General features: G+C 71.1%; 204 protein-coding genes, 12 pseudogenes, 2 CRISPR repeat arrays and 1 riboswitch (1 of these 219 running past the window's edge). Of the genes and pseudogenes, 88 read left to right on the plus strand and 128 right to left on the minus strand.

The window, feature by feature from the left end:
- Nucleotides 1-56 precede the first annotated feature (56 nt).
- The 4 genes and pseudogenes from IGS69_RS00565 (at nt 57) to IGS69_RS00580 (ending at nt 3,309) form a co-directional block, all read left to right on the plus strand.
- Nucleotides 57-269, plus strand: coding sequence for a hypothetical protein (locus IGS69_RS00565; protein WP_190895900.1), 213 nt, complete (start codon nt 57-59; stop codon nt 267-269).
- A gap of 134 nt (nt 270-403) precedes the next feature.
- The gene (locus IGS69_RS00570) at nt 404-775 is read left to right on the plus strand and encodes a hypothetical protein (protein ID WP_232543384.1); all 372 of its coding nucleotides are present in this window, start codon (nt 404-406) and stop codon (nt 773-775) included.
- 230 nt (nt 776-1,005) lie between these two features.
- Nucleotides 1,006-2,516: pseudogene (locus IGS69_RS00575) on the plus strand (DUF4246 domain-containing protein).
- A gap of 334 nt (nt 2,517-2,850) precedes the next feature.
- The gene (locus IGS69_RS00580; RefSeq protein WP_190904319.1) at nt 2,851-3,309 is read left to right on the plus strand and encodes an SRPBCC family protein; all 459 of its coding nucleotides are present in this window, start codon (nt 2,851-2,853) and stop codon (nt 3,307-3,309) included.
- Between the two features lie 455 nt (nt 3,310-3,764).
- Here the strand turns inward: IGS69_RS00580 and IGS69_RS00590 are convergent.
- A pseudogene (locus tag IGS69_RS00590) lies at nt 3,765-4,075 on the minus strand (GNAT family N-acetyltransferase); the annotation flags it as partial.
- A 341-nt stretch (nt 4,076-4,416) separates the two neighbouring features.
- Here IGS69_RS00590 and IGS69_RS35035 point away from each other — a divergent pair.
- Together IGS69_RS35035 and IGS69_RS00595 are read left to right on the plus strand one after the other, a co-directional pair.
- Nucleotides 4,417-4,518, plus strand: a complete 102-nt coding sequence (locus IGS69_RS35035) for a putative leader peptide (protein WP_332836543.1) — start codon at nt 4,417-4,419, stop codon at nt 4,516-4,518.
- Between the two features lie 113 nt (nt 4,519-4,631).
- Nucleotides 4,632-5,738, plus strand: coding sequence for an ABC transporter substrate-binding protein (locus IGS69_RS00595; RefSeq protein ID WP_190895902.1), 1,107 nt, complete (start codon nt 4,632-4,634; stop codon nt 5,736-5,738).
- A gap of 178 nt (nt 5,739-5,916) precedes the next feature.
- On the opposite strand, the gene IGS69_RS00600 is transcribed toward IGS69_RS00595, so the two are convergent.
- A complete protein-coding gene (locus IGS69_RS00600) occupies nt 5,917-7,074 on the minus strand; it encodes an LLM class flavin-dependent oxidoreductase (protein WP_190895904.1) in 1,158 nt (385 codons plus the stop codon).
- A 36-nt stretch (nt 7,075-7,110) separates the two neighbouring features.
- A pseudogene (locus IGS69_RS00605) lies at nt 7,111-7,860 on the minus strand (acyl-CoA dehydrogenase family protein); the annotation flags it as partial.
- On the opposite strand from IGS69_RS00605, the pseudogene IGS69_RS00610 reads away from it, so the two are divergent.
- Nucleotides 7,854-8,576: pseudogene (locus IGS69_RS00610) on the plus strand (LysR family transcriptional regulator substrate-binding protein); the annotation flags it as partial. The pseudogenes IGS69_RS00605 and IGS69_RS00610 overlap by 7 nt on opposite strands.
- Nucleotides 8,577-8,749: 173 nt before the next feature.
- Here the strand turns inward: IGS69_RS00610 and dapA are convergent.
- Nucleotides 8,750-9,676 (minus strand): 4-hydroxy-tetrahydrodipicolinate synthase, encoded by a 927-nt coding sequence (gene dapA / locus IGS69_RS00615; protein ID WP_190895906.1) that lies wholly within the window; start codon nt 9,674-9,676, stop codon nt 8,750-8,752.
- A 71-nt stretch (nt 9,677-9,747) separates the two neighbouring features.
- On the opposite strand from dapA, the gene IGS69_RS00620 reads away from it, so the two are divergent.
- On the plus strand, nt 9,748-10,683 hold the full coding sequence (locus tag IGS69_RS00620) for a LysR family transcriptional regulator (RefSeq protein WP_190895908.1): 936 nt from the start codon (nt 9,748-9,750) through the stop codon (nt 10,681-10,683).
- 61 nt (nt 10,684-10,744) lie between these two features.
- On the opposite strand, the gene IGS69_RS00625 is transcribed toward IGS69_RS00620, so the two are convergent.
- From IGS69_RS00625 to IGS69_RS00635, 3 genes are all read right to left on the minus strand, one after another.
- Nucleotides 10,745-11,428 carry a hypothetical protein gene (locus IGS69_RS00625; protein WP_232543385.1) on the minus strand — a complete coding sequence of 228 codons (684 nt, stop codon included), beginning with the start codon at nt 11,426-11,428 and terminating at the stop codon, nt 10,745-10,747.
- Nucleotides 11,429-11,592: 164 nt separating this feature from the next.
- Nucleotides 11,593-12,705, minus strand: coding sequence for an o-succinylbenzoate synthase (gene menC, locus IGS69_RS00630; RefSeq protein ID WP_190895910.1), 1,113 nt, complete (start codon nt 12,703-12,705; stop codon nt 11,593-11,595).
- Nucleotides 12,702-13,574 carry a GNAT family N-acetyltransferase gene (locus IGS69_RS00635; protein ID WP_190895912.1) on the minus strand — a complete coding sequence of 291 codons (873 nt, stop codon included), beginning with the start codon at nt 13,572-13,574 and terminating at the stop codon, nt 12,702-12,704. The genes menC and IGS69_RS00635 overlap by 4 nt, the downstream gene beginning before the upstream one ends.
- Nucleotides 13,575-13,684: 110 nt before the next feature.
- Between IGS69_RS00635 and IGS69_RS00640 the strand changes: the two genes are divergently transcribed.
- The 5 genes from IGS69_RS00640 to IGS69_RS00660 all read left to right on the plus strand — a co-directional run bounded on the left by IGS69_RS00640 (nt 13,685) and on the right by IGS69_RS00660 (nt 20,693).
- Nucleotides 13,685-15,391, plus strand: a complete 1,707-nt coding sequence (locus tag IGS69_RS00640) for a PucR family transcriptional regulator (RefSeq protein WP_190895914.1) — start codon at nt 13,685-13,687, stop codon at nt 15,389-15,391.
- 218 nt (nt 15,392-15,609) lie between these two features.
- Nucleotides 15,610-17,202, plus strand: coding sequence for an N-acyl-D-amino-acid deacylase family protein (locus IGS69_RS00645; RefSeq protein WP_232543386.1), 1,593 nt, complete (start codon nt 15,610-15,612; stop codon nt 17,200-17,202).
- A gap of 64 nt (nt 17,203-17,266) precedes the next feature.
- On the plus strand, nt 17,267-18,190 hold the full coding sequence (locus tag IGS69_RS00650) for a polysaccharide deacetylase family protein (RefSeq protein ID WP_190895916.1): 924 nt from the start codon (nt 17,267-17,269) through the stop codon (nt 18,188-18,190).
- Nucleotides 18,187-19,500: an MFS transporter gene (locus tag IGS69_RS00655; protein WP_190895918.1), complete on the plus strand. Its 1,314-nt coding sequence runs from the start codon at nt 18,187-18,189 to the stop codon at nt 19,498-19,500. Before IGS69_RS00650 ends, IGS69_RS00655 begins: the two co-directional genes overlap by 4 nt.
- A gap of 29 nt (nt 19,501-19,529) precedes the next feature.
- Nucleotides 19,530-20,693, plus strand: coding sequence for a M20 family metallopeptidase (locus tag IGS69_RS00660; RefSeq protein WP_190895920.1), 1,164 nt, complete (start codon nt 19,530-19,532; stop codon nt 20,691-20,693).
- Nucleotides 20,694-21,002: 309 nt separating this feature from the next.
- On the opposite strand, the gene IGS69_RS00665 is transcribed toward IGS69_RS00660, so the two are convergent.
- The 4 genes from IGS69_RS00665 to IGS69_RS00680 all read right to left on the minus strand — a co-directional run bounded on the left by IGS69_RS00665 (nt 21,003) and on the right by IGS69_RS00680 (nt 24,978).
- Complete coding sequence (locus IGS69_RS00665; protein WP_190895922.1) at nt 21,003-22,280, minus strand: YeeE/YedE family protein; 1,278 nt, start codon at nt 22,278-22,280, stop codon at nt 21,003-21,005.
- Nucleotides 22,281-22,727: 447 nt separating this feature from the next.
- Nucleotides 22,728-23,585, minus strand: a complete 858-nt coding sequence (locus tag IGS69_RS00670) for a 5-oxoprolinase subunit C family protein (RefSeq protein WP_190895924.1) — start codon at nt 23,583-23,585, stop codon at nt 22,728-22,730.
- Nucleotides 23,582-24,229 (minus strand): 5-oxoprolinase subunit B family protein, encoded by a 648-nt coding sequence (locus IGS69_RS00675; RefSeq protein ID WP_190895926.1) that lies wholly within the window; start codon nt 24,227-24,229, stop codon nt 23,582-23,584. Before IGS69_RS00675 ends, IGS69_RS00670 begins: the two co-directional genes overlap by 4 nt.
- A complete protein-coding gene (locus tag IGS69_RS00680) occupies nt 24,226-24,978 on the minus strand; it encodes a LamB/YcsF family protein (RefSeq protein WP_190895928.1) in 753 nt (250 codons plus the stop codon). The genes IGS69_RS00675 and IGS69_RS00680 overlap by 4 nt, the downstream gene beginning before the upstream one ends.
- A 192-nt stretch (nt 24,979-25,170) precedes the next feature.
- On the opposite strand from IGS69_RS00680, the gene IGS69_RS00685 reads away from it, so the two are divergent.
- The 4 genes from IGS69_RS00685 (at nt 25,171) to IGS69_RS00700 (ending at nt 28,607) form a co-directional block, all read left to right on the plus strand.
- On the plus strand, nt 25,171-25,890 hold the full coding sequence (locus IGS69_RS00685; protein WP_190895930.1) for a DUF969 domain-containing protein: 720 nt from the start codon (nt 25,171-25,173) through the stop codon (nt 25,888-25,890).
- A complete protein-coding gene (locus IGS69_RS00690) occupies nt 25,887-26,861 on the plus strand; it encodes a DUF979 domain-containing protein (RefSeq protein ID WP_190895933.1) in 975 nt (324 codons plus the stop codon). Before IGS69_RS00685 ends, IGS69_RS00690 begins: the two co-directional genes overlap by 4 nt.
- Before the next feature lie 73 nt (nt 26,862-26,934).
- Nucleotides 26,935-27,585 (plus strand): pyroglutamyl-peptidase I, encoded by a 651-nt coding sequence (gene pcp / locus IGS69_RS00695; RefSeq protein WP_190895935.1) that lies wholly within the window; start codon nt 26,935-26,937, stop codon nt 27,583-27,585.
- On the plus strand, nt 27,585-28,607 hold the full coding sequence (locus IGS69_RS00700; RefSeq protein ID WP_190895937.1) for a DUF2891 domain-containing protein: 1,023 nt from the start codon (nt 27,585-27,587) through the stop codon (nt 28,605-28,607). Before pcp ends, IGS69_RS00700 begins: the two co-directional genes overlap by 1 nt.
- 26 nt (nt 28,608-28,633) lie before the next feature.
- Here the strand turns inward: IGS69_RS00700 and yidD are convergent, their stop codons facing one another.
- The 5 genes from yidD to IGS69_RS00725 all read right to left on the minus strand — a co-directional run bounded on the left by yidD (nt 28,634) and on the right by IGS69_RS00725 (nt 33,016).
- Nucleotides 28,634-29,071 (minus strand): membrane protein insertion efficiency factor YidD, encoded by a 438-nt coding sequence (yidD, locus tag IGS69_RS34460; protein ID WP_232543387.1) that lies wholly within the window; start codon nt 29,069-29,071, stop codon nt 28,634-28,636.
- A gap of 854 nt (nt 29,072-29,925) precedes the next feature.
- Nucleotides 29,926-30,312 (minus strand): gas vesicle structural protein GvpA, encoded by a 387-nt coding sequence (locus IGS69_RS00710; protein WP_190895939.1) that lies wholly within the window; start codon nt 30,310-30,312, stop codon nt 29,926-29,928.
- A 178-nt stretch (nt 30,313-30,490) separates the two neighbouring features.
- The gene (locus IGS69_RS00715; RefSeq protein WP_190895941.1) at nt 30,491-31,489 is read right to left on the minus strand and encodes an RNA polymerase subunit sigma-70; all 999 of its coding nucleotides are present in this window, start codon (nt 31,487-31,489) and stop codon (nt 30,491-30,493) included.
- 181 nt (nt 31,490-31,670) lie between these two features.
- On the minus strand, nt 31,671-32,624 hold the full coding sequence (locus IGS69_RS00720) for a hypothetical protein (RefSeq protein ID WP_190895943.1): 954 nt from the start codon (nt 32,622-32,624) through the stop codon (nt 31,671-31,673).
- Nucleotides 32,621-33,016, minus strand: a complete 396-nt coding sequence (locus tag IGS69_RS00725; RefSeq protein ID WP_190895945.1) for a hypothetical protein — start codon at nt 33,014-33,016, stop codon at nt 32,621-32,623. The genes IGS69_RS00720 and IGS69_RS00725 overlap by 4 nt, the downstream gene beginning before the upstream one ends.
- 71 nt (nt 33,017-33,087) lie before the next feature.
- Between IGS69_RS00725 and IGS69_RS00730 the strand changes: the two genes are divergently transcribed.
- Together IGS69_RS00730 and IGS69_RS00735 are read left to right on the plus strand one after the other, a co-directional pair.
- Nucleotides 33,088-36,921: a CHAT domain-containing protein gene (locus IGS69_RS00730; RefSeq protein WP_190895947.1), complete on the plus strand. Its 3,834-nt coding sequence runs from the start codon at nt 33,088-33,090 to the stop codon at nt 36,919-36,921.
- Between the two features lie 123 nt (nt 36,922-37,044).
- Entirely contained in the window at nt 37,045-37,542 is a 498-nt protein-coding gene (locus IGS69_RS00735) for a peptidylprolyl isomerase (RefSeq protein ID WP_190895949.1), read from the plus strand.
- Nucleotides 37,543-37,817: 275 nt separating this feature from the next.
- Here IGS69_RS00735 and IGS69_RS00740 read toward each other — a convergent pair whose 3' ends face one another.
- The 3 genes from IGS69_RS00740 to IGS69_RS00750 form a co-directional block, all read right to left on the minus strand.
- The gene (locus IGS69_RS00740; RefSeq protein WP_190895951.1) at nt 37,818-39,362 is read right to left on the minus strand and encodes a fused MFS/spermidine synthase; all 1,545 of its coding nucleotides are present in this window, start codon (nt 39,360-39,362) and stop codon (nt 37,818-37,820) included.
- A 147-nt stretch (nt 39,363-39,509) separates the two neighbouring features.
- On the minus strand, nt 39,510-40,043 hold the full coding sequence (locus tag IGS69_RS00745; protein ID WP_190895953.1) for a 2'-5' RNA ligase family protein: 534 nt from the start codon (nt 40,041-40,043) through the stop codon (nt 39,510-39,512).
- 297 nt (nt 40,044-40,340) lie between these two features.
- Nucleotides 40,341-41,540, minus strand: coding sequence for a S8 family peptidase (locus IGS69_RS00750; protein WP_190895955.1), 1,200 nt, complete (start codon nt 41,538-41,540; stop codon nt 40,341-40,343).
- A 435-nt stretch (nt 41,541-41,975) separates the two neighbouring features.
- Nucleotides 41,976-42,198: riboswitch (cobalamin riboswitch) on the plus strand.
- Nucleotides 42,199-42,364: 166 nt separating this feature from the next.
- Here IGS69_RS00750 and metE point away from each other — a divergent pair.
- Nucleotides 42,365-44,686, plus strand: a complete 2,322-nt coding sequence (metE, locus tag IGS69_RS00755) for a 5-methyltetrahydropteroyltriglutamate--homocysteine S-methyltransferase (RefSeq protein WP_190895957.1) — start codon at nt 42,365-42,367, stop codon at nt 44,684-44,686.
- Between the two features lie 71 nt (nt 44,687-44,757).
- Here the strand turns inward: metE and IGS69_RS00760 are convergent, their stop codons facing one another.
- Nucleotides 44,758-46,203: a 3-hydroxybutyrate oligomer hydrolase family protein gene (locus IGS69_RS00760; RefSeq protein WP_190895959.1), complete on the minus strand. Its 1,446-nt coding sequence runs from the start codon at nt 46,201-46,203 to the stop codon at nt 44,758-44,760.
- A gap of 343 nt (nt 46,204-46,546) precedes the next feature.
- On the opposite strand from IGS69_RS00760, the gene IGS69_RS00765 reads away from it, so the two are divergent.
- The gene (locus IGS69_RS00765; protein ID WP_190895960.1) at nt 46,547-48,025 is read left to right on the plus strand and encodes an extracellular catalytic domain type 1 short-chain-length polyhydroxyalkanoate depolymerase; all 1,479 of its coding nucleotides are present in this window, start codon (nt 46,547-46,549) and stop codon (nt 48,023-48,025) included.
- Nucleotides 48,026-48,105: 80 nt separating this feature from the next.
- Here the strand turns inward: IGS69_RS00765 and IGS69_RS00770 are convergent, their stop codons facing one another.
- On the minus strand, nt 48,106-48,273 hold the full coding sequence (locus IGS69_RS00770) for a hypothetical protein (RefSeq protein WP_097222720.1): 168 nt from the start codon (nt 48,271-48,273) through the stop codon (nt 48,106-48,108).
- 57 nt (nt 48,274-48,330) lie between these two features.
- Complete coding sequence (locus tag IGS69_RS00775; protein WP_232543388.1) at nt 48,331-48,795, minus strand: ATP-binding protein; 465 nt, start codon at nt 48,793-48,795, stop codon at nt 48,331-48,333.
- Between the two features lie 165 nt (nt 48,796-48,960).
- On the opposite strand from IGS69_RS00775, the gene IGS69_RS00780 reads away from it, so the two are divergent.
- The 3 genes from IGS69_RS00780 (at nt 48,961) to IGS69_RS00790 (ending at nt 50,180) form a co-directional block, all read left to right on the plus strand.
- Nucleotides 48,961-49,332 carry an STAS domain-containing protein gene (locus tag IGS69_RS00780; RefSeq protein ID WP_232543389.1) on the plus strand — a complete coding sequence of 124 codons (372 nt, stop codon included), beginning with the start codon at nt 48,961-48,963 and terminating at the stop codon, nt 49,330-49,332.
- Nucleotides 49,333-49,426: 94 nt separating this feature from the next.
- On the plus strand, nt 49,427-49,591 hold the full coding sequence (locus tag IGS69_RS00785) for a hypothetical protein (protein WP_232543390.1): 165 nt from the start codon (nt 49,427-49,429) through the stop codon (nt 49,589-49,591).
- A gap of 109 nt (nt 49,592-49,700) precedes the next feature.
- Nucleotides 49,701-50,180, plus strand: coding sequence for an ATP-binding protein (locus IGS69_RS00790; protein WP_190895962.1), 480 nt, complete (start codon nt 49,701-49,703; stop codon nt 50,178-50,180).
- A gap of 112 nt (nt 50,181-50,292) precedes the next feature.
- A CRISPR array of direct repeats spans nt 50,293-51,853; the repeat unit is 29 nt; unit sequence GGGACCATCCCCGCGGGTGCGGGGAGCAC.
- Between the two features lie 92 nt (nt 51,854-51,945).
- Here IGS69_RS00790 and cas2e read toward each other — a convergent pair.
- From cas2e to IGS69_RS00855, 13 genes and pseudogenes are all read right to left on the minus strand, one after another.
- On the minus strand, nt 51,946-52,308 hold the full coding sequence (gene cas2e / locus IGS69_RS00795) for a type I-E CRISPR-associated endoribonuclease Cas2e (protein WP_190895964.1): 363 nt from the start codon (nt 52,306-52,308) through the stop codon (nt 51,946-51,948).
- The gene (gene cas1e / locus IGS69_RS00800; protein WP_190895966.1) at nt 52,305-53,261 is read right to left on the minus strand and encodes a type I-E CRISPR-associated endonuclease Cas1e; all 957 of its coding nucleotides are present in this window, start codon (nt 53,259-53,261) and stop codon (nt 52,305-52,307) included. The genes cas2e and cas1e overlap by 4 nt, the downstream gene beginning before the upstream one ends.
- Nucleotides 53,258-54,055, minus strand: a complete 798-nt coding sequence (gene cas6e / locus IGS69_RS00805; protein ID WP_190895968.1) for a type I-E CRISPR-associated protein Cas6/Cse3/CasE — start codon at nt 54,053-54,055, stop codon at nt 53,258-53,260. Before cas6e ends, cas1e begins: the two co-directional genes overlap by 4 nt.
- Entirely contained in the window at nt 54,055-54,804 is a 750-nt protein-coding gene (gene cas5e, locus IGS69_RS00810) for a type I-E CRISPR-associated protein Cas5/CasD (RefSeq protein ID WP_190895970.1), read from the minus strand. The genes cas6e and cas5e overlap by 1 nt, the downstream gene beginning before the upstream one ends.
- Nucleotides 54,801-55,994: a type I-E CRISPR-associated protein Cas7/Cse4/CasC gene (gene cas7e, locus IGS69_RS00815; RefSeq protein ID WP_190895972.1), complete on the minus strand. Its 1,194-nt coding sequence runs from the start codon at nt 55,992-55,994 to the stop codon at nt 54,801-54,803. Before cas7e ends, cas5e begins: the two co-directional genes overlap by 4 nt.
- Nucleotides 55,991-56,674, minus strand: coding sequence for a type I-E CRISPR-associated protein Cse2/CasB (casB, locus tag IGS69_RS00820; protein WP_190895974.1), 684 nt, complete (start codon nt 56,672-56,674; stop codon nt 55,991-55,993). Before casB ends, cas7e begins: the two co-directional genes overlap by 4 nt.
- Entirely contained in the window at nt 56,671-58,449 is a 1,779-nt protein-coding gene (casA, locus tag IGS69_RS00825; protein WP_232543391.1) for a type I-E CRISPR-associated protein Cse1/CasA, read from the minus strand. Before casA ends, casB begins: the two co-directional genes overlap by 4 nt.
- Entirely contained in the window at nt 58,436-61,249 is a 2,814-nt protein-coding gene (gene cas3, locus IGS69_RS00830; protein ID WP_232543392.1) for a CRISPR-associated helicase Cas3', read from the minus strand. The genes casA and cas3 overlap by 14 nt, the downstream gene beginning before the upstream one ends.
- A gap of 337 nt (nt 61,250-61,586) precedes the next feature.
- Nucleotides 61,587-62,960: a CRISPR direct-repeat array (repeat unit 29 nt; unit sequence CTGCTCCCCGCACCCGCGGGGATGGTCCC).
- Between the two features lie 1,066 nt (nt 62,961-64,026).
- A pseudogene (gene infA / locus IGS69_RS00835) lies at nt 64,027-64,248 on the minus strand (translation initiation factor IF-1); the annotation flags it as partial.
- Nucleotides 64,245-64,991, minus strand: a complete 747-nt coding sequence (locus IGS69_RS00840) for a GNAT family N-acetyltransferase (protein ID WP_232543393.1) — start codon at nt 64,989-64,991, stop codon at nt 64,245-64,247. The gene IGS69_RS00840 and the pseudogene infA, both read right to left, overlap by 4 nt.
- A gap of 82 nt (nt 64,992-65,073) precedes the next feature.
- Nucleotides 65,074-65,949: a geranyl diphosphate 2-C-methyltransferase gene (locus IGS69_RS00845; protein ID WP_190895980.1), complete on the minus strand. Its 876-nt coding sequence runs from the start codon at nt 65,947-65,949 to the stop codon at nt 65,074-65,076.
- 15 nt (nt 65,950-65,964) lie between these two features.
- Entirely contained in the window at nt 65,965-67,371 is a 1,407-nt protein-coding gene (locus IGS69_RS00850) for a family 2 encapsulin nanocompartment cargo protein terpene cyclase (RefSeq protein ID WP_190895982.1), read from the minus strand.
- 83 nt (nt 67,372-67,454) lie between these two features.
- Nucleotides 67,455-68,870, minus strand: a complete 1,416-nt coding sequence (locus tag IGS69_RS00855; protein WP_190895983.1) for a family 2B encapsulin nanocompartment shell protein — start codon at nt 68,868-68,870, stop codon at nt 67,455-67,457.
- 303 nt (nt 68,871-69,173) lie between these two features.
- Here IGS69_RS00855 and IGS69_RS00860 point away from each other — a divergent pair, with 303 nt between their 5' ends.
- Nucleotides 69,174-69,362: a hypothetical protein gene (locus IGS69_RS00860; protein WP_232543394.1), complete on the plus strand. Its 189-nt coding sequence runs from the start codon at nt 69,174-69,176 to the stop codon at nt 69,360-69,362.
- A gap of 28 nt (nt 69,363-69,390) precedes the next feature.
- On the opposite strand, the gene IGS69_RS00865 is transcribed toward IGS69_RS00860, so the two are convergent.
- Complete coding sequence (locus IGS69_RS00865; RefSeq protein WP_190895985.1) at nt 69,391-69,900, minus strand: hypothetical protein; 510 nt, start codon at nt 69,898-69,900, stop codon at nt 69,391-69,393.
- 134 nt (nt 69,901-70,034) lie between these two features.
- Here IGS69_RS00865 and IGS69_RS00870 point away from each other — a divergent pair, with 134 nt between their 5' ends.
- Entirely contained in the window at nt 70,035-70,517 is a 483-nt protein-coding gene (locus IGS69_RS00870; RefSeq protein WP_190895987.1) for a GNAT family N-acetyltransferase, read from the plus strand.
- A 125-nt stretch (nt 70,518-70,642) separates the two neighbouring features.
- Here IGS69_RS00870 and IGS69_RS00875 read toward each other — a convergent pair whose 3' ends face one another.
- The 33 genes and pseudogenes from IGS69_RS00875 to IGS69_RS35145 all read right to left on the minus strand — a co-directional run.
- Nucleotides 70,643-72,049 (minus strand): serine/threonine-protein kinase, encoded by a 1,407-nt coding sequence (locus tag IGS69_RS00875; RefSeq protein WP_232543395.1) that lies wholly within the window; start codon nt 72,047-72,049, stop codon nt 70,643-70,645.
- Between the two features lie 305 nt (nt 72,050-72,354).
- Complete coding sequence (locus IGS69_RS00880; protein WP_190895989.1) at nt 72,355-73,341, minus strand: BtrH N-terminal domain-containing protein; 987 nt, start codon at nt 73,339-73,341, stop codon at nt 72,355-72,357.
- Nucleotides 73,342-73,431: 90 nt separating this feature from the next.
- Nucleotides 73,432-75,210, minus strand: coding sequence for a carbamoyltransferase family protein (locus tag IGS69_RS00885; protein ID WP_190895991.1), 1,779 nt, complete (start codon nt 75,208-75,210; stop codon nt 73,432-73,434).
- Nucleotides 75,211-75,225: 15 nt separating this feature from the next.
- On the minus strand, nt 75,226-75,621 hold the full coding sequence (locus tag IGS69_RS00890) for a pentapeptide repeat-containing protein (protein WP_031106464.1): 396 nt from the start codon (nt 75,619-75,621) through the stop codon (nt 75,226-75,228).
- A gap of 17 nt (nt 75,622-75,638) precedes the next feature.
- A complete protein-coding gene (locus IGS69_RS00895; RefSeq protein ID WP_190895993.1) occupies nt 75,639-76,676 on the minus strand; it encodes a BtrH N-terminal domain-containing protein in 1,038 nt (345 codons plus the stop codon).
- Entirely contained in the window at nt 76,673-77,431 is a 759-nt protein-coding gene (locus IGS69_RS00900; protein WP_232543396.1) for a DNA alkylation repair protein, read from the minus strand. The genes IGS69_RS00895 and IGS69_RS00900 overlap by 4 nt, the downstream gene beginning before the upstream one ends.
- On the minus strand, nt 77,428-78,924 hold the full coding sequence (locus IGS69_RS00905; protein ID WP_190895995.1) for a B12-binding domain-containing radical SAM protein: 1,497 nt from the start codon (nt 78,922-78,924) through the stop codon (nt 77,428-77,430). Before IGS69_RS00905 ends, IGS69_RS00900 begins: the two co-directional genes overlap by 4 nt.
- A 15-nt stretch (nt 78,925-78,939) precedes the next feature.
- A complete protein-coding gene (locus IGS69_RS00910) occupies nt 78,940-79,773 on the minus strand; it encodes a carbon-nitrogen hydrolase family protein (protein WP_190895996.1) in 834 nt (277 codons plus the stop codon).
- Nucleotides 79,773-80,480 (minus strand): class I SAM-dependent methyltransferase, encoded by a 708-nt coding sequence (locus IGS69_RS00915; protein ID WP_190895997.1) that lies wholly within the window; start codon nt 80,478-80,480, stop codon nt 79,773-79,775. Before IGS69_RS00915 ends, IGS69_RS00910 begins: the two co-directional genes overlap by 1 nt.
- The gene (locus IGS69_RS00920; protein WP_190895998.1) at nt 80,467-81,849 is read right to left on the minus strand and encodes a coproporphyrinogen-III oxidase family protein; all 1,383 of its coding nucleotides are present in this window, start codon (nt 81,847-81,849) and stop codon (nt 80,467-80,469) included. Before IGS69_RS00920 ends, IGS69_RS00915 begins: the two co-directional genes overlap by 14 nt.
- Nucleotides 81,846-82,820 (minus strand): ABC transporter ATP-binding protein, encoded by a 975-nt coding sequence (locus IGS69_RS00925; RefSeq protein ID WP_190895999.1) that lies wholly within the window; start codon nt 82,818-82,820, stop codon nt 81,846-81,848. Before IGS69_RS00925 ends, IGS69_RS00920 begins: the two co-directional genes overlap by 4 nt.
- On the minus strand, nt 82,813-83,589 hold the full coding sequence (locus IGS69_RS00930; protein WP_232543397.1) for an ABC transporter permease: 777 nt from the start codon (nt 83,587-83,589) through the stop codon (nt 82,813-82,815). Before IGS69_RS00930 ends, IGS69_RS00925 begins: the two co-directional genes overlap by 8 nt.
- Nucleotides 83,586-84,440, minus strand: a complete 855-nt coding sequence (locus IGS69_RS00935; RefSeq protein ID WP_190896000.1) for a carbon-nitrogen hydrolase family protein — start codon at nt 84,438-84,440, stop codon at nt 83,586-83,588. The genes IGS69_RS00930 and IGS69_RS00935 overlap by 4 nt, the downstream gene beginning before the upstream one ends.
- Entirely contained in the window at nt 84,437-85,618 is a 1,182-nt protein-coding gene (gene mfnA, locus IGS69_RS00940) for a tyrosine decarboxylase MfnA (protein WP_190896001.1), read from the minus strand. Before mfnA ends, IGS69_RS00935 begins: the two co-directional genes overlap by 4 nt.
- Before the next feature lies 1 nt (nt 85,619).
- Nucleotides 85,620-86,408, minus strand: a complete 789-nt coding sequence (locus tag IGS69_RS00945; RefSeq protein WP_190896002.1) for a carbon-nitrogen hydrolase family protein — start codon at nt 86,406-86,408, stop codon at nt 85,620-85,622.
- Nucleotides 86,405-87,343 carry a carbon-nitrogen hydrolase family protein gene (locus IGS69_RS00950; protein ID WP_190896003.1) on the minus strand — a complete coding sequence of 313 codons (939 nt, stop codon included), beginning with the start codon at nt 87,341-87,343 and terminating at the stop codon, nt 86,405-86,407. The genes IGS69_RS00945 and IGS69_RS00950 overlap by 4 nt, the downstream gene beginning before the upstream one ends.
- Nucleotides 87,344-87,413: 70 nt before the next feature.
- Complete coding sequence (locus IGS69_RS00955) at nt 87,414-88,451, minus strand: phenylacetate--CoA ligase family protein (protein WP_190896004.1); 1,038 nt, start codon at nt 88,449-88,451, stop codon at nt 87,414-87,416.
- Nucleotides 88,448-91,483, minus strand: coding sequence for a flavin reductase (locus IGS69_RS00960; protein WP_190896005.1), 3,036 nt, complete (start codon nt 91,481-91,483; stop codon nt 88,448-88,450). Before IGS69_RS00960 ends, IGS69_RS00955 begins: the two co-directional genes overlap by 4 nt.
- Nucleotides 91,480-92,976, minus strand: coding sequence for a 4-hydroxyphenylacetate 3-hydroxylase family protein (locus IGS69_RS00965; protein ID WP_190896007.1), 1,497 nt, complete (start codon nt 92,974-92,976; stop codon nt 91,480-91,482). Before IGS69_RS00965 ends, IGS69_RS00960 begins: the two co-directional genes overlap by 4 nt.
- Nucleotides 92,977-92,987: 11 nt before the next feature.
- Nucleotides 92,988-94,403 carry a tryptophan 2,3-dioxygenase gene (locus tag IGS69_RS00970; protein ID WP_232543398.1) on the minus strand — a complete coding sequence of 472 codons (1,416 nt, stop codon included), beginning with the start codon at nt 94,401-94,403 and terminating at the stop codon, nt 92,988-92,990.
- 61 nt (nt 94,404-94,464) lie between these two features.
- Nucleotides 94,465-94,713: a ferredoxin gene (locus IGS69_RS00975; protein ID WP_190896011.1), complete on the minus strand. Its 249-nt coding sequence runs from the start codon at nt 94,711-94,713 to the stop codon at nt 94,465-94,467.
- A complete protein-coding gene (locus IGS69_RS00980) occupies nt 94,703-96,082 on the minus strand; it encodes a phenylacetate--CoA ligase family protein (RefSeq protein ID WP_190896012.1) in 1,380 nt (459 codons plus the stop codon). The genes IGS69_RS00975 and IGS69_RS00980 overlap by 11 nt, the downstream gene beginning before the upstream one ends.
- Complete coding sequence (locus IGS69_RS00985) at nt 96,079-97,065, minus strand: BtrH N-terminal domain-containing protein (RefSeq protein ID WP_190896013.1); 987 nt, start codon at nt 97,063-97,065, stop codon at nt 96,079-96,081. The genes IGS69_RS00980 and IGS69_RS00985 overlap by 4 nt, the downstream gene beginning before the upstream one ends.
- Nucleotides 97,052-97,729 (minus strand): hypothetical protein, encoded by a 678-nt coding sequence (locus IGS69_RS00990; protein WP_190896014.1) that lies wholly within the window; start codon nt 97,727-97,729, stop codon nt 97,052-97,054. The genes IGS69_RS00985 and IGS69_RS00990 overlap by 14 nt, the downstream gene beginning before the upstream one ends.
- Nucleotides 97,726-98,415, minus strand: a complete 690-nt coding sequence (locus IGS69_RS00995; RefSeq protein WP_190896015.1) for a class I SAM-dependent methyltransferase — start codon at nt 98,413-98,415, stop codon at nt 97,726-97,728. Before IGS69_RS00995 ends, IGS69_RS00990 begins: the two co-directional genes overlap by 4 nt.
- Complete coding sequence (locus IGS69_RS01000) at nt 98,408-100,480, minus strand: molybdopterin-containing oxidoreductase family protein (RefSeq protein WP_232543399.1); 2,073 nt, start codon at nt 100,478-100,480, stop codon at nt 98,408-98,410. Before IGS69_RS01000 ends, IGS69_RS00995 begins: the two co-directional genes overlap by 8 nt.
- A complete protein-coding gene (locus IGS69_RS01005; RefSeq protein ID WP_332836544.1) occupies nt 100,477-101,532 on the minus strand; it encodes a BtrH N-terminal domain-containing protein in 1,056 nt (351 codons plus the stop codon). The genes IGS69_RS01000 and IGS69_RS01005 overlap by 4 nt, the downstream gene beginning before the upstream one ends.
- Nucleotides 101,533-101,562: 30 nt before the next feature.
- Nucleotides 101,563-102,834, minus strand: coding sequence for a TrpB-like pyridoxal phosphate-dependent enzyme (locus tag IGS69_RS01010; RefSeq protein WP_190896017.1), 1,272 nt, complete (start codon nt 102,832-102,834; stop codon nt 101,563-101,565).
- Between the two features lie 338 nt (nt 102,835-103,172).
- Nucleotides 103,173-104,210: a ParB/RepB/Spo0J family partition protein gene (locus IGS69_RS01015; RefSeq protein ID WP_190896018.1), complete on the minus strand. Its 1,038-nt coding sequence runs from the start codon at nt 104,208-104,210 to the stop codon at nt 103,173-103,175.
- 522 nt (nt 104,211-104,732) lie between these two features.
- A complete protein-coding gene (locus tag IGS69_RS01020; protein WP_190896020.1) occupies nt 104,733-105,092 on the minus strand; it encodes a hypothetical protein in 360 nt (119 codons plus the stop codon).
- Between the two features lie 130 nt (nt 105,093-105,222).
- Nucleotides 105,223-105,894 (minus strand): enoyl-CoA hydratase-related protein, encoded by a 672-nt coding sequence (locus IGS69_RS01025; RefSeq protein WP_190896022.1) that lies wholly within the window; start codon nt 105,892-105,894, stop codon nt 105,223-105,225.
- A 119-nt stretch (nt 105,895-106,013) separates the two neighbouring features.
- A pseudogene (locus IGS69_RS35295) lies at nt 106,014-106,127 on the minus strand (LmrA/YxaF family transcription factor); the annotation flags it as partial.
- A 4-nt stretch (nt 106,128-106,131) separates the two neighbouring features.
- A pseudogene (locus IGS69_RS35145) lies at nt 106,132-106,332 on the minus strand (hypothetical protein); the annotation flags it as partial.
- Between the two features lie 284 nt (nt 106,333-106,616).
- Between IGS69_RS35145 and IGS69_RS01035 the strand changes: the two are divergent.
- Nucleotides 106,617-106,901, plus strand: a complete 285-nt coding sequence (locus IGS69_RS01035; protein ID WP_190896025.1) for a hypothetical protein — start codon at nt 106,617-106,619, stop codon at nt 106,899-106,901.
- Nucleotides 106,902-107,245: 344 nt separating this feature from the next.
- On the opposite strand, the gene IGS69_RS01040 is transcribed toward IGS69_RS01035, so the two are convergent.
- A complete protein-coding gene (locus IGS69_RS01040) occupies nt 107,246-108,091 on the minus strand; it encodes an RNA polymerase sigma factor SigF (protein WP_190896027.1) in 846 nt (281 codons plus the stop codon).
- Nucleotides 108,092-108,463: 372 nt separating this feature from the next.
- Between IGS69_RS01040 and IGS69_RS01045 the strand changes: the two genes are divergently transcribed.
- Nucleotides 108,464-110,275 (plus strand): S8 family peptidase, encoded by a 1,812-nt coding sequence (locus IGS69_RS01045; RefSeq protein ID WP_232543401.1) that lies wholly within the window; start codon nt 108,464-108,466, stop codon nt 110,273-110,275.
- Nucleotides 110,276-110,366: 91 nt separating this feature from the next.
- On the opposite strand, the gene IGS69_RS01050 is transcribed toward IGS69_RS01045, so the two are convergent.
- Entirely contained in the window at nt 110,367-111,563 is a 1,197-nt protein-coding gene (locus tag IGS69_RS01050; protein ID WP_190896029.1) for a cytochrome P450, read from the minus strand.
- A gap of 155 nt (nt 111,564-111,718) precedes the next feature.
- On the opposite strand from IGS69_RS01050, the gene IGS69_RS01055 reads away from it, so the two are divergent.
- Nucleotides 111,719-113,224 (plus strand): FAD-dependent oxidoreductase, encoded by a 1,506-nt coding sequence (locus IGS69_RS01055; protein ID WP_190896031.1) that lies wholly within the window; start codon nt 111,719-111,721, stop codon nt 113,222-113,224.
- A 25-nt stretch (nt 113,225-113,249) separates the two neighbouring features.
- On the opposite strand, the gene IGS69_RS01060 is transcribed toward IGS69_RS01055, so the two are convergent.
- Both IGS69_RS01060 and IGS69_RS01065 read right to left on the minus strand, forming a co-directional pair.
- Nucleotides 113,250-114,131 (minus strand): diacylglycerol/lipid kinase family protein, encoded by an 882-nt coding sequence (locus tag IGS69_RS01060; RefSeq protein WP_190896033.1) that lies wholly within the window; start codon nt 114,129-114,131, stop codon nt 113,250-113,252.
- Between the two features lie 80 nt (nt 114,132-114,211).
- Nucleotides 114,212-115,810, minus strand: a complete 1,599-nt coding sequence (locus IGS69_RS01065; protein WP_190896035.1) for an FAD-binding oxidoreductase — start codon at nt 115,808-115,810, stop codon at nt 114,212-114,214.
- Between the two features lie 65 nt (nt 115,811-115,875).
- Here IGS69_RS01065 and IGS69_RS01070 point away from each other — a divergent pair, with 65 nt between their 5' ends.
- The 14 genes from IGS69_RS01070 (at nt 115,876) to IGS69_RS01135 (ending at nt 131,403) form a co-directional block, all read left to right on the plus strand.
- Nucleotides 115,876-116,493 (plus strand): TetR/AcrR family transcriptional regulator, encoded by a 618-nt coding sequence (locus IGS69_RS01070; RefSeq protein ID WP_190896037.1) that lies wholly within the window; start codon nt 115,876-115,878, stop codon nt 116,491-116,493.
- Entirely contained in the window at nt 116,490-118,070 is a 1,581-nt protein-coding gene (locus IGS69_RS01075) for a glycerol-3-phosphate dehydrogenase/oxidase (protein ID WP_190896039.1), read from the plus strand. Before IGS69_RS01070 ends, IGS69_RS01075 begins: the two co-directional genes overlap by 4 nt.
- Before the next feature lie 185 nt (nt 118,071-118,255).
- Nucleotides 118,256-118,747, plus strand: a complete 492-nt coding sequence (locus IGS69_RS01080) for a DUF7144 family membrane protein (protein WP_190896042.1) — start codon at nt 118,256-118,258, stop codon at nt 118,745-118,747.
- Nucleotides 118,748-118,885: 138 nt separating this feature from the next.
- A complete protein-coding gene (locus tag IGS69_RS01085) occupies nt 118,886-121,582 on the plus strand; it encodes a helix-turn-helix transcriptional regulator (RefSeq protein ID WP_190896044.1) in 2,697 nt (898 codons plus the stop codon).
- Nucleotides 121,583-121,735: 153 nt separating this feature from the next.
- Complete coding sequence (locus tag IGS69_RS01090) at nt 121,736-123,373, plus strand: MFS transporter (RefSeq protein ID WP_385862448.1); 1,638 nt, start codon at nt 121,736-121,738, stop codon at nt 123,371-123,373.
- 18 nt (nt 123,374-123,391) lie between these two features.
- A complete protein-coding gene (locus tag IGS69_RS01095) occupies nt 123,392-123,916 on the plus strand; it encodes a hypothetical protein (RefSeq protein ID WP_190896048.1) in 525 nt (174 codons plus the stop codon).
- A 123-nt stretch (nt 123,917-124,039) separates the two neighbouring features.
- Nucleotides 124,040-124,237 (plus strand): hypothetical protein, encoded by a 198-nt coding sequence (locus IGS69_RS01100; protein ID WP_030847793.1) that lies wholly within the window; start codon nt 124,040-124,042, stop codon nt 124,235-124,237.
- A 75-nt stretch (nt 124,238-124,312) separates the two neighbouring features.
- The gene (locus IGS69_RS01105; RefSeq protein WP_232543402.1) at nt 124,313-124,975 is read left to right on the plus strand and encodes an HdeD family acid-resistance protein; all 663 of its coding nucleotides are present in this window, start codon (nt 124,313-124,315) and stop codon (nt 124,973-124,975) included.
- 129 nt (nt 124,976-125,104) lie between these two features.
- Nucleotides 125,105-126,460 (plus strand): hypothetical protein, encoded by a 1,356-nt coding sequence (locus IGS69_RS01110; RefSeq protein ID WP_190896050.1) that lies wholly within the window; start codon nt 125,105-125,107, stop codon nt 126,458-126,460.
- Between the two features lie 193 nt (nt 126,461-126,653).
- A complete protein-coding gene (locus tag IGS69_RS01115) occupies nt 126,654-127,121 on the plus strand; it encodes an SHOCT domain-containing protein (RefSeq protein ID WP_190896052.1) in 468 nt (155 codons plus the stop codon).
- 46 nt (nt 127,122-127,167) lie between these two features.
- On the plus strand, nt 127,168-127,617 hold the full coding sequence (locus IGS69_RS01120) for a DUF7144 family membrane protein (protein ID WP_190896054.1): 450 nt from the start codon (nt 127,168-127,170) through the stop codon (nt 127,615-127,617).
- A 21-nt stretch (nt 127,618-127,638) separates the two neighbouring features.
- On the plus strand, nt 127,639-128,991 hold the full coding sequence (locus IGS69_RS01125) for a diacylglycerol/lipid kinase family protein (protein ID WP_232543403.1): 1,353 nt from the start codon (nt 127,639-127,641) through the stop codon (nt 128,989-128,991).
- Nucleotides 128,992-129,185: 194 nt separating this feature from the next.
- On the plus strand, nt 129,186-130,286 hold the full coding sequence (locus tag IGS69_RS01130) for a right-handed parallel beta-helix repeat-containing protein (RefSeq protein ID WP_190896056.1): 1,101 nt from the start codon (nt 129,186-129,188) through the stop codon (nt 130,284-130,286).
- Nucleotides 130,287-130,374: 88 nt separating this feature from the next.
- On the plus strand, nt 130,375-131,403 hold the full coding sequence (locus IGS69_RS01135; RefSeq protein ID WP_190896058.1) for a methyltransferase: 1,029 nt from the start codon (nt 130,375-130,377) through the stop codon (nt 131,401-131,403).
- Between the two features lie 113 nt (nt 131,404-131,516).
- On the opposite strand, the gene IGS69_RS01140 is transcribed toward IGS69_RS01135, so the two are convergent.
- From IGS69_RS01140 to IGS69_RS01175, 8 genes are all read right to left on the minus strand, one after another.
- Complete coding sequence (locus IGS69_RS01140) at nt 131,517-131,849, minus strand: TcmI family type II polyketide cyclase (RefSeq protein WP_097222667.1); 333 nt, start codon at nt 131,847-131,849, stop codon at nt 131,517-131,519.
- Nucleotides 131,850-131,869: 20 nt separating this feature from the next.
- Nucleotides 131,870-132,349: an SRPBCC family protein gene (locus tag IGS69_RS01145; protein WP_190896060.1), complete on the minus strand. Its 480-nt coding sequence runs from the start codon at nt 132,347-132,349 to the stop codon at nt 131,870-131,872.
- Between the two features lies 1 nt (nt 132,350).
- Nucleotides 132,351-132,605 carry an acyl carrier protein gene (locus tag IGS69_RS01150; RefSeq protein ID WP_190896062.1) on the minus strand — a complete coding sequence of 85 codons (255 nt, stop codon included), beginning with the start codon at nt 132,603-132,605 and terminating at the stop codon, nt 132,351-132,353.
- Nucleotides 132,606-132,638: 33 nt separating this feature from the next.
- Nucleotides 132,639-133,892: a beta-ketoacyl synthase N-terminal-like domain-containing protein gene (locus IGS69_RS01155; RefSeq protein ID WP_190896064.1), complete on the minus strand. Its 1,254-nt coding sequence runs from the start codon at nt 133,890-133,892 to the stop codon at nt 132,639-132,641.
- Nucleotides 133,889-135,157, minus strand: coding sequence for a beta-ketoacyl-[acyl-carrier-protein] synthase family protein (locus tag IGS69_RS01160; protein ID WP_190896066.1), 1,269 nt, complete (start codon nt 135,155-135,157; stop codon nt 133,889-133,891). The genes IGS69_RS01155 and IGS69_RS01160 overlap by 4 nt, the downstream gene beginning before the upstream one ends.
- Nucleotides 135,154-135,597, minus strand: coding sequence for a cupin domain-containing protein (locus IGS69_RS01165; RefSeq protein WP_232543404.1), 444 nt, complete (start codon nt 135,595-135,597; stop codon nt 135,154-135,156). Before IGS69_RS01165 ends, IGS69_RS01160 begins: the two co-directional genes overlap by 4 nt.
- A gap of 68 nt (nt 135,598-135,665) precedes the next feature.
- Complete coding sequence (locus IGS69_RS01170; protein ID WP_190896068.1) at nt 135,666-136,823, minus strand: SchA/CurD-like domain-containing protein; 1,158 nt, start codon at nt 136,821-136,823, stop codon at nt 135,666-135,668.
- 277 nt (nt 136,824-137,100) lie between these two features.
- Entirely contained in the window at nt 137,101-138,759 is a 1,659-nt protein-coding gene (locus IGS69_RS01175; RefSeq protein WP_190904335.1) for an FAD-dependent oxidoreductase, read from the minus strand.
- Nucleotides 138,760-139,013: 254 nt separating this feature from the next.
- On the opposite strand from IGS69_RS01175, the gene IGS69_RS01180 reads away from it, so the two are divergent.
- Entirely contained in the window at nt 139,014-139,850 is an 837-nt protein-coding gene (locus tag IGS69_RS01180; protein ID WP_190896070.1) for an ATP-grasp domain-containing protein, read from the plus strand.
- A gap of 16 nt (nt 139,851-139,866) precedes the next feature.
- Nucleotides 139,867-140,079: pseudogene (locus IGS69_RS01185) on the plus strand (coagulation factor 5/8 type domain-containing protein); the annotation flags it as partial.
- Here the strand turns inward: IGS69_RS01185 and IGS69_RS01190 are convergent.
- Nucleotides 140,070-140,660, minus strand: a complete 591-nt coding sequence (locus IGS69_RS01190; protein ID WP_190896072.1) for a dihydrofolate reductase family protein — start codon at nt 140,658-140,660, stop codon at nt 140,070-140,072. The pseudogene IGS69_RS01185 and the gene IGS69_RS01190 overlap by 10 nt on opposite strands.
- 261 nt (nt 140,661-140,921) lie before the next feature.
- Between IGS69_RS01190 and IGS69_RS01195 the strand changes: the two genes are divergently transcribed.
- Together IGS69_RS01195 and IGS69_RS01200 are read left to right on the plus strand one after the other, a co-directional pair.
- A complete protein-coding gene (locus tag IGS69_RS01195; protein WP_232543405.1) occupies nt 140,922-141,593 on the plus strand; it encodes a pyridoxamine 5'-phosphate oxidase family protein in 672 nt (223 codons plus the stop codon).
- A gap of 128 nt (nt 141,594-141,721) precedes the next feature.
- The gene (locus IGS69_RS01200; protein ID WP_190896074.1) at nt 141,722-142,609 is read left to right on the plus strand and encodes a universal stress protein; all 888 of its coding nucleotides are present in this window, start codon (nt 141,722-141,724) and stop codon (nt 142,607-142,609) included.
- Nucleotides 142,610-142,613: 4 nt separating this feature from the next.
- Here the strand turns inward: IGS69_RS01200 and IGS69_RS01205 are convergent, their stop codons facing one another.
- Entirely contained in the window at nt 142,614-143,639 is a 1,026-nt protein-coding gene (locus tag IGS69_RS01205) for a 6-phosphofructokinase (protein ID WP_190896076.1), read from the minus strand.
- 258 nt (nt 143,640-143,897) lie between these two features.
- Here IGS69_RS01205 and ppk2 (IGS69_RS01210) point away from each other — a divergent pair, with 258 nt between their 5' ends.
- Nucleotides 143,898-144,701 carry a polyphosphate kinase 2 gene (gene ppk2, locus IGS69_RS01210; protein WP_190896077.1) on the plus strand — a complete coding sequence of 268 codons (804 nt, stop codon included), beginning with the start codon at nt 143,898-143,900 and terminating at the stop codon, nt 144,699-144,701.
- 76 nt (nt 144,702-144,777) lie between these two features.
- Here ppk2 (IGS69_RS01210) and IGS69_RS01215 read toward each other — a convergent pair whose 3' ends face one another.
- Both IGS69_RS01215 and IGS69_RS01220 read right to left on the minus strand, forming a co-directional pair.
- Complete coding sequence (locus tag IGS69_RS01215; protein ID WP_190896078.1) at nt 144,778-145,212, minus strand: VOC family protein; 435 nt, start codon at nt 145,210-145,212, stop codon at nt 144,778-144,780.
- A gap of 94 nt (nt 145,213-145,306) precedes the next feature.
- Nucleotides 145,307-145,600 (minus strand): hypothetical protein, encoded by a 294-nt coding sequence (locus tag IGS69_RS01220; protein WP_190896079.1) that lies wholly within the window; start codon nt 145,598-145,600, stop codon nt 145,307-145,309.
- 107 nt (nt 145,601-145,707) lie between these two features.
- Between IGS69_RS01220 and IGS69_RS01225 the strand changes: the two genes are divergently transcribed.
- Nucleotides 145,708-148,305, plus strand: coding sequence for a hypothetical protein (locus IGS69_RS01225; protein ID WP_190896080.1), 2,598 nt, complete (start codon nt 145,708-145,710; stop codon nt 148,303-148,305).
- 205 nt (nt 148,306-148,510) lie between these two features.
- Nucleotides 148,511-148,654: pseudogene (locus IGS69_RS01230) on the plus strand (dienelactone hydrolase family protein); the annotation flags it as partial.
- A gap of 144 nt (nt 148,655-148,798) precedes the next feature.
- Here the strand turns inward: IGS69_RS01230 and IGS69_RS01235 are convergent.
- A complete protein-coding gene (locus IGS69_RS01235) occupies nt 148,799-149,095 on the minus strand; it encodes a hypothetical protein (RefSeq protein ID WP_190896081.1) in 297 nt (98 codons plus the stop codon).
- Between the two features lie 92 nt (nt 149,096-149,187).
- Between IGS69_RS01235 and IGS69_RS01240 the strand changes: the two genes are divergently transcribed.
- Nucleotides 149,188-149,586 (plus strand): nuclear transport factor 2 family protein, encoded by a 399-nt coding sequence (locus IGS69_RS01240; RefSeq protein ID WP_190896082.1) that lies wholly within the window; start codon nt 149,188-149,190, stop codon nt 149,584-149,586.
- A gap of 124 nt (nt 149,587-149,710) precedes the next feature.
- On the opposite strand, the gene IGS69_RS01245 is transcribed toward IGS69_RS01240, so the two are convergent.
- A complete protein-coding gene (locus IGS69_RS01245) occupies nt 149,711-150,349 on the minus strand; it encodes a TetR/AcrR family transcriptional regulator (protein ID WP_190896083.1) in 639 nt (212 codons plus the stop codon).
- A 68-nt stretch (nt 150,350-150,417) separates the two neighbouring features.
- Here IGS69_RS01245 and IGS69_RS01250 point away from each other — a divergent pair, with 68 nt between their 5' ends.
- From IGS69_RS01250 to IGS69_RS01265, 4 genes are all read left to right on the plus strand, one after another.
- On the plus strand, nt 150,418-152,046 hold the full coding sequence (locus tag IGS69_RS01250) for an FAD-binding oxidoreductase (RefSeq protein ID WP_190896084.1): 1,629 nt from the start codon (nt 150,418-150,420) through the stop codon (nt 152,044-152,046).
- A 202-nt stretch (nt 152,047-152,248) separates the two neighbouring features.
- Nucleotides 152,249-152,584 carry a hypothetical protein gene (locus IGS69_RS01255; protein WP_232543406.1) on the plus strand — a complete coding sequence of 112 codons (336 nt, stop codon included), beginning with the start codon at nt 152,249-152,251 and terminating at the stop codon, nt 152,582-152,584.
- An 80-nt stretch (nt 152,585-152,664) separates the two neighbouring features.
- Nucleotides 152,665-153,435, plus strand: a complete 771-nt coding sequence (locus IGS69_RS01260) for a restriction endonuclease (RefSeq protein ID WP_190896085.1) — start codon at nt 152,665-152,667, stop codon at nt 153,433-153,435.
- Between the two features lie 137 nt (nt 153,436-153,572).
- The gene (locus tag IGS69_RS01265) at nt 153,573-153,998 is read left to right on the plus strand and encodes a DUF6003 family protein (RefSeq protein WP_190896087.1); all 426 of its coding nucleotides are present in this window, start codon (nt 153,573-153,575) and stop codon (nt 153,996-153,998) included.
- Between the two features lie 301 nt (nt 153,999-154,299).
- Here the strand turns inward: IGS69_RS01265 and IGS69_RS01270 are convergent, their stop codons facing one another.
- The 3 genes from IGS69_RS01270 to IGS69_RS01280 all read right to left on the minus strand — a co-directional run bounded on the left by IGS69_RS01270 (nt 154,300) and on the right by IGS69_RS01280 (nt 157,148).
- Nucleotides 154,300-154,971, minus strand: a complete 672-nt coding sequence (locus IGS69_RS01270) for a hypothetical protein (RefSeq protein WP_190896089.1) — start codon at nt 154,969-154,971, stop codon at nt 154,300-154,302.
- A 271-nt stretch (nt 154,972-155,242) separates the two neighbouring features.
- The gene (locus tag IGS69_RS01275; RefSeq protein ID WP_190896091.1) at nt 155,243-156,460 is read right to left on the minus strand and encodes a glycoside hydrolase family 64 protein; all 1,218 of its coding nucleotides are present in this window, start codon (nt 156,458-156,460) and stop codon (nt 155,243-155,245) included.
- A gap of 88 nt (nt 156,461-156,548) precedes the next feature.
- The gene (locus IGS69_RS01280) at nt 156,549-157,148 is read right to left on the minus strand and encodes a DUF998 domain-containing protein (RefSeq protein ID WP_190896092.1); all 600 of its coding nucleotides are present in this window, start codon (nt 157,146-157,148) and stop codon (nt 156,549-156,551) included.
- A gap of 138 nt (nt 157,149-157,286) precedes the next feature.
- On the opposite strand from IGS69_RS01280, the gene IGS69_RS01285 reads away from it, so the two are divergent.
- From IGS69_RS01285 to IGS69_RS01310, 6 genes are all read left to right on the plus strand, one after another.
- Nucleotides 157,287-158,285, plus strand: a complete 999-nt coding sequence (locus IGS69_RS01285) for an inorganic phosphate transporter (protein WP_190896094.1) — start codon at nt 157,287-157,289, stop codon at nt 158,283-158,285.
- A gap of 19 nt (nt 158,286-158,304) precedes the next feature.
- On the plus strand, nt 158,305-158,919 hold the full coding sequence (locus IGS69_RS01290) for a hypothetical protein (RefSeq protein ID WP_190896096.1): 615 nt from the start codon (nt 158,305-158,307) through the stop codon (nt 158,917-158,919).
- Between the two features lie 27 nt (nt 158,920-158,946).
- Nucleotides 158,947-159,747, plus strand: coding sequence for a DUF817 domain-containing protein (locus IGS69_RS01295; protein WP_190896098.1), 801 nt, complete (start codon nt 158,947-158,949; stop codon nt 159,745-159,747).
- A 113-nt stretch (nt 159,748-159,860) separates the two neighbouring features.
- Nucleotides 159,861-160,691 (plus strand): PP2C family protein-serine/threonine phosphatase, encoded by an 831-nt coding sequence (locus IGS69_RS01300; RefSeq protein WP_190896100.1) that lies wholly within the window; start codon nt 159,861-159,863, stop codon nt 160,689-160,691.
- A gap of 51 nt (nt 160,692-160,742) precedes the next feature.
- Nucleotides 160,743-161,750 (plus strand): MASE1 domain-containing protein, encoded by a 1,008-nt coding sequence (locus IGS69_RS01305; RefSeq protein WP_190896102.1) that lies wholly within the window; start codon nt 160,743-160,745, stop codon nt 161,748-161,750.
- Nucleotides 161,751-161,788: 38 nt separating this feature from the next.
- Nucleotides 161,789-162,289: a molybdenum cofactor biosysynthesis protein gene (locus IGS69_RS01310; protein ID WP_190896104.1), complete on the plus strand. Its 501-nt coding sequence runs from the start codon at nt 161,789-161,791 to the stop codon at nt 162,287-162,289.
- A 15-nt stretch (nt 162,290-162,304) separates the two neighbouring features.
- Here the strand turns inward: IGS69_RS01310 and IGS69_RS01315 are convergent, their stop codons facing one another.
- From IGS69_RS01315 to IGS69_RS01325, 3 genes are all read right to left on the minus strand, one after another.
- Nucleotides 162,305-162,964, minus strand: coding sequence for a YceI family protein (locus IGS69_RS01315; RefSeq protein ID WP_190896106.1), 660 nt, complete (start codon nt 162,962-162,964; stop codon nt 162,305-162,307).
- A gap of 189 nt (nt 162,965-163,153) precedes the next feature.
- Nucleotides 163,154-163,972, minus strand: a complete 819-nt coding sequence (locus tag IGS69_RS01320) for a transferase (RefSeq protein WP_190904338.1) — start codon at nt 163,970-163,972, stop codon at nt 163,154-163,156.
- Between the two features lie 530 nt (nt 163,973-164,502).
- Nucleotides 164,503-165,768: a glycosyltransferase family 4 protein gene (locus IGS69_RS01325; RefSeq protein ID WP_190896108.1), complete on the minus strand. Its 1,266-nt coding sequence runs from the start codon at nt 165,766-165,768 to the stop codon at nt 164,503-164,505.
- Between the two features lie 216 nt (nt 165,769-165,984).
- Here IGS69_RS01325 and IGS69_RS01330 point away from each other — a divergent pair, with 216 nt between their 5' ends.
- Both IGS69_RS01330 and IGS69_RS01335 read left to right on the plus strand, forming a co-directional pair.
- Nucleotides 165,985-167,703, plus strand: a complete 1,719-nt coding sequence (locus IGS69_RS01330) for a VanW family protein (RefSeq protein ID WP_190896110.1) — start codon at nt 165,985-165,987, stop codon at nt 167,701-167,703.
- Nucleotides 167,704-167,819: 116 nt separating this feature from the next.
- Nucleotides 167,820-169,220, plus strand: coding sequence for a Tat pathway signal sequence domain protein (locus tag IGS69_RS01335; protein WP_190896112.1), 1,401 nt, complete (start codon nt 167,820-167,822; stop codon nt 169,218-169,220).
- A 94-nt stretch (nt 169,221-169,314) separates the two neighbouring features.
- On the opposite strand, the gene katG is transcribed toward IGS69_RS01335, so the two are convergent.
- The 3 genes from katG to IGS69_RS01350 form a co-directional block, all read right to left on the minus strand.
- Entirely contained in the window at nt 169,315-171,540 is a 2,226-nt protein-coding gene (katG, locus tag IGS69_RS01340) for a catalase/peroxidase HPI (RefSeq protein ID WP_190896114.1), read from the minus strand.
- A 106-nt stretch (nt 171,541-171,646) separates the two neighbouring features.
- Entirely contained in the window at nt 171,647-172,084 is a 438-nt protein-coding gene (locus IGS69_RS01345) for a Fur family transcriptional regulator (RefSeq protein ID WP_190896116.1), read from the minus strand.
- Nucleotides 172,085-172,263: 179 nt separating this feature from the next.
- Nucleotides 172,264-173,115 (minus strand): hypothetical protein, encoded by an 852-nt coding sequence (locus IGS69_RS01350; RefSeq protein ID WP_190896118.1) that lies wholly within the window; start codon nt 173,113-173,115, stop codon nt 172,264-172,266.
- 160 nt (nt 173,116-173,275) lie between these two features.
- Here IGS69_RS01350 and IGS69_RS01355 point away from each other — a divergent pair, with 160 nt between their 5' ends.
- Nucleotides 173,276-174,721 (plus strand): glyceraldehyde-3-phosphate dehydrogenase, encoded by a 1,446-nt coding sequence (locus tag IGS69_RS01355; protein WP_190896120.1) that lies wholly within the window; start codon nt 173,276-173,278, stop codon nt 174,719-174,721.
- 245 nt (nt 174,722-174,966) lie between these two features.
- On the opposite strand, the gene IGS69_RS01360 is transcribed toward IGS69_RS01355, so the two are convergent.
- The gene (locus tag IGS69_RS01360) at nt 174,967-175,140 is read right to left on the minus strand and encodes a CsbD family protein (RefSeq protein WP_190896122.1); all 174 of its coding nucleotides are present in this window, start codon (nt 175,138-175,140) and stop codon (nt 174,967-174,969) included.
- 135 nt (nt 175,141-175,275) lie between these two features.
- Nucleotides 175,276-176,958, minus strand: a complete 1,683-nt coding sequence (locus tag IGS69_RS01365; protein ID WP_190896124.1) for a tetratricopeptide repeat protein — start codon at nt 176,956-176,958, stop codon at nt 175,276-175,278.
- A 383-nt stretch (nt 176,959-177,341) separates the two neighbouring features.
- On the opposite strand from IGS69_RS01365, the gene IGS69_RS01370 reads away from it, so the two are divergent.
- On the plus strand, nt 177,342-178,169 hold the full coding sequence (locus IGS69_RS01370; protein WP_190896126.1) for an SAM-dependent methyltransferase: 828 nt from the start codon (nt 177,342-177,344) through the stop codon (nt 178,167-178,169).
- Between the two features lie 55 nt (nt 178,170-178,224).
- Here the strand turns inward: IGS69_RS01370 and IGS69_RS01375 are convergent, their stop codons facing one another.
- Entirely contained in the window at nt 178,225-179,139 is a 915-nt protein-coding gene (locus tag IGS69_RS01375) for a helix-turn-helix domain-containing protein (protein WP_190896128.1), read from the minus strand.
- A gap of 153 nt (nt 179,140-179,292) precedes the next feature.
- Nucleotides 179,293-179,523 carry a DUF397 domain-containing protein gene (locus IGS69_RS01380; RefSeq protein ID WP_190896130.1) on the minus strand — a complete coding sequence of 77 codons (231 nt, stop codon included), beginning with the start codon at nt 179,521-179,523 and terminating at the stop codon, nt 179,293-179,295.
- 205 nt (nt 179,524-179,728) lie between these two features.
- Here IGS69_RS01380 and IGS69_RS01385 point away from each other — a divergent pair, with 205 nt between their 5' ends.
- The 5 genes from IGS69_RS01385 to IGS69_RS01405 all read left to right on the plus strand — a co-directional run bounded on the left by IGS69_RS01385 (nt 179,729) and on the right by IGS69_RS01405 (nt 185,934).
- On the plus strand, nt 179,729-180,337 hold the full coding sequence (locus tag IGS69_RS01385; RefSeq protein ID WP_385862564.1) for an ATP-binding protein: 609 nt from the start codon (nt 179,729-179,731) through the stop codon (nt 180,335-180,337).
- 28 nt (nt 180,338-180,365) lie between these two features.
- On the plus strand, nt 180,366-180,911 hold the full coding sequence (locus IGS69_RS01390; RefSeq protein WP_190896134.1) for a hypothetical protein: 546 nt from the start codon (nt 180,366-180,368) through the stop codon (nt 180,909-180,911).
- 142 nt (nt 180,912-181,053) lie between these two features.
- Nucleotides 181,054-183,789 (plus strand): SpoIIE family protein phosphatase/ATP-binding protein, encoded by a 2,736-nt coding sequence (locus tag IGS69_RS01395; RefSeq protein ID WP_190896136.1) that lies wholly within the window; start codon nt 181,054-181,056, stop codon nt 183,787-183,789.
- Nucleotides 183,790-183,917: 128 nt separating this feature from the next.
- A complete protein-coding gene (locus tag IGS69_RS01400; protein ID WP_190896138.1) occupies nt 183,918-185,282 on the plus strand; it encodes an FAD-dependent oxidoreductase in 1,365 nt (454 codons plus the stop codon).
- A 157-nt stretch (nt 185,283-185,439) separates the two neighbouring features.
- Entirely contained in the window at nt 185,440-185,934 is a 495-nt protein-coding gene (locus IGS69_RS01405; RefSeq protein WP_190896140.1) for a lamin tail domain-containing protein, read from the plus strand.
- 30 nt (nt 185,935-185,964) lie between these two features.
- On the opposite strand, the gene IGS69_RS01410 is transcribed toward IGS69_RS01405, so the two are convergent.
- The 5 genes from IGS69_RS01410 to IGS69_RS01430 all read right to left on the minus strand — a co-directional run bounded on the left by IGS69_RS01410 (nt 185,965) and on the right by IGS69_RS01430 (nt 189,847).
- Nucleotides 185,965-187,476 carry an FAD-dependent monooxygenase gene (locus IGS69_RS01410; RefSeq protein ID WP_190896142.1) on the minus strand — a complete coding sequence of 504 codons (1,512 nt, stop codon included), beginning with the start codon at nt 187,474-187,476 and terminating at the stop codon, nt 185,965-185,967.
- 108 nt (nt 187,477-187,584) lie between these two features.
- A complete protein-coding gene (locus IGS69_RS01415; protein ID WP_031110827.1) occupies nt 187,585-187,959 on the minus strand; it encodes a roadblock/LC7 domain-containing protein in 375 nt (124 codons plus the stop codon).
- A gap of 57 nt (nt 187,960-188,016) precedes the next feature.
- Nucleotides 188,017-188,538, minus strand: a complete 522-nt coding sequence (locus IGS69_RS01420; protein WP_190896144.1) for a roadblock/LC7 domain-containing protein — start codon at nt 188,536-188,538, stop codon at nt 188,017-188,019.
- A gap of 38 nt (nt 188,539-188,576) precedes the next feature.
- Nucleotides 188,577-189,419: a hypothetical protein gene (locus IGS69_RS01425; RefSeq protein WP_190896146.1), complete on the minus strand. Its 843-nt coding sequence runs from the start codon at nt 189,417-189,419 to the stop codon at nt 188,577-188,579.
- The gene (locus IGS69_RS01430) at nt 189,416-189,847 is read right to left on the minus strand and encodes a hypothetical protein (protein ID WP_190896148.1); all 432 of its coding nucleotides are present in this window, start codon (nt 189,845-189,847) and stop codon (nt 189,416-189,418) included. The genes IGS69_RS01425 and IGS69_RS01430 overlap by 4 nt, the downstream gene beginning before the upstream one ends.
- A gap of 277 nt (nt 189,848-190,124) precedes the next feature.
- Between IGS69_RS01430 and IGS69_RS01435 the strand changes: the two genes are divergently transcribed.
- The 3 genes and pseudogenes from IGS69_RS01435 (at nt 190,125) to IGS69_RS01445 (ending at nt 192,118) form a co-directional block, all read left to right on the plus strand.
- The gene (locus IGS69_RS01435) at nt 190,125-190,871 is read left to right on the plus strand and encodes a class I SAM-dependent methyltransferase (protein ID WP_190896150.1); all 747 of its coding nucleotides are present in this window, start codon (nt 190,125-190,127) and stop codon (nt 190,869-190,871) included.
- Between the two features lie 135 nt (nt 190,872-191,006).
- Nucleotides 191,007-191,270: pseudogene (locus IGS69_RS34470) on the plus strand (aldehyde dehydrogenase family protein); the annotation flags it as partial.
- A 212-nt stretch (nt 191,271-191,482) separates the two neighbouring features.
- Nucleotides 191,483-192,118, plus strand: coding sequence for an acetoacetate decarboxylase family protein (locus tag IGS69_RS01445; RefSeq protein ID WP_190896152.1), 636 nt, complete (start codon nt 191,483-191,485; stop codon nt 192,116-192,118).
- Between the two features lie 156 nt (nt 192,119-192,274).
- Here IGS69_RS01445 and IGS69_RS01450 read toward each other — a convergent pair.
- Nucleotides 192,275-192,496, minus strand: a pseudogene (locus IGS69_RS01450) (dihydrofolate reductase family protein); the annotation flags it as partial.
- Nucleotides 192,497-192,544: 48 nt separating this feature from the next.
- On the opposite strand from IGS69_RS01450, the gene IGS69_RS01455 reads away from it, so the two are divergent.
- Entirely contained in the window at nt 192,545-193,204 is a 660-nt protein-coding gene (locus IGS69_RS01455) for a maltokinase N-terminal cap-like domain-containing protein (RefSeq protein WP_190896156.1), read from the plus strand.
- 159 nt (nt 193,205-193,363) lie between these two features.
- Here the strand turns inward: IGS69_RS01455 and IGS69_RS01460 are convergent, their stop codons facing one another.
- Both IGS69_RS01460 and folE read right to left on the minus strand, forming a co-directional pair.
- Nucleotides 193,364-194,071 (minus strand): GNAT family N-acetyltransferase, encoded by a 708-nt coding sequence (locus IGS69_RS01460; protein ID WP_190896158.1) that lies wholly within the window; start codon nt 194,069-194,071, stop codon nt 193,364-193,366.
- 90 nt (nt 194,072-194,161) lie between these two features.
- Complete coding sequence (gene folE / locus IGS69_RS01465; RefSeq protein ID WP_190896160.1) at nt 194,162-194,818, minus strand: GTP cyclohydrolase I; 657 nt, start codon at nt 194,816-194,818, stop codon at nt 194,162-194,164.
- A gap of 127 nt (nt 194,819-194,945) precedes the next feature.
- On the opposite strand from folE, the gene IGS69_RS01470 reads away from it, so the two are divergent.
- The 3 genes from IGS69_RS01470 (at nt 194,946) to IGS69_RS01480 (ending at nt 197,334) form a co-directional block, all read left to right on the plus strand.
- A complete protein-coding gene (locus tag IGS69_RS01470; RefSeq protein ID WP_198427713.1) occupies nt 194,946-195,698 on the plus strand; it encodes a helix-turn-helix transcriptional regulator in 753 nt (250 codons plus the stop codon).
- A 158-nt stretch (nt 195,699-195,856) separates the two neighbouring features.
- The gene (locus tag IGS69_RS01475; protein ID WP_190896162.1) at nt 195,857-196,801 is read left to right on the plus strand and encodes an MIP/aquaporin family protein; all 945 of its coding nucleotides are present in this window, start codon (nt 195,857-195,859) and stop codon (nt 196,799-196,801) included.
- Between the two features lie 134 nt (nt 196,802-196,935).
- The gene (locus IGS69_RS01480; protein WP_190896164.1) at nt 196,936-197,334 is read left to right on the plus strand and encodes a hypothetical protein; all 399 of its coding nucleotides are present in this window, start codon (nt 196,936-196,938) and stop codon (nt 197,332-197,334) included.
- A 27-nt stretch (nt 197,335-197,361) separates the two neighbouring features.
- Here the strand turns inward: IGS69_RS01480 and IGS69_RS01485 are convergent, their stop codons facing one another.
- Complete coding sequence (locus IGS69_RS01485; protein ID WP_190896166.1) at nt 197,362-198,486, minus strand: sulfite oxidase; 1,125 nt, start codon at nt 198,484-198,486, stop codon at nt 197,362-197,364.
- 213 nt (nt 198,487-198,699) lie between these two features.
- Between IGS69_RS01485 and IGS69_RS01490 the strand changes: the two genes are divergently transcribed.
- The gene (locus IGS69_RS01490) at nt 198,700-199,428 is read left to right on the plus strand and encodes an SDR family NAD(P)-dependent oxidoreductase (protein ID WP_190904340.1); all 729 of its coding nucleotides are present in this window, start codon (nt 198,700-198,702) and stop codon (nt 199,426-199,428) included.
- A 110-nt stretch (nt 199,429-199,538) separates the two neighbouring features.
- Nucleotides 199,539-200,495 (plus strand): polyphosphate kinase 2, encoded by a 957-nt coding sequence (gene ppk2, locus IGS69_RS01495; protein ID WP_190896168.1) that lies wholly within the window; start codon nt 199,539-199,541, stop codon nt 200,493-200,495.
- A 62-nt stretch (nt 200,496-200,557) separates the two neighbouring features.
- On the opposite strand, the gene IGS69_RS01500 is transcribed toward ppk2 (IGS69_RS01495), so the two are convergent.
- Nucleotides 200,558-200,920: a hypothetical protein gene (locus IGS69_RS01500; RefSeq protein WP_190896170.1), complete on the minus strand. Its 363-nt coding sequence runs from the start codon at nt 200,918-200,920 to the stop codon at nt 200,558-200,560.
- Between the two features lie 43 nt (nt 200,921-200,963).
- Entirely contained in the window at nt 200,964-201,410 is a 447-nt protein-coding gene (locus IGS69_RS01505; protein WP_190904341.1) for an ATP-binding protein, read from the minus strand.
- A 696-nt stretch (nt 201,411-202,106) separates the two neighbouring features.
- Between IGS69_RS01505 and IGS69_RS01510 the strand changes: the two genes are divergently transcribed.
- The 4 genes from IGS69_RS01510 to IGS69_RS01525 all read left to right on the plus strand — a co-directional run bounded on the left by IGS69_RS01510 (nt 202,107) and on the right by IGS69_RS01525 (nt 207,005).
- Complete coding sequence (locus tag IGS69_RS01510; protein WP_232543408.1) at nt 202,107-203,282, plus strand: hypothetical protein; 1,176 nt, start codon at nt 202,107-202,109, stop codon at nt 203,280-203,282.
- A 92-nt stretch (nt 203,283-203,374) separates the two neighbouring features.
- Nucleotides 203,375-203,905 carry a (2Fe-2S)-binding protein gene (locus IGS69_RS01515; RefSeq protein WP_190896173.1) on the plus strand — a complete coding sequence of 177 codons (531 nt, stop codon included), beginning with the start codon at nt 203,375-203,377 and terminating at the stop codon, nt 203,903-203,905.
- Nucleotides 203,902-204,906 (plus strand): FAD binding domain-containing protein, encoded by a 1,005-nt coding sequence (locus tag IGS69_RS01520; RefSeq protein ID WP_190896175.1) that lies wholly within the window; start codon nt 203,902-203,904, stop codon nt 204,904-204,906. The genes IGS69_RS01515 and IGS69_RS01520 overlap by 4 nt, the downstream gene beginning before the upstream one ends.
- Complete coding sequence (locus IGS69_RS01525) at nt 204,903-207,005, plus strand: xanthine dehydrogenase family protein molybdopterin-binding subunit (protein WP_190896177.1); 2,103 nt, start codon at nt 204,903-204,905, stop codon at nt 207,003-207,005. Before IGS69_RS01520 ends, IGS69_RS01525 begins: the two co-directional genes overlap by 4 nt.
- A gap of 110 nt (nt 207,006-207,115) precedes the next feature.
- Here the strand turns inward: IGS69_RS01525 and IGS69_RS01530 are convergent, their stop codons facing one another.
- Nucleotides 207,116-208,783 (minus strand): hypothetical protein, encoded by a 1,668-nt coding sequence (locus tag IGS69_RS01530; protein WP_190896179.1) that lies wholly within the window; start codon nt 208,781-208,783, stop codon nt 207,116-207,118.
- 245 nt (nt 208,784-209,028) lie between these two features.
- Here IGS69_RS01530 and IGS69_RS01535 point away from each other — a divergent pair, with 245 nt between their 5' ends.
- The 3 genes from IGS69_RS01535 (at nt 209,029) to tgmB (ending at nt 210,663) form a co-directional block, all read left to right on the plus strand.
- Nucleotides 209,029-209,352 carry a YkvA family protein gene (locus tag IGS69_RS01535; RefSeq protein WP_190896181.1) on the plus strand — a complete coding sequence of 108 codons (324 nt, stop codon included), beginning with the start codon at nt 209,029-209,031 and terminating at the stop codon, nt 209,350-209,352.
- 119 nt (nt 209,353-209,471) lie between these two features.
- Nucleotides 209,472-209,663: a putative ATP-grasp-modified RiPP gene (tgmA, locus tag IGS69_RS01540; protein WP_190896183.1), complete on the plus strand. Its 192-nt coding sequence runs from the start codon at nt 209,472-209,474 to the stop codon at nt 209,661-209,663.
- A 16-nt stretch (nt 209,664-209,679) separates the two neighbouring features.
- Complete coding sequence (tgmB, locus tag IGS69_RS01545; protein WP_190896185.1) at nt 209,680-210,663, plus strand: ATP-grasp ribosomal peptide maturase; 984 nt, start codon at nt 209,680-209,682, stop codon at nt 210,661-210,663.
- Nucleotides 210,664-210,700: 37 nt separating this feature from the next.
- On the opposite strand, the gene IGS69_RS01550 is transcribed toward tgmB, so the two are convergent.
- The 14 genes from IGS69_RS01550 to IGS69_RS01615 all read right to left on the minus strand — a co-directional run bounded on the left by IGS69_RS01550 (nt 210,701) and on the right by IGS69_RS01615 (nt 225,618).
- Nucleotides 210,701-210,904 (minus strand): hypothetical protein, encoded by a 204-nt coding sequence (locus IGS69_RS01550; protein WP_031111422.1) that lies wholly within the window; start codon nt 210,902-210,904, stop codon nt 210,701-210,703.
- A gap of 388 nt (nt 210,905-211,292) precedes the next feature.
- Complete coding sequence (locus IGS69_RS01555; RefSeq protein WP_190896187.1) at nt 211,293-211,544, minus strand: DUF5133 domain-containing protein; 252 nt, start codon at nt 211,542-211,544, stop codon at nt 211,293-211,295.
- A gap of 246 nt (nt 211,545-211,790) precedes the next feature.
- Nucleotides 211,791-212,861 carry an alpha-hydroxy acid oxidase gene (locus IGS69_RS01560; RefSeq protein WP_190896189.1) on the minus strand — a complete coding sequence of 357 codons (1,071 nt, stop codon included), beginning with the start codon at nt 212,859-212,861 and terminating at the stop codon, nt 211,791-211,793.
- A gap of 1 nt (nt 212,862) precedes the next feature.
- Nucleotides 212,863-214,140: an ATP-grasp domain-containing protein gene (locus tag IGS69_RS01565; protein ID WP_190896191.1), complete on the minus strand. Its 1,278-nt coding sequence runs from the start codon at nt 214,138-214,140 to the stop codon at nt 212,863-212,865.
- Nucleotides 214,137-215,504, minus strand: a complete 1,368-nt coding sequence (locus IGS69_RS01570; RefSeq protein ID WP_190896193.1) for an MFS transporter — start codon at nt 215,502-215,504, stop codon at nt 214,137-214,139. Before IGS69_RS01570 ends, IGS69_RS01565 begins: the two co-directional genes overlap by 4 nt.
- A 16-nt stretch (nt 215,505-215,520) precedes the next feature.
- Nucleotides 215,521-216,525 carry a hypothetical protein gene (locus IGS69_RS01575; protein WP_190896195.1) on the minus strand — a complete coding sequence of 335 codons (1,005 nt, stop codon included), beginning with the start codon at nt 216,523-216,525 and terminating at the stop codon, nt 215,521-215,523.
- Nucleotides 216,522-217,442: a branched-chain amino acid transaminase gene (locus tag IGS69_RS01580; RefSeq protein ID WP_190896197.1), complete on the minus strand. Its 921-nt coding sequence runs from the start codon at nt 217,440-217,442 to the stop codon at nt 216,522-216,524. Before IGS69_RS01580 ends, IGS69_RS01575 begins: the two co-directional genes overlap by 4 nt.
- Before the next feature lie 6 nt (nt 217,443-217,448).
- Nucleotides 217,449-218,660, minus strand: a complete 1,212-nt coding sequence (locus IGS69_RS01585) for a GNAT family N-acetyltransferase (RefSeq protein ID WP_190896199.1) — start codon at nt 218,658-218,660, stop codon at nt 217,449-217,451.
- Entirely contained in the window at nt 218,657-219,901 is a 1,245-nt protein-coding gene (locus IGS69_RS01590; RefSeq protein WP_190896202.1) for an ATP-grasp domain-containing protein, read from the minus strand. Before IGS69_RS01590 ends, IGS69_RS01585 begins: the two co-directional genes overlap by 4 nt.
- Nucleotides 219,898-221,016 carry an Ldh family oxidoreductase gene (locus IGS69_RS01595; protein ID WP_190896204.1) on the minus strand — a complete coding sequence of 373 codons (1,119 nt, stop codon included), beginning with the start codon at nt 221,014-221,016 and terminating at the stop codon, nt 219,898-219,900. The genes IGS69_RS01590 and IGS69_RS01595 overlap by 4 nt, the downstream gene beginning before the upstream one ends.
- Nucleotides 221,013-222,473, minus strand: a complete 1,461-nt coding sequence (locus tag IGS69_RS01600) for a dipeptide epimerase (protein WP_190896206.1) — start codon at nt 222,471-222,473, stop codon at nt 221,013-221,015. The genes IGS69_RS01595 and IGS69_RS01600 overlap by 4 nt, the downstream gene beginning before the upstream one ends.
- On the minus strand, nt 222,470-223,753 hold the full coding sequence (locus IGS69_RS01605) for a KamA family radical SAM protein (protein WP_198427714.1): 1,284 nt from the start codon (nt 223,751-223,753) through the stop codon (nt 222,470-222,472). The genes IGS69_RS01600 and IGS69_RS01605 overlap by 4 nt, the downstream gene beginning before the upstream one ends.
- A 21-nt stretch (nt 223,754-223,774) precedes the next feature.
- Entirely contained in the window at nt 223,775-224,812 is a 1,038-nt protein-coding gene (locus IGS69_RS01610; protein ID WP_190896208.1) for an AurF N-oxygenase family protein, read from the minus strand.
- A gap of 77 nt (nt 224,813-224,889) precedes the next feature.
- A complete protein-coding gene (locus IGS69_RS01615) occupies nt 224,890-225,618 on the minus strand; it encodes a TauD/TfdA family dioxygenase (protein WP_190896211.1) in 729 nt (242 codons plus the stop codon).
- A 263-nt stretch (nt 225,619-225,881) separates the two neighbouring features.
- Between IGS69_RS01615 and IGS69_RS01620 the strand changes: the two genes are divergently transcribed.
- Nucleotides 225,882-226,334, plus strand: coding sequence for a GNAT family N-acetyltransferase (locus tag IGS69_RS01620; RefSeq protein ID WP_190896213.1), 453 nt, complete (start codon nt 225,882-225,884; stop codon nt 226,332-226,334).
- A gap of 75 nt (nt 226,335-226,409) precedes the next feature.
- Here the strand turns inward: IGS69_RS01620 and IGS69_RS01625 are convergent.
- Nucleotides 226,410-226,939, minus strand: a pseudogene (locus tag IGS69_RS01625) (transposase); the annotation flags it as partial.
- A gap of 9 nt (nt 226,940-226,948) precedes the next feature.
- On the opposite strand from IGS69_RS01625, the gene IGS69_RS01630 reads away from it, so the two are divergent.
- On the plus strand, nt 226,949-227,179 hold the full coding sequence (locus IGS69_RS01630; RefSeq protein WP_190896214.1) for a hypothetical protein: 231 nt from the start codon (nt 226,949-226,951) through the stop codon (nt 227,177-227,179).
- A gap of 6 nt (nt 227,180-227,185) precedes the next feature.
- On the opposite strand, the gene IGS69_RS01635 is transcribed toward IGS69_RS01630, so the two are convergent.
- On the minus strand, nt 227,186-227,668 hold the 3' portion of the coding sequence (locus IGS69_RS01635; RefSeq protein ID WP_190896216.1) for an aldo/keto reductase. The gene runs 378 nt beyond the window's last position; the window shows 483 of its 861 coding nt (coding positions 379-861); its start codon lies off the right edge, out of view — the gene reads right to left on this strand; the stop codon is at nt 227,186-227,188.

Genomic DNA, 227,668 nt, shown 5'->3' on the forward strand with positions numbered 1-227,668 from the left:
CGCCGACCGGCGCGGGCGGCTCGGGGTGCCAGGAAGGCGGTGCCGGCGTCTACACGGTGCCGTCCGAGGGCGGCAAGGCCACCGTGCGGTTCGGCGACGACGCGGTGTGCCTGATTTCGGCGGTGCCGAACCAGGGGTTCACGGTGAGTACGAGCCGGAGCGAGGCGGAGACGCTCACGGTGACGTTCTCCGCCGGCCGCCACCGGTCGGAAATCACCGCCACCACCCAGCCACAGAGCCAAGTCAAGGTCCGCGAGGTGTCGTGGTGACTCCCCCTTGCGCGTACGCCCGTTGCTGCTGATCGGCAGGTCCTGGTTCGCTCCGAGCGGCCATAGCCTCATGATCGACGGTATCCGCTATGGCGCCCTCGGGGCTGGGGAGGGGTGACGGGGCAGGAAGCGTGGTGAAGACTGAAGAGATGCTTCACGACCTCGGCGGCCTCCTGTTCATCGTGCTCGGTCTGGTCCTTGTCGCCGTCGGTTTCGTCTGGCGGGGAGGTGTCTTGCGCCCCCTCTCGGCCAAACGGGCCGAGGCGGCCGCGATCCGGGACCGTTCGAGGAACCTGCTGCGTTCTGCGGACATGGCGATCGCCGAAGCGCGCCGCCGGGCCGCACGCGGCGAACCGGCCATCGTCACGGTCCACGACGTGACCAGGGTGGCGTGCCAGCACTACGGGCACCTCTTCGTGGAGCGTGAAGAGGCAGCTGCCGCCCTCCGCAAGCGCTTTGACGCCGCCGGCTGCCGGGTGGACTGCATGACCGACGCCTTCAACTGACTGCTTCCACAGCAAGTGCTTGATGCCGGGGCACCTGAGCGCCGACCGATGGGGGTCAGTCACCTGAGCAGGACATCATGATCACGTATGCCCCCGGACATCACGCGACGGCGTCGAACCTCCGCGGCCCCCGACCCGCGTTGATGGCGACCGCGGCGGCAGTGTCAGTGTGCTGACGTATCCTTCCGGCCACCGAACACCGAGCATCGACGCTGTGGGGACCTGAAGAATTGACCGGCCTGTCTGCTTTCCCGTTGCCTTTTCATGCTGCCTCTTCCATATCGCTCATGCCACCGCGGACGCTGCGGGAGCTTCAGATGATGCAGTGCAGCGCACATGTCCGGGCGAAGCCCGAGTGGTTCGACAAGATGCACCATGCCGACATCGTCGCGAGGTGGACGCAAGAAGCGGTCGCCCAGGGTCTCACCGAAGCGCAAGTTCGTTACGTGCTGGCGGAACTCGCGCACTACGCCGCGCTGAGGGACGAGCCGACCGGTGTCGAGGTGTCTGCCGTCGACGGGTGTGGCAGTCGGACAGGTTGGTCGACGACACGCTCAGAGCGCGGCTGCGCAAGGCGGTTCAGGTGTTGGAGCGGGTTCCCGCAGAGGAACTGGACTGGCATCCCGGATCGAACGGCCAGGTATTGGATCTGGTTCATCCGTCACTCTTCTGCCTGGTGAGGGAGGTGAGTGGCGCACCTGAGCGGGCTTGGCAGAATCCGACGAACCGTTACTCGAAGTACGAGTTCTCGGAGAGGTTCCAGTGGCTGCCCACGGACGTCGATGTCAGTGCCAACGGCGATGTCGACTTCCGTTCGTACGTCAACAACGTCCACCCCGAGGCTCATCGCGAACTCGCCTCCGTGCTACCGGACTTGTTTGCGCGTATGCGACCGCTCCTGGAGAACGTGCTCACCGATCTTCGCCATCCGCGGCCCCTGCGGATCGAGGCCGACCCTTATGGCTGGTACGAAGACTCGGAGCCCCAGTATCCGGACAAGTCGTCCTACAGCGATGACGAGGCCTACAAAGAAGCCCTCGGTGTGTGGGAAGTGGCACATGACGACTGGTGGGAGAACCGCTGCCCCGTGATCCCGGACGCCCCGGCCTTCACCCCGCCCGAGCGGCCCGACGAATCTGCCCGAGTCGACCTGCGCGGTCGCCGTCTCCAGGTCATCGTCAAGCTCGCCACCATTCATCTCACTCCCGACAAGCCCGAATACGCCGGCGGTTCTTGGCATGTCGAGGGGATGCTGAACGAGCGGATCGTCTCCACCGGCATCTACTACTGGGACAGTGAGAACATCACCGAAAGCCGGCTCAGTTTCCGGGCGGCGCTCGGCGACCCAGATTATGAACAGGACGACGACAGCGGTCTGCGTGAGGTCTATGGCCTGGGGAACGAAGACGCGCTGAACCAGGTGCTGGGATCCGCATCGACTCCGGCGGGCCGCTGCCTTGCGTTCCCGAACGTTCTGCAACACCGGGTCGGCTCATTCCGTCTCGACGACCCGACCCGCCCGGGACACCGTAAGATTCTCGCGTTCTTCCTGGTGGACCCGTCGGAAACCATCGTCTCGACAGCCGATGTGCCACCGCAGCAGCCCTGGTCGGAGACTTCGACCATGACGCTTGAACAGGCCAAGAACTACCGCGAACAGCTGATGCGGGAACGCAAGTTCTTTGTCGACGAGCACAACGAGCAGCTTTATGAACGAGAGTTCTCGCTCTGCGAGCACTGACTCGTCGCCGACCTGCCTCGCGGTGTGCTGATTCGAGCATTGGCTGCGAGGCAAGGTCCCGGTCAGGAGCGGAACTCCTCGGGGTGGTCCCGGTCTCACGGAGCGAAAGTCCGGGCGGGCGTCGGGCGTCCGGGTGACTGCTTCAGCAGTCAGTCGGCACGGGGCCACGTCAGCGTCCGAGGGCGGGTGAGACGTCGTTCGAGGATCGCCCGTCGCGTCCGGCCGCGGACTCCCGACACGCGCATGCTGCTGACCCCGCACAGACCGGCGACCTGGAGGCATTCTCGGAACAGAGTCGCGGGAACGCTGCGGCGCAGGCGATCGAGGAGTGTTCATGTCAGGACAGTTTGAAGCGACCGTCGACATCGACCGGCCAGTCGAAGCGGTCTTCGACTACCTCGCCGATGGACGCAACGATCCGCAGTTCAGCCCCCGCGTGCTCAAGATCGAGCGGGTCCCCGATGGCCCGACAGCTGTGGGAACCGTCTTCCGCAGCACGGTCAAGGATGCCGGGATGAAGACGGGCAGGGAGTTCCGCATCACCGACCTCGAAGCCCCGGTGCGGATCCGGTGGGCCGAAGTGTCGCAGAACAGCGTGACTGCCGACGAGGGCGGCTACGACCTGGAGCCCATCAGCGACGGCAGGACTCGCGTCCGCATCTTCAACGTTCTGGAAGGCCACGGGATCGGCAAGCTCCTCGTCGGCCTGGCGCTCATCGCCGCTCGCAAGGACGCCCCCGGCTTCGGCGCCCGGATCAAGGCGGCAGCCGAATCGGCCATCCCTCCGCGCTGACGCCTCATACCTCCGAGAGCCGCGAGCTCTGGACGTCCCGGTCTTCTACGGAGGTACGCCCGTGGCGGCGGACGCTGGGCAGCAGGTCCTCGGCGCCCGCGACGGCCTCGACGGGGACGTCGTAGCGGGCACGGCGCCACCGGCACCACCCTCATGGCCCATATCGCCATGGTCGTCGGCGACGAGAGCGGGGACGGCACCACCTGGCTGGAGCCGTCCCCGACGAGCAGTACAGCGCCGCCCTCACCGACATCGGCCCGGGTCAGGGGCGCGGGACGCCGGCCGTGCTTCAGACCACGCTCACCGGATGCCGAACCACCGCGTCGAACAGGTAGCCCTGCGTGTTGGGCACCGCGAGGTCCGGCTGAGTACGGCCGGCCGAGTCCGTGGCACGGGCCAGCAGGTGGGTGGGGCTCCCGGTGTCTCGGGCCGCCAGCCGAGGGACCAGCGGGTCCAGGTACCGGTGCGGGGTGTCCGAGTCGTACGGCTTCCAGGGCGGGCTCGACGCGCAGGGCGGTGCCGACGAGCTGGACCCAAGACCACCGCCCACGACTTCCCAGCCGGAGGGTACGTCCACGACCGGCTTGAGCCTCACGACGGTTCCGGGTCCGACGAGCTCGCGCAGGTCGGCCCAGGCGAGCGGGTCGGCAGGATCGGCGAGGGCGGCGACGTCGTAGACGTCGGCGGGGTAGCGGGCGGCTCGGCCCAGCCGTTCGGCGAAGCGGGCGTGCGGGCCGTTCAGTGCTGCCCAGACAGCGTTGTCCAGAGGCCGCGTGCTCGGGTCGGCCGGGGTCTCGCCACATGAACCTCGAGGGAACGTGTCACAGGGGGCGGAGTCCTTTGAGGTCGGCGGGCTGCCGCACGCGTCACTACCTGCGGTGCGGCTCCTTGAGCGGTCGCCCCACCATGTCTAGCAGGCAGTTGACGGACAGATCATTGCAGGTGCATGAATTTCGGATCCGGTTGGACTGCTGCCCCTGCCCACCCCACCGGGCCAGTACGTGAGATGCCTGCGTCCACCATGCGAACCAGCCCTTTGGATTCAGGCCACCTTCTGCCACTATCCCCAGCAATCCGGTAGGAAAACTAGGGATCGAGGGGGTGGCCATGCGCACGTTCAGCCGTGCAGCTCAGTCGCTGCCCCTTTTGACCTCACGCCGTCACGTCGACCTCCACCGCACGGCCAGCGCCATCTGTCGTCCCGTGTGACGCCGCGGCAACCCTGACCTCCTGGCCTCCTCGCCGCACCCTTCCGCAACCGGACACCGTGCGGCCCGCTCGTTCGTATCTCCTTGATCACTCATCCTTGAGAGGACACCTTCGTGTCTGCCGTAAGACCACGCGTCGCCCTGCGCGCCCTCGCCGTCACAGCCGCACTTCCCCTTCTGCTCACCGCCTGCGGCTACGGTTCCGATGCCACCGACGACGACAAGCAGAGCGGGGTCGCGGCAGACGCCGAGAAGCTCTCCGCCGATGACGTGAAGATCGGCTACTTCCCGAACCTCACGCACGCCACCGCGCTGGTGGGCGTCCAGGAGGGACTGCTCCAGAAGGAACTCGGCGGCACCACGATCAAGCCCTCGACGTTCAACGCCGGCCCCTCCGAGATCGAGGCGCTGAACGGCGGCTCCATCGACATCGGCTGGATCGGCCCCTCCCCCGCGATCAACGGCTTCGCCAAGTCCAAGGGCAAGAACCTGCGCATCATCAGCGGTTCCGCCTCCGGCGGCGTGAAGCTCGTCGTCAATCCGGACACCATCAAGTCCGTCGACGACCTCAAGGGCAAGAAGATCGCCACCCCGCAGCTCGGCAACACGCAGGACGTCGCATTCCTCAACTGGGCCGCGGAGCAGGGCTGGAAGATCGACCCGCAGAGCGGCAAGGGCGACGTCTCCGTCGTCCGCACCGACAACAAGGTCACCCCGGACGCCTACAAGTCCGGCTCCATCGACGGCGCCTGGGTGCCGGAACCCACCGCGTCCAAGCTGGTCGCCGAGGGCGGCAAGGTCCTGCTCGACGAGTCGGCCCTGTGGCCCGACAAGAAGTTCGTCATCACGAACATCATCGTGCGGCAGCAGTTCCTCAAGGAGCACCCGGACGTCGTCGAAGCCGTGCTGCGCGGCGCCGTGAAGACCAACGAGTGGATCAACGCCAACCCGGACAAGGCCAAGGCATCCGCCAACCAGGCACTGGCGAAGCTGTCGGGCAAGGCACTGCCCGCCGACGTCCTCGACCCCGCCTGGAAGTCCATCGCCTTCCTCGACGACCCGCTGGCCGCCACTTTGAACACCGAGGCGGAGCACGCCGTGAAGGCCGGTCTGCTGGAGAAGCCCGATCTCAAGGGCATCTACGATCTCGCACCCCTGAACAAGGTGCTCAAGGCCGAGGGCAAGGACCAGGTCGACGACGCCGGTCTCGGCGTCAAGTAGCAGCGCCGGACCGCCGAGTTGCTCCCAGGAGGTGACGCCCTGATACTGCGCCGGGCGAGTTCGTCACCCTCCTGGGAGCTCCGGCCGCCGTACGTCCACGCCGCTCGGCCGACGGCGACCGCGGCGGGAGGACATCGGCCGGGTGAGGGCGAGGGCGACCGCCTAGCGATCACCTGCGTCAACGAGGGGATCCCGTGGCGGCGAAGGGGACTTGAGCCGAGGTCACGGCCTGCGGGAAGGGGTGCTGCCACAGGCCTTGCGCTTCGAGCCTCGGCAGGACGCCCTCGCCGAACCAGTAGGCCTCCTCCAGGTGCGGGTAGCCGGAGAGGACGAACTCCTCGATGCCCAGAGCCGCGTACTCCTTGATGCGTTCGGCGACCTCGTCGTGGCTGCCGACCAGGGCGGTGCCCGCGCCGCCGCGCACCAGGCCGATGCCGGCCCACAGGTTGGGGTGGATCTCCAGGGCGTCCCGGTTGCCGCCACCGTGCAGGGCGAGCATGCGCTGCTGGCCCGCTGACTCACTGCGGGCCAGTCCGGCCTGCACGGACGCCACGGTCTCCGGGTCGAACCCGTCGAGAAGCCGGTTCGCCTCCGCCCACGCCTGCTCGGAGGTGTCGCGGGTGATGACGTGCAGGCGGATGCCGAACCGGACCTTGCGCCCCTGCTCGGCGGCCAGCTTCCGGATCCGGGCGATCTTCTCGGCGACCTGCGCCGGCGGCTCGCCCCAGGTGAGGTACACGTCCACATGCCGGGCCGCGACCTCTCCGGCGATCGGCGAGGAGCCACCGAAGTAGACCTCCGGGACCGGGTCGGGCACCCGGGCCAGCGTCGCGTCCGCCACCTGGAGGTGCTCACCGTGCAGGTCGACGGTCTTGCCCTCCCACAGCTCGCGCACGATCTGCAGGAACTCGCCGGTGCGGCGGTACCGGGCGTCCTTGTCGAGGAAGTCGCCGTAGGCGCGCTGTTCATCGCTCTCGCCGCCGGTGACGACATTGAGCAGCAGTCGCCCGCCGGTCTGCCGCTGGAAGGTGGAGGCCATCTGGGCGGCGAGCGTGGGCGAGACGAAGCCGGGCCGGAAGGCCACCAGGAACTTCAGCCGCTCGGTGTGCTGGGCGACCATCGCCGTCGTCAGCCACGCGTCCTCGCACCACGCACCGGTGGGGGTGAGGGCCCCGACGAAACCGAGACTCTCGGCGGCGCGGGCGATCTGGCTGAGGTAGGCGACCGTCGGCGGCCGGTCCCGGCCGGATGCGGTGGCCGGGGTGCCGTGGCCGCCGCCGACGACATGGCGGCTGTCGCCGTTGGTGGGCAGGAACCAGTGGAAGGTGAGGGACACGGGGTCTCCGATCGTGGTGCGTGAGGTGGCGGTGGGTCAGAGCAGGCCGTGCCGGGGTGGCCGGGTGCCGTTGAGGACGTAGCGGCCGATGTGCTGGATCTTCCAGCGGACCGGGTCGTGCAGGGTGTGGGTGCGGGCGTCACGCCAATGGCGGTGCAGGCCCAGCGAGTCGAGCGCCGAGCGGGTGCCGGCGACTTCGAAGAGGGCGCTGCCGACCTCGACGGCCGTCTCCGCCGCGGACACCTTGGCGGTGGCCACCGCGATCGAGGCTTCGGCGGCCGAGTCGTCGGTCAGGTCGTCCCGGGCGGCGTCGACCGCCCGGGCGGCCTCGCGCAGCAGGGCCTCCGCCGCCCGCACCCGGATCGCGAGCTCGCCGAACCGCTGGATCAGCAGCGGATCCTCCGCGGCCGTCTCCAGCCCGCTCTCGAACCAGGGCCGGCTCTTCGTACGGACGAACTCCACGGCCTCCGCCAGCGCGCCGGAGGCGATGCCCGCGTCGATGGCGGCGTGCAGCAACTGGGCCACGGCCCCGTGGAGTTGCGGTCCCTGGAAGGTGAGGTGGTGGGGTACGACCCGGTCCGCGGCAACGGCCACCCTCTCCAGGCGGACGGTTCCGCTGGCCGTGGTGCGCTGCCCCAAGCCGTCCCAGTCGTCGACGACCGTCAGGCCGGGGGCGTCGTGCGGTACGTACGCCACGTGCAGGGTGTCGTCGTCGGCACGGGCCAGGACGGGGATCCAATGGGCGAACAGCGCGCCCGTGGAGTAGTGCTTGACGCCGTCGAGTACTGCTCCCGCACATCATGACGGTGCTGGACGCGGTGGACCGGCTGCGTGGCGCGGCCGGCGATCAGCATCGCGTCAGCCGGATGGTGCGGCTCGGCACGGTCAACACCGCCACCGTCCCGCTGCTCATCCCGACCGTGCGGGAGTTCCGGTCCGCGCACCCGGCCACCCAGGTCGAGGTGGTCGGCGCGCAGCAGGCCGACATCCGGCGCGGACTGCTGGAGGGCGCCTTCGATCTGGGTCTGGTGAACTATCTCCGGGGCGACGACATGCCGCCGGGCTTCGACACGACCGAGCTGCTGCGCGGGAGGCCCGTGGTGTGCGTGCGTCCCGACAGCCCGCTGGCGGCCCTGGACGCGGTGGATGTGGACAGCCTCCTGGCCGAGCCCCTCATCGTGATGCGGTCCGGCTATGTCATGCACCGCTTCGTCCACCGGCTGCTGCGCGGCAGGGCACCTTCCTTCTCGTACTCCACCGATGGCGCCGAGATGGGCAAGCTGATGGTCGCCGAAGGGCTGGGGGCCACGGTGCTGCCCGACTTCAGTGTCATCGGCGACCCTCTGGAGCGGCACGGCACCATCACCGTGCGGCCGCTCGCGGAGGACGAAACGGATGTGCTGCTGGTGCTGCAACGCCGCCACGCCGTCTCGGTTCCCCGGGCCGTGCGTGATCTGCACGCGTTGTTCGTACGCAATGCCGGTGGGCACCGAGCGGAGTGAGACGCAGGCTGCGCCGAATGAGCGCCTTAGGCATACATCGGCTCCTACCGGTGGGGAGGGGAGTGCTGACGCGTCAGCGAGCGACCGCATGACCACACGCCGGCCTCGGCGGAACTGGTGTGCTGACGTTGCCGTGACGCCGGCCTTCGCGGCTCGAGGCCCGCACACCCGTGTCAGGCCGCGGCCTCGTGGTGGGCGCGCTGGGTCCTGATGGTGGCCACGTCGGTCGCTCGCCGGACCGAATCGGCTGAGGCGGCCAGCAGTGGCAGCCGGACGGCCGGGCTGGGGATACGGCCCTGGGCGTGCAGCACCCCCTTGATCACCGTCGGGTTCGGCTCGGCGAAGAGCGCGGCGGACAGCCGGGCCAGCTCGGCTCCCAGTACGCGGGCCGGGCCGGCGTCGTCGCGCCGCCACAGCGAGATCAGCTCGGCGAAGTCAGCGGTGCGGACATTGGACGACGCCAGGATGCCGCCGTGGGCGCCCGCCGCGAGCAGCGGCGAGATGACGGCGTCGTCGCCGCCGAGCACCGAGAAGCCCGGCGGCGACGAGCCGAGCAGTTCCATCGCGGCTGCGTCGATCGCGCCCGTTGCGTACTTGACCCCTACGACCTCCGGCAGGCGCCCGAGCGCGCTGAGCGTTCTGACGCTGAGGGACTGACCGGTGCGGTACGGGATGTCGTAGAGGACCAGCGGCAGGCCGCCGTGCTCGGCGAGTGCCGTGAAGTGCGCCGTCGTTCCCGCCTCGCCGGGCCGGGTGTAGGGCGGTGCGGGAACCAGCGCCGCGGCGACGTCACCCTTCTCGGCGAGCTCCCGCAGTGTCGTGACGGCGGTGGCGGTGTCGTTGGTGCCGACGCCGACGATCAGCGGAGCTCCGTGCGCCCGGCAGGCCGCCGAGCAGATGCGGACCACGGCCCGCTTCTCCTCGGTCGTCAGGGTGGCCGCCTCGGCGGTGGTCCCCAGGGCGACAAGTCCCCTGGCGCCACCGGACGACAGCGCCTCGTCGGCGAGGCGGGCGAGGGCGTCCGGGGCGAGGCGCAGGTCGTCGGTGAACGGAGTCACCAAGGGGACGAACAGGCCGGTGAGATTCGCTTCGGGCTTCATGGGCCCAGCCTGACCGACATGGACCCAGTAGATCCAGTTCACATTTCTTCGCTCATGCGTAAGCTCACCTTATGCTCGATGTCCGGCGCCTCCACCTGCTGCGCGAACTGGACCGGCGCGGCACCATCGCGGCCGTCGCCCAGGCGCTGTCCTTCACCGCCTCTGCCGTCTCCCAGCAGCTGAGCGTGCTGGAGCGCGAGGCGGGCGTCGCCCTGCTGGAACGAAGCGGCAGACGGGTCGTGCTCACCCCCGCGGGCCGCACCCTCGTCACCCACGCCGATGCCGTCCTCGAGCGCCTCGAACTGGCGGTCTCCGAGCTGGCCGGAGCACGGGAGGGCATCGGCGGGCCGCTGCGGATCGGGACGTTTCCCTCCGGCGGCCCCGCGATCGTGCCCGCCACGCTGGCCGAACTGGCCCGGCGGCATCCCGCGCTGGAACCGATGGTGCAGGAGATCGACTCGGCACGGGTCTCCGACGGCCTGCGCGCCGGCGAACTCGACGTGGCCCTCGTCCACGACTACGACTTCGTGCCCGCGTCACCGGACACCTCGGTCGACCAGGTGCCCCTGCTGGAGGAGCCGATGTACCTGGCCACCGGCAGTGCGCCGACCACCGGACGCGTCGCCCGGGGCGAGACGCTGGCGGAGTTGCTCGGGCCGTGGGCCATGTCGCCCTGGGTCACGGCCCGGGACGGCACGACCGGTCACGCGATGGCCGTACGGGCCTGTCAGGCGGCCGGATTCCAGCCGCGCATCCGTCATCGGGTCAACGATTTCCGTACGGTCCTGGCACTGGCCGCCATCGGGCAAGGCGCCGGATTCGTACCGGAGATGGCCACCGCCCACGCGCCCGGGGACGTGGTCCTGACGCGGCTCCCCCTGTTCCGCCGTTCGAAGGTCGCCTTCCGAGCGGGCGGCGGCACTCACCCGGCGATCGCGGCATTCGTGGCGGCGGCACGGACAGCGGTGGGCACCAGGGGCGAGACCACGAGCGGCCGCTCCCACTGATCGCACGGCGTGCTCCAAGAGATCGGAGCCGCGCGCACTCCAGCGCCGCCCCGCGCCCCGTTCAGGCCTTCTCGCCCCGCACGTACGGGTCGAGGAGTTCACGGAACGCGGCGTCGCCGGGCGGGTCGACCTCCTCGGTGTCCGCGCCGCCCTCGACGAACGGTGTGCAGGTGGCGGAGGTGCGTCCGGCCATGCGGTGGCTGCCGAGCAGGCGGCCGGTGCGGGCCTCCAGGACCCGGACCATGTAGCGGCCCTCGTACTGGGAAATCTCCCGCCTCTCCTTCAGGGGCGAGTCGTACCGGCAGACCTTGAGGAGCTTGCCACGCCCCTCGTACCGGGCGCAGGCGACGAGTTGCACCTGCTCGGGCAGCGGCGAGAACGGGTCGGTGCGGTCGTAACCGCTGCGGCCCTCGAACTGACGCAGCAGCCCGTTGACATGTACGACCACAGGGCGGGGGCCCGGCCCCGACACGGGTGCCGCCCGGGGAACCGGACGGCTTCCCTCCTCATGGCACAGGCCACCGAAGGAGAAGAGGCCGAGGCGCGTCTCCGCCGGCCTTTCCGGCACCGTGGCCGTCTGAGTGACCGGCCGCCCGGAGTGCCCCGGAGCGACGGAGAAGGCCGGAGTCGCGGCGGATCCGCCCGAATCGCCGCCGTCGCCCGACGGCCGCCCCAGCAGCCCGACCAGGACCGCGACACCCGCAAAGACCACCACCCCGGCCCCGTAGCGCACCCGTCCAGCCACCCCGTCCGCCCCCTTCCGGCGTCACCGGCCACCGATCCGCTCCCCCGGCCGCCCCGTTCGACGGGAGGGGTGACACAAGTACCGTAGCCGCTCGTCGCGGACCGTATGCCGGACCGGCGGACGGCCGGCTGTTCGGACCGGAGACGGGCGCACCCGCCTCACGCTCACCCGGTCGGCCGCAGCGTCTCCCGTTCTGTCACGAGCTCGTCGAGGACCTCGGGGAGGGGGGCGACGCCGATGCCCGGTGCGTCCGGTACCGGGATCGTGCCGTCGGTCACCCGGAACGGCTCGGTCAGATCCTGCCGGTAGTAGCGGTCCGAGCCGGAGATGTCGGACGGCAGAGTGAAGTTGGGCAGGCCGGCCAGTGCCAGATTGGCCGCCCGTCCGATCCCGGTCTCCAGCATGCCGCCCGCCCAGACCGGCACCCCTGCCGCCGCACAGACGTCGTGCACCCGGCGGGCTTCCAGGTAGCCGCCCACCCGGCCGGGCTTGATGTTGACGATGGCGCACGCGCCGATCCGGATCGCCTCGTGCGCCGCCTGCGCGGAGACGATCGACTCGTCCAGGCAGATCGGCGTGGTCAGCAACCGCGCCAGCTCGGCATGGCCGGCCACGTCCTCCTCCTCGAGCGGCTGCTCCAGCAGCAGCAGCCCGTACGGGTCGAGACCGGCCAGATGCCGGGCATCGGCGCGTGTGTAGGCCGAGTTCGCGTCTGCCTGGAGAAGGAGGTCGTCGCCGAAATGCTTGCGCACGGCGGCGACGGGTTCGATGTCCCAGCCGGGCTCGATCTTGAGCTTGATCCGGGCGTAACCGTCGGCCAGATAGCCGCCGACCGTGTTCAGCAACTGCGGCACCGACTCGTGGATGCCCACCGACACGCCCGAGACGATCCGGGACTGAGTGGCTCCGAGGTGCCGGCTCAGTGGAACCCCGGCCGTCTTCAGCTCGGCGTCCAGGACGGCAGCCTCCACCGCGGCCTTCGCCATGCGGTGACCGCGCACCGGAGCAAGCGCCGAAGCCACCGCCGCCGCTGTGACGTCGGCGGCGGCGAACAGCCGCGGCAGCAGGTGGTCGGCCAGGACGCGGTGGGCCGCGCCGGTGTACTCGCTGGAGTACAGGGGGTCCGTCATGGCCACGCACTCCGCCCACCCCTCGGCCTCCGGGGTGATCACCCGCACCAGCAACACGTCCCGCAGGGACTGGGTTCCGAACGAGGTGCGGAACGGGGAGACCAACGGCATGCCGACGCGCAGCAGCTCCACCGATTCGATTTTCATGCGTGCTCCTTGTGGGGTGTGGCCGCGGAGGGGTTGAGGACGTACCAGCCGTCACGGGTGACGCCGGTCCACCGGTATCCGGCGTCGAGCAGCGGACTCATCGCGTCGCGCAGCGCGGGCCGCCAGACGCTGAGGAGTCCGCGGTCGCGGTGCAGTGTTCCGGGGACGCGCAGCCGGACCTCCGTCTCGGTGGACGGCGCCGGGCCCCGGGGTGGCGCTGCCGCGGGCGGGTGCGGCAGGGGCGCGAGTCGGCGGGGCCGGCCGTCCTCGCCGATGTCCAGTACGTGCAGCCGCTCGTGCGGCATCCGTTCGGCGGTCCGGTCCGGGCCTGCCGCGAAGGCGCGGGGTGCGTCCCCGGCGGGCTTGGAGCCGGCGGTCAGGTCCCAGCGCACGAGCACCCGATCGGTCGGGACGCCCGCGTTGTAGCCGTCGTCCATGGGCCCGTAGAAGTCCGGGTGGTAGGCCACGCCGACCGCTTGCAGACGGGCGATGTTGAAGGTGGCGTTGCGCCGGATCAGCGGGTCGAAGGTCCACGTCATGGTGGTGATGCCGCGCGTGAGGCACCAGTCGCGCTGGGCCAGTTTGATGGCTGTGCCCACTCCGGTCCTGCGTGCGCCGCTGTCGACGGCGACGATGTGCGAGTGCAGACCGCGGCGGGCCGGGTCGGCGCCGCACAGTCCCACGGCGCCCCCGACCAACTGCCCGGCCGCGTAGGCGCCGAGGACCATCCCTCCGGTGTGGCTGAGTGCGCGCAGCACGGGGAAGGGCACCTGCGGTTGACCGGCCCTCCACACGCGCATGAAGAGGGCGGTGAGGGCTTCGAGTCCGGTGCGGTCACTGATGCTCCGCACCCGTACGTCCGGGTCCATGTCCCGCAGGCTGCCCGATCGCCGGTGTCCCCGCCTCGTCGTCCGCGTCAAGGCACACGGCCGGGACTTGTCGCGGACGACAGGACGCGAGGGGCGCCTACGATGCGTGTATGGATCACGGGCTCACCGCACGGCGGCTGGTGGCGGAGATGGGACCCACGCTGCTGCGGGTGGCGGTCGACGGGCCCGGCGCGGACCGGCCCCTGACCGGTGTCGTCATTCACGACCCGGCCGCGGGGGCGGAGCTGGAACGCGGGTGTGTCGTCCTGGGCGTCGGGCTGTCACCCGCCGGCCTGCGACGTCCCGGCCGGCCCGGTGAGGCCACCGAAGCCGCGGAAGCCGGCGCCGGGTGGGACGGTCACCGCGCGGACGTTGCCACGCTGGTACGGGCCATGCAGGCGGCGGGTGCCGCGGTGCTCGCGTTGAAGGGCCCGGTGCCGGACGGGCTGATGGACAGTCGGGTCGCCGTGGTCGAGGTCAATCCGGACGCATCCTGGATGCACGTCGCCTCCATGATCCGGGAGCGGCTGCTGGATCACTCCCGAGACAGCCGTCGGTCGCCGGACGGCGTCGGCGGCGACCTGTTCACCATCGCCAACACCATCGCCGAGATGCTTCAGGCACCGGTCACCGTCGAGGACCGCTCCGCGGCCGTGCTCGCCTGGTCCACCGGGCAGCGCGGCGCCGACGAGGCGCGCGTGGAGTCGATTCTCGGCCGGGCCGTCCATCACCGCTGGCTGGACGAACTGCGCGCCCGCGGCGACTTCGCCCGCCTGCACGCCTCCAGCGGCCCGGTCCACATCGAACCCGTCGCGCCCGGCATGCTGGCGCGTGCCGCGATGGCGGTGCGGGCCGGTGCGGAAGTCGTCGGCTATGTATGGGCGGCCGTCCCGCGGCCCCTCACCGGCGATCTCGCCCGTCGGCTGGAGCAGATCGCTCCCCTCGTCGCCCTGCACCTGGTCAATACCCGGGCCACCAGCAGCTGGGCGCGGCAGCAGCGCGCGGAGCTGGCGGCGGCCGTTCTGGCGGGGGGATCGGCCGGAGCGGACGCGGCCAGGCAACTGCACCTGGACACGGGGCCGCTGTGCGTACTGGCCGCCGCGCCGCCCATGGCGGGTTCCGATGAGAGGAGCCCCGGAGCCGACGCGGCCGCGGCGGCGGAGCGGCGCCGTTTCGAGGACGTGCTCGCACTGCATCTGGCGGCCGTCCACCCGTCGGCCGTCACCGTGTGCGGCAACGACGCCGTGTACGCCCTGCTGGCCTGGCCCCGCTCAAGTCCGTCGCAGGCACTGGACGGCACCCGCGCGCTGGCCCGGGACTTCTTGTCCCGCTCCCCGTTGGCCGGCGGCCATGTCGTGGCCGTCGGCGGGCCGGCCGAGTCCGCGGCGCGTGTGACGCAGGCCCGGGCTCAGGCGGACGCGGCGCTGCGGGCCCTGCGGCATCCCGCCGCCGCCAGTGACTCCCGGGTGGCGACCCTCGAGGACCTGGCACTCACCGCCCTGCTGCTGGAACTGGCGGACGCCACCGAGGCCCTCGCTCTGCCCGACGCCACCGGTGCGCTGCGCCGGCTCGCCGAGCACGACGGGGAGCAGGGCGTACTGACGGAAACGCTCGCGGCCTATCTCGCCTCGGCCGGTGTCGCGGACGACGCGGCGGCCCGCTTGCGGATCCATGTCAACACGCTGCGTTACCGGCTGCGGCGCATCCGCGAGGTGGGTGGGCTGGACTTCGGCGATGCGGACGCCATGCTCCTCGCCCACCTCCAGCTCCGGCTGCGCGCCGTGCGGGCCGCCGCCCTTGACGCGGGCGACAAGTGACCGCCGGGAACTTCGTCCTGGCCTACAAGGACACCGGCTACCGGGCGCCCGCAGACTGACCGGCAGGGCACCGACGCCCCGGCGAGTCCGATCCGTGGGCCGGGTCCCTGCCGGTGCCCGGCGTCCCCGCCCGCCGGTGACGGCCCGGACACCGGGCGGCCGGCCCGGACGGGGCCATTGCCAGTGCCACCGCCGGTCCTGCCAGGAGGAGCCCCGACGTGCCACCCAACGAGATGCTGATCCGCGGCGGAACCGTGGCCGACGGCAGCGGGCGCGAGCCCGTGCGTGCGGATGTCCTGATCCGGGCGGGCCGGATCGCCGCCGTCGAGGCCCCGGGGGCCGTCGCGGCCGGTGACATCCCCACGGTGGACGCCTCCGGCCTCGTGATCGCCCCCGGGTTCATCGACGTCCACTCCCACGCCGACAACGCGGCGCTGCTGCCCCAGGACGAGACCTCCAAGATCCTTCAGGGCGTCACGACCGAGGTCACCGGCAACTGCGGGTTCTCGCTCGCGCCGACCCGCGCGGACTCCGTGGCGGCGTTCGCCTCGTTCACCCAGCGGATCTTCCCGCCCATGGAGTTCGCGTGGTCCACGTGGGCCGAGTTCACCCGGATCGCGGACGCGCACGGCCATGTGACCAACTGGGCCCCGCTGGTCGGGCACGGGACCCTGCGCATCGCCGTGCTCGGCATGGCCGACCGCACGCCGGACGCCGACGAACTGCGCCTGATGGGCCGCGAGCTCGACCTCGCGCTGGAGGGCGGCGCTTTCGGCATGTCCAGCGGACTCGTGTACCCGCCGGCGGTCTTCAGCGAGACCGACGAACTCGTCGCCCTGGCCCGGCACCTGGGCGCCGACGGCCTCTACACCACCCATATGCGCGGTGAGGGTGCCTCGTTGCTCACCTCGATCGACGAAAGCGCCCGGATCGGCACCGAAGGCGGATGCCGGGTTCACATCTCCCACCTGAAGTCCAACGGCCGCAGCAACTGGGGCCGGATGCCGGCCGCGCTGGACCGCATCCACCAGCACGCGGAGTCCGGGCTGTCCCTCACAAAGGACATCTACCCCTACACGGCCGGCGCCACGATGCTCACCGCGCTGCTTCCGCCGCCCTTCCTCGCCGACGGCGACGAGGGTGTGCTGGCCCGGCTGGCATCGGCCGAACAGCGCCGCCGGCTGGCCGTGATGATGGAGTCCGGCCTGCCCGGCTGGGACAGCCACCTGCACGGCGCCGGCTGGGACGGCATCCTGGTCTCCACCACCGCCAGCCACCGCTACGAGGGCCACACCGTCGCAGAACTGGCCCGCGCGGCGGGCGAGTTGCCGCTCGACACCTTCATCCGCATCCTCCGCGAGGAGGAACTGCACGTCACCATGGTGCTGTTCTCCATGGACGAGCAGGACGTCCGCACCGCCTTCGCCGATGCCGACACCATGGTCGGCTCCGACGGCCTGCCCCCCGGCAATGGCGGCAAGCCCCACCCCCGGCTGTTCGGCACCTTCCCCCGGGTGCTGGCGGAGTACGTGCGGCGGCACCACATTCTCCCGCTCGGCGAGGCCGTGCGCCGGATGACCTCACTGCCGGCCAAGGTCTTCCGCATCCCCGAGCGCGGCTCCGTCACCAAGGGCCTGATCGCCGACCTGGTGGCCTTCGATCCGCAGACGATCGACCACGAGTGCGACTACCGCGACCCGGTCCGCCCGCCGAGCGGCATCGCCTGGGTGATGCAGGAGGGCGCCATGGTGGTCGACGGCCGGACGTACACCGGCCCCCGCCGCGGCCGCCGTCTCACACCCGCGGCCTGACCCGGCCGCGATCCGCGATCCCCCCTCCCCCCGACTCAAGCACCGAACGTCCGGAAGGTACGCCATGTCCGAACAGACTCCCCCGCCCTGGCAGTGGGACGAGCCGACCTGGCGCGGTCACGTCGACCGCGTCCGCGCCGGCCGCTCGCTGAGCCCGAGCACATGGCCGGGCGGCGCCCGGGTGGCCGTGGCACTGTCCTTCGACTCCGACCACGAGACCATCCCGCTGCGCGATGCCGAGACCCTGCCGGGCAAGCTCGCCCAGGGCGAGTACGGCGCACGCGTCGGCGTCCCGCGCATCCTGCGGCTGCTCCAGCGGCACCGGGCGCCCGCCTCCTTCTTCATCCCCGCCGTCTCCGCGCTGCTGCACGAGGGCGAGGCCGCCTCCTACGTGGAGCAGGGCCACGAGGTCGCCCTGCACGGCTGGATCCACGAGCGCAATACCCAGATCCCCGCCGAAGCCGAGCGGGACCTCGCCCTGCGCGCCGCCGACACCCTGGAGCGGCTCACCGGCACCCGGCCGGTGGGCATCCGTACGCCCTCCTGGGACTTCTCCCCGCACACCCTGGCCATCACCCGGGAGCTGGGACTGGTGTACGACTCGTCGCTGATGGCGGACGACGAGCCCTACGAACTGCTCTCCGACGGCGAGCCCACCGGCGTGGTCGAGATCCCGGTGGAGTGGATCCGCGACGACGCCCCGTACTTCATGATGGAGCGCTTCGGCTCCCTGCGGCCGTACACGCCACCGCGCGGGGTGCTGTCCATCTGGAAGGACGAGTTCGACCAGGCGTACGCCGAAGGCGGCCTGTTCCAGCTCACCATGCATCCGCACATCATCGGCCACCGCTCGCGCATGGCGATCCTGTCCGAACTGCTGGAGCACATCTCCGCGCGCTCCGACGTCTGGTACGCCACCCACGCACAGATCGCCGAGTACGTCCTGAACCAGGCGGCCGGCACCGCACCACAGGAGAAGACCCCGTGACCGTCACCGACAGCAGACCCGGCGACCCGCCCCAGCAGGACGAACACAGGCTCAGCCGCTCGCAGCGCAAGGCGATCGTGGCCGGCGCCGTCGGCAACACCGTCGAGTGGGTCGACTGGGCCGTCTACGCGACGTTCGCGCCGATCTTCGCCGACCGGTTCTTCCCCCCGGGAAACGGGTCTGCGGCCCTGCTCGCCACCCTCGCCGTCTTCGCCGTCGGCTTCGTCATGCGCCCGATCGGCGGTGCCGTGCTCGGCGCGTACAGCGACCGCCACGGCCGTAAGAAGGGCATGACCCTCACCATCGCCCTGATGGCCGGGTCCTCCCTCGTGATCGCGGTCTGCCCGACCTATACGGCTGTCGGCGTCGCGGCCCCGGTCGTGCTGGTCCTCGCCCGACTGGTCCAGGGCTTCTCCGCGGGCGGCGAGTTCGGATCGTCCTCCGCCTTCCTGGTGGAGTCCGCCGCCAAGGGGCGGCGCGCGTTCGCCGGGTCCTGGCAGCAGGTCTCGGTGGGCGCGGGCGCGCTGATCGCCTCGTTCCTCGGCACCGTGCTGACCTCCACCCTCGACGACGGCGCCCTGCACAGCTGGGGCTGGCGTCTGGCGTTCGCCATCGGCGCCGCGCTCGGCCTCGTCGGGCTGTGGCTGCGCCACTCGGTGCCCGAGACCGAGTCGTTCATCCGGTCCGAGGCCCGGCAACGCCAGCGCAGGAACCCGGTGGTGGCCATGGTCCGCGACCACCCGGGCGCCGCTCTCCGGGTCGCCGGGATCACCATCGCCGGCACCCTCGTCTACTACGTGTGGGTCAGCTACCTGCCGTCCTACGCCCATGTGACGACCGGCATCCCGCTCAACCAGGCGCTGCTCGCCAACACCGTGGCGATGGCCGTCTTCATCGTCCTGCTGCCGTTCGGCGGGCTGCTGTCCGACCGGATCGGCCGCAAGCCGACCATGACCGCGTTCGCCGTCGGCATGCTCCTCTTCGCCTGGCCCGCCTTCCACTTCCTGGCCAACAGCTTCTGGGGGCTGCTCCTCATCGAGATCGTCGGCCTGGTGCTGATGATCGGCTACTCGGCCAACTGCGCGGTCGTCATGGCGGAGCAGTTCCCGCCGGAGGTCCGCACCACCGGCATCGGTCTGCCGTACGCCTTGTCCGTCGCCCTGTTCGGCGGCACGGCCCCGTACGTGACCACATGGATGAGCACGAACGGCCACAGAGACCTGGTCTGGGTCTATGTGGCGGCGGCCGCCCTCATCGGCGCGGCCGTCTACAGCACCATGCCGGAGACCAAGGACCGGCAGATCGCATGACCCCTGGCCACGATCGGAGAGAGACACCCATGGCGCCCCACTCGGACACCGCCGCCCTGCTGGAGCGGGTGGCGAAGTACCGCGGCGAGATGCTTCAGGACCTGGCCCGTTACGTAGAGCTGGAGACGCCCAGCGACGACAGGCCCCTCCTGGAGGCCGGGCTGGCCCGTATCGACGCCTGGCTGCGCGAACGGCTCGGCGAACCCACCGCGGTCAGCGCCACCGACGGGGGCGAGTACGGCGACGTACGGGTGTACGACTACCCGGGCGAGGGCACCGCGCCCGTGCTCGTCCTGGCCCACTACGACACGGTGTGGCCCAAGGGCACGCTCGCCGGCTGGCCGTTCGGCGTCGACGGCGACCGGGCCACCGGTCCCGGCGTCTTCGACATGAAGGCGGGCCTGGTGCAGGCGGTGTGGGCGCTGCGCGTCCTCGCCGAGGCGGGTCTGTCCAGGCCGCCGATCCGGCTGGTCCTCAACGGGGACGAGGAGATCGGCAGCCCGGTCTCCCGGCCGGTCATCGAGGCGGCCGCCGAAGGAGCCAGGGCCGCCCTGGTCTTCGAGGCGAGCGCGGCGGGCGCGCTGAAGACCGCGCGCAAGGGCGTCGGCATCTTCCGCGTCGACGTCACCGGCGTCGAGGCTCACGCGGGCCTGGACCCGAGGCGCGGGGTCAGCGCCGTCGACGAGCTCGCCCGTCTCGTCCTGAAGCTGCACGGCCTCACCGACCACGAGGCCGGCACCACGGTCAACGTCGGTGTCGTGAACGGCGGGACGCGGACCAATGTCACGGCGGGCTCGGCGGTCGGGCACCTGGATGTCCGGGTGCGTACCCGGGCCGAGGCGGACCGGATCGACGCGGCGCTCGCCGTCCTGGCGCCCGCGGACCCCCGGGCGACCGTCACTGTCAGCGGCGAGTGGAACCGGCCGGTGATGGAGCGCTCCGAGGGCACGGCAAGGCTGTTCGCACTGGCCCGTGGCCTGGCTGCGGACATCGGTGTGGATCTCGCGGAGTGTGAGGTCGGCGGGGCCAGCGACGGCAACTTCGTCGCCGCACTCGGTGTGCCGGTGCTCGACGGCTTCGGCGCCGTGGGCGACGGGGCCCACGCCCGGGGCGAGCACATCAGCCTCGCGGGGATGACCGAACGCACGGCGCTGGCCGCCGCACTGCTCCACGCGCTGACCGTGACGCGGTGACGACCGGCCCCCGCTGAAGCCTTGAGTTCCAGCGGTCGTCATGGAGCAGGGTTACAGCACCCGGATGCGGTCAGAGGCCCCCGCTCACCCTCACGGAGCGGGGGCCTCTGACCGCATCGGTGGGCGGCCGGCACATCGCCCGCCCACCTCACCCTCGCGGTCGCGGAGAACGGCCGCCGGTGGCCACGTCCCGGCCCCGCGGCTCTGGCTGCCGCTTCTCCTACGGGTCTTGCGGCCATGGCCCCACGCGCGGGGGCAGGCGACTGAGGCCGTGGAAGGGGGTGGGAAGAACGCTGCGGCGGCCGCCCTTCAGCAGACGCCGTCGCCCGGCTTGGGGTTGCCCAGCGCGAACAGCGGCCGCAGCTTCAGTCCGGCCCAGGTGCCCAGCAGGGCGGTGGCTCCCCAGACCCAGCCGTGCAGACTGCCGGAGCCGATGCCCGCGAGATACGCGCCGATGTTGCAGCCGCCCGCCAGCCGGGCACCGATGCCCATCAGCACTCCGCCCAGCACCGCCGCGGCTGCCGTACGCCACGGCACGCCGCGGTGCAGCGCCCACGTGCCGCCGAGCGCCGCGGCGACCGCCGCGCCGATCATGATGCCGATGTCGGTGAGGCTGGTCTTGTCCGCGAGGACGGGCCCGGCGAGCATCTCCTTGTTTCCGGGCTGCTGCCACCAGCTCCACCTCTCGGGGTGACCGCCGAGCGCTCCCACCAGCTCCGATCCCCACAGGCTGAAGGCACTGGTGATGCCCCACGCGCCGCCGGAGACGAGAAGCACGCCGGCGCCCAGCACGGCCAGCGCCAAGGCGCCGACGGCCAGCGGCCAGGAACCGCGCAGCACGCGGGCGGCACCGCGCGCGGAGGGCACGGCGCCGATGGGCGGCGGGTTGCGGCGGGCCTGGACACGACGGCTGACCACGACGATGGCGGCGAGCACGAGGATCGTCACCGCCCACGAGCCGAACCAGCCGATGTGGTCGGCCATGACGACCGGCTTCAGCGCGGGCAGGTCCTTCCACAGGTCGAACTGCCAGGCGGCCAGGGTCGCACCGCCGATGAAACCGCCGAGGGTGAGCAGGATCGACGTCTGCCCCGAGCCGACCGCGAAGAGGGTGCCGGAGGCGCACGCGCCGCCGAGCTGCATGCCGACGGCGAAGACGAACGAGCCGATCAGCAGTCCCACACCCAGGGGCCCGGCCGACGGCGTCGGCACGGATCCGAACAGTCCGGTGCCCGTGCCGATGAGGAGGGCGAACAGCGTCGCCGTGGTGCCGAGCAGCAGAGTGTGGGCCCGCAGACCGGTGCCGTTGCCGACGGCGACCAACTGCCGCCAGGCGGAGGTGAAGCCGAAGCGGGAGTGGAACAGGGCGATCCCCAGGCCGAGGCCGAGCAGCATCAGGACCCCGGGCTTGGCCCCATGGGCGGACCACACATAGGCGGTCAGTGCCGCGGCGAGCAGTCCGGACACCGCGAGCGGAGCGCGGCGCACCGGCGGCGCGGCGGGTGCCGGCGGCTGCGGGACGGAGGTGGGTGACGGGGACAGCAGTGCGGCGGTCTTCGCCGCCTGGGCGGGCGGGGCGATGGTCACGGGGGGACTCCGAACGGTGTACGAGTCGGGGTGGGGCACGACGACGTCGACGGGAAGGCCGGGGCGCGCGGTGCCGCGGCCCCGGGCGGCGGCGCGCGGCACGGGAAACCGGCCGGTCCGGGCTCAGCGGCGACAGAGGCCGTCGTCGACGCACCACGCCGAGTTCGCCATCAGGGCGAGGCACAGAAGCCGGGCGGGTGCGGACATGACTCCACGATATGATCAAAGTTCAACAATCCGGACCCGAATCTCACCATGTGAACTGTTGCGTGTACCACACACCGAGCACTCGGCCTCCCGGGGTCCGGCCGGGGAGGGGCCCGCACAGACGGGGATGTCCCTCTCCAGGGGCGGGCCCGGGACACCCAGGCGACAGCGGCGCGCCGGGAGCCGGCCGCCGCCACCGCATACGGCCGGCATGCGCAGCAGCCGAGCCGTCCGGCCACGTCATCCCGGCGTGAAGCGCACCGGCGTCCCCACGGCGGCCTGGGCCGCCGACGCCAGGGCGGTTTCCGCGACGACCCCGATCACCGGGTAGCCGCCCGTCGTCGGGTGGTCGTGCAGGAACACCACCGGGCGCCCGTCCGGGGGCACCTGGACCGCGCCGAGAACCATGCCCTCGCTGGGCAGCTCGCCCGTCGACGCGCGCTCCAGCGGCGGCCCTTCGGTGCGCAGGCCGATGCGGTTGCTGTGCGGGGACACGCGGTACGTCGCCGAGGTGAGGGTGCGCAGCGCCGCGGGGGTGAACCAGTCGGCGCGGGGGCCGAGCCGCAGCGGCAGGGTGAGTTCGGCGGGCGGCGCCGGCCAGGGGGCGCCGCCGGGAAGCGCCGGCTGCCGGGCGGGGGCGCCCAGCGGGAGCACGTCCCCGTCGCACAGGGGCGACGGGCCGAGCCCGGAGAGGAGGTCCGTCGAACGGCTTCCGAGGACCGGTTCGGCCGCGATGCCACCGGCGACGGCCAGATACGAGCGCACGCCCGCGGTCACCGCGCCCGCGTTCAGAACCGCGCCCGCGGGCACCCGTACCGGCGCGCCCCACGGCACCGGCCGGCCGTCGACCGTCACCGGGCAGGGCGCACCGCCGACCACGACCGTGACGGTGCCGTCGGGCCGCAGGGCGCAGCCGGTCAGGGTGGTCTCCAGGACGGCGGCATCGGGGGCGTTGCCCAGCAGACGGTTGGCGAGTCTCATCGCGGGCGCGTCCATGGCGCCGGAGCGCGGGACGCCCAGATGGGCGTGGCCGCGCCGGCCCGAGTCCTGCACCGTGGTCAGGGCCCCGGAGCGTACGACGGTGAGCTTGGGGGTCATGCCGCACCGTCCTCTGTGACAAATCGCACCCGCGTTCCCGGCGTGAGAAGCGCCGGCTGATCCCGTGTGAGGTCCCACAGCGGTGCCGGGTCCGGCATGGTGCCGATCAGCTGCCAGCCGCCGGGGGTGGCACGCGGGTACACCGCGCTGTAGGGACCCGCGAGCGCCAGCGCCCCGGCCGGAACCCGGGTGCGGGGCGTGTCGCGGCGCGGGACGTGCAGTTCCGCGGGCAGTCCGGTGAGGTAGCCGAACCCGGGCGCGAAGCCGCAGAAGGCGACGCGGTACATGTGCGAGGAGTGCCGGGCGGCGACCTCGTCGGCGCCGATCCCCCACTGGGCGGCCACATCGGCCAGGTCCGGCCCGTCGTAGCGCACGGGAATCTCCACGACTCCCCCGTCGTCCGCGGCCCGGGACGGCACGTCCCAGTCGGCGAGCCGGCGGGCCAAGTCCTCCGGGTCCCTCACGCCGTCCAGGAGTACGGTCCGGGCCCCCGGCACGATCTCCTCGACCGGCGGCAGGGTCCCCGCCGCGCGTCGCCGCAGCAGTTCGGCCAGGAGGTCTCCGGTGCGCTCGGCGTCCGGCAGTTCGATGAGCAGCGCGTGCCGCCCGGCGGGGCGCACGTCCAGAAGCCGGCCGTCCGTCATGCGAATGCCCCGACCTCGACCCCGGCCTTCTCCAGTGCCTCGCGCACCCGGGCGGCTATCCGGGCCGCGCCCGGGGTGTCGCCGTGCACGCACAGCGAGCGGGCGGCGACCGCGACGGTCGTACCGTCCACGGCCTCGATCGCACCGTCCACGCCGAACGCCAGCGCGCGCTGTACGACGGCGTCCTCGTCGGTCACCACCGCGTTCGCCTCGCGGCGCGGCACGAGCGTGCCCTCGGGAGTGTAGGCGCGGTCCGCGAAGGCCTCCGGTACACCGGTGAGCCCCGCGTCCTCGGCGGCGGCGAGCAGCCGTGAGCCGGGCAGGCCGAGCACGGGCAGCGACCCGCCCGCCAGTTTCACACCCGCCACGACGGCGGCGGCCTGCTCGGCGTCGTGGACGGTGCGGTTGTAGAGCGCGCCGTGCGGCTTGACGTACGCCACCTGGGCCCCGGCGGCCTCGGCGAAGACCCGCAGCGCCCCGATCTGGTACGCCAGTTCGGCAGCCAGCTCGTCGGCGGGTACGTCCATGGCGCGCCGCCCGAAGCCGGCCAGGTCGCGGTAGGACACCTGCGCCCCGATCCGTACTCCGCGCTCGGCGGCGAGGTCGCAGACGCGGCGCATCACCGATGGGTCGCCGGCGTGGAAGCCGCAGGCGACGTTGGCGCTGGTGATGACGTGGAGGAGGGCGTCGTCGTCGGTGAGGGTCCACCGGCCGAAGCCTTCACCGAGGTCTGCGTTGAGATCGATCACGTCCGAAACGTAAACGATTGTTGAACGATCCGACAAGGGGGCAAATTGGCCGCCCCTCGAGAACGGTGTGAGATTTCCTCTTGTTCCATCGTTGAACGATCACCTAAGGTCCGTGTATCTCCCACGGACCCGAGTCTCCGGATCCGTGCCGCCTCTGGTGCCCTGCGCCTTACGCCTGAAGAAGGCCACCGCATGATCGTTCTTCTCGGTGTGGTCGTTGTGATCCTCGGATTCGTCACGCGCCGCAATCCCGCCCTAGTGGTCGGCGTCGCCGGTATCGTCACCGGTCTGCTCGGCAAGATGAACCCGCTCGAGGTCCTCGCGGCCTTCGGCCGGTCCTTCGCCGACAGCCGCTCGGTGACCGTCTTCGCCATCGTCCTCCCGGTGATCGGCCTCCTTGAGCGCTACGGCCTGCGCGAGCAGGCCCGTACGCTCATCGGCCGTCTCGGCAGGCTCAGCGCCGGCCGCTTCCTGGCGGTCTACCTGCTCGTCCGCCAGGTCACCGCGGCCTTCGGCCTCAACAACATCGGCGGTCCCGCGCAGACCGTGCGGCCGCTCGTCGCGCCCATGGCCGAGGCCGCCGCCGAGCGCAGGACCGGTGCCACGCTGCCCGACCGCCTGCGCGAGAAGGTCCGTTCCTACGCGTCGTCGTCCGACACCGTGGGCCTCTTCTTCGGCGAGGACTGCTTCATCGCGATCGGCTCCATCCTCCTGATCACCGGCTTCGTGAACTCGACGTACGGGCAGGAGATCGAACCGACCGAGCTGGCCCTGTGGGCGGTCCCGCTCGCCGTTTGCGCCTTCGTCATCCACGGTGCCCGGCTGCTGCTCCTGGACAAGCAGCTGGAGCGCGAGATGGCGCTCGCCTCCGCCGAGCACGACCTGCCGCTTCCGAAGGGGGCCGACAAGTGATCAAGGTCGAATGGCTCTACTGGCTGGTGGGCCTCGTCTTCATCGTCATGGCCGTGCAGATGGCGGCCGACCGCACCAACCCCAAGCGGTGGACCTCCGCCGCGTTCTGGGGCCTGCTCGGGCTCACCTTCCCCTACGGCACCGGGGTCGCCACCGTCGCGCCGGGCACGGCCGCCTGGAGACTGCCCGCCGAACCGCTCGGCGTCGGGGTCCTCGCCCTGATCGTGCTCGCCGGGTTCAACTTCCTCGGCAAGGGCGTCCCGGTCACCACCACCGTCGAGCAGCGCGAGGCCTCCGCGGCCCGGCTCGGCAGCAAGATCTTCATCCCTGCTCTGACGATCCCGTTCGTCGCCATCGTCTGCGCCTCCGTGCTCGACGAGTCCGGCCTGTTCGAGACGGGCAAGGCCACGCTCCTCGGGCTCGGCCTCGGGTGCGTCGTCGCGCTCGTGGTCGGCATGCTGGTCACCGGCGAGAAGAAGGTCTCCGTCCCGGTCCACTCGGGCCGCTCCATGCTGGAGGCGATGGGCTCCGCCCTGCTGCTCCCCCAGCTCCTGGCGGTGCTCGGCTCGATCTTCGCGCTGGCCGGCGTCGGCACGCAGGTCGGCAAGATCGTGAACGATGTCCTGCCGGAGAACTCGAAGTACCTCGCCGTGATCGCGTACTGCCTCGGCATGTTCCTGTTCACCGTGATCGTGGGCAACGCCTTCGCCGCGTTCCCCGTGATGACCGCGGCGATCGGCTGGCCCGTCCTCATCGAGCAGATGAACGGAAACGCGCCGGCCATCCTCGCGATCGGCATGCTGGCCGGTTTCTGCGGCACGCTCTGCACGCCGATGGCCGCCAACTTCAACATCGTCCCCGCCACGCTGCTCGAGCTGAAGGACCAGTACGGACCGATCAAGGCGCAGATTCCGACGGCGCTCGCGCTCCTCGTCTGCTGCACCGTGATCATGGCGATCTTCGCCTTCTGAGCCACAGCCACCCCTCGGCCTCGGGCGCGCCCTGCTCCGGCCCCCGAGCCCTCCCACCCGTAAAGGAAGCGCCATGACCCGCGTGCTCATCACCGGCTTCGCCCCCTTCGACGGCGAGAGCGTGAACCCGTCCTGGCAGGCGGCCTCCCTCGTGGCCGCCGAGCCGCCCGCCGGACTCACGGTCACCGCGACCGAACTCCCCTGCGTCTTCGGCAAGTCCATCGACGCGCTGCGCGACGCCATCCGTGCGTCGACCCCCGACCTGGTGCTCTGCCTGGGCCAGGCAGGCGGCCGCCCCGGCGTCACCGTCGAACGCGTCGGCATCAACGTCGACGACGCGCGCATCCCCGACAACGCGGGCAACCAGCCCATCGACGAACCGGTCGTCCCGGGGGGTCCCGCCGCGTACTTCTCCAGCCTGCCCGTGAAGGCCTGCGTCGCCGCCATGCGCGAAGCCGGTGTCCCGGCCGCCGTCTCCAACACCGCCGGCACATACGTCTGCAACCACGTCACCTACGGCCTCGGCCACCTCATCGCCACCGAATTCCCGGGCATCCGCGGCGGTTTCGTGCACGTCCCCTGGACGCCGCAGCAGGTCACCGACGGCACCGCCCCGGCTCTGGAGCCCGCCACGGTCGCCCACGGAGTGCGCGCCCTGCTGACCGCCGCCGTCAACGTTCCCGCGGGTCAGGACCTGAAGGTCACCGAGGGAGCCACCCACTGATGCCGCTCACCGCGTATGCGGCCGACTTCGCCCGGCTCGCCCTCGCGAACATCACGCGGGAGTACCCCAACTTCCCCGCCCACCTGGTGACGTCGCCGAAGGAGCAACTCCAGCCGAGCGCCCTGCATCCAGCCTTCTACGGTGCCTACGACTGGCACTCCTCGGTCCATATGCACTGGCTGCTCGTCCGTCTGCTGCGCCGCCACGGGGGAACGGCCGCGTTCACGCAGACCGCGCCGGTCATCGGCGTACTCGACCGGCACCTCACGCCGGAGAACGTCGCCGTCGAAGCCGCCTACCTCCTCGACCGGCCCTCCTTCGAGCGGCCGTACGGCTGGGCCTGGCTGGTCGCGCTCGCCGCCGAGTGCCGGGCGTACGGGGGCGCGGCGGGCGCCCGCTGGGCCGAGGCCCTGGCACCGGGGGTCGCCGCCGTCGACCGACTGCTGGCCGACTGGCTGCCGAAGGCCACGTATCCCGTACGCCACGGCAACCATCCCAACAGTGCCTTCGCCCTGGGGCTGGTGCTCGACGCGGGGGAAGTGTCCACGGCGACCACGGAGGCCGTACGGGAACGTCTGCTGGCGTGGTTCGCCGACGACCACGACGCGCCCGCGCACTGGGAACCGTCGGGGCAGGACTTCCTGTCCCCGGCACTGACCGAGGCCGACGCGATGCGCAGGGTGCTGGAGAGGGAGCGGTTCGCGCAGTGGCTCGACCGCTTTCTGCCCGCGCTGCGCTCCGGCGCCTCCTGCCCGCTGCTGGAGGTGCCCGTGGTCTCCGACCACGCCGACCCGCAGATCGGCCATCTGCTGGGCCTCACCCTCAGCAGGGCCGCGGCGCTGCGCTCGATCGCCGCTGCGCTGCCGGACGGTCCGGTCCGCACGCGTCTGGCCGAGGCGGCCGAAGCCCACCTCACCGCGGGCCTGCCCGCGGTGCGACGCGGCGACTTCACCACGGATCACTGGCTGGCCTCCTTCGCCGCGTTGGCCCTTGATCCGGGACATGATCACCGGGCGGCCTGACGAGCAGGCGGATACGGGGGTGGCGGTCAGCCACGGCCCGGCGGCACCGGGTCCTGGAAGCCCCGACGGCGGGCAGCACCCGGCCGGCAGCGCAGCAGACGGGCCAGGATCAGCCGGCCGCCGCGCACGGCGCCGTGGCGGTGGAGCGCCTGCACCGCATAGGTGGAGCAGGTCGGGGTGTACGGGCAGCAGGCCGGCCGGGTCGGGCTGATCTCGACACGGTAGTGGCGTACGGCCCGGTACATCGAAGCGGACACCCGCCCGTCCGGAGGGGGCGCGGCGGGGTCAGCTCCGTGGCCGGCGGTGGTGAGTGAGGGGCGGAGGACGGCGAGCAGCATGGCCGCTTGCGACACGCCACCGCAGCAGCACGGGTGGGCCAGCGTGTCGAGCGCCCCCGCGCAGCATCCTTCGTCCTCCTCACCGTCCGTTCCCTTTCTCCGGCCGTGCTTCTCGCTTCGCGCCACGATGTCCGTCCTCCCCGTTTCACGGTCGACAGATCATATGAGAGGCCGGGGGGCGGCTCCGGGCCAGGAACCGCAGTACGCGGACACGGCGGATCGTCGCTGCCGTTGTGAGGCTCAGGCATACCAAGGTGAGCGCGGAGGTGCCGAATGCCGGCAGATTCACCGGCGGGTCCTCCACCCAACCGCGGGAGAGGGCCCGGGACGGCTCCTCGGGGTCGTACGTGACGAGCATGGCCTCCTCAGGATGCGCCTCGGGATACATACCGGCGTAGTCCCAGAGCTTGGCCTCGGTTCCCATCCGAGGGCCGCTCACGAAGCGCACCTTGACGTACTTCGGGTTCGAGTCCACTCCCACGACGGTGGCAGCGGAAGTGACACCCCTGGACCGCAGGTCCCCTACCAGAGAGCGCGGTGGTAGCCAGAGGAGCGCAGTCATCCCCGCGCAGAGCAGCGACATGCCGAGTCCGGCCAGGATCACGCGGCGTTGTGGGGGCTGCGGAGGGGGCTTCCATCCCGCTGCTCTGGTCACCGCCTGGCGGGCCCTGTCAACGTGCGGCGGCAGCTGATACTCGCCCGCGGGGCGTCTGTTCTTCTTCTTCCTGGCCACAGCTGGAGTCCCTCATCATGAGGACTCTCCGCCCGCCGTATGCCAACTGTCCGGCGGCGATGAGTCGTCCTCGATTGTGTCGTCGAGAGGCCCCGACGGCGGGCAGCATCGGTCGGACACGGTCGCACCGGCGGGGAGGCCCAAGTCTCCCCCATGCCGCAAAGGTTCGTGCCGCAGGCCTGGCAACAGGTCACTGCTCGCCGTGAGTCGAAGCGTGCCCGGATGGATGGACCCGGGTTGCGCTGCCCTACGAGCGGCCGCGTCCCGCCTGACGATCCCGGCCTTCGTCCCGGGTCTGCTGGAAGGCGTCCGCGATGGTCTCCGCAGCGCCGGACAGGACTCCCTTGGTCTTGCCCCGGGCACCGGACTCGGTGACCTTCCCCGCGAGCTCCGTGAGCCCGGCCGGCTTGCGCGGCCCCGCCTCCAGATCGAGACGGTTGCACGCCTCGGCGAAGCGCAGGTAGGTGTCCACGCTGGCCACCACGATCCGTATGTCGATCTTGAGGATCTCGATACCGACGAGGGAGACGCGCACAAACGCGTCGATCACCAGCCCGCGGTCGAGAATGAGCTCAAGAACGTCGTAGAGGCCGCTGGAACCGCCCCCGCCACCCTGCTGTGTCGCGACGGTCATCGCGTTCACCCCTCGTCGCCCGCTTCGAGTCCCCGCATGTGCTGTCGGCGCCGCCCCGTTTGGGAGGCAGGCTTGGGATGCGGATGACCCCTATGCGTCACATCAAACGCACGTACGAAGTACGAGGGACCGGACCAGGTGGTCGCACAGCGGGAACAACGACCTGCCGAAGCAGGGACTACTCCGTGCCCTCCGCCGGCAGGCGCTCCGGAAGGCCCAGCCGCTCGAAGCGGTCGTCGTGGAAGGTGATGATCTCCGTGATCAGCCCGCCGGTCACGCGCAGGACGTCGATCGTCAGCGGCAGGTACGCGCCCTGCTGTTTCCGCCAGAGGTAGAAGGCGAGGGCGGGCTGCCGGTTCACGGAGGTGGGGACGGCGCGCAGGCCCTTCATGCCTTCGAAACCGCTCGTGATCCAGTCGTTCACCACCGCGTCGCGGCCGGTGTACAGGCCCGGCGTGGGCGGCATGGAGCAGCGGACGTCCTCACGCAGCATGGTGGTGAGCCGGTCGATGTCCGTGGCCACGCTGGCGTCGGTGTAGCGCCGCACCAGCTCGCGCGTCCCGGCGTCCTGAGCGCCGCCGCTCCAGTCCTGCCGCTCGGCGGGCAGGTGCTCCCGCAGGCCGGCGCGGGCCCGCTGCAACGCGCTGTTCACGGAGTTGACGGAGTCGCCCAGGCACTCGGCGACGTCCTTCGCAGGCCAGCCGAGCACGTCCCGCAGGATCAGCACGGCCCGCGGGCGCGGCGCGAGGTGCTGGACCGCCACCACGTACGCCAGCTCGATCGTCTCCCGCGCGACGGCGACCGTCTCCGGCTCGTCCGCGTCGCCCGCGGGCAGCTCGTCGAGCAGCCGGTCCGGGTAGGGCTGCAGCCACAGCACCTCGCCGCCGGTGGCGGGCTCCGGGCGGACCTTGCCGAGCAGGTCCAGGCAGGCGTTGGTGGCGATCCGGTACAGCCAGGCCCGGAACGTCGAGCGCCCCTCGAAGGTCTCCCGCCGCCGCCAGGCACGCAGGAACGTCTCCTGCACGGTGTCCTCGGCATCCTCGAACGACCCGAGCATCCGGTAGCAGTGCACGTGCAGCTCCCGCCGGTGCCGCTCCGCCAGGCCCGAGAACGCCTGCTCGCCGATCTCGCCCAGACCGCTCACGTCCAGTTCCTCCAGCCGCGTGTCCGCACTCATCACGTCATCCCTCCGCCTCGTCGTGCTCGACGTGTCCCGACGTATGTGTGACGGGTGCGGGCGCGAAAACTCATCACCAGGGGGCGGTCGGCGGGGCGGGGCGCCTTCTCATCCCGAGACCGGCCTGCACCGGCCTGCACCGGCCTGCACCGGCCTCATGTCGCGATGCTGCACCACGCTGCTACAGCGGGCCAGCGGGCGGATCGGTCGGTTCCGGGTGCAGCGCCCCGTCCTTGCGCAGCAAGGCGCTCACCGCGTCGCCCGACGCGCGGTCCAGGCCGTCGCCGTCCGGCAGTACCCCGAGCGCCGTCGCCACCTCGCGCCCGTACAGGTCGACCGCCCCCTCCACCAGGTCGGCGAGCGCCTGCGCCGCGCCCCGCGCGCGGATCCATGCCGTGGCGAGCGTGACGGCGGCGACGAGCGCGGCGGGCCACCACCACAGCGCCACCAGCAGGTACATCAGGCCCCAGCCCGTCAGCCGGGCGTTCGCCCGGTACGCGGCGTACGCGTCCGTCAGCTCGGTGCGCGCCGGGTCCGGCAGCGCCAGCCACAGTCTCGGCCAGAGCGCCTCCATGTCGACCCGGTACGCGTGGTGGACCCGCAGGTCCACCGCCCGCAGCCGGTCCCCGATCCATGTCGGACGGTCGGCCGGCACCGGACAGATCCGGCGGCAGCGGTCCAGCGACGCCCGCAGCGCCGCGCGCGCCTCGGGGTCCGCGCCGTGCGGGGGTACGGCGCTCAGCGCCACCGCCCGGCGCGCCGCGAGGACCTCCGCGTAGGCCCGCCGCCACCGCTCCCGGCGCCGCTCGGCCAGCCACCGCCCCGGGCCGCGCCGCCCCTCCACCACCCACAGCAGCCCCACGCCCTCGCCGAGTGCCGCCGCGCAGAGACCCGCGCCGGTGGCAGCCGTCAGTGCGCCGGCCGCCACCAGGACCACGATCCCGACCTGACCGGCGCCCCGCGCCGCTGCGAGGCCGTCGATCCAGGAGCTCAGCCCGCGCAGGTCCAGCGCCCGCCCCTGGCCGAGCACCGACGCGGCCGTCACCACGGCCACGTACAGCGCGCCCGGCAGCAGGAGCAGCGCTACCCAGCGTTCGGCCAGCTTCCGGCCGAGTTCTCCGAGGAAGGCGTTCACAGCTCGATCTCCACCCAGACCAGCGGCGTCCCCAGCGCCTCGCACACGGGCCCGGCGTCCCCGCCCGGCGTCCCGGTGTCGTGCTGGGTGAACCGGGAGCAGCGGTGCGTCGCCGGGCACACCCAGCCCCGCAGCACCGGATGCCCGACGGTCCCCGACAGCCGTGGGTAGGCCCGGGTCCGGGTGGTCAGGCCGTCGATGCCGTGCCGGGCGAATCCCTCGTCCAGCGCTTCGAGATCGGCGCGTACCCGCTCCGGGTCGGTCCCGTCGCGCACCGCGCCCAGCACCCGCTCCAAGTGCTCCGCGACCCCGTACTCCCGTGCCCGGCGGGCCAGTTCGCCCCCGCCGAGCAGTCGGCACAGCCGGTCGAGTCGATCCGCCAGGTCGTGCATGCGCCCTCCCGTCCAAGGTCGTCATGGCAGAGAATGGCAGACGGTGGCCGACCGGGGGACGGGAGCGTCGAGTGGCTGTCGAGCTGAGTCTTTACGCCGAACTGCGCGCGCGGGTCAGCCACTTCGAGGACACCGGCGACGTCGGGCCGCTCCTCGACCCCACGACCCCGGGCCTGCTGCTGCTCACCGACCAGGCGCTGCTGGACCATCCGCCGCCCGAGGCCGACATGGCCCGGACCGTCGCCGTCGCGAGCTGGCAGCTCCACCTGGCCGCCCCGCAGTCGCCGGCCGGCGCACGCGTCCTGCGGAAGCGGGCCCTGGAGCTGTCGGCCTGGCTCGACGCCCTCGCGCCCGCGCTCGTACCGCCCGGCATCCGGGCCGGCGTACGACGACTGCCGCGGCTGCCGAAGGGCCTCGCCAGGATCGCCCGCGACCCCGACCAGCGGCTGGAGGCGCTCTACGACCACGCCGCGTTCGCCGTCGAGCGCTACCGCTCGCTCCGCGACCCGGCGACCCTCCGCACGGCCATCGTCCTGCTTCGTGAACTGGTGGACGCCACCCCGGGGTTGTTCGCGATCCTGCCCGAGGAGCAGCGCTCCCGCAGCGTCCGCGCCCGGACCTCGCTGGGCGTCGCCCTCCAGCACGAACTGGCCCGCACCGGCGAACTCCACGTCCTGCAGGCGGCGCGCGGCTACAGCGAGGAGGCCGCCCGGCTCTGCGCCGAGCACGATCCGCAGCGGCCGCTCGTCATGTTCAACCACGGCTCGCTGCTCCTCGACGCGTTCCGCCGCACCGGCGACGAGGCGGCCCTCAAGGAGAGCCTGGAGGTCAGCGTCGTGGCGCTGAACCTCACGCCCGTGCACGACCCCCTGCGCGCGGTGCGCCTCTGCCACGTCCAGAACCTGTACTCGGCGCTGTACGACCGCTCCGCGGACCCGGCCGTCCTGCGCTCCGCCGTGGATTTCGGCGCGGAGGCCGCTCGCACCGTGCCCGACGCGGAGCCGCAGCGGGCCGCGATCCTCAACAACTACGGCAAGGACCTGCGCAACCTCTACAAGGAGACCCGCGACCTCCGGCTGCTGCGCCGGTCCGCCGACGCGCTGCGTGCCTCGGTCGCGGGGTCCGCCGCCAACGACCCGAACCGGATCTCCCGCCGGCTGCTGCTCACCCGCTGCCTGCTCGACCTCGCCGGGCAGGAACGGGCGGGCGGGGACACGGGGCTCGTCGCGGAGACCCTGGCGTCCGCCGAGGAAGCGGTCCGCCTCGCCCCGCCCGGCCACGCCTCGTACCGCGACGCCGTCGGGCTGCTGCGAGAGGCCGAGCGACTGGCCCACACGGTCGGACAGGACCCCGCCGGCCCCACAGACCCCGAGGGCCCCGCCAACCCCGCCGACCCCGTCGAGGAGGCGCGGCAACGCGTACGGGCCGAGGCGCCCGGGTCCCGGTCGCGCCGCGCGCGGCGGGCGCTCGCCGGGACGCTGCTGGGGCGGTACGACGAGACCGGGGACCTCGCCGCGCTCGCCGAGGGCATCGAGCTGCTGCGGGAACTCGACGGCGGCCCCGACGGCCCGGACCCCGACCTCACGGCCGGTGAACAGCTCACGTGGCTCTCCGAGTTGAGCCAGGGACTCTTCCAGCTGTACCAGCGCCGCCGCGACCTGGACGCGCTCAGGGACGCCGAGACCTACGCCCGCCAGGTGGTGGCCGCCTCGCCCCCGTCGGGTGTGGGGCGCGCCGTGGCGCTGGCCCATCTCGGCGAGGTGCTGGTGCGCGGGGCGGACCGGCTGACCGACGAGGACGCGTACGTCGAGCGGATGTCGGAGGGCGTCAGCTGCTGTCTGCAGGGCCGGCAGACCTGCCCCGACGACCATCCCCTCAAGCCGTCCCTCGTCGCCCGGGCCGGCCACGCCGTCCTGGGCCTGTGCGCAGGGCCAGAACCTCATCCGGCCCTGCTCGAGCTCGCCCTCGCCCTGCTGCGCGAGGCCGTCGCGGGGATTCCGCTCGACGCCACGAACGGGCCCATGGTGCGCATCGCACTCGCCGAATGCCTGCAGGCCCACCACCGGGCCGGGGCGGCGCTGGAGACACGCGAGCCCGACGCGCTCGCGCAGGCCGCGGCGCTGGCCCGCGAGGCGGCCGCCGCCGTGCCCGAGCAGCATCCGGACCGTGTCGAGTTCCTGCTGACGCTCGCTCTGGTCCGCGCCGTGGACCACCGCGAGGCGCGGGCGGAGGGCGACACCGAGCGCGCCGCCGAGGCCGCCGCGGAGGCCGAGGAAGCCTTCCGGCAGGCAGCCGCGATCACCACGGCCCGGCCCGCCGCACGGCTCGCCGCCGCGGCCCGGGCCGGCAACTGGGCCATGGACCGCGGGGACGCCGAAGCCGCGCTCGACGCCTTCGGGACGGCCGTCGGACTGCTTCCGCTCGTCGCCCCGCAGGAACTGGCCCGCCGGGACCGGCAGTTCACGCTCCGGGAGACCGCCGGGCTGGCCTCCTCCACGGCGGCCGCCGCCGTCGCGGCCGGCCATCCCGCACGGGCCGTCGAACTCCTGGAACGCGCCCGCGGCGTCCTCGCCGCCGACGCCCTCGGCACCCCCGACACCGCACTTGCGGACCTGCGCCGCGAGCAGCCCGAACTCGCCGCGGAGTTCGAGGAGTTGCGCTCTGCCGTGCCGACCGGGTTCGACGGCTCGGCCGAGGAGCGGCTACGGCACGGCGTCCGCTGGACGCACCTGCTCGCCCGTATCCGCGCGCTGGGGAACGCCGGATTCCTGGACGGGCCGACGATCGACGAGCTGCGGGACGCGGCGGGAGAGGGCCCGGTCGTGCTGGTCTACAGCAGCGCCTGGCGCTCCGACGCCCTCATCGTCGACCCTGCCGCACCGCCCACGGCACCGGTCACCGTCGTCCCGCTGCCCGGCCTGATCGCCGAGGACGCGGCCGCCCGTGCGCAACGGCTCCAGGATGCGCTCGCCGCCCTCCGCGAGCCCGGCGACGACCCCTTCGCCGCCTTCGGCGCCCAGGAACACGCCCAGAGTGAGCTCCACGACATGCTCGAATGGCTCTGGGACGCCGTCGCCGCCCCCGTGCTCGACCACCTCGGCGTCGACGGTGCGGCGGACCGCCCCCGGCCTCGCCTGTGGTGGTGCCCGGTAGGGTTCCTCGCCTCGCTGCCCCTGCACGCGGCCGGACTGCACCGCTCTCCCCCGCCCGCGGGCCGGCGCCGCGCCACGCTCCTCGACCGGACGGTCTCCTCCAGCACCTCCACGCTGCGCGTTCTCGCCCAGGCCCGGACCCGCCCTCCCGCGTCCCCGGCCGCGGGAACGCTGGTCGTGGCCCTGCCGCAAACCCCGGGCGCGGAACCCCTCGGCCACGCCGAGAAGGAGGCTGCCCGTGTCGCCGAGCTTCTGCGGCCCGCCGGGCCCGTCACCGTGCTCGCCGGCCCGGCCGCCACCGCGCAGTCCGTGCTCGACGCCCTCCCCCGGCACGGCACCGCGCACTTCGTCTGCCACGGTCTGACCGACCCGATCGACCCGTCGGGCAGCCGGCTGCTCCTCGCCGATCACCGCGAGCGTCCGCTGACCGTCGCCGTGCTCGCGGGCCTCCGCCTGGGCGAGGCCGACCTGGCCCATCTGTCCGCGTGCAGCACCGGTGTCACAGCCCACCGGTTAGCGGACGAGTTCGTACACATCACCGCGGCCTTTCAGCTCTGCGGATACCGCCAGGTCGTCGGCACCCTCTGGCCGGTCACCGACGCGGCGGCGGAGGCGGTGGCCGAGGCCTTCCACGCCCGTCGCGCCGCCGGCCTGCCCGGGGCCCAAGCCCTCACCGACGCCCTCCGGGACCTCCGCGACCGCTACCCCGCGACGCCCACCCGCTGGGCCGCGCACGTCCACACCGGAGTCTGATCTCGTCCCGGTGTGCCGCCGGGTCGGGCGGGGCGCGCCGCTCGGGCCGCCGTACCAGCGGGGCAGGGCCGCATTCGAGATGCTCGTGACGCTGCTGAGGGTGGCAGATGACAGGATGGGGGCATGACTATCAAGGTTTTCTTTGACATCACCATCGACGACGTTCCGGCCGGCCGGATCAACATGAACCTGTTCGACGACGTCGCCCCCAAGACCGTGGAGAACTTCCGCGCGCTCGCGACCGGCGAGAAGGGCTTCGGCTACAAGGGCTCGTCCTTCCACCGTGTCATCCCGGAATTCATGCTCCAGGGCGGTGACTTCACCCGCGGCGACGGCACGGGCGGCAAGAGCATCTACGGCGAGAAGTTCGCCGACGAGAACTTCACGCTGAAGCACACCAAGCCGGGTCAGCTCTCCATGGCCAACGCCGGCCCGAACACCAACGGCTCGCAGTTCTTCATCACCACGATCGTGACGTCGTGGCTCGACGGCAAGCACGTCGTCTTCGGTGAGGTCGCCGACGAGAGCAGCATGGAGGTCGTCCGCAAGATCGAGAGCTACGGCTCGCAGTCCGGCCGTACCAAGGCCAAGATCACCATCGCCGACTCCGGCACTCTCTGACGAGACGTCGCCGCGTGCGGGGGCCCGGGCATGCCGGACCCCGCACGACAGGGCGCTCACCAACCCTCGTACCTCGTGCCTACGGCCTGTCGAGCACCGTCCCCGTCACCACCGGCCTGTCGGGGAGCGGCTCGAGGTTCGTCACGTAGGATGGGGGAGGGATGTCTGTGGGTTGTCTGCGGAGCGGACACCGACGGCCGGCGGGCTGTGCGATCAAGCCAAGTCAGCCGCCCCGGCAGGCTGTCCTGACCGCTCGAACCGGCCCGGGCCTCGTGTCACCGGCCGGTCTGCGGACCGTAGGGCTGCAGGAGTTGGTCCACGGGCGCGTGATCGTCGGTGAGCAGGGGGGCGTCGCCGGTCCAGGAGTCGAGGTCCGCGCCGGTGGTGATCCTCCAGCCGGTGTGCCGGGCGTCCAGGTTTCTCCGTACCGCGCGAAGGTCGACCGGCCGGTCGGAGGCGAGCGCCACCAGGTTGCCGCCGACGGAGTCGGCAGGTGGGCCCTGGCCGATGTCGGCGGGTTCGCCGAGGACGGCGACGTGCTCGAAGGTCGCTCCCAGGGTGGCCAGTTCGGCCCGTGCGAAGTCCATACCACCGTGATCGATGAGGTTGACCACGTACAGACCGTCCTCGTTGAGCACCCGCCGTACGTCGGTCACCGCTTCCACCGTGGTGAGGTGCCACGGCACGCTCACACCCCCGAAGGCGTCGCCGACGACGAGGTCACGGCTGCCGGTGTCCAGGCGCCGCAGGCCCAGTCGGCCGTCCTCGACGCGCAGGCCGATACCGGCCTGCGCCGGCAGTCCGAGTTGCTCACGGTTGATGCCCGCGACACCGCCGTCGATCTCGGAGACGAGGCTGCTCGTTCCGGGCCGCGTGGCCGCGAGGTAGCGGGGCAAGGTGAGTCCGCCGCCGCCGATGTGATGAGCGGTCAGCGCTTCGCCTTGCGGAAACGCGGCATCCACCGCCGACGCGATGGCGCGCACGTACGCGAACTTCAGATGGGCCGGGTCGTCGATGTCGACGTAGGAGTGCCGCAGCCCGTCCAGGACGAGCGTGCGGCCCTTGCCCCCGTCGGAGTCCGCGACGACCCGTGCGCAGTGATACTTGGTCTCCACATCGCAGCCCCCGGGCGCGACGGTGACACCGAGGCCGCCGGCCAGGACCATCAGCGTCAGGGCAGGGGTGCCGCTCCATCCGCGTGTTCGCCACTCGACCCACGCCCCACCCGCCACCAGCAGGGCTCCGAGGCCGAGCAGTATCCCGCTGACCGGCAATCTCGAGACGAGGACGAAGCCGGTGAGCACGGTGCCGACGATGGCGCCGACGGTACCCACACCGGACAGGCGGCCGACCACCGTACCGGTCTCCGCCAGGTTGGTGAGCCGCAGCTTCGTGACGAACGGTGTCACCGCGGAGAGCAGCGCGCCCGGCACCAGGATGGTCAGGGACGCGATCACCAGGAGCACCGCCGGTGCCCACTCCGCGGTGGTGCGCAGCACGGACGGGGTGAGCGCCACGACCGCTCCGGACACTCCGAGCGAAGGGCCGATGAGCCGACGGGGATCGACCTGGTCCGCCATGTGGCCGCCCAGCCAGGAGCCGAAGGCGATGGCGGTGAGCGCGATGCCGATCACCATGGTGCTGGTCTCGAGGGTCAGGCCGAGGTAGGGAGCGAGCAGCCGCAGAGCGACGATCTCGACCACCAGAACCGCTGCCGAGGAGCCGAACACCAGCAGTGCGGCGGCCCGGGGCCCCAGACCGGCACGGCCCTGTGTGCGCTCAGGGGCGGGCGACGAAGACGATTCGGTCACGGGCGACATTCTTGCACGCAGCTCACAGACGGAACGGCACCGTCCGAGCCCTCATCTGCCCGCCCCGCGGTGTGACTTGCGGTCGGCGGACGTGGATCGGGTGTCGGCGCCAGGGAGGCGTACGCCGGCCATCCGAGCGGCTCCTCGGTCAGGAGTTCAGGGGCGGGCGTTCAGTACCTCCAGGCTGCCGGTGCTGGTGTCGTAGCTGCGCAGGGTCGTGAGTTGGATGGACAGCGGCGGCGCCGGAAGCAGCTCGGGGATCCGCCGGTCGGCGAAAGCGCCGGCTCGCCGGGTCCGGCCGAGGGTGATGTGCGGGGCCCAGCGACCCGGTTCGTGGAGGGGGTTGAGGGTCCCGGGCGGGCTGTCCGAGGCCACCGCGTCCCACACGCGGCGGTGCAGGCGGGCCAGCGCGGAGTCCAGGTCCAGCGCCCAGGCCAGCACCGTGGTGGGCCGCTCGAAGCGGACCACGCCGGTGCATCGCACCGGCAGCGGCAGGGTGGCGGCCGCCTCGGCGAGCTCCCACCGGATCGGGGCGGTCAACTCCGGGCACACGGCGAGGGTGATGTGCGGGCTGTTGGTCGGTGAGCGGTGACGCGCCTGGCTGGGCAGCCCCGCGTCGGCGAGCCGCCGCCAGGCCTCCCGGACTGCTTGATCCGCCGTCTCGTCCAGCAAGAGCTCGACCGTGCGCACCGCGGCAGCCTACCGGCGATCACCGGCACGGTCCCGGCCGACCGGGGCCATCCGGTGGGTCAGGTGCCGCACCCGAACGGGCGACGCGGGGCGGCGACCGCATCCGGTTCCGCCGCGACGGGCGGCATCTCCAGCGCGCCTGTACGCATGCCCGCCCCTGACGGAAGGCTTCCGGCCATGGCGCACGCCACCCCGCACCGGCTCTTCCTGACACGCCCGTTCGCCGCGCAGCACACCACGCCGCCGGCGCTCGCCGTGCCTCGTCAGGACGGCACGGCGAGCGCGGGTCGGGGATGACTACTCGACGATCTTCAGCAGTTTGTTCGCGGTGCCCTGTGCGGGGTTGGAGATCTTGTCGGGTGTGGCGCCGTCGGTGAGGGCCTTGGCGACCTGTTCCGGCGTGGCGTCCTTGTGGCCCGCCAGGTAGACGGCCGCGGCGCCCACGACGTGCGGGGTGGCCATGGAGGTGCCCGATATGGTCTTGGTGCCTTCGTCGCTGTCGTTCCACGCGGAGGTGATGTCGGAGCCGGGGGCGTACACGTCCACGACCGCGCCGAAGTTGGAGAAGTCCGACTGCTTGTCGTCCTTGGTCGAGGACGCGACGGTGACGGCTTCCTTCACGCGGGCCGGGGAGCCCTGCCCGGCGTCGGAGGATTCGTTGCCCGCTGCCACGGCGAAGGTGACGCCGGCCGCGATGGCCTTGCGCACGGCTTCGTCCAGGGCCTCGTCGGCGCCGCCGCCCAGGCTCATGTTCGCCACGGACGGGCCCTGATGGTTCTTGGTGACCCAGTCGATGCCGGCGACGACCTGCTCGGTGGTTCCGGAGCCGTTGTCGTCGAGCACCCGGACGGCGACGATCTTCGCCTTCTTGGCAACGCCGTGGGCTGTGCCCGCGATCGTGCCGGCGACATGGGTGCCGTGGCCGTTGCCGTCCGTGGCGTCGTTGTCGTTGTCCACGGCGTCGAAGCCGGAGGCGGCCCGTCCCCCGAAGTCCTTGTGCGTGGTCCGTACGCCGGTGTCGATGACGTACGCGGTCACGCCCTCGCCCGCGCCGTCGGGGTAGGTGTACTTGCTGTCGCCGGCGGTGTCCGCCTGGTCCAGGCGGTCGAGGCCCCAGGAGGGCGGGTTGTCCTGGGTGGCGTTGATGCTGAACTTCTTGACCTGCACCACCTTGGCGACCGCCGGGTCGGCGGCGAGCCGCTTGGCCTCGGCCGACGAGAGGCCACCGGCGGAGAAGCCGTCGAGGGCGGCGGTGTAGGCGCGCTTGAGCTTGCCGCCGTACTCCTTGGCGAGGGCGGTCTTGTTCACCTTGTCGTCCAGCGTGACGATGAAGCTGCCCGGTACGGCTCCCTTGGCGCCGAGTCCGTACACGGTGCCCTCGGCGGGAGCGGATTCGGGAAGGATCTGCGCGTGTGCCGTCCCGAAAGTCGTCAGGGTTGCGGCGACAGCCGTGGCGGTGAGGATCTGCATTCTGCGTGTGAATGCGCGAGCTGACATGTGAGGGTTCTCCTCGTCACTTTCGTGGGGGGTGTGGGGGGTTCGGACCGGAACTGCGTTCGGCCCGCCTAGAACCTGACTCATTGATGTGCTCAGATCAAGGGCTTCACGTCGACCCGCGCCGTCTCAGCAGGTCAGCAGCGCACGAATCGGCCATCCTCCCCAGCGCGTTCATTCCTCACATGCCTGACGCTCATACGGACGTTGTGTCGAGGATGTGTGACCATACGCCGGGCGGAGCGGTGGTTCCGGACAATCTGGGTAGACAACGCCGGTTCCGCAGCAAGCGATTTCGGGCCGGCGTTTCGTAGAACCCGAAAATTGCTGCGGACCGCGCCCCTCGGCAAAAACCAGACCGATTAGCTACCCCGGCCGCGTGACCCACCTCACCGTCCGGATGGCGAGGCGAGCAGTCCTGTTCTCCGGCGGGCCCGTAGGGTGACCGGTGCAGCTGGTTCGCCCCGTCCGCCAGGCGGGATGCGTCGCAAGAGGGAACCCGGTGGGAATCCGGGACTGCCCCGCAGCGGTGAGCGGGAACGACCGCCGTCATACGCACTGGGTCCGACGCATGGGGCCTGGGAAGCGACGGCCAGTAGGAGTCCTCCGTCCGGAGGATGTGCCCGCGAGTCCGAAGACCTGCCCGTTGCCCGTGTACGACCGGCTCGTGCACGGATATCCCGGTGACCTCGTGGGCGGGTCGGCGTACATACCGGGCGGACAGCCGCGCTCCGTCGCGCGAGGCCGACTCCGTCCGGTCCGTCACTCCTTCGCGCTCTCGTCCGGTCTCCGGGATCTCAGGGATTCATCTCGCGAAGGAGATCTCCGTGACCACCACCAAGGCCGCGGCCGCGACAGCGCGGGCCACCGTGTACGGCTACCCCCGCCAGGGCCCGGAGCGGGAGTTGAAGAAGGCCATCGAGGGCTACTGGAAGGGCCGCGTCACCGCGGACACCCTGGAGGCCGTCGCCGCTGGACTGCGCCGCACCAACTGGCGGGAGCTGGCCGCGGCCGGCATCGACGAAGTGCCCACCGGTGACTTCTCGTACTACGACCACGTCCTCGACACCACCGTCATGGTCGGCGCCGTCCCCGGCCGCCACCGTGCCGCCGTCGAGGCGGACGCCCTGGACGGGTACTTCGCCATGGCCCGCGGCACCCAGGACGCGGCGCCGCTGGAGATGACCAAGTGGTTCGACACCAACTACCACTACCTTGTACCGGAGTTGGGTCCGGACACCGTCTTCACCGCGAACTCCGCCAAGCCCGTCACCGAGCTGCGGGAGGCCCTCGCCCTCGGGCTCACCGCCCGTCCCGTGCTGGTCGGCCCCGTCACCTACCTCCTGCTCGCCAAGCCCGCCCCGGGCGTGCCCGCGGACTTCGAGCCGCTCACCCTCCTCGACCGGCTGCTCCCGGTGTACGCCGAAGTCCTCGCCGACCTGCGCGCGGCAGGCGCCGCGTGGGTGCAACTCGACGAGCCCGCGCTCGTCCAGGACCGCACTCCCGCCGAACTGAACGCCGCAGCGCGCGTCTACCGCGGCCTCGGCGCCCTGGCCGACCGGCCGAAGCTGCTGGTCGCGTCGTACTTCGACCGGCTCGGCGACGCACTTCCGATGCTGGCCAAGGCTCCCGTCGACGGGCTCGCGCTGGACTTCACCGAGTCCGCCTCCGCCAACCTCGACGCCCTGGCGGCCGTCGGCGGGCTGCCCGGCAAGCGGCTGATCGCCGGGGTCGTCAACGGCCGCAACATCTGGGTCGACGACCTGGAGAAGTCACTGTCCACCCTCGGCACCCTGCTCGGGCTGGCCGACCGGGTCGACGTGGCCGCCTCCTGCTCCCTGCTCCATGTGCCGCTGGATTCCGCCCGGGAGCGGGACATCGATCCGCAGATCCTGCGCTGGCTCTCCTTCGCGAAGCAGAAGACGGGCGAGATCGTCACCCTCGCCAAGGGCCTGGCCCAGGGCACCGACACGATCACCGGCCAACTCGCCGCCAACCGCGCCGACCTGGCTTCCCGCGCGGGTTCGCCGATCACCCACGACCCCGAAGTCCGGGCTCGCACCGCCGCCGTCACCGCCGCGGACGCCCGCCGCTCACAGTCCTACGCCGAACGGGCCGCCGCCCAGCGGGCCCACCTGCGTCTCCCCCTGCTGCCGACCACGACCATCGGCTCCTTCCCGCAGACCGGCGAGCTCCGCACCGCGCGGGCCGATCTGCGCGCGGGCCGCATCGACGCGGCCGGCTACGAGGAGCGCATCAAGGCCGAGATCAGCGAGGTCATCTCCTTCCAGGAGAGGACCGGCCTGGATGTCCTCGTGCACGGCGAGGCCGAACGCAACGACATGGTCCAGTACTTCGCCGAGCAACTGACCGGCTACCTGGCCACCCAGCACGGCTGGGTCCAGTCCTACGGCACCCGCTACGTCCGCCCGCCGATCCTCGCCGGCGACATCTCCCGCCCGCAGCCGATGACGGTGCGCTGGACGTCGTACGCCCAGTCGCTCACGCGGAAGCCGGTCAAGGGCATGCTCACCGGCCCGGTCACCATGCTCGCCTGGTCCTTCGTCCGCGACGACCAGCCCCTCGGCGACACCGCCCGCCAGGTCGCCCTCGCCCTGCGCGACGAGGTGGGCGACCTGGAGGCGGCCGGAACGTCCGTCATCCAGGTCGACGAGCCGGCCCTGCGCGAGACGCTGCCGCTGCGCGCCACCGACCACCCCGCCTACCTGGCGTGGGCCACCGAGGCGTTCCGGCTCACCACCTGCGGGGTGCGGCCGGACACCCAGATCCACACCCACATGTGCTACGCCGAGTTCGGTGACATCGTCCAGGCCATCGACGCCCTCGACGCCGATGTCATCAGCCTGGAGGCGGCCCGCTCGCACATGCAGGCCGCCCGCGAACTCGCCGCCCACGGCTACCCACGCGAGGCCGGGCCCGGGGTGTACGACATCCACTCCCCCCGCGTCCCGAGCACCGAGGAGGCCGCCGAACTGCTCCGCACCGGTCTGAAGGCCATTCCCGCCGAGCGCCTCTGGGTCAACCCCGACTGCGGTCTGAAGACCCGCGGCTGGCCGGAGACCCGCTCCTCGCTGGAGAGCCTGGTCCACGCCGCCCGTACGGTCCGCGAGGAACTCTCACCGTCTTGATGAAGCGCCCGGTGGGCCGGAGGCGGACGCACCTGCCGTCCTCCCCCGGCCCCCAGGTCGTGCAAAGCCGTTCAGGGGGCCGTGTCGCTGCCGGCCTTGAGGGAGCAGGTGTTCAGGAGTGTCGCCGCGTCCGCTTGTCCGGGCATCGGGACGGTGTGGGAGGCGGGCGGGCGGTGTCCGGGCGTGAGCCAGTTCTCCAGGGCGGTGAAGGCCGTGCGGTGGCACGGCGTGAGCGGGCGCAGGCGCTCCGGGTGGGTGTCGACGAGGGCGTCCGTGTGGGTGCCGCCCTCGATGCGGTAGTAGCGGTGCAGTGGGCCGCGGCCGGCCTGGCGCACCATGCGGGCGTAGACGTCGGAGTCCTGGGTGATCGGCAGCAGGACGTCCAGGGTGCCGTGCAGGGTGATCAGCGGTTTGCCGATCCGGCCGGTCAGAGCAATCTTCTTCATGGCCTTGTGGACCGCGCGGGGCCGGGCGGCGTAGTCGTAGTCGGCGTCACAGGCCGGGGTGCCCGGCGCGCAGAAGGGCGTGCCCGCTTCGGTCGGGCCGTCGAAACCGGGGTCCAGTTCCTCGCGGTAGATGCGCTGGGTCAAGTCCCAGTAGACCTTGTGGTGGTACGGCCAGAGGAACTCGGACGCCGCCGGGAAGCCCGCGGTGTGCAGAGCTCGGCGTGCCGCGCCCGCTTCCTCGCCACCGGCGGCGAACACCGGGTAGTGGCGCAGCGCCTCGGGCAGGAAGTTCAGCAGTGTGGGGCCGCCGGAGCGCCACAGGGTGCCCTCCCAGTCGACTCCCCCGTCGTAGAGGCCGGGGTGGTTCTCCAACTGCCAGCGCACGAGGTATCCGCCGTTGGACATGCCGGTCACGAGGGTGCGTGACGGCGGGCGGAGATAGTGCCGGGCGACCGTGGCGCGGGCGGCTCGGGTCAGCTGGGTGAGCCGGTCGTTCCATTCGGCGATGGCGTCGCCCGGCTCCTTGCCGTCCCGGTGGAAGGCCAGGCCGGTGTTGCCCTTGTCGGTGGCGGCGTAGGCGTAGCCGCGGGACAGCACCCAGTCGGCGATGGCCCGGTCGTTGGCGTACTGTTCCCGGTTGCCGGGGGTGCCCGCGACCACCAGACCGCCGTTCCAGCGGTCGGGCAGACGGATGACGAACTGGGCGTCGTGATGCCATCCGTTGTTGGTGTTGGTGGTGGAGGTGTCCGGGAAGTAGCCGTCGATCTGAAGTCCGGGGACCCCGCTGGGTACGGCAAGGTCCTTGGGTGTCAGGCCCGCCCAGTCGGCCGGGTCGGTGTGGCCCGAGGCGACCGTGCCGGCCGTGGTCAACTCCGCCAGGCAGGCGGAGCGTTGATGCTCTGCGCCCGGTACGCGCACGTGGGTGAGGTGTGTGCAGTGGATGGCGTCCGGGACGGCCGGTGCCGCCGCGGCGGGCGCCGGTGCGAGCGCACAGGTGAGGGCCGCCAGGGCCAGGCCCGCCGGACCGCCGCGTCGCCGGGCGCGGGTCGGGGGGCGGAATGAGAAGCGCATGCGTGAGCCTCCACCGTCGTGAACAGGGATGCGCGGGAGGCTATTTCGCGGATTCGCCGCCACCTATGGGGCGGGCGAACACCATCCGGGGCGGCGGGGTGGCTTCTAGCACCACCGAGCGCTGAGGGGAACGACCTGTCTCCTGGTGCCACGCCGTGTGGGCTCCTGCCATACACGGTCCTGTACGAGCGGGGACATGTTCTTCCCTCACACAGGTTCCCGCCACGCGTGGCTGCCCCACCCATGCCGCCCCCGGCACGCGAACGCCGATGATGCAACGCCACACGCCGGTCGCCGCTCCCCCGGTACCGGCGAGGTTCCCCCACATCAGGAGGCAGTCGTCATGGGACAGTCGCATCGTGCGTTCCGCTTCGACCGGGCCCTCGTCCGACGCGCACGCCGATGGGCGACCGCCGCCGGGGCTCTGGTCCTGACCGGCGGGCTGCTCGCCGCCGCACCCCAGGCATCCGCCGCCGGCCTGACCCAGGTCACCGGTTTCGGCACCAACCCCGGCAACCTGTCGATGTACACCTACGCGCCGGACGCACTGCCCGCCGGCGCCCCCTTGGTCGTCGCCCTGCACGGCTGCACGCAGAGCGCGGACGACTACTACGCCCACTCCGGCTGGCCCAAGTTCGCCGACGCCTACGGTTTCGCGCTGGTCCTGCCCCAGACGAGCAGCGCCAACAACGCCAACTCCTGTTTCAACTGGTTCGAGCCGGGCGACAGCGGACGCGGCCAGGGCGAGGCTCTGTCGATCAAGCAGATGGTGGACAGGGCCGTCGCGCTCTACGGCGGCGACACCCGGCGCGTGTACGTCACGGGCCTGTCCGCGGGCGGCGCCATGACGGCGAACCTGCTGGCCGCCTACCCCGACGTCTTCGCGGGCGGGGCCATCGGCTCCGGACTGCCCGCCCGCTGCGCGAGCAGCGTGTCAGCGGCGTACACCTGCATGTACAGCCCGCCCGACAAGAGCCCCGCGCAGTGGGGGGACTTGGTGCGTTCCGCCGCTCCGGGCGGCACGGACTCCTGGCCGCGCGTGGCGATCTGGCAGGGCACCGCCGACACCACCGTGCAGCCCGCCAATGCCACCGAGCTGCGCGACCAGTGGACGAACGTGTGGGGCACCGGCCAGACGCCCTCCCGTACGGAGAGCCTCGGCGGGGGCACCACGCTGAGCGTGTACGACGACGCCTCCGGCCGCTCCGCCGTCGAGGTCTACACCGTCTCCGGCATGGGGCACGGGCTGGCCGTCGACCCGGGCAGCGGCGCCGAACAGTGCGGCAGCGCCAGCACCTACTACCTGGACACCATCTGCTCCAGCCACCACATCGCCGGCTTCTGGGGGCTCGACGGCGACGAGGACACCGGCTCCCTGCCCGCGCCCACCGGCCTGACGGTCACGGGTGCCACCGACACCACGGTCTCCTTGAGCTGGCAGGCCGTCGCGGGCGCGGCCTCGTACGCCGTCTATCGCGGCGGCACGCGGGTGGGCCGTACGGCGTCGGCTTCCTACACGGACACCGGCCTGGCCACCGGCACGACCTACAGTTACACGGCGGCCGCCGTGGACACCGCCGGTGCGGCGGGCAGCGCCTCCCCCGCCGTGTCGGCCACGACCACCGGCTTCCCTCCCACCTGTCACACGGCCGACAACTACGCGCACACGGCGGCCGGGCGTGCCTATGAGAGCGGCGGTTACACCTACGCCAAGGGTTCGGGTCAGGCCATGGGACTGTGGAACACCTTCATCAGCCACACCCTCAAGCAGACGGCGCCCGGTCACTACGTCATCGACGACGCGGGGTGCCCGGGCCGGTGAACGACGGGTACTGCCGGCGGACACGACGAGTGCTCTGCAGATCCGCTGAAGGGATGTCACCGGATCCGCAGAGCGTGAGGTCATCGTCTGCGGGCCCAGCCGCCACCGACTCCGGCGACCTGAAGAGCGAGGCACAACAGTCCAAGCAACATGACGTTCGTCGAAGAGAACACATCGTTGGTGCTGATCTCTGCCGCGTTGATCAGAAACGCGAAGAAGAACAGCACCGCCGCGACTATGCCGAGCATGAAACGAGCTCCTCTCATAGGGGGTGAAGCCCGTATGCCCCGCCTCCGCCCTCGCAGTCACCCGCTCGGTGTCTTGGACACGCCAGGCAGAACGATGCGGGCCGCGACGCGTTTGCCGACCGTCTCCTGATGGACGACAAGGGCGTCGGTCACCGCTTTGACGATCTCCAGGCCGTGGCCGCCGATCCGGCCGGGGTCGGCCGTCCGGGCTGTGGGGACCGTGGGATCGCTGTCCCACACGACGACCTCCACGGCCCGCCCGGTCAGGCCCAGTTCCACCAGGACTGGTCCAGGAGCGTACTTGTGGGCGTTGGTGACCAGTTCGCTGACCACCAACTGGATGAGGTGCTGCGCGCGGGCGGGCACCGTCAGGCCATAGTCTTCACCGGCCTGTCTGAGGAAGGCGAGGGCGCGTTGGCGTGCGTCCGCGATGCAACCGTCGTCGCCCCCCAGGGCGAATCCAACCCGTATCAGATGCTCCTCCAGCGTTGTACGCCCGTCACCGTCGCCCTCGGAATTCACTGACCCCGCCTTCCCCGGTTCGCCAGCCGATACCCCGAGTCCTGCCGCGCATGCCCGCCCGTCGAGGTCACGGAAGCCACATGGGTGCATGCGGCCGGGGCCATGGGGCAGGATCACCCGGACGCGTCCCGTCCTGGGGGCACCTAGATCGCAGTCGAGGAAACAGTGGCCCACAAGGAAAGAACGGACCGGCGCGAGCGCCTCCATGCCGAGCATCGCGAGGTCGAGGGCATCCGCGTCGTGACGCTGCGGGGAGAGATCGACCACGACGTCCAGGACGTGCTCAGCGAGGCCCTGCTCGTAGAGGACGGGTCCGTGCCGCCGCGGATAGTCGCCGACCTCGCCGGTGTCACCTTCATGGACAGCAGCGGCATCAACGTCTTCGTCGCCACCCACCAACAGGTCAGCAGCGCGGACGGATGGGTACGGATCGCCGGCGCCCAGCCGTCCGTCCTTCGCATCCTCCAACTGGTCGGCGTCGACACGCTCATCACCTGCCACCCCACGACCGAACAGGCCCTCCGCCACGATCTCTGACGTGCCTGGCTGAGTCACTCGGAGCCGGCCCCGGTCACCAGGCCCTCCGGAATCGCTCCGGCCGGCACAGGCCTTCGCCACTGCCGACGGCCTGGTGGAACGACGCGGAAAGGACATCGACGTCTCGCCGCAGGAACTGGCGGCCCTGAACCTGCCGGCCGACGGAGCCCTGGACGACCTCCTCGACACACTCCTGTCGGGGATGGCGAACGGGGCCTACGAGGACGACGTCGCGATCCTCGCCGCCCGCCAGCCATGACGGACACACATCAGTGATGTCGCGCACAGGCGGTTACGGGCATTGCATGTGACTTTGCGGGTAGGCGCTGCGCGTGCTGGACAAAGGATCGAAGGACACGGCTACCTACATGGACCATGAAGAGGCAGGTGACGACGACCTGCACCCGCTGGCCACCAGTGCCATTTCCGTGTCCGCGGCGTTCGACGACGACACGGGCATCGCTGAAGCCCGGGACATGGCCCACACCTTCCTGGCGCGTGTGCAGGCGGTGCACGGCCTTCCGGTCTCCAGCCGGGCCATCGGCATGGTGCAGCTCGTGGTCAGCGAGCTGGTCACCAACGCCCGCAAGTACGCCCCCGGCCCCTGCCTGCTCACTCTCGAGATCGCCGACGGGGCCGCGCGCATCAGCGTCTGGGACAGCAGCACCACCCTGCCCACGATCCTCGCTCCCGACCCCAGCCGGATCGGCCAGCACGGCCTGGAGATCGTGGCCGCCATCTGCGTCGGCTTCGCCATCCACCGTGAGCCGGTCGGCAAGCGCATCACCGCCGACGTCATGCTCGCCGACGACCCGGGTGGGGCCCTGGCCGGTCGTCAGATGCTTTGACGTGCTCCCTGGCCTAAAGTCCAGGTATTGCGGCTTGGTTGTCCGACCCTTCCGGGGGCTTCCGCGGGTGCGGGGAGCACCTCCCTGGTCAGATGATGGTTACGGTGACGTTGGGACCATCCCCGCGGGTGCGGGGCACCTTCTACAGTGCGGGCCGTCCGCGGGTGCGGGGGGACCATTCCCGCGGGTGCGGGGAGCACAGTGATCCACGAGGTTCTGCATGGGATACGTCGGGACCATCCCCGCGGGTGCGGGGAGCACATCTGCCGCAACGGCGGGACGAGGTGGGGGCCGGGACCATCCCCGCGGGTGCGGGGAGCACTCAAGAACGCCCATTGCGCCCCCAGTTCCTAGGGGACCATCCCCGCGGGTGCGGGGAGCACGGCGCCAGCACAGAGCGTGTGGCCTGGATCTGGGGACCATCCCCGCGGGTGCGGGGAGCACGGGTCGCCGTTGAAGACGAACCCGCCTAACTGGGGACCATCCCCGCGGGTGCGGGGAGCACCTGCGGGGGACACCAACGACACCGACCTGACGGTGGGACCATCCCCGCGGGTGCGGGGAGCACCCCGCGAGGGCGCCGCCGTACTTGGCCGCGTGGGGACCATCCCCGCGGGTGCGGGGAGCACTCCGCGGTGATGACGTCCGCGATACCGGGGACGGGACCATCCCCGCGGGTGCGGGGAGCACACCCCGTCGAGGGGGCTGTAGGCCTGGGAGGCGGGACCATCCCCGCGGGTGCGGGGAGCACTGGAGCATCCCGCCGGGGGATACGCCGGTGACGGGACCATCCCCGCGGGTGCGGGGAGCACCGCATCATCCATGAGCCGGGGCGCCGGTTCCTGGGACCATCCCCGCGGGTGCGGGGAGCACTGAATGCCACGCATCCGCACCGTCAAGCCGGAGGGACCATCCCCGCGGGTGCGGGGAGCACCGTCGGCCGTGTTCGTAGGCCGACACGGTGCTGGGACCATCCCCGCGGGTGCGGGGAGCACCAGATCCCGCAGGGCCCGCCGGTCCAGGCAGGGCTCCGCGGGACCATCCCCGCGGGTGCGGGGAGCACTGCGGCTCCCACGGCCACGGGCAGCGCTCGCCGGGACCATCCCCGCGGGTGCGGGGAGCACTCCCGGTCCAACATGGTGAGGTCGTAGGCGGCGGGACCATCCCCGCGGGTGCGGGGAGCACCGGTACGCATGCTGCTCCCGCAACTGCCGCGTGGGACCATCCCCGCGGGTGCGGGGAGCACAGCAGTGCGCAGAGCGCGTTACTCATGCTGCCGGGACCATCCCCGCGGGTGCGGGGAGCACCCGGAGCCGACGCTGGTGGTGTTGATCCGGAGGGGACCATCCCCGCGGGTGCGGGGAGCACACCCTCGCCGACGACGAGGACGCGTTCGTGATGGGACCATCCCCGCGGGTGCGGGGAGCACGCTGGCGGCCGGTGGGGTGACGAAGCGTCCGTGGGACCATCCCCGCGGGTGCGGGGAGCACTCGAAGAGGGCGCGTTTGCCGGGGCGGCGTTCGGGACCATCCCCGCGGGTGCGGGGAGCACTGCTGGTGGGTGCGCAGCCACTGGCGGCGGTGGGGACCATCCCCGCGGGTGCGGGGAGCACGCGGGCTGCGGCTTCGGCGTAGGGCTCGTAGCGGGACCATCCCCGCGGGTGCGGGGAGCACACTGTCTGACCTGGTGCTTCATTGACCTTGAAGGCGGTAATCGTGGACTTTCATTGATTCCGGCGAATGGGTCATACGGGACTCGTCGCGCATCAGCCTCCCCCGAAACGCCGACGCTTGGAGGCCTTGCTCCAGCCGGGCGGTCGGGCACCGTGGGGAGTGGGGCGAGGAGTAGCAGCGTTCGGGTCGGGGCGGTGGATCAGGGTGATGCCCTCGTGGTCGGTCGGGTGCCAAGTGTGGTCGTGGGTGCGGAAGGTGTAGCCCTGCTCGTTGTTCGTAGTGTGGGCCAGTAGGGCGCGGCCCTGGCCTGCGTACGCCCGGACCTCTTCCCAGAGGATGTCGCGGATCCGGGCTGACGGGTTGCCCACGAACACGCCTGCGGAGATCTCCAGCAACCAGCGTGTGAGGAAGCCTCGTAGTCCCGCTGGGCAGTTGGTGAGGACGAGGACGGTCACCAGAGCTCATCTCCGTAGTCGTCGGGTCCGTCGTAGTTGATGCCGGAAGCGACTTGGTGGCCGCCGTCGCTCTGAAGCGTCACCACGTCTCGGTCCGCTGGGTCGGCTGCTTCCGGAAGCAGGAGTCGCTTGATGTCGTCCACACACCTGTCCAGCAGGGATGTTGCGTTGATGCGGTCGCGCAGTGCACGGCGGGTGCGAGGACCGACGTCTTCCTCGTCCTGCGCGGCCACATCGAAGGCGAGCGGGATGCCGATCTCGGTCTTGTAGAGGTCGGCGACGTCCAGGACGAAGGACAACTCGTGGCCGGAGTGGACGAAGCCGAGGGCGGGGCTGCAGCCCAGCGAGGTGACAACGGCATGGGCGATGCCGTACATACACTGAGCGGCGGCAGTGACGGCCTGGTTGACGGCGTCGCCGCTGCTGAAGTCACCGGGGACGTAGCGACGGCCGCGCCAGGCAACGCCCGTGCGGGTTGCCTGCGCCCGGTAGCACTCCTTGACCCGCCGGCCCTCGCGGCCGAGGAGTTCATGGCGGGTGAGGCCGGCGGGGTCTTCGCTCGGGAAGCGCAGCCGGTACATCTCGCGTGCTACGGCAAGCCTGCTGCGCGGGTTGGCCCATTGCCGGGCCTGGGCCTCCATGAGGGCGGAGGAGCGGCTGAGGGCTCGGCCGGACGCGTAGTAGCGCACGCCCCGTTCGCCCACCCAGCAGACGGCCGCGCCCGTCTCGCCCAGCACGCTCATGGCCTGGTGGGTGACGCGGGTTCCCGGGCCAAGGAGGAGGGTGCCGATGGTTGCCGACGGAATGTGCGTGGTGCCTTCCGCGTCCTGGGCCGTGATCGCGTTGGCATCGCGGTGAACCAGGCAGCGTTCCAGGTAGACGAAGGAGAGGCGTTCACCGGTGCGGGTGAGCTGCCTCGGGGTGAGTCCCTGGCGCCGCGAGACCGTGCTCATGCTGTCTGCCGGGTGGGCTGGGCGAGGGGGGCCAGGGTGAGGAGGCCGCAGCCGTACGCCTTCGCCCGGCCGATGCCCTGCGTCAGCGTGCGGCACATGGCCTCGGGATCGGTGATTTCGAGGCGTCCGTCGAAGGTGACGGTGACGAGCGTGACCGGCTTACCCTGGCGGCGGCCGCCGGGGGCGCGGGATTTGTCGAAGGAGAGCGAGCGTGTGTCGCCGACCGACAGTTCATACCGGTCGCCGTGGTGGGGTCGGCCATGGTGGGTGGTGCCGTGTGGCAGGAGGCGTCGGGACTGTGGCTTTTCGAGGATGCGGAATCCGGCGCGCTGTTGTCGGTCGTCGTCCAGGAGCCAGCCCATCTGGTGGGTGGGCGTGAGGTGCGCGGTGATCTTGCGGGGCTCGCTGTCCTTTCGGCGGATGGTGTGGACGGGATTCGCCGTCAGACGGAATGACCAGCGGCCACCGGCGGCCAGGCTGTCGAGGAAGGGCGTGTAGGGCTTGGTCTGCCAGCCGGGGTTCTGGGGATCGACCGTCGCTGCGGCGGGCCATCCGGCCTGTTCGACCAGGTGCGTGAGGTCCGGCTGATCCGGGCTGACGATGTAGAGCACTACCTCCGCGCGGGCCTGTTGGTCCAAACGCCACAGCACCCGTGGCGTGTCGGGGGCGGGTGCGTCGGTGGGCAGCAGGTGAGGGAACGAGGACATCACTGCCGCATGCATGGCCTGCGGGGAGGAGAGGAGACGCCGGGCACCGGCCCGTGCCGTGTTCAGGCGGAAACGGGAGAGGTACATCAGACGCTCTCATCCTCCAGAGCTCCGGGCAATGCCTCGAACGGGTCGTGGTGCCCCTGCCACTCGTCCGGTGGGCCGGGTGGCAGGGCAACGTGGGTGGTGACGACGGTGCGCAGGGCGTGGCGCCGGTGAGCGGCGGCGAAGCTGAGGGGCTGGTCACGCAGAGCGTCGGTGGCTCCACGCTCGTCGACCGCCCGCTCCCGGAGGACGGTCAGCTTGTCCGGGGCCTGGTGGAGGAGGCGTCGGCGGTACCAGTCGGATGCCTGCCACGGCACGTCCAGCAGTACGTCTTCCAGGCGGGCCCTCTCGTGCAGGCCGAGTTCGACCGGCCCGGACGGCGGGCACGAGCGGCGGCCGAGGAACGGTGGGTACACCGGGGCTCGCAGGGCCGCGTACAGCTCGGCGAGGAGGGTGTGTTCGCCCTCGACGACGGCGACGAAGACGGCGTCGGCGAGGTAGAACCGCTCTGACAGCGGCATGGACTTGCCGGTGACGCTGTGGTGTGCCGTCTGGAAGTCCCTGACACGGGTGCCGGGTTGGTCGATGCGTACGCCGAACCGGAGTGCGGCCAGGGGGGCTAGACGGGCGTCGTCGCCGCGTTCGATGCCGGCTGCGGCGGCGAGCAGGCCGATGACGCCGCTCTTGGTGGGGGCGGACTCGGTGGTGCGGCGGGTGAAGCGGGACGAGGCCCCCCAGGACTGCAGAGGGCCTGCCAGACGCAGAGCGAGGACGCTGGTGGGGGTGATCATGCGGGCTTTTCCAGACGTTCCGCCACGGCTTGGCCGACCGCGGCGACGAGGCCGGTCAGGGTGTCGGACTCGGTGCCCAGGTCGGTGAGCTTCCCGGTGCTGGGGCCGACGCGCAGCACCCAGGTGAGGGTGGTCTCCTGGTCGCCGTAGGCGCGTTCGATGTCCGGGATGTAAGCGGCGAGCCGGTCGGACGCCTCTCGCAGATGGCCGCCCCCGTTGCTGCGGACCGGATCCTCGAAGGCGGCTACGAAGCTGACCGGCCTGGTGGCGCGGAGTTTCACGATGACGGCGTCGGGGTGCGTGTGGTGGCCGAACGTGTTGATCTTTCCGGTGGGAAGGGAGGCGACGAAGCCGTGCACGAACGCCTCGACGGCCCGGCGTACCGGTTCGCTGCGTGGTTCGTCCTCGCGTAGTCCCTGGCCGAGGTTGGCGGCCAGCTGGTGCACGCCCAGGGCCGCGTAGCGGTACAGGGTGGCGGAGTTGAAGTCGACGGTGCCGATCATGCCGGCGCCGGTCTCTTCCTCGGTGTTCTCGTCGTCGACGGCGGTGTAGTAGTCGGACTCGTTCTCCACCCGGTGGACGCTGATGGCGTGGGCGACCTGCACCGCGGCGTCGACGTTGATGTCGGCGGCGTCGGCGACCATGCGGCCGAAGAGGGAGATGTCCACGGAGTGGCGCGTGTCCGCGATCTCGCGCGCGCGGTCCTTGCTCTTCTTGTCCTTCAGGAAGGCCCTGATGTCGTCCGCGCCCTCAAGGGCGAGGCGGGCCAGGCCGTCGAGCTGGCGGGAGCTGAGAAAGACCAGGTACTTGCTCTCCGGCGCGGGTGCGGGCCCACCGTCCTTGGCCTGGTCGGCCTTCCGCTTGGGAACCTCGGTCTTCAGACCGGTGGCCTTGACCGTCTCGTCGGCCAGCCGGAGCGCTTCCTCCACCCCGAGGGCCGGGTCGAGTCCCGTGATCCGCTCCGCCAGGAGTTCCACAACCTTCTTGGTGCGCACGCCAAGTTCGCTGGGGTCCAGCAGCTGTTCTTCACGGAAGTAGGTGCGGATGGCCCGCTTCCACGCCTGGCTGGAAACTCGGGCGCGCGGCACGCCCCCGTACACGGCGGTCTTCGGCGCGCCGGTGTCGTCTCGGTTGAGATTGCTGGGCGGGACGGTCTGCAGGGCGTGCACGTCCAGGAAGATGCGGGTCACGAGGCGTCCTTGTGGGTGTCCGGGGTGATGGGCGGGTTGGCGGTGTGCTCACCGGCGGGGTCGCGCTGCTGCCCGGTCTGGTGGAAGGAGCGGCCCCATTCCCGACGCACGGCGCCGGGCCCGTCCGGCCACTGCCAGGAGTAGAGCTGCCCGGCGAGCAGGCCATAGTCGAGCGGGACGTCTGCGCGGCGCAGCAGGACGACGATGTCGCGCAGCCTCTGCGCCAGGCTGACCAGGTCCGGGGCAGTGCCTGCACGCACCAGACGCTTACGGACGGGCTCGTCGATCTCGCTCGGCGGCATCAGACGCCGCACGGCTGCCCCCAGGCCGGTGGGCCGCGTGCGCGTGTGCGGGCGGTGCATGCGCGCACTGCGGGACTGCTGGTGGAGCGCGAAGAGAGTCAGGGCCGCGTACAGGGCGTCCTCTGCCCGGCTCAACTCGCCCTCGCTCAAGGGACGAAGGCCCTCGGCGCCAGCTTGGTGGAGGGGGCCGGTGTCGACCAGGCTCCACAGGTCGGGCATTTCCGCCGCGTCCCGGCCTGCGCCACGTCGCAGGCGGGCCAGCGCGGCGACATCCTTGGGACTGTCGCGGAGGTAGCCCTCCTGCCACTGGGTGATCCGCTCGGCCGCGAGTTCGGCCAAACGCGAGCGGACCGTCGGCGGGGCCTGGGCGGTGGTCATACGTGCGCCTCCCTGTCGGGGGTAACGGATGTGTCAGGCCTGGCTGGCGCGCAAGGGACGGATTCCGGCGTTGGCGACGGCCCCGGTACGCGGGCATCGCCGTCCACGCGGCCACCGCTGCCGTCTTGGCCCGCCTCGCGGTCGCCGGGGTCTCCCAGCACCTTGGCCAGGCGGGCGCGGAACCAGGTGTCGGCGAGGCCCGCGCATAGCCACTGGGTGCCCTTCTTGCCCGTGACGGTCCTCCCCTGCCAGGCAGCATCGCCCGCCGCCTCGATCAGCCGGTCACCGAGCCGGCCGACCAGGCGGCGCGCTTCGCCCTTCCAGCCGCTCCTTTGCTCGAACGGGTCACCGGTCTCGGCCAGCACGGACAGCCAAGCCCGGTAGGGCTCTTCCAGCGCCTCGAACCCGGCTGTGCGTGCCGCCGCGCGGGGCCCTTCCTCATCGCCTCCAGCAGCGCGTGCCAAGTCGGCAGCCAGATCTCCCAGGGCCCGCACCGCCAGGTCGGCGTCCTCCGCGGCGCCGATGGCCTGCCGGGCATACGTGCGGTCCTGCTGGTGCAGCACCACCACCGGCATCGCCAGGTGATCGTCGACAACCTCGTCGACCACCGACTGCTGCGTCCCGTACGCGGCGCCGATCACACGGGCCCGGATCAGGAAATGACGCGGCAGATGCCCGTCGGTGACCAGCCGGGCGATCCATTCGAGGACGGCCGGACGTAGGTATTGGGCCGCTTCTGCTCCCTGCGCGGCCTCGACCCGGTCGGCGACGAGCGAGGCGATACCGCGCCAGGCCGCGCGGGAGGGGTCGTGTTCCCGGGGCAGGTAGACCGGTGACTGCCGTAGCTTCTTCTCCTGCGCCAGGCTTCGCCGCCATGGCGTCATCGGCTCCCGGCGGTGCATGTTCCGGGACGCGAGCGGGTCTCCGTAGCCGAGGACGACACCGTGAACGCCCGCCTCGTCGTGGTGCAGGCGCACGCGTCGTGACTGCCAGGTGTAGAGGTCGCGCGGGCCGGTCGCCGCCCGCTCCAAGCCGCCCGGGCCGCAAGGCTCGCGCCGCCACGCCGGCCGGTCGTCGGCAGTGATCTCAAACTCTGCGGTGTCCTCCGCCACGAGGTTGAGCAGCAGCGTCTCACGCAGCGAGTCACCCTCGGCGAAGATACCGCCGAGCCCTCCGGCCCAACCGGTGCCGAGCGGGTAGACCTTGCCCCCCTTGACCCGGTCATCGCCGACCGCGCCGGACTTGATACCTGAGGTGTCGTAGGCGTGCGCGTGGACCACCCAGCGGGCAGCCTCGGCGAAGGTCAGCCGGTCCACGGCCGGCATCCGGGCGGTGAAGAACGGCTCGCCGTTGGGCACATCGGCCACGATCCGGTTGAGAGGGAAGACCTCATCCTTCGCCGTGCGCAGCCCGGCCGTCTGGAAGAACGGAACCTCGGGATGAAGGAGATCGAAGCGGGCGCGATGGAGGTCCAGATACGGCTGGACGGGCGCGAAGCAGGCAGCCTCGCTCCACAGGTCCGCCCAGTCCTCGATGTCGCAGGGGCCGTCAAGGGCGTCGTGGACGATCGCCAGCAGGAGACGTAACAGGGCGAATTCCTGGGTGGCCAGATCCCCGACGATGCGGCGCACGCTGTGCGCCTGCTCGAAGACCTGCCGCAGCGACAACTCGTCCTGCGAGCCGTCCACTCTGAGCACCTCGATCCACGGCTTGTCCGTGAGATCGAACGACGAGAGCGTGCTGCTGCCCGTCCCGGATAATTCAGACACGGTCACGGGTCACCTCCAGACCATCAAGGCGGCTGTAGCGGAGTGAGAAGCCTGCCAGCTGGGTCTGACAATCCTCATCGAGGGCGAGAATCAGCTGGCCGGCCAGCCACGGACTGTCCTTGCCCTGCCAGGCCGGCACGTACAGGTGCTCAAGTTCGGCGATGGCCTGCTCCAAGGTCTCGGCGTAGGAGAACTGCAGAGGCAGCCGCAGTCCGCAACTCGCCGCCGTACGACCCGCGAACGGCGTTGGCGGCGTGTCCTGAGGCAGCACCAGGCCGCCACGCTGCCTGCCCTTCCGGTCCGGCTCGAGCCACGGCAGGGTGACCAGATTCCCGTCATCACGCCGCTGAACAACGACGACCTCCAGACTCTCCCGGCTGTCCCGGACCTGCGCCCGCCCCGTCCTGCTGTCGTCAGCGTCTCCCACACCCGCCGCAACCCATCCGAACAGCGGCCTTCCCGACCGCCCGACGTCACCGAGGCGGAACACGGAGGCACGCACGGTCTGATCGGCCCGGTGCTCGTCCAACCGCACTCGGGCCTCCCCCAGCGCACCGGCCCAGCTCTCCGGACCTACCGGCCCCCGCCCGTACGCACCCTGCACCAGCACGCTGATGTCCAACGGCAGCCGCACCGGACGCTCCGGCCCGCCTTCCAGGTGCGGCAGCAGCACAGCGGCAGACCGCAGCAGCGCGTACCGCCCGTACACGGCGACCGAACCCCGTACCGGCTCGGTCACGTGGTCCGCCCGGTCACCCCATGAGGCTCCGGTGAGCAGGCACCGAGCCGTTCGCAGCCCCTTGGGCCGCTCGCTCTGTCCCTCCCCGCGCCGGTGACGGTGCAGTCGTCCCATGCGCTGCAAGAGCAGGTCCACCGGGCACAGATCGCTCACCAGCAGATCGAAGTCCACGTCCAGGGACTGCTCGGCCACCTGGCTGGCCACCACGATGTGCCGCCCCGTGGGCCGCCCGTCGGCCTTCTCCGGCGGCCCGAAGCGCCCCAGCAGATCACGGTCCTTGGCCGCCCGGTCGACATCGACGAAACACGAGTGGGCGACGGTGACGACGTCGTCACCGAACCTGTCCCGAAGCACGCGGGCGGTCTCCAGCACGCGGCGGACCGTGTTGCGCACCACCAGAACACACCCGCCACCGACGAGTTCGCTCTCCAACCGGTCGGCAAGCACGTCCAGGTCGTCGCTGAGCCGCTCCACCGCGACGTCCGTGGCCCGGCCGGACGCCCGAGGACGGCGCACCACCGGGGGGCCTCCCGGCGCGATCGCAGTCAGCAGCGGATACTCGCCGGCTTCCAAGCCCTCCTCTACGGTCGGCTCCGGGGCGCTTCCGGCGTAAGCCTGCAGAAGTTCATTGCGACGTGTGGCGGGAAGCGTCGCCGACAACATGACCACGGGAACCCCGTATGCCCCAAGCCACGACAGCACCCGGTCGAGGTACACACTCATGTAGGTGTCGTAGGCGTGCGCCTCGTCGATGACGACGACCTTGCCCGCGATGGCGAGGTGACGAAGCGCCAGGTGCCTGCTCTTCAGTCCCATGAACAGCAGCTGATCCACCGTACCGGCCACGAACGAGGCCAGCATGGCCCGCTTACGCCCACGCAGCCAGGCATGCGCCACCAGTTCCGCACTCACGCGGCGCCCAACCGCCTGCTGCCGCGACGAGTCCACCGACGCGTCCACATCGACTGCCGCGACCTGGCCTGCGCCGGCCATCAACCCGGCGAAGTCGTCGTTGAGAGCCGCCTTGGAATGAGCCAAGTGCACCGAGCTACGTGCCCCCACCACCCCGGGCAGCCCCTTCAGCCAGTCGAGCAGGCGGGGGAACATGGCGTTGCCGGTGGCCATGGTGGGCAAGGCGAAGAACACCCCGCCCGCACCTGACCGCGCGGCGAAGATCTCAGCCACGGCGAGTGCAGCCTCCGTCTTCCCCTCCCCCATCGGCGCCTCAACGATCATCAGGCCCGGAGTCTCCATCTCCCGGGCCAGTTTCACGGCCTCCTCCTGAACGGGGCGCACCGTGGCTCCCGCAGGCAGCCCGAACCGGGAGGCGAACAACTCCTGCACGCTCGCAGCGGACTCTTCCGCGCGCCAGGGAGCCGGCAGGTCCAATCCCCGCCAGGCCGCAGCAACACGCTTCTCATCACTGCAGGCCGCCCCGTCGGGGAAATACGGGAACAGATCTGGGTTGCTGGCGATCCAGTCGGACACGATGACCATCGCGGTGAGCAGCACCTGCACCGGCTGCGGCAGCCGAACCGTCCCCCACTCCCCGAGCCGATCCGCCACGCCGAAGTGGTCGGCGCAGACATCGAGCAACTCGGTCTGCATCCGCCGCCAGACATCGCCGCTCGGGCCGGGAGTGCGCAGCAACTCCTCATGCTGGAACAGCGCCTTGATCTGACCGTGCTCGGGCGGCACACCATGATGCCCGCCCACCGCAACCGTGAACTGCCCGGTCCGAGCGGGCGACCATCCGTACCGCTCCTCCAGCCACTCCCCCAACAGCACCTGCCCGGCAAGACCATGCGGCGCGATCCGCCGATCCGGGCCCATGGCCTTGGCCGAGCGCATCTCCAGGCCGTGGCCTCGCATCGCGTCGGCGAGGCCCTCAACCTGGCAGGCGAACGCGGGAGTCGCCTTGCCGATGTCATGCACACCGGCGAGCCACACGGCAAGAGCACGCGCGTCCGCCGCACCCCCTGGAAGCACCTCGGCTATCAGCCTTCGCACCCCGCGAGGCAACCACTCATCCCACAACAACCCGGCCGTTGCCGCGCTGTCCTCCATGTGCCGCCACAAAGGCAGCCAGCCGTCGGTATCTCGATCGTGCTTAGCCCACACGGCTCGGGCCGACTGCCCAAGCCGACCCAGCAGACCGGAACAGGCGCTCCCCCCACTGTCCATGAAGGATTGATACAGGTAGCCGGCGACTCAGCAAACCAAAATCGGTGAAACAGGATGGTACGCGTGGAAACTGCGCACCAGCGGCGTAGGGTGATCGGTTCAGCGTTGGCTTGCCAGGATGCCCCGAGGAGCAAGGTTGCACTTTATGTTCCATTGGCCGGAATCTTTGCAACTCTACGAAACGACGGCTCCCCAGCGGTAACGCCCCAGGTCATCCACTCTGCTCCCCGCACCCGCGGGGATGGTCCCTGGGTGGGACCCGCGGCGCAGGCGATCAGGTACTGCTCCCCGCACCCGCGGGGATGGTCCTCCGGTCGACTTCGCCATGGCCTAGTTCCCTTCCTGCTCCCCGCACCCGCGGGGATGGTCCCGACCACGAGATCGGCCAGTACGAGACGGCCGTCTGCTCCCCGCACCCGCGGGGATGGTCCCGACCTCACCGGCAACGGCTGGTCGACGGCCACCTGCTCCCCGCACCCGCGGGGATGGTCCCTGGGTGGGACCCGCGGCGCAGGCGATCAGGTACTGCTCCCCGCACCCGCGGGGATGGTCCTCCGGTCGACTTCGCCATGGCCTAGTTCCCTTCCTGCTCCCCGCACCCGCGGGGATGGTCCCGGAAGCCGGACGAGCTCCGGTTCGTGCTCGCCCTGCTCCCCGCACCCGCGGGGATGGTCCCGACGCCAACCGGTCTGCCTACGACACCGAGCTCTGCTCCCCGCACCCGCGGGGATGGTCCCTCAAGGGTGGTGCCTAGCCCGTCGAGGATCGGCTGCTCCCCGCACCCGCGGGGATGGTCCCGCGCCGGCTGCTCCACCGGTCGCCGTGAGCGACTGCTCCCCGCACCCGCGGGGATGGTCCCATGCGGACGGTGGTCTCCATCGTCTCGGCGATCTGCTCCCCGCACCCGCGGGGATGGTCCCTCGCTGCTTTCCCGCATGCGGAGTTCGGCGAACTGCTCCCCGCACCCGCGGGGATGGTCCCGAGACGCCCGACGAGTACCAGGACGGCCAGATCTGCTCCCCGCACCCGCGGGGATGGTCCCGGCTGCACCATCACTCGCGAGCCCACCCCCGGCTGCTCCCCGCACCCGCGGGGATGGTCCCCCCGCCATCCGCAACCTCCCCGACGAACAGCGCTGCTCCCCGCACCCGCGGGGATCGTCCCTCCGGATTCACGTAGTGGTCGGGGTCTGCGAGTTGCTCCCCGCACCCGCGGGGATGGTCCCGGCGTGCACGGTGCGGGAGACGACTCCCTTCCCTGCTCCCCGCACCCGCGGGGATGGTCCCAGGCCGAAGTGCCCCTTGTTGTACGTGTTGTACTGCTCCCCGCATCCGCGGGGATGGTCCCGACGTAGTCTTGCGGGGGCGCTGGAGTCGGCCTGCTCCCCGCACCCGCAGGGATGGTCCCGCCCTGATCACCACGGTGTCCACGCTCCCCGCCTGCTCCCCGCACCCGCGGGGATGGATGGTCCCCATGGCGCGCACTCGCTCGATGGCGGCCTCGGCTGCTCCCCGCCCCTTCGGGGGTGGTCCGACGGTCGTCATCAGAGCGCCTTCCGGGTCTTGCTGCTCCCCGCACCCGCGGGGATGACCCCGAGAACGGCGCTCGGACCATGCCGTCATGGTCCTGCTCACTACGCGTGCGGCGATGTTCCCGAACACGCCGGGCGCGCAGCCTCGTTACGTCTACTGCTCCCCGTAGCTCGGGGACCTTCGGGGAGCTCGTGTGGAAACTCCGGCCACCGGTCCCCAACTGAGCAGAAACCAGTGCTTAGTTGTGCAGAGCGATCGGCCAGGGCGTCTCTTGCGGCCAAATGCAAAGAACTTGAAACATCACAACACGCACGGCGTAAGAACGGAGAAACAATGTGCGTATGACAAGTAGCGGACGTTGCAGTGGGCTTGGAGAGCGGAGTCCGGAGCATCGGGATCTGCCCAGCATCCCTGTCTCCGGCTGGAGGTGCTCGGTTGTGAGCACGTGTTCGCCACCACCTGGCGCCTCGTTCCTTGCCCTCAGTCAGATGTTGTTTCTAGCCACGTTCCCAGGTCTCGCTTCTTTGCTCTACCTGCAGGGTGCTCCCACCACAAAGATCATGGCTGTATTGGGCGGGAGTACATCCCTTGGATTGACAGCTCTTCTACTCCTGTCGGGAAAGACACGAGGCATGCGCTTGGCGCTCGTACGCAAAGGGAACGATGCGAGCTGACCAGTCTGACGGTACCTTCGTCGATTGCCTTGTACGGCCCTTGGCAACGTCCGAGTTTCCCCACTCCTTTGGGGATGGCCCCACGCAGGGCGTTAGTTGCACGTGCTCCCCGCACCCCGCGGGGATGGCCCTTGGTCGTCCGTTCCGCTCCGCGGGTCTCGGGGGCCTAGCACCCCGCGGGAAGGGTCCCTGGCCCATCCCGGCGTGGGCCGGACCCTGCCATGCTACCCGCGTCCTCGGGGATGATCCCAGGTGGCGGATCATCTCGATGTCGAACGCCGGGTGCTCCCAGCGCCGCAGGGATGGCCCCCTGCCGGCGGTGGAGGAACCGCTAGCCGCGTCGTGCTCCCCGCACCCGGGGGGATAGTCCTGGCGCCATGCCGGGGGCTTTGGTGGAAGTGCCGGGCTCCCCGCACCCGCAGGGATGGTGCCCCCGAGCAGCGCTGCGGGTGCTGCGGTACCGGAACACGATGCGGCCGCGCGTCAGGTCGTACGGCGGGAGCTCCACCAGCACCCGGTCCTCCAGCATGATCTTGATGTAGTTCTTGCGGATCTTCCCGCTGATGTGCGCGAGCACCTGGTGGCCGTTCTCGAGCTCCACGGTGAACAACATGGCGCTGCGCAAGCACTCGACGACCTTGCCCTCGACTTCGATGACGTTCTTGTTCCTCGTCATCGCACCAGCTCCAGGTTGCTGCCCATCGGCCGGGCGCCGACGCCCTCGAACAGCGCCGTGGCCGCCTGATTGGCCTCCTGGTCTTCCGCCCAGGCCGCGGTGGCCCCGGAGTGTTGCAGCGTGCCCAGCGCGTGGGCCAGCAGCGCCCGTGCGATGCCGCGGCGCTGCTCGTCGGCCCGCACCGCGACCAGCCCGATGCGCGGTCGTTTCATCCTCACCACCCGGATCAACCGCAGGTAGCGGTCCGGGGCCGCGGCCACCGCGTACTTCGACGGGTCGACGATGGTGTCGCCGTCAGGGCGGGGAACCATCTCCGCGGGCATCCACTGCCACCCCGACGTCGCCTCGACTTCGTCGCGGATCGCGCGGTCCACCGCCCGCAGCAGGGTCTCGTCCGCCTGACCGGCGGGCACGATCGTCACGCCGGGAGGTGGCAGGACCTCGTCGAGACCCGTGACCCTCGGGTCGGTCGGGACGGCGTACTCCCACTCGCGGCGCCGGATCGTGAAACCGGCCCGCCTCCAGCCGGCCGTCAGCTCGACGTCGGCTTCGTCGACCAGCGTGTACAGCGGAGCCGGCAGATCCGCCGCCATCGCCTCGGCCAGTAGGTCGAAGGCCGCGTCGTGCCAAGCGTCGATACTGACGAACAACCGTCCACCGGGCCGGTGTTGGGCATACCCACGGCCGACCACCAGGTTGTCGTCCAGTGCGTGCCATTGCCTGTCGGCGACGCGCGTGATCACCGCCTTTTCCACCGGGCCGCCCGGCCCGCCGGGGCGCGGGGCCGGGGCTGTCGGTGAGGGCCCCGGCCCCGCGATGGCGGGCTCACACGCGGTCGGCCGCGATCAGGACGTACTGGAAGGAGCCGTCCCGGTAGGACTCGATGAACGCCTCCTCGATCCCGGTGACCAGTGAGGACGTGGCCCGAAGCTCCCAGTAGGGCAGCGTGTCCGGGGTGAGGTCGACGATGGTCTGCGGCACGAGCCGGTTGTCGGCCATGGCGCGCAGATACTCACGGCGGGAGTGGATGTTGCACTCGAAGTGGGCGTTGATCTGGGAGACCCACTTCGAGGGCTGGCCGTAGCGGGGGTTCCAGCAGCCGGTGATCGTCACGTACCGGCCGCCCACCCTCAGGAAGCGGGAGTGCTCGGCGAACAGGTCGTGGAGGTCGACGTACATGCTCGACTCGTTGTTCCACGAAGCGGCGACGCTGCCCTTCTGGAAGGGCGTGTCGAGCATGTTGCACACGCGGGAGCGGACGTGGTCCTCGATGCGCAGTTCTCGTGCGCGCCGGTTGCCGAAGTCGGCCTGGGTGGCGGACAACGTGACGCCCTCGACCTTGCAGCCGAAGCGGCGGTGGGCCATGACCATGGACCCGCCGCGGCCGCAGCCGGCGTCGACGAGGGTGTCGTCGGGCCCGATGGCGCCGAGGTGGTCCAGGAGGGTCTCCGCCTGTGCCGACTCAAGGCGGTGCAGCTCCGCGATGAGCTTCTTCTCGTACTCGGCGTGTGCCGGGTCGCCGAGCGCGGCGTGGTCCACGGCACCGATGCCGTAGTGGTGGTGGTAGAGCCCGTCCACGTCACCGAGGCGCAGGTTCACCGGTCGCGCCTCGTTGTTCCAGTAGCGGGCGATGTCCCCCTGGTACGGCGTCGCCGGGGCCGGGATCTTGGCGGTGACGGGGGCGGTCGTTTCAGTGGTCACAGAAATATCCGTTCTCTACCAGAAGTCGGGCAGGCTGTAGCGGAAGGTGTTGGTTCGGTGCCAGTCGTGGTTGCCGTCGACCCAGGCGGCCACGCCTCTGAGGAAGCGCAGCACGGGGGGCAGGGGGCAGGCCGCGGCGAGATCGGCTGCGGCTGCCTCGAAGGCGTGCATGAGTTCGTTGTGGACCTCGACGGCCTTCAAGTAGGCGTCGCGTTCGGAGAGTTGCTCGCGTTCCGCGATCACCACCGGCAGGTTCAGGTGGCGGCCCGGGCTGTTGAGTTCCTTGGTGTACGAGTAGAGGTCGTTGACGATGGTGGTGGCGTTGCCGGCGAGGGCGATGACCCGCTGCATGTCCGGCTGGGCGTGCAGGTCCGCGGGCAGCTCGTAGCCGCCGACGGTGTCGGTGATCGTGGGGCAGGGGCGGAAGTTGTTGAACTGGCGCATCGCCAGGTACTCCCACACCTCCGGGACGTGATCGGTCTCCGCCCAGGCGGCCTCGGCGAGGTAGCCCATGTGCAGCCGGGCCATGTCGTGCCGGTAGCGGTCGGCCTGGGAGGGCGTGGCCGCGCGGACGAAGTAGTCCATGGCGCTGCGGTAGGCACGGCGCGGGGCGTCCGACGTGAGCGACTCCTGCCATGCCGGCGCGTACTCCGCGGTGGTGTGGAGGTGGTCGAGCGCGGTGTGCGCCAGGAGGATGCGCCCGCCGAGACCGACGGGCGACCCGCCGTGGTCCTCGCAGTAGCAGTCGTCCAGCGCGTTCTCAGCGACCATCAGCCGGGTGGCCAGCATCAGGTGGTCGACCGTCGGGGCGTCGGGGTGGCAACCGACCATGTAGCGGCCGACGGAGAAGCCGTCGAACTGCCCCTCCCACTCCTCCGGGTAGAGCTGGACCTCGTCCTCCGCCCAGCGCTTGATGCGGTTGCTCACCTCTTCGACGCGTACGGGGTCGGGCTCCGGGACGGGGTGGTGGTAGAGGCCGGGGACGGCTCGCCCCTCGGCGGGCGGGGCGGGGGCCGGGGGCACCTGGTCCGGGGCCGGGGGCACCTGGTCCGGGACCGGGGGCACCTGGTCCGGGACCGGGGGTTCGTGCCTGCGGGCCAGGGAGAGCGACGACGTGCCCAGTCCGGTCGGTCCGCGCAGGATCCGCTGGAGAGCGGAGTCGCCCGCGGTCGCGGCGGGCGTGTCCGGTACGCCGGCGGCGGCAGCTGTCGCGACAGGCGTGTCCTGTACGGCGGAGACGGCCGCGGGGGGCGGTGGCGGGCTGGGGATCGGGACCGGCGGATGCAGTGCGGCGAGAAACCGCAGGGCCGTCGGCGGGACCGGAACGTGGTGCACCACCGGCACGGCCGCGTCCGGCACGGCTGCGGGCGGCGTCGGTCGCTGCTCAGGGGGTGATGTTCCGAGGGGCCCGGAGTCGGGCATCGGCGGCTCCTTGCTGCGGTGGGGTGGGCGCTCCGTTGCGCGGGGAGGTGACCGGAGGCAGACCTGTCGCGCGCATCAGGGCTTCAGTGGGGCCTGGGGGCGATCTGGACGTTCTCCATCACGCCGAGGGCGTCGGGCAGGAGCACCGCGGCGGAGTAGTAGGTGGTGACGAGGTAGGAGATGATCGCCTGTTCGTTGATGCCCATGTACCGCACGGACAGGCCCGGTTCGTACTCGTCCTGCAGTCCGGTCTTGCGCAGGCCGATGACGCCCTGGTTCTTCTCGCCGGTGCGCATCGCGATGATGGAGCTGGTCTGCTCCTTGCTGATCGGAATCTTGTTGCAGGGCAGGATGGGGACCCCGCGCCAGGCGGGGACGGACTGTCCGCCGAGGTCGACGTGGTCGGGGTAGAGACCGCACGCGTTGAAGCCACGTCCGATGGCGGCGATGGTCCTGGGGTGGGCGAGGAACATTTTGGTGCCGCGCCGGCGGCAGAGCAGATTGTCCATGTCGTCCGGGGTGGGCGGGCCGGAGTGGGGCTGGATGCGCTGCTTGAAGTCGGCGTTGTGCAGCAGCCCGAACTCGCGGTTGTTGATCAGCTCGTGTTCCTGCCGCTCACGCAAGGCCTCGACGGTGAGCCTGAGTTGCTCCTCCGTCTGGTTCATCGGACCGTTGTAGAGGTCCGCGACCCTGGAGTGGATCCTCAGAACGGTCTGGGCCACGGAGAGTTCGTACTCGCGCGGCTCCAGTTCGTAGTCGACGAAGGTGCCCGGCAGGTCCGCCTCACCGACATGGCCTGCCGACATGGCGATCTCGGCCTCGCCGTGCTTGTTCTGCCGGTGGCGCGCGCGGGAGCGGTAGGTGTCGACGTGGGCCTGCAGGCTGGGTGCCGTGGCCTGGACGGCGGCGAAGTCGGCGCGGCTGAGGGTGAGGAGGGTGCCGGAGGTCTCGGCGGTGACCGTGCTGTCGTGGCGGGCGTCGGCGTCGAGCAGGGCGTTCTCACTGAAGTGGTCGCCGTCCGCGAGCACCCCGAGGGCGATCTCGCCGCCGTACTTGCCCTCGGAGGTCTGGCTGAGCCGGCCGTGGGCGATCAGGTGGATCCGGTCCGCTGGGCTGCCGCGCTCGGCGAGGACGTCGCCGGCCGCGAAGTCGGCTTGCGTGCAGCGGTCGGCGAGGGCGGTGAGGACGTCCGTGTCCTCGAATCCGCGCAGCAGGGCCAGTTCGCCGAGCTCCCGGGGGATCACGCGGACCGTGGCGCCCTCCTGGACGAACTCGATGCGCCCGTCGCCGACGGTATGTCGCAGCCGCCGGTTGACCCGGTAGGCGCCGCCTTCGGCCTCGACCCAGGGCAGCATCCGCAGCAGCCAGCGGGAGGTGATCTCCTGCATCTGCGGGACGGACTTGGTGGTGGTGGCGAGGTTGCGGGCGGCGGCGGTGCTCAGGGACTGCTGCGGCGCGGCCCGGGTGGTCTCGGCTTCCGGGATGCTGTCGACGGTCATCGGAGGTGGTTCTCCTTGCACAACGGGGCGCCCGACGCACACGGGTGCGCCGACCGGGAGACAGGGAGGGGTGGGCAACGGTTCGGGAGGAACCACGCGGATCCGCCCACCCGCAGAAGCTATCCACTGGGTGGGCCGTATCCATCGGGGAGACGAGATGCTTACCTCGAAGCAGTGACAATTTGTTGAATGCGGTTTATCGGTGCATGAGGTGAGATCGCCGCCTGCTCGCTCATGAGGCGCTTGAGTCTCCGGCGACTGGAAGGAGCACGGGGTCGCCCCCGAGGAACGGAGGCGGCCGACATGCTGGCCGAGCTGTTCGGCGACGCCGACCGGGCCGCGGTACTGAGCAGTCTGGAGGCCGGGATCGAGGCCGGGGCGGAGCGCTGTCGCACGCTCGTCGCCCGCGTGCGCGGGCAGGATGCGTCGCCCGATGCGACCGAGGAGCTGGCGTGGCTGAAAGGTGCCCTGCGCACAGCGGAGCCGGCCTGATCGGCCGTGGCGCGCGGCGGACTCGGGGTCAGCTCGCGGCGCGCCACCATGCGGGAGACACGCTGAGGCTCCAGACCTCGCCCGCCCGCTCTTCGGAGTGTCCCTCCGCGCGGACGAAGACCCTCACGCCCGACTCGGGCACCTGGTAGCGGCGCATGTCTTCCGACATGCCGTCCTCGTCCGGCTCGGGTTCGAGCGAGCAGCCGAGCCCGGCGATCGCGGCGGCCAGGTCGTCGAAGCGCGTCGACGGCGCGAACACGCCGTACGCTCCGCGCAGGGCCGCCGGTACGGACGACGACCCGGTGTCCCACCGCAAGCGGTGCACCTGCACACTCACCCCGAAGCAGGACCAGGCTCCGCCCTCCTCCTGGAAGGACAGTTCCACCAGCCCGTAGTCCCGGCGCAGCAGGCTTCCGTCCTCGGCGTCGAGGAAGTCGGTGCCGAGCTCGGCCTCCCATGCGGCCGGCTGCGTGCCGATGCCCACGCCCAACACGTCGCCTCGGGTGGCGACGCGGGCGTAGAAGTCCAGGTCGGACATCTGCGCCCTCCCTCTTGTTTCGCTCAGCACCTTGGCGTCGCCGTCCGGACATTACCGATCGGTAGCTTATCGCCTGGTGTGCCCCGTGCGCAGCGGGAACGCCCCGTCCCGTCGGGCTGCGTACCATGCTCCGTATGCAGGTGCCCAGTACATCGACGCGTGGCGAGATCGTCATCCGCAGGGCGGTCGCCCGGGACGCCAAGCGGCTCACGCGGCTTGTGCGCGGCTCGCGTGCCTACGAGGGGCAGTACGCGGCGATGGTCGCGGGTTACCGCGTCGGGCCCGACTACGTCGAGACGCATCGGGTGTTCGTGGCCGTCGACGCCGATGACGCCGCGGGCCGGGTGCTCGGTTTCTACTCGCTGGTCCTCGTGCCGCCGGAGCTGGACCTGCTCTTCGTGGCGGACGGGATGCAGGGGCGTGGCATCGGGCAGCTGCTCGTCGAGCACATGAAGTCCGAGGCGCGCGCGGCGGGCCTGGACCGTGTCCGGGTGGTGTCGCATCCTCCGGCCGAGGGCTTCTACCGCAGCGTGGGCGCGCTGCCCACGGGGACCGTCTCCGCGAATCCGCCCGCAGTGGCCTGGGACCGGCCCGAGCTGGAGTTCTTGATCCAGTAGTCGCCGGCCAAGGCGCGGCGACATGGTGGTTCGGGCCCAGGAGTCCGGAGTTCGTCGACGACAGCGACGGCGACGACGATGGGCAAGTCCTCGGCGCTACCGTCGTCCAGCGCAGCCAACGCCCGTCACCGTGAGCCGGGCTTCTTGCCCTTCTGTTTCATGCGCGCGTGCCCCGGCGGTTGGTCGAGACCCTTTGCTCTGGCTTTCCCCACTGCCTTGCCCACGGGGTGGGTGGTGGGCGGTGAGCTCTCAACGGGCGGGTGGTCGTGGAGCGTTGGTACGGCGTCGCGCAGCGGCTGAACGGATGCGGAGGCGCTGCGCGAGGGTGGGGCGGCCGGGGCGGAGGAGGGGGCGTCGTTGTGAGCCGCGGTGTCCGGGCGCGTGGACGGCGCGACCGGGTCAGGGGCGGACGGGGCCGCTTCGCCTGCGGTGTCGTGGTGTGAGAAGCCCTCGGTGACCGCCAGTCCGGTGGCGACAAGGGCGGCCAGTGCGGCCGCCATCCCTCGGGTTCGAAGACGGCCGCGGACGGAGGAGGAGCGGGGAAGGTCCTGGTCCTCAGGGAGACCTGTTGCGGCGTGCGAGGCAGAGGGCGCCATTGCGGCCGGCGCCGAGCTCCGGTGTGTGCTGTCGGCGGGATCTGCGGTGGTGGAAGGTACGACGCTGAGCACCGGCCGGGCCACGGACGCAACAGATTCGGCCGGGCTCGTTCCGGCGAGTCGGGTCAGGTCCTGGGCGCAGTCGCGGGCCGTGGGGCGAGCCTGTTCTTCCAGGCTGGTCATGTCCCGCAGGAGGCCGGCGAAGCCGTCGGGCAGAGAGTCCGGGAGTACGGGCGGGCGATGCAGGCGCGCTATGGCGGCCTCGAGTGGGCCGCCGTCGTATTCGAGTCGGCCGGTGAGGCATTCGAGGAGGACCAGGCCGAGGGCGTAGATGTCTGCGGGGCGGCCTACGGGCCGGCCCAGCACCTGTTCGGGAGAGAGGTAGGCCGCGGTGCCGGTCAGGGTTCCGGTGGCGGTGCGGGTGGTCGCGTCCAGCAGCCGGGAGATGCCGAAGTCCGTGAGGTGGGGGCGGCCGGAGGAGTCGAGAATGATGTTGGACGGTTTGACGTCCCGGTGGACGATCCCCACCTCGTGGGTGTGGGTCAGCGCTTCGGCCAGTGCGGCACCGAGCGCCGCCGCGGCTGCGCACGGCAGGGGTCCTTCGGCGATGCGGGATTTCAGTGTGCGTCCGTCGATCAGTTGCATGACCAGGAAGGCGTCGCCGTCGTGGTGTCCGACGTCGAATGCGGTCACCAGTCCCGGGTGCTGCAGCCGGGCGAGGATCTCGGCCTCGCTGCGGAAGATCTCCTCCGTGTCGAAGCCGGTGCCGGCGCGGAACATCTTCACAGCGACCGGCCGCCGCAGCCGCAGGTCGAAACCGCGGTACACGTCGGCCGCCCCACCCGAACCGATCAACGCGTCCAGACGGTATCGGCCCGCCAGGATCCGGGCACAGCCCCGGACGGCCCGGGCGTCCCGCACCTCGCGCAATGCCACGACGATCTCCCCACTCCGCACACTCGCACCGCTCAGTCGCCCGACGTCGACGGGCCGCCGCACGCAAGTACCCACCCCCTCGGCGTTTGCACCATCCCGTACCGAGCGGGCGGTTGGCCTGGGAGAGGAACGCCTCGTGGTGTAGGTGAGCCTCGTTGGCGAGGCCGGCCCGATCGCGCGCGGGCTGACCGGGGCTCTTGGTCTCGACCCGGCCGGACTGCCGTCCGCGGCGACCGCCCTGGCCCGGCGCGTGGGGCCACGTCCTCGCCCGCACCACCATCCCGGTCGACGACAGCGCGCCCGGCTCAGCTCGACAGTTCCACAAGGCGCTGCATCAGGAGCTGCTCCTTGTCTGCGGCCTCATGGACGAGTTTTGACGCGCTGTGGAGGGATTCCCGTGACGACGCGACTCCCGCCTCGTTCAGGAGTCCGGCCACCTCGGTCCACTTCTTCGACACGTCGCGGTACGCGTCCGAGACCTCCTGGTATTCGCCGGTGCCGGTGATCTCGGCGGTCTCCGCGAGGAACTCCGCCCACATCGTGCGGAACAGGCCGCCGCCGGTTCCCGCGTCCTCCATGACCGTGCAGATCTCGGGAAGGCTGTCGGCGGGCGAGTCGAGGTCGTCGAGCCACTGGGGCATCAGGTCGGCGACTTTGTGCATGCCTTTGTATCCGAAATTGGAGATCGGCGGGTTCAGAAATTCCTCCGCCGCCTTTTTGATGCCATTGCGTGCGGCTTTCCCCAGATCAGGAAGGCCGCCCTTCGGGAGATCGAGGGTGAACGCGCGGTTGCGGGAACTCATCGGGCCCCGGGCGTTCCGCGCTGCCTCCAGGGATTCCCCGGTGGCCCATTGCAGGCCGAGCGGCTTGGTTTCCACCAGAGCGAAACGGTCGTCGTCGTGGCCGACGCAGGCCACATAGTGGGCCGCGAACCGGAAGTCGTCGGTGGAGTAGTCGATGAAGTAGCGGTCGAGCTTGAGACCGACGATGGTTCCGGATTCAAGCTCGGCCAGCAGGTGTTCCTTCGCGCGCTTCACCGACGACGTCTCATGAACCGACAGCCGCAACTTCAGCGCATTCGCCAGATTCTCGGTCAGTGTGTCGGGCTTGATACGGCCGCCGACGAACGGGGTCGGCATCTGTTTCGTCCGCCAGTAGATGAACGACAAACCACCGGCGAGCCCGAAGATGAGCGGCTCCGACAAGTCGACCTCTCGCTGTCGCAAGAGATTCACGAGGGTGGTCGACTCGCAATGGTTGCCGACATACGGATCTTCTTCTAAAAGCGACACGTGTTCTCGTCTCCCTTCCTTCGCGTAGAGCGTAGCGCAAGCCCCTGAAGTGCGATTGCGGACGCCGGAATCAGGGAGGCGTTCAGTCGTTCAGATTCGCGAAACGAGGAAGTTGCCGAGGAACAGATGATCCATCTCGGTCTTGAGGAAGCAGGACAGGGCATCCGTGGGCGAGCAGACGATGGGTTCGCCGGCGACGTTGAACGAGGTGTTGATGAGGCAGGGAATCCCGGTCAGCTGGGTGAACTCCCGCAGCAGTTCTGCGAGCAGGGGGTTGCTCTGCTCGGTGACCGTCTGGATCCGCGAGGTGGCGTCGACATGGCAGGCGCCCTGGATCTTCTCCTGGTACTCGGGCCGCACCGGAACCACGAAGGTCATGTACGGCGAGGACGTCTTCTTGCCGAGCTCGAAGACCTCGGGCGCCAGGTGCTCCAGGACCACGGGGGCGAAGGGCCGGAACTGCTCACGGTGCTTGATGCGTTCGTTGATGATGTCCTTGATGTCGGGGAACCTGGGGTTGGCCAGGATGCTGCGGTTGCCCAGGGCGCGCGGGCCGTACTCCATCCGCCCCTGGAACCATCCGATGACGCGGCGCTCCTGCATGAGGGCTGCGGCCTCCCGCGGCACGTCGGCGGGGTCCAGCTCCCGCCAGACGACCTGGTCGGCGTACTGCTGGAGGGCCGCCTGGATCTCCTGGCCGTCGTAACTCGGGCCCAGGTACGGCGACGTGCCGACCCGGGGCGGCGTGCCCGCGCGGCCACTGGCGAACAGCGCCGCGCCGATGGCCACGCCGACGTCACTGGCACCGAAGCTGACGTCCATCCCGGTGAAGCGTGAACGCTCCAGCAGTTTGCTGTTGTTGACGCAGTTGAGGGCGAGTCCGCCTTCGAAGATCACGCGCGGCAGGTCGCTGCGGGCCTCCAGCGTCCGGATCTGGCCGGCGGTCACGGTCTCCAGCATGTGCTGGGCCGCACTGGCCACGCGGACCCGGTAGTCGAACTCCTCCCGGTCGTCGGCGCTGCCGCCGAAGACGCGGTCGAAGAGCTCGTAGTAGGCGGGTACGGCGTTCGCCGGATAGGGAATCCGGTACGTGCCGTCGGGGCACATCTCGACCACGTGCTCGAGGAACGGGTTCGGCTCGGGCGGCGGGCCGTAGCCGGCCAGTCCCATCACCTTGTACTCGTCGTTGTTCGGGACGAATCCGAGGTAGCGCGTCACCACGGAGAAGAGCATCGCCAGGGAGTGCCGCGAGTCGATGGTCATGTCGTCGAAGATCTTCACCTCGCCGTCGCGCACCTCCCCCATGATCGCCGACAGCCATTCGGCGCGACCGTCGCTGACCAGGAACGCCGCGTCTGAGCCGCCCGACAGGTGGTATCCGGTCATCAGATGCGCGATGTGGTGCGGGACCCGGACCAGCTTCTCGGGGGTCAGCCGGTGACCCGTGTGCTCGAGGAAGTCGGCCTCGGTCGCGGCCTCGCTGAACATCGCCTCATGGGTCTCCGCCAGACGCCGCAAGCGCGCGAACTTCTGCTCGACGGACGCCTCACGGTCTTCGGTGATCTCGGCGATCATCTTGTTCAGCACGTCCTGCGAGAACTGCCAGGAGAAGGCGAACGTGTCGACGTCGTCGAAGCTGATGCCGGCCGAATCCAGGCACCAGCGCATCGCGTTGACCGGGAAGCTCGACGTCTTCTTCTCCCGGTTGAGCCGCTCCTCCTCGACGGCGGCGACCAGCTTCCCGTCGATGACGAGCGCGGCAGACGAGTCATGGCCGTACAGCAGATGACGGTCGATGCCGGTGGCGCGAAAGAGGCGTCCGAAGATTTCCGCAGACTTGCCGAATCCGTTGTAGCCCAGAACGATCATGAGGAGCTCCTTTCGCTATGGCCAGATCGTGAGGTAGTCCGAGATCACGGTGGACCGCCGGAAACCCGCGTCGAGCACCGCGCCGGTCAGATCGGCACCGCTGAGGTCCGCGCCGTCCAGGTTCGCGCCCACGAGGCGGCAGCCGTTCAGCTCGGCCAGGATGAGGTACGCCTCGCACAGATCGGCGCCTTCCAGATTCGCGCCCCTGAGGTCCGCGGACATCAGATACGACTCGGTCAGCACGGCGTCGGTGAAGTCCGCGTCGGCGAGCTCGGCGCCCTGCAGGTCGGCGCCGTGCAGCCGCGCCTTGCGCAGGTCGGGGCGGAAGGGGCCCTGCGCCCGGCGCCGGCGGGCGTGCTCGTTCCAGCGTCGGGGGCCCTGGAGCAGTACGGTCTCGTCCTCGGTGGGCATCTCTCTCGACCTCGCGTCTACAGGGTGGTGAGCGCGGTGAGCGCCCGCTTCTCGACGTCCATCGCGGACCGGGCCGTGTCCGCCACGGCGTCCACCAGCGTCTTGAGATCGTCGCGCGCGGTGGCGGCGCCCGCTGCCAGCAGGGCGGATCCCAGGTTCGACCAGAGCCGGCCGCTGTCGAGGAACTGCCCGGCCGCGTCGGCGTAGCGTGTGTCGCCGGTGCTCTCGGCGACCCTCGTCAGGTAGCGGCCGATCATCGGGCGGAACAGCCCGCCGCCGGTGCCGAAGGACTGGATCTGCCGCCCCAGGTGCAGCAGTTGACGCGCCAGCGCGTCGGTCCGCACCACGTGGCCGGCCAGGTCCACGTCCTCGACCTCGCCGTGTTTGGACTGCGGCCAGGACGCCGCCGTCGTGGCCAGCAGTCTCATCCCGGGGATGCCCAGGTTCCGGCTGCCCGGCCTGAGGACCTCGCGGCACAGGGTGCGCACGGCCACCGGACCGACGCGGTCCAGTTGCGGGGTGCGCCGCGGCGCGCCGAGGACGTACACCTTCCAGTCCGGGTTCAGCGGGGGCGAGTTGCGGCTGGACCGGGCCGCCTGCAGCTCGGCCGCGCTCACGGTGACGGGTTCGTCGAACGCCGGATCCGACACCTCGAACGCGTCGGCGCCGAGAGGCCGGACCACGTTGACGAAGTACCCGCCGAAGGAGGTGCGGCCTTCCAGCCCCCAGTAGGGGAGCATGCCGAGGTCCACCCGGGTCACGACGGCCGGTGCCGAGGCCAGCAGCTTGGCCAGGCCGTCACCGGACTTAGGCGTGTGCGCGGCGACTTCGACGCCCATCAGCCGGGCCGCCCGGAGCGGCATGATCGCCTGTTTGCCGACGACGATGTCCGGCGCGTTGCCGTTCGCCGGGAAGAACGAGAAGCCGAAGCCTCCGTCCAGCCCGAACACGATCTCCTCGTCGACGTCGTAGCCGCCGGCCGCGAGGACGGCGCATTGGCAGGCCGACTCGCAGTGGATGCCCCGCCGGTGGGCGTAGCGGCCGGTCTCGTTCATCGCGTCACCTGTCCCAGTGCCATCAAGGACCGGCGCAGTGGCGGGTCCATCTTCTCCACCGCGTACCGGAACGTGTCGCGGGGCATCTCGGTGTGCCAGGTGCGCAGGAACTCGGCCACCTCGTCGGGGTGGGCCTCGGCGGTGACCTTGAGCAGCCAGCCCGAGCCCTTCTGCACATAGGTGTCGTCGTCGTGCATCAGCCGGACGCAGTTGTCGAGGACGTGCGACAGTGGCAGTTCGAAGACCGTCCGGCCCACCTTGCGCCGGACGAACTTCACGACGGCAACGTTCGCGGCGCGTCTGGCCCACGGGGAGGCGGACCCGGTCCAGCTCCGGGTCCGCGGGATCAGCTCCGGGTGCCCGAGGAAGAACGGGTAGAGCAGTTTCAGGCACATGTCGTCGCACTGCGCCCAGTTGGACACAGAGGTCTCCAGCCAGTACCGGCAGCGGTCCAGCAGCTCCTCGCCGAGTCCGGTCCTGGCGACCTTGTGCAGGACGGCGAAGCCCAGGAGCACCTCCTCGTGGTACTCGGCGTGCGCCAGCAGCTCCTCGGCGAGGAGCAGCCGGGTCGCCGCGGGAGTGTCGCGCCGGTCCCGGAACCAGTCGGTCGCGATCTCGACGACCGCGGCGTTGCCCACCCCGAGGGCCCGGATCTCGTGCGGGAAGTAGCGCTGCATGCGCATCGCGAAGTCCGGGTCGGCCTTGGCCGCGAGTGTCTTCGACAGGTCGTGCGCGGCGGTTGGAACATTGATCACTTGGTGCCGATCGTGAGTTTGAGCGGCTGGGCGGCCGGCTTCGGCGCGCGTTCCAGCCGGGGCTTGCCCTGCATGACGTACTCGTACTCCTGGTGCATGTCGGCGACGGCCTGAACGGTCTCCGTCGAACGGTCCGTCAGGTTCTGCCCGCCCAGGCCCCACCACAGGTACCAGTTCTTGTGGCTCAGGTAGGCGTCGCGGACGAAGTCGAGCGTGTCCCGGTCGGCGAGGATCGCCGGCTCCACGTAGAAGGCGGGGACGAACGTGCCCTGGCCTTCCCGCAGGATGCCGGCCTTGACGGCCTGGCGCTGGAGCTTGGTGCCGCTGAGGATCCGGATGCCGAGGTTGGCGTAGATCTGGGCCGGGTTCAGGTACCGCTCGGTGAAGCGGATCGACTCCCTCAGTGCCTGCGGGGTCTCCCCCGGCCCGCCGAGGAAGACGCAGTGGGTGTGTTCGATCGGGCTGGCCGTGAACAGTCGGTCGATCTCGAGGACGCGGGCCATGTCGAAGCCCTTCATCAGGTCCGCCAGGGCCTCGTCGGTGAGGGCGTCGGTGCCGAGGTCCACCCGGATGCAGCCGGCCGCGTGCAGCAGCTTCACGAACTCGGGTGTAATCGCGTTGGGCGTCAGCTGGCAGTACCAGGGCACGTCGAGCTTGGCGCGGATCATCTCCTCGCACACCTCGGCCGCGTACTCCATCGGATAGTTGAAGGTCGCGTCGACGATCTCGAACTCCCGCACGGCCGGGTTCTCCGCCATCGCCCGCTGGATCTCGCCGACGACCTCGGCCGGTTCCTTGAACCGGTCGCCCTTGCCCTCGGTCTTGCGGATGATGCAGTAGGAGCAGAACAGCTTGCAGCCCCGTTTGGTCTGCAGGGTCTCGATGGCCGGCTGGTGGTCGCGGGTGAGGTCGGAGGCCGCCGAGACGCCTTCCTCGAAGTACCGGGGGTCGTACACGGACCGGTCGGGTTCGAGCGCTCCCAGATCGAATGCCTGGCTCGACTGGTTCTGGCAGAACCTGCCGTTGTCGTCGAGGTAGCAGAGCCCCGATATCGACTCCAGCCGCCCGCCGGACTCCAGGTGGTCCAGCAGTTGGACGATGCCGGCCTCGCCCTCACCCGCGATGCCGTAGTCCGGCTGGGCGTATTCGAAGAACGACAGCGGCTCGACCGAGAAGCCGGAGCCGCCGAGGACGACGGTGGCGCTGGTGTACTTGCGCACGCACTGGACGATCTTCTCGGTCATGGGGCCGAAGAAGACCGGGTCGATGAACGTCAGGTTGTCCAGGTTGCGCACGGCGATGCCGACCACGTCGTAGGTCCCGGTGGTCAGCTTCTCCCGGACCGCCTTGAGCTCCCGGGACTCCCAGAGCAGGTCGAGGACGTCGACCTGGTGTCCGGCGTGCTTGAGCGCGGCGCTGATGTAGGCCATGCCGATGGGCAGCGCCGGCCGCGGTACCCGGATCTTGTTGGTGGAGATGAGCAGTACGCGCATGGGCCTTCACTCTCGTCAGGACTGCCAGTACGTCGCCGGCTGCAGGTCGCCGCTCAGGGTGGCTTTGGCGCGGTAGCGGCGCATACGGTCCAGGTCGACCTCGACGACTCCGACGCCGGGTTCCTTGCCGAGGTCCACCATCCGTTCGTCGCCGTCGACGAAGTCGAATCGTTCGGCCTCCAGGAACAGCGGGTCCGCCAGGACCTGGCTGCGCCCCATGTAGCCGAATCCGGCGTACAGGTTGTTGCCGATGCCGGACGCGAACGCCAGGACGCACTCGGCGTCCACGGCCCTGACCGGCAGGCGCATGTTCGCCACGTACGCGAACATCTCGGGTACCAGCGCGGAGCACACGATGATGTCGACGCCGCGGCGGCAGTACTCCCGCGCGACTTCGGGGAAGTTGATGTCGTAGCCCTGCATCAGGCCGATGCGTCCGAACTCGACGTCGAAGACCGGGTATTCGGATCCGCCGCTGAGGTAACGGGCCTCCAGTTCGTGGCAGTGCACGCGCCGGTAGCGGCCGAGCAGGGTTCCCTCGGGGCCGCACAGCACCGAGGTGCTGTAGTACGTGCCGTCGCCGCCGCGCTCCAGCAGGCCGGCCACGATGTGCACGCCGGCCTGCTTCGCCTGCTCGCGCAGGAAGTCGGTCTCGGGCCCCGGTATGGTCACCGACACGTCCGCGACCTCCAGGATGTTGCCGGAGGTGGAGAACGCCTCGGGCAGGCAGATCAGGTCCGCTCCCTGCGCGACGGCCTCGCCGATGTAGTGCTCGGCGCGGCGCAGGTTCTGCGCCGGCTTGCCGAGCTTGGACTCCATCTGGACGACGGCGATCTTCGTCCCGGGCATCAGGTGCTCACCGGTTCGAGGGGACGCGAGGAGATCACCAGGCCGAGGTCCTCCTCGACGACCTGCCAGTCCGCAAGGCCGGCCTCCCGGAGCAGCTCGGCCGCCTCGTCGCGGGTGTAGGCGGCCTGCAAGGAGCGCATGAACTCGTCGCCGCCCTCCTTCACGAACTGCAGGATGAAGGTGATGTGCCCTTCCTCGGCGTGCCGGTTCATGTCCTCGATGATCACGACACCGTCGGGCTTGCAGATCCGGGCGCATTCCTTCAGCGTCTCCACCGGCCGGCGCCAGCGGTGCAGCGAGGAGAACGAGAACACGATGTCGGCGGAGTCGTCCGGGAAGGGCAGCCGGTTCAGCTTGGCCATCTCGAACTCCACGTCGCCGGCGCTGTTGGCCCAGACGGCGAGTGTCAGGTTGTCCTCGGCGACGTCGACGAGGTTCTGGTTCTCCTCCACGCCGGACACCGCCAGGTCGGGCAGCTTGCCCGCCACGTGGAGGGAGAGCAGGCCGGTGTTGAAGCCGACTTCGACGAGGTCGGTCATCCCGTCGCGGACGTTGGCCATGATGCGGTCGCTCGGCCGCTTGTACGCCATCAGCGCGGAGCGGCGCATCCCGAGGTCGTAGAAGCGGACCTTGTCGATGTCGTCGTGCGGGGACGGCTGGGGCACCCGGTCGGTCAGGTTCAGCAGTCGGGCCTCAGTGGTGGTCACAGCCGGCCTCCTCGTCCTTGGGCCGCGTGGTGAGCTGCAGGGGGATCGACCGGCTGGAGATGAAGTTGGAGATGTCCGCTCCCAGGTGCTGCGGGTAGCGGCGGAACTCCGGCGAGTAGAACGCCTTGGAGATGTTGTCGAGGTAGTACCAGCCCTTGGGGCCGGTCACCTCGATGCCGTTCTCGTCGGCGGTGATGAGTTCCTTCTCGATCAGGTCGTCGATCTCGGCGCGGAACATCTCCATGAAGTCGACACCGTGGATCCGGCGGAAGCGCTCCCGGTTGACCCGGCCGGCCTTGACGCCCAGCACCATCGACCGCCGGATCGACTCCGACTTCGTGATGTGCTTGCCCATGGAGATCGGCAGCCGGCCCTCCATCACCGTCTGGATGTAGCGGCCGATGTCGGGCTCGTTGAAGTACCAGTGGTCGCGCAGGTGACCGGTGGCGGTGGGGCCGAGCGGGATGATGGGGATGTCCTCGCTCCACGACGTCTCGCCGTACTTGGGCTGGAAGCCGGGTTTGGCGAAGCAGTCGCCGTAGTAGCCCAGGAAGCCGTTCTTGGAGAGCTTCTCGGCGGCGAACAGGAACATGTCGTCGACCACGGCCTTCTCCGGGACCGGCGGCAGCTTCCTGCGCTTGGTGGAGATCTGCGCGAACTCCATGTACGTGTAGAAGGAGATGCAGGTGACCCCGAGGTCGATGGCGACGTCGAGGCTGTGCTCCCAGCTCTCCATCGTCTGCCCGTTGATGCCGTGCATCAGGTCGATGTTGATGTTCTCGAATCCGCACCGGCGCAGCAGCCGGATGCTCTCCTTGAGCATCTCCGGGTCGTTCGGGCGGCCGATGTTCTTCAGTTCCTCCGGGACGAAGGTCTGCACCCCGAGGCTGATGCGGCGTATGCCGCGTTCCAGCAGGACGGTGGCCTTGCGCTCGCTGATGTCGACCGGGGTGGTCTCGATGGAGAAGTCCGCGCCCTCCTCGACGTCGAAGCTGCTGAACATGTGGCCCAGCAGGTCGTCGAGTTGCGGGGCGGTGAGCGCGGTCGGGGTTCCGCCGCCGATGTAGCCGAGGGTGATGACGTGGTCCTGGATGTAGGGCCGCTCGGCGTAGTTGGTGATCTCCGTCTTCAGCGCGTCCAGATAGGTGCGGGTCAGGTCCCGGTCGGTCTGGTGCTTGATGTACGGGCAGCTGAAGCAGAGCCGGTTGCAGAAGGGGATGTGGACGTACACGCCCATGGGCTTGCGCGTGAACACCTCCTCCTCGTTCACCGGCACGTGCTTGGTGGGGTACTGCCGCACCCACTCGCTGTCGCGCTCCGGGTACTCCTTCCAGAACGGCATGCTCGTGGTCGTGGTGGTGATGCTCATGCGATGTCCTCCGGTTCGACTTGGTCGACGATGGAACGGACGACGTCCGCCAGAGTGGGCTGGAAGTAGGACGCGGAGCGCAGTGCGAGGCCGGCGGCGTGGGCCCGGGCGACCACCTCGGCCAGGGTGCTGTGGTGGTCGCCGTCGGACAGGTCGAGCCGCACGCCCTGGTCGACGGTGCGCACGGACCGGATCAGGCCGCCGGCCTGCGCCTGTTGCCCGGCCCAGTCGTGCAGCCGCTCGAGGTGGGACTCGGTGAAGGCCTCCAGGATCAGGCTGGAGCGCTCGCCCCACCGGGTGACGGCGTCGAGCGAGGCGTCCTTGATCTGCCGGCCCTGGTGGAGCACCACGACAGAGTCGGCCAGCGCGAGCAGTTCGTCGCGGTGATGGCTGGCGAACAGCACGCCGACGCCGTCCTTCTTCAGGCTTCCCAGCAGCTCCAGCAGCGTCTCGCGGGCCGTCGGGTCCAGGCCCGTGGTGGGCTCGTCGAGGATCAGCAGGTCGGGGCGGTGCGCCACGGCGCAGATGACGTGCAGCTTGCGCTGGCTGCCGCCGGAGAGACTGCGCACGTACTGGTGGCGGTACCGCTCGAGGTCGGCCAGGGCGATCAGCTCCTCGTACCGGCCGGGGTCGGCCCGCCGGAGCTTGAGCTGATGCTTGACGTACGTCTCCACGCTGACGCCGTCCGGGAGGTCCTTGGCCTGCTGGACGTACCCGATGTGGCGGCCGACCTGCCCCCAGCGGCGGGGCGGGGTGCCGCAGACGCGCACCTCGCCGCCGGACGGGCGCAGCAGCCCGGCGACGAGCCGGATCAGCGTGGTCTTGCCGGCTCCGTTGGTGCCGATGACGGCCACGCCCTCGCCGGCGTTCACCGAGAAGGTGAGGGAGCGCAGGGCGAAGTCGGGGCTCACACGGTGGTCGAGCCGGGAGACCGACAGGACCGGCGCCGCGGTGCTCGGGGTGTCAGCCATGGCCGATCCTCCTGCGGAAGGCCCAGGCGGCGATGCCGAGGGCCAGGAACGAGTAGGCCACCGCCAGCACCGATGCCCCGGTGGCCGAGACGTCTGGCGAGGTGGCGGCGCGGAAGATGTCGACGTGCACGGAGAGGGGGAGCCGGGCGAAGACGTCGCCGAGCGTCCCGAGGTTTCCGAGGGGGAAGAAGATCCCCGCGAAGTACATGAGCGGAATGACGATGATGTTCACGACGGCCGGGAAGGAGATCTCGTTGGTGTAGGTCGCGATGAGGATCCCGAGTCCGGCGAAGGCCGTGCACGCGGTGAAGAAACCCAGGACGAACAGCGGCACCGACTCGATCCGGGCGTCGAAGACCCCGACGCCGAGCAGCAGCACCAGGACGAACTGGAACAGGCACTTGAGCACGACCCCGACGATCCGGGCGAGCAGGAACCCGGAGTACGACAGGGGCGAGAGGATCAGGTCCTCGATCGTGCGGCGGTTGCGGTCGATGATGACCGTGTAGCCGACGGTGTAGGTGCAGCTGAACATGATGCCGGCGCCGATGATGCCGGGGAAGACGAAACCGAAGTAGTTGGCGGCCGTCGGCGCCGGGCTCACCATCTGGTCGGTCGCCGCCCCGAAGGCCAGCACCATCGACACCGACGTCAGCAGCGTCGACACCGCGAACAGGCGGTTGTCGAAGAACTGCCGCATGTCCATCACGACCAGCCCGAGCACATCGCCGAGCCAGCCGGACTCCGGCTGCATACGCGTAGCCCTCATCGGGCGGGCCCCCCGTGGTTAGTGGTCCAGGTGGAGCGCAGGTCGTCGTGGAACGGCAGCCCGGCGCGGACCTTGCGCCGCTGCCGCCAGTGCACGTCCGCGTGGATCACGGCTTCCTGGCTGCCCGGTTCGGCCTCGGCGAGGATGTCCGCGTCCTGGTCCTCGCGGGCGTCCTGCACCAGACCGTCGACGATCATGCTGCGGCCGACGTAGGTCAGGTTCGCGAAGCGGTTCTCCCCCACCCCGCTGGCGAGGACCAGCGCGCATTCGTTGTCGGCGGCCCGGGCGCGGCACAGGGAGCGCAGCGGGTGCGAGAACGGCCCGAAGAGGTTGGCCACGGCGACGACGAGGTCGGCGTCCTGGGCGAGGTACTGCCGGCTCGCCTCCGGGAAGCGCAGGTCGTAGCTCACTTGCAGGCCGATCCGCCCGACGGGTGTGTCGATCACCTCGCCGGGAGAGCCGGTGGAGATGTACTCGGACTCGCCCGCCCACACGCAGGCACGGTGGTACCAGCCGAGCGGGTCGCCGCCGGGGCCGACGAGCACGGCCGCGTCGAAGACGTCCCGTCCGGCCGACAGCAGCACGCCCGCGGCGATGTGCATCCCGAGGGTGCGGGCCTGCTCGGCGAGGAACTCGACGACCGGGCCGTCCTCGGTGGTCGCGTCGGTGCGCAGCGTCGGGAAGTTCAGGCCGGTGGCGAAGGTCGCCGGCAGGCACGCCAGGTCGGCCTCGCGTTCTCGTGCGGTGGACAGCAGCTTGGCGGCTCTCGCCAGGTTCTCGTCCCGCTGTCCGGGCTCGATCCGCAGCTGCAGGGCGGCGAGCCGGGTGCGGGCGCCACGGAAGAGGCTCATCGCGGCGCCGCCTCGGCCGTGACTTCCTTGTACGCCCGTTCCAGCACCGGAAGGAACTCGTCCACCATCGCGGGTGTCACGTGCCGGGTGACGACCAGCCGCAGGGTTTCGCCGAATCGCTTCGACGTGGAGACGATCCAGCCCTTCGACTCCAGCAGCTGCGAAATGCGGACCGCGTGCGGCATCCGGACCACCACGATGTTCAGCTGCGGTTCGGCGAACAACTCGTGCCCGGCGGCGCGCAATCCGTCCACCAGGTACTTCGTCACCTCGAAGTTGGTCCGGGTGAGGTCGCGGAAGCCGTCGCGTCCGAGGTGCTCCAGCACCGCGTAGGTGGACACCGCGGCGGCGCCCGGCCGGGTGCCGAGCAGGGTGTGGTGCACCGGCGTGTCGATGAAGAACGAGTCGACGGCGAAACGCCCGGCGTCCTGGGCGCCGCGGAACAGGATCGCCCCGGCGGGGACGTTGGCCAGTCCGTACTTGTGCGGGTCGATGGTGATCGAGTCGACGCCGTCGACGGTGAAGTCGAACTGGGGCAGGTCGTGGCCGAGTTCCCGGGCGAAGGGGATGATGAACCCGCCGGTGGCCGCGTCCACGTGCAGGTGCACGCCGCGTCCGGCCACCACGGGTCCGATCTCGTCGACCGCGTCGACCACACCGAACTCGCTGCTGCCCGCGGTCGCGACGACCGCGACGGTGTGCTCGCCGATGCGCCGGGACACCTCGGCGGCCGGCAGCCGCAGGGAGTCGTCGACCGGCACGACCACCGGGGTCAGCCCCAGCAGGCCGAACACCTTGGTGAAGGAGAAGTGCACGGTGCTGCTGACGACGACTTCGGGCCGGTCGGTCAGCCGGCCCCGGGCGCGCGCCGACTCACGGGCCACCAGCATCGCGATGAGGTTCGCCTCGGTGCCACCGGACACCAGGCTCCCCGACCCACCAGGGTTGCCCATCAGGTCCAGCAGCAGTTCCACGACCTTGCGCTCGATCCGCTTGGTGCCGCGGAAGATGCGCACGTCGCCGAGGTTGGTGTGGGCCGCGGCGGACGCCATCTCGACACCCAGCGGGTGGGGTTCGGTGCAGATGGAGTTGAGCACCCTGCTCCAGGGCACGTCGTCCGCCATCTCCGTCGCGATCCGCCGCCGGACGTCGGCGGCGGAATCACCGGCGTTGCGCATCTCAACTCACCTGCGCCGTCAGGTCCGTGTACAGCTCCGTGCGGCGCGCCCACAGTCCGAACCAGAGGGTCTGCTGGAAGCGCAGGTCGGGTTCGCGCAGGTGCCGGATCCTCTCGACGTCCCAGGGCGCCTCGATGACACCCTCGTCGGTGCCCGCCTCGGCGACGAAGCCCTCGGGCGCCGCCACGGCGCTGCCCCCGCCGCAGCGTTCGCTCAGCGAACCGGCGAAGGCGACGACGACGGTGTTGAGGGTCGCGATGCCCCACACCGCGGCGCGCTGCGACGCCTGCTGCCCGCCGTCGAGGGACCCGGCGACCAGCAGCAGCTCCGCACCGGCCAGGCATTCGATGCGCGGCGGTTCGACCAGCCAGAAGTCGGGGCCGAGGAGCAGCCCGACCCGGCCGAACGGCGTCTCGACGACGGGGAAGTCGTCGCCGGTGCCGGTGGTCCCGTCGGGCAGGACCGGCCGCTCCACCCGGGCGCACTCCGTGCCGCTCGGGTCCAGCAGCCTGGCCACCTGCGTCAGCCCGCCGCCCGGCCGGGTCTGCGCCCACGAGCCGGTGAGGACGTAGGTTCCGCGGGTCCGCGCCAGTGTTGTCAGGCGATCCAGGCACTGCTCGCGCAGTTGGCGGGGCAGCGCCTGGACGTCGCCACCGGTGGTGAACACGTTCTCGGGGAGGACGACGAACGACGCCTCGTCGGTCACCCGGCGGTCGAGATCGTCGAGTACGGCGGAGGCCGTCTCCTCGGGGGTCGCCCGGCGGGTGTGCTGCGCTACGAAGATGGTCACGAACGAGTCCCCTCAGGTGTGCTGGTCGCGGTGGCGGGACGGCCCCGGCCCGGGCCGCCGCCCCCGGTGAGGCTCGCCCGCAGTTCGGCGGCGAGATCCCGGTCCGCTCCGGCGTACGGGGTGAGCAGCGCCTGGTAGGCGGCGGGCCTGCGGAGTTGCTGCCAGCGGCGGCCGTCGCCGTCCGCGGGCTCGTCGATGTCGACGACGAGGATCTCCGGTTCGTCGCTGCCGGCCTGGGCGAGCACGCCCTCGGGGCTCGCGACCAGACTGGTGCCGGCGAAGTGGATCTCCACGAGCCGGTCGCCGCGTTTGCCGCGGACGACTCCGACCGAGCTCGCGTAGACGATGTTGACGTCGTTCAGATACGCCGCCGTGCGCAGGGCGTTCACCATGAGCGGCTGGTTCTGCCCCAGTGTCCCGCCCGGCACGAAGATCGTCCGTGCGCCGGCGAGCGCCAGCAGCCGGACGACCTCGGGGATCCAGAAGTCCGAGCACACGGCGATGCCGATCTGCCCGAACTCGGTGGACAGCACGCCGAGTGCGTCGGTCTGGCGGCACACCACCATCTCGTTGCCGAAGGGGTGTGCCTTGACGGCGCGTCCGGTGATGACGCCCTGCCGGCCGATCAGCAGGGACGTGTTCCGGTACATGCCGTCCCGCAGGTCCTCGACGAGCGACCCCAGCAGGATGTGCGTGTTGAGTTTGCGGGCCAGGGACTGGAAGCCGTCGACGATCGGCCCCGGGATCGGGGTGTCGGTGCGGCCTTTCAGTCCGTCCTGGCCGGGCATGTACCACGGCGGGCCGAGCAGGAACTCGGGAAAGCACACCAGGTCGATGTCGCCGGCCGCGCAGACGTCCTCGATCGCCTGGTAGGCGTTGCGCAGGCCGTCTTCGTGATCGTCGACCCACTGGGTCTGTACTACCGCTACCCTCATGCGTCTTGTCTCCTCGGGATGCCACCGGGTGGATGGGCCGCGGCGACGGTGCGCCGCGGCGGGGTGCGGGTCATGACGGGGCGGTACTCCAGTCCTGCACGCCGACGATCGTGACCTCGGCCTCGACGCCGAGCGCCTCGTCGACGCCGCCGCGGATCGCACGCCGCAGCGCGCCCGCGTCCACGGCGCCGGAGTCGGCCACGGCGCAGGTGACGTGGAAGGTGCCGTTTCGGACGGCGCAGGCGAAGTGCGGTGCGAGCCTGCTGTGACCGAACACGACGCGCTCGACGTCCACGGCCGAGACCAGCCCGTCCGGCCCGCGTACCGCCGACGCCATGCCGCCGAGCGGCAGCAGGACCCGGCTCGCGGAACCGCATGCGCAGCGACGGTCCGCCGGCCACAGTTCGACGGCCTCACCGGTCGGTGAGCCGTCCAGGATCAGCTCACCGCGCGGACCGCCGCGGACCTCCGCGCGCAGCCGGTGGTCGCACAGGTGCAGTGCGCCGTGGTCGCAGGCGACGGCGACGGTCGGTGCCGACGGCGTCCCGTACAGCGCCGAGGTCCTCGCCGCCCAGGCGGCGCCGATGCGGTCGAGGCGCTCGGTGGAGCAGGCCTCCCCCACGCAGACGATCGTCCGGACCGTGGAGTCCGCCGGCCGTTTGCCGAGCGACGCCGCGAGGCCCGCCAGCTCAGCGGCGAAGCTCGGCGAGCACACCAGGGCCGTCACCTCGTACTGCTCGATCAGCCCGAGCAGTCGCGGCATCGGGCAGATGGTCCCGCTCGTCCCGACGCTGATCACCGAGGCGCCCACCATCTCGATCACACGGTCCACCTGGGCGCCGATGAACGACAGTTCGTACGGCACGGCCGAGACGACCACGTCGTCCTCGGTCAGCAGGCGGCCCATCGCCAGCGTCAGGTCGATCTGGTCGCGGATCCACTCGTCGCGGGTCAGCACGATCGGCTCTGCTGCGCCCGAGGGGTCGACCCGTTCGCCGTACCGCGCACGGAGCGGCGCGTCCCGGTCGTCCGCGGCGGTGCGGGGGTCCCGGGTGAGCAGTTCCAGGAACTGTTCGTAGTGCGTCGCGAGGGACGTGGTCGTCGTCACCTGGCCTCCGCTTCCCGGGCGAACCGGCGCCACCCGTAGTCGTCGAGAGGGCTGTCGCCCCGTTCGGCCCGGAGCAGGGGCCGGCGGTCGGTGCCGCCCTCCATGTCGACGCTGACGACCGTCGCCAGGACGAACTCGTGGTCGCCGATCCGGTACGTCGACTTCAGGCTGCAGTCGAGGGTGCCGAGGGCGCCGGAGAGGCGCGGGCAGCCGTTGGCGGAGGGGGTCCACGCGAGGGCGTCGAAGCGGCTGTCCGGCCTGCCCTGCGAGAAGGCGTCGGACACCTCGTGCTGGTCCTCGCCGAGGATGTTGACGCAGAACCGGCCGGTGTCCGCGATGGCGTTCCAGCTGGTGCTGCCCGAGCGCACCAGGAAGCCGATCAGGGCGAGTTCGTCGGAGACGACGGTGAGGGAGCCGATCACCAGTCCGTACGGTGTCGGTCCGTTCCGCTCGGACTGCCGTGCCGTGCCGGCGACCACCGTGACGGCCCGTGGCAGAAGCTCACCGATGACCCCGAGGTCCGGCGCCGCACTCGGCCGAAGGAGTCCGGCGGGTTCGGGCACCGGCGCCGCCGCACCGGGTTCGTCGCGCAGCCGGCGTACGAACCGGCCTGTCACGCTCGCCGCGTTGGCCGCGAGGTCCTCCGGTGTGCCGCTGTGCACGACCCGGCCACCCTCGCGGCCGGCGCCGGGGCCCAGGTCGATCACCCAGTCGGCGATGTTGATCACCTTCAGGTCGTGTTCGATGACCACGATGGTGTTGCCGGTGGAGATCAGGCGCTCGAAGAGGGCCAGCAGATGGCGGATGTCGGCGGCGTGCAGGCCGCGCGTGGGCTCGTCGAAGATGAACAGGGTGCGGCTGCGGCGCTGTTTGAGCAGTTCGCCCGCCAGGTTGAGCCGCTGCGCCTCGCCACCGGACAGGGTGGTCGTCGAACAGCCGAGTTGCAGATAGCCGAGGCCGAACTCGTGCAGTACGCCGAGTGCTTGGACGACCTTGGGGCTGCTCGTGGTGTCGAACCAGTCGAGTGCGTCCTCGACGGTCATGGACAGCACGTCGTGGATGTTCTTGTCGCCCAGCCGCACGTCGAGGACGTGTTCCTGGAACCGTCGGCCCTCGCACTCGGGGCAGACGATGAACTCGCTCTTGAAGAGGGTCATCTCGATCTCGGCCAGCCCGAGTCCCTTGCAGGACTCGCACCGTCCGCCGGCGACGTTCGGGCTGAACTCGCCGCGGCCCAGGCCGCGCTCGACCGCGTCGGCGCTGCCGGCGAAGGCGTCGCGAATGTGGTCGCTGATGCCGATGTAGGTGACGAGGGTGCTCCGGCTGGAGCGGCCGATCGGCCGCTGCTCGACGTAGATGACGTCGTCCAGGGCTTCGGCTCCCCGGATGCCGGTGCCTTCGGCCGCCGCCCCCGTCGACCGCTGGGCGATGGCCCGGGAGACCGATGCGTGGATGCCGGCCACCAGGGAGCTCTTGCCCGCGCCGGACACACCGGAGACGCAGGTGAGCCCGCCGAGCGGGAAGTTCGCGGTCTGGTCGACCACGTTGTTGCGCGTGATGCCGCGCACTTCGAGCCAGGACGCTTCGGCGAGTTCGGCCCGGGCCCGCGACGGCCCGCCGGACAGCATCGCCGTGGCCGTCGGCGAGTCACCGCTGTTCAGCAGGTCGGCGAAGCGGCCCTCGAAGATGATCTCGCCGCCGCGGGAGCCGGCCCCGGGCCCCAGTTCGACGATCCAGTCGGCGGCACGGATCACCGACTCGTCGTGCTCGATGACGATGACGGTGTTCCCTAGGTCGCGCAGCCGTCGCAGTGAGGTGAGGATCTTCCCGGTGTCGGCCTCGTGCAGACCGGCGGTCGGTTCGTCCAGGACGTACATGACGCCGGTCAGGTCGCTGGCCAGGTGCTGCGCCAGCAGCAGCCGTTGCAGTTCACCGCCGGAGAGGGTGATGACGGGCCGCTGCAGTTGCAGGTGTCCGAGTCCGACGTCGTCGATGTTCGCGCTCTGTTTGACGATCGCGGAGGCGAGTTCGCGCACCTGGGCCGGCACCTCGCCGGACGCGAGTCCGTCGCGCAACCGGGTGATCGAACGCGACAGTTCGTCGCTCTGGAAGTCGTGGAAGGTGTGCCCGGCCACCGTCGCCCTGAGCGATTCGGGGCGCAGCCGCCCTCCGTTGCACCCGGGGCAGACTTCCCGGCCGAGGTAGTTGGTGAAGGCGTTCTTGCGGGCGGCGGACGACGCATTGCGGTAGGCGCGCTCCAGGAAGCCCAGGATGCCCTCGAAGCGGAAGTCGTTGGTGACCTTGCGGATCTTGAGGGTGTAGACGGTGTCCGAGCCGTGCAGCACCTTCTCGGTCTGCTCCGGGCTGAGCTTCTCGAACGGCAGGCCGAGGTCCAGGCCGATGTCCGCGGCCATCGCCTCGAACGCCTTGCGCACGTTGGGAACGGCGAACGTCCCCGGGTCGGCGCCGTCCCAGATCTCGGTGAGCGTCTTCGACCGGTCCGGGATGATCTTCTCCAGCGAGAAGCCGACGAGTTCTCCGATGCCGTCGCACTGGAGGCACTTGCCTTCCTTGCGGTTCGGGCTGAAGTGCTTCGCGGAGTGCGGTTCGGCGAAGCAGCCGCAGTCGTCGCAGAACAGGTCCGGACCGGTCGGGCCGAGACAGGCCGGGCACACGGGCCGGGAGCCGGCGCCGAACAGCAGCCGGTAGAGCCCGTCGAGGCCGGTGAGGGTCCCCACGGTCGAGCGGGGATTGGAGTAGCCGCCGTCGCGCTGGCGCAGGGCCACCGGTGGCTGCGTTCCGGCGATCCGGTCGAACTGGTAGTCGCCGTCGCCCATGTCGAGGGACTTGCTGGACAGGGCGCCCAGATAGAGCGTCTTGGAGTGTTCGAAGAGGGTGTCGATGACCAGGGACGACTTGCCCGACCCGGAGACGCCCGCGGCGACGACCAGCTTCCCCTTGGGGAAGGAGACGTCGACCGACTTGAGGTTGTGGGTGGTGACGCCTTCGAGCCGGATGCTGTCGGGACTCATGTGGTGTCGTTCCGCCCTTCGGCCAGGTCGCGGGCCTGGGTTTCGCAGCGCCGCAGGTCGGGATAGCGGGTATAGAGCATCGAACGGACCCGGGCGGGATCACCGCGGTTCCACGTCTCGTAGAGCTCCTGGCGCATCCCGAAGCGGTCGACGGCCAGGTCGGCGGCGAGGCGGAAGATCCGGGACTTCTCGTCCACGCTCGTCTCGCGCCCGCACATGTAGGTGTCGAGCACCCGGCGCAGCTCGGGGGCGCCGAGATCGGCCTCCGAGGGCTGCATGATCAGGCCCGACGCGCCGATCTGCCGGATGATCTCCGAGCCCCGGGTCGAGAAGCGGCCGGCGACGGCGTCGAGCGCCGCCGTCGAGCCGGGGGCGAGGAGCCCCGAGGTGGTGGGTCGGCATTCGGCGTCGATCGCGGCCAGGCCGAGCCGGACGATCTCGACGTACGAGGTGAGCTCGCCGAGGAGGTCCGTGACCTGCCGGAACGTGTCGACGCCGATCGCCTGGGCCAGCAGTGACGCGACCCCGAGCATGGTGCGCAACCGGTGGTAGTAGCGCACTTGGCCGGTGTAGAGCGACCACTTGTTCAGCTCGCCGAACCCGCGGACGGCCGCCTGGGAGTCATCGAGCAGGAAAACCCGGTCCATCGGGATGAACACGTCGTCGAACACCAGCATGGCGTCCTGCTCGTCGTAGCGCGCGGACAGGCCGCCGGAGCCGTCGGCGTACGACGAGCGGCACAGCACGCGCAGGCCCGGTGTCGCCAGGGGAGCGGCGAACCAGCAGACGTAGCTGGGGTCCTCACGCAGGTAGTTGGCGGGCGAGAGGTAGATGAGCACCTCGTGGGCGTACGGCGCCAGGGTGGCGATCTGTTTGGCTCCTCGTACGACGATGCCGTCGGAGCCGCGCCGCACCACTCTCAGGCCCAGTTCCGGCCGGTCGGCGGGGGTCGAGGAGCGGTCGATCTGGGGGTCGCCGAGGCCGTGGGTCAGCGTGAGGTCGTTCTCGCGGCAGTAGTGGTAGTAGTTCTCCGCGTTGCGCCCGAATTCGGGGTCCACCTTGGCCAGTTCGAACCGGTAGTCGTACAGGCCGACCACGACGTTCGACATGAAGTCGGGTATCCGGGAGAGCTGGCCGTAGGAGGCCTCCGCCCACCGGTGGGAGTTGGCCCACTTGCGGGCGAGGTCGTCCCGGTCCGTCGGTGCCAGGTACGACAGGCTGACGAGCCGGCCGGAGGTGTCCGACCGGTGGAGCATCTCGTCCGCCCGGTCGGGCCGGTGCTGGGCGTCGTGGAGGCCGGCCAGCGTGGACAGCATGGGCCGAAAGCCCGGGTCGCCGGTCACATCGGCCCGGCGTCCCTCGCACCAGACCTCCCGCTCGTCCTTGAGGCTGGCGATGTATTCGTCGCCTCGCCAGGCGCCGCCGGAGGTGCCCGGCAGGAGGGCCGTGTCGTCGGCGGGCTTGTCAGAGGCTGTGGATCCTGTGGTGGTCACCGTCCGCGCTCCTACGGGTTCCGCTCGGCCGCACCGGACCGGAACGGCTGGTAGCTCTGCTCTTGCACCTGGGGGAAGTACTCGCGTGTCGCCTCACCCACGACCCGCATCAGTTCGGAGTCGAGGGAGCTGGGATCGGTGATGAGCTTGACCATGGGCGAGTCCGGCACGGCGTTCGTCAGCGGCGTCCGGCGTGCCCGGTGGATCGTGGCCAGCGAGTGCTGGGCGTTGGCCGCGTCCCGCATCTTGTAGACCGCCTGCGGCCCGTCCGGGATGCCGATCATGGACTTGGTGCCGCCGCTGCCCAGGCAGTTGCGGGGCATGTGCAGATGCTCGTGGCGCCACTGCTGATGGGCGGAGTGCAGCTTGAACGCCTGGTCGACCACGGTGTGCCGCAGCCATGCCCGGGGGTCGTCGTGGCGGTGTGCGTCGATGTCCCGTACGGTCTCCTCGAGTGACGACCCGCCGAGCGAGCTCAGCCACGCTTCGAGGTCGTTCCACATGTGCTTGAACAGATCCCGGAACATGTGCTGTTTGATCGACAGCGAGTGCGTACCGCTCGCGGGTCCCAGATTGGTACGGAACTCGTGGTACTCCCCGGTGGCCAGGTGTTCGGCCATCACCCGCTGCGCGTCGACCACCGGATCGAGCAGTTCCCGGCAGGCCGTCAGGTGCTGTGCCGCCCGGCTCAGCTCCGATGCGCGGATGGCCCGGATCGCGACCTCGAGGTGGTCGTTCGCCTCGGCGCAGAGGATCTCCGGGATCTGGTGCAGGGCGACGAACTCCCCGTGCAGGGTGTCCGCGTTCAGCTCGGTCGCGGCGACCGCGCGCGCCAGTGTCTCGGCGGAGATCAGCTCGTCGGTGCTCCGGCTCACCCCGATGGGCACCGCGGTGAGGTCGCTCTCCCACTTGGTGGCGTCGTGGCAGCCGACCCGGATGCCGTGCAGCACGCGGTACAGCGAGTCGTCGATGCTCCTGGTGGCGATGGTCGAGCGGGTCAGCTCGGGTGCGCCGGCCAGCAGCGAGCCCTTGGCGACGTCCTCCAGTCCCCGCAGGGCGTCGACGTAGGCCGCGTAGCCGGCGGTCTCGGAGATGCTGACGGCCGTGGCCCCCGCGGACACGCCGGCTCCGTAGATGCCGCGGGCGCCGAACATCACCGTGCCGAGCCTGCGCAGCAACCGGTGGAACCCGACGGCCCACTGGACGTAGCGGGAGGCGGTCGGGATGTCGTCGGCCAGCAGGCACACCCGGGTCCTGGTCGCCAGCCGTGCCAGGTTGAGCAGGCACACCTCGGACGCCTGGAGGACCGCGCACACCGTCGAGTCGTACGTGCCCTCCGGGACTCCTCGTGCGGCGCGCGCCTCGCCGAGCAGGTCGATGCGGTGCAGCTGGTCGTAGCTCTCGGCCACCGGTCCCAGTTCGGTCATTTGGCGTCGGCCGGCGCACATGTCGGCTTCTACTGGATCGTCCAGGCTTGACATTGCGCCATCACTCCCCGCTGGGTGCCGCTGAGTACCGGATCGATTCGGTGGGACAGGATTCGAAGGCGTCGAGGACCCGCTCGAGCTCGTCGGATGTCTCGGGCTGTTTGCACACGTAGTGGACGTCGTTGTCGAGGTCCGCGTCGAAGTTGTCGGGCGCCAGGTCGTTGCAGAGCTTGCAGTCGATGCACGTGTCATCGATCTCGAAGCGCCCGTCGACCGGAATGCGCGTGGGGAGCGGCAGTTCAACCCTCACCGGCGGCCCCTCCTCCCCCGTAGGCACTGAAGTTGCGCATCGTCGGTTTGGCCGAGGTTCGCAGCGCCGTCTCGAACCGGCCGGTGTCCAGCACCCGGAATCGGGTGGCCGCTCCGAGGCGGTCACGGACCGCGGTCTCGATCGTCTTCCGGGTCGCGTCGTCGGCGCCGGACGGCGGCAGCGCGATCTCCAGGGCGTCGCCGTCGATGCCGAAGGCGAAGTAGTAGGGCTCGGTGGTCATCGCGCCCAGGACGATGTCCTCGACCTCCAGCTGGGAGGTCCAGCGCTCCCCGAGCGGGATCCGGTCGCCGATGCGGCCGCGGTGCTGCAGCCGGCGCAGCGGGGAGCCGCAGGCGCAGGGCGCCGCCTCGATCCGGCACACGTCACCGGTGCGGTACCGCAGCAGCGGCATGGCCCGGCTCGCCAGCGTCGTCACGGCCAGTTCACCGACGGAGCCGTCCGGCAGCCGCTCGCCGGACGCCGGATCCACCACCTCGAAGAAAGTCCGGGTCTCGACCAGATGCAGGGCGCGTTCGCGGCAGAACATGGCCAGCGTGTTGGTCTCGGTCATGCCGAACATCGAGTACGCGACGGCGTCCCACTGGTCGGCCAGGCGCCGCTTCTTGGCCGGCGACGCGCCCTCCCCCGCCATGAGGATCTTCGAGACGGCGAGGTCGCGCCGCGGGTCGATGCCGCGGCGCCGGGCGATCTCGCCGAGGAACAGGGCCCGCGTCCCGGAGCACACCAGGGTCGTGGCGCCGGACCGCAGCAGGGCGTCGACCATCCGGTCCGGGGTGCAGGACGGTGAGGCCGCGCCGAGCGGCACGATGGTGCAGCCGAGGCTCTCGATCGCCCGGTCGAGGTCCTGGCCGACCCCGGCCAGCTCGTACGGGACGGCGATGGCCGCGACGTCCCGCTCGTCCAGGACGGCGGCGAGCAGCCCGGCGACGGTGAGGTTGTTCTCCACCCAGTCCGCCATCGTGAAGAACGCGGCGATGGGCCGCCCGTTGCCGGTTCCGGAGCTCTCGTCGAACCGGATCACCTCACGCCGCGGCACGGCGAGCATGCCGAGCGGGTAGGCGGCGCAGAGATGTTCACGCGTGGTGAAGGGCAGGGCCTCGAACGCGTGCGGACGGCCCTGCGCGACGGCCCGGGCCGCCTCGGCGGGGACGTGGGCGGCGTAGAAGGGTGAGTTGCGGCCGGCGTGCTCCACGGTCGCGGCGAGCGCCTCCGCTGCCCAGGTGTCGAGCGCCTGCCGGTCCCGTGAGGTGACCGCGGCGACCTTGCGCGCGATGTCGACGCGGGAGATGAGGGTGTCGCGGAGGCTGCCGCGCGGGTCGTGGCCGGCTGGCCGGGCGAGCGTGGTCATCGGGACGCCTCCTCCAGCCTCGCCATCGCCGTGCGCTCCTCGGCCGCCAGGCTGCCGACGATCGAGGCGGCCTCGTCGAGTGAGCCGCGGGCACCGGCTTCGTCTGCGTCGCGCAGCAGGTTCGCCACGTCCGTCCAGCGCCCGGCGATACGGCGGTACTCGACGGCGAGCTCGTCGTAGGCCTCGACGCCGGTCAGCTCGTGCGCCTCCTCCAGGAACTGCGCCCACAGCGTCCGGAAGAGCCCGCCGCCCGTTCCGCCTTCCTCCATGCTGGTGCCGACGGCACTCATCGCCGCCACGGGTTGGCCGAGCTTGTCGTGCCACCCGCGCATCAGGGAGCCGGCCTTGGCGATCCCCTTGAACCCCATGTTGGTGATGGGCGGGTTCAGGAAGTCCTGTGCGGCGGCCAGGATCGAGGCCCGGCAGGCCTTGGCGAGGATCGACTCGTCGTACCCGCTCGGGTTCACCCGGACCGACAGGTGGCGCGAGGACATCGGTCCCTTGGCGGCCCGGGCCCGGGCCATGCTCTCGCGCGAGGTCGACCGGACGCCGAGCGAGCGGGTCTCGACGACGACGAACCGGTCGTCCTCGTAGCCGATGCAGGCGACGTAGTGGGCGGCGAAGTGGTGGTTCTCCCGCGCGTAGTCGAGGTGGAAGCGGTCGAGCTTCAGGCCCACCACGTCGCCCTCGTCGAGAGCCTCGAGCAGCGTGGCCTCGGCCTTCGCCGGTGAGGAGGTCTCCTGCGCCCGCAGCTCCAGGGAGAGGGCGTCCGCCACGTTGCGCATGAGGTGGTCGGGTTTGACCCGGCCGGCGAGGAACGGGCTCGGCATCTGCTTCGAGTGCCAGTACAGGAACGACAGCCCCTGTCCCAGCCCGAAGATCAGCGGCTCGCTCAGCTCGATGTCGTGGTTGCGGAGCATGTTGAGCAGCGCGGTGGATTCGCAGTGTTCGCCGGAGTGCGGCGAGATCTCAATGACCGCCATCGCCGTGCCCCGTTCCGCCGCGCGGCTCCTCGTAGACGATCTCGAGCACGGAGCCGCTGTCGTTGTTGCGCAAGTGCCCGTAGGTGTGGCCGAGTTCGTCCGCCTCGGTGAACGCGATGTTCTCCAGGTGGTCGACGTCCCGGTCGAGGACGTCCAGGAGGTAGCGGACGTCGGCGTCGGTGTGCACGTCGATGGCGACGTGCGACATGAGCCGTCCGCGCTCGCCGGCGGGGCGGTCCGCCCAGGGGCCGAAGCGGCGGCAGGCGAACATCTCGATGACCCGTCCGTCGGTGAGGGCGATGGAGTTCCACCATCCCGGCGTGCCGTACTGCCGGGGCGAGATGTACGACGGCCCCATCTCGACGGTGGTGATCTCGCCGGACGCCCGGAGGTCGTGCAGGTGGGCGTTCCAGCCGAACACCTCGTCGTCGTTGTCGTAGTCGCCCATGTAGATGCCGACATGGTTGACCCCGGCGAACTTCTCCACGACGTGGTCGGGCGCGTAGCCGCACCAGGCCGACAGATACTGGCCGCAGTCGAGGTCCCGCCAGGTGCTCGACGTCTGGAGGATCTCTTCCCAGGCGCGGCCGAATCCGGCGCGGTCGGGGAAGCGCCCGTCGCGCGTGGCGGTGATGGCCGGCGAACGTCCCGCGAGTGCGTTCATGGCGCTTCCTTCCTGCCCGTGATGACGATCCCCATCTGCACTTCCGTCACGACGGCCGTGTCGAGCGCGGTCCCGCGCAGAAGCTCTTCGATCTCGCTCTTGACGTACGAGGAGCGGATCGAGGTGCGAAAGCCCGGGCGCATGTCGGCCGCGATGTTCGCCTTCATGAACTGGAACGTCGTCCGGTCGACGTCCCTGCGCAGATCGGATACGCAGTACCGGCCGCCCGGCCTGAGCACGCGGTGCATCTCCGCCAGGGCGGTCACCGGATCCGCCCATTCGTGCAGTGAGGACGCGCTGATGACGTGGTCGAAGCGGTCGTCCTCGAACGGCAGGGCCAGGACGGTGCCGCATTCGTAGCCGCATCGCTCGGCGACGCCGTAGCCGGCTGCGTTGATGCCCGCGCGCCGGAGCATCGCCGGTGAGATGTCGAGGCCGACGAGCCGGGCGGAGTCCTCCGCCCGGATGAGCCATTCCAGGCCGAGGTAGCCCGGGCCGCATCCCAGCTCCAGGACCTCGCCGGTGGTGATCTCGGCGGCCAGGATGTCGTCGATCTTCTCCTTGAGCCAGCCGTTGTCCCGGATGTGGCGCTGCATCTCGTCGTATTTGAGGGCCAGTTCGTCGCCCTGCAGGCCCTCGTCGGTCTCCGGCACCCGGGCGGCGACGGTGCCCCGCGCGCTAGCCACGGCCCGGCCCCAGCCGCCGTATTCCCACTGCTACACCTCTCATCGTCGCGCTCCCCATGTGCACGTCGGAACGGTCGTTGTCCGTCAGGAGATTGACCGAGGATCTGAGCGACTCGTCGACCGAGGACTCGCCCGGATACCACCAGCCGGCGTCCGCCATCACGACGTTCGGTGCGACGGAGTCGGAGATCTTGACCGTCATGCGCACCCCGCGCGCACCGGCCCGTGTGAAGAGGTCCACCTCTTCGCCGTCTGTCAGCCCTTCCCGCTCCGCGGTGTCCGGATGGACGGTCACCCGCGCCGTGCTCTGGCCGCGCGAGGTGGTCGGGAGTTGGTGGAATTCGGTGTTGTAGAACTGGCGCGGATGGGCGCTGGTCATCACGTACGGCAGGGCCGGGTCCGGCTCCGGCGGGCGCCGGAAGACGGGGAACGCCTCGTAGCCCATGGCCCGCAGCCCGTGGTTCATGAGGTTCACGCGTCCGGACCGGGTACGGAATCCGCCGTCGCGGTACTTGCGGTACCGCTTCTCGTTGCGGATGTAGCCGATCTTCGTGAACTGTTCCCAGGTGAGGTCGATGCCGGCCAGCTTCGCGTCGAGGGCGGCTTCCACCGAGGGGAAGAAGTGCTCGCCCAGGCCGAGCCGTTCGGCGAGCTGGAGGATGATCTCCTCGTCGGAGCGGCAGCCGTCGACCGTGGCGATCTTCCGCCGGGCCGCGATGTAGGAGTTGAACTCCACGATCTGGTCCCGCTCCAGCCAGCTCGACGTCGGCAGGACGACGTCGGCGTACCGGGCGGTCGGCGTCATGAACAGGTCGCACACGACGACCAGGTCCAGCTTGTTCATCGCCTCGCGGACCAGCGCGGTGTTCTCGTGCGAGGCCAGCATGTTGCTGCCGAAGATCAGCATGGAGGTGATCGGGTACGGCGACCCGCTCACGATGGCCTTGTGCAGGTCTCCCGGCGCGACCCAGCCGGACATCGAAAGGATCTTGTGTTTGCCGCCGCCGATCCGCTTCTCGGCCTGCTCTTCCGGGAGCAGGTCCGAGCGGGGGAAGGCACGCCGGCCCTCGATCGGCATCGGCTCCCAGATCACGTCGCCGCCGGGGGCGTCGATGTTTCCGCAGATCGCGGCGAGGATGGCGATCGCGCGGTGGGTGTCGAAGGAGTTCTCGTTCTGCGACAGACCGGTTCCGGCCTCGATGCACGCCCGGGAGGCGAGGGCGTAGGAGCGGGTGGCTTCGTGGATGAGCTGGGGTGTGAGGCCGGTGATACGTGCGACCCGCTCGATGTCGTACGCCTGCACGTGGGCGGCGAGTTCGTCGAAGCCGGAGGTGTGCGCGGCGACGAAGTCGTGGTCGTACCAGCCCTCGTCGATGACGGTCTTGATCATGCCGAGGGCGAGTGCGCAGTCGGTGCCCGGCTGGATCACCAGATGCAGGCTCGAGCGGGCGGCGGTCTGTGTGCGTCGCGGATCGACGGTGATGACGCGGCTGCCGCGTTCGACGGCTCGCAGCAGCTTGACGCCGATCACGCCGTCCGAGTGGGTGCTGGGCTTGTTGCTGCCCCAGAGCAGGACGACTTCAGGGTCGCCGTCGTAGTCGCAGAAGGTGAAGGCGCCGTAGGTCATGATCGAGGCCATGACCCGTGGGTAGAAGCACACGTGGGCCGGACCGACCACGTTCGGCGTCCCGATCGCGTTGGCGAGCCGGAACACCCATTCCTGGTAGTTGCGGTCGGTGCCCTGGCCGAGGACGACGGACTCGGGGCCGTGCCGGTCGATGGTCGCGGCGAGCTCGCCGGCGATCCGGTCGAGGGCGGCTTCCCAGCCGACCGGTTCGAACGTCCCCGAGCCGCGCGGGCCGGTCCGGACCAGCGGCGTCGTGAGCCGGTCCGGGCTGCGCAGCAGGTCGAGTGAGGCCTTGCCCTTGATGCAGAAGTAGCCCTCGCTCGTGGGATTGTCGGGGTCCCCGTGGATGTCGGTGGGCACGCCGTCCGTGAGCTCGACGATGGCGCCGCAACCGCCGTGGCACATACGGCAGACGGACCTGGCCCGGGTGATCGTCAAGCCGGCTCACCCGCCCGTTTGGAGGCCGAGACGAGCAGCCTTTCGAAGGTGGCCTGTTCGGCGCCGGCGATCGCGTGCAGCAGGGCCGCGACGGTTTCCAGCTGCCGTCGCCCGTCGTCCGCGTCGCGGTAGGCCATCAGCAGGTCGGTGGCCTGGTCCCACTGCCGCTGCACAGCGCCGAAGTCCTCGACGAACGGGTCGAGTTCCGGGTCGTCGTACCGCTGCCGGGCCTCCAGCAGGAACTCCCGGTAGAGCTTGCGGAAGTTGGCCCCGCCGGTTCCCGCGAAGCGCCAGAAGCGGCCGACACCCGGCACCGTCTCGTCCGGGGAGGCGAGGGTGTCGCTCCATCCGGCGATCTCGGAGGCGGCCCGCCGCAGGGCGCGCAGACCGAACCGGGGACCGCGGTCCTCGGTCATCCGCTGCGCGGTCAGCCGGATGGCGTGCCAGATCTGTTCGCGCTGGACCGCGTCGATGTCGGTGGTCAGACGCTCCGGCAAATTCTCGACGTACAGGTGCAGGTGGGGCGATGGCATGAAGCCCTCGCCGGAAGCGCGGGCGCGGCGCAGCGACTGCGTCGGCAGGGTCTGTGCCCCACCCTGCTGGTCGGTGTCGACGACGTGGGCGAGGGAGTCGTCGAGCCCGTACACGGCGATGTAGTGCGACGCGAAATGACTGCGGGACGAGAAGTAGTCGAGGTGGAAGATGTCGACGGACACTCCCACGACGTGTCCCGCGGCCAGCAGTTCCGTCACTGCGGCGGAAGCCGATTCGGGGTCGGGTGAGCGCGATGCGCGCAAGGGCACGCCCAGGGCCGCGCAGGCGTTGCGGGACAGCAGGCCCGGCTCGATCCGGCCGGTGAGCATCGGTGTGCCTCGAGCGGGATCCGGAGCGTCCCAGTATTGGAAGTCGATCCCCTGGCCCAGGCCGAACAGCATGGCCTCGGAAATTCCGGCGCCGGCGTGGTGGAGCATGTTGCGGAGGGTGGTCGTCTCGCAATGAACGCCGAGCTGGGGCTGAAATGTCGCCAAGCGCATATGGCTTCCCAATCGCATGGTGCGAAGATGCCGTGAACGAGGGTGCGGCTATGCGTCGAGCAGGACTTCGTTGTATCCCTGCAGATCGAGGAATCCGGAGCCGCTGGCCAGGACCACGATCACCGGTTCGGCGTTTTCCGCGTCGGCCTTCGCCGCGACGTCCAGGGCCGCGGCGACCGCGTGACCGGCCTCGGGGGCGAGCAACAGGCCTTCGGTCTGCAGCAGTAGCCGGCCGGCTTCGAGGGCCGTCCGCTGGTCGAAGGCGACGGCGTCCAGGACGCCCTTGTGCCGGAGCAGGCTGACCAGTGCTGAGCTGTGATGGTTGCGCAGGCCGCCGACGTGGTTGGGCGGGGGGATGAAGCTCTCCCCCATCGTGTAGCCGAGCACCTCGGGCGTGTAGCCGCCCAGGTCGGTGCGGCCGTACGCGTAGACGCCCTGGGTGAGCCGGGGCGCCGCGGTGGATTCCGCGGCGAGGAAGCGGAGGTCGGCCCCGTCGGCCTTGGCCCGCAGGTGAGGGCCGATGAGACCGCAGAGGTTGCTTCCGCCACCCGAGCACGCGATGAGGTGGTCGCCTCGCCCGTCGACGCCCAGGTCCTCGCCGTGGGTTTCCGTGAGCTGCTGCGCGACCTCGAGGCCGAGCAAGGTCTGGTGAAGGTAGACGTGCGGCATTCCGCTGCCGGCGAGATACGCGGCGGAGGGGCGACCCAGGGCGTGCTCGATCGCGTCGCTGATCGCGGTGCCGAGACTGCCGGGGTGGCCCGGGTTCTCCCCGAGGATCTTTCGTCCGATCGCGGTGTCGGTCGACGGCGACGGCCGGACCTTGGCCCCCAGGAGCTCCATGTAGTGGCGCCGGTAGGGCTTCTGCTCGAGCGAGCACCTCACCATGAAGATCTCGGCCTGGAGACTGAACATCTTCGCCGCCAGCGCGACGCTCATCCCCCATTGACCCGCCCCGGTCTCGGTGACGAGCGTCGTCCGCCCCTCCTCGGCTGCGTAATACGCCTGGGCTATCGCGGTGTTCAGCTTGAAGCTGCCGGTGGGAAGGACGTCTTCACGCTTGAGGTAGATTCTCGCGCCCGTCCCGAGATGCTTCTCGAGCCGGTGCGCCCGGTGCAAGGGTGTCGGCCGGCCACACTGCCGCAGCCACTCCGTGACCGGTTCGGGAATGGCGATCCATTGCTCGTCCGAACCGTTTTGCTCGACGAGGACTCGCGGCCGAATTTGGGCCGATATCTCAGCGGCCGTGGGACTTCCGGAATCCCTGACTTCGGGCATGGGGCCGGGCAGATCCGCCAGGAAGTTGTACCAATGGGTCGGCATGCCCGGTAATGACGAACCGTTAGGAACAATGCGTTGAGGCACGGGCGACTGCTCATGCCCAACATGGCCAGGAATATACGAAGTCACGTTCCCCCCGCACCCCGCTTCAAAATTGTGTGAGCCAGCGTACAAACCGTTCGAGCACCGCGCAAGCGTTTGAACTCAAGTCGCACATTCAACAAACACGGCGGACCACAGAAAGGCTTTTCCTGCTGAATCCGATACGCCGGCGTTTCACGCGGACGCCCCGGAGAATCCAAAAGATGATCTCGACGGAATCAACCGGAAGCAACGAATCCGAGGCGTCGGCAACGGTGTTCCATGAACCGGCCGGACATCTATACGTCAGCTTCCCGGGAATTGATCCGTTCCGTCAATGATTCCGCAAGGAGCTGCCAGCTCTCGGCGTGGTGCCGTGCCAGCTCGGCGATCAGGGGTGCGCAGTGTATGGGGATGCTGCTCGCCATCGCCGCCCAGTCGTGCGGCTGCGTGGCCGAGGGCTCCAGTGTCCGCAGCAGCTTCCGGCCCACCTCGGTGAACCGGAGCGAGGGATCGGCGCGCAACCGCCGCACGGCCAGTGAGAGGTCCGCGTTCCCCGCCTTGGGACGTTTCACGAGCGCTGGATGGCCGGCGCCGGGCCCCCGGACCGGTCCGTCGCCCGGCTGCTCCGTCGGCGGCGGCTCTCCCGGAAGTGCCCGGGCCCGCTTTCGCGCGTCCTTCGCCGTGGTGAGCGAGATGCCCGCGGCACGCGCCACCTCCCGCGCGGACGCGTCGGGATGGGCTGCGAGGTACACCAGCGCGCGACTGCGGCCTTCGGCCGCCGCGAGGGGGTAGGCCACCCCGTCACGCCCGAGTCGCACCGCGGTCGGGTGCGGAAGTTCCGCACCCGACCGTCGCCTGAGCGCCGCGACGGTCTTGTCCGACAGGCCGACGACCCCCGCCAGTCGCCGGTTGGACCACTCCGGGAAGTCGGCCAGCATGTGCAGGGCCGCGGCCTTGCGGTCGGCAAGGGAGAGCGGCAGTCCGTGATTGCTGTTCAGCTTGACCGCCAGCACGAAGGCCTCGCGCTCATCGCCGTTGAAGAGCACGGCACTGATGTGCGTGGCGCCGCTGTTCTCCACCGCTCTGAGCCGGTGCACACCGTCGATGACGGTCATCGTCTTGCGGTGGATCACGATCGGCGGCAGTTCGGAGCACACCTCGGCGAGCGCGCTGATGTGCCGTGGATCCTCCCCGACCGAGCGGAGCGAGCCCACGACCATGATTCTGCTGATCGGTACCTGGGTGATCTCCGATAAACGTCCGCCCGGACGCGGATCCGGGCGGCGTAAGTGCTGTTGTACCGGCTTCTGTACGGATGCGGAGATGTGGTCCATCGCTCTTCCTCCTCAGCAACTCCCAGTGGACCCACCGACTGTCGTACGACTCGTCCGGTTGCGGATGTCGTCAGGCAGCGCGGCGAACCACGGGCCGAGGAAAGGAAGAGCCGTCATGGTCCATCGGAAAGGTGAACAACATCGAGTCTCCCCCGTGACGCAATGCCGAGAACCGACTCCCGCACCCTGTCAGGAGGATCGGATCGGTGCAAGGCTTCTGTCATGCCGTCCTGTTGAGGAAGCCGGCCCTTTCTTGATCGCTGATCACGTGGCGACCGGAGTGCAAAGCTCCCCCTGCGGGCGGAATGATCGGCTCCCCACGGGCGGACGGAAATATGCCCGCAGTCGGACGCATGATCTGTCTTCGCCTCGCGGACCTTGGAGCCAGTTGGCTATGCCTGCGTGAAGTGCGAAGACGAGACGGCGGTTCTCCCGGTGCATTCACCTACCACGTACAGCGGCCGGAGCGGGCGCCCTCCCTGCGCTCGACCTCCGGCCGCTGGGCCCTCCTGGCGAGGCCGGTCAGTGGTCGGAGTAGCTGAAGTCCCCCACGGTCCAGGCGCTGATGTCCTCGATCGCGACGCGGAACATGCCGCCCGTCTCCGGGATTCCCACGGTGCCCTGCAGAATCCGCGCGACATGGAAGTGCAGATGCGTGGGCGGCCCGTCCTTCGTGTCCGGGCTGTGGAAGACCGCGGAGAACTCACTCAGGCGGGCGGAGTCCGTCAGCACCTCCGACACCCGTTGCCGCCACATGGCTTCGGGAGCCAGTCGACCGGTGATGACGGCACCACCGGTGACCACGGTCAGGGACATCTGGCTGCTCTGCCCGGACTCCACGCGGGCGGCGATGTCAACGATCAGCTCGTCAGGCTTCGGCATGAGAGCGGATTCTATGCGCCGGGCCGTCGCAGTGGTTCGAGTGGTGCCGCCAACGGGCCGGACAGGCGCGTACAGGGCTCCCGCCGCAAGCCGGCGACGGCTCGGGGCCGCGTGGGGCGGTCGGTCCGCGTCAGCCGAGCGGCTTCGCGGTGTCGCGCAGGACGGCCAGCGCGGGCCCGTACATGCGGGCCTTGATGGTGCCGAGGGTGTCGCCGGCCTTCCCCACCTGGGCCTGGGCGAGCTCGATGGCGATCGTGCGGACGGCGTCCTCGGCCACCGCCTGGTCGACGATGCCGACGGCGGCGGCGTCGGTTCCGCCGTAGCGGTGGGCCGTGACCATGGCCCGGTGCGCGGCCTGCGGGGCCAGTCGGGCCTGGATCAGGGCGGCCATGCCGGGGGTGAAGGGGATGTTGATGTCCGCCTCGGGCAGGCACCAGTAGCCGCGGTCGGCGCGCATGACGCGAAAGTCGTGGGCCAGCGAGAACATGGCTCCGGCGGCGAACGTGTGCCCCTGCAGGGCCGCCACCGTGATCAACGGCAACGACAGCGTCCGCGCGAACAGTTCATGGACGGAGACGACGTAGTCGTGGTACTGGTCGGCGTGGGCGAACAGCCAGTCCAGGTCGAGGCCGTTGGAGTAGAACTTCCCGGTGGCCGCGGTGACCAGGGCCCGGGGGCCGTCCGTCTTCTCGACCTCGTCCAGGGCGGCGCCGACAGCGGCGAGCCAGTCGGGGTGGAAGCGGTTCTCGCCGTCTCCGAGGTCGAGGACGAAGACGTTGTCGTGGCGCTCGAGCGTGGGCATAGCGGCTTCCTCACGGGTGGGGTCAGGGCGGTTGGCGGGGTGATCACGGCCTGGGGCCGGGTCTCCGGCCTGTTCTGGAGTGCGTGGATCAGAAGGTCATGGATCTCGGCGGCGGCCGCCTCCAGCGCGGCGGGGCTCCGTTCGGCCCGGCACATGATCACCGAGCCTTCGACCGCGGCGATGATGAAGACGGCCAGCCGCTTTCCCCGCTGCTCGGGAAGGCCGTGGGAAATGGTGGTAGACCGAGCCCCTGGGGGCGCCGCCGTGCGCCGGCACCCGGTCGATGCTCGTCGCGCCGACGCCGTACTCGCGCAGCATTTCCGCCGCGCTGAGGACCATCCGCTCACGACTGTCGCTCCTGCGCGGACTCATGGGGCCACCGGCCCGGTGGCCGGGGCGGAACAGGACCGCGCGTCCGGTTGTCGCTCGGCGGGGCATGGCCAGGACCACCCTTCTCGGCTCCGGCACGGGTCGTTCCCAAGGAGAGTACTGGTCGGTAACTTATGGGCATCGCATAGAACACGCAAGACCTTGCCGACCGGCCCGGAAGCCGTCGGCGATGACGGGCACGCACCCCGAGCTCTGCGCGCAGTCGGGTGTCCCGTACCCCGGCCGAGGGGGCTTTTCCGGTGATCTTCTCCCGCCTGCCGCCCGACCCACCTCCCACGGCGGGTACCTCGTCTGCGCACAGGACTACGCCGAGACGTACGAGGAGACAGCCCATGTACGCAGTGATCCGCCGGTACGAAGGGGTGACCGAGCCGGCCGAGGCCGGACGTCGGGTGAACGAGGAGTTCTTGCCGCTGGTCCGCGAGGTCCAGGGTTTCGTGGCCTACTACTGGGTCGATGCCGGGGACGGGGTGATGGTGTCGACGAGTGTCTTCCACGACCGGTCCGGCGCCGAGGAGTCGACCCGCAGGGCGAAGGACTTCGTCCGGGACCGCCTCGCCGCGCTGCTTCCCCAGCCGCCCCAGGTCACAGCCGGAGAGGTCCTGGCCGCGTCGTAGCGGCTGCCCCACGGCCGGAGGCGCGACCGACGTCGTGCCGGCCCGTCCTACGCTTCCCTGACCGCCCGCAGTGGCGCACGGGGCGGTGTCCGGCGACGTCAACGGTGACGGATACCGCGCGACGCCGTGCCGCCCGCGCCCGGTGAGAACGTCGCGGGGAAGGCGGGAGCCGGTGCCGTGGTCGTGCTTCACGGAGCGAAGTCGGGGCTGTCGACGTCCCGGCGGGCGGTCATCCCGCCGCACACGGCGGGGTGCCGGGTGCGGCCGCGACGGATGACCGCTTCGGTGCCGCGACCAGCCTCCTCGGACGGACCTGACGCGGACGCACGCCGTCCGCCGGAGAGTCAGCTGGTGGTGAGCATGCCCTCGCGCAGCCGGGCCAGGCAGCGCGAGAGCAGGCGGGAGACGTGCATCTGGGAGACGCCGAGGCGTTCGCCGATCTGGGCCTGGGTGAGTTCCTCCGCGAAGCGCCACTGGATGATCTGCCGGTCGCGTTCGTCGAGTGCGGCGATCATCGGTGCCAGTGCGTGGAAGTCCTCCACGAGTTCGAGCGCCCGGTCGTCGACGCCGATGAAGTCCGCCAAGGCCGTCTCACCGTCCTCGCTGCCGCCGATCGCCGCGTCCAGAGAGGTGGAGTTGTAGCCGTTGGAGGCCAGCCGGGCCTCCCTGACCTCGTCCTCGGGCAGGCTCATCAGCTCCGACAGTTCCTTCACCGTCGGGGTGCGGCCGAGGCGGCTGCGGAGTTCCTCGGTGGCACGGGCGAGTTGGACGCGGGCCTCCTGCAGCCGGCGCGGGACGTGCACGGCCCAGGTGGTGTCGCGGAAGAACCGCTTGATCTCGCCGACGATGTAGGGGATGGCGAAGGAGGTGAACTCCACCTCCCGGGTCAGCTCGAACCGGTCGATGGCCTTGATCAGGCCGATCATGCCGACCTGGACGATGTCCTCCATCTCCTCCGGCCCACGGCTGCGGAACCGTCCCGCCGCGAAGCGGACCAGGGACATGTTCATCTCGATCAGCGTGTTCCGTGCGTACTGGTACTCGGGTGTCCCCTCCTCCAGCGCCGCGAGCTGGTCGAAGAACAGACGCGTCAGCTGCCGGGCGTCCTTCGGTGCGATGCGTGAGGGTTCGGCGACCTCCGGCAGGCCATCCACGTCCGTGTCCGTCTTCGCCGTAGCCACTGTCGCCACGATGCTTCCCTCCCCTGTAGCTGCACGTTGCCGGCCTCCCGTGGGCTGACGAACGCGCGTGTACCCCGGCATGTACAGAGCATGCACGCCCCGCGCGATCCGGAGCGAAGTCACCATCCGGGGAGTGTCACCATCCGGAGCGGAGTCACCATCCGGAGCGGAGTCACCATCCGGAGCGAAGTCACCATCCGGGGAGTGTCACCATCCCGAGCGGAGTCACCATCCGGAGCGGTGTCACCTACTTGTCTCCCCCGACGATCAAAGCGCCGCAGCCCCTTCCCTTGTCATGCCCTCATCTGAAATCTTGCGTCGACCCATTCGACCCACGGCCCGGCGGGCACCACCCCTTGCCCCGGGCTCCCGGAGGATGCTGTGACAACCCCCCGCATATCCCGTCGCCGTCTCAGACGGTCGCTGCTGTCCGTCGCCGCTGCCGGAGCGGCCCTCGCGCTCGCCACGCCCGCCGGAGCGGCCGACGTGGACACCGGCCTTCCGCCCGGTCCGGCCGCGGCCCCCGCCGCCGTGCCCGCCCAGACCGCCGCCGGGTGGGCCGCCGGAACCCGCTCCTACCTCGTCATCACCGCTCCCGGTGACACCACCGCCGCCCGCAACGCAGTGGCGGCGAACGGCGGTTCGGTCTTCGCGCACTACGACGCGATCGGTGTCGTGGTCGCCCACTCCTCGTCGGCCGGCTTCGCCGCCGCGATGCGCTCCGTCACGGGCGTGCAGAAGGTGGGTGCGACCCGCACCTCGGACGTCCCCGCCGACGCCTACTCCCCCACCCTGCCGACCGCCCCCGGGCAGTCGTCCACCACGCTCACCGAGACCGCGCGGTGGGACATGACCCGGATCAAAGCCGACAAGGCCTGGGCCGTCAGCACCGGCTCGCCGTCCGTCACGGTGGGCGTCCTCGACACCGGAGTCGACGACCGGCACCAGGACATCGCGCCCAACTTCGACACGGCGGACTCCGTCTCCTGCGCCTACGGCAAGGCCGACACCCGGGCCGGCGCCTGGCGTGACGTCGGCAGCCACGGCACACACGTCGCGGGCACCATCGCCGCCGCGAAGAACGGCAAGGGCGTGGTCGGGGTCGCGCCCGGCGTGAAGATCGCCTCCGTGCGTATCGCGGAGCCGAGTACGAGCATGTTCTTCGCAGAGAACACCATCTGCGGCTTCATATGGGCCGGTGACCACGGCTTCGACGTCACCAACAACAGCTATTACACGGACCCCTGGATGTTCAACTGCCCCGACGACCCGGACCAGGCGGCCATCATCGAGGGTGTGCGCCGGGCTCAGGAGTACGCCGAGGGCAAGGGCTCGCTCCAGGTCGCGGCGGCGGGCAACTCCAACTACGACCTGGCGAACAAGCGCAGCGACAGCTCCAGCCCGAACGACTCCACTCCCGTCAACCGCACCATCACCAACGCCTGCATCGACATCCCGACGGAGCTGCCGGGCGTGGTGACCGTCGCGGCGATGGGCAACGGGAACATCAAGGCGTCGTACTCCAACTTCGGCCGGGACGTCATCGACGTGGCGGCCCCGGGCGGCGACGGAGCCTACGGCGTCTACTCCACGCTCCCCGGCGGCAAGTACGGGAACATGAACGGCACGTCGATGGCGTCGCCGCACGTCGCCGGTGTCGCCGCGCTGCTGAAGAGCGCCGACCCGGCCGCCACCCCCGCTGATCTGCGCGCGTGGCTGGGGACCCAGGCCACGGACACCGCGTGCCCCTCCGACGGCCGCTGCACCGGTACGACGGCGAAGAACGCCTTCTTCGGGGAGGGCCAGGTCGACGCGCTGAAGGCCGTCGGTGGCAGCACCCCGCCGCCCGGCCGGTACTTCGAGAACACCGCCGACGTCACCGTCGCCGACAACGCCACCGTGGAGTCACCGATCACCGTGGCCGGAGTGACGGGCAACGCCCCGGCCGCGCTGAAGGTCGGCGTGGACGTCAAGCACACGTACCGCGGCGACCTGGTGCTGTCCCTCGTCGCTCCGGACGGATCGGTCTACTCCCTGGAGGACTTCGCCGACGGCGACAGCGGGGACGACGTGGTGAAGACGTACACGGTGGACGCCTCGTCGGAGACCGCGTCCGGTACCTGGAAGCTGCGTGTCCGCGACATCGCGGCACAGGACACCGGGCGGATCGACGCCTGGAACCTCACCTTCTAACAGGGGGCTTCCACCGAGTCCGTGAACTCCTCGCGGCGGAGCGGCGTCAGCGCTGCGCCGCGACGAGCAGGAGCGCGGATGCCCGGCGCCCTCACCACGTCACGGGCAGCTCCAGGGGGAAGCGGCGGATGGTCCGGGTGTCCCAGAGCACGTCCTCGGCCGGTACGGCCAGCCGCAGTTCGGGGAGGCGGGTGAACAGGACCCCGATCGCGGTTCTGAGTTCCGCGACGGCGAGGGTGCTGGCGACGCAGTGATGGCCGCCCCAGCCGAACGTCATATGGGGGTGGGGCGCTCGGTCGACGTCGAGGACGTCGGGGTCGGCGAACACCTCCGGGTCCCGGTTGGCCGCCAGATAGGAGACGTGCACGAAGTCACCGGCGCGGATCAGCACTCCTTCCAGCTCCACGTCCTCCAGTGCGACGCGCGGGATGCCGACGCCCTTGCGGAAGGGGATGTGCCGCAGGAGTTCGTCCAGCAGCCGGGGAAGCCGCTCGGGGCTGCGCCGCAGCAGTTCGTGGAGCTCGGGGCGGGTCAGCAGGGTGTAGGCGATGTTGCTGATCTGGCAGGTGGCCGTGTCGTTGCCGCTGAGGATGAGGGTCAGCGCCAGGACGGCCAGTTCGTCGTCGCTCAGGGGCTCCTCCCCCGAATCGCCGGCGGCCATGGTGGTGATGAGGTCGCTGCCCCCGTCCTTGCGGCGATCGGCGACGAGCGCGGTGAAGTAGGCGCGCAGGTGCTGCTTGGCTTCGGCCGCCGCCTGCCGGGCTTCGGGCGCGGTGGTCAGCATCTGCTGGGTGCGGAGCAGCATGAGCGGCCGGTCCTCGTCGGGTACGTCCAGCAGCGCGCAGATGGTGTGGTTGGGCAGCGGCTCGGACAGGCGACGGGCCAGGTCGGCCGGCGGGCCCTGCTCGATCATCTCGTCCACGAGCCGGTGGGCCACCTCTTCGATGGCCGGCGTCATGCGTTTCACGCTGCTCTGGGTGAAGGCCCGTGCTGCGGCATGGCGCAGCCGGGTGCCGCGCGGCGGGTCCATGACGTTGATCGATTCCGGGGAGACGATCGGCTCGGGAGTCATCCGGGGGTAGTCCCGGCCGACGATGGCGGCCCGGCTGAACCTGGGGTCGGTCGTCACCTGGCGTACGCCGTCGAAGGTGGTGACCAGCCATGCCTCGGCCTCGCCGTAGGAGAGCCGGATACGGCTGACCGGGCCGCGGGCCATGAGCTGGGCGAGGCACGGGTCGAACTCGAGTTGTTCGCTGTAGTCGAAGGGGCAGGCGGCGGTGTGAGCCATGTGTGCTCCTGAGCTCGTGCGGTGGTGCGGCCATGTGGGCGGAACCGGTCGGCACGGGCCACGGCCGCCCCGCCCGTGGGGGACATTTCGCATAGTGCGGCAGAGCGCCGCTCCATGCATCCAGTGCCGGGGCAGACGGCAGAAAGCGGGGAGTCGTGCCCGATCCCACCTCTCGGACAGCGCAGCAGCCGACCGTCGACGTGCTGGTCGTCGGCGGCGGACCGACCGGCCTCACCCTCGCCTGTGACCTGGCCAGGCGCGGCATGCGGACCCATGTCATCGAGGCGGGCGACCGGCTCCCCGCCGGTTCCCGCGGCAAGAGCCTTCAGGCACGCACGCTGGAGGCGTTCGACGACCTCGGCGTCATCGACGCGGTGCATGCCGCCGGTTCCCCGTTCCCGCCCATGCAGACCTGGCGCGACGGCGAGCGCCGGGGTGAGTGGTGGCTGATCGAACCGGACCCGGAGGCGCCGGTGTCGGGTCAGCCGCAGCAGTGGCTCATTCCCCAGTGGCGCACGCAGGAGATCCTGCGCGATCGCCTGCTCGAACTGGGCGGAACGCTGGAGTGCGGTGCCCGGCTCGTGTCTTTGACGCAGACGGACACGCATGTGAGCGCCGAAGTGGCGCAGTCCGACGGCGTTCGTCGCCTGATGACGGTGCCTTACCTGGTGGGCGCCGACGGCAGCCACAGTGCGGTGCGCGAGTCCCTCGGCATCGCGATGAAGGGCGAGGACCGCGGGCTGCGCTCGGCGGTGGTGGCGGACGTACGCGTGCCGGGCCTGGACCGCGATCACTGGCACATCTGGCCCGACGACCCGCCGGGTGAGCTGCTGCTGTGCCCGCTGCCGGGAACCGCCGACTTCCAGCTGAACGCCAAGATCACGGGCGATGAGTTCACCGCGACGGCCGAGACCGTGCGCGCCCTGGTCGCCGAGCGGACCCATCTGCCCCCGGACGCCGTCACCGAGGTGGTGTGGAGCTCGTTCTACCGGCCGCGCACCGCGATGGCCGAACGCTTCCGTCAGGGGCGCGTCTTCCTCGCCGGGGACGCCGCCCACCTGCACCCGCCCGGCGGTGGCCAAGGGCTGAACATCGGCGTGCAGGACGCCTACAACCTCGGCTGGAAGCTCGGCCAGGTCATCGGCCGCGGTGCCCCGGACACGCTGCTGGACAGCTATGAAGCCGAGCGCCGGCCCGCCGCGGCGGGCGTGCTGGACCTCAGCACGCGCCTGTACCGGGCCGGCCGCAAACCCGAGGACGGTGGGCAGTCACGCTTCCGGGGGCGGGTCTGCCACCTGCTGTCGGTGCACTACCGCGACAGTGCGCTCTCGGCCGACGCCCGCGCACTGCGTTCCCCGACGGGGGTACGGGCCGGCGACCGGGCGCCCGACCTCCCGTGCGTCACCGCCGACGGCCCCTGCCGGAATCTCTTCGAGCTGCTGAGAGGCCCGGACTTCACCCTGCTGGCGGTGAACTGCGTGCCGCCCCGCGCGACACCGGGTGTCCGCACCCATCACGTGACGGGCGGGCCGCTCGCCGAGGAGCTCGGCACCGGCCTGTTCCTGATCCGCCCCGACCACCACATCGCCCTGGCCGCCGACAGCCCGGAGGAGGTGGGCCGCTACCTGGCGCGGATGGGTCTGCTGAGCGGCGAGGGCTAGAGGGTCGTGGGGGTGCGGCCCGGCCTCAGCACAGGACGCGCAGTGCGCCGGGCAGCACCCTGGCCGTGACCGGGAGGGCGGCCTCGATCTCGCCGTCGGCGCCGTAGGGGAGGTCCCGGTCGGCCTCGATCCGTATCTCCCGGCCGCGCAGGACCTGTACCTGGGGACGGTGGACGTGGGCGCCGGTGTCGAGTTCCTTCATCAGGGCGAAGAACAGCCGGCGCGGCGCGTCGCGGATCATCACGACGTCGAGGAGGCCGTCGTCCAGCCGGGCCTCGGGAGCGATGCGGCGCGCCGAGCCGTAGTAGCTGGAGTTGGCGGCGACCACGGTGTAGCCGGTGCAGGTGTGCTCCCGGCCGTCGACGGTGATCCGGTAGCGGACGGGGCGCCAGGTGCTGATGGCGCGCAGGGCACCGGCGTAGTAGGAGGCCGAACCGCGCAGCAGGCGGGAGCGGTTGGCATGGAGGTTGGCCAGCGCGTCCACGCCCGCGTAGACGCTGCCGAGCACGACGGTGCCGGCGTGGACGGACGAGGTGACCTCGATGGTGTCCACGGCACGCGGGGTGCCGTGGAGCAGCACGCGGGCCACGCCTTCGGGGTCGCCGGGCAGGCCCAGGGCGCGGGCGAAGTCGTTGCCGCGCCCGGCCGGGACCATGCCGAACAGCGCGCCGGTGCCGCTGAGGGCTCCGCCGATGCTCCCGGTGATGCCGTCGCCGCCGACGGCGAGCACGACCCGGCCCCGTTCCCCGGCGTGCCGGGCGAGTTCGCGGGCGTGGGCGAGGCTGCGGCTGTACTCGGTCTCCAGCTCGGCGCCCGCCTCCCGCAGCAGACGGGCCACCTTCAGCAGCGCCGCAGCGCTGGTGGCTCCGCCCGCGGTGGGGTTGACGACGGCGGTGAACTGTCGCATCGATGTGCCTCCGGGCTGACGGGTGGTGCCGGGCTGTCGTCTGGTGGGGTGGTGCGTGTTCGGGCAGGGCGGGGCGGCGGTCAGTCGGTCGGCAGCAGGACGCCGGGGTTCAGCAGGCCGTCCGGGTCCAGGCGCTGCTTGACGGCCCGCAGGGCCGCGACGCCCAGGTCCGTGGCCTCCCGGACGTACCAGTCGCGGTGATCGGTGCCGACCGCGTGGTGGTGCGTGATGGTGCCCCCGGCGGCGAGGATCGCCTCGTTCGCGGCGTGCTTGGCGCGCGTCCAGTGCTCCACGGGCTCCTCGCCCTGGGCCGAGACGACGGTGAAGTACAGCGAGGCGCCGTTCTCGTAGACGTGCGAGATGTGGCACATGACCAGGGGCGGGGTGCCGTTCGCGGTGAGTGTGGCGGTCAGCGCGTCGCGGACGCCCGCGTACAGTCCGGGCAGCCGGGACCAGTAGGCGGCGGTCTCCAGCGTCTCGGCGAACGCTCCCGCTTCGAGGAGCGAGTCGCGCAGGTACGGTGCCGAGTAGCGGCCGTGGGCCCAGCGCTGTCCTGGTTCGTCACCGGCGAACTGGCCGCCGCAGTCGGTGAGTACGGCCGCCGCGGCCGCCCGGCGCTGCGCGGTGTCCTCCTCGGTGCCCTCGAAGCCGACGACGGCGAGGCATCCCGCGCTCGGCTGTTCGGCGGCGGAGCCGATGGCGTCGGGCTGGGCCAGGCCGATCAGTGTCTCGGTCTCGTCGGAGAGCCTCAGGACGGTGGGGCGCGGGCCGTCCTGGGCGAGCCGGCGCAGAGCGGCGCTGCCCTCGGCGAAGTCGGCGAAGCGCCATCCTTCGTAGCGGCGGGTCTGCGGGACGGGCCGGACGCGGACGGTGACGGACGTGATGACGCCGAAGGCGCCCTCCGAACCGAGCAGCAGCTGCCGCAGATCGGGGCCGGCGGCCGAGCGGGGCGCACGGCCGGTGTCGAGGGTGCCTCCGGGCGTGGCGAGGGTGAGGCCGAGGACCATCTCGTCGAAGCGGCCGTAGCCGGCGGAGGCCTGGCCGCTGGAGCGCGTCGCGGCGAATCCGCCGATGGTGGCCCACTCGTAGGACTGCGGGAAGTGGCCGAGGGTGAAGCCGTGTCCGGCCAGGAGCGCCTCGGCCTCGGGGGCGCGCAGACCGGCCTGGAGGGTGGCGGTGCGGGAGACGGGGTCGAGGTCGAGCAGGCGGTTCAGGTGCCGCAGGTCCAGGGCGACGAAGGGCGCCTTGCCGGAGGGGGCGAGGCCTCCGACGACGGAGGTGCCGCCGCCGAACGGGACGAGGGCGAGGCGGTGTTCGGCGCAGACGCGGAGCACGGCGAGCACCTCGTCATGGCTCCGCGGGTGGGCCACGGCCGCCGGGGCGTCGGCGGTGTCTCCGGCGCGCAGGCGCAGCAGGTCGGGGGTGGACTTGCCGCGGGTGTGCCGGACGCGGGTCTCGGTGTCGGTGCGGACGTCGTCCGCCCGGTCGCCGAGTGCGGTGCGCAGCGCGTGCAGTGCGGCCCCGTCCAGGGCGGGAGTGGAGATCTCGATCTCCTCCAGCCGGGCTGATGCCGTGGGCTGCGGCTTGACGCCGAGCCAGTCGCGCAGCAGCCCGGTCACGGTGTCGGGCAGCGGCGTCGCCCTGACCGGGTCTCCCCAGCCGTTCCACAGCATGTCCATGCCTGTCGTCCTCACCGGTCGTCGGGGTTGCCGCTGGAGCGGCCTCGGGCGTTACACTGTTACACATGACGCCTAATCGTCACAACAGCTCGGCCCAGCCGAACTCCGCCGACAACGACGTGGTGCTCGACGCCGTCCGCGACTGCGTCCTAGCCGTCGGGGTCCGCCGGACGACCATGACCGACGTGGCCCGTCGCGCGGGCCTCTCGCGGATGACGCTCTACCGCCGCTGGCCCGACGTCCGCTCCCTGGTCGGCGATCTCATGACCCGCGAGTGGATCGCCGTCGCGACCGGGTCCATGCCCGAGAGCCGGCCGGAAGCGGGCACCCGCCCGTCGCTGATCGACGGCCTGGTCGCGGGCGTGGAGGCGTTCCGCGCCCATCCGCTTTTCCAGAAGATCGTCGACGTGGATCCCGAACTGCTCCTGCCCTACGTGCTGGACCGGCGCGGCGCGAGCCAGGAAGCCCTGCTGGAGCTGCTCGCCGGGGTGCTGCGCGAAGGGCACACCGACGGTTCGGTGCGCGAGGCCCCGGCCGAACGCCAGGCCCGGACCGTGCTGCTGATCCTGCAGTCCTTCGCGCTGTCCCTGCGCACCATGACCGACGAGGACGACGCCGAGCTCACCACAGCGGCGTTCCTCGCCGAACTGCGCACCGTTCTGGAGAGGACCCTCACCCCATGAGCCAGACCGCCGTCCCGGCCGCCGGGGCCTCCCTGTCCGCAGCCCGGCGCGCCCGCGAGCTGACCGAGGCGACCGACGGGCGCGTGGTGGACGTGCTGGTCGTGGGCCTCGGCGCGACCGGCGCCGGGGCGGCCCTGGACGCCGCCGCCCGCGGTCTCGACGTCGTCGCCGTCGACGCCCACGACCTGGCGTTCGGCACCTCGCGCTGGAGCTCCAAGCTCGTCCACGGCGGGCTGCGTTACCTGGCCTCGGCCCAGTTCGACGTCGCTCACGAGAGCGCGGTCGAGCGCGGTGTGCTGATGGAGCGTACGGCGCCCCACCTGGTGCGTGCCCAGCCGTTCGTCCTGCCCCTGACCGGACTCGTCTCGCGCGGCCAGGCCGCGCTGGCCTGGGCCGGTTTCCGGGCCGGCGACGCCCTGCGGCTGTCGGCCCGTACCGCGCGGGCCACGCTGCCCGCCCCGCGCCGGCTGTCGCCCGTCGAGACCCGGCACCTGGCCCCGGCGCTGCGTCCCGGCGGGCTGCGGGGCGGCCTGCTGTCCTGGGACGGAAGGCTCACCGACGACGCCCGTCTGGTGACCGCCCTCGCCCGCACGGCCGCCGCACACCACGCCCGTGTGCTGACCCGTGTCCGAGCCCTGGAGATCACCGCGTCCGGCGCCCGTGTACGGGACGAACTCACCGGCGAGGAGGGTGAGATCCGGGCCCGTGCGGTGATCAACGCGTCCGGCGTGTGGGCCGGCGACCTCGTGGAGGGCATCCGGATCCGGCCTTCCCGCGGCACCCACCTCGTCCTGCGCTCGGAGCACATCGGCCCCCTCCCCGCGGGCCTGCACATCCCCGTCCCCGGGGAGACCAACCGCTTCGTCCTCGTCCTGCCCCAGGACGACGGCCGGGTCTACGTCGGACTCACCGACGAACCCCTCGACGGACCCGTCCCCGACGTCCCCGACGTGCCCGAGACCGACATCGGCTTCCTGCTCGACGTCCTCGGATCCGTACTCGACGTCCCCGTCCGCCGCGGCGACGTCGTCGGCGCGTTCGCCGGCCTGCGCCCCCTGCTGGACACGAGCGGGACGGCCCAGGGCGGCGCCGCCTCGCGCACGGCCGACATCTCCCGCCGGCACGCGGTGCTGACCTCACCGGACAGCGTGGTCAGCGTGGTCGGCGGCAAGCTCACCACGTACCGCCGGATGGCCGAGGACGCCGTGAACACCGCGGTCGACGCACACGGCCTGGCCGCCGGCCCCTCCCCCACTGCCGCGCTCCCCCTGGTCGGCGCCGCGGCCCCCCGGACGCTCGCGGCGCTGCGCGCGCCCCGCCGCCTCGTCCAGCGCTACGGCACCGAGGCGCCCGCGGTGCACGCCCTGTCCGAGCGGGATCCGCGGCTGGGCGCGCCCGTCGTGCCGGGTTATCCCGTCACCGGCGCCGAGGTGCTGTGGGCACTGCGGCACGAGGGCGCCCTGGACGAGGCGGACCTGCTCGACCGGCGCACGCGCATCGGGCTGGTCCCGGCGGACCGGGCCGAGGCGCTGGAGGCCGTGCGCGCCCTGATGGGAGAAGCGGCACCGCTCGGCTGAGGCAGCCCCGGGGAACGGCGGGTGCGGCTGGGCCACAGCCTCGTGGTTCCAGGCTCACCCGCACCGGGTGAAGCCGCCCGTTCCCTGCCGTGGGCACGCTGAAGAGGGCGCCGAGCCGACCCGTCGGGACGGCTCCTCTCCCCCTGTCCCCCTTCGGCCCCTGAGGATCGAAACAGAGGCGCAAGATGACCGCCACACCCACTCAACCGTCACACAGGGCGAGGGACGACTGGGCCACCGGCCTGACCGCCTTCGCTGCCGTGATGCTCTTCCTGGTCGGGCTGCTCGACCTGTTCCGGGGCATCATGGCCATCGCCGAGGACGACATCTTCGTCACGACCCGCAACTACGTCTTCGAGTACGACCTGACCGGCTGGGGCTGGATCCACCTCGCCCTCGGCGTGGTCGCCATGGTCGTCAGCGTGGGGCTGCTCAGCACGGCGATGTGGGCCCGCGTCGTCGGCGTCGCCATCGCCGGGCTCGTCATCATCGCCAACTTCCTCTCCCTGCCGCAGTATCCGGTCTGGTCGATCGTGATGATCACCATGTCGGGCTTCATCATCTGGGCCCTGTGCGTCGTACCGGGCGAGAACCTCCTCGAGCCGTCCGAGGACGGTTCGTGGCGCGCCCACGACGACGCGTACCGTCCCACGGCCGCTCCCCGGCCTCCTCGCTGAGGGGACAGGGGGCCTCCGAGGCGGATCGGCCCCGGGCGACCTCCGAGGCGGCTCGGTCCGCCGTGCGCCCGAGCAGGAAGGCTGGGATCCTGAGGGTGGAAGCGCTGCCCATGACGTGGCCCTGACCCGACAGGGGTGATGAGCGCCGTGTCGGACCTGCCTGCGCGTGCTCAAGAATCCGCGGTTCCCGTCCTTCCGCCGTTGTCGCACACCGACCCCCTGGGCAATCCGTTCCTGCGTACACGGTTCGCCCTGCCCGCGAGGCCCCGCACGTACCTGAGCCGCCGGCGGCTCGTCGACCACCTCGACCAGGCCTTCAAGACGCCGCTGACTCTCCTCGACGGCCCGGCCGGAGCCGGCAAGACCCTGCTGGCCGCCGAGTGGGCCTCCCGGCAGAGCCCGCCGGTCGCCTGGCTCTCCTTCGACAGCGGGGACAACCGGCCCGGACTGTTCTGGGCCTACGTTCTGCAAGCCCTGCGCGCTTGCGGTGCCCCGCCGTCCGATGCGGTCGGGACACCCGTCAACGCGTCCCGGGTGAGCCGCAGGCTGCTGTCCACACTCGCCTCCGAGCTGAACGACCGCGAGCGGCCCGTGCTCCTGGTGCTCGACGAGTACGACCGCGTGGCCGACACGAAGATCGCGGAGCAGTTGGAGTTCGTCCTGCACCACGCCGGCCCGGGACTGCGCCTCGTCCTGGTCACCCGCACCGAACCGCTGCTCCCGTTGCACCGCTACCGGGCGGTCGGCGACCTGACGGAGATCCGCTCGGCCGAACTGGCCTTCACTCCCGAAGAGGCCGCCGCGCTGCTGGAACTGCACGGTGTGAGCGTTCCGATCCAGGCGGCACGCAGCCTGGTCGACCGCACCCGGGGCTGGGCCGCCGGTCTGAGCCTGTCCGCCCTGGCCGCCCGGGAGACCTCGGACCCCGAGCTGTATCTGAAGGAGTTCGAAGCGGACCGCAGCACGGTCGCGGACTTCCTGCTGGCCGAGGTCCTCAAGCGGCAGACGCGCGAGACCCAGGACCTCCTGCTGCGCGTGAGCGTCCTGGACCGCTTCTGTCCCGATCTGGCCAACGCGCTGACCCAGCGCATCGACGCCGAGCCCCTCCTCGCCGGCCTGCACCGCGAGAACGCGTTCGTCGAACGGCTCGGGCACTCCTGGTACCAGCTCCATCCGCTGTTCAGGGAGATCCTGCGGGCCCATCTGCGCGTCCGCCTGCCCGGGCTGGAGCCCGAACTGCACCGACGGGCCGCGCGGTGGCTGCGACGCCACGGCCATCTGCCGGAGACACTCGCCCACAGCGCCGCCGCGGACGACTGGGACCTCGCCGCCGGTGCCCTCGTGGACGACCTCGCCATCGGACGGCTGTTCACCGGCCCGAACGCGCACGACCTGGCGCAGTTGTTCTCCCACATGGGGCCCGAGGCGAGAAGCCCCGCCACGGACCTCGTGCGCGCCGCCCACGACCTGTCCCACCACGACCTCGATCACGGCCTGGCGAGCCTGCGCCACGCCGAGGAGAAGCTCGCCGACGACGACCGCGACCTCGCGGCCGCACGCCTGAGCTGTGCGCTGCTGGAGGCCCTGGCCGCCCGGTTGTCCGGAAGTCCCCCGCAGGTGGAGAAGGCCGCCGAAACGGCCGCTGAACTACGGCATGAGGTACCTGCTCACCTCCTGGACAAGCATCCCGAACTCACCGCCCTCCTGCTGACCCACGTCGGCTCGACCCTCCTGTGGGCCGGGCGTTTCGAGGACGCCCGGGCCGTCCTGAACACCGTGACCGGCGCTCCGGGCGGGCCGTCCACCGAGGCGCCCCGGGAGGAGGCGATGGGGCACCTGGCCCTGCTCGACTACCTCAACGGCTGGCCCGGCCGGGCGGAGCGCAAGGCCTTGGCGGCGGTGTCCGAGGCGGATCGGCCCGGTCCGCCCCAGCCGACGGGCTCAGTGATCGGGCGGCTGGTCCTGGCCGCTGTGGCGGTCGACCGCGATGAGCTGGACCGGGCCCAGGCCCTCATCGACCAGACCGCCGATCTTCCCTTCGAAGCGCGCGACCCGGTGACGGCGGCGGGGCGCGCCCTCGCCGCGGCTCGCCTCCTGATGGCCCGGGGCAAGATGCGGGCCGCGGTCGAGGCGGTGGCCCCGGCCGTACCCGCCGCCGTGGCCTCCCCGTGGGCGGCGAGCCAGGAAGCACTCGTCACCTCGGCCGCCCACCTGGCGGAGGGACGGCCCGACCGGGCCACCGAGGCACTCCGGGCGGTCTCCGGCGAACAGCCCGTCTGCGCCGTGGAGGCCGCGTCCATCCAACTCGCCGCACGGCGTACAGCGGCGGCCTTCGACCTGCTCGACAGCATCCACGCCGAGGAACGCACCGGCCCCGCGGTGACCGTGCGGGCGGCACTGGTGCGGGCCCGGGCCGCCGACGCGGCGGGAGACACGGCAACCGCCCGCAGGCTCCTGGCCCAGGCGCTCCTCGACGCAAGGCGCGAACGACTGCGGCGTCCGTTCCTGGACGCCGGAGCGTGGATCCGGCCCCACATGGCCACGGCGCCGCTGCACGATCTGGCGGCGGGCTGGCTCATGCCCGCCCCACCGCTCCCCCGCGAGCGGCAGGGACCACCGCCGCCGCCCGCCCCTCTCGTCGTGGTGGAACTGAGCGCGCGTGAACGCGACGTCCTTGAGCGGGTGGCCCGGATGATGTCGACGGAGGAGATCGCCGCCGACCTCTACCTCTCGGTGAACACGGTGAAGACGCACCTCAAGAGCGTGTACCGGAAGCTGGCGGTGAACCGGCGCGGCGAAGCGGTCCGCCGCGCCCGCGAGCTCCGGATGCTGTGAGCCCCGCGCCGGTGCGGGAGTCCGGCCCCCGGCCCTCTCCCCCCTCGTGGGTGAGGCGGACGGTGCGCGCTTCGGGGTGGGATGGGGGAGCCGGCGAGTGCGCCGGTGGCGCATACCCGGGACTCCCCGGCCCTACCGGGCCGACTCGGCGAGGTGGACACCGTGAAACGCTGGCGGGCTCTGATCATCCTCGGTGCGGCCCAGTTCCTGATGGTCCTGGACACCTCCGTCATGAACGTGTCCATCAGCCAGTTGGTCGAGGACTTCGACACCGAGGTCACCGCCATCCAGGCGGTCATCACGCTGTACGCACTGGTCATGGCCGCCTTCATGCTCATCGGCGGCAGGCTCGGGGACATCGTGGGGCGCCGCCGCATCTTCCTCGCCGGGATGGTCGTCTACGGCGTCGGGTCGGCCATCACGGCTGTGGCACCCACTCTGTGGGTCCTCACGCTGGGCTGGTCCGTCATCGAGGGGCTCGGCGCCGCCATGGTGCTCCCCGCCATGGCGGCCCTCGTCGCGGAGTCGTACCGGGGACGCGACCGGGCCATCGCCTACGCGGTCATCGGCGGGCTCGCCGGTGCCGGGATCGCGGTCGGCCCCCTGCTGGGCGGCTGGGTGACGACGTATCTGACGTGGCGGCTGGTCTTCGCGGGCGAGGTCGTGGTGGTCGTGGCCGTGTTGCTGTGCCGCCGGGTGATCGCGGCTCCCGCTCCGAGCGGGCCGCGCCCCCGGCTGGACTGGGTGGGTGCGGCTCTCTCCGCGGCCGGACTCGGTCTCGGCGTACTCGGCGTGCTGCAGAGCGGCACGTGGGGATGGGTACAGCCGCGCAACCCGCCCTTCACCGTCTTCGGCTTCGCTCCGACTCTGTTCGTCGTCGGCGCCGGGGCGGCCGTCCTGGCCGTCTTCCGGTGGTGGGAGCGACGGCGCGACGAGGCGAACGCCGATCCGCTGGTGCACCTGTCCCTGCTGCGCAGACCCGTGCTGCGGTCCGGCCTGATGACGCTGCTGAGCCAGAACCTCATCCTGCTGGGGCTGTTCTTCACCATTCCGCTGTACTTGCAGGTGGTCCAGGGGTTCGACGCGTTCGAGACGGGCCTGCGCCTGCTGCCGGTGTCCGCCACCATGCTCGTGACCTCTCTGGGCGCGTCCACGCTGGGGCGGGTGGCGGGGCCGCGGCGGGTGGTCCGGCTGGCCCTGACCACGCTGGTGGCGGCCGTCGTGTGGCTGCTGGCCACCATCGACCCGGTCATCGACGACGCGCAGTTCGCCGGAGCCATGGCCCTGCTGGGCGTGGGAGTCGGCCTGCTCGCCTCGCAGTTGGGCAACGTCGTGCAGTCCGGCGTCGGCGAGGCGGAACGCAGTGAGGCGGGAGGGCTTCAGTTCACGGCACAGAATCTGGGCTCGGCGCTGGGCACCGCGCTCATCGGATCCCTGCTCATCGGCGCGCTGGCCGGTGCCTTCACCACGCGGGTGGAGGACGATCCACGGTTGTCCGGGGAAACGCGCGACCAGGTCGGTGTCGCCCTCGAGGCCGGTATCACCTTCCTCCCGACCGATCAGGTGCGCTCGGCGGCCCAGCGCGCCGGACTGCCGCCGTCCGAGGTCGAAGCCGTCACGGACTCCTACGCCTCCGCGCAGCTGCAGGGTCTCAAGGCGGCGATCCTGGCCACCGGCGGCATCGCCCTGGCCAGTTTCCTCGTCACACCGCACCTGCCGACCGCCCGGCAGAGCCGGCCGCGGGAACGGGACCCCGATGCTCCGGCCGGAGCGACCGGATCGGCGCACTGAGACCACAGGGGGCCACTCATGTCCAGGACCACACCCGCACCGGCCGACCGCGGCAAGCGCCGGGTCGAGCGCCGGGCCCGCGCGGACTACACGGGCGGCGTCTACGGGTCGATGCTCGCGGCCTCCGTGGTGGTCGGCGCCGGCTCCCTCGGGTCGCTCCCCCGGGCCGAGATGGTCGTGCTGCTGCTCCTCACCGGAGTGGTGTTCTGGATCGCGCACGTGCATGCCCAGCTGTTCGGGGCGCGCCTGGCCCAACAGGCTCCGGACCGCCGCCTCGTGATGGACGTGTGCCGTGACGAGTGGCCCATCGTCAAGGCCGCCGTCCCGCCGGCGGCCGCCGTGGCGATCAGCCCGCTCCTGGGGCTGGACGTCCGGGGGGCACTCTGGCTGGCTCTCTGCGTCGCCGTGGTCGGCCAGGTCGGCTGGTCCGTGGCCGCGGCGCGCCGCGCCGGTGCGTCGCCACGGCTCATGGCCGTCACCGCGTCGGTCAACCTGCTGCTCGGCCTGCTCATCGTCGCCGTCAAGATCGTGCTGAAGCACTGACCCCCGGCGTCCCGTCAGCGGGCGGGTCACCTGCTCCGGGTGAGGTTCGGACCGGCACGGAGGCGGAGGATGGAGGAAAGGGCGCCGTCCGCCTGTCCCGGGAAGCCGTGGGAGGACAAGTTCGTGCGCTACGAGATCCGCGTCGAGGGACACCTCTCGGAGACACTGGCCAAAGCCTTTCCGGAGCTGGGCCATGTGGTCATGGCCGGCCAGACGGTTCTGTTCGGCCCCGTCGTGGACGAAGCGCATCTGTTCGGGCTGCTGGCTCGCTGCCAGTCACTGGGACTGCGGGTCGTGGAGATGCGGCCGGTACCGGAGTAGGGCTACGGCGACCGTCCCGGGCCGCGTCACAGCCTTCGGCACATCGCCGCACCTCGATCAATACGAGGAGGAGTCATGACCATGCCGCGTGGTCCGTCATCGCTCCCCGGGCAGGAGCACCACTCCGACGGAGCGGTCCTCATCGCGACGGGTGACTCCGCGTACGGCCTCGCGCGGCTGGGCCGTTCCTGGACCTGGCTGCTGAGTTCGGCCGTGGCGACGCTCGTACCGGGCGTCCTGATTCTGGTCTGGCCGGAGGCGACCCTGCACGTCCTGGCCGTCCTCATCGGGCTCTACCTGCTGGTGAGCGGGGCGTTCCGGTTCGTGTCCGTCTTCGGCCGGGAGGAGCACGGGGAGCGGCTCCCGGCGCTGGCCGTGGCCGTGCTCTACGTCCTGGCCGGGGTGCTGTGCCTGCGGAACCCGCTGCAGACGATCGCCGCGCTCTCGCTGGTCGTCGGGATCGTCTGGCTGGTGTCCGGAATTCTCACCCTCTACACGGCGGTCGCCGCCAAGGACCTGCCGCACCGCGGTGTCGTCCTGGGTGCCGCGGTGGTCGGCATCATCGCGGGGATCGTGGTGCTCGCCCTGCCGTCGGAGTCGGCCCGCGCCCTGACCCGGCTGCTCGGCCTGTGGCTGGTCCTGCTGGCCCTGGCCGAGGCGGCGGTCGCCCTCGCGTGGCGGGCCGCGCTCCGCAAGACGCTCGCCCTCGGGCCGCACGGTCCTTCCGGTGCGGCCTGACCCCGCTCACCACGCTCCGGGGGACGCCGGGCACACCCGGGTCCCCACGGGACCCGACGCCTCTCCTCCCCCATCCCGTACGACGCCCCACACAGCCTTGGGCGACGCACACTCACAGGGGGCGCACCCATGAACCCGGCCGCATCCCCGGACCCGCGGCACCCCGGCGAAGCCGCTGATCCGGACCACGTCATGACCGCCGAGGAACGAGCGGAGTACGAGCAGCTGCGCCGGCACGCGGCGGTACGCCACCGGCGGGCCCGGCGGGCCGGCGCCTGCCTCCTGCTCGTGCTGACCCTGCTGCTCGCGCCCCTGGCCGTCGTCGCCGCCTGGGTCCAGGACACGGTCTCCGACACCGACAGGTATGTGGAGACCGTCGCGCCGCTGGCATCCGAGCCGCCCGTGCAGGAGGTCATGATCAACCGGCTGACGGACCGCGTGGTGAACAACGTCGACGTCGGGGCGGTGACGGACGCGCTCGTGCGGACCCTCCAGGACTCGGGGGCGCCACCGCGCGTCGTCGACGGGGCCGCGTCACTCGAAGGCCCGCTGCGCGACGCGGTCAGGACCGTCGTGGACCGCACCGTCACCGGCGTGATCACCAGCGATGCCTTCCAGCAGGTGTGGGAGGGCGCGAACCGGCGCTCGCACGCCGCGGTGGTGAACATGCTCACCGGTGACCGCGAGGGCGCCCTGACCTCCGAGGACGGCGCCGTCCAGCTGGACGTGGGAGAAATCGTCGACCAGGTGCGGCAGCGGCTCGTCGACGCGGGCTTCGACAAGGCCGCCGCCATCCCGGACGCCGACCGGACGATCACCCTGTTCGAGACGGAGCAACTGGACAAGGCGCAGGACGCGATGCGGCTGCTGGACGTCCTCGGGGCCTGGCTTCCCGTCCTCACCGTCGTACTGGCCGCACTCGCCGTGTGGACCGCACCGGCACACCGGGTCATGCTGATGATCACCGCGACGGGTGTGGGCGTGATGATGGTGGTGCTGCTCGTCGCACTGGCCGTGCTCCGGCGCGCGTACCTGAACTCGGTCCCGCCGGCGGCCCTGCCCGGCGACGCGGCCGCGGCCGTCTACGACACCTTCGTCCGGTTCCTGCGCGACAGTGCGCTCACGCTGCTGGTCGTGTCGGTGATCACCGCGCTGGTCGGGTACCTGTACGGCCCCGGGCGCCTCGCCCGGGTCGTCCGCACGGTGGCGGACCGGGGTACGGCGGCCACCGGCAGGGCCCTCGAGCACGCGGGAGTGCGCACCGGTGCCGTGGGGCGTCTGCTCGCCGACCACCGCCCGTGGATCACCGGAGTGGTCATGACGGCCGGAGCTCTGGCACTGGTGTTCTGGAACCATCCCACCGTCGGAGCGGTGGCGCTCGTCCTCGGCATCGCCCTGGCCGTACTGATCATCCTGGCGGTCCTCGCCGCCGCCGGACCGGCCGACCGGGCAGCGGGGCGGGCGACACAACAGGCGACTCCGTGAGCCATGATCCGGGCATCCGGCTGAGGACAGGGAGACCCGGTCCACGCGGGCACGGCAGCACGGCTCGGTACCGCATGTCCGCCCTCCACCGCACGATCACCCGTACCGGGTGAGGCCGCCGGTGCCCTGGCGGGCTCACGCTGAAAGCAGCGCGCGCCGGCGGCCCGGCGAGCACCGGGAGACGGAGGAAGACATGAGCGCATCGACGTATCTGGCGTACGACTACCCCCTGCTGAGCGTCTTCTGGAGCATGCTCCTGTTCTTCCTGTGGATCATGTGGTTCGTTCTGCTCTTCCGCGTGGTGGTCGACATCTTCCGTGACGACGACATGAACGGCTGGGCGAAGGCCGGCTGGCTCGTGCTGACCGTCCTGCTGCCCTTCCTGGGCGTCTTCGTCTACGTGATCGCCCGCGGCAAGGGCATGGGCCGCCGTGAGATCGCGCAGGCCCGGGCCCAGCAGGAGGCCTTCGACGCCCGCATCAGGCAGGCCGCGGGCACCGAGGGCCGGACCAGCAGCGTCGACGAACTCGCCAAGCTGTCGGAGATCCGTGACCGCGGCGGCATCACGGACGACGAGTTCCGCAAGGCGAAGGAACTCGTTCTGACCGGCCACGCACCGGCCGGCCCCTCGGGCTCCACCGACCGCGCCTACGACCGTTGAGCGTCCTCATCACACGAGCCGAGTCACGGGAGCCGAGGCACGCACGATGACCGCGACAGACACCCGGCCCACCCCTTCGGCGAAACAGCAGTGGGCCACCGGCCTGGCCGCCTTCGCGGCCGTGATGCTCTTCCTGGTCGGGCTGCTCGCCGTCTTCCGTGGTGTCTCGGCCATCGCCGAGGACGACGTCTTCGTCGTCACCCGCCGCTACGTCTTCGAGTACGACCTGACCGGCTGGGGCTGGATCCACCTCGCCCTGGGCGTGATCGCCCTGATCGTCACCGTCGGGTTGTTCCGGATGTCGATGTGGGGGCGCGTCGCCGGTGTGGCCATCGCCGGACTCGTCATCATCGCGAACTTCCTCTCCCTGCCGCAGTATCCGGTCTGGTCGGTCGTGATGATCGCGCTCTCGGGCTTCATCATCTGGGCCCTGTGCGTGGTGCGGGCCGACAACCTCTACGACCTCTCCGAGGACGCCCCATCACGCGACCTGTGACGCGAAGGGCAGGCAGTACAGGTGCAACGACAGGTCCGGCACCGGACGGCACCCACCGAGGCGGCAGCCGCCACCGCCCGCGAGGGCAGCCCCGGACGGGCACGCCTCGCCCTGCTCGCCCTGCTGGGAAGCATCCTGGTGCCGCTGGTCACGGCCGGTCTGAGAAGCGTGCTGTGGGTACTGGCCGGAATCGCCGCACTGGCGCTGGCGGCCATCGGGGGGTGGTTGATCCTGGCGCACACGGGAGTGGTCCGTGCCGTCGGACTGGTCCTGGCCCTGGCCGCGCCGTCGGCGGTCCTTGCCCTGTACGCGGCGGCCGGCATGCTCTGGGCGGCCTGTCTGTCCCTCGCGCTGTGGGGGCTCGCACTGGTGACGGCCCGTAGCGCACTGCCCTCCGGCCGCACCGCCTCCGAGCAGACGGCGACGACGGCGCCCCGCCACCCCTGGATCCTGATGAACCCGCGTTCCGGCGGCGGCAAAGTGGGCCGTTTCGACCTGATGGACCGGGCCCGGGCGGCCGGTTGCCGTGTGACGCTGCTCGACGGGGAGCAGGACGTCACCGAGCTGGCGCGGCAGGCCGTCGCCGAGGGAGCCGATCTGCTGGCCGTGGCCGGGGGTGACGGCACCCAGGCCCTGGTGGCCGAGGTCGCCGCGCGTCACGACCTGCCCTTCCTGGTGATTCCCGCCGGCACCCGCAACCATTTCGCCCTCGATCTCGGCCTCGACCGCGACGATCCGGCGGCGGCCCTGGAAGCCCTGGCCGACGGCGTCGAACTCCGCGTCGATCTCGGGTTCGCCGCGGACCGCGTCTTCGTCAACAACGCCTCCTTCGGAACGTACGCGTTCGTCGTCACCGATCCCGCCTACCGGGACGCCAAGGCCCGCACCACCCTGCGCACGCTCCCCGGTCTTCTCACCGGCGAGGAGGCGCCGAGGCTGCGGGCGCGGGCCGGCCGGACCCACGTCGAGGCACTCCAGGCCCTGCTCGTCAGCAACAACCCCTATGGGCGGGCCGTCGACGCCGCCAACCCCGGGCGCAGGGGGCGGCTGGACTCGGGGCTCCTCGGCGTGGTGTGCGTGCGCGTGGGCAGCGCCGTCCAGGCGGCAGGCCTCGTGCGCGGTCCGGGTTCCGGGGGAGGACTGATCCGGCTGAGCGCCGCGACGGTCGTCGTGGAAGCGGACACGGACACCCTCCCGGCCGGCATCGACGGAGAGCACGTCCTTCTGCCGTCACCCGTGGTGTGCCGCGTCGCGCCCGGCGCGCTCCGGGTGCGCGTGCCGCGCCGGCGCCCCGGCGCCTCGCGGGTCGGTGACGGGACGGCCGACTGGCCGGCCGTGGTGCGGCTGGCACTGAGCCCGCCTCGGCGCGCATGACACACGCGCCGGCAAGTGCAACGTCCGCTACCGCAACGAGGTCAAGGGCGAGGCGGTGCGTACCCTGCGCACCCACCGTCCCCCCGGCATGACCGACGCCACCGTCGGGGCCTTGGGTGCCCTCTCGGCAGGGCCACGCCGCCGGATGGCCCATCCCACCGGTTCGCGACCTTTGTGGACATAACCTCCGCGATATGAACAAATGCCATATCGCATACCTGGCGTGCGCCGCGGCGCTGCTCGGGACGGGTCTCGGGGCCGCTCCGTCGTCCGCCGGTCACACGGTCCATCTGGTGAGGCCCGGGGAATCGATCCAGAAGGCGGTGGACAGCGCCCGGCCGGGTGACACCGTTCTGCTGGCGCACGGCACCCACCGCGGAAGCGTCGACGTGACCACGCCCGGACTCACCTTGCGCGGGATGGGCCGCGGCACGGTGCTCGTACCGGGGGCGGGCGCGGGCGCCACCACCGTTCCCACCGGCACGGCGGGCGCCGAAAGGGCCGCCGGCAGCTGCGCCGCGGCCGGCAACGGCATCTGTGTCGCGGGCACGAAGGACCACGGCGTCGACGACGTCACCATCGCGTCCCTCACGGTGACCGGCTTCGCCAAGACGGGCATCCACGCCAACGAGGCCGACCGGCTGACGGTGCGGAACGTCACCGCGGTCCGGAACGGGGTGTGGGGTATCGCCACCGAGCGCTCGGCCCGTGGCGTGTTCCGCGGCAACACCGCCCGGGACAACGGCGACGCGGGCCTGTTCCTCGCCAACACGGTGAAGGAGGAGGAAGGCGCCACGGACACCGGGGGAACGGTGGTGGAGCGCAACCGGCTGGAGGGCAACCGGATCGGCGTCACCGTCCGCCGGCTGCGCAACCTGACCGTCGCGGGCAACCACCTCACGGGCAACTGCGCGGCGGTCTTCGTCGTCGGCGACGAGAACAAGCCGAAGGCCGGTCTCGTGACGGTGCGCGAGAACCGTATCGAGCGCAACAACAAGTCCTGCCCGAAGACCGCCAGGCTGGACGCCCTGCAGGGGTCCGGCATCGTCCTGACGGGCACCGAGGACAACCTGATCACCCACAACGTGATCAGGGACAACGTCGGCACGTCCCCGCTCTCGGGCGGCATCGTCGTGTTCAAGAGCTTCGTCGGCACGACCAGCGAGCGGAACCGGATCAGCGACAACCTGCTGGAGGGCAACTCCCCGGCGGACCTGGTCAACACGGACCCCGGCGAGGGCAACACGTTCCAGGGCAACTCCTGTCTGTCGTCCAAGCCCGCAGGTCTGTGCTGACCGCACACCGGCACAGGCCCTCGACGGGCCTGGGAGTCCCACGACCGTTCAGTGATCACTTCGCTCGATCCACGTAGAAAGGCGGCACATGACGACCACTCAGCCCGCTCCTCCGCCGTCCATGCGGCTGCGGGAACTCGCGTTCGGGGCGGCATGTGCCGCCGCCCTGCGCGCGGCCGCCCGGCTGGGCGTCGCCGATGCCCTCGGTGACGAGCCCATGGCCGTGGAGGACATCGCGGCCGCGGTGAAGACCGAACCGGGCCCGCTGCGACGGGTCCTGCGGGCCCTGTCCTGCTACGGCGTGTTCGCCGAACACCCGGACGGCACGTTCGCGCACACCGACGTCTCCCGGTTGCTGCGCGAGGACGACCCCCACAGCCTGCGCGCCATCACACTGTGGTGCACCGAGCCGTGGACCTGGGACGTCTGGCCCAAGCTCGACGAGGCGGTGCGCACCGGCCGCAACGTGGTGGAGGACCTGTACGGCAAGGAGTTCTTCCCCTACCTCAACGAGGACGCCCCGGAGTCGGCGGACGTCTTCAACCGCGCCATGACGACCTCCAGCGTGCAGTCGGCGCAGGACGTCGCCGCGTTCCTCGACCTCACGGGATGCGCCTCGGTCGCCGACATCGGCGGCGGCCAGGGGCACGTGGTGGCGAGCCTGCTGGACAAGTACCCGGACCTGCGCGGGACGCTGCTCGACCTGCCCCGGGTGGTGGAGAACGCCGTCCCGAGACTGCGCACGGGCGGCGACCTCGCCGACCGCGCGCAGGTCGTACCCGGCGACGTCCGGACGGCCGTCCCGGTGAAGGCCGACGTCTACGTCATCAAGAACATCCTGGAGTGGGACGACGAGAGCACCACCCGTACGCTGCGCAACGTCCGCGAGGCCGGCGGCCCCGGGACGCGGGTGGTGGTCATCGAGAACCTCGTCGACGACTCTCCCTCCATGCGGTTCAGCACCGCGATGGACCTGCTGCTGCTCCTCAATGTCGGCGGGGCGAAGCACACCCGCCAGAGCATGGTGGACCGGCTCACCGAGGCCGGCCTGGTCATCGACGACATCAGTCCGGTCAACCCCTATCTGCACGCGTTCGACTGCCACATCCCCGGCTGATCCGACCGCGTCCCGAGGGGCCCGGTGATCCCGGGACTCCCTCGACGCAGACAGACCGACGGCCGCCGGGTCCGCGACGCTGCGGACCCGGCGGCCGTCGAGTGCCGGCTGCGTCAGCCGGCCGGCTCGCGCTCCCAGAGGTAGAAGCGCTGCGCCATGGCGTCCTTCGGCGAACGCCAGGTGTCGGGGTCGTACGCGCTGACGTACGCGGACAGGCGCTCGCTGACGTCCCGGAACTCGGGATGCCCGGTGATCTTGGCGATGGCCGGTCCGGGGTCGCGCTCGGACTCGATCAGGTGCATGTACACATCGCCGAACTGGAAGAGGCTGCGCCGGGTCACGCCGACGAGGTGCGGCAGCTCCCCGCGGTCGGACTCCGCGAACACCTTGGCGATGTCGGGCGCCGATCCCGGGGCCATCCGGGCGACGATCAGGGCTTGGTGCATGGGGCTGTTCTCCGTCCGGCTCAGCGGGTCAGACCGGGACTCGCACCGCGTTCGGCGGCGATCTTCTCGATGCGGTCGCGGATCAGACCCATCTGCACCTTCGAGTTCCGGTTGATGTTGTCCGTCATCCACTCGTCGTCGACCGGCGCGTCCGGCTTCATCGCGAAGTCCTGCGTCCAGACCATCCGTGTGCCGGCCGGTACCTCCTCGTACCGCCAGTGGATGTTCATGTGGTCGAAGGGACCCGTCTCGACGCGGCGGGCCTTGACGGTGAGCGTCTCGCGGTCGGGCTCGCGCTCGGAGACCCAGCTCCACACGGTGCCGTTCTCGTCCGGGTGCATCGTGAGCCGGAAGGTCGTCTTGTGACCCTCCCGGGAGATGATCTCGACCGAGGCGTACTCGCTGAACAACTGCGGCCAGTTCTCCAGGTCGTTGGTCACCTCCCAGACCAGGTCCAGGGGTGCGGCGATGGTGATCTCGTTCTGCGTGTGTCCGGTCATGTCACGCTCCTGCCAGAAGGGCACCGTTGACGAGGTCGAGGAACTGCCGGGGCGTCTTGGAGCGTTCGGCGTCGGTGGGCATCGGCGTGCCGTAGCGGTTCTCCAGCTCGCCGACGATGCCCAGCAGGCCCAGCGAGTCGACGCCGAGCTGCTCGAAGGCCGTCCCGTCGCCGCGGAGTTCCTCCGGAGTGACGGTGACACCGGTGCATTTCTTCATGAGTTCGGCGAGTTCTTCCACCGTGATGCGGTCAGTCATGTCATGTACCTTCCTTGCCTGTTCCGCGGCGCCTCAGGACGAGGCGCCGGTGGCGCCGTGCCGCAGCACCAGCGCCGAGTTCGAACCCATGAGCCCGCGGCTCAGCACCAGTGCCGTACGTACCTCGGCGGTACGGGCCCGGCCGGTCACGAGGTCGAGGTCGTGGCAGATGTCGAAGACGTTGGGGGTGGGCGGGATCAGACCGTGCTCCATCGAGAGCACCGCCGCCGCGACGTCCATCAGCGGCGCCGCGCAGTAGCCCCGGCCGATCCCGGTCTTCGGCGCGGTGACGGGCACCCGGGTGCCGTGGGCCCCGAGAGCGTCGGCGAGGGCCAGGGCCTCGGCGCGGTCCGCCCGCGGTACGCCGAGGGCGTCGGCGAAGACCACGTCGATCTCCTCCGGGGCGCAGTCGGCCTCCGCCAGAGCGCCCCGGACGGCCTGGGCGAGCCCTTCCCGGGACTCCTCCCAGCGGGAGGCTCCCGTGAAGGTCGCCGCGTGTCCGGCCAGGTGGGCCCGCACGGGCGCGCCCCGCTCAAGGGCCGTGCCCTCCGTCTCCACCACGACCATGGCGCCGCCCTCGGCGGGCACGAACCCGCAGGCCGCGGAGGTGAACGGGCGGTAGGCGCGGGTCGGGTCGTCGTCCGTGCTGAGTTCCTCGTAGCCGAGCTGGCAGACCACCGAGTAGGGCGCGATCGGGGCCTCGGTCGCGCCGGCCACGATCACGTCGGTGCCGCGCCGTACGGCTCGTGCCGCATGGGCGAGGGCGTCCAGGCCGCCGGCCTCGTCGGCCGCGACGACCGAGCAGGGCCCCTTGAAGCCGCGCCGGATGGAGATCTGGCCGGTGCTCGCGGCGTAGAACCAGGCGATGGACTGGTACGGGCCGACGAAGCGGCTGCCCTTGCCCCACAGTTGCTGGAGTTCGCGCTGTCCGAACTCGCCGCCGCCGGAACCGGCAGCGGTGACCACACCCACGGAGAACGGCACCTCGTCGGTCATGGACCGGGGGAGCCGGGCGTCGTCCAGCGCGAGGTCGGCCGCGGCCATCGCGAAGTGCGTGAACCGGTCGGTCTGGACCAGGAAGCGCTCCTCGATCGCCGCCGACGGGTCGAAGTCGCGGACCTGGCCCGCCACCCGCAGGGGCAGCTGCTCGCAGCCCTCCCGGGTGACGCGGTCCAGGACGCTGATGCCCTCCCTGGTGGACTTCCAGAAGGTCTCGGTACTGGATCCGTTGGGCGCGACCACGCCGATTCCCGTGACGGCCGCGCGCCGTGGACGAGGTTCGCTCATCGTGACTTCTCCCTCGGCCGGTTCATGACCACCGCGGACTGGAACCCGCCGAATCCGCTGCCCACCGAGAGCACGCTGTCGAGCTTGCGCTCGCGGGCCACACGCGGGACGTAGTCCAGGTCGCACTCGGGGTCGGGGGTCTCGTAGTTCGCGGTCGGCGGTACCACCTGGTGGGTCAGGGCCAGCACACAGGCGACGAGTTCGATCGCTCCGATGGCGCCCAGGGAGTGGCCCACCATCGACTTGATGGAGCTCATGGGGGTCTGGTAGGCGTGCGGTCCCAGGACCCGTTTGACCGCGGCGGTCTCGTGGCGGTCGTTCTGCTTGGTGCCCGAGCCGTGCGCGTTGACGTAGTCGATCGCGGTGGGATCGAGCCGTGCGTGGTCCAGGGCGTCCTCGATGGCGCGGGCCATCTCCAGTCCCTCGCTGGTCAGGCCGGTCATGTGGTAGGCGTTGCCGAAGGTGGCGTAGCCGCCGATCTCGCAGTACACCCGGGCACCGCGGGCCCTGGCGTGCTCCAGCTCCTCCAGGACGAGTACGGCGCCGCCCTCGCCCATGACGAAGCCGTTGCGGTCGGCGTCGAAGGGGCGTGAGGCGTGCGCCGGGTCGTCGTTGTTCGGGGAGGTGGCCTTGATGGCGTCGAAGCAGGCCATGGTGATCGGGGAGATCGGCGAGTCCGAGGCGCCGGTTATGCAGATGTCGGCGCGGCCCTCCTCCACGGTGTGGAAGGCGTACCCGACCGCGTCGAGCCCGGAGGTGCAGCCGGTGGACACGGTCTGCACCGGGCCGCGGGCTCCGAACCGCTCCGCCACCGTCGAGGCGAGCGAGCCGGGTGTGAAGGCGCGGTGCAGATCGGGGCCGGCTTCCCGGTGGTCCACGTCCCAGCGCTGTCCGTGGTGGCTGACCAGGACGTAGTCGTTCTCCAGCCGGGTGGTGCCGCCGACCGCCGTGCCGAGTGAGACGCCGACCCGCCACGGGTCCTCGGCGGTGAGGTCGACACCGGCGTCCCGTATCGCTTCGTCTCCCGCGACCAGGGCGAACTGGATGTAGCGGTCGCTTCGTTCCACGTCCCGCTGGTCCAGGCCGTGGGCGGCGGGGTCGAAGTCGCACTCGGCGGCGATGCGCGAGCGCAGACCGGAGGGGTCGAAGAACGTGATGGCCCGTGTCGCCGTGCGTCCGGCCGCCAGGAGGTCCCAGAACGCCGGCACGCCTATGCCGCCGGGAGCGACGATACCTATGCCGGTGACCGCCACTCGCCTCGTCATGACCGGACCTGACGTCGTTCGGCCGCCTCCGCTCCCACCGCTGCGGACTGGACGTCGGTCTCCTCGGTGTCGACGTGACCCAGCGGCGGACTCGGGGCCAGGGGGCCGAGGTGGAAGACCAGCCGGGCCTCCACGTCGCCGACGTTGCGGAAGCGGTGGCGCATGTTGACGGGGATGAGCAGCCCCTGCTCGGGCTGGAGCGGGTGCGGCTCTCCGTCCAGGTCCACCTCGAGCTGCCCGCACACCACGTACACGAACTCCTCGGAGTACGGGTGGTAGTGCTCACCGATGCGGTCACCGGGCTCGATGAGGGCCACGCCCATGAATCCACTGGTGGCGCCCACCGCGGCCGGAGTGAGCATGGCGCGCAGGTCACCGCCTCGCCGGCGGTTGGGCTCGACGTCGCTCAGGCTCACGATGTTGGGACGGGATGTGATCACGGGTTCCTCCGTTGAGGTGCTGCACCGACGCGGGAGAGGCGGCACCGCCTCTCCCGCCGGATGGCGGATCAGGCGTCGGGCGACCGGCGGTCGGTGACGAGATCCATGCGCGCCAGTTCGAGCAGGCGCGCGAGGCTGCCGTCCTTCGACGCGACCACGTCCATGCCCGCGGTCTCGTCCAGCAGCGTCGTCAGCTCGGCCACCTGTGCCGAGTCGGACAGGCCGAGGATCTGGCCGGGGTCGGCCGCCTCGAGTCCGCCGTGCACGTCGATCAGCCGTACGACGACGTCGTCGCGCTGGAAGATCGTGCTGCGCAGGACGGGGCTGCGCGGGTCGTCGGCCGCCGTCTCGTCGCGGTGGGCCAGGAGTTCGGCGAGCTGCATCCCGCGTTCCGGCCGCGCCGGGTAGTACAGGGCGTACCGCTCGGCCTGCGCGTTCGGCCGCTCCGCCATCACGTGGTGGACGGCCGGCAGCGCGGCCCTGGTGAAGAAGACCCGGGCGGACTCGGGGTCGCCCAGGTCCCGGTCCTGCTCCAGATGAGGGTTGATGGCCTCTTCGACGGCCCGTACTTCGGGCTGCCGGGCGACGTGACGCAGCGCGGCCAGCAGATCGCCCCGCACCTCGACGGCCCGCACCACCCGGTTGCCGTGCATGAACAGCGAGGTGCGGCACAGGCGCGTGGTGTCGTCGACCTTGGGCTCGGGCGAGTCGTAGTCGGCGAGGATCTTTGCGACGATCTCCTCGCTGCCGGGCTTCACGGTGAAGGTGAGCGCGTGCCGGATCACGCCGTCGCCGATCCTGGGCGCCGTCTGGAGCCTGCGTGCCTCCGGGTCGGTGCCCGCCGCCGGGCCGCCGGTCTCGCGGACCACGTGGAAGCGCAGTGACCGGGTGTCGCGGACGCAGCTGTGCAGCGGCTCCACCATCCGCACGTGCTCTTCGCTGTTGACCCAGGCCAGGAAGGGCGGGGCGCTCTCCCACTCGCTGGTGATGAGCCACTGGGACGGGTTCTCGATCGACTGGCACAGCTGGTCGCTGACATGCCCGGGCACGGACGCGACCTGATTGCACAACTGTTCGTAAGCTTCGAGGAACTGGTGCTGGGCCCCGTCGTGGACGTCGACCAGGAGGACGACACGCAGCCGGGAACCGTCGAACACGGACTGGGAGACATGGTGCGACGCCTGTCGCGCACGCGAACCTTCCACCCGTTCGGACGTGGTGGTCATCCCGCACATCTCCTTCGCGGAGGGGAAAGTGAGCGCCGGCCGCGGTGGTGCGACGTCGGCGTTCCTCGATCCTGTGGCCGTCCCCGCGCATCGCGCGACTCGGACGGCGTACGCGAGTGACGGGTGCGGGGCGGCCGGTACGAGAAGAGCCCGGACGGATCAGGCCGATCCGCGCGGCAACGGACTGCCGGGCACGCTCGCCCGCACAGGTGACGAAGACGGCGGCGGGACGGTCGGCCTTCCGCGGGCCGACCGCCCCGCCGGTGCGCCGGAGCTCTCAGGCGACTGCCAGCGCGGTCCTCAGGACCTGGTGCAGCACCGCCTCGGCGTCCGGGTCCGGCCCCTGGGACCGCCATACGACGAATCCGTCGGGCCGGACGAGCACCGCGCCTCCGGGGCCCGTGCCGTGGCGCTCGGCCCAGTCGGCGTCGTCCTCCGGCACCAGGTCCGCCTGTGCTTCGCTGCCCACCCGGTACGACGCGAGCGGGAGGGACAACTTGTCGGCGAGACGAACGGCTGCCTCGTGCCACTCGTTCGGCTCAGCGGCGTCACTGAGCAGCACGAGGGACCGCTCGTACAGGTCGAGCGTCGAGAGCCGTTCGTCGCCCCGGCGCACCCACAGGTGAGGCGCCCTGCTGCCCGGTCCACCGCTCAGGTCGAGGCGCTCGGGCACGACCGGGACCGCCGGATCGGCGCCGACCACGGCACCCTGCGGGTAGCGGTAGCCGAGGGCCACGTTGAGGATGCCCTTCTGGGGACCGCCGCCGCCCGCCGCGGGGGGCGGGGCGAATCCGGGGTGGCTGTGCTCGGCCGACCGGGCCGCGGCCCGCGCGCTGGTGGCCTCGGCCACGGGGCGTCGTTCGGCGTCGTACGTGTCCAGCAGCTCCTCCCCCGCCCAGCCGTCGAGCACGGCGGCCAGTTTCCAGGCGAGGTTGTGCGCGTCCTGGATACCGGTGTTGGAACCGAAGGCCCCGGTGGGGGACATCTCGTGCGCCGAGTCACCGGCCAGGAACACACGTCCCGACCGGTAGCTGCGGGCGACCCGCTGAGCTGCGTGCCAGGGCGCCTTGCCGGTGATCTCCACGTCGAGGTCGGCGACTCCGACCGCCCGGCGGATGTGCTCGACGCAGCGCTCGTCGGTGAACTCCTCCAGGGTCTCCCCGTTTTCCGGGTGCCAGGGGGCGTGGAAGACCCAGTTCTCGCGGTTGTCCACCGGCAGCAGGGCGCCGTCGGCGTCCGGGTTCGTCAGGTAGCAGACGATGAAGTGACGGTCCCCCACGACGTCGGCGAGACGGCGGGAGCGGAACGTGAGGCTGACGTTGTGGAACAGGTCGCCGGGTCCGCTCTGGGTGATGCCGAGTTGTTCGCGCACGGGGCTGCGGGGGCCGTCCGCGGCGACGAGATAGTCCGCGCGGATGGTGGTGTGCTCACCCGTCTCGCGGCTCTTGACGACGGCGGTGACACCGGTGGAGTCGCTCTCGAACGACAGCAGCTCGGTGGCGAAGCGCAGATCGCCTCCGTGCTCGCGGGCGTGGTCGAGCAGCACCGGTTCGAGGTCGTTCTGGCTGCACAGGCACCAGGCGCTGGGGCTGAAGCGGGCCAGGCCGCCGCCCGGGTCGATGTCCCTGAACAGCCACTCGCCCGCGTCGCCGACCAGGGTGGGTGCCTGGAGGATGCCGTGGTTGACGGCCAGGGTGGCGGCCGCGTCCTTGATCCCCTGTTCGACACCCGCCACCCGGAACAGTTCCATGGTGCGGACGTTGTTGCCGCGGCCCCGCGGGTGGATGGAGGTGCCCGCGTGGCGCTCCACCAGCATGTGGGGCACGCCCAGCCGTCCCAGGAACAACGAGGTGGACAGGCCGACCAGGGAGCCGCCCACGATGAGGACCGGGACGCTGAGGGTGTGGGGGCCCGTCCGTCCGGCTCGTTCGTTCATCACTCTCGCCTCCAGCGCATCGATGCCGCCGACCCGGCCGGATACGGCGGAGATCCTCATGCATGCCCCGGGAAGCTGACGGCGGCTCAGGCTTCACCCGCCTGCGTCGTGACACGGGCGGGTCCCGGTGGCCCGGGGGCATGCGCACGGCCGCCACGGACGTCACCGGTCCGGCGATCGGGGGAGCGAACCCGGCACGGTCCGTTGCCCGGCGGCGTCAGTAGATTGGTGGCCACCGACCCAGGAGAAGACCCGTGCCCGGCCGCCCCCGCGTTCTGTTCGTGACCGACCTCGCCTACCCGGCCCGGGGGCGGCGCTACGGCGACGAGGACGTCTTCCTGTCGTCGCGGCTGCGCAGGGACTTCGACCTCGCGCTGTGCCACCCGCTGGACGCCGCCGCCCTCATGGACTCCTTCGACGCGGTCGTGGTCCGCAACAGCGGTCCGGTGCTCCACTACCAGCGGGAGTACGACGCCTTCCGGAACCAGGCCGCGGCGCGCGGCACCCGGGTCTACAACCCGTTGTCGGGCCGGGCGGACATGGCCGGCAAGCAGTACCTGCTGGATCTGACGGCAGCCGGATACCCGGTCATCCCCACCGTCGGCCGGCCGCGGGATCTGCACCTGCTGCCCCCGGCCGAGCAGTACGTGGTCAAGCCGAAGGCGGGGGCGGACTCGATCGGCCTCACCGTCGTCCCCCGGGACGGGCTGGACGGCCTCACCTACGGTGACGTGCTGATCCAGCCCCGCGTCGACTTCCGCTACGAGGTGTCGTTCTACTACGTCGACGACGCCTTCCAGTACGCCCTCCACGCCCCCGATCCCGAGCGGCGCTGGGTCCTCGAGCCCTACCTGCCCACGGAAGCCGACCTCGGTTTCGCCCGCCGCTTCATCGACTGGAACACCCTCGACCACGGCATCCAGCGCGTGGACGCCTGCCGCACCCGGGAGGGCGACCTGCTCCTGGTCGAGTTGGAGGACCTCAACCCGTACCTGTCCCTGGACCGTGTCGACGCCCCGACCCGCGACGCCTTCGTCGCCGCCATGACCAGCTCCCTCCACCGGTTCCTGGACGTCTCGCCGCGCGTTTAGCCGGCCCCCGGGTTGGGCGTACGGACTGGGCAGCTACTGCTTCTTCAACGTCAACCCGTCCGTCACCGCCGAGCACGCCTTCGAGGTGCCCGACAACCCGAACGTGCGCTTGCGGAACATGGTCACCGTCTCACTCGGCGGCACCGGCACGATCCGGCACGTCATCAACGACCGCGGCGGCCCGTCGAACTCCTCGACCAACGTGGCGAACCTGGTGAGCTACCCGTGAGGCGCCGCGCCGGGTGGCCGGCGGACCACGCGGTGGCGAAGGTAGACGACGCGTGAGCTGAAGGGGCGGGTCTCGACGAGTTCGAGATCGACCCGGCGTTCGTGCCGGGGGAAGTAGGGAATGCCGCCGCCGACCAGTACCGGGTAGACCAGGGTCCGGTACTCGTCGATCAGGCCCGCCGCGGCCGCCTCGGCGGCCAGGGTCGCGCCACCGATCGCGATCTCCCCCTCCCCCGGCTCGGAGCGCAACCGCTCGATCTCCTCCGCGACATCGCCGGAAGCGAGGCGGGCATTGCCCTGTACCTCCGACAGCGTGGTGGAGAACACCACCTTCGGGAGCGGCTTCCACAGCGCGGCCCACTCCAGCTGTGTGTCGTCGAGCGAAGCGTCCTGATCGGCGGTCTCCCAGTACAGCATCGTCTCGTACAGCCGTCGTCCCAGCAGGTGGACGCCGACCCCCCGGATGTCCTCGTTCCAGAAGCGAAGGATGTCCTCGTCCGGCCCACCCCAGTCGAAACCGCCGTCCGGGCCGACGATGTAGCCGTCGAGTGAGACGTTCATCGAGTAGGTCACGCTGCGCATCACAAGCCCTCCTCGGGGACGGGTTCCACCGTACGACCGCCGACGGCGCAGGGCGGATCGCGACGCACGGCGTCGCCCACGGCAGAGGGTTCAGCCGCTCCTGCCTCCCGCGCCGGAACGAGGGAACGGTCTGCTCTACCCTCATGTGCGTGGCCGATCAGTGCTATTCGGCCTCCGAGGGGATCGGCAGAGTCATCAGCGCCGGAGGACCACCGGAGCTGGGCTCGAAAACAGGCGTTGGCCCGCCTGTCAGGAGGACCGTTGCACCAGGACCAGCGGGCGGACCGGCCCGGCAGCCACGGAGAGCACGAGATGCAGCGCGCGCTGGGCACCACGAGCCGCGCCGACCGCTTCTACGACGAACAGGTACTGGACCGGCTCAACCCCAGAATGAGGGAGTTCGTCGCCCGCCAGGAGATGTTCTTCCTCGCCACGTCCGACAGCACCGGGCAGTGCGACAGCACGTTCCGGGCCGGCCCGGCCGGTTTTCTCCGCGTTCTCGATGACACGACCCTCGCGTATCCGGAGTACCGGGGGAACGGCGTCATGGCCTCGCTGGGCAACATCCGGGAGAACCCACACGTCGGCCTGCTGATGGTGGACTTCTCCGTGGACCGCATCGGGCTGCACGTCAACGGCCGGGCCCACCTGGTCACCGATGACACCATGCGCCGCAGCCATCCCGAGCTGCCCGCCGATCCGCTGCCCGGCCGCCGCCCCCAGATGTGGGTCGAAGTCGAGGTCGAAGAGGCCTACATCCACTGCTCGAAGCACATACCGAGGCTGGTCAGAGCACCTCTGCGCCCACAGAGCACGGAAGAGCACACCACGGCCGCCGTCGGCGAACAGGCCTGGGGCACGGACGACGTCAGACGCAAGGGCGGCGACTACTTCGAGGCGGCGAACTCGAAACACGACCAGGCCGTGCGGTGACCTGCGGCGGGTCATGATCAGCCACCGGCGGTCACCGGTCCGGGCGCCGTAGCCGTCCCGTCGTGGAACAGTGGAGAGGGGCATGGGCCGGGAGCCCGCCAGGGTGCGGGCGGAGTGAGGAGGCCGGGATGCGGCTCCCTGTGCTGGTGGGCATCGACGGGTCCGAGCGCGCCGCTGCGGCGGCCGACCGGGCGGCACGGGAGGCAGCGCTGCGCGGCGTTGCGCTGCGGCTGCTGCACGCGTCTCCGCAGCTGCCCGGAGCCGTCGTTCCGGGTCCGGCCCTGCACCGGCTGCGCGACATCGGCGCCCAGTGGCTCCAGCGGACGGTCGCGGACCTCGCCGACCGTCACCCGGACCTCCGGGTGGAGAGCGTGCAGTCCGACGACGCGCCGGCCGAGGCGCTCGTCGCCGCGGCAGGTGATGCGGCGCTCCTCGTCGTCGGCATGCGCGGAACGGGCGGGTTCGAGGGGCTGGCGGTCGGCTCGGTGGCTCTGCGGGCGGCGGCAGCGGCCCCCTGCCCCGTCGTGCTCGTCCCGCACCGCCCCGGCACCGTCGCGGAGCAGGGTCCCGCAGCGCACGGCACCGGCCGGATCGTCCTGGGCTTCGACGTGCACCGGCCGGTCGGTGAGGTGGCCGACTTCGCGTTCGCGGCGGCCGATGCTCATGCCGCCCGACTGCACGTGGTGCAGGCCTGGGCCTTTCCCGCCCAATCCGTCTCGTCACGGAGCCTGGTGGTGACCGAGGAGGACCGGGCGGACTGGGAGGACCAGGAGGTTCTGCGGCTGGCCGACGTGCTGCGGCCGTGGCAGGAGAAGTACCCCGGTGTGACCGTCGGCAGCGATCTCATGCTGCTCCGTCCCGCGGAGGCGCTCCTGAACGCCTCCGGGGGTGCGGACCTGGTCGTCGTGGGGCGCCGAGCGGAGCCGCGGGCGGCGGAAGGCCGTCTCGGGCCGGTCGCCCACGCCGTGCTGCACCACGCCCGCTGCCCTGTGGCGGTCGTCCCGCACGGAGGGTGACCGCTCAGCCGTAGAAGGCTTCGAACTCGTCGTACAGCGACGGGTCCACCACCTTGTTCCGCGCGGTGGTGTCCGCGAGGGGGACGCGGACGATCCGCGTGCCCTGCAGGGCGACCATGCTGCCGAAGTCGCCTTCCTCGACCGCGTCGATGGCATGAAGGCCGAACCGGGTGGCGAGCCACCGGTCGAAGGCGCTCGGTGTGCCGCCGCGCTGGATGTGGCCGAGGACCGTGGTGCGGGCGTCCTTCTGGGTGCGGGCCGAGATCTCCTGGGCCAGCCACTCTCCGATGCCGGACAGCCGCACATGGCCGAACTCGTCCAGGGACTGGTCCTTGACCATCAGCTGTCCCTCCTTGGGGACCGCCCCTTCGGCCACGACGACGATCGGCGCGTAGTTGATCTCGAACCGGCGTTTCACCAGCTCACAGACCTGATCGATATCGAAGGGCCGCTCCGGGATGAGGATCACGTTGGCGCCGCCCGCGACGCCGGCGTGCAGCGCGATCCACCCCGAGTGCCGCCCCATCACCTCCACCACGAGCGCGCGCATGTGTGACTCCGCGGTGGTGTGGAGGCGGTCGATGGCCTCCGTCGCGATACCGACGGCCGTGTCGAAACCGAAGGTGTAGTCGGTGCCCGAGACGTCGTTGTCGATGGTCTTCGGCACACCGACGAGGTTGATCCCCTGCCGGCTCAGCTCCGTGGCCGCCCCCAGCGTGTCCTCGCCGCCGATCACGACGAGCGCGTCCACCTCGTGCGAGGCGAGGGTGTCCTGGACCCGTCGCAGCCCGTCCTCGTGCTTGAACGGGTTCGTGCGGGAGGATCCGAGGATGGTCCCGCCGCGCGGGAGGATCCCCCGGACACTTGAGATGTCCAGCGGAACGACGTCGTTCTTGAGCAGGCCGAGCCAGCCGTCCCGCACACCGACGAAGTCGAACGCGTACTCCTGGACGCCCTTGCGGACGACACTGCGGATCACCGCGTTGAGGCCGGGACAGTCACCGCCGCCGGTCAGTACTCCGACCCTCATGGGCTTTCTCCCATCCGCTGCGCACCTCGTCCGTCCGCTCGCGCCGCTCACGGCGCCCGGAGACGGCAGCCGGTCCTCGGACCGCCACCTCCCCTCCAGCCTCCCTCGATCCGATCGGCGGTGGCCACTCGGACGGGCCCGTACGACGACGGTTCCGTGCCGTCACCGCCGGCGCAGCGGCACGTCGTGCGCGGGCCCCGGCAGGACAGTACGGTGCAGGAACGGAGGCCCGACGGCACCGCGGCGTGCGGAGGCGGCATGACGAAAGAGCGTGCGGCGAGGGTGCCGCGCAAGGCGTACGAGAAGGAACTGCTGCGCCTGCAGACGGAGTTGGTGAAGCTCCAGGAGTGGGTGCGCACCGAGGGTGCCCGGCTGGTCGTCGTCTTCGAGGGCCGGGACGCGGCCGGCAAGGGCGGGACGATCAAGCGGGTCGCCGAACACCTCAACCCCCGTGGCGCGCGGATCGCGGCACTGCCGAAGCCCACCGAGCGCGAGCGCACCCAGTGGTACTTCCAGCGGTACGTCGAGCACCTGCCGGCCGCCGGGGAGATCGTGCTGTTCGACCGGTCCTGGTACAACCGGGCCGGTGTCGAGCACGTGATGGGCTTCTGCTCGAAGGAGGAGTACCAGCTCTTCCTCCGCCAGTGCCCGATCTTCGAGCGGATGCTGACCGAGGACGGCATCCTGCTGCGCAAGTACTGGTTCTCGGTGAGCGACACCGAGCAGCAGGAGCGCTTCCGCCGCCGTCTGGAGGACCCGCTGCGGCACTGGAAGCTCTCGCCGATGGACCTGGAGTCGATCAGCCGCTGGGAGGCGTACTCGCGGGCGAAGGACGAGATGATGGTGCACACCGACATCGCGGAGGCCCCGTGGTACGTCGTCGAGAGCGACGACAAGCGCCGCGCCCGGCTGAACATGATCGCCCACCTGCTGGAATCGGTGCCGTACCACGAGGTGCCGCCGCCCGTACTGGAACTGCCGGACCGGCCCCCGTCGGCCGGCTACCAGCGCCCGCCGCGTGACCTGCAGACGTACGTCCCCGACCACGCGGCCCGGCTCTGAGGCACCTCGGATCCCGGCCCTCCGGTCATCGCCCCTGCCGGTGGGCCTGCGCCTCGGCGAGGAGGAGGTAGCGTCCTCAGTCGAGGCAGAACTCGTTGCCTTCGATGTCCTGCATCACGATGCACGACTCGTTGTCCTCGTCGGCGGGCAGCAGTCGCTCGCGTACCGCGCCGAGTGCGACCAGTCGTGCGCATTCGGCCTCGAGCGTGGCAAGGCGCTCGTCGCCCACGAGCCCGGTGCCGACCCGCACATCGAGGTGCACCCGGTTCTTGACGACCTTGCCTTCAGGAACGCGCTGGAAATACAGGCGCGGACCCACACCCGTGGGATCAAGCGCAACGAACCATGCCCCTCGCTCCTCGGACGGCAGCGAGCGGTTGAAGTCGTCCCAAGTGGTGAAACCCTCCGGCGGCGGCGGTACGACGTACCCCAGCACCTCGCACCAGAAGCGGGCGACTCGCTCTGGTTCCGCGCAGTCGAAGGTGACTTGGATCTGCTTGACCGATGGCATCGGGTCACCATAGCAAGCAGCCATGGCAGCCAATTCGGGTTTTTGATCAGGGTGTTGACGCAGGTAGGGCCCACCGCCGTGCGGGCTCCCACCATCAGGCGCTGGCGTGCCGGCGCCAGGCCGTCCTCCGGGGAGCGGCATGGTGCACGGGCTCCTCCGCACGGTCGGCCCGCCGACGCCTCAGCCACAGGGCGGTCAGGCCCAGCAGAACGGCGAAGACCACCAGGAACGCCACCGACACCCACATCGGCCGGCCCCCGGGGTCGTCCCATCCCGCCGATGCGGCCGAAGTCGCCCACAGGACGGCACCGCCGGCGTAGAAGGTGCGCATCCGGCGCAGCTGCCGCAGGGCTCGTACGGATTCAACGTGATCGGTTTCCGAAGCCATGCCGACGCAGGTACCCCGGAACGCGCTCCCTATCAGCCTCGCCCTCAACTCCTGTGAGAGGCTGCTATGGAAGGGCCGGGGCGTCCGGCCAGGGGGTCGGGGGGCCTGTGAACGACTTTGACCGGATCTTCGAACCTCGGTACTCGGCGACCGAGTTGTTCACCAATCGTGTCGACGAGTACACGGCCTTCGCCACGGCACTTCGTGTGCACGGCGAGCGCATCCGTGCCGGATCCACGGCCTTGGGGCATCCCGCTCGCCGGAACGTCCTCTCCTTCTACGGCATCGGGGGCATCGGCAAGACGGAGCTGTCGCGGCGCCTGGAGTCCTGGGCGCGGGGCGAGTTGCCGGACCCGGGTGACTGGTCGGGGAACGTCCCGCCCGAAGGTCCGCTGCACTCGGTGCGGATCGACTTCCACGGAAGCCGGGTCGTCAACGCGGTGGACATCGTGCTGCGGCTGCGCGCGGCGGTCGCCGCTCGGGGACGTCGCTTTCCCGCCTTCGACCTCGGCCTCGCCGCCTGGTGGTCACTGGCCCGCCCGGGAACGGCGCTGCCGGACCTGTCCGCCGGTGGTTTCGACGTCCGGGGGCAGATCACGGATACCCTCAATGAGACGCTCAGCGATGCCGGGGCGAGTTTTGGACTGGGTCCCCTCACCGTCCGTACCGGGATCCGCATCGTCGAGGCGGTGCGGGAGAACCGGCTCCGCAACCGCACGCTGCGCAGGTGCGAGCCGCTCGTCCACATCATGAACCAGGCCCAGCAGGACCCGTCGGACTACGTCGCCGCGACGCTCGCCGGGCTGTTGTCATGGGACCTGGAGAACCTCGCTGCCGACAAGCGGCCGGTCGCGGTCGCCTTCGCCGATGCCGCCGAGTACGTCCAGGGTGACGACCGCGCCCAGGAGCGGCTGTTCAACCGCATCGTGCACCTCACGCCCGGTGTTCTGTGGGTGGTCACGTCCCGTAACCGGCTGGACTGGGATGCGCCGCACCTCAACCAGCTTCTGCCCGCGACCGGCCCGCAGACCTGGCCCGGTCTGCGGCTGGAGACGCAGGAGGATCCCCGCCAGCACCTCGTCGGCAAGCTCTCCGACACCGACGTGGAGCAGTACCTGCGCGCCGCGTCGGGGACGGCGGGCAATCCGGAGCTGGCCCCCGAGGTGATCGCGAGGATCCGCAGCGGTGCGCACGGCCTGCCCCTGTACCTCAGCCTGTCGCTGTCCATCGCCCGGGCCGGGCAGGGAGATCCGCTCACGGCGGCCGCTTTCGGCGGGCCTCTTCCGGAGCTCGCCACTCGCGTCTTCGCCAACCTGCCGGAACGGGAACGCGAGCTGGCGCGTGCCGCCAGTCTCGTCCCTCGCTTCGACGAGGACCTCATCAACCAGGCCACGGACGGGCTGATCGGGGACACGCACCGGTTCTGCCGACGCACGCTCGTGACCAGGGACGACCACCCGCTGTTCCCCTACCGGCTGCACGACGCGGTCCGTGCGGCCATCGCCCACGAGTCGGTCGACGAGCCCGGGGCCTGGGCACCCGACGACCGCACGGCCATGGCCCGGCGGCTGGTGGAAACGCTCGGACGGCGCAGCAAGTCCCTTCTGGGGGACAGCAACCGCCGGCTGGACGTACTGGAGCTCGCGGCCGGCCTGTGCGCGGACCACGACCTGGTGGCGCCCTGGCTGGCCGACGCCCTCACCGATCTGCCGGGGTTCGCCAGGACCGCGGAACGGCTGCCGCCTGCTGCGCCCGGCAGCTGGATGGGGCAGGTGTCCGGCATGTTCGAGGCATGGCGCCACGGGAGGGCCGGGTTGCGGCGGGTCGCGTGCCTGGAGGAGTTCCTGGAGGGGCCGCTCCGGGCCGACGTCCGGGCCCTCGCACAGCTCCGGCTGGCCTATCTGCACAGGACGCGCTCCGCGTTCGGCCCGTCCCTGCAGTTGCTGAAGGGTCTGCTGGCGGAGACTCCGGAGTCGCAGTTCCTGCGCTACCAGGTCGCCCGCGCGCTGCAGATCAAGGGAGACTTCGCCGACCTGCATCAGCATCTGTCCGACTACCCCCTCGTCGATCCCACCACGGCACTGCGTATCAAGAGCGACCTGGCCTACCTCCGTGGCCTCCTGGACGAATCGGTCGTCGGGCCCGTGACCCGCGCCGCCTATCTCCGCGAGGAGGGCAAGCACCAGTTGGCGCTGGACAACGACGCGACCGTCCTGTGGCGCAGAACTCTCGTGGGCCGCAGCACGCCGGACGAATGTGATGCCGTCCTCTCCGAGGCCGACCGGTACGGCGAGACGCTCACCATGCGCACGGCCCTCGCCGCCAAGCTGATCTGTCTGGCGGGCGACGTCTCCGCGGCCCAGGACGTCATCGCCCAGTCCGACAGCGTCATCAGGACCGCCTCGGGCCTTCGGGGATGGCGCGAGTGGACGAGCAGAACTGTGTTCGGCCTGCGCCAGGGCGACCGTGCCTACCTCGATCAGCTCCATGAGACGTGGCTCTCGAGGAACACACCTTGGAGCCTCAACTCACACGTGGTCGACCGCTTCTTCGTGTTCGCCGGCTACCCGGCCCGGTACGGCCCCGTCCAGGTCATCCCCACGGAGGATCCGGACACGGCAGATCGACGGTGGCACGTCACGATCACGTCCCTGCTCGAAGACCCGCAGCGTCAATCCGGTGGCCCGAGCGGGTACATGGCCTGACTCTGCCGGTGTTCCCCGTCCCGGACGATGAGTTCGACCGCATCGTCGGCACTCGACCGCATCGCCCGTACTCGACTGCATCGCCCGTATTCGACCGGACGTCGACGAAACGTCGTCGACAACGGTCACCGCGGTAACCGATCATGCGCTCATGCCGTTGCGAGACACCCTTGCCCGAGTGGATGCAGACCTGGCCGCCGGTCGGGGCGTCGAGCACACCTCCGAGATCTACCCCGGCACGGCCCACGGCTTCACCATGTCGGACACCGATGCCTTCAACCCCTCCGGGCTGCGGCGCCATTGGGACCGTCTGCTCCCCCTCCTCGCACGCACGCTGGCCCCGAGCTGAAACACGGACCGGGTGCGAGGTCCAGGCCGCGCTCACGGTCCACTCCTCGTCCGGGTCGAGCGTGGCGTGCACCGCGAGTGTGCCGTCGAAGGGAATCCCGGCTGGGACGGTGATCTCCTCGGTCCCAGTCCCGCATCGGCACCCTCAGGGGCAGTCCCCTCGGTGGTGGAATCGGTACGTCACCCCTGGGCCCGGCGCACGCGGCTCGCCGGGGCCGGGATCGTACAGCGCGCGTCCGCCGGGGAACTGCCCGAGTTCGGTGGGGAGTGCGGCCCCCGCGCCGAGCTCGTCCGGCGTCCAGCCCGTGACGTCCAGCAGCAACCCGTCCAGCGGCCCTCCGACGAGGTGGGCATAGGTCTTCCCGGAGCGGGGTCCCGGGTCGGGGTCGTCGTGGTCATGGCCGTAGACCCGGCCGCGCAGCAGTTGCTCGTCGCCGTTCATCCGTCCAGCGTTGCAGCCACCACTGACAACGGAGGCGCGTGCCGTCGGCCGAAATCGTGGGCCCCGTGTGCAGCTGGGCCCATGATGAGGGCATGACCGACTGTGACGATTTCCTGGAGTGGGTCAGGACGGCCCTGTACGAGGCGGAGCTCGCGCTGCACAACGGCGATGCGGCTCCCCGCCGGGCGCTCTGGTCGCGCAACGAACCGGTGAGTGTGCTGGGGGCGTGGCGGAACGCCTACGGGCAGCAGGAGCTGGACGAGCTCTTCACCACCCTCGGCAGGAGCTTCTCCGACTGCACGTCGTACGTCTTCGAACTGCGGGCGTACGACGTCGCGGGCGACATGGCCTACACGGCCGGGCTCGAGCACACCTCCGCCTCCGTCGACGGAGTGCCGCGCACCTACACACTGCGGGCCACTCAGGTGTACCGCCGTGAGGAGGGCGAGTGGACGGTGGCCCACCGTCATGGCGACCCGGTGACCGGGTGAGCGTGCCGGGTGGTTCCCCGTTGCCGCAGTCCACGGCGTGATGCCGTCGATCGGATGGGAGACCAGGGCGACGACGAAGTCGTCGGTCAAGTAGGCCCCCTACCTGGGCGATCCGACCGGTCGCTCAGGTGATCTCGTCGTCGGTGGCGAGGAGGGTGCGGCCGGCCGCGAAGAGTCGCGCGCAGCGTTGGGTCATGGCTTCGGGCGACTGGTCGGGGTGGTTGACCCACCAGCGGACCAGTGCGGTGCACAGGCCGCGCCACGCGTAGGTGAGGGCGTCCGCGTCCAGCGGGTCGCCGGATCCGGTCGTCCGCAGGAGGTCGGCGGTGCCGGTCGCAGCGAGGTCGTCGATGGCGCGGCGGTAGTACGCCGCGCGGCGGGCGGCGTCGCTGTCGGGCGGCAGCGTGGCGTCGTAGAGGACGAACCACGCCTCGCGCTGCCCGTCGAGCGCGGTGAACAGGGCGTGCAGCACACGCAGCGCGGTGGGCCGGGCCGCGGAGGCCGGTTCGGCCATGGCCGTGCGGATGGCGTGCAGGAGGCGGTCGCCCACGGGATTCAGGCAGGCGAGGTAGAGGTCCTGCTTGCTGCCGAAGTAGTGGTGCAGCAGGGGCTTGGTGACGCCGACCCGGGTGGCGACGGCGGCCACGGTGGTCGCCTCGTAGCCACGGCGGCCGAACTCCTCGGTGGCCGCCGCCAGGACCTGTTGTTCGCGGGTGGCCCTGGGGACTCCCTTGGTGCCGGCCTTCGAGGCGGGTGTTGTCATGCCCTTCATATTACCCTACGGTAATTTTCCACAGGGTAAATGCCTCGGACCTTGCTGGGAGCACACGTATGCCCGCCTCACCTTCCGGTCACGGCACCTCCCGCACCCGCTCGTGGTGGGGCTGGGGCTACGCCGACTCCCACCCCGACGACGCCGAATGCGTCGCGATAGGCGCACTGTTGCCGGGCACCCTGGCGCGCCCGTTGCCGATCCCCCGGGTCGCCGACCTGGCGATCACCCGCCCCCGGGTGACACCCCCGTCCTCGCTGGCGCACCTGGTCAGCACCGACCCCGAGGAGCGCGCCGCCCACGCCATGGGCAAGGCCTACCGCGACATCATCCGGGCCCTGCGCGGCCGGCCGGGCCGGGTCCCCGACCTGGTCGCCCACCCGACCGACGACCGGGAGGTGGCCGACCTGCTGGACTGGGCCGGCGGGCTGGGCGTGGCCGTCATCCCCTTCGGGGGCGGCTCCTCGGTGGTCGGCGGCGTGGAGTACCGCGGTGACACCCACCGTGCCGTGCTGTCGCTGGACTTGACGTCGATGGACCGGGTTCTGGAGATCGACACCGTCAGCCGCTCGGCTCTGATCCAGGCCGGCGCACTCGGCCCCGTGCTGGAGGAGCAGCTGCGGCCCCACGGTCTCACCTTGCGCCACTTTCCGCAGAGCTTCGAGTTCTCCACCCTCGGCGGCTGGCTGGCCACCCGGGCCGGGGGCCACTACGCCACCGGCCGCACGCACATCGACGACTTCGTGCAGTCCCTTCGGGTGGTCACGCCCGCCGGTTCGGGCACGTCCCTCCGACTGCCCGCATCCGGTGCCGGACCGTCACCGGACCGCCTGTTCCTCGGCTCCGAGGGCACGCTCGGGGTCATCACCGAGGCGTGGATGCGCCTGCAGGAACGCCCGCGCCACAAGGCGTCGGCGTCGGTGGCGTTCGCCGGCTTCCCCGAGGCGCTGGAGGCGGTGCGGGTCATCGCCCAGTCCGACCTCTCCCCCGCCAACTGCCGCCTGCTCGATCCCGGCGAGGCGCTGCTGTCCGGCGCCTCGCAGGACGGCTCCTCCGTGCTGGTGCTGGGGTTCGAGTCCGCCACGGGTCGCGTCGACGACCGTCTCGCGAGCGCCTTGGAGCTGGCGCGGGCTCATGGCGGCCGGGGCGGAGCGGCGCCCGCGGCGAACGGGGGTGCCGCCCCGGCACAGCGAGACGTCCCGGCCGACGCGGCGGTGAGCGCCTGGCGTTCGGCCTTCCTGCGCATGCCGTATCTGCGTGACGGCCTGGCCCGTATGGGGGCCGTCGTCGACACCTTCGAGACGGCGACCACCTGGGACAGGATCCCGGCCCTGATCGACGCCGTCCGCACCGAGGTCGGCTCCGCCGCCCTGAAGGCCACCGGTCACCCGGCCACCGTCAACTGCCGCCTGACGCACGTCTATCCCGACGGTGCCGCGCCCTACTTCACCGTGGCCGTCGCCGGCCGCCCCGGCGAAGAGGTCGGCATCTGGGACGACATCAAGGCTGTCGCGAGCGACGTCCTGCACCGTCACCGCGCGACGATCACCCACCACCACGCCGTCGGCCGGGACCACCGCCCCGGCTACGACCTCCAGCGCCCCGAGCCCTTCGCGCTGGCGCTGCGCGCCGCCAAGGACGCCCTGGACCCGCATCACATCCTCAACCCGGGGGTGCTGATCGACTGAACCGGCGCCGTGCACACCTCCGCCGAAGCCGCGCGTCGGCACGGGAGAGAGCCTCGCCTCCCCCGGCAGCGGCCGCACCAGCCGTGTCAGAATGCCGACATGACTCTGATCCGAAAGGGCAATGCCGCGTAGGCGTCCGCAGGCCGTCCGCGCCGAGCGGTGGCGGCCGCCCAAGCACCTGCCCGTTCACCGGATTCCCTCCGTGTCGGCTCGAACTCGGGCAGCAGTACGGCGGGTTGAGGCCGAGCGTCTGTGGCCGGGCGCCGTCGCTGTCGCCCTCAGCCGCTTCGAGCGGGCGTTCAGACAGCCGGGGCGCTATCTGAGCGGCCCTTACGAAAGTCCCGGCATCGAGATCGAAGACGGCCGGGACGACCTGGCCGAGGTCCTGCGGTATCTGCCCGGAGGAGCCCGCGCGGATCTCGGTCGCCTGGTGGCCCGCATCGACGCGGAGTTCGAGCGCCGCACACTCCCGGATCCGGGCCCGGCGAGCGAGTGGACCGCCGGGCGTTGGTGGTGGTGGCGCATCAGAGAACGGTGACGACGACCGGAGCCGTGAACGCGTTGATCTTGGGCAGACGGTGGGGGTGATCTTGTTGTTGTCCCAAGAGGGGGGATGTCGTGACAGTGCCTGCGCCTCGTTCGGCGTTCGTGAAGCGCCGCCGGTACCGGTTCGACCTTCGGTCGACGGCCCTGTTCTTCGTGTTCCTCGCGGTGGTCGTGAGCGTCCTGGGCCTCGCCGTCCGGGTGGCGGCGGGCGCTGTCGAGCGGCGTCCGGCCTGGGTGTTCGTGCTGGCCCTGATAGGTGTCGCGGCCTGTCTTGGCCTGCGGCGCCGGTGGCGCGTGGCGGGAGCGGCGCGCCGGGCCGCGGCCGCGCTCGACGAGGCGGCCAGGGAAGCGGCCGAGCAGCTTCAGGCCCCGGCGGTTTCCCCTCAGCCGACGGCAGTCGAGGTCGTCGCGGTCGACTACGCCGCCCTGACGCCTGAGGAGTTCGAGGAGGCGATCGCCGCGCTCTGCGAACGCGACGGCTGCTCCGGCGTCGAGGTCGTGGGGGGCGCCGGGGACCTGGGCGCCGATGTCCTGGCGGTGACGCCCGACGGGCGCCGGATCGTCGTCCAGTGCAAGCGTTACGACGCTTCCCACCGGGTCGGATCGCAGGATCTCCAGCGTTTCGGCGGCACCTGCTTCACCGTGCACGAGGCCGATGTCGCCGTACTGGTCAGCACCAGTGACTTCACGGCGCCCGCGCTGGAGTACGCCGAGCAGTGCGGGATCCTGTGCGTGGACGGGGAGAGCCTGGAGGCGTGGACGGACGGCACCGGCCCCCGCCCCTGGGACGTCGCCCCGCACACCGGGGCGGCCGGCTGCGAAGCGGCCGGCGCCGGCTTGTGAGCGGAGCGCGCTGCCCGGCGGTGAGTAATTCGCTTGATCGGGCTGTCTCCCCCGATCGAGTGCCGTGAGTCCGGCGCTAATCCGGGCGCGGCGGGGTAATGGATGTCGACCAGCACCCTGTCGCGAAGGAGCCGAGAATGACCGACGACGCCTATTTGTTCCTGCTCGACGACGCGTCCGCGCAGCTCGGCGTGGTGCCGACCGCCGTCGGTGAACTCGCCTGCATGGAGACTCCCGCCGTGCGCGCCTGGCTCGACGCCCAGGGAAGCACGCCGACCTCACCGCACCTGCGCCTGCTTCCGCCGGAGGAGAGGGCGGCCGTGCCCGAGGGGGCGGAACGACTGCCCGTTCCGCTGAGCGAGGAGGAATTGGTCCGCGTCCGCCACCACCTGGTGCCGGAGCCGCTGGCCCGGGTCGAGGAGGAACTGCTCGCCTACCGTGACTGTGCGGACGGACGGGACGGCCTGATCGGCCGAGCACTGGCTGCCGGTGTGGCACCGCACCGCGTCGTCGAACTGACCGGGGTGGATCCCGCGACGGTGACCGCCGCCGCGAGCAGGTGACGACGCCCCGGGCATTTCGTCCGCCGCGTCCGTTCCAGCATTCGGCCCCGCCGGGCGAGCACCCCCCGCGCGGGGCCGATCAGCGTGCCCGCCCACCAGCATGTGCCACCACGTGGTGCCGGATGACGCCATCTGTCACTCTCCGCGGCCCTGCTGCTCGGCACCGGCATCGGCCACCACGGGTGGCTCGCGGTGGTCTGGTGTGTGGGGCTGGCCGCGTTCGGCTCCCTCTGGTCCAAGTCGCTCTTCGAGCGCGGTCCGAAGTGGCCACGGCCGGCCCCACTGCCAAGGCGGGGCCGGCTCAGCGGCTGCGGGTGAAGACCTTGTTCTCCGTGGAGCCGCCGTCGCACAGCTTCTTCTCGTCGGCCGTCATCGTGCGGGACTTGACCACGACCGCGCTGTGCTTGCCGTCCGTGCCGTTCGGGGCCGGGCCGGTGACCGTGTCGGGCACGAACCAGTAGTAGTGACCCCACTTGGGGTCGTCGTAGTGGGTCTGCCACGTACCCGATATCTGCCGCATCACCTGGGCGCGCGAGATCCAGCCCACTTCTCCCGGCTTCACGGACACGGTGAAGGAACTGGTCTCCGTGTTCGAGCTCTGCCAGGTGTAGTTGTACGTCGCGGTCACACTGGCGGTGATGATGCCCTCGATGCCACCGCCCACGGTGACCGAGCCGCCCACCGAATGGGAGGAGCCGACGGTGTCGGCCCATGACATCGACTGGGAGGCGGCCGAATCGGTGCAGTTGAAGAGCAGTTCGGATACCTGGCGGGGCTCACCGAGATAGGCCTTGCCGAGCTCCGGGGAATTGAAGCTGCACTTGCCTTCGCCGGAAGCGCAGTCGGCCATGATCTGCTCCGCGGTGGGCTGTTCCTCGGCCGCGGCCGGCACGGCCGTCGCGATCACCCCGAGTGCGGTCGCGGTCAGCGCGAGTGTGCGGCTGCCGTACCGCAGGGCGTGGTTCATCGTCATGGTTGGTGCCTCTCACCATTGCGTGGGGGGAAAGTGACCGCAATGGCCCTTGTTCCGGCAGGGGTTGCGGTCACCTCGTGATGCCCATGAGGCTCACGTAATCGGCAGCCCAACTACACCAAGGAATCGCAAAGTTGTATTTGATTCCGAAACTGATGAACAGCCAACTTCGAGCGCCGCGGATTGTTTTGGGAACAGCTCGCAGGTCGGTACGACAAAGCCGCCGGCATCACGATCGGACCGTGGTGCCGGCGGCGTTCGGAGGGCCGGGTCAGCTGAGCGGATCGAGCGTGAGGTAGGCCTGGCGCGGGTTGCCGTCGTGTACGAGGGACTCGTGGTGGCCGACGTCGTCGAAGGCGAAGGCGTACGCCTTCCCGTCCGCCATCTGGGCGTGGATCTTGCGGGCGTAGTGATTGGTGACGTCGTCCTTGTAGAAGTCGGTCGCGGCGGCGTCGGGCTGGTTGGGGTTGACCAGGAGGGTGGACCGGTTGAAGCCGGCACACAGGGTGCGCGAGATCGGGCCGCGCACCTGGTCGTTGGGGGCGTCCAGCCTCCGGTGGCAGCCGAAGACGGAGGAGGCGTCCGGCTTCTCGAAGCTGGTGACGACGGCCCCGGCACTGTTGGTGAAGTTCATGACGCCGCCGGAGACCCGGCCGAAGTACTTGATGCCGGGCTGGTCGGCGAACGGGGTGACCGTCAGGGTCGAGCCGGCGTACTTCTGCCAGACGCGGTTGATGTAGTCGTCCATGACGGTGGCCGGCAGGGCGCCGGTCTCCAGGCCGTACAGCGGTGACAGGGCACGCAGTACGGTGCCGTCGGAACGGGTCTGGATCAGGTTCGCCCAGCCTCCCGGCTGCCCCCGCAGGGCGTTGAAGAAGCCGTTGTATCCACCGGGCTTGAGCCGGCCGGTGGTCGCGGTGCTGCCGTCGGCCCGCTGCACTCCCACCGCGTAGGGAGCGGAGAACATGTCGACCTGTGTGCTGTTGATCCACAGGCCCGAGTCGTTGAGCGTGTACTCCGACCAGTTGAACAGGATGTTCCGGTTGGGGTCGGTCGGGTTCTGGACGGCGGGCTGGACCAGGCCGCCGGTGGCGAGCTTGAAGACCAGCTTCTGGCCGTAGGAGAAGTACACGCGGCCGGAGAACTTCGGCATGCGGATCGTGGCCGACTGCCCAGCCGCCGGGCCGGGGATCGAGGCGTCGGGGGCGGGAGTCGGCGGGTTGCCGCCCGCCGGCCAGGGGTGGAAGGTGCCGGCCGCGTCGGCCCAGCCCTGCCGTCCGGTCGAGAGCTCCGTGCCGAGGTTGTAGATGTACAACTGCTCGCCGCGGGCCGAATTGTTCGTGATCTTCAGCGGGATCGTCGCCGGCACGGCGGCATGGGCCGGCGCACCCGTTCCGGTCGCCAGCAGGGAGCCGGCCAGGGCGGCGGTGAGGGTCATGGCGAGGGTGAGCCTCGCGGCCGTGGCCCGGCGCCTGAGAGTTCGCAACACGCTCTGCCTCCGTTCGACAGTTGATGGTTGAGAGCGCTCTCAGAGTTGCGCCTTGGTCCGTACCTGTCAACAGACCGGAAGCGTTCAGTCAGTTCGGGCAGCCCTCGCGAACGGATCCGCGCAGACAGGAGAGGACCACCACGAAGGGCCAGACCGACTGGAGGGTCGTCACGGCACGCTCGGCCACGCCGGCCACTCCGTGAAGGTGCAACTCGACCAGGAACCAGGCCGCCCCGACCGCCATGACCGCCGTGGCCCCCAGGGACGGGACCGGACGCAGGGCCCAGGGCACGGCGGTCCCGGCCCTGGCCGCCAGGACGGGCCACGCCGCGAGGACGGCGAACCCCACGGCGGCCACGGAACCGTGAGTCAGTGAGCCGCCGCTGCTCGGTGCCGGGACCACGGCCACGGCCAGTGCCGACAGCCCTCCGGCCGCCAGGGCCAGCCGCCCCGCGGTAGCGGCCGGGCGCAGGCCCCATGCGGTCAGCAGGTGGCAGAGGCCCAAGGCGATGAACGCCGCCGTCATCACCCAGGACCCGCTGTTCCCGGGGGCCGCCAGGACGCTGATCGTCTGGGCGGCGGGGTCGTAGGGGTGTCCCTGCAGCGATGCCGCCACCAGCCAGCCCATGATCAGAAAGACCGGCGCACACCCGGATGACACCAGCGCCCATCTCGGAACAGATCGCATCAGAACACCGTAAAACGGCGCATCCGCCTCTCAGGGTTCCTTCGAACCGCCTGCCTCGCGTGGCGTCGCCGCACGGCCCGATCCGCTCGTTGAGCGCACGATGGAAGCGTGCGATCGCGCGTCGAAAGGTGATCAGGCATGGAGCTCACCCTCGTGGTGCTGATCATCATCGTGGGTCTGACGTTCGACTTCACCAACGGCTTCCACGACGCCGCGAACGCGATCGCCACCTCGATCTCGACCAGGGCGCTGACACCACGGGTGGCCCTGGCCATGGCCGCGGTGATGAACTTCTGCGGCGCCTTCCTCGGGACCGGGGTCGCCCAGACCGTCGGCAGCGGCATCATCGAGGCGCCCGAGGCGACCTCGGGGCTGCTGCTCGTCCTGTGCGCGCTCCTCGGCGCCATCGGGTGGAACGTCTTCACCTGGTGGCGGGGGCTGCCCACCTCGTCCTCGCACGCCCTGATCGGCGGGCTGGTGGGCGCCGCGCTCGCCGCGTCCGCCACGGTGCAGTGGTCGGGCATCCTGGACAAGGTCGTCCTGCCGATGCTGCTGTCCCCGCTGGTCGGCGTGGTGCTCGGCTATCTGCTGCACACGGGCATCCTGTGGGTGTTCCGGCGTTCGACGCCCCGGCGCACCATGCGGCGGTTCCGCATGGCGCAGACCGTCTCCGCCGCCGCCATGGGGCTGGGGCACGGGTTGCAGGACGCGCAGAAGACCATGGGGGTCATCGTGCTGGCGCTGGTCACGGCCGGCTGGCAGGACGGCTTCTCGGTGCCGGTGTGGGTGATCGCCGCCGTGGCGCTCGCCATGGCGGCCGGCACGTACACCGGCGGGCGTCGCATCATCACCACCCTGGGCCGGCGCATCGTGCACCTCGACCCGCCGCGCGGGTTCGCCGCCGAGACGGCCGCCGCGGCCGTCCTCTACACGACCGCGTTCCTGGTGAAGGCACCGATCTCCACCACGCAGACGATCACCGCGGCCATTCTGGGTGCCGGTGCCACCAGGCGCTTCTCCGCCGTACGCTGGCAGGTGGCCCGTTCGATCGGTACCGCCTGGATCCTCACGTTCCCCGGCGCGGGAATCCCGGCGGCGGCGCTGTATCTTCTGCTGCACGCCGTCACCGGTCTGTGATCACAGCCGGAGGCCGTCCATGACCGCTCTTCCCGGCCGCCGGGCGTCCGTCGGCTCCCCCGCCGGAGTCCCGGACAGCCTGCCGGTGCCCGGACGTTTCGCCCATCTGCACCCGGACGACGGCGCCTGTCTGATGGAGGCCGCCGCCGTGCTGTCCTCCGGCCGCTTCACCGACAGCCCGGCCGGGACGCATCCGGCGCTCGCGGCGCTGGCCCGGGTGGTCAACGACAGCGTCGGTGACGACGCCCGGCGCGCCCTGTGGCCGCTGGCCGCCGACCTCGCCGACGCCCGTCCGGCGGGCCGCGACTACGCGCCGCTGCTCGTCGGCGCGGTCGTGGACGCGGCCCGCCTGGCGCGCCCCGCCTCCCGCCGGGCGGCGCGGCACGGCCGGGCGTGCCGCGCGAGGGCGGCGAGGCTCGCCCACGCGTCCCCGGGCGGTCCGGCGGCCCGGATCGGCGATCTGCTGTGGTGGCGCGGGCCGGGGCGCCGTCACCTGGAGCAGGCGCTCGGCGTGCTGTGTGCCGCCCCGGACGCCGATCAGCGGCTGTCGGAGCTGTTGCGCGAGGCGGTGACCCGGGCGCGGGAGTGCACCGGGGGCGGGGCTCGGAGCAGGGAGTTCCGCTGCAACCGATGAGCGGACGGGGCCGTCCTACAGGGCACCATGATCCCCGCAAGCATCACCGGCCCCCTGCCGGCACCCGTTCGCCAGCTGCTCGCGTTCGCCTGGACCCAGACGCGGGCCTGCGCTTTCGCCATCGCCCTGCTGTCCGGTGTGGCCGTGTCCACGCTGCTGCCCGAACTGCCCGTGGCGCGCTACGACCTGCTGGTCGTCTACGGGGTGCTGCTCACGCTGGTGTTCTGGGCCCGCGGGTGGGAGAACGGGCGGGACGTCGCCGTCATCGCGGTCTGCCATGTCATCGGTCTGGCCTTCGAGCTGGTGAAGGTGTCGCTCGGTTCCTGGAGCTATCCGGAGCCGGCCGTGCTGAAGTTCGCCGGCGTCCCGTTGTACGGCGGGTTCCTGTACGCGGCCGTGGGCAGTTACGTCTGCCGGGCCTGGCACCTGTTCGATCTGGAGATCGTGCGCTATCGGCCGCGCGCGACGGCCCTGGTCGCCGCCGCCATATACGTCAACTTCTTCAGCCACCACTGGCTGCCCGACGCGCGCTGGGTGCTGGCCGGGCTGCTCGGGGCCGTCACGCTGGGGACGTCGGTGCGGTTCACGGTGCGAGGGGTGCGCCGGCGGATGCCGCTGGCGCTGTCGTTCGTGCTGATCGGGTTCTTCCTGTGGGTGGCGGAGAACCTGGCGACCCTGGTCGGGGCCTGGCGTTACCCGTATCAGGAGCACGGCTGGGAGCCGGTGGGGGTGGCGAAGTTCGGGGCCTGGGCGTTGCTGATCAGCGTGACGTTCGTGCTGGCGGCCGTGGGGCGTACGGCGTCCGCGGCGGCCCGCGAGAGCCCGTGAGGGGCGTGAAGTCGTCGCGGAGGCATTCGCCTGAGTATCATCCTATGGACGTAAATAGGGTGAATTGACCTCCCGGGTCGTCACCTCCGTGGCCATCCTCGCCGGAGTGATCCATGTCCCGCACCGGCACGACGGACGACGGCGACGAGCTGCTGACCAGGCTCGAGGCCCTGACGGCTCAGGCCCGTGCGCAGGCCGAGATGCAGCGCTCCCGGGTCGAACTGGCGATCGCGCTGCAGCGCGGCATGCTCCCGCGGGACCTGCCCGTCACCGGCCGGCTGCACCTGGCCGTGCGGTACACGCCCGCGTGCCACGGGCTCAACGTGGGCGGCGACTGGTACGACGCCTTCACGCTGGGCGACGGCCGGATCGGCCTGTCCATCGGCGACGTCCAGGGCCACAACATCGAGGCCGCCGCCTTCATGGGGCAGGTGCGCGCCGGGATGCGGGCGCTGGCCTCGGTCACCAGCGAGCCGGGCGAGGTGCTGGCCCGGACCAACGACCTGCTGCTGTCGCTGGGCTGCGACCTGTTCGCGACCTGCACGTTCATGCGGCTCGACCCCTGTGCCGGCGTACTGGAGAGCGCCCGCGCCGGGCATCTGCCCTGTGTCCGGGCCACGGCCGACGGGAAGTCCGCTCTCACCGAGGACGAGGGCGGGCCTCCCCTCGGCGTGCAGGCGGGGATGCCCTACCCGGTCACCCGCTACGAACTCACCACGGGCAGCATGTTCGTGCTCCTCACGGACGGTGTCGTGGAGGGGCCGTCGATGCGGCTGGAGGAGGGCCTCGACCAGGTGACGCGGCTCGCCGGCATCGCGGCGGTGGCGGGCATGGACGTCGACGCGCTCGCGGCCGCCGTGATCAAGGGGGCCGAGCGCGTCGGACACGACGACGACGCGGCCGTCCTGGTGGTCGGCCTCGACGGCCCGGACGCTCAGCCATAGGGCCGCACGCCGCCCACGCCCGCGTCGCCGACGGGGCGGCCCCGGTGTCTCATGGCTGCTGTGGTGGGTAGCCAGGATCTGCGTACGCCGGTCGTCGTCGCTCTGCAGACGCTGGCCGTCGCCGCCTGCTACTACGCGTCGGCGCAACTGGGGCTGCTGCGGCAACTGGTCGTCGAGGGCGCCGTCGTCACTCCCATCTGGCCGCCGACCGGCGTCTCGGTCGCCTGCCTGCTGCTCTTCGGGCTGCGCTGCTGGCCCGGGATCGCCCTGGGCGCCTTCTTCGTCATCCTGTCCCTCACCACCCCGACGCCCTCGGCCCTGGCCGTGCTGGCGGGGAACACGGTCGCGCCCGTCGTCGGGTACCTGCTGCTGCGCCGGGCCGGTTTCCGCACGGACCTCACGCGGCTGCGGGACGGTCTGGCCCTGGTGTTCCTGGGCGCGTTCACCGCCATGCTGATCAGCTCGACCACCGGCGCCGGGATCCTGATCGCCACGGACAAGATCGAATGGCCCGGCTTCTGGGCGGTGTGGCTCGCCTGGTGGGTCGGTGACGCGATGGGCGTGCTCCTCGTCACGCCGCTGCTGCTCCTGCTGGCCCGCGTGCGCCTGCCGCTGCCCATGTCGCGCTGGAGGGAGGCCGCGGGGCTCGCGATCATCGCCTGCGCTCTCGTGCCGCTGGCCGCGCGCAGCTCCGTCAGTCTGCTGTTCCTCGTCTACCCCCTGCTGATCTGGGCGGCTCTGCGGTTCCAGCTGGCCGGCAGCCTGACGTGCGCCCTGTTCGCCTCGGTCATGACCACGGTGGCGGCGACCGACCGGGTCGGGCCGTTCGAACGGCTCAGCCGCGTCGAGGTGATGTTGAAGCTGCAGGCCTTCAACGGGGCGATGGCGCTCACCGCCCTGATCCTGTCCGCCGTGATCACCGAGCAGATCTCCACGCGGCGGTCCGTGGAGCGTGCCTGCCAGGAGCTGGTCGAGGTCCTGGAGCACCTCACCGCCGGCGAGGCGGACGGCCGGGCCGCCGTGGAGGACGGCGGGTCCGGGCGACGGCAGGAGAAGTGACGGCCGACCCCTGGTTACCGGAACGTAGGGTGGGCGTCATGACCGAGGAGGTGGAGGTGCTGCAGCTGCTGGTGTCACCCGCGCACCGGCTCGCCGGACGGCCGTCCGACGGCCCCTCCCCCGGCCCGTCCGACGAGCGGGTCACCCGGGTGGAGGTACGGCGCGGGCTGGGACTGGTCGGCGACCGCTACTACGCCCGGCCGGCCCACCGGAACGCGGCGGTCACCATCATGGCCTCGGAGAACCTCCCGGCCGGCGCCGACCTGCGGCACACCCGCCGGAACATCCTGCTGCGGGGTGTCGACATCGATTCCCTCGTCGGGGCGACGATCTCGCTCGACTGCGGCGCCGGGCCGGTGGAGTTCGCCGTGAAGCGTCCCGCCCGGCCCTGCGCCTGGATGGACGTGACCATCGGCCCGGGTGCCCAGCGGGCCCTGCGCGGCCGGGGCGGTGTGCGGTGCACGCCACTGTGCGACGGGACGCTCACGCTCGGCCCGGCCACGTTCAGGGTCGTGGCCGGGCCCGGCGCCGGGCCGTGAAGCGCCCTCGGGCGGTCAGCCGCCCGACGGCGCCGCGCGGATGGCGGCGATGTCGAGCTGCAGGCGCACCTTCTCGCTGACCATCGCCCCGCCCTCGGCCAGCCTGCTGTTGTACGTCAGGCCCCAGTCCGAGCGGTTGATGGTGGTGGTGCCGTCGAAGCCGACCCGGTCGTAGCCGAAGGGGTCGGTGACATTTCCGATGTAGGTCATGTCGAGTACCACGGGGCGGGAGACGCCTTTGATGGTCAACTCGCCCGACATGCTGAACAGGTCGGCGCCCGTCTGCTCCACCGCCGTACTGGTGAAGCGCATACGCGGATAGGTCGCGGCGTCCAGGAAGTCACGACCGACCAAGTGCGCGTCGCGTTGTTCCACTCCGGTGTCCACGCTGGCGGTGAACAGAGTGATGTCGGCCCGTGACCGTGTGGGGTCGTACCCGTCGAAGTAGAGGCGGGTTTCGTACTCCAGGAAACAACCGCGCACGGTGGTCACCATGGCGTGCCGGACGGAGAAGCCGATCCTGCTGTGCGCGGGGTCGATGACCCATTCACCGGACAGTTTGGCCAGGTTGGGGTTCGGCAGCACGGCGCTGTGGGGCGCCGGTGCGCCGTTGGGGCGCTGCGGGGGGAGGGGTGCCTGCCGGCGGGACGGCACAACGCGGTTGAACAGGTTCATGATTCATCTAGGTACTTGAGTTTGGTTATGGCCGCAAGTCCCCTCCCGATTTGCGGCTGTTGAGAACGAGCCCGTGGCCGATTATGCCGTCGCTTTACACAAAACCCACACATCGCTGTCGCGGCGTACCACCGAGACGACCATCCGAAACTGCCGGAATTTCATTTCGGGCATTTCGGTGGATCGGTCTTACCTCACTTCTATCGCGAGGTCGTTGTCGACGGTGTAGTACGGGCGGAAAGCGGATCCGTCCGCCTCGACCGCCGGGTAGACGTGGACGTGCTTGCGGTCCGCCACGTCGTCGAGCAGCCGGGCGACCCTGATCGGCGTCGCCCCGGCGGTGGGACACACGAAGAGGTCCCAGATCCGGCCCGCTCCTCCGCCGTCCGCCGTCAGGTCCCCGGGGCCGGCCGTGAAGGAGAACCCCTTGCCGTCGTCGTCGGCCCGGGGGCGGAGGGTTCGCACGGTGTCGGTGCCTCGCAGGCGCAGCCGCACGGTGGCGTCCTCGTGGAGCTCGGCTCCGTGCAGGCGGGCCGTGACCGTCAGGGCCCGGTCCTCGATCCCGATGGCGCGGGCCTCGGCGTGGGCGGTGCGCCGCCATGTCCGCAGGGCGAGGAAACCGTCCTTGGTGACGTACGGGATCCTGACCGCGACCGGCGAGGGACGGTCGCGCAGGTGGCCGTCGACGAGGGTGCGCAGGTCCCGCAGGCCGGGGCGCAGCCGCCGTCGTTCGGCTCCGGGTTCCGGCAGCAGGTACACGTCCCAGCGGCCCTCGTCGAGGGCCGGGAGCGGTTCCAGGACGGCGTGCAGGTGGCCGTCGGCGCGGTCGGGCTCCAGGTCGAGGAGGTGCAGGGTCGTCTCTGGGCGGCCCTTCTTGGGGCGCAGGCGCAGGAGCAGCTGGGGGTGCGGGGTGGCGGCCGGCGGAAGGCGGAAGGTGATCCGGCCGTCCGCGTCGATCGCGCAGTGGGCACGCGGGTGGGTATCGCGGGCGTCACTCCGCGGGTTCACCACCACGCCTCCCGGCGCATCGGCCAGGCCTTCCGGTGCGCCGTCCGGCTCCTGCGGCGCCTCGGCCACGGCTTCCGGTGTTCCGCTCAAACCCTCCGGCGTTCCGGCTACGCCTTGCGGCATCCCGGCCGGGCCCTGCGGCGTCTCGGCCACGCCTTCCGGTGCCCCGCCCGGCCCCTGCGGCGCTCCGGCCAGCCCTTCCGGTGCTCCGGCCGGCCCCTGCGGCGCCTCGGCCACGCCTTCCGGTGTTCCGCTCAAACCCTCCGGCGTTCCGGCTACGCCTTGCGGCATCCCGGCCGGGCCCTGCGGCGTTCCGGCCAGCCCTTCCGGTGCTCCGCCCGGCCCCTGCGGCGTTCCGGCCACGCCTTGCGGCATTCGGGCCAGACCCTGCGGCGTTCCGGCCAGCCCCTCCCGTGCTCCGCCCGGCCTCTGCGGCGTTCCGGCCAGCCCTTCCGATACTTCGGCCGGCCCCTCCGGCGTTTCGGCCGTCGTGAGCTCGTGTGTGCTGGTCATCTCGTTCTCCGGCTTGCTCATCGGCGTCCCTTTCGTATCGCGCGCAGTACGCCGGAGGCGGCGGCGTGGGCGGCGTCGCGGGCGGCGTGGCCCCGGCCGGCCAGGGCGCTCCCGGTGCCGTGGCCCTGCGGGGCGGCGCCCCGGCCGGCGCCCCTGGCCGCGGCGGCCGTCTCCAGGAGACGTTCGGCCTGGGCGACCACGGGTCCGGGGGCGAAGCGGCACGCGTTGTCCAGGGCGGCCCGGCTCATACGGCGGCGGCGCTCGTCGTCGCCGACGAGCTCCAGCAGTGCGGCGGCGAGCGCGTCACGGTCCCCGACCGGTACGAGCCGGCCGTCGGTACCGTCCTGGATGATCTCGCCGGGGCCGTAGGGGCAGTCGGTGCTGACCACCGGGAGCCCGCAGCGCATCGCCTCGACGATGGTCATGCCGAAGGGTTCGAAGTTGGACGCGGCGGCGCCGATCGAGCCCTTGGCCCATTCGGCCTCCATGGGGGTGGCGGCCCCCATCAGGAACACGTTGTTCCACAGCCCGAGCCGCTCGATGAGCTCCCGCAGCCTGGGCTGCTCCTCGCCCTTGCCGTAGATGCGCAGCTGCCAGTCCGGGTGCGCGGCGGCGACCGGGGCGAACGCCTCGATGAGGAGGTCGTAGCGCTTGACCGGGACCAGGCGGCCCGCGGCGATCACCACTTTGGCGGTGCTGTCGGCGGGCGGCAGGGCGGGGTCGGGAACGCTGTTGGGGAGGGCCTCCACATGGACGCCGGGCAGCCACATCTTGCGCCGGTAGGCGGCGGCGTCCGCCTCCGTGACGGTGGTGATCACGTCGAGGCGGCGGTAGGCGCGGCGCAGGGCCGTGCGCAGCCGCGGCGAGTGGTTGTCGAGCGTGAGGTGCTCCTGGCCGACGCGCAGCACATGCTGCGGGGCCTGGCGGGCGATGTGCACGTTGAGGCCCGGGCGGGTGCCGATGACGACGTCGGTGTCGAGCGCCGCGAGGCACTCTCCGATGCGCTGGTCGGTCAGCTCGCTGTACTGGTGGTGGCGGTACTCGGCGGGCGGGAACACCTTCGCCGGTCTCTGGTGCAGCGGATGATCCGCCTCTTTGCGCAGATCCACCAGGGCCCGCAGCCGCACCCGCGGATCGAGCACGAGGTTGGGGTGCTCGCGGTGCCTCAAGGCGGAGACGACCTCCACGTCGTGCCGCTCGGCCAGGGCTCCGGCGAGGTTGAACGTGGTGGTGATCGTGCCTCCGATTCCGTAGGCGTTGTGAATCAGGAAAGAGATCTTCATGGTGGACTAGACCTCGTCAACGCCCCTTTCGTTGTTCGTCGTTACCACTCTGTGGCCGACCTGGGGAGAGGGCCGGTTCCGCCGATTCCGGAATGATCTCGGGCATAAGTGGTCTGGGCCATACCGGTTTGGCCCCGATGTGTGGATAGCTGGATGTGTTTGCCCGCAGCAGCGTCGCGTCACGGGTGCACCCTCGTATCGATCTTCAGGAGACCCATGCGCCCCCGTACAGCCTCCGTCCCACACATCACCTCCCTCCCGTCCCTCGCCCTGGCCGGCGGCGCGCTGGCCGTGGGGGTGGGCGGTCTGTATCTCGCCGGGCTGGTCCTCACGGGCGGCCACATCGACTCCGGTACGACCGTGCGCGGGGTGGAGATCGGCGGGCTCAGCCGCGCGGAGGCGGTGCGGAAACTGGAACGGGAGCTCGGGGCGGCCGGCGCCCGGGAGCTGCCGGTGAAGGTCGGCGACCGCACCGGCAGCATCGATCCGGAGCGCGCGGGCCTCTCCTACGACGTCCAGGAGACCGTCGACCGGGCGGCGCGCACCGGCGCCGATCCCCTCAGCGTGTTCGGCGGGCTCTTCCGCTCGGGCGGCGCCCTCGAACCCGTCGTCGACGTCGACGAGGGGAAGGCCCGGGCGGCCCTGGGAGAGCTGGCGAAAGGGCTCGACCAGAAGGTCAGGGAGGGCGCCGTCGCGTTCGACGACGGACACGTGAGGGCCGAGCAACCGCGCACGGGGTACGCGCTGGACGTGAACGCCGCCGTCGGGCCCCTGCGCGACTCCTTCCTACGCGGCCACACCGGCACGGCCACTCCCCTTCCCGCCCGCGAGACCCGGCCGAAGGTCACCGCCGACGACGTGCGCCAGGCGGTGCGCGGCTTCGCGGACCCGGCCATGTCGGGCCCCGTCACGCTCACCGCCGCGGGCAAGCGGTTCACCGTCGGCCAGGAGGCACTGGGCGAGCATCTGACCATGCGGCCGGACGGCAGCGGCGCACTGAGACCGGAGCTCGACGCGAAGGGCCTGCGCACCGAAGCCGCCGTGGCCGGCCCGCTCGACGACATCACCAGGACCGCCCAGAACGCCAAGCGGCGGCCGGAGGGCGACAAGGCCGTGGTCACCGAGGACGCCACGGTGGGCCAGTCGGTCAGCGACAAGGCGCTCGGCAAGGCGGTGCTGCCGCTGCTCACCGAGTCGGGCGCCGACCGCAGCGGCGAGGTGGAGGTGCGCCGGACCCAGCCGGAGGTGACCCGCGAGAACGCCGCACAGCTGGGGCTGACGGAGAAGATGTCCTCCTTCACCGTCAACTTCGAACCGGCCGAGTACCGCACGAAGAACATCGGCCGGGCCGTGGAACTCATCAACGGCTCCGTGGTCGATCCGGGCGAGACCTGGAGCTTCAACCGGACCGTCGGTGAGCGCACCGAGGCCAACGGCTTCATGGACGGCATCATCATCCTCGACGACAAGTTCCAGAAGGCGTCCGGCGGTGGCGTCTCGTCCGTGGCGACGGCCCTGTACAACGCGCTGTTCTTCGCCGGGGTCAAGCCCGTGGAGCACGGAGCGCACTCGTTCTACATCGAGCGCTACCCGGAGGGCCGCGAGGCGACGGTCGCCTGGGGCAGCCTGGACCTGCGGTTCACCAACGACTCCGGCAAGGCCGTCTACATCCAGGCCGAGTCCACGGACACCTCCGTCACCGTCTCCTTCCTCGGCACCCGCAAGTACGACGAGATCCAGTCGGTCACGGGCCCGCGCGCGAACGTGACGAAGCCGGAGAAGAAGGTGAGCGACGACAAGGAGTGCGTGCCGCAGACGCCGCTCGAGGGGTTCGACGTCACCGTGAAGCGGGTGTTCTACGACGACGGCCGGGAAGTGAAGCGGGAGCCGTACCGCACGCACTACACGCCGCGTGACGAGATCGTCTGCGAGTGATCCACTCCCTGTTCACCATCCCTGACAACTCTCCCTTTTGACCGGGGCGTTGACCCCGCCCTTGAGCGCCAGCACAATGAGCGGCCACTGATTGAGAGCGCTCTCAAGGGAGATCCATGACTGGCAGACAAGGCCCGGCCCTCAGCCGGCGTTCGCTCATCGGTGCCGGACTCGGCATCAGTGCCGCGGGGCTGACCGCCGCGGGCACGGGCCAGGCCCTCGCGGCCGGCTCCGCCGGTGCGCGTGACTCATCGGGCCCGGCCCGGGGGCACGCCTTCCTCGCCGCCGCCATGGACGCCTACCCCCACCACGGCCGCATCCGCCTGACCCAGAGCTACACCGACCAGGCCGGTCTCTTCAGCACGGCGTTCACCTACGACAACGCCCTCGCGATCCTCGCCCACCTCGCTGCCCGGAGCCCGGCCGGCCTGACCCGGGCCAAGGCCCTGGGCGACGCCCTGCTCTACGCCCAGGCCCACGACCCGGCCCACGACGACGGCAGACTCCGGCAGGCCTACAACACGGGGCCCTACACCTTCTACGACGGCTCTCTTCAGCCCGACGGTCTCGTACGGGCGGACGGCACGGCCAACGTGGGGACGCAGTTCGGCTTCACCGGCACGGCCGTGGGCGACATGGCCTGGGCGGGCATCGCGTTGAGCGCCCTCGCCCGCCGCACCGGAGCGCGCCGCTTCCTCACCGGTGCTGTCCGGATCGGCGAGTGGATCGAGCGGACGGGCCGGACCGACGAGCCTCTCGGCGGCTACAAGTTCGGGGTCGACGGGGCGAACCAGAGGCTGCCCTTCACCTCGACCGAGCACAACACCGATCTGGTCTGCCTCTTCGGGCGGCTCGCCCTGCTCACCGGCGACCGGGTGTGGCGGGAGCGGCAGGCCCGGGCGGAGACGTTCGTGCAGCGGATGTGGGAGCCGTCCGGGGGCTTCTTCTACACCGGCACGAACGACGGTGTGACGGTCAACAAGTCCCCGATCCCGGAGGACACGCAGACCTGGACGCATCTCGCGCTGGACTCACGCCGCCACTCCCGGTCCCTGGACTGGGCCGTGGCGGAGCTGGCCGTCCTGGATCACTCCGGGCGCCCCAACAGCACGGTGCCCGCGGGGCAGTCGTACGAGGGCGTCACGTTCAGCTCGGCGAGCCTGCTGGCGAACGAGGACGCGCCGATCGCCGACGGCCAGCCCAAGCCCGACCGCAATGGCGTGTGGTTCGAGGGGACGGCGCATCTCGCGCTCGCCCTGCGTGACCGCGGGGGCCGCGGTGACGAGGCACGCGGACGGCGGCTGCTGGCCTCGATCGAACAGGCCCAGGACCGTCTGGGCGGCGCTCAGACCGTCGGGGGCAGGGAACTGCCCGCGCGCGCCGGGGTGGTGTCCGCGAGCAGTCCGCTGGACACGGGGTTCGGCTTCGGCTACTACCCGTACCGGCACACCGGGGCGACCGCGTGGTACCTGATGGCCGCGGCCCGCTTCAATCCGCTCACGCAGCAGCGAGCTTGACCGGTCTTTGACGGTCCTCAGGCAACCGGCACCTCGGGCGGCCGACGCGAACGCCCGGGCCTGGCGGCCCGGGCGTCCTGTCATGCGGGGGTGATCAGACCAGGTCGAACCGGTCCAGGTTCATGACCTTGACCCACGCCGCGACGAAGTCGTGCACGAACTTCTCTTTCGCGTCGTCGCTCGCGTAGACCTCGGCGAGGGCGCGCAGCTCGGAGTTCGAGCCGAAGACCAGGTCGGCGCGGGAGCCGGCCCACTTGACCTCGCCCGTGGCGGCGTCGCGGCCCTCGAACGTGGTCTGGTCCTCGGACGTCGACTTCCATGTGACGCCCAGGTCGAGCAGGTTGACGAAGAAGTCGTTCGTCAGCGAGCCGGGCGTCTTGGTGAAGGCGCCGAGCTGGGACTGCTGGTAGTTGGCGCCCAGCACCCGCAGGCCACCGACCAGGACGGTCATCTCGGGGGCGCTCAGGGTGAGCAGGTTCGCGCGGTCCAGGAGCAGGAACTCGGCCGGCAGGCGGTTGCCCTTGCCGTGGTAGTTGCGGAACCCGTCGGCGGTCGGCTCGAGCGCCTCGAAGGACTCGGCGTCGGTGTGCTCCTCCGTGGCGTCCACGCGGCCCGCGGTGAAGGGGACCTCCACCTGGAAGCCGGCTTCCTTGGCGGCCTTCTCGACGGCGGCGGTGCCGCCGAGGACGATCAGGTCGGCCAGGGAGACCTTCTTGGCGCCGGCACCGGCGTTGAACTCCTGCTGGATTCCCTCCAGCACCCGCAGGACCTGCGCCAGCTCGTCGGGCTCGTTGACCTCCCAGCCGCGCTGCGGCTCGAGGCGGATACGGGCGCCGTTGGCGCCGCCGCGCTTGTCGCTGCCGCGGAAGGTGGACGCCGAGGCCCACGCGGTGGACACCAGCTGCGAGACGGACAGACCCGACTCGAGGAGCTTGGTCTTGAGGGTCTCGATGTCGCCGCCGTCGATGGTCTCGCCCTCGGCCTCGGGCAGCGGGTCCTGCCAGATGAGGGTCTCGGCCGGGACCTCCTGGCCGAGGTACAGCGACTTCGGGCCCATGTCACGGTGGGTCAGCTTGAACCAGGCGCGGGCGAAGGCGTCCGCGAACTCCTGCGGGTTCTCGTAGAACCGGCGGGAGATGGGCTCGTAGATCGGGTCGAAGCGCAGCGCCAGGTCCGTGGTGAGCATCTTCGGACGGTGCTTCTTCGAGGAGTCGTGCGCGTCCGGGACGATCTCCGGGGCGTCCTTCGCGACCCACTGGTTGGCACCGGCCGGGCTCTGCTCGAGCTCGTACTCGAACTCGAAGAGGTTCTTGAAGAAGCCGTTGCTCCACTGGGTGGGCGTGCTGGTCCAGGTGACCTCGAGGCCGGAGGTGATGGCGTCGCCGCCCTTGCCCGTGCCGTAGGTGCTGCGCCAGCCGAGGCCCTGCTCCTCCATGGAGGCGGCCTCGGGGTCGGCGCCGACGTTGTCGGCCGGGCCGGCGCCGTGGGTCTTGCCGAAGGTGTGGCCGCCGGCGATCAGGGCGACGGTCTCCTCGTCGTTCATCGCCATGCGGCGGAACGTCTCGCGGATGTCGCGGGCCGAGGCGACCGGGTCCGGGTTGCCGTTGGGGCCCTCGGGGTTGACGTAGATGAGGCCCATCTGGACGGCGCCGAGCGGGTTCTCCAGCTCGCGGTCACCCGTGTAGCGCTTGTCGTCGAGCCAGGTGGTCTCGGGGCCCCAGTACACGTCCTCCTCGGGCTCCCAGACGTCCTGGCGGCCGCCGGCGAAGCCGAAGGTCTCGAAGCCCATCTGCTCCAGGGCGACGTTGCCGGTGAGGACCATGAGGTCGGCCCAGGAGATGCTCTGGCCGTACTTCTTCTTCACGGGCCACAGCAGACGGCGGGCCTTGTCGAGGTTGCCGTTGTCGGGCCAGCTGTTGAGCGGGGCGAAGCGCTGCTGACCCGCGCCGGCGCCGCCGCGGCCGTCGCTGATGCGGTAGGTGCCCGCGCTGTGCCAGGCCATACGGACCATCAGCGGGCCGTAGTTGCCGAAGTCGGCCGGCCACCAGTCCTGCGAGGTGGTGAGCACCTCGGCGATGTCGCGCTTCACGGCCGCGAGGTCGAGGGCCTGGAACGCCGCGGCGTAGTCGAAGTCCCCACCGAGCGGGTTGGCCACCTCGGGGTTCTTCGCGAGGATCTTCAGGTTGAGCCGCTCGGGCCACCACTGGCGGTTGCCGCCGCCCTGGGTCGGGTGCAGGGCGCGGTCGTGCGCCACGGGGCAACCACCTCCGGCCTCCTCCGACTTGGGGTCGGTGACGATCGCGTCGTGGTTCTCAGTCATGGAATTCCTTCCGGACGGGGTGGATCACGGTGCTCGGGTGGATCACGTGCTCGGGAACGCTCGGGTGGATCAGAACTGCTCGGGAACGCTCGGGGGGATCACGTGCTCAGTTGCTGCGGGCGGTGGAGCAGGCGGGGCACAGGCCCCAGTAGATGACCTCGGCCTCGTCGACGGCGAAGCCGCGGTCGTCGGAGGCGGTCAGGCAGGGGGCGTGACCGACCGCGCAGTCGACGTCGGCGACGGCTCCGCACGACCGGCACACGAGGTGGTGGTGGTTGTCGCCGACGCGCCCCTCGTAGAGGGCCGGGCTGCCGGGTGGGTCGAGGCGGCGTATGAGGCCCGCCGCGGTGAGTGCGTGAAGCCCCTCGTAGACGGCCTGGACGGAGATGTGGCCCACACGGCCGCGCACCTCGGAGGCGATCGCCTCGGCGCCGAGGTGGTCACCGTCCCGCACGGCCTCGAGCAGCGCGACGCGGGCGGCCGTCACCCTGAGGCCGGCACCGCGCAACTCCTCGGCTGGGGTCGGGTTCCCGGATGCGGTCATGCGTCCAACCTAGCCACACAAACACGAGTGGTTCAAGAAAACGAACGGTTCAATTTTGGTGTCCTGCGTGGAGGCTTTGTGGGGCGGCTTACCTCCACGCTGTGAGCTCAGTCACAGTCGCCATGATGGCGCTCCGGGCAGGCGCCAGGGGGTCGCGCACCGCCGTGTCGGTCAGCCGGTCATACGTCCGACGAGGGCGAGGTCAGTTGTTCGAGCCGGGCGGCGGCCGTCGCGGCCTTGCGGCCGGCCTCGCGGGCCCGCTCCCGGGCCGCCCGTTCGGCGAACCGGGCCTGCTGGTGCTCACCCCTGGCCTGTTCCAGTTCGCCGGTGAGCTCCTCCACGCGTCGCTGCAGGCCGTTCACCCGCTGCTTCGCCTCCGCCGCCTCCTGGCCCGCGCCGGCCGCCTCCTCCTGGAGCTCCCGTAGCTGCCGTTCGGCGGTTTCGGCGTCCTCCCGGGCCCGGGCGAGCTTGCGTCGTTGCTGCTCGCTCGCCTTCTTGTCGGGGCGGGAGGGGGCGGGTGCGGGTGCGGGGCGCTGCGGCCGGGCGCCCTCGGCGCCGGCGGGGAAGCCGACGGCCGCGCTGAGCGGCTTGGCCAGGCGGCCGCCCGCCCAGGCCCGGGCGGCCTCGGGGTCGGCCAGGACGGCGTGCAGGGTGTTCTCGACCTCGCGCTGCACGCTCTCGCCGATCGGATGGCCGGCCTCCTTGGCGAGCTGCCGGGCCTGGAGGGACAGGGCGCGGACGAGCGCCTGCCGGCGACGGCTCAGCTCACGCAGCTGTGCGCCGTCCAGGTCCTGGTGGGCCTGCCGCAGCCCCTCCCCCAGGCGCAGCAGCGGCTCGACCTCCTCGGGGCTGCTGCGGACCAGGAGGTTGCTGACCCAGGCGGCGAGGCTGGGTTTGCGCAACGCACGGATCCGCTCGGCGAGTTCCCGGTTGCCGGCGGTGCGCGCGGAGGCCATGGCGGAAGCCCGGGCGGCGGTGAACTCCTCCGGGCGCAGGGCGTACAGCTCGTCGGCGACGGAGTCGTAGTCCATGGGCACCCCTTTCGCACGGAAGATCCGCCTTCGATCGTCTCAAGCCCCGCCCTCAGGGGCGCGGCGAGCATCCGCGGCACGGGGGCCTGAGGGACCCCCTTCAAGATCGAAAAATCGACGGTTTAACATATGAGCGCCGCCTAGCTCGAAAGATGGACTCGTGACTGTCAACGACGACTCGTTCACCAACTGGAAGATCCGCGAGGAGATCGCGGAGTCGATGATCCCGATCATCGGGAAGCTGCACCGCGAGCAGGACGTGACGGTCCTGCTGCACAGCCGCTCCCTGGTGAACAAGTCGGTGGTGAGCATCCTCAAGACCCACCGTTTCGCCCGGCAGATCGCCGGCGTGGAGCTGTCGGTCACCGACACCCTGCCGTTCCTGCAGGCCCTCACCACGCTCGACCTCGGCCCCTCCCAGATCGACATCGGCCTGCTCGCCGAGGCCTACCAGGCCGACGACCGGGGCCTGTCGGTCGCCGAGTTCACCGCCGAGGCCGTCGCCGGTGCCACGGGCGCCAACAAGATCGAGCGCCGCGAGGGCCGGGACGTCGTCCTCTACGGCTTCGGCCGCATCGGCCGGCTCGTGGCCCGTCTGCTCATCGAGAAGTCCGGCTCGGGCAACGGTCTGCGGCTGCGGGCCATCGTCGTGCGCGGGGGTGGCGAGCAGGACATCGTCAAGCGCGCCTCGCTGCTGCGCCGCGACTCGATCCACGGCCAGTTCCAGGGCACGATCACCGTCGACGAGGCGAACAGCACGATCGTCGCCAACGGCAACGCCATCAAGGTGATCTACGCCAACGACCCGTCCGAGGTCGACTACACGGCGTACGGCATCAAGGACGCCATCCTCATCGACAACACCGGCAAGTGGCGCGACCGCGAGGGCCTGTCCCAGCACCTGCGCCCCGGTATCGACAAGGTCGTGCTGACCGCGCCCGGCAAGGGTGACGTCCCCAACATCGTGCACGGCGTCAACCACGACACGATCAAGCCCGACGAGCAGATCCTGTCCTGCGCGTCCTGCACCACGAACGCGATCGTGCCGCCGCTGAAGGCGATGGACGACGAGTTCGGGGTCCAGCGCGGCCACGTCGAGACGGTTCACTCGTTCACCAACGACCAGAACCTGCTGGACAACTACCACAAGGCCGACCGCCGCGGCCGGTCCGCGCCGCTCAACATGGTCATCACCGAGACCGGCGCCGCCTCCGCCGTCGCCAAGGCGCTGCCCGACCTCAAGGCGCCGATCACCGGCAGCTCGATCCGTGTGCCGGTCCCGGACGTCTCGATCGCGATCCTCAGCCTGCGGCTCGGCCGCGAGACCACCCGCGAGGAGGTCCTCGACCACCTCCGTGACGTCTCCCTGACCTCGCCGCTCAAGCGTCAGATCGACTTCACCACGGCTCCCGACGCGGTCTCCAGCGACTTCATCGGCTCGCGCCACGCGTCGATCGTCGACGCCGGCGCCACCAAGGTCGACGGCGACAACGCGATCCTCTACCTGTGGTACGACAACGAGTTCGGCTACTCGTGCCAGGTCATCCGCGTCGTGCAGCACGTCTCCGGCGTGGAGTACCCGACGTACCCGGCCCCGGCGGTCTGACCCCGGGAAGACGAGAGCGCGGGGCGTGCGGGCCCCGCGCTTTCGTGTGTCACCGGCGTGGCAGCTGTTTCAGGACGGCCATCCACACGTCAAGAATTCGGGCGACCTGGGAACCGGCAGCCGAAGCCGGTGGGCGTGACAACTGCACCGCGCCGACGTGCGGGCGTGCAGCCCGCTCGGCGACCAGCCGACACCCATGGTGGTGTGCCGCGTCCCGCCACGGGACGCGGCACCGCCACGTGACGTCAGTGCTTGAAGACGTCCTTGGTCTTCTCCTTGGCCTGCCGGGCGTCGCCCTTCGACTGCTCGGCCCGGCCCTCGGCCGTCAGGCGCTCATTGCCCACCGCACGGCCGATTGCCTCCTTGGCCTTGCCCTTGACCTGCTCGGCCTTGGCCTTGCCCTTCTGCTCTCCAGCCACGGTTCGTTCACTCCAAGTCGTGTCCGACTACGGGATCACCACACGAGTGACCGTGAAAGGGCAGCTCAAACCTGTGGGCGGCCATGGCCGGGGCGCTGGAGGGGGCGGGCCTGTACCGGCCGTGATCCGCTGAGGTCAGTGGCAGCACGCGTCGGCCGCCTGCGGGCCGGGCGTGGTGTCCAGGCGGCAGTAGCAGGACGCGTGGATCGGCACGTCGGCCAGCGCGGTCGCGAGCCTGAGCTGGTGGGCCACCAGGGCCGCCTCGCCGGTCTTGCCGGTCCGGAGCAGGCACTCGTGGAAGCCGTGCAGGGCCCATACGTTGTTCGGGTGCTGGAGCGGGCGGGGCAGGGTGTCGTCGAGGCCGAGGTCGGCACGGTAGACGGCCTCCGCCTCCGCCACGCGGCCCTGTTCCAGCAGCAGTGCGCCGTAGGCGTGACGGGTGGGCTGCATCCAGCCCCAGGGCTCGTCGTAGGGCAGGTTGTCGTCCAGCTCGATGGCGCGTTCCAGGGCGGCGAAGGCGAGGTCGTGTCGGCCCCTGCGGTATTCGAGTTCGCCGTCCAGCATGGCGGAGGCGATGGCGAGGATGTCCTCGCAGGTGTTGTTGAACAGCATCCGCGTCGCGGGCACCCGGCCCACCGCCGCGCGGAACAGCTCGCGTTCGGCCTCCGCCCGGTCGACCTCGCCGGTCGCGGAGAGGGCGACACCCCGGGCGTAGTGCCGCATGGCGACGGTCGTCGCGTAGAGCTCCGGGTCGGCGGGGGCGGGCAGTTCGAGGATCTCGGCCCAGCGGCCGAAGCGGATCAGGACGTGGACGCGCATGGCCAGGAAGGCCTCCAGCCAGTCGGCCATCGGGGGGCTCTGGACACGGAGCAGGTCCTCGGGGATGGCGGCTTCCAACTGGGCGGCGGTGTCGAGGGCGACCTGTGCCTGGCCGAGGAACATGGCGCCGTAGATCTTGAAGTGGAGGTTGTGCGCCCGGTACAGGGTGTAGAAGTTCATCGCGCCGGACCGCCGGTGGTACTTCTCGTCTGCGGCGATCGCGTCGCTGTTGGCCGAGACCACCTGGCGGTAGTCGCCGCACAGTACGTCCAGGTGTGAGGGCATGTGCAGCAGGTGCCCGGCGTCGGGCACGAGGCGGCGCAGGCGGTCGGCGACGGTGAGGGCCTGCTCCGGCGTCGGGGACATCTCCATCAGGTGGATGTAGAGGTGCAGGATCCCCGGATGGCAGACGCCGGCCTCGGTGGCGAGGGCGCGTTCCAGCACAGCCCTGGCCTCGGTGGTGCGGGCGCCGTCGGCCGGCTGCCCGGTCTTGAGATTCCACAGCTGCCAGGGGGTGAGGTTCATCGCGGCGTCGGCGTGGAGGGTGGCGATGTCCGGGTCGCCGGGCGCCAGTTCGTAGACGACGCGCATCGCGTCCGCGTAGGGCTCGTTCCACACCGAGCAGTCCTCGACGGCCTGCGACTGCGGGTAGCGGGCCCGCAGTGCGCCGATGAGGGCCTTCTCGAGCGGGGTGGAGCGGGCGGCCTTCTCATGGGCTCGTTCGACGGCGGCGTGCGTGCGCTCGACGGTTTCCACCAGTTCCTCGCCGTCGAAGAATTCCCAGGGCTTGTTGTAGTTCGGGCCGAGCGCGTAGGCAATGCCCCAATAGGCCATCGCGCACTCGGGATCCGCCTCGGCCGCCTTTTCGAAGCAGGCGACCGCCTCCTCATGATGGAAGGCGTACGTCCACATCAGGCCGCGATCGAACCAGAGTTGAGCCTCGGCGGAGGACGTGGTGACGGGACGGCTGTAGGTGCCGAGATCGTAATAGTCGCCCATGAGTTTCTCCTGGGAAAGCGGCCGGAGCCGTGAGAATAGCGGTTGCGGACATTCCCTCGACTTCCGATCAATTCTCGTATTTCCAGATTAACGGCTCACATGGTGACGAGGGGCGCAGGTGCGGCTCGCCACGCGCCGCTCCCGACCGCCTCGGGCTGCACCATGGCCGGAGTATCCGTCGTCTGCGGGCACCCGTCCCGATGCCGGTGACGCAAGCTTCATGAATGGTCACATAAGGTACGCAGGCGGTCCCCACCGGCAATCATCTTGTCGTTCGATCGTGGGCACCTTCGCCACTGGGCTGGCACCGCCCAACTCCCGCTCCTTAGGATGTACTTCCTGTCCAGCCAGTCCGTTGGCGCGGCACCCTTGCAGGGGGAACTATGCACTCCGAGAAACAGCTGTCCACCGAGATCGACGCGAACGTGCCGACGGCAGCGCGCATGTACGACCACTACCTTGGCGGCAAGGACAACTACGCGGCCGACCGCGCCGCGTGCGAGGAACTCGACAAGGTCGTGCCCAGCACGCGCCGCCTCGCCCTGAACAACCGGCGCTTCCTCCAGCGGGTCGTGAAGACCCTCTCCGAGGAGTACGGCATCCGGCAGTACCTGGACCACGGATCCGGCCTGCCGACGCAGGACAACGTGCACCAGGTCGCCCAGCGCATCGACCCCACTACCCACGTGGTCTACGTGGACAACGACCCGATGGTGCTGGTCCACGGCCGTGCGCTGCTGGAGCAGGACAAGCGGACGACGGTCATCCACGCGGACCTGCGCGAGACCGACCAGATCTTCGGGCACGCCGACACCAAGCGGCTGATCGACTTCTCCGAGCCGGCGTGCGTGCTGTTCAACTCGGTCTTCCACTGCATCCCGGACAGCGACACGGACGGACCGCTCGCGGTGGCCCGCCGCGTGCGGGAACGGCTGGCGCCGGGCAGCTTCATGGTGATGTGCCAGCTGGTCAGCGAGGACCCAGAGGTCCGCGCCTTCGTCACGGACTTCATGGACCAGGCGACCCACGGCAACTGGGGCCGGGTGCGCGAACCGAAGGACGTGGAAGCGTACTTCGACGGCCTGGAGATCCTGGAGCCGGGGCTGGTCGAGGTGTCCACCTGGCGCCCGGACACCGACGTGGCGCCCCGTCAGCTCACCCACGAGTGGATCGAGTTCGGCGGCGTCGGACGGATCCCGCTGGAGAAGTGACCACGCGGATGCCTCGCACGGGGACGGCCTTCGTCCCGTGCGAGGCATCCGTGCGTCACGGGTAGCGCTGCTCCATCGTCTGCCGCAGCAGCTCCATCGAGTCACGGGGCTTGAGGGCCTCGTCCGCGAGCCGGTCCAGCGCGATCCGGTACTCCTCGGTCTCGTCGCGGTCCTCGAGGAAGTTCGCGCTCCTGATGTGCTCCAGGTAGACCACATCGGGAAGATCGAGGCCGCCGAAGCGCAGATAGGTGACCGGAATGGCCGGTGCCGAGGCGTTGGTGACGCTCAACGGCACGATCTGCAGCGTCACATTGGAACGCTCGGCCATCTCGACGAGGTGCGCGAGCTGCTCCCGCATCACCTCGGTACTGCCGAGGACGCGCAGCAGCACGGACTCGTCGATGATCGCCCACAGCTGCGGGGCGTCGGCCCGCGAGACCAACCGGGTGCGGTGCCTGCGCAGTTCGACGCGCCGCTCCACCTCGGCGGAGGGTGCGTTGGGCAGGCCGCGCTCCACCACCGCCCGGGTGTAGGCGGGCGTCTGCAACAGGCCGGGCACATACTGGATTTCAAAGGTACGGATGGTGGCCGCGGCCTCCTGCAGTCCGACCAGCCGGTCGAACCACTCGGGCATCAGCCGCTTGTCGTACCGCTGCCACCAGCCCGGCTCCCCGGCCCGCTGCAGCAGCTTGAGCAGCACGGAGGCTTCATAGTCGTCGGTGCCGTACAGCTCCAGCAGCGCCCGGACGTCGCTCTCCGTCGGCGGGCGGCGGCCCTTGCCCGACTCGATGCGGGACAACTTCGCGGCACTGAACCCGACAGCGCGCGCCGCCTGGTCCTGGGCGAGCCGGGCGTCCTCGCGGAAGCCGGCGAGCTGCACACCGACCAGCATCTTCAGCAGAGTCGGCGCAGGCTCGGACCTGTCCAGGTAGGGTTCCAGGCGGGAGATGCGATGCGACGCGGCGGACATCCTGACTCCCAGCAGACCGGCACAAGGACGACTTACACTATCGCACTTCACCGGGCCTTCACGCATCCGCCCGCAGCGCCCCCGCAGAAATAGGGAGTTGGGCTCCGCTTCGTCCTGAGGGCGTCGCGCCGCGGGCGGGCCGTCACCGCTCCCTCACAGCAGGTGGTCGAACTCGCCGTCCTTCGCTCCGGCCAGGAAGGCCGCGACCTCCGCCGACGTGTAGACGAGGGCGGGCCCGTCGGGGTCGCGGGAGTTGCGCATCGCGATCCCGCCGTCGACGAGGGGGGCGACTTCGACGCAGTTGCCCTCGGCGTTGCTGTGCCGGCTCTTCATCCAGCAGGCCTCCAACGAGCTTGCCTGCACTCCGTTCCGCACTGGTGGCACCGCAGTCTCCTTGCTGTTCTCGTTCCCCGCCGCACACGGTGTGCCGGCCACTCGTCCGAGCGCGGCCGCGTCCCTTCGACCGCACTCGTCCCGGCTTGCGTACCCACAACGGCTTGATTCTCACGCAATTTCCCGTGCAATTGCACGCGAGCGCCTTCAGCGTGGATAATAGCTGCGGCGTCAACCCCCGGGCTGACGCCGCGTCCTGACGTCGCATCGGGGAGATGCCGTGTCATCACCTGCGCAGCACGTGCTCCGGCCGCCGAGTGGGGCTGCGGTACACGCAGGCGCTCCCACAGCGGGCCAGACCTCGCCGGCCGGCCCGTACACGACTCCGTCGTACGGGAGCCCGTCCTCGGTGCCGACGACACTGGCGCAGCTCTCGGGTGCCCTGTCCGCCTCGGCCGCCCTGCGTGTCGAGTGCAGCCGGGAGGGGTTCGCACGAGCCCGGTCCTTCACCCGCGAGACCCTGCGCGGCTGGTCCCTCGACCACCGCTGCGACGACGCGACGCTCGTCATCACCGAGCTCGCCGCCAACGCCGCCACGCACGCGGCGCGAAGACACCCGGGGGTGCCGGAGATCCGGCTCGGATTCCTCCTGGCCCCCACCCATCTGCTGCTCACCGTCGCCGACGCCGACGACCACCCGCCCGTGTACACGCCGACCGGCACTTCGCTGGACGAGCACGGCCGGGGGCTCTGCATCGTCGACGCCCTGTCCGAGGAGTGGGGCTGGGCCCCTACTCCCCCTGCGGGCAAGACGGTCTGGGCCAGATTGTCGACCCAGCCGGCCACACCCTGTCCACCCAACTGACCCGACTGCCGCGGAAAGGCCCCTTGCCATGCGCAGCGCTTCGACGGAACACCCGAGCAGCGAGCGCCCCCAGCGCCCCGACGCCCCGACCGGGGTGGCCCGGAAGACGCCGCTCACGGCACTGGACCGCGTGCCGTGGGACGACATCCAGGACTCCACCGGCTCGGCGGCGGCCATTCCCCACCTGCTCGACGGCATCGCCCGGGGTGATGCCGCCACCGCCCGCTCCGCCCTCGACGACCTGCGGAAACGGATCTGCCAGTTCGGTTTCGTCGTCGAACAGGCGACCGCGGCCACGGTTCCGTTCCTGTGGGAGCTGGCGAAGCTGCCGCAGGTGACCTGCCGGGCCCAGATCATCCGGCTGCTCAAGAACATCGCCGACGCCCGGCAGTGGGAGAGCACCGCGGCCGTCTATCCGAAGCTGCTCAACCACCGGGAGAATCCGGTGGTGTGGGAGCGTGCGGCGCGCCAGGCGGTGCGGGCCCGGCGCGACGAACTCGGCCGGCTGATGGCGGACGAGGACCGCGAGATCGCCCGGGCCACGACCGAGCTGGCGCGCTCACTGGGTGTCTGAGCCTGCCGCACCCTTCTGTCGTCCCCTTATTGGTGGGCACCGAGCCCGTGCACGCACGCAGACGTGACGAAACGGTGAGGACCCCCTGCCACCACGGGTGATGCCCCTCGCCTCCCCGGGCCGGGCAGTGTAGACATGGCACATGGTCCGACTCTTGGGTCGATCCGGGACTCGATCGCCCCTGCGGCCCGGCGCTGCGCCGTCCGCACGGCAGCGGCGGGAGGCGGGCTCGTCGCGGTGGCGACCGGTGGCGGGGCTGCGGTCGGTGCTGGGCGGACGCAGCGTCGCCGGACAGGTGTTCCTGCTCGTCGTGGTGATCGTGCTGCTGCTGGTCGTGTCGGCCGTGGTGGCGCTGGTGCTCCAGGTGCGGCACGACACGACGCAGGAGGCCCGCAACCGCTCGCTCGCCGTCGCGGAGACCTTCGCGAACGCGCCGGGCACTCTTGAGGCGTTGCAGAGCCCCGATCCCACCGCCGTGCTCCAGCCGCGCGCCGAGGCCGCCCGCGAGACGTCCAAGGTCGACTTCATCGTCGTGATGAACACCGAAGGGATCCGTTACACCCACCCCGAGCCGGACCGGATCGGCAAGAAGTTCGTCGGGACGATCGCCCCGGCACTGGCCGGGAAGTCGTTCACCGAGGAGATCGAGGGCACGATCGGCCATCTCGTCCAGGCCGTGGTGCCGGTGAAGGACCCGGACGGCCGGGTCGTGGGGCTGGTCTCGGCGGGGATCACGACGGAGAACGTCGGCGGCACCGCCGACCGTCAGCTGCCCCTCGTGCTGGCGGCCGCCGCGGTGGCGCTCGCCCTGGCGACGGCGGGTGCCGCGCTGGTGAGCCGGCGGCTGCTGCGCCAGACCCACGGTCTCGGGCCGCACGAGATGACCCGGATGTACGAACATCACGACGCCGTGCTGCACGCCGTCCGCGAGGGCGTGCTCATCGTCGACGACGAGGGCACGCTGCTGCTCGCCAACGACGAGGCACACCGCCTGCTGGGACTGCCTTCCGACGCCGAGGGCCGGCATGTCCTCAGCCTCGGTCTCGACCCGGGCATCGCCGGCCTGCTGGCCTCCGGACGCGTCGCCACGGACGAGGTGCATCCGGTCGGGGACCGGCTCCTGGCCGTCAACCAGCGGACCACGGACCGTGCGGGCGTCCCGCCCGGCAGCGTCGCCACCCTGCGCGACTCCACGGAACTGCGGGCCCTGTCCGGGCGGGCCGAGACCGCGCGCGAGCGGCTCAACATGCTCTACGACGCCGGAGTGGGCATCGGCACCAGCCTGGACGTGACCCGCACGGCCGAGGAACTCACCGAGCTGGCCGTGCCCCGGTTCGCCGACTTCGTCACCGTGGACCTGTTCGACGCGGTGCTGGGCGGCGGGCAGCCGACCGCGGCGGCGGCGCTGAGCCGCACGGCGATGAGCGGGGTCGGCAAGGACGCGCCGCTCTACCCGGTCGGCGAGCGGATCAGGTTCGTCGACTCCTCCCCGCAGGGGCGCAGCCTCGCCACGGGCGGACCGGTCCTGGCGCCCCGGCTGAGCGAGGCCCCGGGCTGGCAGGCCCAGGACCTGGAACGCTCCGCGCAGATCGTCTCGTACGGCATCCACTCGCTGATCACCGTGCCGCTGCGGGCCGGCGCCCTGGTGCTCGGCGTGGTCAGCTTCTGGCGCTGTGAGAAGCCGGAGCCCTTCGACACGGACGAGCTGGCCCTGGCCGAGGAGCTGGTCGCGCGGGCCGCCGTCTCCATCGACAACGCCCGCCGCTACACCCGTGAGCACAGCATGGCGGTGACCCTCCAGCGCAGCCTGCTCCCCCGCAACCTGCCCGAGCAGGGCGCCCTGGAGATCGCCTACCGCTATCTGCCCGCGCAGGCGGGGGTGGGCGGCGACTGGTTCGACGTGCTGCCGCTGTCGGGGGCCAGGGTCGCGCTCGTGGTCGGGGACGTCGTCGGTCACGGGCTGCACGCCGCGGCCACCATGGGGCGGCTGCGGACGGCGGTGCACAACTTCTCCGCCCTCGACCTGCCGCCCGAGGAACTGATCGCCCTGCTGGACGAGTTGGTCGGCCGCATCGACCAGGACGAGACGGAGGACGAGGGCAGCGCCCCGGTCACCGGGGCGACCTGTCTGTACGCCGTCTACGACCCGGTCTCCCGGCGCTGCACCGTCGCGCGGGCCGGGCACCCCCCGCCGGCGCTGATCCACCCGGACGGCACGGTGGAGTTCCCCGACGTGCCCGCCGGTCCCCCGCTGGGGCTCGGCGGTCTGCCGTTCGAGACGGCGGAGCTGGAGCTGGCGGAGGGCAGCCGGCTGGTCCTCTACACGGACGGGCTGGTCGAGGACCGGGAGCGGGACATCGACGTCGGCCTGGAGATGCTGCGCGAGGCGCTGGGCCGGGCCGACGAGTCGCCGGAGGACACCTGCCGGGTCGTGCTCGACTCACAGCTCACGGCCCGTTCCAGCGACGACATCGCGCTGATCGTCGCGCGTACCCGGGCGCTGGCCGCCGACCAGGTCGCCGAGTGGCCGGTGCCCGCCGACCCGGCGGCCGTGGGCGAGGTCCGGGCGGCGGCCAGCCGGCAGCTGGCCGAGTGGGGCCTGGAGGAGCTGACGTTCAGCACGGAGCTCATCCTGAGCGAGCTGGTCACCAACGCGCTCCGGTACGGTGGCGGCCCCATACGCGTACGGGTGCTGCGGGACCGCAACCTGATCTGCGAGGTGTTCGACAGCAGCAGCACCTCCCCGCACCTGCGGTACGCCACCATGACGGACGAGGGTGGGCGGGGTCTCTTCCTCGTCGCGCAGCTCGCGGAACGCTGGGGGACGCGCTATCTGCCCACGGGGAAGGTCATCTGGGCGGAGCAGTCCCTGCCATAAGTACGACTGGGGACTCCCCATAAAGTAGCCTTATGAGCTCATAGACCGGACCCTCGTACCGACTTAGGCTTGCCTTAGTTTAGGCTTCCCGTCGAGATCGCTTGTCGCCGCTCGAAGGGAACCTGACCATGCCCCGCCCCCTGCGGGTAGCCATCGTCGGATCCGGCCCCGCCGGGATCTACGCCGCCGACGCCCTGCTCAAGTCCGAGGTGGCCGCCGACCCCGGTGTGTCCATCGACATCTTCGAGCGCATGCCGGCGCCGTTCGGACTGATCCGCTACGGCGTCGCCCCCGACCACCCGCGGATCAAGGGCATCATCACCGCCCTGCACCAGGTGCTCGACAAACCGCAGATCCGGCTCTTCGGCAACGTGGACTACGGCACCGACATCGGCCTGGACGACTTGCGCGCGTTCTACGACGGCGTGATCTTCGCCACCGGCGCGACGGCCGACCGGGCGCTCTCCCTGCCGGGCATCGACCTCGACGGCTCGTACGGCGCCGCCGACTTCGTCTCCTGGTACGACGGCCACCCGGACGTGCCGCGCACCTGGCCGCTGGAGGCGGAGAAGGTCGCCGTGCTCGGCGTCGGCAACGTGGCGCTGGACGTCGCGCGCATCCTGGCCAAGACGGCGGACGAACTGCTGCCGACCGAGATCCCGGCCAACGTCCACGAGGGTTTGAAGGCCAACCGGGCCAAGGAGATCCACGTGTTCGGCCGCCGCGGCCCGGCGCAGGCGAAGTTCAGCCCGATGGAGCTGCGGGAGCTGGACCACTCCCCCAACATCGAGGTCATCGTCGACCCCGAGGACATCGACTACGACGAGGGCTCGATCACCACGCGGCGCGGCAACAAGCAGGCCGACATGGTGGCGAAGACCCTGGAGAACTGGGCGATCCGCGACATCGGCGACCGTCCCCACAAGCTCTTCCTGCACTTCTTCGAGTCGCCGGTCGAGGTCCTCGGCGAGGACGGCAAGGTCGTCGGCCTGCGCACCGAGCGCACGGAGCTGGACGGCACCGGCAACGTCAAGGGCACCGGCACGTTCCACACCTGGGACGTGGGCGCGGTGTACCGCGCGGTGGGCTACCTGTCCGACAAACTCCCCAAGCTGCCCTGGGACATCGACTCCGGCACCGTTCCGGACGAGGGCGGCCGGGTCATGCAGGAGTCGGGCGAGCACCTGCGGTCCACGTACGTCACCGGCTGGATCCGGCGCGGCCCCATCGGCCTCATCGGGCACACCAAGGGCGACGCCAACGAGACCGTGGCGAACCTGCTGGACGACTACCGCAACGAGCGGCTGCAGACGCCCGCGACCCCCGCTCGGGAGGCGGTGGACGCGTTCCTCGCCGAGCGCGGGATCCGCTTCACCACGTGGGACGGCTGGTACAGGCTGGACGCGGCGGAGAAGGCGCTGGGCGAGCCCGAGGGCCGCGAGCGCGTGAAGATCGTCGAGCGCGAGGACATGCTGCGGGCCAGCGGCGCCTGACGCTCCACATCTGACGTTCTGCATCCCGCGGGGCGGGTCCGGTGGCAATGTCACCGGACCCGCCCCGCGGCGTACTTGAACCGTGTACGATCCGGATGCTTCACCGAACCATCACATCGCCTTCACCTGAAGGCCATGCAGGGGGGACGAACGTCCAATGCGTATACGCCTTGTCGCCACCACGGCCGTCGCCGCCGGGGCCCTCACCGCCCTGTCGGCGGTTCCGGCCCAGGCCGCCGAGTACAACTCCGCGCTGAAGATCCGGGGTATCCAGTACGACGCTCCCGGGAGCGACTCCAACCGCTGCTCGGGCGGGAACACCGCCCAGGAGTACCTGACCATCAAGAACTACTCGCGCTCCACGACGGTGAACCTCAAGGGGTACGTCGTGAAGGACGCCGCGGGGAACAAGTTCACCTTCACCGCGAGCCACACCCTTCAGCCGGGCGACTACGTGAAGCTGCGCGGCGGCAACGGGACCGACTCCGACACGAAGAACGTCGTCTACCGCGACAACTGCAACTTCATGTGGAACAACGACAAGGACACGATCTACGTGTACAAGCCGTCCGGCAGCCGTGCCGACGTGCACTCGTACACCAGGAGCGGCTCCGACGCGGACCGCAACGGGTACATCACGTACCACGGCTGATCCCTCGCCGGAACGGCGCCGGCCCCCCATCTAAGGGGCCGGCAGCCAGTGGTCGAGGTGGGCGCGCAGGCCCGTGAGGTCGGTGCCGCGCGCCAGGTATCCCACGTAGCCGTCGGGTCGTACGAGGGCGTGCGTGATACCCGGCCAAGGGCTCTGCGTGCCGATGCGGTGCACGCTCACCAGGTCGCGGCGTCCGGCCGGCGGCGGGTCTTCGGCCCATGCGTCGCCGGGGCCGGTGAGCAGCAGGTGATAGCCCGGTCCGGCGACGCGCCGCTGGAGTCCGGCCGGGGTGTCGGGCAGGCGGTCGCCGGCGCGTGGGCCCTGCCGCGGGCGGTGCGGTCCGGTGCCGGAGGCGGGGCCGCGGCGGTAGTGGATGCCGAGTTCGGACACCGTGCGGAACAGGCGTGCTCGGGCGGCGGTCGCGCGCAGGAGCAGCGGGGCCATGCGCGGGGCGAGACGTGTCCGTGCCAGCCGCAGGACGGGGTGGCTGCTCGTACCGACGGTGAACGCCCGGTCGGTGAGGCGGCGGACGCCGTGGCCGACCGGGGCGCGTTCCGCCTCGTACGTCTCCAGCAGCTCCTCGGGAGCGGCGCCGCGGCACACGTGGGCGAGTTTCCAGCCCAGGTTGAGGGCGTCCTGGATGCCGGTGTTCATGCCCTGTCCCCCGGCCGGGCTGTGGATGTGCGCCGCGTCGCCGGCGAGGAAGAACGGACCCTTGCGGTAGTGGGTGGCGCCGCGGTTGTGAATGCGGAAGCTCGTCATCCAGACCGGATCGCGCAGGGCCGGCTTGTCGGGTGTCCAGTCGTCGGCGATCCGCTGGAGGAGGTCCAGCGTCACCTCGCCGAGGGAGGCGCCCAGCGGGTGCATCGCGATCATCCGCCAGGTGGCCGGGGTGCCGAGCGGGAAGAAGAACAGCAGCCCTGCCTCGGTCATGTACGTGTGCGCGGCACCCGGCTCCAGTCCGTCGGCCTCCAGATCCGCCAGCAGGAACGTCTGCGGATAGGCGTACCCCTCGAAGGTGATGCCCGCCCGGGTGCGCACGGTGCTGTGTGCGCCGTCGCAGCCGACGACATAGCGGGCGCGTACGGTCTCCTCGGTCCCGTCCGCGTGGCGCAGACGGCAGGTGACGTGCCCGCCCTCCGGTTCGGCGGTCAGCAGCTCCGTGCCCCGCTCCACCGTCACGTCCCGCGCGGCCAGATGAGCCGACAGCACGGCTTCCGTCTCCGACTGCGGGAGGAACAGCAGGAAGGGGTACGGACTGTCGTCGCAGCCGACGTCGAACACCGGCACGCGCAGCACCCGTCGGGGCAGGTGCAGGTGCAGTCCGACCGCGTTGCCACGGTCGACGAGGTCGTCCGTGACGCCGAAGGGGGCCAGCATCTCCAGGGTGCGGGGCTGGATCGCCGGGGCGCGCGACTCCCGGGCCCGGTCCAGTGAGCGGTCCACGATCCGGAACGGGGTCGCGTAGGACCGCAGTTGGGTCGCGAGTGCGAGCCCGGTGGGGCCCGCGCCCACCACGAGCACATCCAGGGGTGCCGTCATGACACTCACCGTAGACGCGGCGGGTCGCGCGCAGGTCGTCGCCGTGCGGCGTGCCGGGGCCCTCCGCTACGTGTGCGTGGCGGAGGGCTCCCGTCCGGTGTACTGGTCTCAGACCTCCAGGTCGGCTTCGATGCGGCGCAGTTGGTGGCGGGCCATCGCGAGGTTGGCCCGGCTCCCATCGAGCACGAGGTAGAGGAAGAGTCCGCTGCCTCCGCGCCCCTTCAGCAGGCGGATGAGGTGGTACTGGGTGTTCAGGGTGATCAGGATGTCCTCGATCTCCTCCTTCAGTCCCAGGTGCTCCATGGTGCGCAGCTTGGACCGCACGACGTCGGTGTTGCCCGCGGCGGCGACTTCGAGGTTGAAGTCCTTGGTGCCGCCGAGGGTGCCGAGGGCCATGCCGCTCGTGTAGTCGACGAGTGCCGCGGCCGTCGCTCCGTCGATGGAGCTCAGGCATTCCTTCAGCGCGGTCTCCGTGTTGGCCATGCGCTCGGTTCCTTTCCTTGGGTCTTCTACTTCGGTGGGTCAGAGAGTTCGGGTGGCTCAGCTGCCGGTCTGCGGGCGCGACTGGTGCGTGGGCCGCTGCGGGGTGCGTACCGGGAGGGTGCCGATGGGCCGGTCCGTGGCCGGGGCCATCGTGGCGAGGTGTTCTTCGGGCGCCGGCCGGTCGGCGTGGCGGCCGGTGCCCGGGCCCACGCGCGTGGCCAGCAGGTCGGCGATCCGGGCTCCGCTGCGCCGGCCTTCGAGGTGGAGGCGGCCGACGTTGACTCGGTCCTCGGCCAGCAGGGTGAGGACGGCGGTGGTTCCGGCGGCGTAGGTCGCGACGTAGCCTCCGGAGCCCCGCACCAGCAGTTCGCGGAAGTCCCCGCGGGAGGCGGCGTCGGTCATGCGGTAGGCGACGCCGAGGGCGGCGGCGGTGAGCGCCGCGAGTCCCTCGGGCTCGGTGTCCGCCACGTCGTGGGCGAGGACGAGTCCGTCGACGGTGGCCGCGAGGGAGCCCGTCAGCCGGGGTATGCGGGTGCGGAGCCGACGCAGTTCGTCCAGGACGTCGGTCTCGACGGCCATGAGCAGTCTCCTTTCGGCACGCTGTCTTCGCGCGCGGATCACAGTGCCTCCAAGGCGTGCAGGAGCCGTCGCAGCAGTGCGGTGTCGGGCTCGTCCGGCGCCGGGGGACGAGGGGTGGGGCCCGGCTCGGCGGACACGGTGGCGGGGGCGGACGCTGGGGCTGGGGCTGGGGACGAGGCTGAGGAGGGGCCGGGGATCGACGGGGCCACGGGGGCCACCAGCCCGGCCGCGGCCAGGCGGCGGAGTTCCACGAGGGTGTGGAAGGTGCGGCAGGCGAGGGCCGTCGCGATCTGGGCGGCGGTGCGGACTCCGTCGACCTGGGCGAGGGTCCGGCAGCGGCGGGCCGGCAGATCCGGGGCGTCCGGCCCGGGCACCCGGGCGAGCGGCGCCCGGTCAACGTCGGATTCGGGCCATATGCGGTGCAGGAGTTCGCGGCGGCGTCTGGACTCCCGCAGGACGGTGTCCACCGGCACGGACCGGACCGCGCCGAGCCAGTGTGCGGCTCCGGGGCGGAACCGGAGCGCCGGCCCGTCGTGGGCGAGGACGAAGTACGCCGCGTCGAAGAGGGCGCCCAGGTGGCACAGTTCCAGCGCGCCGGCGGCGAGATGGCCGCTGTCCACCAGCTGCCGTCCGACACGGCAGCGGCGGCCTGCCTGGTCGATCGCCTCCCACCAGCCGTCCGGGGCGAGCGCACCGCTGTGGGTGAGCAGGTCGCCGAGGTCGGGCGTGACGGCGGATTCCGCGTGGACGACGTGTCCCGCGGCGAGGTAGACGATGCCCGTCTCGGTGGACAGGGCACCGGTGGCGCCTTGTGCGGCGAGTGTGCCGAGCAGGGCCGAGGCGGGCTCGTCCGTGCGCAGCGTCGGGGCCGATATGGTCATCCGAGCACCAGCCGGTCCGCCATCTCGGCCAGCCGTATGCGGGCCAGCGCCAGGTTCCCTTCGCTGCGGTCGAGCCATAAGTGCACGAACACGGTGCTGTCGAAGGTCGTGGTGACGAACCTGAGCAGGTGGTACGAGTCGGCGTTCGTGATGATCAGGTCCTGTACGGGAGGTTCCTTGTCGGACGGCGCGCCGGGGCTGCCGCCGGTGGTCTCACCCGTGTCGCCGCCGCCGGTGAGGGCGAGGACGCCGCTCTCGGTGGCGAGCCGGGCGAGTTCGGCGGTTTCCGCCGCCGTCGCCTCCGCGTCACCACCGGGTGCGTCACCCACCGCGCCCAGCGCAAGACCACTGATCCAGTCGACCACTGACGCCCCCCGAGCACCTGGCAACCGCATGGCCTCGAGCAGACTCTCGTCGATTCCGGGCACGCCGAACCCCCTCCCCCTGCACGGCCGTTCCCGCGAACGTGAGCACGACACTACGGTGGGTGCTCGGCGCAGGTGAACGCTTTGGCATTTTCCAAAGGAATGTGCAGGGAAGCGACCGGGCGTGAACGGGGTTGATCGGAAGTGGACGCGATGCATCGCGGGGCGCCGCAGGGCAGTTGACCCTTCACGCTGACCTGCGCGGCTGATGCGGATCACGGGGCCGGCCGGTGCCCTCATCGTATTGACCGCCCCCGGCAGGCGGTGCTGGAGTCGGCACGTGGACAGCATCCCCGCCAACCGGCGGCTCTGGAACCGGATCAGCGGCGCCTACCAGGACGAGCACGACCCGCGCATCGGCGCCGCACCCCGGCTGTGGGGCATGTACTCCCTCCCCGACGCGCACCTGCACGCCCTGGGCGACGTCACCGGCAAGCGCGTCCTCGAACTCGGCTGCGGCGCCGGCCAGTGGTCCAGGGTGCTCGCCGCCGAGGGCGCCACCGTGGTCGGGCTCGACCTGTCCGAAGCCCAACTCGCCGCGGCGGACCGCGCGATGGGAGCGACCCGCTACCCGCTCGTACAGGGCGCCGCCGAACAACTCCCCTTCGCCACCGAGAGCTTCGACCTGGTGTTCTGCGATTTCGGCGGGCTCAGCTGGGCGCCCCCGCACCTGGCCGTCCCGCAGGCCGCACGCATCCTGCGCCGAGGCGGGCGCCTGGTGTTCAACGTCGCCAGCCCATGGTTCGAAGCGTGCTACGACGAACCCGCCGGCCGCGTGACCACGACCCTGCGGCAGGACTACTTCGGGCTGCACACCATCGCGGAGGACGACGGCGCGACCAGCTATCAGCTCACCTACGGCGGCTGGGTCAGGGTCCTGCGCGGCGCGGGTCTCATCATCGACGACCTCATCGAGCCACGGCCCGAACCCGGAACAGCCAACGGCTACAACGAAACCGACCCGCCCGACTGGGCACACCGCTGGCCGGCGGAACTGCTGTGGGTGACCCACAAACCGTCTGTGTGACGGTGTCCTCATCGTCGCCGACGACCTGGAGGCCGTCATCGCGTGCTTCGCCCGGGCCCTCGTTCAGACATCGGGGAGTGCCTGCTCCGCCCAGAGATCGAACCGGCCACCGGCGAGCCACTGGCGCGGGTGGGCGTGGCCTGTGCCGCGGATGTCGAACGGGCGGGCGCCCGCGCCGTCCGGGCCGCGCCGGAATGGGCGGCTGCCGCGGCGTCCGCACGGGCCGACGTTCTGATGCGTGCCGGTCACGCCCTGCGGGAGCACAGCGGGGTCGTCCGGGAGTGGATCGTCCGGGAGTCGGGGGGCGTCCCGGCCAAAGGCGACTACGAGATCACAGCCGGCCTCGACCAGCTCCAGCACGCGATCGGGCTGGCGTCGCAGCCCCCGGGCGAGGTCCTCGCACCGCGGGCGCCCGGCGGGACGAGCCTGGCGTGGCGGGTACCGCTGGGCGTCGTCACCGACCCCACCCGCTCACTCCGGGGCCGGGAGTTTCGGGCGGCCGAGGCAGGGCCGGATCCCGCAGGCGGGGCCGGATCCCGCAGGCCCGACCGGGCGACCCGGTGGAACAATCGGCCGTACGAGTCCGAGCCGAGGAAGTCGGTCATCACTCCGTGGAACGACCAGCCGCCCCCTTTCCTCCCTCTCCCTGGCGCCTCACCGGCGACATGGTCGTCTCGCTGTGGCGCGTCCCGGCGGACGACCTGCCGTCCTGGCCCCTGCCGGCCGGCGTGCGCCCCTGGGTCGTGCGGCGCCGCGTCACTCTGGTCACCTTCTGGGTCGACTACCGGCCCGGCGGTGTCCTCGCCTACCGCGAGTTCCTCATTGCCCTGGCCGTGCGCCGCGGACACCGTCTCGCGGGCAGCACCGTTGCCGCCTGGGTCGACGACGACCGGGCCTTGGCCGGGGGACGCGCCCTGTGGGGCATCCCCAAGGAGCAGGGCGTGTTCACGCTCCGCGCGGACGGCCGGAGCACCCGGGCGGAACTGACCGCCGAGGGCATGCCGCCCGTCCGCTTCACGTACCAGGACGTCCTTCGGCTGCCCTTCCGGCTGCCCGCACGCGCCCATCTGATCCAGCAGCTGTCGGACGGTACGGAGTGCCGCGTGCCCATGCGGATCGGCGGACGGCCGACGCTCGGCCGCGGCCGCGTCTCGACCGGGCCGAAAGCGCCGTTGTCCGTGCTCGCCCGGCATCAGCCGGTGCTGTCCTTCGCCGTCCGTGACTTCCGCAGCACCGTGGGCAGCTGAGCAGCACTCCCGTGGGGGACCACTCGTGCCGGCCGGCAGTAGTGGACCGGACTGGCGGGTCCGTCATCGAGCGTCGGGGAGGCTGGTCAGGATGGAGCCGGACCAACCGCTCTCCCTGTCCCATCCGGGCGTGGTCTTCTCCGGCCTGCCGAGCGCTCAGGTCGACACGCGGTAGGTCACATGCGTCCCCCGGCTCGCCGCTCGTGACGTCAGCTGCTCTAGTGTCAGCGGCGGGACGCCTTCGAACAGCCGCGTGCCGGCGGCGAGGGTGAGCGGCGCGATGTGCAGCCGCAGTTCGTGGACCAGGCCGGCGGCGAAGTACTGGTTGATGGTGGTCGCGCCGCCGAGGATGGTGACATCGCCGCGGCCTGCGGCGGATGCGACAGTGTGATCGCCCGTATGACTCGTGGGAAGGGACCCTCCGGCATGGCCGTCATCCACCGCACCACCCTGAAGCCGACCAAGCTGGAACTGCTCACGTCCTGGCTGCCCTCCCGTCCGTGGTACCGCGGTGGTGCCGGCGAACCGGCGTTGGCGAAGGCGGGCGGCTTCCGGCTCGACGATCCGCGGGGCGAGGTGGGGATGGAGTTCATAGTGGTCACGGACGCCTCCGGCCCTCGACCCGTGACGTACCTGGTCCCTCTCACCTACCGCGGCGCGCCGCTGGAAGGGGCAGAGCACGCTCTCGTCGGCACGATGGAGCACGGTGTGCTGGGGCCGCGCTGGGCCTACGACGGTTGCCATGACCCGGTGCTGGCCGACCGGTTGGCCGCCCTGATCGAGCGACGGGCGCAGGCCCAGGACCAGAACGTCAGTGACACCCCCGCGCGCGAGGTCGTCGCGTCCTACGCCGGTGAGGGGCTCCTCTCCCGGGACTTCACCGCGACCGACGACAGGGAAGGCACCGCGCTGGTCACGCCGCAGGGCACGACCCTCCGTCTGCACCGTGCTCTCCGGCCGGCTCCGGACGGCCGGATCCTCCCTCCGCAGGGAGCCGTCGGCCACGTCAGCGGCCCCTGGGAGACGCCGGAAGGTACCCGCGCCGCAGGGGTGTTCGCCGTTCTGTACGGCGCAGACCGGGCGTAGCTCAAACGGAGTCAGCGAGTCCGTGAGCGGAACGTCCTGCGGTAGGCGTCCGGGAGCACGCCGACCGTGCGTTGAAGTGGCGGCGCGCTTCCCCCGCGCGCTTCCCCCCGCGCACTGTCCTCGCACCTCTCCCTGGAGCTGCTACGCCGGATCAGTCCCTCACGGCGTGCGGAAGCCGCGGAACGTGACGTGCTTCCGGGTCTCGAAGCCCAGCCGTTCGTAGAGTGCGAGCGCGCCGGTGTTGGCCTCGGCCACGTGCAGGAAGGGGCGGTCGCCGCGGGCGACGACGCGGGCGACGAGCGCGCGGACAAGCCGGACCGCATGACCTCGCCCACGCGCCTCGGGTGCGGTGCAGACGGCACTGATCTCGGTCCACCCGGGAGGCTTCAGCCGCTCCCCCACCATCGCCACCAGTGCACCACCGTCCCGGATGCCGAGATAGGTCCCTAGCTCATGCGTCCGGGGCCGGAAGGGTCCCGGACGGGTCCGCTCGACGAGGTCGAGCATCTCGGGCACGCTCTCCGCCCCCAGCTCGACCACGCCGGAGCCGGACGCGGCACGGGACAGGTCGAGGTCACTGTCACCGGCCCAGATCAGCTGGCGGCCCTCCAGCACGAAGACCGGCTCCCAGTCGGACGGCGGTGTCGCCGGGCAGCTGAACATGTCGGCGAACTCGCCCGGTCCCAGGAGCTTCGCCAGGTCGGCCCAGGCCTCCGCGTCCGGTTCGGCCGGCACCGCGGAGAAGGTCGCGACTCCGGGTACGTAGGTGACGGCGTCGCCCAGCCGCCGGGCGAGATGTGCGTGGTGCCCGCGGAGCGACGCGCCCACCGGGTCGTCGAGTACGCCGGCGTCGCTGAGCCCCGTCATCATGCTGCACCTTCCTGCCCTGTGCCGGTGCCGGCCGACCAGGAGGCCGGCACGGCTTCTTCGGATGCCGACAGCCATCCTGCATGAGCGCTACCGGGCCACGCCCGTCAGAGCGAGGAACTCGCCGCGGGAGCGGGCGTCGGAGCGCAGCAGGCCGAGCAGGGTGGAGGTCAGGGTGTCGGAGCCGGTGGCCTGGACACCGCGCAGTGTCATGCACGAGTGCTCGGCCTCGATGACCACGCCGACGCCCTTGGGCTCCAGATGGTCCTGCAACCAGTCGGCGACCTGCTTGGTCAGGCGCTCCTGGACCTGGGGGCGGCAGGCGAAGTGCTCGACGACGCGCGCCAGCTTGGACAGGCCCAGGATGCGGGCGCCGGGCAGGTAGCCGACGTGCGCGATGCCGACCACCGGCAGCAGATGGTGCTCACAGACGGTCCGTACCGGGATGCGCCGGGCGAGGACGAGTTCGTCGTAGCCCTCGTCGTTGGGGAACGTGGTGAGGTCGAAGGGGCGCGGGCTGAAGAGTTCGGCGTACGCGCGGGCCATCCGGCCGGGTGTGCCGCGCAGGCTCTCGGAGGCCGTGGAGATGCCGAGCGCCTCGAGGAAGCGGCCCGCCGCGACCTCCGCGGCGGCCAGGTCGATCCCGTCGGGTTCGTGGACCACCCGCAGGGCGGGCCGGGCGGGTGCGGTCGCTTCTCCGTCGTACAGGTCCGGCCGGACGGAGGTCGGCGCGGGGTACTCGGTCATGTCAGTGGCCTCCAGAGGCGAGTTTCACCAACAAGTCTTTCCGTTATTCGAGGCACCCGTCAAGGTATGCAGTGCAGAGGGCCGGAAGAGCCCTCTCGCCCACGCCTGTGGGAGTTACCGTGGTGCTGTGGCTTCCGACCCGCCCGCGCAGGCCGACCCGGCCGACAGGGCCATCGACTCCGTCAGCGTCCTGAGCGAGGACTCGCGCCGGCGCATGTTCGCCTTCATCCGGCGTGCCCGGCGCGCCGTCACCCGCGACGAGGCCGCCGCCAGCGTCGGCATCTCCCGGAAACTCGCCGCCTTCCACCTCGACAAGCTGGTCGACGCGGGCCTGCTGCGCGCCCGCTACGAAACGCCGGGCGGCATCCGCAAGGTCGGCAGGCAGCCGAAGGTGTACGAGCCCACCGACGCCCAGATCACCGTGAACATCCCCGACCGGCGCCACGAGCTGCTGGCCGACCTGCTCCTGGACGCCGTCCTGACCGAGCGGGCCGGCGAGAACGCCGCACAGGCGGCGATGCGCGCCGCGCAGCGGCGCGGCCGGCAGATGGGCGAGGCCGCACGGAACGAGACCCGCCCCGGCCGGCTGGGCCCCGAGCGCGGTCTCACCGCCTGCGAACGCCTGCTGGACCGGTACGGCTACGAGCCCGTCCGGGAAACCCCGACCCGGCTCCGGCTGCGCAACTGCCCCTTCCATCCGCTGGCCGCGAAGGCTCCGGAGCTGGTGTGCGGCATGAACCAGGCGTTCCTCAGCGGTTACCTGGACGGCCTGGAGGTCAACGGCGTGCGCGCGGCGGCGGCCCCGGAGCCCGGGGAATGCTGCGTCCGGCTGGGCTCCGGCGACAGCGAGTCCGCCGACGACACACCCCAGGGCCGCTGAGCCCTTCGACGAGCCGCGCGCCCCGCCGGCCGCTCGCCCGGCGGGCACGGTGAGCGGGCCACCCGAGGGTCTTCTGCGGTTGCCGCGCCCCACGCGCCGGGTTACCACGTGATTACCGCGCGTCAGGCGGGACCTCAGCGAACCCAGGGAGAAATCACATGGCAGTGGAGATCAAGCCTCTGGTGAAACCCTCGAGGCTCAGACGTCGTGCAGGTCTGGCGGGCGAGTGTCTCGCGGAGTTCCTCGGGACGTTCGTCCTCATCTCCTTCGGATGCGGCGTGGTCGCGATGACCGTCGCCGCGCTGCCCGGTTCGGGCCGTACCGAGGGGCCCGGCATCTTCTTCCTCAGCGCGGGGGACTGGCTCCTGATCACCTGGGGCTGGTGCATGGCCGTGATCCTCGGGATCTACGTGGCCGGCGGCGTCAGCGGAGCGCACATCAACCCGGCGGTCACCCTGGCCTTCGCCGTCCGCCGCAAGTTCCCGTGGGTCAAGGTCGTGCCCTACTGGGTCTCGCAGGTGCTCGGCGCCCTCGCCGGGGCCGCCCTGGTCTACGCCGTCTATCACGACGCCATCAACGCCTTCGACGACGCCTTCAAGGGGCCGAAGACCAACGGGAAGACCCTCGCCTCGTTCTCGATCTTCGCGACGTTCCCGGCACCGTACTTCGGCGGTGGCATCTGGGGACCGCTGCTCGACCAGATCGTCGGCACCGCCTTCCTGGTCATGCTGGTGGTGGCGATCATCGACCTGCGCAACACGGCCGTGAAGGCGAATCTCGGCCCGCTGGTGATCGGCTTCGTCGTGGCGGCCATCGGCATGTCCTACGGCGCGAACGCGGGATACGCCATCAACCCGGCCCGTGACTTCGGCCCGCGCCTGTTCACCTGGATGGCGGGATGGGACGGACTGGCGTTTCCCGGCAGCTTGGAGGGAGCGTTCAGCGACTACTGGTGGATCCCGATCGTCGGGCCGCTCGTCGGCGGTGTGATCGGCGTGCTGATCTACGACCTGTTCATCGGCGACGTGCTGCACGCCCGCGCGCAGCAGGGTGAGCCGCCGGAGCCCGGCCGGACGCGGCCCACCACGTCCGACGACGAGTGAGGCGGTAGCGGCCACGGGCGGGACGAGGGCCGGTGCTAGATTCCTGTGGGCGTCCGCCCGTGTGAGCGGTGCGGTCGCCTGCCGGACAGCTGAACCGGCCCAGGGCAGGCCCGTATCGGATGGTGGCGCGTTCCATGACTGACCCGGAGGAGATCCCCGGCGCGGCGGACGCTCCCCTGCCGCGGATCCTGGGCAACACCGGCTCGCTCGTCACGGCCGGCGCGGAATCGACCGGCGCCCTGTGGCGACTGGCCGAGCCCGGCCGGCAACTGGACGCCAACCTCGTCCGCGTCCCGCCCCGGGGGTCCATCGACGCCCATGCCGAACCCGACCTCGACGTCCTGCTGCTCGTCGTCGACGGCGACGGCGTGCTCGGCTCGGCCGCCGGGCCCTGCCCGGTGGAGTCCGGCAGCCTCGTCTGGCTGCCGCACGGCAGCGTCCGCAGCGTGCGGGCGGGCGAGAACGGCCTGTCGTACGTGACGGTGCACTGCCGCCGCCCCGGCATGCGGATCCAGAGCCGGCCCGGCGCGTGACAGCCGGACGCGGCCCTTCCGCGTCGGCTACCGAGCCCGGTCCGGGCAGAACACCGGGACGCGCTGGACGAGGTTGTTGGCGAACCCGCCCCGGTTCCAGGGCTGTTCGGAGGGCTGAGTGCGTCCCGAACCGTCGTGGGCGCGCACGCTCAACACATGGTCGCCGGGGGCGGCGGTCCAAACGGAGGACCAGCGGCGCCAGGCCCATCGGTGGCCGTGGTCCGGTTCGAGATCGGCCGGACGCCACGTCGCGCCGTCGTCCGTGCTCACCTCCACCGCCGTCACCGGGGCGTGTCCCGACCAGGCCCGTCCTTCCAGGGTGACCGTGCCGGGCGCCACCACCCGGGTCCGGGACATGAAGTCCGGGAAGCCCGGAGGGACCAGGAGCGCGCGGGGAGCGATGAGGGTGACCGGGTCGCCCGTCTCCCCGGGCTCCCGCCTGATCCGGTAGGCGACGGACTGCTGGAAGCCGGTGAAGGGGGTGGCGACGACCGTGATGTCGCGCAGCCACTTGACCTGGGCCATCCCGTACCAGCCGGGCACGACGAGACGGAGCGGACTGCCGTGCTGGGGCGGCAGGGGTGCGCCGTTCATCGCGTAGGCGACCAGGGCCTCGGGGTCGTCACCCGTCGCGACACCGAGGGGGAGGCTGCGCCGGTAGTCCTGCTCGACTCCGCGTTCCACCCCGTGGTCCGCCCCGGTGAAGACGACGTCGACCGCGTCCGGCTCCGCCCCGGCCTCCCGGAGGAGGAGCCGCAGGGGCACCCCCGTCCATTCCGCGGTGCCGACGGCCTCGACCAGCCACGGCTGGCTCACCGGCCTCGGTGTCAGCAGGGCTCTGCCGTTGCCCGCGCATTCCAGGGTGACGCGTGTGGTGACCGCCGGGTAGGTACGGAGCCGCGCCGGCGACAGGCTCAGGGGCTGTCGTACACGGCCGCCGACCGTCAGACGCCATGCGGTCGCGTCCGGGACGTAGGGGATGTCGTAGTGCGTCAGGACGTAGTGGAGGCCCGGTGGGGTGACGTCGTGGCGCAGGGCCTCCAGCGGCAGGCCGTGGTTGCGGGCGGCCAGGGCCAGCTCGTCCTGTCCCAGGCCCTCGCCGGGGGCGGCCAGTCGGGCGGGCGTGCTCACGTCGGCGGTGCGACGTCCCATGCCCCCATTGTCGTCCGTCCACGCCGGCCCCGCCCCGGAGGGCCCCTCGGCCCAGGGTGACGCCTCTTTCGCGGCTCCGGTCCTGACAGATGTCAGGCACCGCTGCGCCCCCGGGGCCGGACCAATTACGGAATCATTTCGAGCTGAAAGGCTGTGTGTCTAGGGCGGGTCCGTCGCGGGACGCGCGAAGGAGGCAGGTCCATGGGAGGTGCGGTGAGCCGGATCCTGGTGACCGGGTCCACCGAGGGGCTGGGGCGGGCCGCGGCGGAGGCGCTGCTGGCCGCGGGGCACGACGTGGTGGTGCACGCCCGCAGCCAGGAGCGGGCGGCGGTGCTCGGCGAGCTGGCCGACCGCGGGGCTCACCTCGTGGTCGGCGACTTCGCCGAGCGTGACGCCGTGCGGCGGGTCGCCGACGAGCTGAACGCGTCGCGGCCGCTCGACGCCGTCATCCACAATGCCGGGGTGTGGAGCGGACCCGCGGTCATGCCGGTCAACGTCGTCGCGCCCTATCTGCTGACCGCCCTGCTGCGCGGGCCCCGCCGGCTGGTGTACCTGAGCAGCAACTCCCATGTCGGCGGGCGGCCGTCGTCGCTGGACGGGGTCGACTGGCAGGGCCGGAGCGCGGGGTCGTACGCCGACAGCAAGCTCTTCGTGACGACGCTGGCGGCCGCGGTGGCCCGGCTGCGCCCGGGGGTGCTGAGCAACGCCGTGGATCCGGGCTGGGTGCCGACGAGGATGGGCGGGCCGGGCGCGCCGGACGACCTGGAGCTCGGCCACCAGACGCAGGAGTGGCTGGCGGTGAGCGACGATCCGGAGGCCCTGACCGCGGGCGGGTACTGGTACCACGGCCGGCGATTGGAACCGCATCGCGCGGTCCACGACGAGGCCTTCCAGGACCGGCTGGTGCGGGCTCTGGCCAAGGAGACGGGCACCGCGCTCTGAATGGCCGACCGGGGTGTCCGGGCCGGTCGGAGCCCTGGCACCTCACATGGGTGGGTCCCGGCGGGGCACCCGTGTCTCCGTTCACCGGGTGAGGGACGGGGAGTCGAGTGATGAGCGCCGAAGACGCGGACAAGCTGCTGGACGGGCTGACCGTGGACACCAGCCGGCAGGAGCAGCCGATCGTGCTGGACGGGGACGGGCGCCCCGTCCGGACATGGCGGGAGAACCATCCCTACGACCGCAAGGTGGGCCGCAAGGAGTACGAGCGGTCCAAGCGCATCCTGCAGATCGAGCTGCTCAAGCTCCAGCGGTGGGTCAAGGACACCGGCGCACGCCTGGTCGTCGTGTGCGAGGGACGTGACGCGGCGGGCAAGGGCGGCACGATCCAGCGGCTGACCGAGCGGCTCAACCCGCGCGGCGCACGCGTGGTCGCCCTGGACAAGCCCACCGAGAGCGAGGCGGGCCAGTGGTACTTCCAGCGGTACATCGCGCACCTGCCGACGGCCGGGGAGATCGTCTTCTTCGACCGCTCCTGGTACAACCGGGCCGGTGTGGAACGCGTGATGGGCTACTGCTCCAAGGACGAGTACGAGCTGTTCCTCGACCAGTGCCCGGCCTTCGAGCGGATGCTGGTGGACGACGGGATCCTGCTGGTGAAGTTCTGGTTCTCCGTGTCCCGCTCCGAGCAGCGCACCCGCTTCGCGATCCGGCAGGTCGACCCGGTGCGCCAGTGGAAGCTCTCCCCCACCGACCTGGCCTCGCTCGACCTCTGGGACGACTACACGGAGGCGAAGGTGGACATGTTCCGCGCCACCGACACCGCCCACGCCCCCTGGACGGTCGTCAAGAGCAACGACAAGCGGCGCGCCCGGCTGGAGACCATGCGCAGTCTGCTGTCGCGCGTCGACTACGCCAGCAAGGACCGGGAGGCGGTAGGCACACCCGATCCCCGCATCGTGGGCGCCGCCGACACCCTCCTGGAGCCGGGTGAGGAGGACACGACCCTGTCCCCCACCCCGTTGTCCCCCGGCGCCGGCGGCCCCGGCAAGCACCCCGAGAGCCGCTGACTCGGACCCGGTTCCCCTCCCACGCGGACCCTGCGGGCGGGAGGGGACCCGGGTCAGCGCCGTCACCGGGCCGAAGCGCGTGTCTCCGTGCGGTGGTCGTAGTACGCCCAGACGGTCACGGCCACCACGGCGGTGAGCCCGACCGCCAGGACCCGCACGGCGCCACTGGTCAGGTAGGCGACCAGACCGCTGAGCCCCGCCCCGCACAGCATGATCAGCCGGCTGAAGAAGCGGTTCTCGGGCGGCTGGGGGTCCTCCCGGTCCTTGAGGTCGTGCAGGGCGTCATGAGCCGGGTGCGCGGAACCGCGACGGGCGCGGGCGCGGTACTGCAGTCCGTAGCTGATCAGTGCGTACAGGGCGAGGGCGCCCAGGACCCAGAGCCAGACATAGGGGTCGTCGTCACTCGATCCTCTTGCCAGGTGCACGACATTTCTCCTTCAGGGAGCGGGCCTCGACGGTGAGCGGAACTCAACTGCTGCTGCCGCCCCGGCGGACCGTGTCCGTCTCTGCATCTGCCGCGGGGTCGGCGGGACGGAAGCATGCCGTCACCGTCTTGCCGTGCCGCTGGCACCTCATGCCCCACTCGTCGGCGAGCTTGCTCACGATCGCCACTCCGCGCCCGGAGACCTCGCCCGGCTCCGGATCGCGCTGGCGCGGCAGCGACGGGTCCTCGTCGTGGACGCTGACATGAAGGCAGTCGCCGTCCCAGGTGAGGACCAGATGCGCGTCACTGTGCGCATGGATGTGCGCGTTGGTGATCAATTCGGACACCGCCAGCACGATGGCGTCCACCGTGCCCGGCTCGGCAGCCGCCCAGGGCAGGGTCTGGAGACGCCGGCGCGTCCACTCCCGCCCTGCGCGCACCCCTTCGGACATACGAAAGGAGTGCGCCCACCCCATCGCCTTCACCGCCACTGCCCCCGGTCCCCTCTGCTCCGTCACACACGAACTGGTGGTCAGCCGGGTACCCCGCCGTGGCCCCGACAGGCATGGGCGACCTACGAGTCCATGGACGTGCCGCCTCCACGCGTCGTGAAGCGAGCAGGACCCGCCCCGATGCGGATGGTGGGCGGGCCCTGCTCGTGCGCACCATTGTCGGGACCGGGTCGTGGGCGGGCCACGGGTGAGATCCGCGGATGTGCGCGCGGCGCGCACACCCCGTGCGGGTGGCGCACATCCCGCGTGCATGGCGCGCAACTCGCGTGCGTGGCGCCCATCCCGCAGACCGCACCCGGCACCGCCCCGGGACGCTGCCCCACGCCGCCTCACCCCACCCGACCGCGCGGCACGCCGCCCGGTGCCGCGGCGCACCGCCCGGCCGTCACACACCACCCCCCTCCCGCCACATGACACGGCCCGGCATGGGTAGGCGGTGCGCATGAGCGACGGCGGGACGCAAGAAGAGACGGGCGTGGGTGTGCCGGACGGCAGCGGCACGCGGAGCGACGGCCGGGCGCGTGGCCGGAGCGCGACGCGCGCCGGCCGGGGCGGTGAAGGATCGTAGACACATCCGTCACCGGCGCCCGGAGCCGGGTGCGACCCCGGGTAGCACCCGTCGGCCTGCGGCGACGATACTGGCAGACGCACGTACTCCCGCTTACAGATGGACCCATGCAGACCTCCCTCACCGTTCGCCCCATGACTCCCGACACGGTGTGGCCGGCGCGCGGCCGCCACGCCCCGGGATCCGCGGAAGACGTTCTCCGGCGCTCCCTGCAGCAGCGCAAGGACAGCCGGGCCATCGACGACTTCCTGGAGCTGCCCGAAGACCAAACCGCCCCGGGGGAACGGGTTTTCGAGGCCCGTTGGCGAGTCGGTGACGACGTGACCGTACGCGCCCGGCTGAGCCTGAAGCCCGGCCCGGGCGAGGGGGACGGGCAGGAGTGGCTGCTGGTCGCGGAGGCCGAGCAGCCGTGGGACCACGCATGGCCCTCCCCCGTCGACCTGTTCTGGCCGGAGGACCCCGGCGACGCCTGGGACCAGGACGCCGATGCGCGTCTGGCCCTGGGGAAGATCAACTTCCTGCCGCAGGACGACCGGGAGATCCGCCGCCTGCTCAGAAGCGCCGTGCGCGGAGGGTGGCACATCCACGTGGTCGTCCACGAGGCGATGACCACCGATGACCGGGGACGTACGCCGGTGGCCCGGTGGCTGCCGCCGGGCCTGCGCCACCGTGTGGTGGAGCATCACGCCGCCCCGCAGCAGCTGCGCGGCCTGAACTGGGCCCTGCGGGACTCCGGGGTCGAGGTGCCGCGCGGTGGCGCGGTGGTCCTGCCGGGCGTTCCGGCGCCGGAGGGCTACGACGCCCAGGACTTCTCGGTCCGTGCCGTCTTCCTCGACGGCTCCGAGCCGGCCGACCTCGTCGACGCGGTGACGCGGTTCGCCGCACTCCCGCGGCCCCTGCCCGACGGCGCCGAGGGTGCCCTCACCGCGCTGCGGGAGGACTGGCACCTGCTGACGCTCCAGGAGGAGCTGGACCGCCAGCGCGGTCTGGTGGCGATGTACGCCGAAGCGCTGGAGGCCATGACGAAGTCCCGCGACCTGTACCGGGAAGCGGCCGAGAGCGCCCACGAGGCTCTGGCCGTCTACCAGGAGTCCGCGCAGGCCGCGCCCGCCGCGCCCCAGCCGTCCGGTCCGCCCGCCGTGTCCCCGCTCCAGCAGCTCACACGGACGTTCGAACGCTTCAAGGTCAAGCGTCCCGCGACTCCGGCGGGTGATCAGAAGAAGAACGACGAGAAGAGCGAGGCACAGAGCACCGACGACCAGCGCGTGACGTCGGAGCCGTAGCACCCTCCCCGTGGGACGCACGTGTCAGTCGTGCCGTCCTGGATACGCGGTCCGTACGGCACCACGGCCCGCCCGGGAAGGTCCACCACGACATGGGCAACCATCGGCACCACTCGCGGACCACGCTTCGCGTCAACGGCAAACCCCACACGCTCACCGTCGACCACCGGCGCGTCCTGCTGGACCTCCTGCGGGAGGATCTCGAACTCACGGGCGCCAAGAAGGGCTGCGACCACGGCCAGTGCGGCGCCTGCACGGTCCTGGTGGACGGGCGGCGCGTCAACAGCTGCCTGCTGCTCGCGGTCGCCCTCGACGGCTGTGAGGTCACCACCGTCGAGGGCCTGTCCGGCGACGGTGAGGAGCCTCATCCGCTGCAGCGGGCCTTCGTGGAACGCGACGCGTTCCAGTGCGGCTACTGCACCCCGGGCCAGATCTGCTCCGCGGCCGGCGCGCTGGCCGAGGCAGCTGCCGGTCACCCCTCGCACGTCACCGACCCCGCGGCGCCCTCGGGCGAGCCGATGCCGCTGGACCGTGCGGAGATCCGGGAGCGGCTGAGCGGCAACCTGTGCCGCTGCGGCGCGTATCCGCGGATCGCCGAGGCCGTGGAGGACGTGATCCCGTGAAGGAGTTCGCCTACGTCCGCGCCGGCAGCGTCGAGGAGGCGACCTCCGCGTACGCCTCCCACGCCGGAGCCCGCTACCTCGGGGGCGGCACCAACCTCGTCGACCTCATGAAGCTCGGCGTCGAGACGCCGAGCGCCCTCATCGACGTCACCCGGCTCCCCCTGGACACCGTCGAGGAACTGCCCGACGGCGCGCTGCGCGTCGGGGCCATGGTCCGCAACAGCGACCTCGCCGCACACCCCCTCGTCCGCGACCGGTACCCGGCACTGTCGCAGGCGCTGCTCGCGGGTGCCTCCGGGCAGTTGCGCAACGCGGCGACGACCGGCGGGAACCTGCTCCAGCGCACCCGGTGCCCGTACTTCCAGGACCTGTCGAAGCCGTGCAACAAGCGCGAGCCGGGCAGCGGCTGCGGTGCGCGGGACGGTGTCCACCGTGACCACGCGGTGCTCGGGCACTCCGCGCACTGCATCGCCACCAACCCCTCGGACATGGCGGTGGCACTCGCCGCCCTCGACGGGCGCGTCGAGCTGGACGGGCCCGAGGGAGCCCGGAGTGTCGCGGCGGCGGACTTCCACCGGCTGCCCGGGGACCGGCCCGAGCAGGACACCGAGATCCGTCCCGGCGAGCTGATCACCCATGTGGTGCTGCCGGCCGCCGCGGCCGGGCTGCCGTCGGCGTACCGCAAGGCCCGCGACCGGGCCTCGTACGCCTTCGCGCTCGCGTCCGTCGCGGTCGTGCTGCGCCTGGAGGACGGGGTCGTCGGCCATGCCGGGCTCGCCTTCGGGGCGCTGGCGCACCGGCCGTGGCGGGCCCGGCTGGCGGAGGAGGCGCTGCTGGGCGCGGCTCCGACCCGCGCGGCGTTCGAGCACGCCGTCGAACGGGAGCTGTCCGCCGCGCAGCCCTTGCGGGACAACGCCTACAAGGTGCCGCTCGCCCGCAATCTCGCCGTGGACGTACTGTCCCGGCTGGCGGACACCGTGCTCACCGGGAGGGCCTCATGACCGGCAGTGTGGGTGCTCCCGCCGAGCGCCGGGAGGGACGCGAGAAGGTCAGCGGCACCGCGCGCTACGCCGCCGAGTTCCACTCCCCCGGCCGAGCTCAGGCGTGGCCGGTGCCGGCGAGTGTGGCCCGGGGGCGGGTGACCGGCGTCGACACGGCGGCGGCCCGGGCCGTGCCCGGTGTCCTCACCGTCCTCACCCACGAGAACGCGCCGCGCCTCGCCGAGGCAGACGATCCCACGCTCGCCGTGCTGCAGGATGCTCGGGTTCCGCACCGCGGCTGGTTCGTGGCCCTGGTGGTGGCCGAGACCCTGGAGGCCGCCCGGGCCGGTGCCGCCGTCGTTCGCGTCACCTACGACGCCGAGGCGCACGATGTGGTCCTCACCGCCTCGCACCCGGGCGTGTACGTGCCGGAGGAGGCGAGCGGGGGCCAGCCGGCCGTCCGTGAACAGGGCGATCCGGACGGAGCGTTCGGATCCTCGGCCGTCCGGGTCGACGTCGCCTACCGGGTGCCCCCTCTGCACAACCACCCCATGGAGCCGCACACCAGCACCGCCCGCTGGGAGGACGGCCGGCTCCTCGTGCACACCTCCAGCCAGGGCACCGGTGCCGTGCGGGCCGCGCTCGCCGGGTTGTTCGAGCTGCCGAAGGAGCGGATCGTCGTCACCGCCGAGCACGTCGGCGGCGGTTTCGGGTCCAAGGGCACGCCACGGCCGGACGTGGTGCTCGCCGCGATGGCGGCACGGGAGACCGGACGTCCGGTGACAGTCGCTCTGCCCCGCCGCTACCTGCCGGCCGTCGTGGGGCACCGTGCCCCGACGCTCCACCGGCTGCGACTCGGAGCCGACGAGGACGGCCGTCTCACGGCCCTCATGCACGAGGTCACCACGCACACCTCCCGCATCAAGGAGTACGTGGAGCACGCGGCGGTGCCCGCGCGGGTCATGTACGCCGCTCCCCACCGTCGTACGGTGCACCGGATCGCGGCGCTCGACGTGCCGTCGCCGTCGTGGATGCGGGCGCCGGGCCAGGCCCCGGGGATGTACGCGCTGGAGTCCGCCATGGACGAGCTCGCCGGCGAACTCGGCATGGACCCGATCGAGCTGCGCGTCCGCAACGAGCCCGACGTCGAGCCCGACAGCGGCAAGCCGTTCAGCAGCAGGCACCTGATCGATTGTCTGCGCGAAGGCTCCCGGCGCTTCGGGTGGGACGGGCGCGATCCCCGCCCGGGCACGCGCCGGGAGGGGCCCCTGCTGCTGGGGACCAGCGTGGCGGCGGCGACCTACCCGGCCGTGGTGGGCCCCTCCACTGCGGCGGCCCGCGCGCTGCCCGACGGGACGTTCCTGGTGCGGATCAACGCCACGGACATCGGGACGGGCGCCCGGACCGTGCTCGCGCAGGTCGGCGCGGACGCCCTCGGGGTGCCGCTGGAACGGGTACGGATCGAGGTCGGCAGCTCGGAACTCCCGTCAGCGCCGCTCGCCGGCGACTCCTCCGGCACCGCCTCCTGGGGCTGGGCGGTGCACGAGGCCTGCGCCCGGCTGGCCCGGCGGCTGGCCGAGCACGCCGGGCCGCTGCCCGAGCAGGGCCTCGACGCCCGCGCCGACACCAAGGGCGTCGCGGACGCGGGGAGCGACTTCGCGCGGCACGCCTTCGGGGCGCACTTCGCCGAGGTCGCGGTGGACACGGTCACCGGCGAGGTGCGGGTCCGCCGGCTCCTGGGGGTGTACGCGGCGGGCCGCATCCTCAACGCCCGTACGGCGCGCTCCCAGTTCGTGGGCGGCATGACGATGGGCCTGGGCATGGCGCTGACCGAGGGCAGCACCATGGACGCCGCGTTCGGTGACTTCACCGAGTCGGATCTGGCCTCGTACCACGTGCCCGCGCACGCCGACGTCACCGAGATCGAGGCGCACTGGGTCGACGAGGAGGACTCCCACCTCAACCCCATGGGCAGCAAGGGGATCGGGGAGATCGGCATCGTCGGGTCGCCCGCGGCGATCGGCAACGCCGTGCACCACGCCACGGGCCTCCGCTTCCGTGAACTCCCGCTCACACCGGACCGGGTGCTGACGGGGCTGCTCGGTTCCGGGGCGCGGTAGGCGACCCGCCTGCCGCGGTCATGAGTGGACCGGACCGGCCGACGACATCGGCTCGATCCGGTCCACCCGAAGGGGGTGCTCCGGTCCACCCGGAGGGGGTGCTCCGAGTATCACTCCGCCATGCCGTGGGCCTCGGACGCCGGGGCGGCCTCCCACTGCCGGGCGGCGATGGGCGCCAGCACCCGGAAGACCAGGGCGACGAGGGCCAGCAGAGCCGCGCACCCGGCGACCGCGGCGGCCAGCCACGGCGGGGCGAGCGCCAGGTCGACGGCCCGGGACAGGGACGCCGACGGGAAGGAACTGCCGTACGCCTGGGCCCCGGCGAGCACCGTGGGCACCAGCACCGCCCCGGCCAGCACCAGCGCCACGGGACGCAGCGCCAGCAGCAGCGCCAGCACCGTGCACAGCACCGACAGGCCGAGAGCGAACGCGTGCACACGCAGGGACGCGTCACCGCGCTGCAGCGGGAAGTGGACCACCGCGCACACGGCGAGGGCCAGGGCGGCGACCCATCCCGACCAGGACACGGACCGGGCGTACCGGTCCGTCGCCGGCGCGCGGTCCGCAGGTGCGTCGTCGAGGGTGCGGTGGGTCTCGCGGACCGAACCCTCGCGTGCCGTACGGCGCTTGCCCGGGCGGCCGGTCGTCTCGGCCTTCGCGCTCTCGCCCGCGGGGCGCGATGTCCCGTTCGGGCGACGGCCGTTGCGGTCCAGCCGCTCCAGGCCGAGGCGGTCGATCAGCTCGACCAGTTCCCCGACGGACCGGCCGGTGGCGGCCGCGCGCAGTGCCTCCTCGCGGACGTGGGGCTCCTGCGGCTCCTTGTGCAGCAGGGTCACCAGCCGGGTCACTTCCTCCACCGGCCGGTGGGCGGCCGCGGCCCGGATCGCCTCGTCGGCGCAGTCGGCGTCGCGCGGGGGCTTCGTCAGCAGGGCGATCATCCGTGACACGTCCTCCACGGACCGGGACACCCCTGCGGTGCGGAGCGCGTCGACCCTCGCCTGCGTGTGGTCGGGCGTCTCCTCCAGCGAGACGATGAGGTCGACGACCTCCTCCAGCGGCCGATCAGCCACGGCGGCGTGCACCAGGTCGCTGACGGCGTCGCCGTAGGGTGCGCCGGAGGCCGGGCCGGTGCCGGGCCGGAGCTCCACCGGGTTGTCGTCGAGCGACCGGATGACGAACGGCCGCGCGCTCGGCCGGCCGGCGTCGTCCGGGCCGGGCCCGGACGACGGAACGGCACCCTCCGGAGGGGCACCCTCCGGGGCAGCATCCTCCGGAACGACGTCCTCCGGGGTGGCGTTGGTCACATGGCCGGGCCCGGCGGACGGCGCGGCCTCGTCCGGGCCGGCGGTGGTGGTGGTCACGTGAGCCGGCACGGCGGCATCCTCCGCGAGCGCCGGCCGGTCCATGGCGGGAGCGGCGGGCCGCGCCTCCGCGGGATCCAGCCAGTCCTCGGCGGGCGGTACGGGCCGCGCTGCGACCGGGCCCGGCTCCGGCTCGGCCGGCCGCGCTCCCGCCCCGGCCGCCGGGTGGGAGCCGAGGGCCATGGGCTCGGCGTCCGCCCGGTCGGCCGGGTGGGAACCGGCGATGGCGGGCTCGGAGCGCCCCGCGGGGTACGCCTCGTACGTCCCGTGCGGCCCGGCGGCGGGCTGCGTGCTCGTCTGCCCCACCTGGTGCGTGCCGGTGGCGACTGTGGTCTCGGCGGACGGCTGGGCGGACCCGTTGGGCTCGTTGGGTATGGCAGGTTCGTTCGGGCGGGGTGATGAAGAGCAGGTGGTCATACTCGCCTCCAGGGAAGAGTGCGGCCGCTCCTGCGCCCCCCGTCGTGTGACGAGCGACGTTACGCTGACCATTACTAGGCGCCCCCGTCACCCCGTGCCACTCGGGTGAGCCAGCGGGATGACCACGCGTACGGAAAATGCGCCGACTCGCCCACATACCGGGCCCCGGCCGCAATACAGCCGCCGGAAAAGGGAATCCAACCAGGGACACCCCGTGTCGCGGCATGCCATGAGGAGGGCAACCCGTGGATACGACCACCAAGGTGATCATTCTGGCCGCGGTTCTCGCGGCCTTCGTCCTCGTCTTCGCCGTCGTCGTCCTGGTGCGGCTGGTCCGCACCCGCCGCGATCTGCGGCGCGCGGGACTGCCCACGGGCCCGCGCTGGGTCTTCTGGGGCGCGGTGCTCTATCTCGTGCTGCCCGTCGACCTGGTGCCCGACCCGGTGTACCTGGACGACATCGGAGTTCTGCTGCTCGCTCTGCGCACTGTCCGCGGCTCCCTCGGCGAACGGGAGCGCAGTACGGCACACCGGCCGGACCGGCAACTGGCCGATGACTACGGAAAGTAAGGAAACCAACCACCCGTTCGATTCGTATAAGTCTCTGGAAGCCGAATCAGGTCGGCGGACCGGGCGGCCGCGCCCCCGGGCCCTGGCCTGACCGGCGCAGTACCGACGAGGGAGAGACGATGAAACCGTTCGCGCTCAACTACGCGCGCCCGGCAGTGGAGTTGGAAGCTGCCATTCCGTACGTGTACGACGCCGGACTGCAGTTGAACGTGCTCCACGACGGACGGGTCGCGGCCTCCGACTTCGCCCTGTTGAGAGAGTTCGGCACCACGACGTCCACCGCCGGCTCCAAGACGCACTTCGACGACTGACCACGGGCCGCCGACGATGACCGTACTGATCCTCACCTGTGAGGAGGACATCACCGCGGACATGGTGGTCGTACACCTGAACGCGACGGGGGTTCCGGTGGTCCGGGTCGATCCCGCGGACCTGACCGGTGGAGTCGCCCTCTCGGGGGAGTACGTGCACGGCCGGTTCCGAGGCCATCTGTCCGCCGGGGGGCGGCTGGTGAGCATCGGGGGGCTCCGGTCCGTGTGGGTGCGCCGGCCCGGCGCCCCGGCCGCACGCGCGGCCCAGCCGTCCGCGTGGCTGACCGAGGAGGCCGCCCAGGCGCTCTACGGCATGCTGCGCGGCTCGGACGCGCGCTGGATGAACGACCCCGACGCGGCACGCCGCGCGCGGCACAAGCCGTGGCAGCTGCGCCTCGCGCAGAGATGCGGCCTGCCCGTGCCCGCGACGCTGATCACGACCTTCCCGCGCGCCGCCCGCGAGTTCGCGGACCGTTACCCGGAGCTGGTGGTCAAGCCGGTCTCGGGCGCGCATCCGCAGGACCCGCCCCGGGCCGTGCCGACCAGCCGGGTCGCGCCGGACACGGACTTCTCGGCCGTCGCGTTCGGGCCGACGCTGCTGCAACGGCGGATCACCAAGCGGGCCGACATCCGGCTCACCGTCGTGGGCGAGCGGATGCTGGCCGCCCGTAAGGCGACCGCCGACGACGCGGACCCGGACGAGGTCGACGTGCGGTTCGCCGCGCCCGGCTCGCCGTGGCTCCCGGTCGACGTTCCGTCCCGCATCGCGCCGGGGGTGCTGTCCTATCTGCGGGAGGCCGGACTGGCCTACGGGGCCTTCGACTTCGTGGAGGACTCCGACGGGACCTGGTGGTTCCTGGAGTGCAACCAGTCGGGGCAGTTCGGCTTCGTCGAGGTGGAGACGGGTCAGCCGATCGCCCGGACCATCGCCGAGTGGCTGGCCCGGCCGGTGCCGGTCCAGCCGTCCCATGTCAACGGGTCCCACACGAAGGTCCGTTGAGTGACCGGGCCCGGCGATCCCGGGCCCGCCCGGTGGTTCACTGCGGGCGCGGTCCGGGGAGCATGCCCGCGCGCTGCCAGCCCGCGCCCGGGGAGTGCGGACGGTCGTAGCCGAGGGACTGTGAGGGCCGCATGACCAGCTCCAGTTCCCTGCTCACCCGTTCGGCCTCGCGGCGCACCTGCGCGGGTACGTCACCGCGCTCCGCGATGAGTCGGTCGTAGATGGGGGAATCCTGGAACACCCGTCAACGTGCCTTTCTGTTCGTCGGCCCCGTGATGGGGGCGCGACTGCGAGTGTAGGCGGCGCGGTGTCCCGGAGTGTGAATTCCTCGGGATGACTTGACGCAGACCGGACATCCGTGACAGGCCGGGGAGCGGCCCCTTTCGGGCTCCGGTCGTGGAACCCGGGCGGGCGACCGTCAGGACGGTGACCGTGGCCCAGAGCGGGTTGAAGACGCCGGTGAACATGGCGAGTTGCGCGGTGTCCCGGCGGCCTGGAACCTCCTCGTGCTTCAGCCGGTCCCGGAGTTCCTCCTGGTGGCTGGAACGACAGCGTCCACGAACGCCTCGGCGGCCCCCGCCCAGGGGCCGCCGAGGCGCGCCGCCCGGTCGTGCCGGGCCTCACATCCGTCAGCCGACCAGCGTCAGGCCGTTCTCCCCGTCCGCGTCGGCGACGTCGGGCCGCCCCTCGGTGAGCAGCAGGACATCCGCCTTCGCGATGGCGTCACTGATGTCGGACGTCCCCATCATCACGCACAGCGTGTAGCTGACGTCCTCCAGTTCGCGTGCCGCCGTCGACCCGTGCCCTTCCGACTGAGCGATCCTCAGCGACGCGTACCGCGTCAGCAACTCCCTGACGATCTTCCGGTCCGGTACAAGCACGTAGCGCCCCTCTCTCTGTTTTCGCTGCGTATGCCCGAACCACGCGGAAACAATCACACCGTTTTCTCACCTGGGTCAGATTTGACGAGAAGTAATCGGATGCGACCGGACTTAGGCGATCTGGCCGCCTGTACGCTCCGTGATCGCCGCGCCGCAGGTAATGCGTCGCTTGGGGTCGTGGATCCCGGTGAGCGGTCCGGTGTGGGCGCGGACAGGCAGTTCGTCCGGCTGGGCGCCCCGGGCGCTTCAGGATCCGCTGTGGAGCAGGTCAGCATCGATGTCCGCCGGGCAGCTGCAACCCGCCAGGGCCATGGCTGTCGACAACTGCGTGCGATACGAGTCCAGCAGGGCGGTCACCCCCGCGGCACCGCCGAGTGCCAGGGCCCACACCACCGGGCGTCCCAGGAGCACGGCCCGTGCGCCCAGGGCCAGAGCCACGAGGACGTCGGTGCCGGTGCGCACACCGCCGTCGACCAACACCGGTACGTCGGCGCCCACCGCCGCCGCGACCGCGGGCAGAGCGTCCGCAGAGGTCACGGCACGGTCCAGCTGCCGGCCGCCGTGGTTGGAGACAATCACCCCAGCCGCTCCCGCGGCTACGCACGCCTTCGCATCGTCGGCCCGCAGCACACCCTTGACCAACACCGGCAGACCCGACATCCGGTGCAGCCGCTCGATGGCGTCCAGTCCCAGCGACGGGTCCTGCTCCCAGCCGGGCAGCCTGGTCCCCACACCCACCGACCGGCACAGTTCGTCGTCCTCGGGGAGCGGCAGCGCAAGCCCCGACGTCGCCCGGGGCGGTACGTACGGAGCGTCCACCGTCAGTACCAGCGCACGGGCCCCGGCCGCAACGGCCCGTTCCACCTGACGGCGGGTCACCTCTGCGTCCCGCAGCCAGTACACCTGGTACCACCAGGGTCCGGCCGCCTCGGCGACCTCCTCCGGGTGACGGGTCGCCCGGGAGGAGAGCACGAGCAGGGTACCGGCTGCGGCGACGCCCGCAGCCGTGGCCGTCTCACCCTCTTCGTGCGCCATGCGGTGGAAGGCCGTCGGCCCCGCGAGCACAGGCGATGTGAGCCGGGTGCCCAGCAATTCCACGCCCGTGTCGATGGACGAGACGTCGCGCAGCACCCGGGGCAGCAGCCTCCGGCCGCGCCAGGCGGCTTCAGCCTCACCGGCGCTGATCTCCTCGTCGGATCCTGCGGCGTAGAACTCGTACGCGGCGGCCGGCAGAACGGTCCGCGCTCGCACCGCCAGGTCCCGCGTCGCACGGATGCCGAGATCCTCCGGTCCGGGTCGCGCCTCGGGCACTGCCATGTCAGACCCAGTCCCGCCCGTCGCCGGCCGCGTCGTCGCCGGACACCGTGACCACGAACCCGAGCGCCGCCGCGGCCTGCCGGGCCTGGGCCACGGCCTCACCTGCGTCCACTCCGCGCGCCCGGACGAAGGCCGCGCGCGACTGCGAGCTGTCCAGGTCCCCGAGCACATCGCCGGCGCCCAGCAAGGCCTCGGCGGCCACCACGCCCGGCCGGGCGGCGACCTCGTCCAGACCGTCGATGCGGGTGAGCGTGCCGCGCGCCCTCGGCACCGCGAACCAGATCGCCTCCGGACTGCGGTCCACCGACGGGTCCGCCAGGGTCTTGCGGATGTCCGGGAGCACCGGCCGGCCCAACGTCTGGCGCACCACGCAGTCCACCAGATCCACGCCGGTGACGTCCTGCACCAGGTACGGGATCTCGTCACCCGCGAGCCGGACATGGGTTTCGATGACCCGCGGCCCGGCCTCCGTCAGCACCACCTCGGTGTGGGTGACGCCGTTGGCGATGTCGAAGGTGTCCAGCAGCCGCCGCACATAGGTGTGCACGGCGTCTGTCTGCTCGGCGGAGAGGTCGGCGGGCACCACGTGGCCGAGTTCGACGAAGCCCACGGGGTCGGAGAACTTCCGCGTCACGGCGAGAATCTCGTGTTCACCGTCCTCGGAGAAGGCCTCCACGCTGAACTGAGGGCCTTCGTGGAAGCGCTCCACCAGAACGCCCGCGTCCGGGATGAGGCCGAAGTCGCGCGCGGCGCGTGCGAAGGCCGCCTCTGCCTCCTCGACGGAACGCACGACGGAGACACCGAAGCTGCCGGCCCCCTGGACGGGTTTGACCACACACGGCGTGCCGTGCTCGGTCAGGAACGCCCGCAGCTCCGCCACGCCGGCGACCCGTCCGCCCGGGGTGTCGTCCACGCCCGCCTCCGCCAGCCTTCGTCGCATGGCGTCCTTGTCGTGTACCCAGGCGATGGTCTGCGGCGAGTGGCAGGGCAGGCCCAGCGCGGCGGCGACCGCTGCAGCCCGGTCCTGGTCCCGCTCGCCGAAGGTACCCACGCGGGTGAAGGGGTGCCGTGCGTGCACGGCTGCGGCCAGGGCGATCCACTCCTCGTCGGGGGCGTCGCTGCGCAGCGCCAGCACCCGGTCGTGCTGCCCGGGCTTGCGGATCTTGGGGACGAGATCCATCCTGCAAAGAATCGTCGTGGCGGTCCCGGGGCCACCCACCTCCCGGATCAGGCCGGGGATCTCGCGGCCGCCGCCGACGATGAGCACGTGTTCGGTCATGAGGACACCTCGGTGGGAGAACTGGACGCAGGAGTTGCGGCCTTGGCGGACACTGGCTCGGCCGGGGCGGTGCGGGGTGCGCCGGTGACCCTCAGGACTGCGGCCGCCAGGACGTACACCACAGCGAGCACGCCCCAGCCCGCGGTGCCCAGGGGCAGGAGCACACCCGTCATCAGCGCGGGACCCACGATGTGCTGCCCCGTCATGCCCAGACTGAACGCGCCGAGGTAGCGGGCACGGGCCGGGGCCGGTGACAGTTCGTACGACAGGTTCCACACGGCGACCGAGTGCAGGTTCTCCCCCACCGTCAGCAGTACCACTGCGATGACGGCACATGCCGCTGCCGGCCACACCGGCATGTGTTCGGCGCCTGCGAAGGCTGCACACGAGACCAGCAGCGGAACGAGGGCGATCGGCACGAGGCGCAACGCCCCGGCGGTGGTCTCCGCGAACCGGGCCACGTACACCTGGAGCAGCACGGTCAGCACGGTGTTGACGGCCAGCAGCACCGAAACCGCCGAGGAAGGTGCGTCGGTGGCCGTGGTCAGCCAGAGGGGCAGCAGGACGAACAACACCGAATCGTGCAGCGACAGCACGCCGTTGGAGAGAGTGAAGAGCAGGAACCGCAGATCCCGGAAGGGAGTGCGCACCGCTGCGGGGGCCGGCTCGTCGCTGCTCGGGCCGGGCGACTCCGTCGATGCGGGGGCGGTGGACACGGCCTGGGGGGCGGAGGCGGCCGTCCGGCGGCGCAACTGCTCCACCACGGCGGCGATGACCCAGAAGGTGAGCGCGTTGCCCAGGAACAAGGCCACGAAGGCTGCCCGCTCCTCGATCGCGAGGACAGCACCCGCCAGCAGGAAGCCCGCCGTCAGGCCGATGTTGCGCACCGAGCGGATGGACGCCATCGTCCGCGTCTGGTTCTCGCTCCCCTCGATGATGCCCACGACGACCTGCTGCAGCGGCGAGCAGCCCCGGTCCAGCGCAGTGAGCAGACAGGTCAGCACCGCGTACGACCAGAAGCTCTCGACCAGGGCGAAGCCGGCGTAGCCGAGTCCGCGCAGGGCCAGCAGTGCCACGTACACCCGCGTCGGACCGATGCGGTCGGCCAGCCGGCCCAGCGGCATCGGACTGAGCAACCCGGCCACGGCGGCCACCGACAACACCAGGCCGACCCGGGCGGCGGGCAGGCCCACCACCGTGACGAAGTACAGGGTGGATGCGGCCAGGAACATACCCGAGCCCACCGAGTCGACGGCGGCGCCCGCCGCCAGCCGGCGCCCGGCCGGTGTCCTGGGCAGGGTGGACAGCAGCAGACGCGCGGCTCGTCCGGTCGCGCGCCTGTGCTCCTCAGGTCCCCCGGTCATGGGCACCTCTCCCCCTTCATGTGCCGCTCCGCGCTGCGGTTCCGGCGATCCAGTTCACGAGTTCCGCGGTACGCCGCAGGTGGACGGCGGTGGCCGCCTCCGGCGGCGGCTGGCGCAGGTGATTCCAGGTGTACCGACGGGCCGCGTTGACGCAGATCCCCGCCTGCGCGGTCGGCAGGTCGGGGGCGGACGCCAGCAGTGCAGCCGCGAGCGCCAGCCGGCCGATGCGCTCCACGAGAACCCAGCCGCCCGCGGCCGTGTGCGCCGGGTCGGCGTCGACCCATTCCCCGCGTGTGGCGCCCAAACCCGACAGGGCCGTGTCGGCGATCTCCCAGGCGGCGGCCGCCCGGCCCGCCGGGCAGTCGCCCAGCGCGGCACGCAGCCCAGCGCACACCGCGTCGTACACCTCGGCTGAGGCCAGGGCGGTGATGAGGGCCGCCGCCCGGCCGTGCGCCGTAACGGCGGCGGGCACCGAGCCGCTGGTCACCTCCTGAACCGCGGGCCCTACTCCGACCGCCGCCTTCTCCGCGGCGGGCGAAACCCTGACGCCGGCCGCTGCTCCACCGCTCACCTCGTCCGTGGCCGGCGCCGCACCGTCCGCCGCCACGTCCGTCGGGGGCCGGGCCGCGGCGGTGTGCGTCATGGCCAGGGCGCGGACGGTGTCGGCGTCCACGGTCCACAACGCGCATCCGCGCAGTACGGCCGCCGCGGCATCCGGGTCCGGTTCGGAGGCCGAAGCGGGGGTCGCCTCTCGCGCGCCCCAGGCCCGGACTGCCGCCAAGTCGACCAGGCGGTCGCACAGTTCCTCGTCCAGGGCGCTCCGTCCGGCGGGTTCCGGTGCACCGGCGTCGCGGGCCGCCGCGTCGGCCGTCGGCGCGTCCAGAACTGTGTGCAGCCGGGCCGTGGCGGCCTCCAGGCGTGCGATCGCGGTGCGGACCGCGTCCGCCCCTGGGTCCTGGTAGGCCGGCACACCGGAGCCGCGAGGGCCCGCTGTGCCGATCAGTGATTCGTTGCTGCTCACACCCGCTCCAGCCAGCGCGCATACTGCTCGTGCCGGCCGGCGACCACGTCCCGGAACAGTTCACGAAGCTGCTTGGTGACCGGTCCGACGCCTCTGGCGCCCATCGGCCGCTCGTCCACCGAGGCGACCGGCACGACTTCGGCGGCGGTGCCGGTCAGGAACGCCTCGTCCGCGATGTAGACCTCGCTGCGCGGAATGCTCCGCTCAGTCACCTCCAGGCCCAGGTCGCGCGCCATGGTGATGACGCTGTCGCGGGTGATGCCGGGCAGGATGCCGTCGCTGACGGGCGGGGTGATCAGGGCACCGTCGCGCACCAGGAACAGGTTGGCGGCGGAAGCCTCCGCGATGTGCCCGGTCGCCGTCAGCATCAGCGCGTCGTCGTAACCGGCGCGCTGCGCGCCGACCTTGGCGAGTGCGCTGTTGACGTAGGCGCCCGTGGCCTTGGCCAGCGGCGGAACGGTCTGGTGCGAGTTGCGCTGCCAGTTGCTGACGATGAGGCGGCAGCCCTCTGTCTCGGCCTTGTCTCCGAGATACGACCCCCACGGCCACACCGCGATCGACATCCGCACCGCGTCGAGCTGAGGTGCGACGCCCATCTCGCCGTAGCCGAGGTAGGCGAGGGGACGGATGTAGCAGGAGTCGTGGCCGCTGTTTCTGACCAGGTCAAGCACCGCCATGACCAACTCCTCGTCGGTCCAGCGCAGTTGCATCATGTAGACCCGGGCGGAGTTGCGCAGGCGGGCCATGTGCTCGCGCAGCCGGAACACGGCCGGGCCGGAGTCGGTGGCGTAGGCGCGGATGCCCTCGTAGACGCCCCATCCGTAGTGCAGGCTCGGAGTGAGCACGTGCACCTTGGCGTCGTCCCAGGGAACCAGTTCGCCGTCCATCCAGATGAGCGGGGTCGCGGTCAGTGGCATCTGTGCTCAGTCTCCTTGTGACGTCGTGCTGTCGTACCCGAGGCCCCGGAGCCGGTCGTGTTCGCTCGTGCCCTGCAGCCGCAGGACCTCCTCGAGCTCGGTGCTGCCCGTGCCCGTGAAGCGGAACCAGCCGTGGCGTGCCTCGAGGTCACAGCCGCGCAGCCTTTTGGCGTCGTAGGCGGCGAGTCCATACCAGATCTCGCGCACGCCGTGGGCCAGCGCCCAGCGGTTCGTCTCGTGGTACGTCAGGGCGAAGTAGACGCCCTTGGCGTCTTCGTGGAAGCCTGCTGTGCGGCCGTACATGGCGTGGCCCGCCCGCAGGTAGAGGACGAACCCGAGCGTCTCACCGTCGCGTTCGGCGCTGATCACCATGCAACTGTCGCCGACGGTGTCGCGGATGGCGTCGAAGTCCCGCTGAACGCGAGCCCGTCCGCCGGGCAGCCCGTACTTGGCGCGCAGCTTGACCTGCAGGTCGACGATCGGGTCCGACAGCGACTCGGGCCCCTCGCGGACCACGGTGGTGAAGCCTGCCTCGGTGTAGTCGCGCAGTTCGTTGATGACGCGGCTGCGCTTGCGGCTCACCAGCCCGGCCAGGTACGTCTCCCAGTCCGGCGCGTCGAGCCGCATGACGGACTCTGCGCCCAGCACCGCCGGGATGTGGCCGCGTGCCCGGGCCGCGGGGCCGAGGACGGCGGCTTGCTCGTCGGTGGCGTACAACAGGGAGCTGCTGCGGCAGCCGAGCAGTTCGGCGGTCTCCTCCAGCAGCCGCGGCAGCTCTGCCAGTACCCGCGCCCGGCCGGCCGCGTCGCGTCCTTCGGCGTGGACGATGCCGTGGTGTGAGCCGAACACCGCGAGGGCGACCGAGGGGTACTGACCGCGGCGGGCGTCGGCCAGCCGTCCGGCCAGTTCGTCCCAACGCGCCCGCCGCTGTGCGTCCAGCAGCTCCGGGGCGCCGAAGGCACTGGTGTCGCCGGTCATCTTCGGCGTGTCGTAAAAGAGCAGGCCTCCGCCGTCATGGGTGATGAGCAGGGGCGCCAGGGCGACCAGGTCGCCGTCCTCGCGCACGACGAGGTAGCGCACCTCGTGCAGGTCGGTGTGCTCGGTGAAGTGCCACCAGCGGTCGTCCTCCCAGATCACCGAGGGCGCGGCGAGGGCCGGGAAGGTCGAGGCCGTAGGGCGGGCGTCGGGGCTGACGATCTCGGCGGTCAGGTCGCTCACCCGGTCGCCTCCTCGGGATCTGCCGGCCGGTCGGAGGGCTCCCAGCCGAAGCCGGCCTCCGTCTGCGCGCTGGTCTTGTCGACCAGTGCGAGCAGTTCCTCGGCGTCGTCCGCCGTCACCAGCCATGTCGCGATGAAATCGCCGGACTTGCGGCCCGCGTACCGGGCACCGCCCCAGTCCTCGCCGAGATGAGCGAGGACGGTGAAGTCGCGGGCGCCGTCGGGTGCTTGGGAAGGCAGCCGGACGATCCGCCCATCGCGCGGCGGCAAGCCGAAGTTGGCCACCAGGGGCGCGGCCTCGGCGTGCGCCCGTACCGCGTCCAGGTCCACCGGGAGGCCGCACTCGATCCTGGCCCACAGGTGCCGCGGGTCCAGCCCGAGCACGGCGTGCAGCATGGCGGGGATGGGAGTGCCGCCGACCCGGCCGGCGATCTCGCAGAGTACGACCTCGCCGGTGTCCGTCACGAAGAATTCGGCGTGCACGAACAGCGCGGGCGCCGCGGGCAGCGCCCCCACCAGCCGCCAGGTCTCCCCCACCAGCCGCTCGTACAGCGGGTCGGAGGCCGGCAGCGTCCAGCTGCCGTTGCCGGAGTCGGTCCAGTGCGACAGGCAGCCGCCGTCGGTGTACACCGACGGTACGCACACCACGGGCTCCCCCTGGACGTGCAGCGCGTCCACGTGGCACATCCGGCCGGTGACGTACCCCTCGACCTCGTAGTCGCCGCCGGTCACCCGGTCGGCCACCTGAGTGATCTGCGACGGATCGTGCAGCACGGCGACGCCGGTCGAACCGGAGCCGCCCCGCGGCTTGACCACGACCGGGCCCGGGTGGGCCGCCATGAAGGCCGCCACGTCCGCCGCGGACGCCACCGCCGCGAAAGGCGGCACCGCCACACCTCCGGCCGCCGCCAGCTCCTTCATCACCACCTTGTCGCGGTACGCGCGGGCGCTGGCGGCCAGTTGGCCCGGCAGGCCCAGTTCGGCGCGCAGGCGCGCCGCGCGCTCGACGTCGGCCTCGGCCAGGGCCAGCACGCGGGTCACGGTGTGGCGCTCCGCCATCCGCCGGGCCGCCGCGAGGACGGACGCGTCGTCGGTGTAGTCGGTGACCCGTTCCACGTCGGCGAAGCCGGGTCCGGCGGCCACCTCCTGCGCGGTGACGGCCAGCAGCTGTCCGGACTCCTCCGGCAGCCACTCGGCAAAGGGCAGGCCCGCGTTGCGCGGGCTGATCAGGACGAGGATCACGCCGGCACCCCCGGCCAGGCCACGCCATGCTCGGCCGCGAGTGCCGCGAAGGCCCGCGCGGTGTGCGGGTCCAGCGGAATGCCCTTGTGGGTGCGCTCGGCGGCGATGCGCCGCTGTGGATCACCGGGCACCTGCACGGGCTGCTCGGCGTCGGCGCCGGGCCGGGCGCCGCGTGTGGTGGCGAGCATGCCGCTGAGCCCTGAGGCGAACTGTGCGCTGCCGGCGAAGGCGGCCGGATCAAGGCACACCACGAGGTGGCCGATGCCCCGGCCGCGGCCGGGGGTGGAGGAACCGATGTGTTCCAGTTCCCAGTCCGCCGGGGAGCCGGTCAGCACCGCGCCCAGCAGGGTGGCGACCATGGCCAGGCCCTGCCCCTTGTAGCCGCCCAGCGGCGAGAGCGCGTACGCCTGCTCCGGGTCTGTGGCCGACCTGCCCTCGGTGTCGGTGGCCCAGCCGGCGTCCAGCGCCATGGCGTGCTTGCGGCGCTCCTTGATCTCACCGAAGCAGACCTGGCTCGTGGCCATGTCGAGGGCGAACTCGTCGTCCTCGGCGGCCGCGGCGAAGCTCAGCGGGTTCGTGCCGAACAGGGGCTCGGTTCCGGAGAACGGAGCGACCCGGGAGGCCGCGGAGGTGGTGACGATGCCCACCAGGCCCTCCTTGGCGAGGTGGCGGCTGTAGACGGAGGCCGCCCCGAAGTGGTTGGAGTTGCGGACCCCGACCGCGGCTACGCCATGCGTGCGAGCCCGCTCGGCGGCGGTCCGGGCGGCGGTCAGGCCGGCCACCACCCCCAGTGCACCACCCGCGTCGAGCATGACGGCCGCTCCGGTGTCACGGATGGTCCGGATCTCGGGGCGGGCGGTGGCGATCGCGTCCGCCAGTTCGTCCAGGTACTGCGGCAGTAGGCGCAGGCCGTGGGTGTCAATGCCGCGCAGCGAGGTCTCGGTGAGAGCCTGTGCCACGTCCCGGGCGACGTCGGGGCTGAGTCCCGCCCGGGTCAGAGCCGTCTCGGCGAGGGCTGCGGCGGTGGCGGCCGGGAGCAGCGGAGTGTCCGCGGACGCGGCGACGGCGGCGTTGCCCGCGGCCGTCGTGTCCTGCACGTCGTGCGCATCGGTCATGCGGATCGGTTCGCCTTCCAGACCATGAAGGACGACGGGTCGCCGTCGTCCGTGAGGGTGTCCTCGCCGGGGATGCCGCCGTGACCGCCCCGGCCGGGGCGGTCACCGAGGGGACCCAATCCGGCCGTGCGGCAGGCCTGCCGCACGCCGCTGTGACCGGTCCGAAGCCAGACCGTGTCCGCTCCGTCGGCGACCGCGCGCGTGATCGCGCCGCGAATCAGCGCGACCAGTTCCTCCGGATCCGCCGCGTCGGCGGCCGGCCCGTCGGGTCCGTCGAGCTGCCGGACGGTGTCCGAGGGCGCCCGGCCGGGCAGAGGCCTGCGCCGGATCCGCACCGAGGCCAGGGCCGTGCCGTCGCGGTGGGCCGACAACTCCTCACCGTCCCAGCCGACTTGGCCGACCGTGGCGGGACGGATCGTGAACGCCGGTCCGTGGAAGGCGGGCTCGAAGCCTGTGCCGGGTGCCGCGGGCAACGTGATGCCACCCTTGTCGTCGAGGAGGATGCCGACGCCCGTGTCCACTGCGAGGAGCGCGATGCTGTCGGCGTCCAAGTGATCGACGAAGGGCCCCAGATGGGCCGTGGCCGACACTCCGGCACTGGACTCGGGCATGCAGCCGAGCATCGTGCCCAGCCCGGCCGCCCGCGCCGCCCGCAGCATCCGCAGGGCGGGCGTGATGCCACCGGCTTTCATGAGCTTCAGGTTCACGCCGTGAAACGCTTCGGCGCAGGCTTCGAGGTCCTCCGGTCCCGTGATGCTCTCGTCGGCGTACACCGGGATCGGGGAGATGTCCTTGAGTGCCTTGGCCTCCGTCCACATGTCGCGAGGGAAGGGCTGCTCCAGCAACGTCACGCCCAGTTCGGCCATCGCACCCAGGGCAGCATGCGTCGCGGCGGGTTCCCATCCGCAGTTGCCGTCGACGAAGAAAGGCGCGTCGGTGTGCTCGCGCAGCGCCTTGAGGATGTGCAGGTCACCGGGAGCGGCCAGCTTGACCTTGTAGGCCGGCCAGGCCGGCTGCTCCAGCAGCTTGCGCACCATCACCGCGGGCTCGTCCAGGCCGATGCTGTAGCTGGAGCGCAGTGCGCCCGGCTCCGCCGCGCCCAGCCGGCGCCACAGCGGTACGCCCGCCCGTCGGGCCGCCAGATCGTGCGCGGCCACGTCCAGCGCGGCCAGCGCGAACGGGGAGCCGGACAGCAAAGGCGCCAGGACCGAGAACGCCCCCTCGGGGTCGTCGGCCGGCAGTTCCCGCAGCGTCGGCGCGGCGCGGCGCAGCGCCGCGTGCAAGGCGTCGAGCGAAGAGTTGTAGCGGTCGGTCATGAAGGCCGAGGCCTCACCGAATCCGGATCGGCCCCCTGCCGTCAATTCGACGAGCACGCCGGGCTGCACCGGGATCGCCTCGCGGGCGCTGCGCCACACGTCATGGTCCGTGAGGCGGATCTCGTGGACCTGGAGCCTCATCCCTGCTCACCCCCGTTCGCCGGCAGGGTGGTGCCGAAGGACACCGGCTTCAGCTCGTCGTACCACTGAGCGTGCTCGTCGAACGCCGCGAAGAACGGCCGCCCCACCCAGTCCGGACGGCGGGCCTGGAGGAAGCTGAGGACGAACGCCTTCTCCCCGGCCACCTCCGTGGTGCCGTGCAGCATCACCTTGCCCGGGGCGGCGGACATCACGGGTCCGCGAGCGGTTCGGGCCAGACCGGAGACCTGCTGCACGGCCTCGCGGTAGATGTCGAGGGCGCGGGCGAGGGGAATGCCGAAGTAGCTGCTCGCCCCGGTGTCCCGCTCCACGAACATGTAGTAGGGAACGACGCCCAGTTCGACCTGGAGCTGCCACATCCGCGACCAGGCGTCGGGGTCGTCGTTGACGTGCGCGACCAGTGGGGCCTGGGCCCGCACCTCGGCGCCGGTGGCGCGAATGCGTGCGATCGCCTCGCGCACCTGGTTCGTCTCCAGCTCCCGCGGGTGCGAGAAGTGGGCCATGACGGCCACGTGCCGGTCCCGCGCCACGCACTCCTCGAACAGCCGCAGCAGGTCATCCGCGTCCGGGCCCTGCGTGAACCGGGCCGGCCAGTACGACAGGGCCTTGGTGCCGAACCGCAGGGTGCGCACCGTGGGGGTGGCGGTCAGCAACGGCTCCACCCATCGGCGCACCACCTCGGTCCGCATGATCATGGGGTCGCCGCCGGTGAACAGCACGTCGGTGACCTCGGGGTGACGGGTCAGGTAGCCCGTCAGGTCCGCAGGGTCACGCAGCGCCTGGCGCAGTTCCTCCTGGCTGACGAACTGAGCCCAGCGGAAGCAGTAGCCGCAGTACGAGTGGCAGGTCTGCCCCTGTGAGGGGAAGACCAGCAGCGTCTCGGCGTACTTGTGCTGGAGGCCGTCGAGCCGACGCCCGTCGAGGGTCGGCACGTTCGACTCGAGCTGGCCCCCTGGGTGCGGGTTCAGTTCCAGCTGTGCGGCGGTGGCGGTTGCGCGCAGTTCCGAGCGCGACGCCCCTGCGTCCAACAACGCCGCCATACGGTCGAAGACCTCTGCGGGCAGCATGTCGCGGTGCGGGAAGGTGAGTCGGAAGATCGGATCGTCGGGTGCCGCCGACCAGTCGATCAGCTCGTCGGCCACGTACTCGTTCACCTTGAACGGCAGGACGCTCGAGACCACGCGCAGATCGCGGACGTACTCGTCCGGCATGCCGCGGTCGCGCGCGAGCTGCGCAAGGCGCTCGTTCGCATAGTGCTTCACGGGTTGGGGTCTCGATTCCGCTCAGCGCGCCACGTAGGACTTGGACCAGTCGAACTCGACGAGTTCCTGGACGCCCATGCGCTCGATCAGGGTGTGCAGGCCCGTGTAGTCGCGGACCAGCCGGCTGCGGCTCTGCTCTGCCTGGCAGTCGTGCAGCATCTTGTGACCGCCCTCGACACCGACCAGGTCCATGATGCGATGCCAGGTCGTGTAGTCGGTCGCCACGAAGGCCTCCAGGCCTTCGAAGAGCATGTCGCGGAAGTAGCGCTGCTTCTTCTCATCGAGCCGGTCGTGGACGACTTCGGCGAGCACGGCGGAGATCGAGGCGTGGCAGTACTCGTCGCGGTTGTGCAGCTTGGCGGTGCTGCTGTTGATCGGTTGGATGTCCGGGTCGTCGGCGAGCAGGTCCAGGTACGCGTTGATGGAGATTTCCGACACCGTCGCGAACGCGAGGGTGGTCAGGGACTGCTGCCAGCGCTCGTGGGCGCTGTCGCGCAGGCGCTGGTGCTCACGCGCAGTGTGGGAGATCGGCAGTTCGTGATCGGGCATCGCCCAGCCGCGCTTGCGCCGGGTGACGGCGCTGGCGTTGAGGTGCATCAGCGTGTGGTACTGCTCGTCGACCATCGCCTGGGCCAGGGAGATGTTGAGCGCCTCGTCCTGGAGTTCGGGGTACTCGCCCTCCATGACCAGGGCGAAGGCGGGGTTGGCCACCTTCTGCTCGGCCATGATGGTGTGCCGGTTGTAGGCGATCCAGGCCCAGCTGAGCAGCTGGGTCTTCTTCGCGGGGTCCAACGCCCGGTACGTGGGGTGGTCGTGGAACGGCAGAATCCGCTCGGGGTAGTCGGGGCGGTCGAGCTCGAACAGGTCGTCGAGGTTCGGCTCGTCGCGCTTGACGGTGGCACGCCGGTGCCAGTTGCCGACCAGGCGGCCGATGACGGCGCTCTCGATCTGGTCGTCGGGGTCGTGGCGGGGTACGCCCTCGGGCAGTCCCCGGAGCTCCTCCGGCAGCCCGGTGGGGAATTGCTCGTCCTGAACCGGCGCGTTCCGGTCGTCAGTCATGCGTGGGCCTCACGTGATCGGTGTCTGTCGCGGGTGCATGTGCCACCGGTGACGGGGTGACTGGTGACGGGCGCGGTTCAGCGCTGGGCGGCGATCCAGTAGCGCGTGAGGTGGCGCCGATTGTCCCTGTAGGCCGAACGGGCGTGCACCATCCGCTGGTTGTCCCACACAAGGACGTGGTTCTCGGGGATGAGGACCGAGACGCGGTGCTCTCGGAAGAAGGCCTCGGCCTGTTCCGCGAGGTGGATACCGAAGCTGCCGAGCGGCAGTTGCTCCGGATCGACGGACGCGTCGACCGGCGGGTCGTACTGGCCGGTGGTCAGCAGGTTGTAGCTGAAGCGGAGGATCTCCTGGCCGCTGTCGGTGACCTCGACGACGGGGCGGCGGACGCCTTCGGTGCCGACTCCCCCGGTGTTGTGGCCGACCCAGTCGACGGTCTTTTCGTAGAGGGCGGCCCGGTCGCGGTCGGGCAATGAGGCGACGAACTGCCGCATGTCGGCGAGTTCGGTGTGGCCGCTGCCGCAGGTGGCCTGGACCCGGCAGTGCAGGGCCAGGTAGGTGGGCGGCGGGTTCCAGCCCGGCGCTTCTGTATGCACCAGGATCGTGTTGACGCTCTTGGAGTAGCGGCGCTCCTCGAACCCCGGAGCGGCCTGCACCTGGTAGCGCAGCGAGCCGTCGTACTGCGGGACCAGATCACCGAAGACGCCGACGGCGGCGGCCGCCTCCTCGTCCGTGGTGATCCCCTCGAGCAGCGTGTACCCCTGCTCTGCAAGTTCCCGGGTGTGCATATCAAGGGCCGTAGACATGTAGGAATCCCCCATCCCTGATGGAAACGCGCTGACCGACGAAGTGTTCGAGATCATGCCGTCGGCGTACCCGGAGTGATCATCTGTGAGCAGTGGGTTGTGCCGCAACGGCTCGCATTGTGAGATGACTCACGGAACCAAATGCCACGACTCGCTTCTCAAAGCGGCGCCTTTCCGCAGGTGAACGGGAGCAGAACAGTGCGGTAAGGAGGCGGAGTTGGAATCCTCCCCCGGCGAGATTCCGTCCGGTTAACATGCACCGCATGACGAATATCGACATCCGTCCGGCATCGCGGGATGACATCCCGGACATCGTGGCCATGCTCGCCGACGACGCGCTGGGGGCGACCCGCGAGTCTCCCGAGGACCTGTCTCCCTACCAGTCAGCATATGAGCGGTTGCAAAGAGATCCGAACCAGCTGTTGGTCGTTGCCGAGTCGGACGGCAGAGTCGTCGGCACTCTCCAGCTCACGATCATTCCTGGACTTTCACGCAAGGGTTCGACTCGCTCGATCATCGAGGGCGTACGCGTGCACAGCTCCCAGCGGGGGCACGGCCTCGGTGCCCGACTTATCGAGTGGGCGATCGAGGAGTCCGGCCGCCAGGGCTGCCAACTGGTCCAGCTGACCTCGGACTCGGCCCGCACCGACGCCCACCGCTTCTACGAGCGCCTGGGCTTCGCTGGTTCGCACGTCGGTTTCAAACTGCAGCTCTGACTGGCCCTGATGTCGCGCCGAAGGGCCGGGACCGATGCGAGGCAGGGGGAACGGACTGCGCTTCAGGACTCCTGACTGGCCCTGACAAAGCCTCTGGACGCGGCGGGGCGTGATCAGGCGGACGGCGATGCCGAGGAAGGCTTCGTGGATGTCGTCGCGTCGTTCCCGGCGGATGCGCAGGCGGCGGATGCCGTGCAGCCAGGAGATCGTCCGCTCGACGACCCAGCGGAAGGTGACCGGGCCGGTGCCGTGAGGCCGGCCGGGACCGCTGTTGGGCCCCGGCGTGCGGCCCGGACGTGGGAGGGGTCGGTCACCGCCCGCGACCAGTCCAGCTGGTTCTTCGAGGGGCGCTTGTTCAGCAGCAGCTGGTGCAGCTGGTCCCACACGCCGGCCTCGTTCCAGGCCGCAAGGCGCCGCCAGCACGTCATGCCCGAGCCGAAGCCCAGCTCCTGCGGGAGGTACTCCCACTGGATGCCCGTGTGTAGGGCGAACCTTCCGGGTGGCGGCTTGTCACCGGCGCGCCGCCCGCCCGGGCTCCGGCGCGAGAGGGGGTCCGTACCGCTTCTGGACGCCATCGAGCTGCGGACCGGCCGTTTCGGGAGCATGGTGGGGCTATGGACGGTCAACCCCCTGTGGTCGTGCAGCCGCCCGCGACGGACGGCGGACGGCTGGTGACCATCCGCGGCGAGCGCATCGGCGTCGCCTACAGCCTCTTCGACGTACTGGACCTGCTGCACCGCGAGGGCCTGCCCACGGCCGACACGGCCGTGGACGACACCGAGCTGATCGAGTGGCAGGGCGGCGGCCCGTACGACTGGAACAGCGGGGCGTCCGACGAGGCGTGAGCCCGCTTACGCCGGACCCGGGGCCTTGCCCGGCCCGGTCTCGGCGAACCCGTCGAGGCGGTCACGCTGGGCGGGCGTCAGTTTCAGTTCGGCCGCGGCGAGGTTCTCCTGAAGGTGCTCGACCCGGGCCGTTCCCGGGATGGGCAGGACGACCGGGGCGCGGTCGAGGAGCCAGGCGAGCGCGACCTGCGTGGGCGTGGCCCCGAGCTCGGCCGCAACGGCGGCGATCCCGGCCTCGGCCCCCGTGTTCCCCCAGGCCACCGGCCGCCACGGCAGGAAGGCGATCCCGGCCGCCACGCACGCCTCCAGCACCGCCTCGTGCTCCCGGTCGAGGAGGTTGTAGCGGTTCTGCACGCTCACGACGTCGACGAGCTCCCGGGCCCGCTCCAGTTCGCCGACGGTGACCTCCGACAGCCCGATCCGGCCGACCAGGCCCTCGGTCTGGAGCTCGCGCAGGGTGCCGAGCTGGTCGGCCAGCGGCGTCCCGGG

It is taken from the genome of Streptomyces tuirus (assembly GCF_014701095.1).
Taxonomy (GTDB): Bacteria; Actinomycetota; Actinomycetes; order Streptomycetales; family Streptomycetaceae; genus Streptomyces; species Streptomyces tuirus.

Excerpts from the sequence above, each read along its gene's own strand:
- IGS69_RS01140 (WP_097222667.1), bottom strand. The coding sequence starts at position 131,849 with ATGCACCAAGCCCTGATCGTCGCCCGGATGGCCCCGGGATCGGCGCCC.
- katG (WP_190896114.1), bottom strand. The coding sequence starts at position 171,540 with ATGACTGAGAACCACGACGCGATCGTCACCGACCCCAAGTCGGAGGAG.
- IGS69_RS00950 (WP_190896003.1), bottom strand. The coding sequence starts at position 87,343 with ATGAGGGTAGCGGTAGTACAGACCCAGTGGGTCGACGATCACGAAGAC.
- cas1e (WP_190895966.1), bottom strand. The coding sequence starts at position 53,261 with ATGAGCACGGTCTCGCGGCGCCAGGGACTCACCCCGAGGCAGCTCACC.
- IGS69_RS01205 (WP_190896076.1), bottom strand. The coding sequence starts at position 143,639 with ATGAGGGTCGGAGTACTGACCGGCGGCGGTGACTGTCCCGGCCTCAAC.
- IGS69_RS01280 (WP_190896092.1), bottom strand. The coding sequence starts at position 157,148 with ATGCGATCTGTTCCGAGATGGGCGCTGGTGTCATCCGGGTGTGCGCCG.
- ppk2 (WP_190896077.1), top strand. The coding sequence starts at position 143,898 with ATGACGAAAGAGCGTGCGGCGAGGGTGCCGCGCAAGGCGTACGAGAAG.
- IGS69_RS01305 (WP_190896102.1), top strand. The coding sequence starts at position 160,743 with ATGGCTGCTGTGGTGGGTAGCCAGGATCTGCGTACGCCGGTCGTCGTC.
- IGS69_RS00985 (WP_190896013.1), bottom strand. The coding sequence starts at position 97,065 with ATGGCGGTCATTGAGATCTCGCCGCACTCCGGCGAACACTGCGAATCC.
- IGS69_RS00700 (WP_190895937.1), top strand. The coding sequence starts at position 27,585 with ATGCCGCTCACCGCGTATGCGGCCGACTTCGCCCGGCTCGCCCTCGCG.
- IGS69_RS00650 (WP_190895916.1), top strand. The coding sequence starts at position 17,267 with ATGTCCGAACAGACTCCCCCGCCCTGGCAGTGGGACGAGCCGACCTGG.
- IGS69_RS01455 (WP_190896156.1), top strand. The coding sequence starts at position 192,545 with ATGGCCGTCATCCACCGCACCACCCTGAAGCCGACCAAGCTGGAACTG.
- dapA (WP_190895906.1), bottom strand. The coding sequence starts at position 9,676 with ATGAAGCCCGAAGCGAATCTCACCGGCCTGTTCGTCCCCTTGGTGACT.
- IGS69_RS01325 (WP_190896108.1), bottom strand. The coding sequence starts at position 165,768 with ATGAAGATCTCTTTCCTGATTCACAACGCCTACGGAATCGGAGGCACG.
- IGS69_RS01085 (WP_190896044.1), top strand. The coding sequence starts at position 118,886 with ATGAGCGCCGTGTCGGACCTGCCTGCGCGTGCTCAAGAATCCGCGGTT.
- IGS69_RS00890 (WP_031106464.1), bottom strand. The coding sequence starts at position 75,621 with ATGCCCACCGAGGACGAGACCGTACTGCTCCAGGGCCCCCGACGCTGG.
- folE (WP_190896160.1), bottom strand. The coding sequence starts at position 194,818 with ATGACCGAGTACCCCGCGCCGACCTCCGTCCGGCCGGACCTGTACGAC.
- IGS69_RS01170 (WP_190896068.1), bottom strand. The coding sequence starts at position 136,823 with ATGACCACCACGTCCGAACGGGTGGAAGGTTCGCGTGCGCGACAGGCG.
- IGS69_RS01005 (WP_332836544.1), bottom strand. The coding sequence starts at position 101,532 with ATGCGATTGGGAAGCCATATGCGCTTGGCGACATTTCAGCCCCAGCTC.
- IGS69_RS01365 (WP_190896124.1), bottom strand. The coding sequence starts at position 176,958 with ATGGGCGACTATTACGATCTCGGCACCTACAGCCGTCCCGTCACCACG.
- IGS69_RS01300 (WP_190896100.1), top strand. The coding sequence starts at position 159,861 with ATGTCCCGCACCGGCACGACGGACGACGGCGACGAGCTGCTGACCAGG.
- cas5e (WP_190895970.1), bottom strand. The coding sequence starts at position 54,804 with ATGATCACCCCCACCAGCGTCCTCGCTCTGCGTCTGGCAGGCCCTCTG.
- menC (WP_190895910.1), bottom strand. The coding sequence starts at position 12,705 with ATGAAAATCGAATCGGTGGAGCTGCTGCGCGTCGGCATGCCGTTGGTC.
- IGS69_RS01595 (WP_190896204.1), bottom strand. The coding sequence starts at position 221,016 with ATGACCGATGCGCACGACGTGCAGGACACGACGGCCGCGGGCAACGCC.
- IGS69_RS01145 (WP_190896060.1), bottom strand. The coding sequence starts at position 132,349 with ATGACCGGACACACGCAGAACGAGATCACCATCGCCGCACCCCTGGAC.
- IGS69_RS00740 (WP_190895951.1), bottom strand. The coding sequence starts at position 39,362 with ATGTCGCCCGTGACCGAATCGTCTTCGTCGCCCGCCCCTGAGCGCACA.
- IGS69_RS00855 (WP_190895983.1), bottom strand. The coding sequence starts at position 68,870 with ATGACCGTCGACAGCATCCCGGAAGCCGAGACCACCCGGGCCGCGCCG.
- IGS69_RS01215 (WP_190896078.1), bottom strand. The coding sequence starts at position 145,212 with ATGCCATCGGTCAAGCAGATCCAAGTCACCTTCGACTGCGCGGAACCA.
- IGS69_RS01025 (WP_190896022.1), bottom strand. The coding sequence starts at position 105,894 with ATGCCCACGCTCGAGCGCCACGACAACGTCTTCGTCCTCGACCTCGGA.
- IGS69_RS00670 (WP_190895924.1), bottom strand. The coding sequence starts at position 23,585 with ATGACCCCCAAGCTCACCGTCGTACGCTCCGGGGCCCTGACCACGGTG.
- IGS69_RS00685 (WP_190895930.1), top strand. The coding sequence starts at position 25,171 with ATGATCGTTCTTCTCGGTGTGGTCGTTGTGATCCTCGGATTCGTCACG.
- IGS69_RS00925 (WP_190895999.1), bottom strand. The coding sequence starts at position 82,820 with ATGGCTGACACCCCGAGCACCGCGGCGCCGGTCCTGTCGGTCTCCCGG.
- IGS69_RS01315 (WP_190896106.1), bottom strand. The coding sequence starts at position 162,964 with ATGAACCTGTTCAACCGCGTTGTGCCGTCCCGCCGGCAGGCACCCCTC.
- IGS69_RS01070 (WP_190896037.1), top strand. The coding sequence starts at position 115,876 with ATGACGCCTAATCGTCACAACAGCTCGGCCCAGCCGAACTCCGCCGAC.
- IGS69_RS01375 (WP_190896128.1), bottom strand. The coding sequence starts at position 179,139 with ATGTCCGCCGCGTCGCATCGCATCTCCCGCCTGGAACCCTACCTGGAC.
- IGS69_RS01240 (WP_190896082.1), top strand. The coding sequence starts at position 149,188 with ATGACCGACTGTGACGATTTCCTGGAGTGGGTCAGGACGGCCCTGTAC.
- IGS69_RS01295 (WP_190896098.1), top strand. The coding sequence starts at position 158,947 with ATGATCCCCGCAAGCATCACCGGCCCCCTGCCGGCACCCGTTCGCCAG.
- ppk2 (WP_190896168.1), top strand. The coding sequence starts at position 199,539 with ATGAGCGCCGAAGACGCGGACAAGCTGCTGGACGGGCTGACCGTGGAC.
- IGS69_RS01610 (WP_190896208.1), bottom strand. The coding sequence starts at position 224,812 with ATGACTGACGACCGGAACGCGCCGGTTCAGGACGAGCAATTCCCCACC.
- IGS69_RS00725 (WP_190895945.1), bottom strand. The coding sequence starts at position 33,016 with ATGCACGACCTGGCGGATCGACTCGACCGGCTGTGCCGACTGCTCGGC.
- IGS69_RS01010 (WP_190896017.1), bottom strand. The coding sequence starts at position 102,834 with ATGCCGACCCATTGGTACAACTTCCTGGCGGATCTGCCCGGCCCCATG.
- IGS69_RS00910 (WP_190895996.1), bottom strand. The coding sequence starts at position 79,773 with ATGCCCGGGACGAAGATCGCCGTCGTCCAGATGGAGTCCAAGCTCGGC.
- IGS69_RS01160 (WP_190896066.1), bottom strand. The coding sequence starts at position 135,157 with ATGACGAGGCGAGTGGCGGTCACCGGCATAGGTATCGTCGCTCCCGGC.
- IGS69_RS00580 (WP_190904319.1), top strand. The coding sequence starts at position 2,851 with ATGTCAGGACAGTTTGAAGCGACCGTCGACATCGACCGGCCAGTCGAA.
- tgmB (WP_190896185.1), top strand. The coding sequence starts at position 209,680 with ATGACCGTACTGATCCTCACCTGTGAGGAGGACATCACCGCGGACATG.
- IGS69_RS01285 (WP_190896094.1), top strand. The coding sequence starts at position 157,287 with ATGGAGCTCACCCTCGTGGTGCTGATCATCATCGTGGGTCTGACGTTC.
- IGS69_RS01525 (WP_190896177.1), top strand. The coding sequence starts at position 204,903 with ATGACCGGCAGTGTGGGTGCTCCCGCCGAGCGCCGGGAGGGACGCGAG.
- IGS69_RS01480 (WP_190896164.1), top strand. The coding sequence starts at position 196,936 with ATGACTGACCCGGAGGAGATCCCCGGCGCGGCGGACGCTCCCCTGCCG.
- IGS69_RS01250 (WP_190896084.1), top strand. The coding sequence starts at position 150,418 with ATGCCCGCCTCACCTTCCGGTCACGGCACCTCCCGCACCCGCTCGTGG.
- IGS69_RS01190 (WP_190896072.1), bottom strand. The coding sequence starts at position 140,660 with ATGCGCAGCGTGACCTACTCGATGAACGTCTCACTCGACGGCTACATC.
- IGS69_RS01080 (WP_190896042.1), top strand. The coding sequence starts at position 118,256 with ATGACCGCCACACCCACTCAACCGTCACACAGGGCGAGGGACGACTGG.
- mfnA (WP_190896001.1), bottom strand. The coding sequence starts at position 85,618 with ATGCGCAACGCCGGTGATTCCGCCGCCGACGTCCGGCGGCGGATCGCG.
- pcp (WP_190895935.1), top strand. The coding sequence starts at position 26,935 with ATGACCCGCGTGCTCATCACCGGCTTCGCCCCCTTCGACGGCGAGAGC.
- cas6e (WP_190895968.1), bottom strand. The coding sequence starts at position 54,055 with ATGTACCTCTCCCGTTTCCGCCTGAACACGGCACGGGCCGGTGCCCGG.
- IGS69_RS01330 (WP_190896110.1), top strand. The coding sequence starts at position 165,985 with ATGCGCCCCCGTACAGCCTCCGTCCCACACATCACCTCCCTCCCGTCC.
- IGS69_RS00870 (WP_190895987.1), top strand. The coding sequence starts at position 70,035 with ATGCAGGTGCCCAGTACATCGACGCGTGGCGAGATCGTCATCCGCAGG.
- IGS69_RS01630 (WP_190896214.1), top strand. The coding sequence starts at position 226,949 with ATGGACGGTCAACCCCCTGTGGTCGTGCAGCCGCCCGCGACGGACGGC.
- IGS69_RS01115 (WP_190896052.1), top strand. The coding sequence starts at position 126,654 with ATGAGCGCATCGACGTATCTGGCGTACGACTACCCCCTGCTGAGCGTC.
- IGS69_RS01135 (WP_190896058.1), top strand. The coding sequence starts at position 130,375 with ATGACGACCACTCAGCCCGCTCCTCCGCCGTCCATGCGGCTGCGGGAA.
- IGS69_RS01130 (WP_190896056.1), top strand. The coding sequence starts at position 129,186 with ATGAACAAATGCCATATCGCATACCTGGCGTGCGCCGCGGCGCTGCTC.
- IGS69_RS01615 (WP_190896211.1), bottom strand. The coding sequence starts at position 225,618 with ATGTCTACGGCCCTTGATATGCACACCCGGGAACTTGCAGAGCAGGGG.
- IGS69_RS00640 (WP_190895914.1), top strand. The coding sequence starts at position 13,685 with ATGGATCACGGGCTCACCGCACGGCGGCTGGTGGCGGAGATGGGACCC.
- IGS69_RS01095 (WP_190896048.1), top strand. The coding sequence starts at position 123,392 with ATGTCCAGGACCACACCCGCACCGGCCGACCGCGGCAAGCGCCGGGTC.
- IGS69_RS00905 (WP_190895995.1), bottom strand. The coding sequence starts at position 78,924 with ATGCGCGTACTGCTCATCTCCACCAACAAGATCCGGGTACCGCGGCCG.
- IGS69_RS01105 (WP_232543402.1), top strand. The coding sequence starts at position 124,313 with ATGACCATGCCGCGTGGTCCGTCATCGCTCCCCGGGCAGGAGCACCAC.
- IGS69_RS01110 (WP_190896050.1), top strand. The coding sequence starts at position 125,105 with ATGAACCCGGCCGCATCCCCGGACCCGCGGCACCCCGGCGAAGCCGCT.
- IGS69_RS00675 (WP_190895926.1), bottom strand. The coding sequence starts at position 24,229 with ATGACGGACGGCCGGCTTCTGGACGTGCGCCCCGCCGGGCGGCACGCG.
- IGS69_RS01390 (WP_190896134.1), top strand. The coding sequence starts at position 180,366 with ATGCGCAGCGCTTCGACGGAACACCCGAGCAGCGAGCGCCCCCAGCGC.
- IGS69_RS01570 (WP_190896193.1), bottom strand. The coding sequence starts at position 215,504 with ATGACCGGGGGACCTGAGGAGCACAGGCGCGCGACCGGACGAGCCGCG.
- IGS69_RS01075 (WP_190896039.1), top strand. The coding sequence starts at position 116,490 with ATGAGCCAGACCGCCGTCCCGGCCGCCGGGGCCTCCCTGTCCGCAGCC.
- tgmA (WP_190896183.1), top strand. The coding sequence starts at position 209,472 with ATGAAACCGTTCGCGCTCAACTACGCGCGCCCGGCAGTGGAGTTGGAA.
- IGS69_RS01620 (WP_190896213.1), top strand. The coding sequence starts at position 225,882 with ATGACGAATATCGACATCCGTCCGGCATCGCGGGATGACATCCCGGAC.
- IGS69_RS00660 (WP_190895920.1), top strand. The coding sequence starts at position 19,530 with ATGGCGCCCCACTCGGACACCGCCGCCCTGCTGGAGCGGGTGGCGAAG.
- IGS69_RS01565 (WP_190896191.1), bottom strand. The coding sequence starts at position 214,140 with ATGACCGAACACGTGCTCATCGTCGGCGGCGGCCGCGAGATCCCCGGC.
- IGS69_RS01310 (WP_190896104.1), top strand. The coding sequence starts at position 161,789 with ATGACCGAGGAGGTGGAGGTGCTGCAGCTGCTGGTGTCACCCGCGCAC.
- IGS69_RS01600 (WP_190896206.1), bottom strand. The coding sequence starts at position 222,473 with ATGAGGCTCCAGGTCCACGAGATCCGCCTCACGGACCATGACGTGTGG.
- IGS69_RS01335 (WP_190896112.1), top strand. The coding sequence starts at position 167,820 with ATGACTGGCAGACAAGGCCCGGCCCTCAGCCGGCGTTCGCTCATCGGT.
- IGS69_RS01560 (WP_190896189.1), bottom strand. The coding sequence starts at position 212,861 with ATGGCAGTGCCCGAGGCGCGACCCGGACCGGAGGATCTCGGCATCCGT.
- IGS69_RS01420 (WP_190896144.1), bottom strand. The coding sequence starts at position 188,538 with ATGGCCGTCGAGACCGACGTCCTGGACGAACTGCGTCGGCTCCGCACC.
- IGS69_RS01395 (WP_190896136.1), top strand. The coding sequence starts at position 181,054 with ATGGTCCGACTCTTGGGTCGATCCGGGACTCGATCGCCCCTGCGGCCC.
- IGS69_RS00920 (WP_190895998.1), bottom strand. The coding sequence starts at position 81,849 with ATGAGCATCACCACCACGACCACGAGCATGCCGTTCTGGAAGGAGTAC.
- IGS69_RS01405 (WP_190896140.1), top strand. The coding sequence starts at position 185,440 with ATGCGTATACGCCTTGTCGCCACCACGGCCGTCGCCGCCGGGGCCCTC.
- IGS69_RS01235 (WP_190896081.1), bottom strand. The coding sequence starts at position 149,095 with ATGAACGGCGACGAGCAACTGCTGCGCGGCCGGGTCTACGGCCATGAC.
- IGS69_RS00715 (WP_190895941.1), bottom strand. The coding sequence starts at position 31,489 with ATGAGTGCGGACACGCGGCTGGAGGAACTGGACGTGAGCGGTCTGGGC.
- IGS69_RS01350 (WP_190896118.1), bottom strand. The coding sequence starts at position 173,115 with ATGGACTACGACTCCGTCGCCGACGAGCTGTACGCCCTGCGCCCGGAG.
- IGS69_RS01345 (WP_190896116.1), bottom strand. The coding sequence starts at position 172,084 with ATGACCGCATCCGGGAACCCGACCCCAGCCGAGGAGTTGCGCGGTGCC.
- IGS69_RS00935 (WP_190896000.1), bottom strand. The coding sequence starts at position 84,440 with ATGAGCCTCTTCCGTGGCGCCCGCACCCGGCTCGCCGCCCTGCAGCTG.
- IGS69_RS00895 (WP_190895993.1), bottom strand. The coding sequence starts at position 76,676 with ATGAACGAGACCGGCCGCTACGCCCACCGGCGGGGCATCCACTGCGAG.
- casB (WP_190895974.1), bottom strand. The coding sequence starts at position 56,674 with ATGACCACCGCCCAGGCCCCGCCGACGGTCCGCTCGCGTTTGGCCGAA.
- IGS69_RS01515 (WP_190896173.1), top strand. The coding sequence starts at position 203,375 with ATGGGCAACCATCGGCACCACTCGCGGACCACGCTTCGCGTCAACGGC.
- IGS69_RS00710 (WP_190895939.1), bottom strand. The coding sequence starts at position 30,312 with ATGACCGTCGCGACACAGCAGGGTGGCGGGGGCGGTTCCAGCGGCCTC.
- IGS69_RS35035 (WP_332836543.1), top strand. The coding sequence starts at position 4,417 with ATGCGCACGTTCAGCCGTGCAGCTCAGTCGCTGCCCCTTTTGACCTCA.
- IGS69_RS01290 (WP_190896096.1), top strand. The coding sequence starts at position 158,305 with ATGACCGCTCTTCCCGGCCGCCGGGCGTCCGTCGGCTCCCCCGCCGGA.
- IGS69_RS01485 (WP_190896166.1), bottom strand. The coding sequence starts at position 198,486 with ATGGGACGTCGCACCGCCGACGTGAGCACGCCCGCCCGACTGGCCGCC.
- IGS69_RS01035 (WP_190896025.1), top strand. The coding sequence starts at position 106,617 with ATGTACGCAGTGATCCGCCGGTACGAAGGGGTGACCGAGCCGGCCGAG.
- IGS69_RS01155 (WP_190896064.1), bottom strand. The coding sequence starts at position 133,892 with ATGAGCGAACCTCGTCCACGGCGCGCGGCCGTCACGGGAATCGGCGTG.
- IGS69_RS01475 (WP_190896162.1), top strand. The coding sequence starts at position 195,857 with ATGGCAGTGGAGATCAAGCCTCTGGTGAAACCCTCGAGGCTCAGACGT.
- IGS69_RS00860 (WP_232543394.1), top strand. The coding sequence starts at position 69,174 with ATGCTGGCCGAGCTGTTCGGCGACGCCGACCGGGCCGCGGTACTGAGC.
- IGS69_RS01245 (WP_190896083.1), bottom strand. The coding sequence starts at position 150,349 with ATGACAACACCCGCCTCGAAGGCCGGCACCAAGGGAGTCCCCAGGGCC.
- IGS69_RS00850 (WP_190895982.1), bottom strand. The coding sequence starts at position 67,371 with ATGCCCGACTCCGGGCCCCTCGGAACATCACCCCCTGAGCAGCGACCG.
- IGS69_RS01415 (WP_031110827.1), bottom strand. The coding sequence starts at position 187,959 with ATGGCCAACACGGAGACCGCGCTGAAGGAATGCCTGAGCTCCATCGAC.
- IGS69_RS01270 (WP_190896089.1), bottom strand. The coding sequence starts at position 154,971 with ATGACGATGAACCACGCCCTGCGGTACGGCAGCCGCACACTCGCGCTG.
- IGS69_RS00760 (WP_190895959.1), bottom strand. The coding sequence starts at position 46,203 with ATGCGCTTCTCATTCCGCCCCCCGACCCGCGCCCGGCGACGCGGCGGT.
- IGS69_RS00865 (WP_190895985.1), bottom strand. The coding sequence starts at position 69,900 with ATGTCCGACCTGGACTTCTACGCCCGCGTCGCCACCCGAGGCGACGTG.
- IGS69_RS00620 (WP_190895908.1), top strand. The coding sequence starts at position 9,748 with ATGCTCGATGTCCGGCGCCTCCACCTGCTGCGCGAACTGGACCGGCGC.
- IGS69_RS00930 (WP_232543397.1), bottom strand. The coding sequence starts at position 83,589 with ATGAGGGCTACGCGTATGCAGCCGGAGTCCGGCTGGCTCGGCGATGTG.
- IGS69_RS01400 (WP_190896138.1), top strand. The coding sequence starts at position 183,918 with ATGCCCCGCCCCCTGCGGGTAGCCATCGTCGGATCCGGCCCCGCCGGG.
- IGS69_RS00885 (WP_190895991.1), bottom strand. The coding sequence starts at position 75,210 with ATGATCGTTCTGGGCTACAACGGATTCGGCAAGTCTGCGGAAATCTTC.
- IGS69_RS01580 (WP_190896197.1), bottom strand. The coding sequence starts at position 217,442 with ATGCCACTGACCGCGACCCCGCTCATCTGGATGGACGGCGAACTGGTT.
- IGS69_RS00770 (WP_097222720.1), bottom strand. The coding sequence starts at position 48,273 with ATGCTCGGCATAGTCGCGGCGGTGCTGTTCTTCTTCGCGTTTCTGATC.
- IGS69_RS01060 (WP_190896033.1), bottom strand. The coding sequence starts at position 114,131 with ATGCGACAGTTCACCGCCGTCGTCAACCCCACCGCGGGCGGAGCCACC.
- IGS69_RS01265 (WP_190896087.1), top strand. The coding sequence starts at position 153,573 with ATGACCGACGACGCCTATTTGTTCCTGCTCGACGACGCGTCCGCGCAG.
- IGS69_RS01370 (WP_190896126.1), top strand. The coding sequence starts at position 177,342 with ATGCACTCCGAGAAACAGCTGTCCACCGAGATCGACGCGAACGTGCCG.
- IGS69_RS01200 (WP_190896074.1), top strand. The coding sequence starts at position 141,722 with ATGCGGCTCCCTGTGCTGGTGGGCATCGACGGGTCCGAGCGCGCCGCT.
- IGS69_RS00980 (WP_190896012.1), bottom strand. The coding sequence starts at position 96,082 with ATGACCACGCTCGCCCGGCCAGCCGGCCACGACCCGCGCGGCAGCCTC.
- IGS69_RS00960 (WP_190896005.1), bottom strand. The coding sequence starts at position 91,483 with ATGAGTCCCGACAGCATCCGGCTCGAAGGCGTCACCACCCACAACCTC.
- IGS69_RS01175 (WP_190904335.1), bottom strand. The coding sequence starts at position 138,759 with ATGAACGAACGAGCCGGACGGACGGGCCCCCACACCCTCAGCGTCCCG.
- IGS69_RS01530 (WP_190896179.1), bottom strand. The coding sequence starts at position 208,783 with ATGACCACCTGCTCTTCATCACCCCGCCCGAACGAACCTGCCATACCC.
- IGS69_RS01065 (WP_190896035.1), bottom strand. The coding sequence starts at position 115,810 with ATGGACATGCTGTGGAACGGCTGGGGAGACCCGGTCAGGGCGACGCCG.
- IGS69_RS00765 (WP_190895960.1), top strand. The coding sequence starts at position 46,547 with ATGGGACAGTCGCATCGTGCGTTCCGCTTCGACCGGGCCCTCGTCCGA.
- IGS69_RS00790 (WP_190895962.1), top strand. The coding sequence starts at position 49,701 with ATGGACCATGAAGAGGCAGGTGACGACGACCTGCACCCGCTGGCCACC.
- IGS69_RS01015 (WP_190896018.1), bottom strand. The coding sequence starts at position 104,210 with ATGGACCACATCTCCGCATCCGTACAGAAGCCGGTACAACAGCACTTA.
- IGS69_RS01220 (WP_190896079.1), bottom strand. The coding sequence starts at position 145,600 with ATGGCTTCGGAAACCGATCACGTTGAATCCGTACGAGCCCTGCGGCAG.
- IGS69_RS00635 (WP_190895912.1), bottom strand. The coding sequence starts at position 13,574 with ATGGACCCGGACGTACGGGTGCGGAGCATCAGTGACCGCACCGGACTC.
- IGS69_RS01050 (WP_190896029.1), bottom strand. The coding sequence starts at position 111,563 with ATGGCTCACACCGCCGCCTGCCCCTTCGACTACAGCGAACAACTCGAG.
- IGS69_RS01410 (WP_190896142.1), bottom strand. The coding sequence starts at position 187,476 with ATGACGGCACCCCTGGATGTGCTCGTGGTGGGCGCGGGCCCCACCGGG.
- IGS69_RS01120 (WP_190896054.1), top strand. The coding sequence starts at position 127,168 with ATGACCGCGACAGACACCCGGCCCACCCCTTCGGCGAAACAGCAGTGG.
- IGS69_RS01020 (WP_190896020.1), bottom strand. The coding sequence starts at position 105,092 with ATGCCGAAGCCTGACGAGCTGATCGTTGACATCGCCGCCCGCGTGGAG.
- IGS69_RS01150 (WP_190896062.1), bottom strand. The coding sequence starts at position 132,605 with ATGACTGACCGCATCACGGTGGAAGAACTCGCCGAACTCATGAAGAAA.
- IGS69_RS00990 (WP_190896014.1), bottom strand. The coding sequence starts at position 97,729 with ATGAACGCACTCGCGGGACGTTCGCCGGCCATCACCGCCACGCGCGAC.
- IGS69_RS00750 (WP_190895955.1), bottom strand. The coding sequence starts at position 41,540 with ATGTCAGCTCGCGCATTCACACGCAGAATGCAGATCCTCACCGCCACG.
- IGS69_RS01425 (WP_190896146.1), bottom strand. The coding sequence starts at position 189,419 with ATGACCATATCGGCCCCGACGCTGCGCACGGACGAGCCCGCCTCGGCC.
- IGS69_RS00970 (WP_232543398.1), bottom strand. The coding sequence starts at position 94,403 with ATGACCGAACTGGGACCGGTGGCCGAGAGCTACGACCAGCTGCACCGC.
- cas3 (WP_232543392.1), bottom strand. The coding sequence starts at position 61,249 with ATGGAGGACAGCGCGGCAACGGCCGGGTTGTTGTGGGATGAGTGGTTG.
- IGS69_RS01460 (WP_190896158.1), bottom strand. The coding sequence starts at position 194,071 with ATGACGGGGCTCAGCGACGCCGGCGTACTCGACGACCCGGTGGGCGCG.
- IGS69_RS00735 (WP_190895949.1), top strand. The coding sequence starts at position 37,045 with ATGACTATCAAGGTTTTCTTTGACATCACCATCGACGACGTTCCGGCC.
- IGS69_RS01510 (WP_232543408.1), top strand. The coding sequence starts at position 202,107 with ATGCAGACCTCCCTCACCGTTCGCCCCATGACTCCCGACACGGTGTGG.